This is a genomic window from Brenneria roseae subsp. roseae (genome assembly GCF_003115845.1).
GTDB classification, from domain to species: domain Bacteria; phylum Pseudomonadota; class Gammaproteobacteria; order Enterobacterales; family Enterobacteriaceae; genus Brenneria; species Brenneria roseae.
This window is the reverse complement of record NZ_KZ819023.1, coordinates 57,672-288,357: the sequence shown is the minus strand read 5'-3', so window position 1 is coordinate 288,357 and position 230,686 is coordinate 57,672. Positions and strand designations below refer to the sequence as shown.

Sequence of the window (230,686 nt, the reverse complement as noted above, 5' to 3'; positions counted from 1 at the left end):
GCGGTACCCAGAAGCTCAATACCGCCCAGGCGGGTTCAGCCATGAACGCCGGGATGGCGATACCGTAAAAACGTTTATTTTTCGATACGGTTTTCAGCGCCGTGAAAAACGGCAGTTTAACCGGCGGCAGTTCGTTGTCCTGACGGATAAAGTCCAGCTCATCACGGCTCAGATTAGGGTGATCCGCCGGGTCATGGTAAAACAGCCACCACAGTACGACCCACAGCATCGCCAACCCACCGGTAAACATGAAGGCGCCCTGCCAACCAAAACTGACATGGGCGATAACGATAATCGGCGGAGCCAGCATCGCCCCAATGGAGAAACCCACCCCGGCCCAGCCGGCCGCAACCGGACGTTCTTTCTTGGGAAACCATTCCCCCAGCGTTTTCGCGTTAGCCGGCGTGGCCGCTGCTTCGGAGGCCCCCATGAAGAAGCGCAATATCGCCAGATGCAGCCAGCTTCCGGCCCCGGCATGCAACATACACATCAGCGCCCAAACGATCGCACAGATAAGGAAACCGATCTTCAGACCGATGACATCAATCAACCAGCCACAAAGCGGCTGAAAAATGGTGTAGGCCAGTTGGAATGCGCCAACAATCCAGGAGTATTGTTCCGTGGTAATGCCCAGACTGGTTTTCAGTTCAGGAGCAAGTATGCCCAGCGAGTTACGGGTAATGTAGTTGACCGTCACCCCCAGTAAAAACAGCGCCAGCATCCACCAGCGCAGATTTTTTAATTTCCATTTTCCCTTTGTCATCGGTGATGACTGATTGATATCAAGACTCATAATGAACGCCTTTTAGGAGGTACAATTATATTGGTCTGACATGTTTGAAGGAGTTCGCTATTTTTCACTCTTCAAGACATGTGTATTTTTTCATCTATTTGTATTTACTAGACTTTAAATAAATTCATGAACTAGCATTGGTAAAAATTGGTTTACCAAAAAAGACTAGAACAATTAAAAACGCCGTGATACTCACTTTTTTGCAAAAATTTTCATGGTAAGTTCATAAGTAAACCAAATAACATCACCAGGCCTGTTTCAGTCACGTTTAGTGGTCATGAAAATTTTGTCATTTGTTAAGTTGAACGAGATCACAAAATGAAAAGAAACCTGAAAATACGGGAAATTGCGGCGCAGACGGGGTTTTCAATCAGTACGGTATCGCGCGTCTTGTCAGGCAAATCCAATACCAGCGAAGCGGCAAAAGCGCGTATTCTCACTTGCGCCCGGCAGTACGGCGTATTAAACCATCTGGCGACCGGCCGCTTGTTACTGAATAGCCTGACGATTTTCGCTCCGCAGCGCGCTTTTGACGTCCGGTCTGACATCTTTTACCACAAGGTGATACAGAGCATTATTGATGCGCTGGCCCCCCATGAAGTACGCGTGCGCTACTGCGGCTTGGACGAAAACGACAGCGATGTACCGCTGTTTCTGGAAAAGATGAGCGATCCCGAGACGGAAGCCGCGATGTTGATCGGCATTGACGATCCCTATATCCATGCGCTGGCCGCCGATATAGGCAAGCCTTGTATTCTGATTAATTGTCTCGACCGAAAAATGAAACTATCCGGTGTCGCACCCGCTCATCAGTTGATTGGCGAACTTTCGGTGAACTATCTGTTTGAGCAGGGACACCGTGATATTTTGACCCTGCTCTGCCTACGTCGCTATACCATGGAATTACGTCTGGCTGGGATTCGTGACGCCTACCAGAGCCACAATCTGCCGTTCTCCGATCAATACCATCTTCTGGCGCTGAGAAATTTCAGCACCGCCGAAGCCGAACAGAGAGTGACCGCGTTTCTGGCCGAGTGTCCGGCAGAACAAAAACCGACGGCCATTCTGGCGGGAGGGGATTTTATCGCGGTTGGCGCGGTCAATGCGCTCAATCAGGCTGGCTTACGCGTTCCACAGGATATCTCGGTCATGAGCATGGATGGCTTCAATCTGGCGACCATTCATGACATTCCCTTGACCTCGGTGCATGTGCCGCGTGAAGATCTGGGCGAAGAAGCCGTCCGGTTACTGCAATACCAGTTGATGCGCCCGGACGCGCCCACGGGCAACCTGCTGCTGAACGGCAAGCTGGTTATCCGCGACTCCGTCCGGCGTCTTCGTCCCAGTAAAACCCATGCGCCGGTACAAGATGACCACCTCTACGACTGAGGATTATCCTGTCTGGGTCAGCCACGTTTGTGCCGCGGCAAAGAAATTTTGCGCCAGCGGCGTCGCGCGTCCAGCCTGCGCCACGACCACGGCCGCGTGTCGTCGCATGGGCGGTAAGGTAATCGGCCTCATGTTCAGGGCCGGCGTCATCTCAGGAATCAAACTCCCACGCGGGACAACGCCGCAGCCCAGTCCGACAAAAACACTTTGCATCAATTGCAGAATCGAAGTGCTTTCCACCTTGACCCACAGCGAGATCCCCGTTTCCCGGCAATGACCATCCAGATAACGACGAAAATAGCGGCTCGGCTCCGCCAGACATAGCGGCAGATCGACCAGATCGTTCAATTCCAGCGGCGAGTCGCCGACCATCTGCGGGAAATACTGCGGGTGGAATAGCAGATCAACCCCTTGTTCCGTCAAAGGCGCAACCTGAAAGTGCAACTCCTGTAATGTCGACAGCTCAAAAAAACCGATACCGACATCCACAGCGTGTGCATTCAATGCTTCCAGCAGCCGATCGGCGCTGAACAGGGATATTTGGAAATCCAGCTGTGGATAGATTTCATTCACCGCCGCCAGCAGGCGGGACAGCGCAATACTGCTCTGGGGAACCGAGCCAATGCGCAATATGCCGCTCACGCCACGCTGCAACGAAGCGACTTCCCGTTTTAGTCCCTGATAGACGGAAACAATTTCTCGCGCCCAGGACAGCACCCGTTCGCCTTCGGCGGTAAATCCTTCAAAATTATTTCCCCGGTTGATCAGCGCCAGATCCAATTCACGCTCCAGGTTTTTTAATCGCATCGAGAGCGTCGGCTGGCTAACGAAACTGGCTTCGGCCGCCCGCCCGAAATGGCGTTCTTTCTCCAGATTACAGAGGTAAATAAGCTGTTTAATATCCATAGCCGCAGACCATAATGATGTGAATCATCAGTATATCACCGCCTCGCGCTTTGACAGTGCGTCACCAGCCGCCAACCGGTTGTATAGATAACTGCCCGGCTATACTATTGGAGTAATTTAAAGACTTCGGGGAAGAAACCTGATGATCGATAAGCACTCTTTTATCCCTTTCTATCTGCAAATTGAGCAGATTCTGAGCCGGCAGATTCGCGATCGCACGCTGAAACCCGGCGATCCGTTGCCGACAGAAGCCGAAATGTGCGAGCAATATCAGGTCTCTCGCATGACGGCGAGAAAAGCGGTGGATTATCTGGTCCGGCAAGGACTGGTAGAGCGTTTTCGCGGACGCGGCACCTTTGTTGCCCAACCGGATACGCGCATCAAGGTACAACTGCCACTCGATCAACATCTGACCTCCAGCGAGGTGGCCAGCGCGGTCCATCGCCCTATCGTTAACCAACTGCTGCATTTTTCCCGCCAGCCTGCCAGTCGCGACATCGCCAATCAGCTACAGCTGGCTGAAAACGCCCATATTTATTACATGGTGCGCCTGAGGTTGATTGACGGAATCCCCTTTGTTTATGAGCAATCCTGGATGAACAGCGAACTGTTCCCCGACCTCAGCGAGCACGACCTTAGCCAGTCAAAATACGCCTATCTCAAATCCAAAGGATACGATGCGGTGGGCAGTCATAAGCAAATCTTTGCCGAACTGCCTTCGTCAGAGGTGCGGGAAGCGCTGGGGCTGGCGCGCGATGAACCCGTTCTGCGCGCCAGCGTCATCGCATTCTTTGCCGGTCAGATCCCTTTTGAACTGTCGAACGTCCACTACAATCAACGCCATTACACTTTCACGCTGGATGCCCCGCTGCGCCCGCTGATGGGATGACGACAACGCATCCATTATTTCAGTTCCGGCCAATAGCCTTTATTCGCGTCGATCAGCGCATCCAGCACCTTACGGGCTTTCCTGGCATCGACCACCAGGCGATTGAGCGTCAGCGCCTGCAAGGCTTTGGTGTAAGAACCTTCAAACCAGGCTTCGACCGTCAGGCGCTCATAGGCAAACTGCTGCTCGATCATCCCTTTGTAGAATGTGGGGATCTGTCCCACGCCATAAGGCCGTGGCCCGTTTATCCCCAGGGTAGCCGCGACTTCCACCATCGCGGTATCGTCCAGATTGTTGACCAATCCGTTATTTTCCACGATCACCACGAAAATCCGGTGTTGGTTATAGGCAATAGACTCCGCCACTTCGACAATCATGTCGCCGTGCGCATCGTTGTGCACCACGCTGGCATCCTTTGTCGTACCCGCTTTCACGGCCTCGCGGCAGGTTTCAAATACCCGCTTTTCACGGCCCGCCATCACTTCATTGGCACGGGTGAAATTCGGGTCCAGCTTGCTGAGCTTATATTCCGGGTACAGGTAATATTGCAGATAGGTATTGGGCAGGTAGTCAGGAAAATCGTGCAGCATGTCGGCCACCAGCGCATAGGTATCCAGCCATGAGCGATCGCGCTGTTCCGCATCCGCGGGTTTGAATCCCTGACGGCTGATGATGCCCTTCAACTGCGGCAGCAAATCGACACCCTGACGATCGTATAGGTGGGTAAACCAGCCAAAGTGATTCAAGCCAAAATAGACCGGCTCGAACTCATCTACACTGCGTTCCAGCAGACGCGCGTAGGAACGCAGCAGATTGACCGGCTGATCGCAGATATTCAGAATTCGCCGATCATGGGGAAATTTTACCCGCAGCGCATCGGCCACGATCGCCGCTGGATTGGTATAATTCAGAATCCAGGCATCCGGAGAACGGGTACGCACATGCTGCACCAGTTCAATCATGTCGCCGATAGATCGCATGCCGTAGGCAAAACCGCCGGGGCCGCAGGTTTCCTGCCCGATCACGCCCAGCGACAGCGGAATTTTTTCATCCTTTTCCCGCATTTCATAGCCGCCGGTACGCATCTGGCAAAACACAAAATCCATCCCGGCAAAGGCTTCATCCACATCCGTGGTGTAGGAAAAATCCAGTTCCGGGTACGCTTCACTGAATAACAGGCGGGCGAAATCACCGATTACCGCCTGACGCTCCGCATTAACATCAAACATCACCAGCCGCTGCAAAGGAAACGTCGCTTTACGCTTGCACAGCGCTTTCAACAACCCCGGCGTCCAGGTTGAACCGCCCCCCACAATTACAATACTGTATTTCTTCGTCATCGCCGTTCTCCGTTTCATAAGGTTAAAAGTTACCCTGTCACGCCAAGCGCGGTTTTGACATCGTTGGCAATTTTTTCCACTTTCGGACCGTAAATCACCTGGATGTTATGTTCATTAACCCGGTTGATGCCGTTCGCCCCGGTGGTCATTAACGTTTTATCTTCCACCCGGGCCATGTCTTTCACCAGCACGCGCAGGCGGGTAAAGCAGCAATCCACGTCTTCGATGTTGTTCTCGCCTCCCAGACCAATAATGATGGCTTTGGTACGTTCATCCGTACTGACCGGCGCCGCCTCATTCACGGCGTCTTCCGGTTCCCGCCCCGGCGTTTCGACACTCATCCGCTCGATAATGAATCGGAAGATAAAGTAGTAGGCCGGGAAATAAATCAGCCCCAGCAACGCGGCATACCACCATTGCGTTTTCAGCCCGCCCAGCACGCCGAACACCACCAGATCGATCGCGCCGCCCTGAATATTGCCGATCATCAGATGCAGCATGGACATCAGCATGAAAGACAACCCGCTCAAGGCCGCATGAACCAGATAAAGAAGCGGTGAAACAAAAATGAAGCAGAATTCAAGCGGCTCGGTAATGCCGGTGGTGAATGAGGCCAGCGTTCCCGCCAGCATCAGTGCTTTAACCCGTTTTTTGTGTTCCGGGCGCGCGCAGTGATACATCGCCAATGCGGCGCCGGGCAGGCCAAACATCATGATGGGGATCTTGCCCTGAGCCAGGAATTTGGTGGCTTCGCGGATGATGTCGTCGCTTACCGCTCCGGGATGGGTTAATGACTCATTAAAGATATTCAATGCGCCAACGATGGTTTGTCCATCCACCGTGGCAACGCCTCCGATCGGCGTAAAGCGCACGGTTTCATTGAGGATATGGTGCAACCCGGTGGGAATCAGGATGCGTTCGGAAAACCCATATAAAAACGCACCGTACTGCCCGCTATGACCAATCAGTTCACCGATCCAGGCAATGCCTCTGCCAATGGTTGGCCAGATAAGCGCCAGCCCAAGCCCCACTAACGGCAGGCAAACGACGGTGATGATGGGCACAAACCGCCGTCCGCCAAAAAAGCTGATGGCCGTCGGCAATTCAATGGTATAGAAACGGTTGTGCAGCAAGGCGGTGATGACACCGGCGATCACCCCGCCCAGTACGCTCATGTTATAGGTAAAAATCCCCAGCGTTTGCGTAAACTCTGCCGCATACATCAGCGCAGCGGTATGATCCATCCCCGCAGCAGTCAATGCGTCAATGGTGGTGGTTTCCGGCGTCAGATTTTGTGCGGCCAGGGTGGCGCTGACCCCGACATGCATAGAAATAAAGCCAATGACGGCGGCAAACGCGGCGGTCGGTTTCTCCGCATTGGCTAAGCCAATCGCACTAGCGACAGCAAAAAACAGCGGCAGGTTGGCGAATAACGCGCCGGCTACCTGACGAATAAAGCCAATGACCAATTGCAGTATTTTCATCTCGGTAAAAGCGTCACCGGTGATGGCCGGATTCTGCATGGCCGCCGCCAGTCCGAGGAAAACCCCGGCGGCGGCGATGACCGAAATCGGCATCATCAGTGCTTTCCCGAAACCATGAATCTTATTGCCCAGATCTTTCATCGCTCGCTCTTCCTGTTTTTCCGTACTGGTTAAGTAATAGCCGGAAAACGAGATTATTTGTCTAGACAACTAGACAAAAATAACAGGAATCAGCACTCGGTCACATTTTAACCCGCAATAAACCGCCTCTATCCCGCCATAGCCCTATTTGATTAGACGCTGTGACAGGCACAACCTAGACTCACCGCATAAGAGCAAATATTTAAAATTTTGTTCACATTTAAAAAACATCAACACCTGCGGATTTATCGATGAAATTCAAACCATCCATCAAGCCATACCGCAATGCGGCTGGCGGTTGGGGCTCTCTGGAAGCCACCACTCGTTTTGTACTGGACAGCAAGCAAGCGCTGAAAAATATCCGAAACTTGTTGAGGGTCAATAAATCCAAAGGATTTGATTGTCCAGGCTGCGCCTGGGGCGATGACAACAGCAGCACGTTCAGCTTCTGTGAAAACGGCGCGAAAGCGGTGAGCTGGGAGGCCACGCGCAAAGCGGTGGATCTCGATTTCTTCGCCGCGCACAGCGTGACGACGCTACGTCAGCAAAGCGACTATTTCCTTGAATATCAGGGGCGTTTAACGCACCCCATGCGCTACGATCGCGCCAGCGATCGCTATGTGCCCATCAGCTGGGACGACGCCTTTTCACTGATCGCCAGGCATGTCAAAAACATGGCGCACCCTGACCAACTGGAACTCTACACTTCCGGTCGCGCCAGTAATGAAGCGTCTTATCTGTATCAGCTATTTGGCCGCATGTTGGGAACCAACAATTTTCCTGACTGCTCGAATATGTGCCATGAAGCCAGCGGAACCGGGCTGAAGCAGAGTATTGGCGTCGGGAAAGGCACCATTCGCCTGGACGACTTCGAGTACGCCGACGCAATTTTCGTCTTCGGCCAAAACCCCGGCACCAATCATCCCCGTATGCTGCACAGCCTGCGCCACGCGGCCGATCGCGGCGCGCATATTGTCTCGTTCAACACGCTGCGTGAACGTGGTCTGGAACGCTTTGCCAATCCGCAAAACCCGCTGGAACTCCTGACGCCGCTATCCGGCGCCATCAGCGAAACCTATCTGCAACCCAATCTGGGCGGCGATATGGCAGCCGTTCGCGGTATGGTGAAAGCCTTGCTGGAAACACATCGTCAGCGTCTGGCCGCAGGTGAAGCGGGTCTGTTCGATCAGGCTTTCCTGTCAGCGCACACGCGGCAGGTTGACGACTATCTGGCCGTGGTGGATGCCACCCGTTGGCAGAAAATCGAGCAACAATCAGGATTAAGCGAAGCCCAGTTGCGCTACGTCGCAGCGATTTATCAGCAATCTCCGCGCGTCATCTGTACCTGGGCGATGGGCGTCACTCAGCATAAACACTCGGTCGCCACCGTCCGGGAAATCGTCAACCTGCAACTGTTATTCGGCCAGTTGGGCAAACCCGGGGCCGGACTGTGTCCGGTTCGCGGACACAGCAATGTGCAAGGCAATCGCACCATGGGGATTGATGAAAAGCCTTCTGCCGCGTTTTTGGATCGTTTGGCAGCACATTTTAATTTCACGCCGCCTTACGCGCCGGGCCATAACACCGTCGAAGCGCTGGAAGCCATGCTCCGCGGCGAGGTAAAAGTATTGATTGCGCTGGGAGGTAACCTTGCCGCCGCCGCGCCGGACTCCGCTCGTACCGAAGAAGCCCTCGGCCGCTGCGATCTGACGGTTCATATCAGTACCAAGCTGAACCGCAGCCATCTGATTACCGGTCAGGTTGACGCATTGATTTTGCCAACGCTGGGACGCACCGACCTCGATATGCAGGCCAGCGGCCCACAGTTTATTAGCGTCGAAGATTCATTCAGCATGGTGCACGCCTCTCAGGGCGTCGGACAGCCGCTATCCCCTTTGCAGCGTTCTGAAACGGCGATTGTGGCGGGGATTGCCCATGCCATATTGGGAGATGAAAAACTGGACTGGCTGGCGTTGGCAGACGACTACGCGCTAATCCGCGATCATATCGCCGCGACGCTGCCCGGATTCGAGAACTTTAACGCCAACTGCGATTTGCCGGGCGGTTTTTATCTGGGCAATGCCGCCGCCGACCTGCGCTTTAACACCGCCAGCGGCAAGGCTCAGTTCAGTCACGCGCCGCTGCCAGACACGCTGTTTCCACAGTTGGATGGGCAGACAGTGCCTTTTACCCTGCAAACATTGCGTTCCCATGACCAGTACAACACCACGATTTATGGTCTGGATGACCGCTACCGCGGCGTATACGGCCAGCGTGACGTGTTGTTTATCCATCCGGATGACATCGCGGCGCTGGGGCTGGAAGACGGCGATCGGGTGGATATCGAAACCCTGTGGAACGATGGCATTACCCGAAAAGTGAGCGGTTTCAAACTGGTGGGCTACAATATTCCGCGAGGCAATCTGGCGGCCTATTATCCGGAAACCAACCCGCTGGTGCCATTATCCAGCTTTGGCGACGAAACCCATACCCCAACGTCAAAATCCGTACCGGTAAGTATTCGCCGTAGCGAGCAGGCGGAACCTTTGTTACGCATCGCGTGACGGGGAGCACATGGAACGCTTGCCGCCAGCACCCGATTCGCGTAAAACTGTCAGCCGCTAATCGAGCTACTTACAACCGTATTTCTGGACGCCATGTTTCAAGATAATCCGCTGCTTGCACAGCTAAAACAGCAACTTCATTCTCAGACGCCACGAGTCGAAGGTGTCGTCAAAGGCACCGACAAAGGCTTTGGCTTTCTTGAAGCTGATGCACAAAAGAGCTATTTCATCCCACCTCCGCACATGAAAAAGGTGATGCACGGCGACCGAATTATCGCCACGCTGCATACCGAAAAAGAGCGTGAGATTGCCGAGCCTGAATCCCTGATTGAACCTTTCCTGACCCGCTTCGTCGGGCGCGTTCAGAAAAAAGACGATCGCCTGTCCATCGTTCCCGACCATCCATTGCTGAAAGAGGCGATTCCCTGCCGTGCCGCACGGGATGTCGGCCATGCGTTTCAGGAAGGCGACTGGGCGGTGGCGGAAATGCGCCGACATCCGCTTAAGGGCGATCGCGGTTTTCACGCCGAGCTGACCCAATACATCACCACCGGAGACGATCCGCTGGTGCCGTGGTGGGTGACGTTGTCACGTCATAATCTGGAGCGCTCTGCGCCGGAGGCTGAAGCGACCGAGCGTAATGATGGCGACCTGGTGCGTGAAGATCTGACCGCATTGAGCTTTGTGACCATCGACAGCGCCAGCACCGAAGATATGGATGATGCCCTGTTCGCTCAGGACAATGGCGATGGTTCGCTGCAATTGACCATTGCGATCGCCGACCCGACGGCCTATGTCGCCACCGGCAGCGAACTGGATAACATCGCCCGCCAGCGGGCGTTTACCAACTACCTGCCCGGTTTCAATATTCCGATGCTGCCGCGTCCGCTGTCAGACGATATCTGCTCATTGCGTCCCAATGCGCGCCGCCCTGTTCTGGCCTGTCGCGTCACCATTGGCGCTGATGGCGCGCTGGGCGACGATATCCATTTCTTCGCCGCCTGGATCGAATCCAAAGCCAAGCTGGTTTATGACGACGTTTCCGACTGGCTGGAAGAAACCGGCGAATGGCAGCCGTCCAACGACACGATTGCCGAACAGATTCGTTTATTGCAGCGCATTTGTCTGGCGCGCAGCGAATGGCGTAATACCCATGCGCTGGTGTTTAAAGATCGCCCTGACTATCGCTTCATTCTGGGAGAAAAAGGCGAAGTGCTGGATATCGTGGTCGAGCAGCGCCGTATCGCGAACCGCATCGTGGAAGAAGCCATGATCGCGGCCAACGTCTGCGCGGCGCGGGTACTGCGCGACAAGCTGGGTTTTGGCATTTACAACATTCATAACGGATTTGATCCCGCCTCGGTTGAACAGGCCGTTACCGTACTGGATACCCACGGTATCAAGGCCGAGGCGCCGGCGTTACTGACGCTTGAGGGCTTCTGTACGCTTCGCCGTGAACTGGATGCCCAACCCACGCCGTTCCTGGACAGCCGAATCCGCCGTTTCCAGTCGTTTGCCGAAGTCAGCACGACGCCGGGTCCCCACTTTGGTCTGGGTCTGGAAGCCTATGCAACCTGGACCTCACCGATTCGTAAGTATGGCGATATGATTAACCATCGCCTGCTGAAAGCCGTGATCACGGGTCAGTCAGCAGAGAAGCCGCAGGATGAAGTGACCGTTCAACTGGCGGAACGGCGTCGTCTGAATCGTATGGCGGAACGGGATGTCGGCGACTGGCTGTATGCCCGTTTTCTGAAGGACAAAGCCGGAACGGCTACGCGTTTTTCGGCAGAGATTATGGATGTCACCCGCGGTGGTCTGCGCGTTCGGCTACTGGATAACGGCGCAGTGGCGTTTATCCCGTCCTCCTTTATTCACGCCGTGCGCGACGAACTGGTATGCAGCCAGGAAATGGGAACCGTCTCCGTCAAAGGGGAGGTGGTGTACCGTCAGGGCGATATTCTTGATGTGGTGATCGCCGAAGTTCGTCTGGAAACCCGCAGCATTCTGGCTAAACCGGCCGCATAAGTGCGGCCCCTTCGCCTGATATCGTTAGTTTACGCGATCGATTTCAGGAGCAATGCGGGACAGTTGCCTGTCCCGCATGTTTTACCTACCCTTTATAACTGAGTGTATACCCGCTCCCTGCCACGCCGTCATCAATGTGTGCAGGTTCTTCCCCTCCGACAGGAGCGTTTCCAATGAAAACCATCTCGATCGGTACATCTGCACTACACGCCAGCAATATTTCACTGGGTTGTATGCGTATGGCGAAGAAAAGTACAGCAGAAGCCGCCGCTATCATCAGTACCGCCGTGGATGTGGGTATCGATTTTTTTGATCATGCCGATATCTATGGCGCAGGTCTGTCAGAAGAGATTTTTGCCGCCGCGCTACAAAAGACCGCCGTTAAACGGGAGTCCATTTTTCTGCAATCGAAATGTGGCATTCGCAAAGGCTCTTTCGATTTTTCCAAAACCCACATCATCGCGTCGGTAGAGGGCAGCTTACAGCGTTTAAAAACCGATTATCTGGATACGCTGTTATTGCACCGCCCGGATACGCTGTTTGAACCCGATGAGGTGGCCGCCGCCTTCGATGAACTGGAGAAAAGCGGCAAGGTCCGCCATTTCGGCGTCAGCAATCAGCACCCATTGCAGATCGAACTGCTGAAGAAATCGGTCGCGCAGCCGCTGATTGCCAACCAGTTACAGTTCAGCATCATGCATACCGGCATGATTGATGCGGGGTTAAACGTCAACATGACCAACCCGGCTTCCGTTAATCACGACGGCGGAATTCTGGAGTATTGTCGGCTGAACGATATCACCATTCAGGCCTGGTCACCCTTTCAGTACGGCTTTTTTGACGGCGTTTTCCTGGATAATGACCAATTCCCCGAGCTTAATGCCACTCTCGATCGCCTCGCGAACCGCTATCAGGTGACCAATACGGCGATTGCCACAGCCTGGATTCTGCGTCACCCGGCTCAAATGCAGGTGATTATCGGCACGATGAATCCTGAACGGATCCGTGATATCGCACCGGCGTCAGACATTATCCTGCACCGTGAAGAGTGGTATGAGATCTATCGTGCGGCAGGCAATGCGCTGCCTTAATTTCTGACATCACGATGACTATCATGCCTGCACAGGCATAACCAGGGATAGCGGGAGCCATCGCAGATGACTCCCGCAGGACGTGTTTTTACCGGTTTTTTATTATTTTTCCGCCGATTGCTCCGTGGTAATCCGAACGTTTCCTTGAATTTATTTACAAAAATTTATCGTTGCTCACATTTCTCATTACTCTCCCTTCTCACTGGCCTTAAACACACTATTGTTAAATTGCATTAACACTCGCGCTATATCTCTTCCTGAATACGAAGGAGCCGTTGTTATGAATAACGTCAAGAGCATGGTGATCTGGCTATTAGTCGGCCTGGCGGGAGCCACTGCTTTCGCTATGCTGGCATTAAGCCGTGGTGAACACGTGAATGCCGTGTGGTTGGTGGTTGCTTCAGTGGCTTGTTATAGCATTGCCTACCGTTTTTATAGTTTGTTTATCGCCAAAAAAGTCTTTGAACTCGATGACCGCCGTTTGACGCCGGCGGAGCGGCATAACGATGGACTGGATTACGTCCCTACCAATAAATGGGTGCTGTTCGGCCACCATTTTGCGGCGATTGCGGGCGCCGGTCCGCTGGTGGGCCCGATCCTGGCGGCCCAGATGGGCTTTCTACCCGGTACTATCTGGATTCTGGTTGGTGTAATGCTGGCCGGCGCCGTGCAAGATTTCCTGGTGCTGTTCATCTCCACCCGTCGCGACGGGCGTTCGTTAGGAGAAATGGCCAAACAGGAACTGGGCGCTTTCGCGGGGGTGATCACCATGTTGGGCGCGCTGGGCGTGATGATTATCATCCTCTCCGCGCTGGCTCTTGTGGTAGTCAAGGCATTGGCGGATAGTCCCTGGGGATTGTTCACCATCGCCGCCACAATCCCCATCGCGTTGTTCATGGGCGTTTATATGCGTTTTATACGCCCCGGAAAAATTGCGGAAGTCTCCATCATCGGCTTTGTCCTGATGATGCTGGCGATTGTTTATGGCGGCAACATTGCCGCACATCCATACTGGGGACCCCTCTTTACTCTGGAAGGGACCACGCTGACCTTGATACTGGTGATCTATGGCTTTATCGCTTCGGTACTGCCAGTGTGGCTCTTGCTGGCGCCGCGTGACTACCTCTCGACCTTCCTGAAGATCGGGGTGATTGTCGGGCTGGCGGTAGGTATCGTCTTCGCCATGCCTGAAATGAAAATGCCTGCGGTTTCACGCTTTATTGATGGCTCGGGTCCGGTGTTTTCCGGCAGCCTGTTCCCCTTCCTGTTTATCACCATCGCCTGTGGCGCGATTTCCGGTTTCCATGCGCTGGTATCCAGCGGCACCACGCCAAAACTGGTCGAGCGTGAAAGTCATATCCGCTTTATTGGCTACGGCGCAATGCTGATGGAATCCTTTGTCGCCATCATGGCCCTTATCTGTGCTTCAGTTATCGAGCCGGGTATTTACTTCGCCATGAACTCCCCGGCCGCCTTAATCGGGACAACGGTGGAAAATGCCTCTCAGGTGATTAACAGCTGGGGGTTTGTGATTACGCCAGAAGCGCTCAGCGAGATAGCCCGCGACGTGGGTGAAGGCTCAATTCTGTCACGTGCCGGCGGGGCGCCAACCTTCGCGGTGGGGATGGCGCATATCATCACCGAGATCTTTAACAGCCGGGCAATGATGGCCTTCTGGTATCACTTTGCCATTCTGTTTGAAGCGCTGTTTATTCTGACCGCCGTCGATGCGGGCACGCGCGCCTGCCGTTTCATGGTTCAGGATCTGGTGGGCGTGGTGGTTCCCGGCATGGGTAAAAGCCATTCCTGGCTGGGTAATCTGGCCGGAACCACCGTCGCGGTTGCCGGCTGGGGATTCTTCGTCTATCAGGGCGTTATTGACCCGCTGGGCGGGATCAATACCCTCTGGCCGCTGTTCGGCATCGGTAACCAAATGCTGGCGTCTATGGCGCTGATCCTCGGCACGGTGGTCTTGTTCAAGATGAAGAAACAGCGCTACGCCTGGGTCACTATCGTACCGACGGTCTGGCTGTTCATCACCTCGATGACCGCCGGCTGGCAGAAAATTTTCCACGAGACACCCAGCATTGGCTTCCTGGCACAGGCGAAACGTTTCTCGGCCGGTATCGAGCAAGGCACCTTGATTGCGCCAGCCAAGAGCATTAAAGACATGGAAACCATCGTTTTCAGCAACCAGATTAACGCGGCGCTGTGTGGGTTCTTTATGCTGGTCGCCGTCACCATGCTGATTTCGGCGTTCTTTGTTATTCGCCGGGCAATGAATAGCAGTACGCCAACCGCGAACGAAACGCCCGTTGTTTTCCGGGAGGAACCTCACCGTGGTTAAGCGTTTCAACAGAAGTCATTCAATCCTATTCTGTTGATCGAACATAAAAAATCCCTCCGCTGGAGGGATTTTTTATCTGGTGATGACGCATAAATGACTACTGTCCGTAATAAGCGTTTTTACCGTGCTTACGCAGGTAGTGTTTATCCAGTAAAGTTTGTTGCATATCGCCCAGTTCGGGCGTCAATTGGCGCGAAAAAATCCCCATGTAGGCAATCTCTTCCAACACGACCGCATTATGCACCGCGTTATCCGCATCTTTTCCCCACGCAAACGGACCATGAGAATTGACCAAGACCGCAGGGACATCCACGGGGGAAAGCCCGCGGGTTTGGAAGGTTTCAACAATCACGTTGCCGGTTTCCCACTCATAGCGCCCGTTGATCTCTTCGTCCGTCATCAAACGCGTACAGGGAATGCCGCCATAGAAATAATCAGCATGTGTCGTTCCCCAGGCGGGAATATCTTTTCCGGCCTGCGCCCAAATCGTGGCATGCCGAGAATGGGTATGGACAATACCGCCAATATCGGCAAACGCCAGATACAGCACACGGTGAGTATCCGTATCCGATGACGGTTTTTTCGTCCCTTCCACTACTTTGCCGCTCTCCAGCTCCACCACCACCATATCGTCAACCGTCATCACCGCATATTCCACACCCGATGGCTTAATCACCATCAGGCCCTGCTGACGATCTACCGCGCTAACATTGCCCCAGGTAAATGTCACCAAATGATGCTGCGGTAATGCCAGATTGGCGTCCAACACCTGCTTTTTTAGCGCTTCCAACATGATCAACTCTCCCCCAGCGACATTGCCATTACGCCATTCTCGCGGTCCCCCTCATGCGCCGCTATGGGCTAAATCGCTAAAGATCCGGTGGTGTTCTGCTGCAACTCAAAATTTACAACCCGGCACGCATGGACAAAAAATCACCTATTTTACCAATTGTTGCTATCGTTAAATAAACGTGCGGGAATTAAGAGTTTTTACCTGTTGCGGTTTTTACCGATGATTATACTAGCCGGTAAGCAACGGAAGGCGCGGTATGATTATTTAATACCGTGAAAAATCTGTTATACGATATTTTCCTCACTTAATAGCGTGAGGCCGAGAGTTAAAAGGGGAAAAACATGAAATTAAACAAACGTTTTGCTACCGCCGCATTAGCCATTACATTGGCGGTTACTCTGGCGGGCTGTTCAAACATGTCTAAACGCGATCGCAATACTGCGATTGGCGCCGGCGCCGGCGCCGTAGGCGGGGCCGTCTTAACCGATGGCGGAACATTGGGTACGTTGGGCGGCGCTGCCATCGGCGGCCTGATTGGCCGTCAGGTAGACTAACGAATTTTCTGACAGCAGACTTACTTAACTCCTCCGAGCCTGCTGTCACTCATCAAGCCAAACAGCGCTTATCCGCCAGCCAGTTTGACTTTCATCCCTTTCGCTTCAAGTAGCTGTTTCAATAAATCGCGTTTATCGCCTTGAATCTCAATAACGCCCTCCTTGACTGCACCGCCACAGCCGCATTTTTTCTTTAATTCGGCGGCCAGCTTATCCAATGCGGCATCATCAAGATCGATACCGCTGATGACGCACACGCCTTTCCCTTTACGTCCGCTGGTCTGACGCTGGATACGAACAATGCCGTCACCTTGCGGGCGAACCACCTTCTCTTCTTCCGGTTTGATACGTCCGGTTTCTGTGGAATACACCAGACGACTGTTATCGCCGTTACTCATTATGCCTCCCCGGCGGGCAGCGAAGCCCGGATATCGCGAAGCGTTTGAGCCGGATCGGCGGACTGGGTAATCGGACGACCAATCACCATATAATCCACACCCGCAAGCTGGGCCTGAGCCGGCGTCATGATACGGCGTTGATCGCCGGCATCGCTGCCAGCAGGGCGGATTCCCGGCGTAACCAGTTTAAAGCCCTCGCCGCACGCCTGTCTCAGACGCTCCGCTTCATGTGCGGAACAGACCACGCCATCCAGGCCGCAGTGATACGTCAGCAGCGCCAGCCTTTCCGCCTGTTCCGCCGGGCTGGTCATGATGCCCAGGTCGCGCAGATCTTCTGCTTCCAGACTGGTCAGCACCGTAACGGCAATCAACAGCGGCGCATCATCACCGAATGGCAATAAAGCATCTTTCGCCGCCATCATCATGCGCGTACCGCCGCTGGCATGAACATTCACCATCCACACGCCCAGTTCGGCCGCCGCCGCAACCGCATGTGCGACCGTATTTGGAATATCGTGGAATTTCAAATCGAGGAAAACATCGAAACCGCGCTGTTGAAGCGACTGAACAAACTGCGGGCCAAACAGCGTAAACATCTCTTTGCCCACTTTTAAACGACAATCCTGAGGATCGATGCGGTCAACAAATGACAATGCCGCCTGCCGATCGGCATAATCCAGCGCCACAATAATCGGAGAAGCCAGGCTATTTTCTTGCAGATTTTTGTGTGTCACATGTCACCTCTTGATTTAGCAAAACCATTAATCGCGTCCCAAAATTCCCGCCGCATTCTACATGCCCCGCGGTTGAAATCCCAGCCGCCTGTTTATGCCCATCGACTTTAATGCTTAACGTTGTTGATTTCTGCGCTTCGCTTCCACACCGCCTATGCGCACAATGCGCTATTGCTGACTGAAATGCTGAACTTTCCTGCTTGGCTGATATCAACACCGCAGGCGGCTGGAACGGTGATCTGTTGTAGCAATTAGTATGTTGTAACTAATGAAATAAAACACCTTACGAATGACATACGCAATAGCGGAAGGATGATGGAACGGCGATATTTATTGGCCGTCCAATCCACGAATAGGTTTGACGCTTGCCCAGGCGCGGCAGGAAGGACAGTGCCAATATAATGACTGAGAGGTAAAACCACATTTCCGGCAGCTATAACGCGGCTTGGTGCGGATCTGCTCGCCAACCATATCGCGCAAGACCACCAGACTCTCTTTTGCCCTGCCGTCCTCGGCTTCGTGCAAATGGAAATCCATCAGTCGGTGAAATACGCGCATGGTGGGGTGGCGTTGCAACTGGCGGTTGATATAAACCTGCGCCACTTCCGCTCCCTGCTCTTGCTCAAGAATATCCGCCAGCATCAGTTCGGCAGTCGCGCCGGTATTCTCTTCGACGCAGCGTTTGAGAAAATCGGACCAGTTTTGAGATTCCCGCAGGTGCTGATAACACTCCTGTAGCATCGGCAAAGTTTCGCTGACCAGTTCTTTATCCTGATCGAGAACCTGCTGTAGCGAATCGATCGCACGTCCATATTCCTGCCGGGCCATATAAATACGCCCCATCATGATGGAAACTCGCGCGCACTGTGCGTCCGCCGCCGCCCCTTTTTTCAGTAGCGACAGCGCCTTGTCCAGATCGTCGCTGCCCATGGCAAGCAGCGCCAGTTCACAATAAAAATGCGCGATCTCCACCCGGAGTTCATCTTTACCCATTTTCACCAGTTTTTCGGCCGTTTCGATAGCATTGAGCCAGTCACTGGTGGATTGGTGAATCTGCAATAGCTGCTGCAAGGCGCTACGCCGGAAATCGTCTTCATCGACCAACTGATTGAAAATCTCTTCGGCACGGTCATACAATCCCGCCGCCACGTAATCACGCCCAAGCTGTTGCACTGCCAGCAGACGCTGCTCAAACGTGAGGGAAGCGCTTTCTGTCAACGCCTGATGAATGCGGATAGCACGGTCAACTTCACCGCGAGAACGGAACAGATTACCCAGAGTCAGGTGAGCTTCGAAGGTATTGCTGTCGTCTTTAAGCATATCCAGAAAAAGCTCGACAGCCTTGTCCTGCTGATTAGAGAGCAGAAAGTTCACCCCTGTCACATACTCACGCGACAGACGGTTAGATTCCTGATCTTTATCCTGCTGCGCACTTCTGCGGCCCATGTACCAGCCGTAAGCGGCGGCCACAGGCAGCAACAGAAACAGCAGTTCTAGCATAGAGAATGATTCCTTAGTGGGTGACGGGCTGTGCTGGCGTCACATTTTCCTCGTTCGAGGCAGAAAGCTGCTGCTCCAGACGCTTGATTTTACGTTGTGCACGCCCCAACGCAATGCGCTGACGCAGATAAAACAGACCGCAGATTATCCAGCCAAGAACAAAACCCAGCGCGAACAGCGTGGCAAGCAGCGTTGATACGCGGTAATCCCCTTGCGCCAGCAGATAATTAAACGTAACTACCTGATCGTTGTGCGCGCCCAGTGTGACAGAAATGATGAATATCGCCAGCACGAGTAAAAAAATCAGCAAATATTTCACGTTCTCTTTCCTGTGATATCCCATTAACCGGATGAATTATGCCAAATTTTGGCGATAAACCCCATTAAATTACCATTTCCCGCCCTGACAGGGAAAGTTAGTTGTTGGCGGTATCCTCGGCGGTCTGTTCCCTGATTTCCTCCCGCTGTAGCGACAGCGGGCCACACCAGCGCTGAGCCAGCCAGCAGGCGACCACCACCAGAAGCCAACTGATGAGGATCGCCACAATCAGATCGCGCGGCCAGTGCATGCCTAAAACCAGACGACTTCCCATCACCGCGCTGGCCCACACCATGAGTACCATCACGGTTTTGTAATGCCGACGGGCCCACAATAACCCAACGGCCAACAGCGCCCAGGTTGCAGAAAACATAGTATGGCCGGAAGGAAAAGCAAACCCGGTTTCAGACTGCCAGTGATGACGCAACCATTTGGGAATCTGTTGTTCATTTTTCAACTGGGATTTGACCAGTTCCGCGCGCGCTTTACGCGGTAAAGAGTAGAAATAGCGGTCGTCAATCTGGTGATTTTTTTCCAGCCAGATCACGAAAGGCCGCGACTCCTGCACCCATTCCTTAATGCCGGATTTTACCCCCTGCCCGATGAGCACCGTAATCAACATGATAACCAGTAGCCCAAGCGCAGGCTTCAGCCGAAAACGCAGGCACCATAAAAACCAGACGCTCAGCACCACGCTGGTCAGCGCGCCCCACGGCGACGTGACCGTTTCGGTAGTCCAAAACAGAATCTTTAACCACAAACCGCCATATCCCGGCTGCCACTGCCATCCGCTTACCCAAATCATGATCGGCATAATGAGCAGCAATGCCGCACCAACAGTGGTTCTTTTGGTGATGTCGTACATCATTTCTTCCTATAATTCAGTATGATGCCGAAAAATAATTTTTCCCGATACTATCAGAAAAACCGGCATGAACTGTCAGTATGGCGTAAAATAGCTATCAGTTCTGTCAATGTGCGAGTGATTGCCCCACAATTTCCTGCTGGTCAATCCCCCCATCCGGCAGTAGGATGCGCGTCAGCATTTTTGCTTTTTTGGAGAATAACATGCAGCTAAAACGGGTGGCAGATGCCAAATTACCCACCCCCTGGGGCGATTTCCTGATGGTAGGATTTGAAGAAATTGCCACAGGACACGATCATCTCGCATTGGTTTATGGTGATATTTCAGGGCCGACCCCGGTGCTGGCCCGGGTGCATTCCGAGTGCCTGACGGGCGATGCGCTGTTTAGTCTGCGTTGTGATTGCGGATTCCAGCTTGAGGCCGCATTGAGCCATATTGCAGAAGAAGGTCGTGGCGTATTGCTGTACCACCGTCAGGAAGGACGCAATATTGGTTTGCTGAATAAAATCCGGGCCTATGCCTTACAGGATCTGGGGGCTGACACGGTAGAAGCCAATCATCAGTTGGGGTTTGCCGCCGACGAGCGCGATTTCACCCTGTGCGCGGACATGTTCAAGCTGCTGGGCGTAGATGAAATCCGTTTGCTGACCAATAATCCGCAGAAAGTCAAAATTCTGGATGAAGCAGGCATTAATATCGTTGAACGCGTGCCGTTGCAGGTTGGCCGTAATCCGAAGAACGAGCGCTATCTGGCGACGAAAGCCGCCAAGATGGGTCATCTGCTGGATACGAAATAATACGTAAATCAGCGTGAATGCCAGGCGAATCCCGGCATTCATCCTGTCTTAATGTTTGATGATATAAATATCCTTGCTGTATATATCCGCTCTCTGGTCGGGCTTAAACCCGCCGATATAGGGTTTTACCAGCTGCGCGCGCACATAATAATAGACAGGGAGCAGCGGAGCCTGCTGCTGTAGAATTTTTTCCGCCTGATGATAGTCGCTATTACGCGCCGCTAACGTGTCCGCGTTGACCGCGTGATCCAGCAGGGCATCGTATTGCGCATCGGTGAATTTACCCTGGTTATTGCTGTTCCCGGTACGCAAGATATCAAAATAGGTGGAAGGCTCATTATAATCCGCCGCCCAGGACGATCTGACCACCTCAAAATCACCGATGCGCATCGTGTCCAGCATGGTTTTCCACTCCTGATTCTTCAGCGTTGCCTCAACGCCCAGCACCTGCTGCCACATGGAGCTGGCGGCAATTGCAATCCGTTGATGTGACTCCGACGTATTGTACAGCAGGTTGAACTTTAATGGCCGCTCCGCGGTAAACCCCGCCTCGGACAGCAGTTTTTTCGCCTCGGCGTTTCTTTGCTGCTGTGTCCAAGCCGCCCATTCAGGCTGCTCGCTGGTATATCCCGCCATACCGGGAGGCAGCGGGTTATAAGCAGGCACCTGCCCCATGCCCAGCACTTTTTCGGCAATCACGGTTTTGTCCAGCGCCAGATCCAGCGCCCGTCTGACGCGAGGATCGTCAAACGGCGGTTTTTGCGTATTGAATTTATAGTAGTAAGTCGACAACTGCGGGGTCACCTTAACCTGATCGGGGTATTCCGTCTTTAGCGATTTAAACAGGTGCGGCGGCAGCGTGAACGTCACGTCCACCTCTCCCGCTTTGTAACGATTAACCTCCGCCGTGTTTGACACAATGGGCAGATAGGTCACTTTGTTCAGCACCGTATGCGCGTTATCCCAATAATGTGCGTTCCGTTTTCCAACAATCCGCTCATTGACCACCCACTCGCCAAGGGTAAAAGGACCGCTGCTAACGAAATTGCCCGGTTGCGTCCACTTATCGCCATATTTTTCAATCGCCGCTTGCGGCAACGTCACGATCGCAAAATGCCCGGTCATCGACAGGAAATAGGACAAAGGGCGATCGAGCTCGATCTGCACCGTTTGCTGATCCAGCGCCTTGATACCCAACGTGCTGGACGGCTTCTTCCCTGCCACGATGTCGTCAGCGTTCCGCACATACATGCTGGTGATATAGGACTGATAGGGGGAAAGGGTTTTCGGATCGGCGAGACGCCGCCAACTGAAGACCACATCATCGGCGGTAAGCGGACTGCCATCGGACCACTTCAGGTCCGGACGCAAATGGAAGGTCCAGATCTGATGGCCCTGTTGTTCCCACTTATCGGCCAGCCCGCCGGAAACGGTCCCGTCATCACGCAACGAAACCAGTTTTTCAAAAAAGTCATGAATGAGATTCGCCTCGACATCACTTTCCGCTTTTTGCGGATCGAGCGACGCCGGTTCCGTACCGTTGGCGCGCACCAGCTCCTGCTTTTCCGCCAATACCACACCGGCAGGAACGGTTGCAGCAAGTCCGCTTGCTGCCGGCGCAACGGCGCCCATTGCCAGCGCGGCAAGCAGCAATGATTTTTCGACCTGTTTTCTTATGGCATCGGGCATATAACCTCCTGTTATCGTTGGGCGAATGGGGTTTATCGCCCGCTTATTCCACAGAATAACCAGAATCAATACCCGGAAACGATAATTTAATGCGGGAAACGGAGCAATCTGACGCAGGCGGAAACCTGCGTCAGCGAGGCTGGGTTATAGCATGTTACGAATCACATAGTGCAGAATGCCGTCGTTCTGGTAATAGGTAAGTTCGTTGCGCGTATCAATACGACACCGGGTTTTAATCACCGAACGATTCCCCGCACTATCCTTAATCGCCACATCGACCGTGGCGCCGGGCGTCAACTGATTTAATCCGGTAATGGATATCTGCTCATCTCCGGTCAGTTGCAGCGTTTTACGCGTTACGCCGTCCGCAAACTCCAGCGGCAGAATCCCCATTCCGATCAGGTTCGAACGGTGAATACGTTCAAAAGACTCGGCAATCACCACTCGCACCCCCAACAAACGAGGCCCTTTGGCGGCCCAGTCACGGCTGGAGCCTGAGCCGTACTCCTTGCCGGCGATAAGCGCCAACGGTACGTTTTCCTCCTGATAACGCATCGCCGCATCGTAAATGGTCATCTCGTTATGGGAAGGCACATGACGGGTATATCCCCCTTCTTTACCGGGCACCATTTCGTTACGGATACGGATATTGGCGAACGTCCCCCGCATCATCACTTCATGATTCCCGCGGCGCGAACCATACGAGTTGAATTCACTGGTCTCAACGCCACGCTCCAGCAGATAACGCCCGGCAGGGCTATCACGTTTGATATTCCCGGCCGGCGAGATATGGTCGGTCGTCACAGAGTCACCCAACATCGCCAAAATGCGCGCATCATGAATATCCTCTATCGGCTCCGGCTCTTTTCCCATCTCAAGGAAAAAAGGCGTCTGGCGGATGTAGGTCGAATCCTGCGGCCATTGATAGGTCGGGTTGTTGTCCACCTCGATATCTTTCCATTCCTGCGTGCCTTCGAATACGGCTGAATACTGCTTGTGGAACATATCCGCGCTGACATTCAATACCGCTTTCGCCACCTCTTGCGCGGAAGGCCAGATATCACGCATATAGACCGGATTCCCCAGCTGATCTTCACCCAGTGGCTCCGTGGTGAGATCGATATTCATATTCCCGGCCAGCGCGTAGGCGACCACCAGCGGCGGCGACGCCAGCCAGTTGGTTTTTACCAGCGGGTGAATACGTCCCTCGAAGTTACGGTTTCCTGATAGCACAGCGCCCACCGTTAAATCCCCTTTCTTGATCGCCGTTTCGATGGCGTCAGGTAACGGACCGGAATTACCGATACAGGTGGTGCAGCCATACCCCACCAGATTAAACCCCAGCGCATCAAGGTATGCCGTCAGCCCGGCTTTGTCATAATAATCCGTTACCACACGCGAACCGGGAGCCAGTGAGGTTTTCACCCACGGTTTTTTCTTCAGCCCGCGTTTAACGGCATTCTTCGCCAGCAAGCCAGCGGTCATCAACACGCTGGGATTGGAGGTATTCGTACAGGAGGTGATCGCCGCGATGACCACCGCTCCCTGATACAACCGGTGGGTTTCGCCATTCAGGGCAAATGTTTCATAGTCCAGACGATCTTTTACCGTATTAACGTCCAGCTCTCTGCTCGCTTTAAACGCTTTCGGCACATCCGCCAGCGCCACGCGATCCTGAGGTCGTTTCGGGCCGGCAAGACTGGTTTCCACATCGCCCAAATCCAATGCCAGTTGACTGGTAAAAACGGGTTCATCCCCCGGATTACGCCATAGTCCCTGCTGCTTACTGTAGGCTTCCACCAGCGCAATCTGTTCCTCGCTCCGATTGGTTAAGCGCATATATTCCAGCGTGATGGCGTCAACCGGAAAGAAGCCGCAGGTCGCGCCGTATTCCGGCGCCATATTGGCGATGGTGGCACGATCGGCCAGCGGTAAATAATCCAGACCGTCGCCATAGAATTCAACGAATTTGCCGACCACCCCGTGCTTACGCAGCATTTGCGTTATTGTCAGCACAAGGTCGGTCGCCGTGATGCCTTCGCGCATTTTACCCGTCAGTTTGACGCCAACCACGTCGGGCACCAGCATGGATATCGGCTGACCCAGCATAGCCGCTTCCGCTTCAATACCGCCGACGCCCCATCCCAACACGCCAAGGCCGTTAATCATGGTGGTGTGTGAGTCAGTCCCGACCAGCGTATCGGAATAGGCGATCGTTTTATCGTTCTGTGTTTCATACCAGACCGTCTTTGCCAGATATTCCAGGTTCACCTGATGACAGATCCCCGTGCCGGGCGGTACGACCCTGAAATGACTAAAGGCATCTTGTCCCCAGCGCAGAAACTGATAGCGCTCGTAATTACGTTCCATTTCCAGTTGCGTATTATCCGCCATCGATTGCTCATCGCCAAAGTGATCAACCGTCACCGAGTGGTCAATGACCAGATCCACGGGCGATAGCGGATTGACTTTTTTCACGTCGCCCCCCAGACGATGCACCGCGGCGCGCATTGCGGCTAAATCGACCACGGCGGGCACGCCGGTAAAATCCTGCATCAGCACACGCGCTGGACGATAGGCGATTTCCCGATCGATATGCCCGGTTTTCAACCAGGAAACCACGGCCTGCAAATCCTCCTGCCGGACGGTATCGTCATCCAGATGGCGTAACAGGTTTTCCAGTAGAACCTTTAACGATTTGGGTAGATTATCCAGTGAGCCGAGCCGCTGAGCGGCCAAAGGTAAGCTGTAATAATGGTAGGTTTGCTGCCGAACTGTCAGAGCAGCCAGACAAGTATCGCGAAAATGAGCTGACATGCTTCCTCCCAAGGTGACTTAGCGAATTGTTATTCTGTGTCAACCGGTCATTTAATACCCAGCTTGAACATACGGTCTTATTTAAAGATAACACAAACAAAATATAACGTTTTCGCAACAAGACGATATGAATGCAACGATAGCCATTTACTATTGAAAAATGCTATTGCGAGGTGGGTTATAAAAATGGAAAAAAACTTTCGTAACCGATAAATTAAGTAAAGATAATGTCTATTTTGACGATATACGTAACGCTATATCCAATCAATTTTAAGGTGCGGGACCCAGGGAGGAACGAGTAATAGCCGGCTACCAGCGACGAAAAAAATAGCGGGTGTAACGCTCAATGTTTCATGACTGATACATCAAAAGCTGTTTTGCAAGGCGCTTCACAACCTGATGTCGCTGTTTGTAGTAAAAATACGGAATCCGTTTATTTAACAAAAATTTCACATCAGTTGATGGAAAAATAATAATATCAAGGGGTTTTCATGAAACTGTTTTACAAACCCGAAAGCGGCTCTCTTTTTACGCATATTGTTCTGCTGGAATCCAAATTAGAGTTCAAACTTGAAAAAGTGGATCTCCGCACCAAAAAAACCGAGCGCGGCACTGATTATCTACAGATCAATCCCAAAGGCCTTGTCCCCGCGCTGCAGCTTGATGACGGCTCCGTACTGACCGAAGGCGTTGCCATCGCCCAATACGTGGCAGATTTGGTGCCGCACTGTAATCTGATTGCGCCGGTGGGCAGTATGGCGCGTTACCACACCATTGAATGGCTGAATTATATCGCCACCGAGTTACACAAAAGTTTTGCCCCTATCTTCCGGCGCGGTACGCCCGAAACCTACAAAGAACTGTTAATTGAATATCTGCAGGTAAAATTCCGCTATATCAATCTGGTATTGAGCGAACAGAATTACCTGGTCGCCAACCGCTTCAGTATTGCGGATGCCTATCTGTTTACCGTCATGCGCTGGGCACAGTCATTAAAACTGGATATGTTCCGTTACCCCGCGCTGGCAGCCTATCTCGATCATATGGCCGAACGTCCGTCTGTCGCCATGGCGCTTAAAATCGAACGGTTGAAAGGCTAAAAAATCTAAAACGCTGGCACGTTGTTGTTGCCTGTTCAGAATCCATTGCCTCCTCCCTGAGGCAATGGATGCCGTTATAAACGCACAGCCTGAAAATGGTGACGGGGATTAGCAATGCCATCCTGTGCCGCTACCAGTTGCAATTCATACTCACCCATTTCTTTTGTCATGAGCATCACTTCATAAACTGCGGCGGTGGTGTGTTCCAACGCTTTGTCCAGCGCGACGCCTTTCAGTAAATTCACCAGCAATAATCCGCTGGTCAGATCGCCCACTCCCACCGGCTGCCGTTCAAATTCCACCAGAGGGCGGCTGATATGCCAGGCATCACCGGGCGTGACCAGCAGCATTTCAAAGCTGTCCTCACGATAAGCGGCACGGCTGAGGTGTTTAACCAGCACGATTTTCGGCCCCTGTCTGCACAATGCCCGCGCCGTTTCCACCGCGTCTTCCACATTATGCACGGTATGGCCGCTGAGCAGTTCCAGCTCCGGCAGATTCGGGGCAATCATATCGGCAGCCTGCAACGATTGGCGGCAATGGAATTCCGACACGCCTGGCGCGACGATGCACCCTTTTTCGGGCGTTCCCATCACCGGATCACAGAAGTACAGCGCATCAGGATTGGCCGCCTTTACCCGACGCACAATGCCTAAAATATGCTCCCCCTGTTCCGCAGAACCAATGTAGCCACTCAGCACCGCATCACAATCCTTCAGTCGGTCAATATCTTCAATCCCTTGAACAATTTCCGTTAAATGGCTGGCGGGCATGACGCAACCCGTCCAGTGCCCATATTGCGTATGGTTGGAAAATTGCACCGTATTTAGCGGCCAAACGTTTGCTCCCATCCGACGCATAGGAAATTCGGCGGCACTATTCCCCGCGTGTCCAAAAACAACGTGTGATTGAATAGAAAGTATGTTTTTCATTAGAAACGACTTAAATCCTTGCCTGCGCAATTGCGCCTTGATAACGGACGAACAGAATAAAGGGAGCTAACGCTCCCTTTGGTTTTTCTTATGCTTTCCAGCAGATCAGACAATAGTGTTTCTTGCCTCGGCGCAGCAGCGTATAGCGGTCAAACAAACGATCGGACTCACTGAAAGTATATTCAGGATTGGCCTGTTTTTCGCCGTTAACGGTTACGGCATTGGACGAAATCATCGTTCGGGCCTGACCGCGTGACGGCACCAGATCTGCGCTGACCAGCGCCTGTTGTAAATCGGCATCGCGTTCCAGTTCAGTAATCGGCATGCCATCCTGCGCCAACTGCGCGAAGTCATCCTGCGTCATATCTTGTAGTGAACCGGAGAACAGGCTCTGCGTGATACGGCGCGCGGCGGCCAGTCCGGTTTCGCCATGAACCATGCGGGTCACTTCTTCGGCCAGCACGTACTGCGCGCGCGGCGCCTTACCGCTGTTCCTGTCTTCTTCTTCCAGCGCATTGATTTCTTCCAGACTCATGAACGTGAAGAATTTCAGGAAGCGATACACATCCGCATCAGCGGTATTAATCCAGAATTGGTAGAATTTGTAAGGGCTGGTTTTGCTGGCATCCAGCCAGATTGCGCCGCCTTCCGTTTTGCCGAACTTGGTGCCATCGGATTTGGTGATCAGCGGCACGGTCATGCCATAGACCTGCTGCTGGTTCATGCGGCGGGTCAAATCAATACCCGACGTAATATTGCCCCACTGGTCGGAACCACCAATTTGCAGTTCAACCTGATACTGCTTGTTCAGGCTGGTAAAGTCATACCCCTGAAGCAGATTGTAAGAAAATTCGGTAAACGAGATCCCCACATCGTCACGGTTCAGACGCTGTTTGACGGCTTCTTTATTAATCATCTGGTTAACAGAGAAATGTTTGCCGATATCGCGCAGAAAATCGAGCACGTTCATGTTGCCAAACCAATCATAGTTGTTGGCTGCAATCGCGCTATTTTCACCGCAGTCAAAATCCAGAAACGGAGAGACCTGATGGCGGATTTTCTCAACCCATTCACTGACGGTGTCCGCCGTATTCAGCTTACGTTCTGTCGCCTTAAAGCTCGGATCGCCGATCAATCCCGTCGCTCCGCCTACCAACGCAACAGGTTTGTGCCCTGCCAACTGGAAACGTTTCAGGCAAAGCAGCGGTACCAGATGCCCCAAATGCAAGCTGTCAGCGGTAGGATCGAAGCCGCAATACAGCGCAATTGGCCCTTGCGCCAGTCGCTCTGCTAACGCATCCTCATCCGTCACCTGGGCAATCAAGCCCCGCTCTTGCAATTGTTTAATCAGGTTACTACTCGCCATCGATAACTCCATTTTTATGCAAAAATATAGTGTGATATGCAAGGCATGACGACTTGCAGTTGCCTATTCATCAGGCTCTTCTAACGTTAATAGTGCGAAACTTCATAGGATAAAGCGCTCTCGACAGGAGCGCCAGAATTAAACGAGGATATTTCAAGATCAGGGCGCTAAACGATCAACTTGCCAGCGCTCACCCTGTCGTTGATAGAAAAATCGATCATGCAGACGATGTTCGCCACCCTGCCAGAATTCCATTGAGTCAATAGTGACACGGAAGCCGCCCCAGAAGCTTGGCAACGGGACTTCACCATTTTGGAATTTCTGCTTGAGTTCAAGGAATTTACTCTCCAACACACCTCGTGTCGAAATTCGGCTGGACTGTTTGGAAACCCAGGCGCCAATCTGGCTGTCCTTGGGACGACTGTGGAAATACCGTAGTACGTCCAGAGGCGGCAGTTTTTCGGCGCGCCCTAACACCATCACCTGCCGTTCCAGCATATGCCAGGGAAAAAGCAGACTGACTTGAGGGTTGTGCGCAAGATGAAGCGCTTTGCGGCTGCCAAGATTGGTGTAAAACACCATCCCTTTTTCATCGTAATGCTTTAATAACACAATACGCTGGTAGGGTTGACCATGTTCGTCAACGGTAGCAACCGACATCGCCGTTGGATCTGCCAGCCTTGCGTCGCAGGCCTGCCTCAGCCAGCGTTCGAACAAATCCATCGGGTTATCGGTCAGATCGCTGCGGCGCAGTCCGCCACGCGTATATTCACGGCGCAAGTCGGCGATATCAGCGTCCTGAACAAGAGGGGTTTTACCGGAAGGCGTACTTTCCTGTGTCATAATGTCCTGCTGTAGCAATATCGGATTCGAAAGCGGATAGTAAATATCATTTTGCGCCCACGTCCAAGAAATCTCAATCAGCAGCGCACGCCGCCGATGACACACTCAATGCGCGCAGCTACCGGATTTGATATCGATACGGAAAACGTTACAGCAGAAACACGATGACGATTGGCGGTTAGTTCAATGTACAGTCATCAACAATGACGCGTTCACCCCGTTGAATAAAGGCATGGTTGCCTTTGCTCCAGAATGTGTATGTTCCGTCGCTGTATCGTGCTCCCGAAGCGGATACCGCCAGTGGTAAAATATGGCGCTCGCCATCCAGCAGGAAACTCACCTGCGACGACGATTTTTCTCCGGTCTGCATCGTGACCGTCAACGGCATCGTGCCGCACTGATAGTGCAGCGTTTCCTCCGTCTGTTCCGGTGTGAAGTAGCTACATCCGCTTAACAGAACCAGCGCCATCCCCGTCAACACTCGTTTCACTCTTTATCTCCCATTGTTTTTGGCATGAACCCGTTTTTAGCATGAGCCCGTTTTTGGCGTCAGAAAAATGTCATACCACGCGGTAATATCCCATTTTCTGACGCCAGTTTAACAATAGGCGATCGACTGAAATCTCAGCAAAATCCGATTAATCCATCATGACCGGATAAATCGCGCCAAGCAGCGTTTCCTGACTGGCTCCGGTAACCGATGGCAAATTGCCGGGCAACCCGGATAACGTCCGCGAGGCGAGCCAGGCGAACGCCAGCGCTTCCATGTCATCGCCACTCACGCCGAATTCATCGGTGGTACTGACTTCAATACCCGGTAACAGGGCAGACAGCCGGGACATAATCAGAGGATTTCTGGCACCGCCGCCGCACACCAGCAGGCGTTCGCAACCGCCGGTTAACAGTACCTGATTTGCCACGCTCACGGCGGTCAGCTCAGTTAATGTGGCCTGAACATCCTGCGGGGATAGCGGGGGTAAACCGGCCAGTTTTCGTTCCAGCCAGCCCATATTAAAATATTCACGCCCCGTGCTCTTTGGCGCGCGCTGAGAAAAATAGGGATCGGATATCATGCGTTGCAACAGCAATAGATTAACCTGCCCTGATATGGCCCACTGCGCGTCCTTATCGTAAGGCTGGGCGCAATGGCGCCAGATCCAGGCGTCCAACAGCATATTACCCGGGCCGGTGTCATAGCCCCGAACGGCAAGCCCCGGCACCAGCAACGACATATTCGCGATACCGCCAATATTCAGAACGATCCGACGTTCCACAGGATGTTGCAGCAACGCATGATGGAACGCCGGCACCAGTGGCGCACCCTGCCCGCCATAGGCCAGATCGCGACGGCGAAAATCCCCCACGGTGGTGATCCCGGTCATCGCGGCGACACGGTTATTATCACCAATCTGCAACGTGCAAGGCGCTTCACCGTTCGGCTCATGCCAGACGGTCTGTCCGTGGCAACCAATGGCCGTAATATCCTGCGGATTCAGTCCGGTTTCTTTGAGCAAGGCCAGCACCGCCTCGGCAAAAAGTATTCCCAAACGGGTATCCAGCTGTCCCAGCGCGGAGAGCGTCACCCTCTGCCCCTGACACATGCCCAGAATGGCTTTTTTGATATCCTGTGGCATCGGGTGACAATAGCTGGCCTGTTGCGCAACCGTGTGTTCGTCAATAGCCGCCAACACGACGTCGACGCCGTCAAGGCTGGTACCTGACATGACACCAATGTATCTGCCTGATCTCATTTCATGACCTTTTCCCCATAGGGGCAAAGAAGAATGGCGATTGGAAATATAGCGGTAACAAAAATAGCATGGTAACAGGCTGAATTATTAAAATTTTTTGTGTTTTTGCCATCCCTGTTGCATTTTTGTTGAAAAACAACGGATTGATAATATTTGCTACAAAAAACCGATTTAACAAAATTTCGCTCTTTGTTTACATCTAATTGAAGTGCACTAGCATAGTCTGCAAAAAAGCGTAAAAAGAGTGGAATGGGATGTTGAGCCAGACCATAATTTATCGGTATAACATTCGTCGGCCAAGGCCGTGCCTTCCCGACATATTTGCCATTACAGGAGTCTTTATTATGATGAAGCGTTTACTTGTGGTTACTCTGGCTGGTATCACACTGGCTGGCTGCGCCAATACCAGTACGCTTTCAGGAGATGTCTACAGCGCCTCCGAAGCCAAACAGGTGCAGACGGTCACGTACGGTACTATTGTCTCAACGCGCCCGGTACAAATTCAGGCAGGTGAAGATTCCAACGTCATCGGTGCGCTTGGCGGCGCGGTTCTGGGTGGTTTTCTGGGGAATACCATCGGCGGGGGCTCCGGCCGTAGTCTGGCAACCGCAGCAGGCGCAGTGGCCGGCGGCGTAGCAGGTCAAAGCGCGACAGGCGCCATGAACCGGACTCAAGGTATCGAGTTGGAAATCCGTAAGGACGACGGCAGCACCATTATGGTCGTTCAAAAACAGGGTGACACGAAATTCAGCGCAGGCCAGCGCGTTGCCATGGCAAGCAACGGCCGCAGCATTACCGTCTCTCCCCGCTAATCCATAACGGTAATCGCCACTTTTGCCGTGGCGATTACCGTCAATAACCCAATTCCGGTAAAAACGATCAATAATAATCTCGATAATGTTTCCGGGATTGACTGCTAATACCTAAATTTCACTAAACCTGATTTTCATGCAGGGCCAATATATTTTGTTCCAGCCGTGCAATCAGCAAGGCTAATTCATCAACCTGTTCAGGCGTGATGCCGAATAATACTTCGTTACGGGTATGGCTAATTACGTCATTGACAGCCTGAATAATCGGTTCGGCGGCTTCGGTAAGCATAATACGTTTAGCGCGTCTATCATGTGAACACACGTGTCTGGTAATCAATCCCTTATCTTCCAGTTGATCTAATGTCCTGACTAATGACGGCTGTTCAATTCCTATCGCTTTAGCCAGTTGAATCTGTGATTGACCAGGCGGCAGGTGATATATGTTATGCAGCGTCACCCAATGCGTTTGGGTCAATTCCAGCGGTTTTAATCGATGATCGACCAGCGCACGCCAAACGCGCACCAGACGAGCTAAATCAGATCCTAATGGCAATTCCATCACATCTCCTTATAATTAGCGTGCTAAGTTATATCCCTGGATTGCAATCAATTCTGATTTATAAAAATGGAAAATAGCATTTATCGTTGTAGTAAAAGGAATACTACCAAACAAAAGCCTTTTAAAAATGATCTCGGACTTATTTTATTAAGTGAACGTTAGCTGGCAATTTAAAATAAAGACTGCTGCTGCGATTCTACTGGTAATACAACTTTCTCTGTACGTTGCAGACGTTTCATTCTCTGCCGGCAAAGACGCAACACTTCCTGTTTTTGCACATCACTCATTTGGCCCCAGCTAAAACGTTCGTTGCGACTACGAAAGCAACCGCGACAATATCCACGTTCATCAGACTGACAAACGCCACGACAAGGATTGGGGACGACAAAAAGTTCAAGTTGCTCTGGCACCGAACCTCCTTCTACAACTCTATTTATTGAAGCCTTGTTCTCTCCCGCTGGCAAGTCCCTGCTATCGGTAACCATAAAAATAATTAGGTAAGCATTGTTATTTCTGACGATTTTTCTTCACGGCGATAGGTCCTGAACGCCCTTTCCCATCGTTTGTTCACCCCTTTTTAACGCTTCGGCGACTCAATAACGGCATAAAATCCTGTGCATGGCCGGTTGAATATCTCACGTTTGGTCTGCGCCATGAAGTCCGAAATGGCCCGGCATCAACTGCCGATACCTTTCCTGCCAATGATTTGGACTCAGCATACCGGCAACGCTATACTTCCATTCTGTCGACTTTCCTATCCGCCCTGTTGCGGTTAACTACAATAGCCAATCGAGGAAATTATGCGCTTACTTCATACCATGCTGCGTGTTGGCGATTTACAACGCTCTATCGATTTTTACACCAAGGTTCTGGGTATGCGCCTGCTGCGCACCAGTGAAAATACCGAATACAAATATACGCTGGCTTTTGTCGGTTATACCGAAGAAAGCGAAGGGGCGGTCATTGAATTAACCTATAATTGGGGCGTTGATAGTTACGATCTGGGGAGTGCCTTTGGGCACGTTGCACTCGGCGTCGATGATGTCGCAGCAACATGCGAGCGCATTCGTCAGGCTGGCGGCAATGTCACCCGTGAAGCAGGTCCGGTAAAAGGCGGCACCACGATTATTGCCTTTGTTGAAGATCCGGATGGCTACAAAATCGAACTGATCGAAAATTCCCACTCCGGTCAGGGCATCGGTCGCTAATCCACGAAGATAACCGCAGGTGTCAGACTGACACCTGCCTTCCTTGCCGCACATTACCCCGCCGTCCCCCGGCGCTGCCGCGTCAAATAAGCAGGGTATACTGCATCTCTCGCCAAAATTTGCCATAATGCGCGCTGCATTTTGCTAAAGATAAGAGACTAATGGCTGATAAAAATGACCTGAACGCCCTGAGTGGTCGTTTCCGTGGGTTTTATCCGGTAGTGATTGATGTTGAAACCGCCGGATTTAATGCTAAAACCGATGCATTACTGGAAATCGCTGCGGTAACATTAAAAATGGACACGGATGGTTGGTTACAGCCGGATGAAACGTTGCATTTCCATGTAGAACCTTTTGAAGGCGCTATTCTGGAACCCGCCGCGCTGGCTTTTAATGGCATCGATCCCACCAACCCCTTACGCGGTGCGGTCAGCGAATATGAAGCCTTGCATGAAATTTTCAAAATGGTCCGTAAAGGGATAAAAGATCAAGGCTGTAACCGGGCGATTATCGTCGCACACAATGCAACATTCGATCACAGTTTTATGATGGCCGCGGCCGAGCGCTGTAGCCTGAAGCGCAACCCTTTCCACCCTTTCGCTACCTTTGATACCGCGGCACTGAGCGGATTGGTGCTGGGACAGACGGTCCTGGCGAAAGCCTGTCTTACCGCCGGTCTCGCGTTTGACTCAAGCCAGGCCCATTCTGCGCTCTATGATACCAATCAGACCGCACTGCTGTTTTGCGAGTTGGTGAACCGCTGGAAACGTCTGGGAGGATGGCCTGTGGCTCTGAATGAAGACTCGTCAGAAACCGAGTCTGAGGCCAGTTAAGCAAAAAACGCTGGCGCGTTTTTCAACGTCGCTGGCGATGCCCGAAGGGTGGCGGGCAAGGACGCCCGCCATAAAAAGTAACGGGTGCGTGGTGCACCCGTGGTAATTATGCCTGATCTTCCGGCTGGGACTTGTGTTTTTCAGCGGTTTCTTTAATCAGTTGCTGTAACTCGCCGCGCTGATACATTTCAATCACGATGTCGCAGCCGCCGACCAGTTCACCATCAACCCACAGTTGCGGAAAAGTCGGCCAGTTGGCGTAGTTGGGCAACTCAGCGCGAATATCCGGATTCTGCAAAATATCGACATAGGCAAAACGTTCGCCACAAGCTGACAACGCCTGTACTGCCTGAGCGGAGAAGCCGCAGCTCGGCAACTTAGGTGAACCTTTCATATACAGCAGAATCGGGTTTTCAGCGATCTGACGCTGAATTTTTTCAATTGTTGTCGTCGTCATTCTCTTGCTTCCTTAAACCTTATAGGATGGCTAACATCATATGCATTAACCACGAGCTTCTGTCAGATGTGCCATTACAGCGCTATCTACTCAATTATATTGTACCGAGGGCCATAGCCACAAAAAAACACCATTTTTTGTAGGGTTTTATTTTCGCCGCGCGACTCAGCAGATTTCAGGCTTCAGTCTGAATCGTCAAATACCAGATCCGCTCTGGTCAGAAATGAGACAACCGGCACGGCCGTCATTGATTGCGATGCTCACAGAGATACATCGCGCTGATGAAATCAGCAGCAGAAAACGATGATAAATCCACCGAAAAAACAATTGCTAACGTTTTTTCACTATTCTGTATGAATAAAGCAGTCATTCCCACTTTTTTATCCTGCCGTTTTCGGGAATACTGTGCGGATTGATTGAGCGATTTAAGGATCATATTCGGTCATTTTTATCATGCGCTTATTTATTACGCTTTTTATATTGTTCTTCAGTAATCTATTCCTGAACCTGGCTCAGGCTACTCCCAATACCCCCGATTCATCGCCGCGTAAAACCAGCATGAAAAGTGTTATTGAGGGCGATCACAAGAAAAGCAAGCCGACGAAGAGCAACAAAAAAACGCCAACGCCAATAAAAAGCAAAAAGCCGGATGCCGCCAATACCGGACACGCTAAACCCCAGACAACCACAAGCACGGCAAAGCATTTAGCGGAAAAACCCTCGTCAAAAACCCAACATGCCACGCCGACGCTGGTCAAAAAAGGGCGCAAAAAGTCAAACACCGACAGTAATGTGAAACTGGCGTCCACCCATGCCAAACTTAAATCAGGTCTAAAAGACAAAGCGGAAACGAGTAAAAAAGAACAGCCGGATAAAGGACTGGCCTTGAGCGCAACCCATAAAAAACGTTACCAGCATGCCAAATTAACCGCGATGAATAAGTTGATGAGTCAGGTAGGAAAACCGTATCACTGGGGAGGCACCTCTCCTTTTACCGGTTTTGACTGTAGTGGACTGGTCTATTACGCCTATAAAGACGTAGTTAAAATTCAGATTCCCCGCACCGCTAACGAAATGTACCACTTGCGGGATGCCGCCCCTATCAAGAAAAACGAGCTGGAAAGCGGCGATTTGGTTTTCTTCCGTATCAATAATCGCGGTGCTGCGGATCACGTTGGGGTTTATCTGGGGAATGGCAAATTCATTCAGTCGCCACGTTCAGGATCGGATATACGTATCAGTAAATTAAGTGAAGATTACTGGCAGGATCACTATGTCGGCGCACGCAGAGTTGTTACGCCACAAACGATTCGCTAGTTGTCACCCGTTCAGACACGGTTTAAGTACCGTACCGTATCTGAACGGATGGGTTGACTAAACAAACGGGAGGCCGGGCGCCAATCAGTTCAGTACCGCGACAAAACTGAATACGATAATCATCGCCAGCGCGCCAGCCGTTGTCAGTAATGACATCTTCAGGTCTGTATCCATAAGTCTCTCCTTTTGTATGGCATCCAAATTATGAGAATAAATGCGCGACCATCATTTGGGATTCAAAACCGAACGGTGGTTTAAAACTACAAATTGTATGGTTGCTTTGATTCTTCCATAATTTGAATGAAAAATCTCGTACCAATGCCGCACTAATAGTATAAATTACCGCTTCCACTTTCGTGGCAAATCGGACAAAATCCGCTGTTTATGATAGCGCTGCGTCCTGGTCGAAAAACGTCAACCTTGTCCCCTCAGGTATAACATTCGGCATTCTCCTTCTGACATCCTGTTTTTTCGCCAGGGAGAAGAACTTTACGCGCAGGCAAACGATTAACAATATACTTACGACTGTAACAGGTAAGTCCAGGAGTCATTTTTAGATGGCAACGATCAAAGATGTGGCAAAACGTGCCGGCGTTTCGACCACAACCGTATCGCACGTGATTAATAAAACACGTTTCGTCGCCGAAGAGACCAAGGCTGCCGTGAGGGCGGCGATTAAAGAGTTACATTATTCACCCAGTGCCGTCGCCCGCAGTCTAAAAGTCAACCACACCAAATCTATCGGGCTGTTGGCAACATCAAGTGAAGCGCCCTACTTTGCCGAGATTATCGAAGCCGTTGAAAACAGCTGCTACGCGAAAGGCTACACGCTGATCTTATGTAACTCGCACAACAACATCGACAAACAGCGAGCCTACCTTTCCATGCTGGCCCAAAAACGCGTGGACGGCTTACTGGTCATGTGTGCGGAGTATCCGCCAGACTTACTCGCCATGTTGAAAGACTATCGCAGCATTCCAATGGTGGTCATGGACTGGGGACAGGCGCACAGCGATTTTACCGATACCATTATCGATAACGCCTTTGAAGGCGGCTATATGGCAGGCCGGTATCTGATCGAACGCGGTCACCGGGATATTGGTGCTATTCCCGGCATTCAGGAACGTAACACCGGCAGTGGCCGCTATCTGGGCTTTTTGAAAGCCTTGAACGAAGCGGACATCAAAGTACGCGATGAGTGGATCGTACAGGGCGATTTCGAGCCGGAATCCGGCTATAAAGCCATGCACCAGATTCTGTCACAGAAACACCGACCCACCGCCGTTTTCTGCGGCGGCGATATCATGGCGATGGGCGCAATTTGTGCAGCCGATGAATTGGGACTGCGTGTTCCACAGGATATTTCGGTCATTGGCTACGATAACGTCCGCCATGCCCGCTTTTTCACGCCGGCGCTCACCACCATTCACCAGCCCAAAGAACGTCTGGGACAATCCGCGTTCGCGATGTTGCTGGACCGAATCACCAGCAAACGCGAAGATGCGCAGGTTATCGAGGTCTACCCGACGCTGATTGAACGCCGTTCCGTGGCGGATGGTCCTTTCCGCGATTATCGCCGCTATTCCTGATAACAAATGACTTTCTTATGCCACGCGGCTATTGCGTGCGCCCTGATACTGCTTCAGCCAATTTATACTTGTCCCCCGGCTGAAGCAGTCATAAACTAAATGCGGTTATTACATAAACTGAATTTTTTGTTTTTCTTCACTATCCTTAAATTTTGCGTACCAGCGGACGGCACGGATTGACCTTAAGGATGAGTGCCCCTACGTATTTTTTGCGTACCGGCTTGTGCTTTTCTTCTGCATTTTCCTCTGACCATTCAGAGACTAGACGATGGGAAAATTCCACCGATATCGACTATGGGTAAAAATTGTCTATGTTTTCCTTGCTGAGCACGATCGACAGCAAGGTAGGGAGAAGTTATGAGTTCATCGTATATAGAGGAACTGGATAGCCATAACCTGTCCTGGTTCCATATTGTGCATGAAATGCTGAGTATGGCCGATATCAAAATCAATGGTTCCCGTCCGTTTGATATCGCAGTGAAAAACCCGGATTTCTTTAAACGCGTATTGCGTGAAGGCTCATTAGGGCTGGGTGAAAGTTATATGGATGGCTGGTGGGAGTGTGAACGGCTGGATATGTTTTTCCACCGCGTTTTGCACGCCAGACTGGATGATAAGCTGCCGCGCCATCTGAAAGACATTTTGCGCATTGCCGCATCCCGCCTGATGAACCTGCAATCGAAAAGGCGGGCGTGGATTGTTGGCAAAGAACATTATGATTTGGGAAACGACCTGTTTTCACTGATGCTCGATCCCTACATGCAGTATTCCTGCGCTTACTGGAAAAAAGCCGAAACGCTGGAGCAGGCGCAGGAAGACAAACTGGAGATGATCTGTGAGAAGCTACAGCTCAGACCGGGAATGACGCTGCTGGATATCGGCTGCGGCTGGGGCGGGCTAGCGGAGTTTGCCGCACGCCGTTATGGCGTATCCGTATGCGGCGTAACGATTTCTCGCGAACAGCAGAAACTGGCGCAGCAGCGCTGCCAGGATCTGGACGTCACCATTCTGTTGCAGGATTATCGCGACCTTGCCGGTGAGTTCGATCGGGTTGTTTCCGTCGGTATGTTTGAGCATGTCGGTCCGCGTAACTACGACACCTATTTCCGCGTCATCAGCCAGAATCTTAAACCTGACGGTCTGTTTCTGTTACACACTATCGGCGCGAATCAAACCGACTCACAGCTCGATCCCTGGACGGATAAATATATTTTCCCCAATGGCTGTCTGCCTTCTGTGCGTCATATTGCCCAGGCCAGCGAACCTTACATGGTGATGGAAGACTGGCACAACTTCGGCGCGGATTATGACCGTACCCTAATGGCCTGGCATGGGCGTTTTCAGCAAGGCTGGCCTCAGCTTTCCGAACGCTATTCCGCCCGTTTCCGTCGTATGTTCGGTTACTATCTGAATGCCTGTGCCGGCGCCTTCCGTGCACGGAATATCCAACTCTGGCAGGTGCTTTTCAGTCCGAGTGGCATCGAAGGCGGGTTACGCGTTCCGCGCTAGTCAAAATCTGCTGAAAGCAAGCCGCCGGGAAACGATTCCCGAACGGCTTGTTCTGCGAAGCGACTGCTTATTCTTCACTAACGGGTTCGTTCTTCTGTTGGCTGGCTAATACGCGTTCTACGGTATCCACCACCGCCTGGGTTTGCGGATCAATTTCAATGTTCACGCGATGTCCCAGACGCTTTTGCCCCAGCGTGGTACGATTGAGCGTTTCCGGAATCAAATGCACGCAGAAACGGCTGCGGGTGACCTCACCAATCGTCAGGCTGATTCCATCGATACCGATAAAGCCTTTGTGCAGCACATATTTCATCAACGCTTCGTCGGCCAGGCGGAACCAAATCTGGTGGTTATTTTCCGATACCAGAATTTTCACCACTTCCGCTGTGCAGATAATATGGCCAGACATGACATGACCGCCGATTTCATCGCCCACTTTGGCTGCCCGTTCAACGTTGACGCGGTCACCTTCCTTTACTTCGCCAAGGTTGGTCAATCGCAATGTTTCTTTCATTAAATCGAAACTGGCACAATCCCCCTTTACCGCCGTCACCGTCAGGCAGCAACCGTTGTGCGCCACGGAGGCTCCCGGCACCAGCCCCGGCAGCAGTTCAGGAGGGAGTTTGATCACGTGCGTACGAAAATTTGATTTTTCATCAATGGACACCACCGGCGCGGTGCCTTGAACAATACCGGTAAACATACGGCTTGCCTCTTAAAAAATGATGTAAATAAAAGACCGAACAGTAGCGGGAAAGAAACACCAGCCCACCCGCAGTTTGAAATATGAAGCGTATCAATGCCTGTCGAGCAGTGTGCATGATATTCAGATGAAAACCAAACCTCATTCCCAATACTTAGTGGACATATTGAGGATCACTATACATTTGTGAATTTACCTCTTTCCACTCTGGTTTACTTTTGGCAAGTCGTTACAATAACGCCCTTGTCCTGTCAGCGACATGATTATGTTCATCCACGTTTAATTATCCCGCTATCTGTCAGTCGATTCGAGGAAGGTGTCCGTGCAGAAGTATCTGTCAGAGGCGCGCAATTTATTGGCGCTCGCAATTCCTGTCATTATTGCGCAAGTGTCTCAGACATCCATGGGTGTGGTTGATACCATTATGGCGGGTTCCTACAGCGCTACGGATATGGCTGCCGTTGCCGTCGGTACTTCCATCTGGCTGCCCGCCATTCTTTTCGGTCATGGATTATTACTGGCCCTGACGCCGGTTGTGGCGCAGTTGAATGGGTCTGGCCGCAGGGAGCGCATTGCGCATCAGGTTCAACAGTCTTTCTTTCTGGCGCTGCTCGTTTCATTGCTTATTATGGTGGTGCTGTATCAAGGCGAATATGCCATTAACCTGATGAATGACGGATCGCCGGAACTGGCGGAAAAAGCGATCGGTTACCTGCACGCGCTGTTGTGGGGAGTGCCTGGCTACCTGTTCTATCAGGTTCTGCGCAGCCAGTGCGAAGGATTATCAAAAACCAAACCGGGTATGGTCATTGGCTTTATCGGACTTTTAATCAACATTCCCATCAACTACATTTTTATCTACGGTAAATTCGGCATGCCTGAATTGGGCGGCGTCGGCTGCGGGGTGGCCACGGCGTCAGTCTATTGGATCATGATGTTGTTGATGATGGCTTATACCCGGCAAGCCGCCTGGTTACGCGATATCAAGCTGCAACAATCGCGATTCAGACCAGACTGGCGGGCGCTGCAACGGTTGTTCTCCCTCGGTTTGCCTATTGCGCTGGCGATGTTCTTTGAAGTCACGCTCTTTGCCGTGGTTGCACTGCTGGTGCTTCCGCTCGGGGTCGTGGATGTCGCCGGCCACCAGATCGCGCTGAACTTCAGCTCATTGATGTTCGTTCTCCCTTTATCTATTGGCGTCGCCACAACTATTCGCGTCGGCCATCGACTGGGGGAAGGCTCCACCGAACTCGCCCGTATCGCCGCACATACCGGGCTCATGACAGGCGTGGTCATGGCTTCCTGCACGGCAATATTCACCACGCTGTTACGGGAACCTATCGCCCTGCTCTACAATCAGGATCCTGACGTCGTCGCCATGGCGTCATACCTGATGTTGCTGGCTGCGATCTATCAAATCTCTGACGCCATACAGGTTATCGGCAGCGGCGTGTTACGCGGATATAAAGATACCCGGTCAATCTTTTATATTACCTTTACCGCCTATTGGGTGCTGGGGCTGCCGAGCGGCTATCTGCTGGCGTTAACTGACCATGTGGTTCCCCGCATGGGGCCCGCGGGTTTCTGGTGTGGATTTATTATTGGATTAACCGCCGCCGCGATCATGATGGTGACGCGCATTCGTTGGCTTCAACGCCAGCCGGCCGTGCAGATTCTGACACGGGCGGCTCGTTAGTGCTTTCTCGCGCTCTCACACCGCGCCAGAGGCGGGCCGGCGCTTCAGCAAACGTCCCTGACGTCCTGACACGCGCCCGTCTTCGTAACTCACCACGCCGTTGACCACCACCAGATCGATGCCCGGCGCTTGCCGGCAGGGGTCGCTGTAGGTGGCGACGTCCTGAATCTTCGTCATATCGACCAGCGTTACATCGGCGAACGCCCCTTCGCGCACCACGCCCCGATCCTGCAAACGAAAACGTGCGGCCGACAGCCCCGTCATCTTGCGCACCGCCTCGGGCAGATCGAACAGTTGCAGGTCGCGGCAGTAGTGGGCCAGCACGCGCGGGAAAGTGCCCCAGAGCCGCGGGTGAGGATTGGGATCGTTGGGTAAACCGTCGGATCCCACCATCGAGAGCGGATGCGCCAAAATCTTGCGCACGTCGTCTTCGCTCATCATGTGGTAGATCGCCCCGGCCGGACGCAGGCGCTCGGTGGCCTGCCATTGATCGACGCCCCACTGTTCGGCAATCTCTTTCAACGTCTGTCTGGCCATCTCCGGATGCGGCTCGGACCAGGTAATAAAGATTTCCATCTCTCCATCGACGCGCCAGGCGTCCAACGTCGTGGAACTGGCCGCATAGGGATAGCAATCGCAGTTGCACGGCTGCTCGCGGGCGGCTTTTTCCAGCGCGGCCAGCGCCAGCGGCGCACGTCCCCAGTTGCCCGCGCCGGCGCACTTGAGATGGGAGATCACCAGGTCCGCGCCGGCGCGACGAGCCGTACTGAACGACTCTTGCAGCGAATCCAGCAGGCCGTCGTGTTCGTTGCGCATGTGCGTGGTATACAGCGCGCCATGAGCGCCGACGATGTCCACCAGCCGCTGCATTTCCTTCGCGGGGGCCTGTTTGGCGTTGGTGTAGGCCAGCCCGGAGCTAAGGCCGATGGCGCCGGCGTTAAGCGCGCCTTCCAGCGTTTCGCACATCTGTTCCAGCTCCTGCGCCGTCGCCGGACGATCGAATTGCGTCATCACGTTGGCTCGCAGCGCCGTGTGGCCGATCAGCGCCGCCACGTTGACGCTCGGGCAGGCGCGTTCAACCGCGTCGGCATACTCCCCGAAGGTCGGATAAATAAAGGCATCCTGACCGCCCAGCAGGTTCATCGGATCCGGCGGCGCGCCCGTCAGGGTCACCGGCGAGGCGCTGATCCCGCAGTTGCCGACAATTACCGTGGTCACGCCCTGAGAAATCTTGGCCAGCATGTCCGGAGAACCAATAACGTTGGTGTCGTCGTGAGTATGTACGTCAATAAAGCCCGGCATCAGATAACGCCCGGCACCCGCAATCACCCGCCGCGCCGCGTGCCCGGAGAGATTGCCGATAGCGGCAATCCGTTCGCCGACGATCGCGACGTCGGCGGTATACGGCGCCGCGCCGCTGCCATCGACCACGGTGACGCCGCAAAACAGTAGGTCAAATGCCATCATCACATCCTCCGGCCCGCGGTGAAATCCCAGCCCTTGCCGGGAACCGCGTCCATCAATTGTTGAGTGTAAGGCTGTTGTGGATTAGCCAGCACATCGCCCGCCGGGCCATACTCAATGACCTGACCGTGCTGCATCACCAGCACGTCGTCGCAGACCTGCGCCGCCACCCGCAGATCGTGGGTAATGAACAAAATGGCGACCTGCATACGCTGTTGAATATCGTCCAGCAGTTGCAGCACCTGCGCCTGCACCGAGACGTCGAGCGCCGACACGGCTTCGTCGGCGACGATCACATCCGGCTCCATCGCCAACGCGCGGGCAATCGCAATGCGTTGCCGCTGCCCGCCGGAAAACTGATGCGGATAACGATCGATGGCGTCAGCCGGCAGCCCGACCAGTTCCAGCAGTTCCTGACCGCGGGCCCAGGCCTGAGCGAACGACACGCCGTAGTTCATGGGGCCTTCCACCAGACTCTTGCCGATAGTCATGCGCGGATTGAGCGACCGGTTGGGGTCCTGAAAGATCATCTGGATGCGTTTGCGATGGGGTTTTAGCCCGGCCGTCGTCAGCTCGGAAATATCCTTGCCGGTAATCCGAACCGCGCCGTCGGTCGGCGTCAGCAAACGCATCACACAGCGGGCCAACGTTGACTTGCCGGAACCGCTCTCACCGACGATACCCAGCGTTCGCCCGCGTTTGAGCATGAAGGTCACGTCATGTACCGCACGCGTGCCCTCGCGTCGTTTGCGGAATCCGAACCATGCGCCACCGGAGGCCGGATAGGTTTTGCCCAGCTCAACGACGTCGAGCACCACCTGCGCGCTGGCCGCCTCACGACGCGCCGTTCTGGGCGCGAGACTGGGAACCGCGGCCAGCAGCGCTTTGGTGTAATCCTCCCGCGGCTGAGACAGCACCTGCTGCACGGTGCCGGACTCAACAATGTGTCCCTGACGCATCACGCAAACGCGGTCGGCGATGTCCACCACCACGCCCATGTCGTGGGTGATGAACAGCACGGCAGTGCCGTGCTGTTGCTGGAGTTCGCGGATCAGTTTGAGGATTTGTTGCTGAGTCGTCACGTCGAGCGCCGTGGTCGGCTCATCGGCGATCAGCAGGCGAGGCTCAAGCACCAGCGCCATCGCGATCATGATGCGCTGGCGCTGACCGCCGCTGAGCTGATGCGGGTAGGCGTCATGAACGCGTTCGATATCCGGCAGATGCACCTGCGCCAACGCATTCATCACCCGCTCACGGCGCGCCGGGGCGCTCAGTTCGGTATGCGTTTGCAACACTTCGTCAATTTGCCGCCCTACCGTAAGCACCGGGTTGAGAGCCGTCATGGGCTCCTGGAAAATCATCGCCATACGGCTGCCGCGCAACGCCTTGAGCCGACCGTTGCTGACCTGTAGGACATCTTCTCCGTCCAGCAGGATGCGTCCGCTCACCGCAGCAAGCGCGTCTTTCGGCAGCAGACCGAGGGTCGTCAGCGACGTGACCGACTTGCCCGAGCCGCTCTCGCCCACCAGGCAGACCGTCTCCCCGGCATGGATCTCGAATGAGATATCCTGCAGGATCGGCACGCCTTGCGCGGTATTCACGCATAAGCGGTCCACGCACAGGATGTCGTTCTGGCGTTCGCTCATGCGGCCCCCCTTTTCTTCAGGCGCGGGTCAAGCGCATCGCTCACCGCGTCGCCCAACAGATTGATCGACAAAATACACAGCGACAGGGCCAGACCCGCCCACAGCACCAGCGAAGGCTTGAGCTGGAAGTACACGCGACCCTCGGCGATGATGTTGCCCCAGGTCGGAATTTCGGTGCCGATGCCGGCGCCGAGAAACGACAAAATCGCTTCGGTCAGAATCGCCGATGCGCAGATATAGGTGCTCTGCACAATCAGCGGCGCCAGCGTATTGGGCATCAGGTGCCGGGTGAGAACCCTGAAGCTGGAGGTGCCCATCAGCACCGCGGCCTCCACAAACGGCTCTTCGCGGGCCGACAGCACCCGAGAGCGCACCAGACGCACTACCTGCGGGATCTCCGGCACCATGATGGCGACCATGACGGTCCAGATGCCGGCGCTGCTCAGCGAAACGATGGCGATCGCCAGCAGGATGCCGGGGATCGCCATCAGACCGTCCATCACCCGCATCAGCAATGCATCGATACCCCGGAAATAGCCCGCCAGCAACCCCAGCGGCAGGCCGATAAGCACGCTCATCACCGTCACCCCCAGACCCACAATCAGCGAGATACGCGCGCCGTAGACGATGCGTGAAAACAGATCGCGTCCGTAAGCGTCGGTGCCGAGCCAGAATTCGGCGCTGGGCGGTTTCAGACGAAACGCCGGAGACAGCGCCACCGGATCGTGATTGGCGATCCAGGGCGCGAAAATCGCCATGGTCACGATCAGCACCAATACAATCAGCGAGACGACCGCCGTCAGCGGCACGCGCGCCAGTACGATTCGGCGCTTCCGGGGCGCTGGCAAGGTCAGAGAAACCGGTTTACTCATGCCCATGCCCTCAATAACGAATACGCGGATCGCTAATCGCATACGACAAATCGATCAGCAAATTAATGATGACATACACCCCGCTGGTCAGCAGGATCATCCCCTGAATCACCGGGTAGTCCCGGGCCAGCACGGCATCCACAATCAGGCGTCCCAACCCGGGAATGTTAAACACGCTTTCGGTCACCACGACCCCGGAAATCATCAGCGCGAAACCGGTGCCGATCACCGTCAGAATCGGGATCATCGCATTGCGCAGCGCGTGCCGGAACAGTACGTGAATCTCTGCCAGTCCTTTGGCGCGGGCGGTACGGATGTAATCTTCCCCCAGCACTTCGATCACACTGGCGCGGGTCATTCGGGCCACCAGCGCGATATACACCGACGACAGCGTCAATGCCGGCAGCACGATGCGCTGGGCGAACGGCCACACGCCGTTAGTGATGCTGCTAAATCCCTGTACCGGCAACCATCGCAGTTCGAGGGAAAACACGGTGATCAGCACATAGCCGATCACGAACACCGGCACGGAAAAACCCAGCACCGACAAAGACATCACCAGATTGTCAATCCAACTGCCGTGCTTCCAGGCCGCCAGCACGCCCAGCGGCACGGAAATCAGAATGGTGAAGGCTATCGCCACCAGCGCCAGACTCAGGGTCGGCTCCAGACGCTGACCAATCATGGTCAGCACCGGCGTGTTGGCCATCAGGGACGTGCTGAAGTCCCCTTGCAACAGCTGCGCGATCCACACGAAAAACTGCTGATACAGCGGCTGGTTCAGGCCCAGGCTTTCGCGAATCGCCTCCAGTTGCTGCGGAGTCGCCATGTCGCCGGCGATAATCGCCGCCGGGTCGCCCGGTGACAGCCGCAGTAACAGAAAGACAAACAGCGCCACCACCAGCATCACCGGGATCGCCGCCAGCACGCGGCGAATGAAGTAACCAAGCATTAGGAACCTCCGCAGACATTCATCACACAGTAATCAGTCGCTTTTCTCGACGTTCCAGAACACCGTGGACGGTCCGGTCATCAGGTGACTGATACGGCTGCTCCAGACCGCTACGTCGTAGAACTGGCCCAGCGGAATATAGCTGACCTGATCCATCGCGCGTTTCTGAATCTCCTCCGCAATCGCTTTCTGTTTGGCCGGGTCGGTTGCGGTAGCGAAATCCACCCGCAGTTCGTTCATTTTCGGATCGGTCGGCCAGCCAAACCAGGCGCCTTTCTGTCCCCCGCCGTCAAGCATCGGATTGACCACCGGGTTCCAGATGGTTTCCGCATTCCAGTAGGTGAAGAACAGATTCCAGCCGCCCTGCGACGGCGGGTTCTGATTGGCCCGACGCGACACCAGCGTCTGCCAGTCCATCGGTTGCAGATCGACCTTGAAGCCCGCCTTGCGCAGAGCCTGCGCCACCACTACCGGCTGCGGCGCCTGACTCGGTACGTCGGTCGGCTGCATGATCACCACCGGCGTGCCGTCATAGCCGGCCTTCTTCAACAGCGCTTTGGCCGCTTCCAGATCGCCGCCGTTGAGCAGCGACTCGCCGCCCGCTTCCGTTTCCAGAACCGTGCCGCAGCCGAACACCGAGGCGCACTGCTTGAAGTACTCCGGATTGCCCACCAATGCGTCGAGTACGTCTTTCTGGTTCATCGCCAGCAGTGCGGCGCGGCGGATGTCCGGATTATCGAATGGCGGATAAAGGAAGTTCATCCGCCCACCGGTCATCGCGCCCAATTTGCTCAGGATCCCGGATTTGAGGTCAGGATTGGCCTGCACCATCGGCAGCAAATCGATCGGCAACTGTTCGATGAAATCGATATCGCCGGAGGACAGCGCGTTGATCGCCGTCATACGGTCCGGCATGTTGATCCATTCCACGCGATCGACGTTGACCACTTTGCCGCCCGCAGTGCCGCTCGCCGGTTCCTGGCGCGGTACGTATTGCTGGAATTTCTCGTAGACCACGAGATTGCCGGGATCGAATTCGCCGGCGACAAACTTATACGGGCCGGAACCGGTGTAGTCGGTAATCATTTTGCCGTCAGGCGTGTTGGCAACCCGCTCCGGCATCATGAACGCCGCCACGGACGAAGGCTTGGCCAACAGTTGCAAAACGTAGCCAAAAGGTTTGGCCAGCGTCAGGGTGATGGTTTTGTCGTCGGTGGCGGTAATGCTGGCGGTGTACTTCATCATCAACTGCCCGCCGACGTCATACCGCGCCCAGCGATTGAGCGAGGCGACGCAGTCCGCGGCGGTGACAGGCTTGCCGTCATGCCAAAGCAGACCGTCACGCAGCGTAAAAGTGTAGGTCAGGCCGTCTGGCGAAACGGTCCAGTCGGCCATTTGCGGCTTGGGCACAAAATTCTCGTCCATGCCGATCAGGGTATCGTAAATCATGTAGCCGTGATTGCGGGTGATCTGCGCGGTGGTCGCGATCGGATCGAGCACGCGCAGGGATGAGGACATCACCGCATGCAGGGTTTTGTCCGCGGCCAAAGCGGGTGAGGCGTACAGGGCAGCGCTCAGGCTGAACGGCAACAGCAGACAGGCGATCAGGGAACGGGATGGATATTTTTTCATTCTCAACACTCCTTCAAAATAGCAACGTGTGGTGTCGGGACTTGCTGTGTGGTGCTACGCCATGAGATAACGCCGGGCGCCCGGGCCGTAACCTTCAGGCAACCACGGCCAGCTCATGCTCTCCCCCAGATCAGGGACGTTTAACGCCGGTCTGGCGGGTGATGATGCCGTAATGTTCGATACGCCGGTGACGCGCGAAGTCGAAGATGGTGCTCTTGCCGAAATGGCTCAGATCCATATCGCAGCGATGGACGATCAGCTCATCCTCCTGCCCTTTGGCTCTGGCGACCACAAAACCGTTGGGATCGACGATCACGCTGCCGCCCATCAGCGGAAAGCCATCTTCGACCCCGGCCTTCGCGACGCCGACCACCCAGGTGGCGTTCTGGTACGCGCCGGCCTGCATGCACAGTTCGGAATGGAACAGCCGCTGCGCTTCGCCTTCGCCGCGATTCTGCGCGTTCACCGACGGCGTGTTGTAGCCCAGCGTGATCAGTTCCACCCCCTGCAATCCCATGACGCGATAAGTCTCCGGCCAGCGGCGGTCATTGCAGATGCACATGCCCATCACGGTGCCCTCGGTTTCCCAGGTCGGAAAACCGAGGTCGCCCGGTTCGAAATAGCGTTTTTCCAGATGTTGAAAGTCCCGGTGGATATCGAACTCGACATGCCCCGGCAGATGTACCTTGCGGTACTTGCCGACGATGTTGCCTTGACGATCGGTCAGGATCGAGGTGTTGTAATGGTGTCCGTCGGGGGTCAGTTCGGCGTAACCGAACGTGATGGCGATACCGTGTCCGCGGGAAAAATCGAACAGCGGACGCGTCACGTCATTCGGCATTTCACGCTCGAACCAGCTATCGACTTCCCGCTGATCTTCCATATACCAGCGTGGAAAGAAGGTAGTCAGGGCCAGTTCGGGAAATACGACGAGTTCGCACGCCTGCTGCCGGGCCTGTTCCAGTAACGCCAGCATGCGCTGGACCACACTTTCTCTTGAGTCGCTTTTTTGGATCGCCCCCAGTTGGGCGCCGCCGATAACGATTTCGCGCATGCCATATCCTCCACAAGACCGACTCGGTGTCGGCAAACCTTTGCAGTGCGTAGGGTTCATTGTGGGAGGTTCGACCTTATATGTCGTATGCCAATATGTCGGTCTTGATTAACCTGATGTTAATCCAGATTGAACAGGTGAAAACCGCCGTCCTTCAGCGTGCTGCGCAGATGCTCGACGAACACCTGCGCAAATTGCGCCAGAGGTTCACGCCGCAGGTGCACAAGGCTGATGGTCAGGCGTTCTTCGTTGAGGATCGGCAGCACCGCCATACGCTCCGAACCCGACGCCCGGTAGGAAACTTCATCGACGACGGAAAAACCGGTGCCGTTTTTAACCAGTGCGCAGGCATGGTGGGGAGAATCGACATCAATGCTGGGCCGATATGGCAGGCCCACGCGCTCGAAAGCCTGATTCATGAAACTGTGAAACGGGGTATCCGAGGCATAGCCGATGAACGCGGTATCCGCCAGCGCCTCGGGCAGCTCGTTTGCCGAAATGCGGGTCAGCGGGTGATCCTCCGGACATACCACCAGCACCCGGATGTAGCTCAGAGGGATGGCGCGCAGATTGGGGTGATCGATAGGAAACAGCGAAATCCCAAAGTCGGCCTGCCGGTCGAGCAGACGATCGCGCAACAAGGAATGGCGCAGACATTCCAGGCTGACGAGGATGTCTTCGTTGCACCGTCGGAAAGCAGCGATGGCATCTGGCACCAGCTGATGCCCCAGACTGGGGCTACTGGCGATGCGCAGCACGCCATGACGCTGCTGAACCAGATTGTGCAATGTGGTGTTGACCCGCTGAATATCGCGATAGACCGATTCAACATCGGTGAAGAGACATCTCGCCTCCGGCGAAGGATACAATCGCCCCTTAACCCGTTCGAACAGTTGAAAGCCTATACGCGCCTCGGTGTGGGAGAGCATCCGGCTGACGGCCGGCTGAGACACATACAGAAGTTGCGCGGCACCGTTGATCGAACCGGTGATCATGACCGCCCGAAAAACTTCGATCTGACGCAGATTGAGCGACTGCATTCGACATACCTCGGTGAAATTGATGGCGTCCGCCTACCGCCGAACGCTTAACAATAGGTTATATGACCATAGCAATTAGTATGCCAATGACATAAACAAGCCGAATGTTGCGCTGACAGCAGGGAAATGACCCGGTAATAATATGATTTGCCCACTTCCTGAGGAGTCTACCGCCGTGGCCATTCCACAAACGATCCTGCCTGTCTTCCTGCTAATCATGCTGGGCTATGTTCTGGCCCGCCGTGGCGCGCTTGATCCCCACGCCAACAAGGCGCTGGGCGGCCTTGCCTTCAAACTGTTCATGCCGATGGTGCTGTTCACCGGGATGATCAACGCGCCGCTGCATGACGGTCTGAACATCAAGATCCTGGCCGCGTATTTCGTGCCGGCGTTGTTCATTTTCGCCGTGGTCAACCTGTTCGCCCATCGCCGTCTGGGATATCCCACCCCGTTCGGCCTGACCGCATCCTTCGCCAACAACGCCCTGATCGGCCTGGCGATGGTGGCGGGGCTGTTCGGCAACGACGGTCTGATACTGCTGTTCACCGTACTCGCCGTGCATAGTCTGCTGCTGTTCAGCGCTCAAAGCTTCTACGACAGCCTCGCTGGCAGCGAGCCGTTCAAACCCGGCATTCTGGTCGCCAGCCTCGCCAATCCGATGATCGTCGGTCTGCTGTTGGGAACGGCGGTCAATCTGTCGAATCTGACGCTGCCGGGCTGGAGCATGAAACTGGCGACCTGGCTGGCTCAGGCGGCGCTGCCCTGCGCGCTTATCGTGCTCGGCGCCAACCTCTCCGGCTATCGGCTGCGTCCCAGCGCGCTAGTGGTCGGCATCACGCTCGCCAAGCTGGCCGCCATGCCCTTGCTGGTGCTGCTGACCTGCATGCTGCTGAACATCAGCGGCATGCCGCGCAGTGTACTGGTGCTGATGGCCGCCAACCCCTCCGGCGTCAATGTGCTGGGCTTTGCGCGCTCGCTGGAAAACAGCCAGGTCGCCAGTTCGGCTATCTGCCTTTCTACGCTGCTGTCGATGGTCACTCTCCCGCTGTGGATGTGGATCATCAGCCTGCTTTGAGCCACGCCGTCATTCAATCCACTCTTGCCATGACGCTTACGCCTGCCCGGCGGTGGCGATGCGACCTGCCGCCGGTGAGGCTGTTGTTTGGTGAAGGGGATGAAGGGAAAATGCAGCGGACCGTTGCCGATCAGTCTTTATCGCGCTTCCGGGCGGTGATTTTGGTCTGTCGCCAGTTGAGCAGCGGTGTCACCGACATGCCATGCACCACCACGCTGGCGACGATCAGCGTAAAGGCCATATCAGCCATTCTTGTTACCTCGTCACCGGCCAGTCCGTGGGTATAGGCCCAGGCAATGTAGTTAATGCTGCCGATCCCCCGAATGCCCAGCCATCCCAGTATCAGCCGCTGCTCACGCGGCGCCTGCATACCGATAGTGGCAATCCATACCGACAGCGGCCGGATAATCAGAAACAGCAAAGCGCCCATCAGCAGACCGGCCGGATCCCAGTGTTGAGCCAGCGTGATGCCCAGCACGATAATGATCCCCGCGGCAAACAGTCTTTCCACCATATCGCCGAACGACAGGGCATCCCCCACCACTAACCCAACTGAACTGGTGGGATTGGTTTCGCCCGGTTCGTGACGGATATGGGGATTGACCATCACCTCGGCGGGAGGGCGGTTGTCGCTGTCGGAAAATTCATCGGCAGGCTGACGATTGACTACGCGCATTTCTGCCCGGCGCAGCCCGACGCCGGCGGCAAAAGCCGCAAGAAATCCTGACGCATCCAGCGCCTGTGCGGCGGCATAGCTCAGGGCAATCAGCGCCAGCGCCAGGAAATCGTTCGGCGCAACGTCCTGATGGGTATGGCGCAGATGCGTGGCGTACTGGCCGACAAAGCGGCCCATGGCGAAACCGATTCCCACCCCGGCGGTAATCGCCCACAGCACGTCCACCAACGCCCACTGGCCGAACGCCGCCAGCGATACGCCGCCCGGCGTGGTCAGCAGCAGGACCGCCAGCATCAGCAGCGGCAGAGCACTGCCGTCATTCATTCCCGCCTCGCTGGAAAGCGAGACGCGCAGGTTGTCATTATCGCTGGCATCGTTAACCGAGATTAAACTGGCCAAGACCGGGTCGGTAGGCGCCACAATCGCGCCAAACGCCAGTGAGAGCGGCCAGGAGAGTCCGGTAAAATAGTGCGCCGCCAGGGCCGCGCCCGCGACCGTCAGCAGCATGCCGGGAAACGCGAGCCGCAGACCGATACGCCAACCCTGGCTTTTTAGCGGCAGCCTCAGCTTAAGACCGGTAATAAACAGCGAAGCGGCCATGGCGATTTCAGTGATATTTTTTGTCAGCTCCGCATGAGCGGCAATATCCACCCGCAGCAGATTTAACACCCACGGCCCGCATAACACCCCCGCCGCCAGATAAATCGCAAACACCGTTATCGGACCACGCTTGATCCAACCCGACGCCAGCGACATCAGCAGTAATAAACCGCCGGTTACGGCAGTCCAGCCAAGAAAGCCCATTTTTGCTCCTCTTTTGATCTATCTACGGGTGTAAGTATGATCGCTAATAGAGAAGAAGGCTGGATATCTATTTGAAATCGCCAATTTTTCAGCAGGATTAAACGGCAATAATTGTAGAGATTCAGAGGTCCTTATCGGCGTATTATTTTTTAAGGGCCTGCATGAAATCACGAAAATGCGGGGAAAATTCGGCAAATAATGGATGATTGCGATGGGTCATCATAACCTCGCCAAACAGTTTCAATCCAACAGCAAACGCCGTTGCCGCGGCTTCGTCAAAATCGCTGCGTTGGCGCATTCGTTCCACAATAGCGAAGATATCATCATGATTCCCCACCTCGAATTGAAGTTGCTTGTCTTCAACGGGAGGAACACCATTTTTATCAGCAAGATGCTCAATGGTAATGCGGTATTGGTGTTGTTTCATATCAATTTCTCCATTGACCGGATGAATTGGTCCCCGGCTTTAAAGGGGGCACGGATTAGCACGGTGAACCCGCGCCATAAAAATCAACAATATCACACCGGTTATCGGCTGTCTCACGCCGGAAACGTCGCCTTCTGCACCGTACATTTTTCCATTCCCTGCAATCAGGGTAAACTAATCCATCGCTATGCCGCGTGGGCGTTCTATGTTGAACAATAGCCCCAGGCCAGCGCGTAAGATGAGATGAGAGTCAATATGCAATCACGACGAGAATTCCTGATAACCGGCCTTGGAATAGGCATTTCAGCGCTGCTCCGGCCTATCGCGACGAATGCCGGCACAACGAATATGGCGAAACTCAGAGCCGGTGCCGGTCGGGCTAATATCGTATTTTCCGACGACCTTTATCCCCTGGACGGATTTGTCGGCGAACACGATCCGCTTGCCGCCCGCGTTCTTTTACTGGATGACGGCAGTAAGCGGATGTGCGTCACTGTCATTGACCTGACGTCGATTCCGGAAGAAATCATTACCGCCATGAAGTCGCTTCTTACCGCCATCACCGGCGTTCCGGCTGAGAATGCCATCATTTGCGCCAGTCACACCTTCTCGACGCCACACGTCTTTTCGGCCGGAGAGGCGCCGCCTGGTACGGATACCGCACGCAACGATGCGATGCGCAGCGCTTTCGAGACCGCGCTGCGCATCGCGGCGACGCAAGCCATCGCCACCTTGCAGCCCGCGCGCCTGGGCTTCGGTTCCGGCACGAGCCGGGTGAATATCAACCGCGACGCGCCCACCTCGCACGGATGGTGGTTGGGAGCTAACGAAGCGGGTTTCACCGATCCCTTCCTCGGCGTGCTACGCGTCGATAGCCTCGACGGCAAGCCTCTGGCGATCCTGATGAACTTTTCGGTGCAATCCTCGATCACCGACGGTTCACAGCGCGAAACAGGCGGAAGGCTGATTTCCGCCGATCTGGCCGGGGCGGCGGCGCGTTATGTCGAAACGCACTATGGTTCAGACGCAGTCGCGTTATTCCTCGTCGGTGCGGCGGGCGATCAGGCGCCTTATCTTCAGGCAAATCGGCATGTCGTTAACGAAGACGGCAGCGTCGGTCAAATTGACCTCCACGAAGCGGGCCTCATACTGGTGGATCTGCTCGGTGAGCGCCTCGGTGCAGATGTCGTTCGCGTCGCCCGGCACATCGTGATGGAGCCCGCAACGGCGCTGGACATACGACGTGAGAGTGTGGAAGTAACCTCACAGGACTTTTCTCCAAGCAACAAGCCAGTCGGTCCCGTCAGCGCCTTCGACTACAAAATTGGTGAGAAGCAGACCGTTCCGGTCGTATTGATACGTATCGGCGACATGGCGCTGGTCGGTATGCAGCCTGAACTTGCCGCAAGCATTGGCGCGCAAATCCGGGCTGACTCGCCATACAGGCAAACATTGGTGGCAACGATGGTCGATGGCGCCGCCAAGTATATGCCCGATTCACAAAGCTACGACCGATTCACTTACGAAGCACGGAGCTCACCGTATGCAAAAGGTGCGGCTGAGGCTGCGGCCGCTGCAATAATCAGCAAACTGAAGCAAATGGACACATCGAAAACTAAAGAGGATTAAAAATGCCATCACGTCGAGACTTCCTGATCATGGGCGTATGCGCCGGCGCGCTGATTGCGATTAATGCGCCTGTTTTTGCACGAAACGGCGCCCGGTACGCAAAAGGGGCGACTGCCATTACGCAGGTATCCGGCGATGGAATCCGCTTGACCGGGATCGCCGTGGAGTACGATGCGCCAGTCAATAGCGCGGAACTGTCTGCCGCAAGCTTCAACGTTGAGGGACGCGTCATCACCGGCGTGTTTGCCAGCACCTCAGCCGATTTCGCCGGCCGGGCAGCGGAAGGCCGTTTCGTCATCATTACGCTGTCGCCCGAGGATAAAAATGCCCTGCTTGCTGAGAAAGTGCAGTCGCAGAATGGAGATCGCAAGCAATCCTCTGGCGGCATGGGCCCCGGAAAGGCGGGTGATATTCCGGTCTATGACACTATCTACAAAACTGCCGCCGCCAGGGTCGTTCAGTCTGGACCCGTCACGATGAGCGACGGTCATACCATTCCCGCAAGTACCGAGGGATTGGAAACGACCAAGGTCGAGAATCTGATCGTTGACGATTTTCAGCAGTTGGAATTCCACGACCCGAAGACAGGCAAGAAACTTCGCTACAACCTGTTCGTGCCGAAAGATTATGACGCAGGAAAATCCTATCCGCTGGTGCTGTTCATGCACGATGCCGGAGCAACCAGTGACGTGACGCCAACCACGCTATATCAAGGGCTGGGCGCGGTAGTCTGGGCAAGCCCTGAAGATCAGGCCAAACGGCCATGCTTCGTTCTGGCGCCCCAATATGCCGAAATCATCGCTGATGACGATTCGCAAACATCCGATATGCTGGACACCACCATCAATCTCATCAATACGCTGGCGGAGCAATACCGTATCGACCGTAACCGGCTCTACACCACCGGCCAGTCGGGCGGCTGTATGATGTCGATCGCAATGGACATCAAGTACCCGACGTTCTTCGCCGCGTCATTCCTGGTGGCAGGCCAATGGGAGCCCGCGCTGGTGAAACCGCTCGCCCGGCAGAAGCTCTGGATCCTGGTCTCACAGGATGACAATAAGGCTTATCCCGGACAGAACGCCATCACGGCCGCGCTGGAAAAAGACGGGGCGAAAATCAGCCGCGCCGTCTGGGATGGAACCTGGACGCCGGAGCAATTCCGCGCCGCTTTCGAGAAAATAGACGCCGAGGGCAGTCCGATCAATTACGTGACCTTCCGCAAAGGCACCGTCATCCCGGAAAATCAGTCAGCGGAAGGCGCCAGCGGGCACCGGAACACCTGGCGCATCGCGTACACGATTGAGCCGATCCGTGAATGGATCTTTCGGCAGAACAAAAACCCGTTCCAGAATGATGGCGCCGCCTAGCAGCATCGAAGGCGGATATGGCTGAATGGGCGGGACGCGGCGGAATACGACATGCATCGGCGGTATTCCGCGCCGCCGGAAAGGCTGGTTACGTCTAATAACGGGTCGGCGGTACGCCGAACATCTTCCGGAAGGCATAGGAGAAAGATGCGGTGCTGGAGTAGCCCAGGTCCAAAGCCACCTGGGTTACGCTGCAATTATTTTTCAGCATGATCACCGACTCCAACAGCCGCATCCGTTTTTTCCATTCGCTGAAGGCTACCCCCGTTTCTTTTTTGAAACGACGTGAAAAGGTGCGTACCGACATCCCGACGTTGGCCGCCCACTGATCAATACTGTGTCCTTCATCCGGGGTTTCCTGAATTTCCCGGCATACCCGCATCAATGCCGGAGAGCCAGGCCATGGCAGAGAAAAACCGGCATCCGGCAGTTTCTGGATCTGCGCGATCAGCACGTTGACCAGCATGCCGTCATCCCCGGCGCTGTCATACTGTTCCGGAACATGCTCTGTCGCATAATGAATGAATTCTCTGACGAAGCTGCTGATCTGCACCACCCGGCAACTATTGTGATTGATCGCCACGAAATCCTGTTCGATATACAGGCTTTCCAACAGCACGTCGCTGGTGGTCAGAACGCGGTGCGGCACGTTCGCCGGGATCCATATGCCGTAGAAAACCGGCACAATCAGCGTCCTTCCCTCGATTTCTACCCGCATCCCCCCTTCGCGCGCGTACAGAAATTCGACAAACGGGTGTTGATGCTGCTCGACGAGTACGCCTTTTCCCCACCGGCAGGTGCGGAAATAGACGGAACGAGGCAGCGTCAGCCGCTCAGGAGCCGCAACAAGCTGAATCATCGCGTCCTCATAAAGTGGGAAACGGGAAGGGTATGGTATGGCCGCTAATCGACATAAATTGTCCTTTCATGATAATACAGGCCGGTGCAATTACCTGATAATAAATCATCCCTATTTGAGATTTCAAAAAGAACAGGAAACTGGCGATGCATCCCGCTTATATCCAGGATCATTAATTTTCCTTACCCCCACAATCAGTACGCAATGACCTGAATCAGGCGGAAGGCAGCAACGCTGCTTTTATGCAAGGCAAAGAGATCTATTACTGTTAGCGGATAACAACGCGATTCACTGTTAAACCAGGAAGAGACTATGAGTAATATATGCGCGGTCAATAGCTGCGATGATAAGAACGAATGGCTTCGTATCGCAGACGATATGCTCACCCAATCCGGCATGACCATTAACGGTGCGGAACCCTGGGATATTCATGTTAACCACTCTTCGTTTTTCAAACGAGTATTACAACAAGGTTCCATCGGGCTGGGAGAAAGCTATATGGACGGCTGGTGGGATTGCGACAGGCTGGATATGTTCTTTCACCGAATACTGCGCGCCCATCTCGATGAAAAAATGCCGTCCCGCGTTAATGACATTCTGCGCATTGCCATCGCCCGGCTAACCAATCTCCAGTCAAGGAAACGCGCCTGGATCGTGGGGAAAGAACATTATGATCTGGGCAATGACCTGTTCTGTCACCTGCTTGATCCCTACATGCAATATTCCTGCGGGTACTGGAAGCGGGCCGATAACCTATGCGATGCCCAGCGGGATAAGCTGGACATGATTTGTAATAAGTTGCAACTCCAACCGGGCATGACGCTGCTGGACATCGGCTGCGGCTGGGGCGGGCTGGCGGCTTATGCGGCGCAGCACTATGGCGTCACCGTTCATGGCGTGACCATTTCCGCCGAGCAGCAGGCCTTTGCGGAAAAGCACTACGGTAATCTGGACATCCATATTCTGTTGCAGGACTACCGTGATTTACATCAGCAGTATGACCGCATCGTGTCCGTGGGCATGTTTGAACATGTCGGCCCGAAAAATTACGCCACTTATTTTGAGGTCGCCAACCGTTGCCTGAAACCGGACGGTATTTTTCTTCTTCATACCATCGGCGCCAATCAAACGGCTCATAACGTCGATCCGTGGATTAACAAATATATTTTTCCCAATGGATGTCTTCCCTCGGTAAAACAGATTGCCAGCGCGAGTGAAAAATACTTTGTCATGGAAGACTGGCATAACTTCGGTTCGGATTACGATAAAACGCTGATGGCCTGGCATCAGAATTTCCTCGCCGGGTGGCCTCAGTTGAAAGAGAATTATTCCGAACGCTTCAAAAGAATGTTTGTTTATTATCTTAACGCCTGTGCCGGCGCATTTCGGGCCAGAGACATTCAATTATGGCAAGTGGTCTTTACCCGCGGCCTCGAGCACGGATTACAGGTGCCACGTTAACCGATACAGATACCCCCCTTCTCTCTCCAGTAAACCATGCCGGGGCCATTCCCCGCGGTGATGGATGCGCCGTGGGAACACAATCGAGCATCCAGACGGTAGATTTGCGGCGCGCCCTGTACACAGGGCGCGCCGACGTTTATCTGGCAGCGCGGCTGGCGGAAGTTTTAAAGTGCCTGATGACGCTGCGGATAATAGGATACAACAGGGTGAACGCCGCCAGCCCCAGCAGGACCGCGGTAATGGGATGGGTATAGATGAAATCCATGCTGCCGTTGGATATCGACATCGCCCGGCGGAAGTTGCTTTCCGCCATCGGCCCCAGAATCAGCGCCAGTACGACCGGCGAGGGGGGAAATTCGAACTTGGCCATCACGTAGCCCACGACGCCGGCCACCAGCATGATGCCGATATCGAAGATGCTGTTGTTGATGGCGTAGGTGCCGATGATGGACAGCGCCATGATCAGCGGCGTGAGAATGGGTTTCGGGATTTGCAGCATTTTCACGATCAGCTTCAGCGATCCCAGCCCCATGATCAGCATGACGGCGTAACAGAACAGCATACCGGCGAAAATGGTGAACACCATATCGCCGTGTTCCTTGAACAGCATCGGCCCCGGCTGTAGTCCCTGTAGCGTCATGGCGCCCAGCATGATCGCGGTGACGGCGTCGCCGGGGATCCCCAGCGTCATCATCGGCAGCATGGCGCCGCCGGTACAGCCGTTTGCGCCGGCTTCGCAGGCGGCGACGGCGGTGATTTCGCCTTTGCCGAAGTTTTCCGGGGTTTTGCTGAAGCGCTTGGCCTCGTTATAGGCGACGAAAGCCCCGATCTCCGCGCCGACGCCGGGGATGGTGCCGATGAAAACGCCGATGCCCGACGAACGCAGAATGGTCGCCAGACAACGCTTGATCGTGGCCTTGGTGGGGATTACGCTGCCAATCGCGACGGCGCTTTTCTTGACCAGATCGGTTTCCGCCATACCTTTAAACGCTTCGGATGCGGCGAACAGGCCAATCATCACCGGAATAAAGGGAACGTTCATCAGCTCGGGAAATCCGCCGGTGAAACGGGGGAACCCGGTCATGGGATCGAGCCCGACGGTTGCGATGAGCAAGCCGATGAAACCGGCGATAATCCCTTTAATCATCGATTTGCCGGCAATGCTGGAAATGATGCTCAGGCCGAATATCGCCAGCGCGAAATTTTCCGCGGCGCTGAATTTCAGGGCGATGCGGGCAAGCATCGGCGCCAGGAAGACCAGCACCAAAACGCTGATGGTGCCGCCGATAGTGGAGGAGATGATGGCGATCCCCAACGCGCTGCCGCCTTCTCCCCGTTTGGTCAGCTCATAACCGTCAATCGCCGTGGCCGCCGCGGCGGGCGTGCCAGGGATCCTCAGCAGAATGGCGATGATGGAACCGCCGTACACGCCGCCGAAAAATACCCCGCTAATCATCAGCAGACCGGTCACCGGATCCATGCCAAAGGTAAACGGCAGCAGAATGGCTACCCCCATGGTGGCGGTAAGACCGGGCAGCGCCCCCACCATAATGCCCAGAAACACGCCGAACACGGATAACAACAGCGCCGTAGGGTGATTGAACAATGCGATGAAGCCATCTGCAAGCATGGATAGTTCTTGCATATTTTTACCTCTTTACGATGCTTTGCCGTTTATTCGAACAGCAGACCAACGGGGACGGCCACATTCAGACCAAGATAGAAAATCACGTAGGTCAATCCCGTGATGGCAATGGCGATGACGGGATTCCATATTTTGTGTTTGAACGCCATGAGCCACATCAGGAATATCAGATACGGGATCATGGAAACGATGTACCCGAAATAATACATACCGAAGAAACAGGCAAAGGATGCCAGTATGCCCAGAACGGTTTTCCCGTGTCGGATATCCACATCGTCGGGCGATGGCGGGGCGGAGATCGTAATGCCGGCGCGTTTATTGCGCCTGATAATGGACAGGTTATTAAAAATTAATATTAACGCGAGCAGTATCAGCACCACGGAATAAAATACCGGAAAGCGCGAGGGGCCGATATCGGTCGCCAGACGCGAAGCCGGAAACTTCTGTGCGGCAACGATAGCGGCCAACGACACCAGGATCAGAACCACACCGATGACGATTTCGATTTTATGCGCGTTATCCGGTACGGGGATATCCGGATCTTTCGGTTCATGAGCCATATTAATTTTCTCTGATGCTAAAAGGTTTCTGTGGCAGCCTGGGGCCCGGATATCGTATCGCGGACCCTATCCGGGAAAACCGGTGAAAAAGGCCTTATGCCAGGTTTGACGGCCGGCTGTCGTCTATCTGCGACCGAACTACTGCGCCAGACCGACTTTGGTCATTAACTCTTTGAAATAGCGGTTGTCGCGCTCGATCAACTGCTGGAACTCCTCCGCGTTGCGGTAATCGAAGTTCAGATTGATGCGGTTCAGGGATTCGGCGAATCTGGGATTCTCCGCCACTTTGCGCGCGGTTTCCGCCAGCACGTCCTGCACATCCTGCGGCGTTTTCTTCGGAACGAGAATGCCGCGCCAGGTGCCAATGGACAGATCGACGCCATTTTCCTTCAGCGTGGGCACATCTTTGAAAGCAGCCAGGCGTTCATCGGCCATGACGCCGAGGATTTTCACGGTTCCCGCCGCTACGTGCGTGGAGACCTCCGCGGCGCTGACGCTCACCGCCTCGATATGCCCGCCCAGAAGCGCAGTAATGGCTGGCGCGGCGCCATCGTAAGGGATGTTGTTGAACGTCGTACCGGTTTTATCGCCGAGCGCTTCCGCGGCCAGATGCCAGATGGCGCCCGAACCGGAGTTACCGATGCGGATTTTGCCCGGATTGGCTTTGGCGTATTCCATGAATTCCGCAAAGGTATTCCATGGCGCATCGATTTTCACCGTGATGGCGCCCGGATCGGCGTTCAGCAACGCGATGGCGGCAAAGTCGTCGGCATTGAAGTTGACCAGCCCCATATGCGGCAGCATGGTGATCTCCGCGGTGCCGAGGCCGATTTTATAGCCGTCCGGACGCGCCGCGACCAGTTCGGAGAAGCCTACTGCGCCGCCGCCGCCGGGCTTATTGACGATACCGATGGCTTTGGGCAGATATTCTTTCGCTACGTCGGCAAACGAACGGGCGACCAGATCGGTGCCGCCGCCGGCGCTGTAGGGAACAATCATTTCTATCTGCCGGACCGGGTAGTTGGCAGCCAGCGCAGGGACGGCGGACAGGAGCGACGAGGCGGCCAGTAATCCGGCCAGAGCGTGAGGCAGAATATTACGAGTTTTCATAAAGCACTCCAGTACAGAGATAAGGTTTTATAGTTAATTATGCGTGGGATGTTCGCCAGGCCCGCACAAAGGCGGCGGCGTTCTCCCCGACGCTCTCAGGCGACATGCCGGGCTTATAGAGCATGCCGCCAATGCCAAAACCACTGGCGCCGGCTGCCAGCCAGCCGGATAGGGATTCGGCCGTGATCCCGCCGACGGGCAGCAGCGGGATCTCCGCGGGTATGACGGCGCGCCATGCCTTCAGCGTCTGCGGAGAAACGGCTTCGGCAGGGAAAATCTTGACGCCGTGCGCGCCGTTGGACAACGCGCTGAAGGCCTCGCTTGGCGTGGCCGCGCCGGGCAGACTGATCAAACCCAGTTTTCTGGTTTCCTGAATGACGGCCGGATCGGTATGCGGCGAGATGATGATTTCACCTTGATTCTGCTTCACCGCACGCACATCGTTAGCCGACATGACCGTACCGGCGCCCACCCGGCAATCCTGCGGCAGAGCCTGCCGCAGGCGGGCGATACTGCGCAGCGGCTCGGGTGAGTTCAACGGTATTTCGATGATGCGGAACCCCGCCTGATACAGTTGACGTCCGATATCTTCGACCTCATCGGGAGTGATTCCCCGCAGGATGGCAATCAGTCCCGTTTGCCGTAATGTTGTTAAGAAATCCATGGTTAAATCCCCTGATGTTGGCAAAAAACGGCGTCAGTCGAGCAGACCGGCCAGATGGGCGATGTACCATAGCCCCCTCTCTGTCGCACCGTCAGAAATATGAACCGGATAAGGACATTCCAGATAGGTCAGCGCGCGAATATAGCGCTGACACAGCGCTTCGGAGCCGATGAACGTGATCGGAATCTCCTGCTCTGGCTCCGGCGTCAGCCTGGACAACACCGCCAATAATTCGCTGCCAAGCACCAGCCCGGAAAGATAGTCGGCCTGCTGCTGGGCGGTGATGTGTTTGCACAGCAGACGGCTGCGCACGGAAAACAGCGTGCCGAGCAAGCCGACGGATGATCTGTAACGCTGAGCGACCGCCACCCCCTGAGCAAACGCCTCCCAGTCCGGCTGCCCGGAGGGCTGTATCGTGGTGGCCAGAATGGTGTGATGCGCCAGCGCATCGTAAAGATCGCCGGTCATGAACGTCTGGATGTGCGCGATCCGGTTTTGCGCCACTTCAACCCATTTGGCGTGTGTCCCGGGCAGCGCGATCAGCGCTTTTCCCTGCCGCGCCATGGTCGAACGCAGCCGTTCATCATGCTGTAACGCGCCGGCTATCTGGGTTTCCTCGCCACGCATCACTTCAGGCAGGTCGCCGTCTTTCCATACGCCGGACACGATGGAAAAATACTGGCCGTGTCCGGTCTCAACGCGGGTTAACTGCCGGGCCAACTGCCGGATATCGCAGGGCGCCTCGATATAGGGCGCCTGACGCCAGCCCTGAGCGCTGCCAATCATGCCGCAGGCGATCACCGGGCACGCCGGCGTTTCCCGCAGCCAGTCGCCACACGCCTGGGTATAGACCTGAAGGAAAGCCTCTTCCCGACTGGTCGCCGATGGCGGAAGTTTCGTCACGCCATAGGGCAGCGTTCTTTTTTCCAGAACCGAGCCGTCTTTTCCCAGGCGACAGGCGCGTAGCATAGAGGTTCCCCAGTCCAGGGCAATTAGCGTTGTCATCATATTCATCTGGTTATTTTTTCCCTGCCGGCGCTCTGCGACGCAGATTAAACAATGCCCGGCTCCACCCCATTTCGTTGGAAATGGCGTCGGCATAGCCTTTAACGATGTCGATAAGTTCATTCATGCGGCTGTCGGGCATATAAGGCGTAATGCTCGCGACAGAAATAGCGGCAATAATCCGGTTGGAGGCGTCCCGCACCGGTGCGGCGACGCAGCGGATGGTGAATTCATTTTCCTCCAGATCAAATGAATACCCGCCCTGGGCATATTTGGTCATCGTCTGAATAAACGTCTCTGCGTCGCGCTGCGGCTGATTCGCCTGGAAAATGGCTTTCCATTCATCGGCATCCTCGTCGAGGATAAGCGCTTTGCCAATGCCGGTGGATGACAGCGGCATGCGCTGCCCGACGCGGGAACGCATCTCCAGCCCGCGCGTACCGGGGATCTTATCGATGTACAGCACGTCGTTGCCTTCCCTGATGGCGAGATGCACCGTATCCCGGGTCAGCTTCGCCAGATCCTCCAGGGTGTGCTTGGCCGCTATCCTCAACGGGTAGCCGTTAAGGGAACTGGTGCCGAGCTCGATTAATTTCGGGCCGAGATAATAGCCGTCCTTATCCACGAACCTTAATAAGTTCTTGCTGACCAGTGCGTTGACCAGGCGATGCGTTGTGCTGCGCGAGGTGCCCACATATTCGCCGATGGATTTTAAATCGCGATGACCGGCGGCTACGGCATCGATAACCGATAACCCTCTAAACAGAGTCTGCACACCGCTGGCTCCCGCAGCACTTTCCGATTTCATTGTGTTTCCCCTGTGAATAAACCTGAATTGCAGACATTTTTAGCACAGGTGGGGACGGCGCTTTTGTGACGCATTTCGCGAAACTCTATAATGTGGGAGATCGTCCCACATATAGGGATTTTCTGCATAAGTACAGCGGGGCCTGCCCCCGTGTTTCGGCTAGCCATCATATAATCACTCAATATAACTAATGCCAAACTGTCCTAAAGAACATGAGACCAATGCGATTAAAGTAATAAAACATGAGGAGTCACGGGAATCATGACGCTTGCAACCGACGGCCCTATGCAGCGCCTCATGCCAATAGACGAGGTCGCCACGATCGGGCTCGTCAAAACAAATATGCGCTGGGATAAACACCGCAGGTGGCTAAGGTATTGGTATGACGGTATTACTGGATATAAAGGGACTGAGCGTGCATTTCCACGAACAGAAGGCGGTGGATAATCTGGACCTGCAAATAACGGCGGGAGAAATGCTGGCGCTGGTTGGAGAATCGGGCTGCGGTAAGTCCACCACGGCATTGAGCATCATGCGATTGTTGCCCAAACAGGCAACAATCAGCGGCTCGATCCTGTTGGACGGAACATCGGTTCCGCATCAGAGTGAAAGACAGCTCGCCGCGATGCGAGGCAATGATATCTCGATGATTTTTCAGGAACCGATGACCTCGTTAAACCCGGTATTAACTATTGGTCAGCAGGTTGCCGAGGCGCTGCTCCTGCATAAACCGTTAAGCCGGACACAGGCGCGGGAACGCGCCATTGAACTGTTGGACCAGGTCAAACTTCCCAATCCCTCTCGCCGCTTCAACGATTACCCCCATAGCTTGTCCGGCGGTCAGCGTCAGCGGGTGATGATCGCCATCGCCATTGCCTGCCAGCCGCGTCTGCTGATCGCCGATGAACCGACAACCGCGCTGGATGTGACGATTCAAGCTCAAATCCTCGCGTTACTTGACGAATTACGCCGGGAATTAAATATGGCGGTACTGCTAATCACCCATGATTTGGGCATCGTCGCCCAATGGGCCGATCGGGTCGCCGTCATGCATAACGGACGCAAGCTGGAAGAAGGCGCCGTTGAGGCCGTGCTGAATAATCCTCAGCACACTTACACGCAAGGCCTGTTGCGCGCTTCCCTGCATATGGATCAGGGACAGCATTATCGTCAGTCCAGTCTGGCGGAAATTCGTTTTAGCGATAAAACCGGGTTTACGCTCTCACATCCCCCGCTGCGCGCCTCCCAGCGTGCGGCGGCTCAACCAGATGACTCACCCATACTGTCGGTTGAAAATCTCACGGTGACCTACGACAACGATCGGGACAGCGTGACGGCGGTTAACGATGTTTCACTGCACATTCAGGCCGGTGAAACGCTGGGGCTGGTGGGAGAATCCGGCTGTGGTAAATCGACGCTATCGCGCGCCATTATGCAACTGGAGCCCGTGCAAAACGGGAAGGTGCTGTTTAACGGGCAAAATTTGTCGTCGTTATCCCGCAAGGCATTGCTGCCCTGGCGAAAACAGATACAGATGATTTTTCAGGATCCGTACAGTTCGCTTAATCCGCGTCAGCGCGTTGATGAAATTTTGGGTTACGCACTCTCTATCCATGGCATCAAAGATAGACAGGAACGGGAGCGCCGCATCGTGCGTATTCTGGATGACGTCGGCTTACCCGGCACGGCACGAAGCCGGTATGCTCACGAATTTTCCGGCGGCCAGCGCCAGCGTATCGGCATTGCCCGGGCGCTGGTATTACGTCCGCAGTTAGTGATCTGCGACGAGCCGGTTTCCGCACTTGATGTCTCAATTCAGGCTCAGGTTCTTAATTTACTGGTGGATTTAAAGACAGAACTGGGCCTGACCTATCTGTTTATTTCTCACGATTTGGCGGTAGTACGTTATATCGCCGATCGCGTCCTGGTCATGAACGACGGGCGCATTGTGGAAGAAGGCGATCACCAGCGTATCTGGCATCAGCCTCAACATCCTTATACCCGTACGCTGCTGAATGCCGTGCCTGGCAATACGAACCATCGACAGCCCGAAACACGATTCGGTGCCGACAAAGATAAGGAAGACGAAGGAAACGCAGCGCGAGGCGTGTTTCCTTCAGAGTCCGTAGTTTCAAACAGCCTTCGGTAGTTTTCTTATCCACCGCCGACGGTTACGCGTTTCACCATCATGGCCGGCTATTGCTGAAGCGGCCATATAACTGATGAATAATAAGATCTGGGGAAAACACATTATGACAAATCATCCAACCGACCAGCAGCGTCCCTCTGACAGCACCGTGGATGCGGTTATCGAATACGAACTCAATCGTCGAAAATTTCTCGGCATCTCCGGCGCCATCCTGGTTTCAGGCGTTTTTGGCGGGATATGGCCAAATGACAGCGTCGCGGAGGTCGGCAGCCTGCCCAATACCATAACCGGCGCGGTGCGGGGCGGCACGTTGGAAGCGGTGGTGCACCCGGAACCGCCAACGCTGGCTTTCTTTATCAATACCTCCACGCCCGGCCGTACGGTTGTCAGCAAAATTTTCGACGGTTTATTCGACTATGCTCCCGATCTGTCCCCTCGCCCACAGCTGGCGGAAAAGGTGGCGCTTTCGGATGATGGCCTGAAGGTGACGATCTTTTTACGCAAAAATGTCTTATGGCACGATGGCCAGCCGTTTACCTCCGCAGATGTGAAGTTCTCAGCGGAAAATGTCTGGCTACAGTACTCTCCTTTCGCCCGCCGGGTATTCCAGTATCTGACCGCCACGGAAACGCCCGACGACCATACCGTGATTCTGACGCTGTCCAAACCAACGCCGGTGGTGCTCAACGCGCTCGATGTGGTCGCCACGCCGATTCTGCCCAAACACCTGTATGAAGGCACCGATATTCCCAATAATCCGTATAACAACAAACCTGTCGGCACCGGTCCTTTCGTTTTCAAAGAGTGGCAGCGCGGCAGCCATATTTCGCTGGAGCGGTTCGATAAATACTGGCAGCCCGACCGTCCCTTCCTGGACAAGCTGTTATTCAAAATCATTCCTGATGTTTCCGGCCGCGCCACCGCATTTGAAACAGGCGCAATCCAATACGGCGAGCGCAATCCCGTCACCTTCGCCGATGCGGACCGGTTGGCAAAACTGCCTAATCTGACGCTGGATACCGCGGGTTACAACGGTTTCGCCACTTCATTCTGGCTGTTGCCCAATCTGCGCGACCCGATTTTAGGTAATCTGAAGGTTCGTCAGGCCATTGCGCACGCCGTCAATAAAGATCTGCTGGTTAAAACCGTGTGGGGCGGTTACGCCAAACCGGCCACCGGCCCGGTCTCATCCCAGCTAAGCACCTTTTATACCGACGATACCCAGCAATACCCTTTCGATCCTAAAAAAGCGCAGACGCTGCTGGATGAAGCGGGCTATGCCAAAAAAGCGGATGGCTGGCGTTTTAAACTGAATCATGACTTTATTCCATTTGGCGACGACTACCGTCGCACCGGCGAATTCGTTCGTCAGGCGCTGCGCGCCATCGGCATCGACGTGACGCTGCGCGCGCTCGATCTGGCCACCTGGACGAAAAATGTCTTCAAGGATTATGACTATCAGTTGGCCAGTTCCTGGGGGGTAAACTGGACCGATCCACAGTTGGGCGTTGAACAGTTGTACTGGTCAAAGGCGGAAAGCAAAGGTACGCCCTGGACCAACGCCTCGGGATACGCCAGCCCTGAGGCCGACCAAATTATCGAAGCGGCGCAGGTCGAAGTGGATCCGCAAAAGCGTTTGGCGCTTTACCATGAATTGCAGCGAATTGTGCAGCGCGATCTCCCGCAGATTAATATTTTTGAATTCAAGTGGTTTGGTATCTGGACCAGGAATCTGCGCAATGTGACAGACACGTTCAACCACAGTCAGAATAATTTTGCTCATGTCTGGTTTGATAAAAAATGAGGATCGATCGCGGGAAAATGACGCCATGACGAAACGGGTTCTTTTCAGATTGCTTCAGTTGGCGGGCGTGATAGTCGGCGTTGCGACGCTTAACTTCTTCTTGCTGAAGGCGCTCCCGGGGGATCTGGTGGATGTCATCGCCAGTGAAAGCGGCAGCGCCACGCCAGAACTCATCCAGCATCTGCGCGAGCTGTATGGGCTGGATCGAAATCTGTTTGCGCAGCTCATCGCCTATCTGGGGGAACTGGCGCGGGGAAATCTGGGGTTTTCATTTCGCTTCGGCGAGCCGGTGCTGGATCTGATCCTCGACAGAATGCCAGCCACCATCCTGCTGGTTGGCGTCGCCCTGATCCTGTCGGTGACCGGCGGCGTCCTGCTGGGCGTCGCTTCGGCACGGCAGCCTCACGGTGCAGCCGACACCACCATTTCCATGCTCTCCACCATCGGCTATTCGGCCCCCATGTTTTGGGTTGCCCTGATGCTGATCATTCTGTTTGCCGTCAAGCTGTCATGGCTGCCGGCCAGCGGCTGGCAAGATATCAATGCCGGATATACGGGGTGGCGCCAACTGCGGGATATTGCGGCCCATCTGGTGCTGCCGGTGCTAACGCTGGCGATTTACTATATGGCGGTCTATGCCCGGCTGTCCCGCGCATCCATGATTGAAACGCTGTCCGAAGATTTTATCCGCACCGCGTGGGCCAAGGGCGCGCGTGAGAAGCAGGTAATTTTCGCCCACGCGTTGCGTCATGCGTTACTGCCGGTAATCACCATGCTGGGGTTACAGAGCAGCGCCCTGCTGGGAGGATCGATCGTGGTGGAAACCGTCTTCGCCTGGCCGGGACTGGGGCAACTGTCGTTTGATGCCATCCGCAGCCGGGATATTCCCGTACTGCTGGGCGTATTGCTGTTCAGCAGCGTGCTGGTGGTGTTATCGAATCTGGTGGTGGATATTGTGCATGCCTGGCTCGATCCTCGGGTACGTATCGTTAATCGCGGGCGTTGAACGCCAGCAATATAAACTGGAGGTAGAATGCGCTGGTTATTACAGCCATCGGCCATGATAGGTTTCACGATACTGCTGGCCGTGCTGGCAACGGCCGGTGTGGCGACATGGCTTTTCCCCGACGACCCCATGAATATGGTGGGCGTTCCCTACCTGTGGCCGGGACAAGATGCCCAGTTTCCGCTCGGCACCGACCTGATGGGCAGGGATATTCTGGCCGGTCTGTTTCACGGCGCCCGCGTATCGCTGCTGGTTGGCATCGCCTCAACGGTAATTGCCTTAGTCATCGGCATTGCCGTCGGCATCGCATCCGGTTTTTACCGCGGGCGGGTGGACAGCGTGCTGACCGGGATCACCATGCTGTTTCAAACCATTCCGGCATTTCTGCTGGCCATCATTCTGGTGGCTGTCTTGCAGCCGTCCATCACGACCATCATTTTCGCTCTCGGCATCACCTCCTGGACCAGCATCGCCAGACTGGTACGAGCTGAATTTCTGGCGTTGCGCGAACGGGAATTCGTCCGCGCCAGCATTTCTCTGGGAGCTAGCGATATGCATCTGATTTTTCGTGAAATACTCCCCAATGCCTGGACACCGGTAGTGGTTTCCACCGCCCTGCTGATTGCCAACGCGATCCTGTCCGAAGCCGGTTTATCTTTCCTCGGTCTGGGCGATCCCAACGTGGTGAGCTGGGGATCGATGATTGGCACCGGGCGGGATGCGCTGCGGACCGGATGGTATATGACCGCCCTCCCCGGCGTGGCCATTATGTTGACGGTCATGGCGCTTAATCTGTTGAGCGACGCGTTGCATACCGCGCTTAACCCGCGTTTGCGGCGCCGGGGAACGACGTTATCCGTCCTGTAAAACAACCGGGGTTCATCTCCAAAGGAGCAGTCAACTATATCTAATTCAATGAGCATTCACCCGACTACGCTGATGTTCTCCGGCGACTTGCTTATAAAAATGCAAAATTAAATACATTAATATCAATGCGTTAAAATATAATTTATTTTATCATCCATAAATCCTCACAGAAATATTGACAACTCTTTTTGTTTAGATATAAATAGATATATCTAAAACAGCATAAGGAAATCACTATGCGCAAACATCACCATCAAGACGGACAGGATCAGAAAGAGGAAATGAAAGACCGGGGTAGCCGGACGGAAGGCAGAGGAAAAGGCCGGACAGAACACCGGGAACAGGAAGCCGGACGAGGTCAGAGACAGAGCCGCGGCCACGGTCGGCGCGGACACGGTGAAGAAGGGCATCGCGCTATGCATCACCGCCGCCAGCGCCTCTTTGCCCACGGCGAGCTTCGTCTGGTGGCGCTGGATCTGCTGGCGCAAAATCCCGGCCACGGTTATGAGTTGATCAAAGCCATTGAATCCCTGACGGATGGTCATTACGCCCCCAGTCCCGGCGTACTGTACCCGACGCTCGATTTCTTGCAGGAACAGAACCTGATCGTCATTACGGACGAACTTAACGGCCGGAAAAGCTTCGAAATCACCGATGACGGTCAGCGCTATCTTGAACAACGCCGCGAGGAGTTGCAGCAGATCCTTGAACGCATCAAATCGCACACCGCCGGTATGGAACTGCGTAAACACCCGGAGATGAAGCGAGCGCTGGATAACATCAAATCGGTGCTGGATATCAAGGTAAACCGTGAAGGTATCAATGAAGAAACGCTGAAGAAGATCATCGGCATCGTCGATAACGCCGCCGCGGAAATTGCTCAGATTGACTGATTTTTCCCTGACCTGACGTCAGGCTATTACGCCTCCGCCGCCCAATGCCGACCGCTTGATCATCGGTTATTCGGTCAGGTGGATAGAGAAAAAGGGTTCATGTCATTTATGAAGACGGTCAACCCTTTTCTCAAAGCAAAACAGGGAACAACCAACGTGTAGCGGTATTGCGGGCAGCTATCTGGCATCCATAAGGTACTGAGCCTTGAGATCCGCCCCGCTCATCGGTTTACCAAAATACCAGCCTTGCCCAATCGCATCCGTACAATGCTCGCCGACATAGATGGCCTGTTCACGGGTCTCGATACCTTCAACCACCACCATGGCATTAAACATCGCCATCATGTCAAAGAGGTGATCAACCATCTGCGCATTCACAGAATCCGTGCCAATTGCCTCTGTAAACATCCGGTCTATCTTAATCACATCGAAAGGCATCACGGCAAGGTAGGACAAATTGGAATAACCGGTGCCGAAATCATCCAGCGCCACCCTGTACCCGGCATCATGCAAGGCGGTGAGCCTTTCGGACATCAGGGTATGATTTGCCGTCGAACGCTCCGTTATTTCCAGCATAATCTGTTCTCTGGCAATGCCGAATCGCTGTAGGAGTTCGGCAAGGTAGGGCTGAAAATCAGGATCCAATACATCGCTAATATCAAGGTTAATGCTGAGGTGAAAGGTTTTATTCCTGATCAGGAAATCCCGAAACTCTTCCAACGCCATACGGGTTACCTGACGGGTAATTTGCCCGATAATGCCCAGCTTTTCAGCTTCCGGTATGAACACATCCGGCGGAATCTCTTCTCCTTTCCGATTTATCCATCGGACCAGAACTTCGGCACCGACCATTTTGTCATCACGCAAACAAACAAGGGGTTGATATCTAACGTATAACTGTTTATCACGTACCGCGCTCTGAAGCTGTTTGCTGAACGATTTGTTCTGCTCGATAAGCAAAATCACCGTCAGAGATAAGGCCCCGCTCAATAATCCGCCCAATAGCGCAATGGCCACACCGATATAAAACGGCAGAGAAAAGAGCCCTGATGCATGAAGACGCACATAGGCGCAGATGTTATAAAGTTTACTGCACTGATATCCCAGCCGGTACTGTTGGTACCATGCACTGCTCTGTCGGGAATATTCCCCTTTTACGCCAAATGACTGGTAAATGTGACGATCGTCTGCCGTGGTAAGCAAAGCGCTATAGCCGGGAATAGAAAGGGATACGCTGTGAAAAGCATCGGGGGATGTGAAGACGATAATGTCGTTCTGGCTGGCGATATCCGTTGCGATTCTGGCGTCAAGCAATCCTTTCACCGCTCGCCAAAGCCGGGTTTTGTTTTTTCCCACGAGATCCGGGGCCGGTAGCGCTACAGCAGACGTCAGGCGCCCGCGTCCGGCAGAGCAAACCAGTTTGTCATCATGCAGGCGGCCAATATCCAGCAGGTAACTATATTTGTAGACCAGAAAGCTAAGTTGAAACAGATCTTCATCAGTACAGGGAGCAGATGAAAGTTGCCTGACCTCATTCATCGCCCGTTCGGACTGCATCGCTACGTTATTTGCACGCAGCATGAGCGAGTCAGAATAATCACGCAGTTTGCCTTGATCGATTTTTGCTATCACAAACTGGCAGAGCAGTAACATACACAGCGCGCCGAGCGCGATATTAAAAACCATGATAACTTTTGCTGTTCTGCTAATCGATTTCATTGCTGCTAGCTCCCTGCCTTAGTTAAAAAATCAGCTCCCTGACACCCATTAATCGGCATATTCACCGTTGAGTTTACCTTTTTATCGACAAGAAAAGATGATCACCATCGATATATGGTAACAACCATATAATCACACAATATAACTACTGTAAAACAGTCCTAAAAGATAAAATATCAGGTGTATTAAAGTTAAGGTGTGGATTCCACAAGGATTAGCGCAGCAAAACAGGTAAAAAAACCATTCAGCAATTTCATTTAAACTATCAGGACAATGATATTTTCTGGATATAAAAAGAGCGTGCGGCCGTTTCCGCCGGCAGGTAACCTATAACGGCGAATAATCACGATGCTATAGCCGTTTTCATTATTCTATTCTGAGAGTACGGGGCTGGTATATTGCAGTCCACCGTCAGGAAGTGGACCGCAAAAATGGGTTACTTACCGCTTTGCGCGGCTGGGGTTCCTTCCGCTTCGGTTATCGGAGCCGGGTCGCTTTGCGCTGGCGTTTCCTCCCGCTTGATACTCTCCTTAATCGCCTGCGTTTGCGCTTGCGCGTCTGCCGAAAGCGCGTGTGCGTCGCTAATGGCCGTGTCTTTTATATCCTTTGCCTGCTCCACAATCTGACCGCTTTTTTCCTCTGCCTGGCTTTTAATGCTCTCGGCCTGCGCTTTGGCTTCGTTAGTGATGGCATCTGCGCGCTGGGCCGTATCATTTTTAATCGCGTCAGCCTGCGATTGCAGTTGGTCGATTTGCTCTGAGGCTTCTTTTTTCAATTCATCGGCTTTTTGCCGGGCCGAATCGGTAATTTGATCAGCTTTGCTGTCGGCGGCTTCTTTGATTTGCTGCGCGTTATCTTTCGCTTTGTCCAGCTGTGCATCTACTTTAGATGAATCGTCACAGCCGGCGATGGCTAATCCGAGCAGCGAAGCCAGAAGGAGTTTATTCCATATTTTCATGAGCAATATTCCTGCTTGATATTCGTGTTAAAAACAGATAATGCAATAATCGTATTACACAAAAATAATAGTCCATATTTTAATACTGACAGTGTTTTTCGCCACTCAATGCCACTATCGGAAAAAACGTTGTTCTCTGGAAATGCCGGTTATAATTCCGGGTCGGATTCAACGCCCTTCAATTCACCCGCCGCCGAATAAGGTACGGGCGTGGCAAATATCTACTCATTGCCGGATTTCTACGTACTGGCTGAAGCAGATACACATTAAAGGCACACCTTTTCATTCTTAATAAGAATATTTTACATTTACGTTACCCTGAAAACGGTAATAAATCAGGGGGGTATTTCTTTTGCTTTTCTCCATAAATTTATTAGTTCGACGACGCTCTGGCGGCAGGATTACCGCTAACGGTAATGATTATTATTTGCAAGTCAGCCACAGGCTTCTATCATAGAGATCTGCACGACTGCGATGGTGAGATTGCCGATGACCGAGAAAATCCTGGAAACGCCCTGTTGTATCGTCGGCGGTGGCCCGGCCGGGCTGATGCTCGGCTACCTGCTGGCTCGCGCGGGCATCTCCGTCGTGGTGATAGAGAAACACGCCGATTTTTTACGTGATTTTCGTGGCGACACCATCCATCCCTCAACGCTGGAAATCATGGCGTATCTTGGGCTTCTGACGTCTTTTCTGCGTCTGCCGCACCAGCAGGTAGAAACGCTTGTCGGGGAATTTAATGGCAAGAAGATCACGATGGCGGACTTCCGACGCCTGCGGTGCCGCTGTCGGTTTATGGCGCTGATGCCGCAGTGGGACTTCCTCAATTTTCTTGCCGAACAGGGGCAAACGCTACCGGGATTCCAACTGTTGCGATCCACTCAGGCCATAGGGCTGCGCCAGGAAAATGGGCGAGTGAATGGCGTGGAAGCACGGGATGCCAGGGGCGACAGACTGCTGATTCGCACCGGTTTGGTGGTAGGTACCGATGGTCGGCAATCGGTCGTACGTCAGGCCGCGGGCTTGACCAGCCAAAGTTTTGGTATGCCCCGGGATGTATTGTGGATGAAACTGCCCAAAGCGGTCGGCGACGACAACTGGACCAGCGGCCACGGCGGCCCCAAAAACAACGTTATCATGTTGGACCGGGGCGATTACTGGCAATGCGGCTACAGCATCACTAAAGGTACCCTTCCCCATCTTAAACAACAGGGTTTACCCTCACTGCTGCAACAGATTTCAGCGGTGCTACCTATCAGTGCCGAACGGCTAGCGGCGGCAGTACCCGATTGGGAGCATGTCAAACTGCTGGATATTCGTATCGACCGGTTGGATCGCTGGGCCGCCGCAGGCGTGTTGTGCATCGGTGACGCGGCTCACGCCATGTCCCCCATCGGCGGAGTCGGCGTCAATCTGGCGATTCAGGATGCGGTAGCCGCCGCCAATATTCTGGCCACGCCTCTGGCGCATGGCCCCGTCAGCCTGAATATCCTGAATCGTGTACAGCGTCGACGTGAATTTCCTACCCGCGCCACCCAACGTCTGCAAATTATGATGACCGGCAAAGGAAAAGATACTTCACGCGCGGCCAAACGGCGTCCACCCGCATTAGTGATGTGGCTGATCCGCCAGCCCTGGCTACCGCGTTTAACGGGCCGCATTATTGGATTGGGATTCCGTCGCGAGCTCCCTCGCCTGCCGCGCCGATCCTAGTATACGGCCGCGTCACCGGGATATAAGCTGAAATCACCGTATTCGGACAAACATTCACCACTTAGCAAGAGAATCTTGATAAAGGGCTTGTCATAACCGCCGAGCGAGGCCATAATGATGCCCATTCCAGATGCTGGAATGAAAGAAGTGATTTAAAATCAAAATGTTAGTTCATAAATGATCTATTGCCGGAACTGACATGCCCTGTACGACCGTAGCTCAGTTGGTTAGAGCACCACCTTGACATGGTGGGGGTCGGTGGTTCGAGTCCACTCGGTCGTACCAATTCAAATTCCGCAGATACCTTTAACGTCTGTAGGTCATTGAAAATGAGGTGAAAGCCTCCTCCTCTCGCGTTCCAGTGAAATCCATCCGGTTCCACAACTTTCAAGTCCATTTTCAATACCGGTAAGTTCAAGTCACAGCGCATTTATCCAGCGATTATCGTCTATTCCGTATCTGTCATCAGCATGTAAACCGCGATCGCAGCCAATGAGTAAAAACGCTGACGGCGCGCGGCACCTGCGCGGCATAAGGACGCACGATCCATATTTTGTCGGCGAATGCCTCGACAATTTGCCAGTCCGGCAATACTTCCCGCAGCGTGCCTGCCGCGATAGCCGTGTGTGCGCTGAAATCCGGCAGCATGGCAATGCCCAGACCGCTCAATGCCGCATCCCGGATAGATTCACTGTTATTCGTGGCAAAGGGGCCTTTCACATCCACGGTTAGCGCCTCGCCGCCCGACGGGCGATGCACAAAACGCCAGCGAGGCAGTTCGGTGCCGCGCGGATAATACAGACAATCATACGCCGTCAGTTCCATCGGATGAGCGGGGACACCCCGCGCGTCAAGGTATTCAGGCGATGCAACCAGCAACGCCCGCGTCTCGCACAACGGCAACGCGACATGCGTTTCGGGCAAATGGTTGCTGTGACGGATAGCGAGATCGAATCCCTCGCTGGTTAGCGACACTATCCTGTCCGATACCTCAAGCTGAATGCGTACCTGTGGATACGCCCGCAAAAACACACTGATATTTGGAACCAGCTGTTGACGCGCAAAGGCCACGGGCGAGGTAATGCGAATCAGTCCGCGCACCGGGCCGCTGTCATCGCGTACGGCAAAAAAGCTCTGCTCAATCTGCGCGAACGGTTCCTGTAACTCTGCCACCAGCTTTTCTCCCGCGCGGGTCAAACGCACGCTGCGCGTGGTGCGCTGAACCAGAGCGACGCCGGCCAGCGTTTCCAACTCTTTGATCTTTTGGCTCATTGCCGCCTTACTCACTTCCAATCGTTCCGCGGCACGGGTAAAACTCCGCTGTTCGGCCAATACCGTCAGCCAATACAGGTGCATCCATAGTGCGTTTGTTTTGATGTTTTTCATGATGATTGTTCAAAATAGAAAATAATCTTTTCAACTATAGCGCTTTTTCTCTGCGCATCAACAAGCCAGAATGTTCCCCAGAGCAATACTTAATCCCACACATTGACGGAGACACATTATGCCATTACTGCAATTTGATGTTATTGAAGGCCGCTCCGCGTCCGAGATGAAAACCCTGCTGGATACTGCGCACCGTGTCGTGTTGCAAGCCTTCCAGGTTCCAGAACGCGACCGCTATCAGATTGTTCACGAAAACAAACCTCAGCATATGGTTTTTCAGGATACCGGCCTGGGTTTTACGCGCACGGACAAGCTGGTCATGGTGCGGGTTTACACCAGCCCGCGTAGTGACGAACAGAAGCAGTTTTTTATGAAAACGCTGGCGCATGAGTTCAATACGCATTGCGGAATCGACGGCAGCGATCTGATGATGACCTTTATCACCAACCATAAAGGCGACTGGAGCTTCGGCGACGGCGAGGCGCAATATTTGACAGGGGCATTGTAATACCACTACCGTTTATTACACGTCCCCCCTCCCCCCCCCACACAATAACGAGCAACTCCAGCCTTGACCGAATGGGAACGGATTCCTGTCACTCGCGGATGCGCTATACAAAGTCGAAGTATAGGGCATACACTCTGATAGGATATAACCCCATCATGCATAGGAGAATGAAGGATCTGTATATTGATTGTCGAAACGAGCGATAAATCTGAATGCGAATATTGCCCATGATGACAAGAGTAAATTCGGGTTCACCCTAAAGCCGGATTGAACGATTTGGATTGGAAACGCTTTGTAATCATTACTTATGTGAGGATGCTTGTGAGTCAGCTTTTTCCCCCAGTTAACAAAACGCTCCCTTTGCCTTTAGTCATGCAAGTCGTCAACACCTTGCGCACCGCCATCGCCAGCAAGCAACTGCCTGGCGGACAGCGGTTGCCGTCAGTACGCCGTGGCGCCAGCTTATTTTCCGTCAGTAACTCCACGATGGTGCAAGCCTATGAACAATTAGTTGCTGAAGGCTGGATAACGGCGCGTCCTGGCTCGGGTTTTTACGTCACCGAATCCGGAATAAGCGAAACCCGGGTGGTCACGACCAATGAAAACTATGCCATAAACCCCGTTAATGATTACTGGTTATTGTCCAGCATCTATGTTTCCTCACCTGAATATCGCCAACTGAGCTGCGGATGGTTACCGGACGATTGGTATCAACAGGACATCCTGGCGAAAGCGCTGAGAACCGTGTCGCGCCAGAATCTGAGCGATTCAGGCTATGGCGAATCCTGGGGATATCTCCCGCTACGCCAGCATCTGGCCGTCACGCTACCGGAAAATATTCAACCGGTCAGCCCGGAGAATATCCTGCTGACGCAAGGCGCCAGTAAGGCATTGGACATTGTTTCCATGGCCTTACTGAACCGTGGCGATAGCGTATTGGTGGATGAGCCCGCCTATTGTAACTTCCTCACGTCGCTCATGTTGCGCGGTATCCGTCCTATCGGCATTCCCTGGACGTCTCAGGGGCCGGATATGGATCATATGGCGGAAGTGCTGCGCCGGGAAAAACCACGGCTGTATATCACCAATCCCTGGTTTCAGAATCCGACCGGCGCCTGCCTGTCGCTTGGCATGGCCCACAAGATATTATCTTTAATGGAGCAATACGATATCCATGTGGTAGAGGACAATGTCTCAGGAGATCTGATGCCGCAAGACGCGGTATCGTTACTGTCAATGGGCGGCATGAAGCGCGTTACGCAAATTCGCAGTTTTTCCAAAACCCTCTCCCCGACCCTGCGGGTCGGATACGTGATTGGCAATACGGAGCTGATTGAAAGATTAATCGTGTTTAAAATGATGTCCGGGCTGACCAGTTCAGAACTGACCGAGCGCGTTATCCTGTCCGTATTACAAGATGGGCAATATCATAAATACCGTACCCGGTTACGAACGCGTTTAGCCCAGGCCCAAACCAGCGCCGGCCAGTTTTTTCAGACTATCGGCTGGCAACTTCATACCCAGGCCGTCAATGGTTTTTATCTGTATGCCTGCCCGACGAAAAATGCCACGGACGCTTTGAAGCTGGCGGAAATCGCACGACAACATAAATTGTTTTTAGCGCCGGGAACATTATTTCATCCTCATCGCTGCGCCAGTCCGTGGATTCGCTTTAACGTGGCTTTTTTACAACGTTACCAAAATGAATTTCTTCATTTTCTGGATGAAAATAAAATGAAAACATAAATTTCATTTTAAATAAAATTAGATAAAATATTTCAAAACCGTCTCCTTTTATGCATTTTCCCTTATTTTTACCCAGCGCATTCTGAGGAGACAATAAAATGTCTATGTCGTCACTAAAATATTCTACCGTGACCTATACAGTTAATTAATTAAAACATTAGCCTGACTAATCCATATATAATCAATTGTTTTTTATGGTTTTTATTACACCAACTGTATTATTTTCAAAACAATACAGTTTATTTTTATGCAATAAAACTGTATCTGGTCAGTATGTACACCGCTCCCTAAACTAATCAACGTGAGTCGCTTAATCTCCTGTTGCCTAATAATCATTAATACAGGCTTTTTATTTACAACAGGAGGTTGCATATCGCCTATCACTGATGGTGCGCTGGATTAGAGACAGATGAAATATCCGTGTCTGATGCATTCAGCCTAGTATCTTCATATCCCTACAAACTGATTTATTCGATGCTGGAGTAAATAATGTCACACTTAGCTCAACAGCAGGAAAACATAAAAAAGAGCAAACACATACGATATCACATCATTCTGATGCTGTTTATCGTGACCGCGATTAACTATGGCGATCGTGCGGTACTGGCTATCGCCGGTTCACCGATGGCCGATGAATTAAACATTGACTCAATCACCATGGGGTACATTTTTTCCGCCTTTGCCTGGGCCTATGTCATCGGTCAAATACCCGGCGGCTGGCTGTTGGATCGCTACGGCGCCAAACGTGTTTATTTCGCCAGTATCTTTTTCTGGTCGCTCTTTACCCTGCTGCAAGGATTTATTTTTCTGTTCCACGGCATCACGGTATTCGGCGGCGTATCGCTGGCCGTGGTCTTGCTTTTCACGCTGCGCTTTATTGTTGGTCTGGCGGAATGCCCGGCGTTCCCCGGCAACAGTAAAATCGTTTCCTCATGGTTTCCACAAAAAGAGCGCGCTACGGCGTCGGCTATCTTTAATTCCGCGCAATATTTCGCCACCGCGTTTTTCGCGCCGATTATGGGATGGCTGGTTCACATCACAGACTGGCACAGCCCGTTCATCTTCATGGGCGCGCTCGGCATCATCATCAGCCTGGTGTGGCTGCGGGTAATTTATCCGCCGGTGCATCACCCGCGCCTCAGCAAAGAAGAACTGGACTATATGCGTGAAGGCGGCGCGTTGGTCGATCTGGATTCGAAGCAGAAACCGGCGGTGGTCGATAAGGCAGTTGAACCGGCGCCGGACGTACCGAAAGTCACGATCGGCATGCTGTTGTCGCAGCGTTTGCTGGTCGGTGTTTATCTCGGGCAGTACTGTATCTCGACGTTGACCTGGTTCTTCATTTCCTGGTTCCCCATCTATCTGGTGAAAGAACGCGGCCTGACGATACTTAACGCCGGTTTCGCGGCCTCATTGCCTGCCATTTGCGGTTTTGTCGGCGGGATTTTAGGCGGCGTGATATCCGACGCCCTGTTAAAACGCGGCTACTCGCTGTCTCTCGCCCGCAAGACGCCGATTATTCTGGGCATGATCTGCTCCATGTCCATGGTGTTGTGTAACTACACCGATTCTATCGGACTGGTGATTTTCCTGATGTCCTTCTCGTTCTTCGGCAAAGGCGTCGGTGCGCTGGGTTGGGCGGTCGTCGCCGATACCTCGCCGAAAGAAGCTATCGGCCTGAGCGGCGGAGTGTTCAACACCATCGGCAATATCGCCGGTATCGTGACGCCGATCGTTATCGGCTACATCGTGGCGACAAGCGGTTCGTTCGGCGGCGCGTTGCTGTACGTTTCCGTCTTCGCCGCCCTGGCCATCTTCTGTTACCTGTTCCTGGTGGGAGAGATCAAGCGCGTAGATTTTTCGGCCAAGCAATAACCTAATGAGAACATGTTTTCTAATAATAACTGGAGGCAACCATGTGCGCACAAATCAAAAAAACGCCTGAAACACTGAGAAGTTATCGCTGGTATGGCGCGCCGGTATTCCGCTCACTGGGACATCGCGCCCGTATGGCCCAGCAAGGTTACGCCCGTGAAGATTATATGGGAAAACCGGTGATTGCGATTGTCAATACCTGGAGCGAGATCAACCCATGTCACACGCATTTCAAAGAACGTGCCGAGCAAGTCAAGCGCGGCATTCTTCAGGCCGGCGGCTTTCCGATTGAACTACCGGCCATGTCGCTGGGCGAGCCTTATGTCAGACCGGCGGCCATGCTCTATCGTAATCTGCTGGCTATCGAAACCGAGGAACTGCTGCGATCCCACCCGATTGACGGCGCGGTACTGATGGGCGGCTGTGATAAAACCACGCCCGGCCTGATCATGGGTGCCATCTCCATGAATATTCCGGCTATTTATGTGCCGGCCGGGCCGTCGCTGCGCGGCGACAATAAAGGGAAATTTCTCGGCTCGGGCACCGACCTGTTCGCCTCCTGGTACAAATATAAAGCCGGCGAGTATAGCGAAGAGCAATTGGAAGAGGTGGAAAACGGCATCTCCCGTTCGGCCGGAACCTGTATGACCATGGGCACCGCGCCCACCATGATGAGCATCGCCGACGCACTGGGCTTCTGTTTTACCGGCGCGTCATCCATTGTGGCGCCGGATTCGCGCCATGCCATCATGGCCGAACGCACCGGGCGCCGCATCGTCGAAATGGTCTGGGAAGATCTCAAACCCTCGGATTTCCTGTGCCCCGCCTCCTTCGATAACGCCATTACCACCGCGTTGGCGCTCGGCGGCTCCACCAATGCCGTGATCCATGTGATCGCCATGGCGCGCCGGGCCGGCATCCCCCTCACCGTGGATCGTTTCGATGAGCTGTCGCAGAAAGTGCCCCATCTGGCCAATATTCGCCCCGCCGGGAAATACCTGATGGAGGATTTCTATTACGCCGGCGGCCTGCGGGCCTTGCTCAACCGGCTGGGAACGCTGATTGACGGCTCGCCGATGACGGTGAACGGCAAAACGCTGGGAGAAAATTTCGCCGATGCGGAAGTGTACAACGACGATGTGATTCTGCCGCTGGAGAAACCGCTGGGCGAACTGGGCAGTCTGGTGATCCTGCGCGGCAATCTGGCGCCCAACAGCGCGGTATTGAAGATCCACGCGGCCGATCCGCGACTGCATGAGCACGTCGGCCGGGCGGTTGTCTTCAACAACGTGGAAGATCTGCAAAAACGCATTGACGACCCGGATCTTGACGTGGATGAGAACTCCGTACTGGTGCTGAAGAACGCCGGACCGTTGGGCGCTCCCGGCTTTCCGGAATGGGGACAGATCCCGATCCCGAAAAAACTGCTGGAACGGGGGATCCGCGACATGGTGCGCCTGTCCGATGCGCGCATGAGCGGCACCAGTTTTGGCTCCTGCGTGGTGCATATCGCGCCCGAATCTTTCGTCGGCGGGCCGCTGGCGCTGGTGCACGATGGCGACAACGTTGAGTTAAGCGTGTCGAAACGCCAGCTTAATTTACTGATCCCCGAAGAAGAAATGGAACAGCGCCGTCAGGCGTGGACGCCGCCGCAGCCTTATTACCCGCGCGGCTATGGCCGGCTATTCGCCGAACATGTCAGTCAGGCGGACGATGGCTGCGATTTTGATTTCCTGCAAACCGTGCCGGGTGAACAAGGCTTGATTCCTGAACCGCCGATTCAGTAATCGCCCAACCGGGGTTGACGCCTGAATACCGCCAGGCGTCAAGGCAAGAAAAGACGCGGTGGTGAAAGAAATCCGCCGTTTTAATCCGCGTTATTTATTTCTCCATGAACCGAAAGAGAGAGGAAATGCTGTAATGGAAAGAATCCAACATTTTATCAATGGGAAAGAGGTGGAAGGCGAGCAGGACGGACAACAGCCGGTATATAACCCTGCGCTCGGCGAAGTCGTGGCTCAGGTGGCGTTGGCGCGTCCGGCGACCGTTGATCTCGCCGTCGAAGCCGCCGCCGCCGCGTTTGACGGCTGGTCGTCTCAGTCCGCGCTGCGCCGTGCCAGAGTTCTGTTTCGTTTCAAAGAATTGCTGGAAAAACATAGTAAAGAGCTGGCGCAAATCATCACCCGTGAACACGGCAAAGTGCTGTCCGACGCGATGGGCGAAATCACTCGCGGTATCGAAGTGGTGGAGTTTGCCTGCGGCGCGCCCAGCCTGTTGCAAAGTTCATTCTCTGACAATATCGGCGGCAATATCGATAACTGGAACTTGCGTCAGGCGCTTGGCGTGTGCGTCGGCATCACGCCGTTCAATTTCCCGATCATGGTGCCGCTGTGGATGATCCCGATGGCGTTGGCGACCGGCAATACGTTCGTGCTGAAGCCGTCTGAACGCGATCCGTCCGTCAGCCTGATGCTGGCCCGCCTGCTTAAGGAAGCCGGATTGCCGGACGGCGTTTTCAATGTGGTGCAAGGCGGCAAAGACGCCGTGGATCGCCTGTTGACGCATCCTAAAGTGGAGGCCGTTTCCTTTGTCGGTTCAACGCCGATCGCCGAATACATTCACCGCCAGGCCAGCCAGCATGGCAAGCGCGTGCAGGCGCTAGGCGGCGCCAAGAACCATATTACCGTTATGCCTGACGCCGACCTTGATCAGGCGGCGGATGCGCTGATCGGCGCGGCATATGGCGCGGCGGGAGAACGCTGCATGTCCTGTTCGGTCGCCGTGGCGGTAGGTTCCGTCGGCGACGAACTGGTGGCGAAGCTGCTGCCGCGGATTGAGAAGCTGCGAGTGCGCAAGGGGACGGATAGCGAGGCCGATATGGGGCCGCTGGTTACCGCGGAACATCAGGCACGCGTGACCCAATACATTGATAAAGGGACGGAAGAAGGCGCCAGGCTGCTGGTGGACGGCCGTAATTTCCGCGTCCCGGGCGCGGAAAATGGCTATTTCGTCGGCGCGACGCTGTTTGATGACGTCACGCCGGAAATGACCATCTATCGCGAGGAGATCTTCGGACCGGTGCTGTCTATCGTCCGGGTAACGACATTTGCAGAGGCGGTTGAGCTGACCAATGCCCATGAGTTCGGCAACGGCGCCGTCTGCTTTACGCGTGACGGCGGTATCGCCCGCACCTTCGCCCGCACGATCAAAGCCGGCATGGTTGGCATTAATGTTCCCGTCCCCGTTCCCATGGCCTGGCACTCCTTCGGCGGATGGAAACGTTCGCTGTTTGGCGAACATCACGCCTACGGCGAAGAAGCGATCCGTTTCTACACTCGTTACAAGAGCATTATGCAGCGTTGGCCGGACAGCATTGCGCAAGGTCCGGAATTCGCCATGCCGACGGCGAAATAGCCACACCACAAGCGGCTTTGTTTTTTAAAGCCGCTAATTACTGAGGATGAAAAATGAAAACGCCGCTCTTACCTAACCGCTTCCGTCAGGATTTGCAGCAACAAAAAACGCTTATCGGCTGCTGGTGCGGACTGGGAAATCCCACCACCACTGAAATACTGGGACTGGCCGGATTCGACTGGCTGGTGCTGGACGGCGAGCATTCGCCAAACGACGTGCTGTCGTTTATTCCGCAGCTGATGGCGCTGAAAGGTAGCCACAGCGCGCCGGTGGTGCGCCCGCCCTGCAATGAACCGGTGATTATCAAACGGTTGCTGGATATCGGTTTTTACAATTTCCTGATCCCGTTTGTGGAAACGGAAGAAGAAGCCGTGCGCGCCGTGGCGTCGACGCGTTATCCACCCGCCGGTATTCGCGGCGTGTCAGTAGGACACCGCAGCAATGCGTTCGGCACAGAACCCAACTACTTCGCCACGATTAACGACAACATCACCGTTCTGGTACAAATCGAGAGTCCGGAAGGCGTGGACAACCTGGATGCCATCGCCGCCGTGGCCGGGGTTGACGGCATTTTCGTCGGACCGGGCGATCTCTCCGCCGCATTGGGTTATCTGGGGCAACCGAATCATCCCGAAGTGCAAAAAGTGATCCGACATATTCTGGAACGCGCGGCGGCGCACGGCAAACCGAGCGGTATTCTGGCGCCGGTGGAGGCAGACGCCCGCCGCTATCTGGAGTGGGGAGCCCGCTTTGTCGCCGTCGGCAGCGATGTGGGGGTGTTCCGCGGCGCAACGCAGGCGCTGAGCGACAAGTTTAAAAAGTAATTCACGCAATCACGGCCTTTCAGGCCGTCAGACTGATGACAAAGTCCTGGCCTGCCGGCCAGGACTTTGTCATCAGTCTGAATAACTCGTTATTGTTGTTTCGTATTCATGAACCGGGCATCCACGTCTGAATGCCCATGTATCTGCCATAACATCCGCGGATTGTTATCGGGCAAGGTTCTCTTCAACAATATTGACTCCCCAGGCCGGCAAAACAAGCGACTGGTTTTTCTTCACGGGATTACCGCTCAGTAATTCTTTTCCATCTTCCCACAGGTACGTCACGTCCGTCGCCCCGGCAGAGTAATTAAACAAAAAATGCACCGCCTTACCCTGCCGATTCGTGCTATGCCGGACAATCAGCGGAAAGGCTAACTGCTGATCTTTTCCCCACAGCCCCGCATTTTTCAGCGCTTCCGCAATAATTTTTTCTACCATGACGTCTGTCGGCATGAAGCCGATATAGGTGACATCCCCCTTGCCATATCGGTTACGGGTCACGGCAGCATATTTACCCCAGACCGGGTGATCGTAACGTGCCAGCACTTTTGCCGTTGTCGGCTTGATCAGTTCCATCCACCAGCGCGCCTGATTTTCCTCCGGACCGACCTGATAAGGATTGTCTTTCAGGCCAACCTTTTCAGGGATCGTAACCTGGCTGTACTCAATCCCCGCCGCCTGAGAAATAATGCCGGGCTGCGGCGTTGACCGAACTTTGACATGCTGATCGGAAAAACCACTTTTGAAGGTATAAACGATGTGCCCGCCCTGCCTGACATAATCATTCAGGCGTTGCAATTCCTCATCGGAGGCCGAATATAATGCCGGCACCACCAGCATAGAATAACGATTAAGGTCGGTCGTTGATGAGTCGACAAAATCCGTTCCCACGTTCATGCGGTACAACGCATTGTAAAATGGCCGCAGAACATCGTTATATTCGATCGTGGACATCCAACCGAATTTAAACCAGTTAAACGCGGTAAGGGCCTGATTACTGAAATACAACGCCACCTTGTGGTCTTTTTTCAGATCCACCAACTGCGGGCTCAGCCGGGCAAAATCTGCGCCGATAGTCCTGGCTTCCTGATAAGTTTCATTCGGCTGAAAATCCTGACTCAGCAATCCGCGCCAGTATGTCTCTAGTGAATTTGCCGTTGTACTCCAATGCCAGTAAGCCACCATATTCGCTCCGGAAGCGATATGACTGAAAGCCTGTAGGCGTAATTGTCCCGGATACGGCGTCCATTCGGGAAAACCCTGAGCCTGAGTTTCAATAACATAGTAATTGTTCCCCTGCTTCATTGAACGGGCCAAATCACCGCCAAACGCGATTTCCTCTCCCGTAAGTTTATCCTGCGTGGGGTGATAGATATCCACACCGGCCACATCCAGATTCTTCGCCGCACTGAACTGATCTACCCGCGGCTGAATACCATAGGAATAGCCTCGCCAGTCCAAATCGAAGTTCTGAGTAACAAATTGATCCGGCCGTGCATACGCTTTCACCAGCTTAATCTGCCAATCGAGATACTCCGTAACCAACTGACGCTGGAATAATGAAAACTCAGAACCCATGCTGGCATTTACCGTTCCATCAACCGACAGCAAATCATCCCATTGATTGATGCGGTGGCTCCAATAGTCCATGCCAAAAGCAAGATTGAATGCCTTTAAATCCGGAAATTTCTGTTGCAGATGTTTGACGAACATCGCCTGTACATGACTGCCGCAGGTATCGTAATGTTTGGTTTCATTATCAACCTGATAGCCAATAACCGCGGGATGATCTTTCACGTGCGCCATGAGTTCGCGGATCACATTATCGGCATGGCGACGAAAATCAGGATTGGTGATATCCATATTCTGCCGGGGGCCGAATTTATATTGCCCTTTAGGCGTTATCGCCAGAATGTCCGGGTATTTTTTTACCAGCCAACTGGGTACCGCATAGGTTGGCGTCCCTACAATCACCTTGATTTCAGCCTTATTCATCGCATTCAACACCCGATCAATATGGCTGAAATCAAACACGCCCTCTTCAACTTCCAGTGAGCTCCAGGTGGATTCCGCGATACGCACCACATTGATACCCGCCGCGTTCATCATCCTGACGTCCTCATCAAGACGATCATAGGGCAGGTATTCGTCGTAATAAGCCACCCCATAAAGTAACCGATCGCCGACAGATCTATTCTCCTCTCTGCTCAGCGAGGGCGGCATTGCCCGCATAGGCTGTTTCATTTTTTATCTCCATAGGCCAGCGCCAGCCTGGTGTAGAAATCCTCCGGCGTAAACCGGGCATCAACGGCGTGAGGCAACGCATTTGAAGCCACCTTCCCCCATTATTTGAGGGAAGGTATGCCCAATGCGAGGAGCCAATTAGGCTACCGCGCCATTATTACCACCACACTTCCGCCTGAACGCCCACGGTGAACTGATCGCTTTTACTATCCGCAAACTGGAATTGGCTGATTTCATTATCCAATGCCTTCAGATAGGTACCGTAGAAACGTATTTCAGGACGGGACGTCAGCATACTGGTGTCCACTTTAATGGTATGGAACAGCGTGGTTTTATAACCCGATTCATGATATTCCTCTCCACCGGCTTTATTCTTCTGATCAAACCATCCCAGCTCCACACCAGTCTGGTTGTTATTATCCCAGATATAAGCCGGGCGAATAACCGCGCGAACACTTTCAAAATCGGTATGTGCGCCGGTATCATAGCTGTATATATCACTCCCGCGGGAATATACCAGAGCATTAGCCATAATCACTTTAGGATGTAAATACATTTCCCCTTGTGAAATTAAACGATATGCCTTACCGTAACTGTGTTCGCCATAATAATCGTCATTATAACCATAGGACGGATTGGCATCGGAAATAAGCGCAAAACCGCTGGCGATAGAATTATCCGCCCCTTGCAGCGTGAATTCATTAAAGCCGCCGCCGGTAAAATTCTGCCGCAAAATAACGCCGGCGTGCCAGGCATCTTTCACACTGTAATAACTGCCGTCATTTTCATTATAGCGATTATCATCATTGCGGTTCGCCATCGCATATCTTCCGAAGACTTCCAGCGTAGCGTTGTCCCACAGAGGCAGCTCTTTATAGCGCAGGTCAATGGAATTGCTATTTACCTGCTGCGTATTGCCCGAGGTTTCATAATCCACCGCGTGGGCGTCCAGATCCTGACGGGTCAGCGACACATTCAGCTTGCCGGGGCCGACCTGCCAGTTTTCAATACCGACGCCCGCGCCGGCGTTGGTGCGGTGACTCTTCCAGTCCAGCATCTGAATTTCATAGACCGGCATATTGTGTTTGCCCACCCAGAAATCCGCCTCCGGCGCAAAAGGAAGGAATCCTTTGGTGGTCAAATAGATATCTGAAAATGTGAGTAAGTTTTCCGAATCCTTGTCAAACCAGCCCCCGCTGTACTGCAAACCGACATTACCATCCAGCATGACCACCGCTTTGGCTACCTTGCCGTCCTGGTCGTACACTTTCTGCGCCAGTTCCAGATCGAACCAGGCGCCGTTTTCGTTACCGAAACGCCCCACGGAACCGATAGCATAGGATTTCGGCGCGCCGCGCGAGCCGGTGGCCCATCCTGACCGGAAGTATCCGCTATAGCTGAAACCGATATCATCCTTGATGAATTTGCTAAGTTCATGCAGCGTCAGTGATTTCTGCTCTGTGGCGGCGGCCGTTTGCTGCGTGCCTGCCTGCTGGGGCGCTGCCACTTCAGTTACAATACGCTCCTGGCCGGTTGGTTTCTCAATATTGCCGGTGACCACCTCCTGTTTGTGTTCAACGATCGCTTTATATTCACGTAATTCTTTTTTCGTTGATTGTAATTCTTGTTTATTTTCCGCTAATTCCTTTTCCAGCAACGCCAGCCTTTCTTCTATCGTTAACGCCGCCGCCATCGCACTATTAGATAAAATAGCTGATGATATTAATAATACAATGAGTTTCAGAGAGTAGTGTTTTTTACGCATAATATTTTCCAGATAGGATACATGGTTAAAATAAAAACAAAGGAATACCCGATACTATTGTCAGTATCTGTTCGTGATTTTTAATAAAAATATGATGAGCGTTAGCTGCACTTATGTCATATCAGTATTTTTCTATTTCCTAAATTGGTTACGAATTTCGCCAGTGCGTTCTGCAACGACCATATTTTGATGCACAAAGCAACCACGGCGGCTCTTATCAGTCATTCCCGTCTATTCTAATTCTTGTCTATTCATATCAATATCCGATCAGCGGCAATAAAACCATAAACCGGCGGCCGGCACGGTAAGCGATCGGGCCTGCCGACGATTCAGGTACGTTAAACCTATTTCAGCGTTTCACCATTGCTGTTAATCACATCGCGATACCAGTAAAAACTTTTCTTTCTTTTCCGCTCAAGCGTGCCATTTCCCTGATCGTCACGATCGACATAAATAAAACCGTAACGCTTCGACATTTCCGCTTTCGATGCGCTGACCAGGTCGATCGGTCCCCAACTGGTATACCCCAGCACCTCGACGCCGTCTTTCAGCGCCTCGCCAACCTGGACCAGATGATCGTTAAGGTACTGAATGCGGTAGTCATCATTGATACTGCCGTCGCTTTCAACCCGGTCTTTGGCGCCTAACCCGTTCTCCACGATAAACAGCGGTTTCTGATAGCGATCGGACAGCACATTCAGCAGGATGCGCAGCCCTTCAGGATCGATCTGCCAGCCCCATTCCGAGCTTTCCAGATGAGGATTGGGCACCATATTCAGAATATTACCGCGTGTCTTTTGGTTTAATTCTTTATCCGCAGTGACACAACCGCTCATGTAATAACTGAAGGAAATGAAATCGACGGTTTCCTTCAGCGCCGCGCTATCGTCATCCGTTATCTGTAGCTCGATAGCGTTCTGTTTAAAGAAACGTTTCATATATGCAGGGTAGCTGCCACGCGCCTGAACATCGCCGAAAAACATCCATTCGCGATTCTGCTGCAAGGTTTCCAGCACATCAGCCGGCTTACAGGTCAGCGGGTAAAGCAGAGCGCCCAGCAGCATGTTGCCGATTTTTGCATCGGGAATAATTTCATGGCAGGCTTTTACCGCTTTCGCGCTGGCCACCAGTTGATGATGGATCGCCTGATAAATGGCCGCCTTATCGCTGTCTTCCGGCAGACCAACGCCGGTGAACGGCGCGTGCAGCGACATATTAATTTCGTTAAATGTCAGCCAGTATTTAACCTTATGCTGAAAACGCTGAAATACCGTGCGCGCATAGCGTTCAAAGAATGCAATCACTTGACGATTGCCCCAGCCGCCATAGTTTTTCACCAGACCATAAGGCATTTCGTAATGTGACAACGTCACTAATGGCTGGATATGATGTTTGGTCATTTCGTCAAACAGGCGATCGTAGAATGCCAACCCTGCTTCGTTTGGCGTCTCTTCATCGCCCTGTGGAAAAATGCGAGTCCAGGCGATCGAGATACGCAGGCACTTAAATCCCATTTCGGCAAATAGCGCGATATCTTCCGGATAGCGGTGATAGAAATCGATCGCCACGTCCTTTATGCCGCTATCGCCTTCGGTTCTCTCCACTATCTCGCCAAAAACGCCATTCGGCTGTAAGTCGGATGTGGATATCCCCTTACCTTCCGTTAAGTAAGCGCCTTCCACCTGATTTGCTGCAATCGCGCCTCCCCACAAAAAACCTTCAGGAAAACGATGGCTCATCTTTACTCTCCTTTCCAAGTTGGGTGCTGAATGTTCATCAATCAGCGAATTAACGTTAACAAAGGCGCCTGTTCCGATACGTGATTTTCCGCGACGGACAACACATCAATATAATCATCGCTGTTGGTAATAATGACCGGCGTGGTCGTGTCATAGCCGGCGGCTTCAATGGCCTGATAATCAAATTCCACCAGTAAATCGCCCTGCGCCACCACGTCTCCGGTTTTCACATGGGTGGTGAAGTACTGACCGTTCAGTTTTACGGTATCAATCCCAATGTGAATCAATATTTCGGCGCCTTGATCGGACTCCAGGCCAATCGCATGATTGGTTTTAAACAACGAGGCGACAACGCCATTGACCGGTGAAACCACTCGCCCGCTCTGCGGCTTGATAGCGACGCCTTTTCCCATCAGTCCGCTGGCAAACGTCTGGTCGCCAACCTGTTCTAACGGATGGATCTCGCCATCGATCGGGCTGTTGATAGATTGCTGACGAACCAGAATCGTGTTCTCCGGTACGATCTCGATCGGCGGAGCATCTTCCAGTACCGGCCCTTTTTTTATCCCAAACAGATAACTGGCCAGCGCGGCGAATACGAAGGCGATTACAGCACCAATGATGCCTGCCCATACGGTGCTATCCATTCCGGTCGATGGGATGATTTGGGTAAAGGCGAAGATGCTGGGTAACCCGAAAGAGTACTGCGTCGTACCGAAATAGCCGGCGATTGCGCCGCCGAGCGCCCCACCGACGCAGCCGAAGATAAACGGACGGCGCAGCGGCAGATTGACGCCGTAGATGGCCGGTTCGGTGATACCGAAGATCCCCGCGGGAAACGCCGAGCCGGCAATACCTCTCAGCTTGGCGTCCCGAGTGCGCAGAGACACGCCCAGCGCGGCGCCCGCCTGTGACAACACCGCCGGGGTCAATACCGCGATTAAGGTGTCATGTCCCAGTGCGCTGAAGTTGTTGATCATCAGCGGTACGAACCCCCAGTGCAGCCCGAACACCACAAATATCTGCCACAGCCCTCCCATAAAACCGCCGGCAAGAGTCTGGTTGGCGCCGTAGATCAACTGATAGCCGTGCGCCAACTGATAGCTCAGCCAGGTGGTCACCGGGCCGATGGCTAAAAACGTCAACGGCACGGTAATTAGCAGACACAGAGCCGGTGTAAAGAAGTTTCGGATATTGGCGTGCAGTATCGCGTTAAGCGGTTTTTCCAGCCGGCAGGAGACCCACGCGGCGAAAATAATCGGAATTACCGATGAAGCGTAGTTGATAAAGGTAATGGGAATGCCGAGGAAATGCGGCTGTTGATAATCCGCCGCCGACATGGCATTAAATTCAGCAATCATTGTCGGATGCACCAGCGCGCCGCCAATCGCCATAGTCACAAAAGGATTGCCGCCAAATTTTTTACCGGCGGTATAACCTAATATTATTGGGAAGAAATAAAACAATGCATCGCTGGTGGAAAATAACAACTTATAGGTGCCGCTACTTTCTACCATCCAGCCGCAGGCCAGACTCAACGCCAAAAATCCTTTCAGGATCCCGGATGCGGCCATAACGCCCATCAGTGGCGTGAATATACCGGCAATAATATCGATGAGACGCGAGAAAATATTCTCTTTCTCACCGTCTTCCGGCGTATTTACCGCCCCTTCGCCAATACCGGAAACCTCGAGCAGATCCTGATAAACTTCGCTGACATGATTACCCACGACAACCTGAAACTGGCCTCCACTTTCAACCACCATAATAACGCCGGGGTTATTTTTAAGAGTAACCGCATCCGCTTTCTTGTTATTTTTTAATTTAAAACGCAACCGTGTCGCACAATGTATTACGCTATTTACATTATCGCGCCCACCCACACCTTCAAGTATCTCACTGGCTAATGTCTTATATTTCATTGCCTATCCTTAACACTGATAACTACACATATAAATCAGGACGTTATGCTCATCCAATGCTATTTTTGAGATAAAAAAAAACCCAAATCATTTTTCTCACCGTCAATAACCGGGGAACAAAATGATTTAGGTTTTGCCTGAAAACAAGTATCACTTGCTGACAGTTACAATCCTGTTTTTTTAATTAACTTTATTAAATCCTATTACCTAACCCGAAAGCATTGCAAGTAGTTTATGAAAAACAAATAAGAATTATGTGATGCAAAGCAAATTTATTTTCACTACCGTTAATTCACTTTTTCAGGCAACTCTCTGTCCTGACACGTTCAATATGAATAGTCAAAAACATCAATTCTTCTTTGGTCAAGGCATAACAATATTGCTGACAGATATGCGTCTGTATTTTTTCTGCGCAATGGTAGGACAACGGGTATTTTTCCCTGACCACATCGTGTAGCGATTCATCATCGCTGAAAACGGTGCTTTTCCCAATGAGCCGTTGCGCAAAGAATTTCAAATGAGTGACAAACCGATGATAGCTTAGCGCCTGCTCATCATAATCCAGATTTAACTGATATTTAACAATATTCAGTATCTCCTGCATGATCTTGGTAATCTGAATCACTTCTGGCATTTCACTATCAAGCTGGGCATTGACTAAATGTAACGCAATAAAACCGGCTTCATCTTCCGGCAAGCGAACGAACAGACGCTGCTCAATAATATCCAGCGCTTCCATACCAACCGCAAACTCTTTCGGATAAAGCCGCTTAATCTCCCACTGCAACACGTTACGAATATCCACCCCTTGCTTGTGACGCTCTATCGCAAAATGACAGTGATCGGTCAAAGAGATGTAGATGCTGTTTTGCAGTTTTCCCGGCAGACGCGCTTTCGCCAGCAGGATGATTTTATCCGCCGTTGTTATCACTTCCAGCGGGATTTCAGATAGCAGCTCTTGCAGCCGTGACGTCAACTCACCGCTTTTCATCACAAATACACGTTCAATCAACGACTCATCCAGCCGATCGCCAGTATGCTTTTTGAACCCCAATCCCCGGCCCATGACAACCGACTCATTATTGTTTTCGTCAATCACGGTCACGACGTTATTGTTGAGTATCTTGGCAATCTTCATTATTCAAGCCCTGGAAACAAAAAAACCAGACACTCGTTTACAAGAAACGAATATCTGGTTTTGCCTGCTTGTGCAGTAACAACCCATAATGTTGGATAAACTATCACTTGCTGTTATCTTCTCAACAGCAATGACGTAGAAACGTGATGCAGATCGATAGAAAAAACATTCTATTTACATCTTCTTGTTATTTATTTCATGAATAACAGGAAAAATCGTATCCCGGACAGCATGTTGCCACGGGCATTTCCTGTTTGGGTAGCGTTTTCCTGTGCAGTTGCGCAACAAAGGTAGGTAAAAATAACAAATCGTTCGGTTTTTTGCGTGAACACGACAAAATATTCACTTTGTTGCATTTTACCACCTTGTTTCTCATGGCTTAATAACTATAATACGAAACGTCGTTTCAATTGAATGGTTTCAGCTAACCAACGTGCCGCTATCAATAACACTACTATTATCAATGGCATCGCCTACTTTTTTCCCGCTAATGATACGCGACGATCGGTTACGCTTTTATCATCTGTTCGCGGTAATCATCTATACTTATCCCTTTAAGAACCGGTTTCATCCAGATTGTTCCCAAACGCATTTTTTCCGTAGGTTGTTTTCTCTTGCACCGCCGGATCCCACGTTTTTTTATCCATCACAACTTGTAGAACCTAACGTATGAAAAAGACAAAGATTGTTTGTACCATCGGGCCAAAAACAGAATCTGAAGAGATGCTGAACACCATGCTGACTGCCGGTATGAATGTTATGCGCCTGAACTTCTCCCACGGGGATTACGCCGAACACGGTCAACGCATCAAAAATCTGCGTTCTGTTATAGCGAAAACCGGTAAACAGGCCGCAATCCTGTTGGATACCAAAGGCCCTGAAATCCGTACCATGAAGCTGGAAAACGGCGCGGATGTGTCTCTGACCGCCGGCCAGACATTCACGTTCACCACCGATCAAAACGTCGTTGGTAACAAAGACCGTGTTGCGGTGACCTATGCCGGTTTCACCGAAGACCTGAGCGTCGGTAACACCGTGCTGGTTGATGATGGTCTGATCGGTATGCAAGTTACCGCGATCGGCGGCAATGAAGTGGTTTGTAAAGTCCTGAACAACGGCGATCTGGGGGAAAACAAAGGCGTTAACCTGCCAGGCGTTTCCATTCAGTTGCCCGCTCTGGCTGAAAAAGACAAACGCGATCTGATTTTTGGTTGTGAACAAGGCGTCGATTTTGTTGCGGCCTCCTTCATCCGCAAACGTTCCGACGTTGAAGAGATTCGGGCGCATCTGAAAGCGCACGGCGGCGAGCACATTCAGATCATTTCCAAAATCGAAAACCAGGAAGGTCTGAACAATTTCGACGAAATTCTGGAAGCCTCTGACGGCATCATGGTCGCCCGTGGCGATCTGGGCGTCGAAATTCCGGTTGAAGAAGTCATTTTCGCGCAGAAAATGATGATCGAAAAATGCAATTTGGCGCGCAAAGTCGTTATCACCGCGACGCAAATGCTGGATTCCATGATCAAAAACCCGCGCCCGACCCGTGCCGAAGCGGGCGACGTGGCTAACGCCATCATTGATGGCACCGACGCGGTCATGCTGTCTGGTGAAAGCGCGAAAGGGAAATATCCGCTGGAATCGGTGACGATTATGGCAACCATCTGCCAGCGTACCGATACCGTGATGAAATCGCGTCTGGATACCATCAAATCTCCGGGCAAACTGCGTATTACCGAAGCGGTGTGCCGTGGTGCAGTAGAAACCGCGGAGAAACTGGATGCGCCGTTGATCGTTGTAGCAACCAGCGGCGGCAAATCCGCGAAATCCATCCGGAAGTATTTCCCGAACGCACGAATTCTGGCGCTGACCACCAATGAAGTCACGGCTCGTCAGCTGTTGCTGAGCAAAGGCGTCGACACGCTGCTGGTCAAAGAAATCGCCTCTACGGATGATTTCTATCGCCTCGGTAAAGCCGCCGCGTTAAACAGCGGCTATGCGCAAGAAGGGGATGTTGTCGTGATGGTTTCAGGCGCACTGGTTTCCAGCGGCACCACCAACACGGCATCCGTACACCGCCTCTAAACCGGCCGGCTTACACATTTATTAAAAAAGCGCCTTGAATGGCGCTTTTTTATATTCTGTTGTTATCAAACACGCATTGGCAACCAAATTAACGCCTCTGGTTAACACATAATTCTAATTGCCAAAACCTCAGACTTGTCCGATAAAAATAATGCTGTTTTCCTTACTTTTTTAGTGATTCTGTAAAACTCGCTGCTTCTTTGAGCGAACGATCAAAATTAAGCATGTTCTCATCAAAAATTTATTCTCATTAGAAAAAAGTTTGTGTAATACTTGTAACGCTACATGGAGATTAACTCAATCTAGAGGGTATTAATAATGAATCGTACTAAACTGGTACTGGGCGCGGTAATTCTGGGTTCTACTCTGCTGGCAGGTTGCTCCAGCAATGCTAAAATTGACCAACTGTCTTCTGACGTTCAGACTCTGAACGCTAAAGTTGATCAACTGAGCAACGACGTGAACGCAATCCGCTCTGACGTACAGGCTGCTAAAGACGACGCAGCTCGTGCTAACCAGCGTCTGGACAACCAAGTTCGTACTTACAAGAAGTAATCGAACTGGTTAAGTAGTGAAAATGGCGCACATTGTGCGCCATTTTTTTTGCCTTCTTTTCAGGGGAGCGCGGTATTCCGCGTTCCCCTTTTTCGTCAGCAGGACGCCGCCGTCACAGCCTGCCCTTCCCCGCGCAGATGGACTGAACGCCCCGCCAGCGCGTTTGACTCATATTATTGAGCCGATGCACTGATTGCGGTAATAGGGGCCGCCTGATGCGTTTCAGCGTCATCTGCGGCGAATTGCACCGGCGCTTCCTCGTAAGTATTGATGTCTTGTCCCACGTTCACCAGAATCGGCATCCCTGAGCGACGTACGATAGCATCGGCGACGGCCCTGGAATCGGTATCAGCCGCATCAATAAATTTCTTGTTTTTGGCATTAATGTTGATCGGCATGGTTTGCGGATCATCTTTATCGGTTTTAGACAACGGCTGGTGAACTTCCACATAACGTTTACCGTCGGGCTCAACCGAGGTCTTGATGGCGTCGTTAACGATCTGTACGCGGGTTCCGACAGGCACGTCATCGAACAACGCCTTGATATCCTCGGGCCGCAAGCGGATACACCCTGAGCTGACGCGCATGCCGATACCGAAATTGGCATTGGTGCCATGCAGCAGGTAAACGCCGCCATGCGCCGCCAGACGCAGGGCATGCAATCCCATCGGATTATCCGGCCCGGCCGGTACCACGGCGGGCAGCGTGATCCCCTGTTCTTCAAGATAGTGTTTACGAATATTGGCTGTCGGCGTCCAGGTCGGGTTCTCTCGCTTCTCACGGATGGTGGTGGTCATCAGTGGCGTGTTACGCCCCAGTTGGCCGATCCCGATAGGATAAACAATCACGGTGTTCTTACCTTTGGGATAATAGTACAGACGCAGCTCTGCGAGGTTGACGACAATCCCTTCGCGCGGCGTATCAGGCAGCAACATTTGGGTAGGGATCGTCAGCGTGGAACCCGCTTTCGGCAGATAGGGATCGGTGCCCGGGTTCGCCTCCAACATCCCCAACAGCCCAATCTTGAAGTCAGCGGCAATGGCTTCCAGCGGACGCCCATCGTCCGGAACGGTATAAGAGATATTCTCACCGATAAGACGGCTATCAGGCGGTGGTAATGGATACTCCGTCGCACTGGCAACGCTACTGCCCGCCAGATATGTCGCCAAGACCATACCAAGTAAAGTAAATGCGCGTTTCATACTAAATTCCTACATCAAGGCCCAAGTGGTCGGTTAATCAACGATGCCTGGTCCTATTTCCTGCAACCAGTATCCTGTTATAGTAGCATTATCGAAATAAAATTATATTTTATTTAAAAATCAACGCATTGATATGCAATTCTTTACAAAAAGCCATCGTAGAATAAAATCCATATTCTGATAAATCTATGGACTCATTCTGAAATATCAGCGCGTAACGCCTTGATGAAAAGCAAAAAGCGCCAGACTTGATACGCTGGCGCTTTCTTACGAAATGAACCGATTCGGATAAAGTTATTTATCCCTGTTATTCTTCCCGCTGCCGGTACATTTTTGCTCCCGGATATTGAATTTATTGAATGTGCAGCGCGGCGCGCGCGCGAATCGCCCGCAGCATCGCTTCCAGCCCCTGCGAACGAGATGGCGTTAAATGTTGATTCAGCGCCAGCTCCTCAAAGAAAGGGCGAACATCCAGCTTAACGATATCTTGTGCGGTCAACCCTTGATAAAGACTAAACACCACGGCAATCAATCCCTTCACGATGGCGGCATCACTGTCGCCGTGCAGGGTTATCCGCCCCTGCTCGTCACGTTGCATCACAATCCAGACCTGACTCTGACAGCCGGAAATCAGATTTTCGGCCCGACGCCAGGCTTCCGGCAACGGTTCAAGCCGCGCTCCCAGCTCAATAATATAAAGATACTTCTCTTCCCAGTTATGACAGCGCGAAAAATTACGGACTAATTTCTGCGGTTCCGGCAGACTTGCCATTTTTTCCTCCCCAGGCAACGTGGCGCGAGGCTCAGTTGCCCAGCAATCGATGGATACGTTGCAACCCGGCGACCAGCCGGTCGATTTCTTCGCGAGTAGTATAAACGGCAAGCGAGGCGCGGCACATACTGGAAACGGCATAGTGTTCCATCAATGGCATCGCGCAGTGGTGGCCGGTGCGGATCGCAATTCCATACTGATCGAGGAAACTGCCCACATCGTAGGCATGGTGTTGCCCCAGATTGAACGCGATGACCCCATGCCGTTCTGCCGGGCCGTACAGCGTTAAATCCGGTACCTGAGCCAACGCTTCCAACGCATAGTGCATCAGGGAAGATTCATAGTGCGCAATGGCATCACGCCCCAACGCGGTTACATAGCTCAGCGCCGCGCCCAGCCCCATGATCCCGGCAGTATTGGGAGAACCGGCCTCAAAGCGCCACGGCACATCCGCATAGGTGGTTCCGGTATGCAGGCTCACCTGACGGATCATCGCGCCTCCGCCTTCCCACGGCGGCATTGACGCCAACAGCGCCCGTTTGCCATACAACACGCCGATACCGGAAGGGCCGTAAATCTTGTGTCCCGAAAAAACAAAGAAGTCACAATCCAGATCCCGTACATCGATCGGCTGATGCATTATCGACTGGGCGCCATCCACCAGAACGACCGCGCCTGCGGCTTTCGCCTGAGCAATGATCTCTTTGACCGGATTTAATGTGCCGAGGACGTTGGAGATGTGCGTTACCGCCAACAATCGGGTCCGTTCATCAAGCAATCCGGGCAGACGGGACAGATCCAGCGTTCCATCCGCTGCCAACGGAATAACGCGAACTTCCACACCTCGCGCTTCAGCCAGCATTTGCCAGGGAACAATATTGGCGTGATGTTCCATCTCCGTAATGATGAGATTATCGCCCGCTTGCAGGAACGTATGTCCGTAGCTGTTGGCGACCAGATTGATGGCTTCCGTGGTTCCCCGCACAAAGACGATCTCTTCTGCCGAGGCCGCATTGATAAAGGTCGCGACCTGCTCACGCACCGCTTCCATCGCCGTGGTTGCCTGCGCGCTCAACGTATGAATACCGCGATGTACAGCGGCATACTCATGCTGATAGAAGGCCGTTTCCCGCGCAATGACCGCCTGCGGCTTTTGCGCGCTCGCGGCGCTGTCCAGATAGGCCAATTGCTGTCCGTTGACTTCTCTCGTCAATAGTGGAAAGTCAGCACGAACTTGTTCGATGGGATAATTCATAACGCCGCCTTTTCTGACTCAGCCAATGCGTTAGGCAAACGCAGTGCGATGCGTTTCAATATCACACTTCGCAGCGACTCATCTTCAATCGCTTCCGTCAATTCCGCGGCAAAGGCAAAAATAATCATCTGTTGCGCGTCCTGCTGCGTGATACCGCGTGAACGCAGATAGAACAGCTGTTCTTCGTCCATGCGCCCTATCGTCGCGCCGTGGCTGCATTTAACATCATCCGCATAGATTTCGAGCTGCGGTTTGGTATCGACTTCAGCCAGTCGCCCCAACAGCAGATTGTTGTTCGTCATCCGTCCATCGGTTTTCAAGGCATGAGGCGCCACTTTGATCATACCGTTGAACACCGCCTTAGCGCGGTCGTTAACGATGGTTTTATGCAACTGACGGCTTTCACCGAATCCCTGATTATGTTCCAGATAAGTCCGGGTATCGCACACCTCGCTGCCGATAGGCAGAATAAGGCTGTTGATGACCAAATTGGTTCCTTCGCCATTCAGTTGCGCGCTGGTGTTATTACGGGTCAGACCCGCGCCCAGCAGGAAACTATGGCTACGAACCTGCGCGTCCCGCGACAGTACCAGATCGTTATGCGAAAAGTGGTAGCTGGCAGCGGCTTCGAAAGCCAGTTTATAGTGGCTGACGCGGCTGTTTTCTCCCGCACTGACCGTCAGGCGGGCGCCAGTAAAGTGCGCGTACTGGTCCAGACTGACGTAATGCTCAATGATCTGCGCGCTGGCGCCGCGTTCAACCTGCAAGTGATGGCGATGATGGACGGTATTCAACGCCGCGCCCTGACTGCTGCTGATATGCAGCAAGTACAAGGGTTTTTCAGCCTGTTGATTAGCGGCCAGACGAATCAAGGTGCTTTGCGCGGCCAGACTTTCCGTCAGATGCAGGAACACTTCCGGCTGGACTGCCGGAGGAAATTCACCGTGCGCACGGGCAACCTTGATATCCACCTGATAAGGTCCCCACTGCGTGTCGCTGAGCGACTCATTGAATACGCCATCAATAAAGACCAGACGCCAGGCATCAATGGGCAACGCCAGCGCATCCAGCGTATCCTGCGCGACGGACGATACCTGCGGCGCAACGAATTCGTGCGCCAACAGTCCGTCCAGCGGGGTATATTTCCAATGCTCGTGCTTACGGTGCGGCAATCCCAGACGCAGCACTTCCTGCCAATGTTGGTACGCATCCGATGAACGCTGAGTATTCGCGCGGTCAAACAGGCTGTGCCACTGTTGCAGGGCTTTTGCCTGCTTTTGCTCGATGCCTGCTTTGGCGCTCGTTTTATTGTTGGTCGGTAAGCCAGCCATAGCCTTGCTCCTCCAACTGTTTCACCAGAGAGAAATCGCCAGATTTCACAATACGGCCCTGAGAAAGAACGTGTACATGGTCTGGTTTGATGTAATCAAGAATACGCTGGTAGTGCGTAACGATAATAAAAGAACGCTGTTCGTTACGCAGGGCATTCACCCCGTTGGCGACAATTTTCAACGCATCGATGTCCAGACCGGAGTCGGTTTCATCAAGAATGCACAAATCCGGCTCAAGCGCCGCCATTTGCAGAATATCATTCCGCTTTTTCTCGCCGCCGGAAAAGCCGACGTTGACGGAACGGGTCAGCAAATCTTCCGGCATTTTCAACAGCTTGATTTTATCTTCGATAAAATCGGCAAAATCAAAGCGATCCAGCGGTTCCTGTTCACGGTATTTGCGCACGGCATTCACGGCCGTTTGCAAGAAGAACTGATTACTGACGCCGGGGATCTCCACCGGATACTGAAATGCCATAAAGATGCCCTCACCCGCGCGGTCTTCAGGATCCAGTTCCAGTAAATCCTTGCCTTTGAAGCTGACGGCGCCGTCGGTGACTTCATATTCTTCACGTCCGGCCAGCGTAGCGGAGAGCGTACTTTTCCCTGAGCCATTCGGCCCCATGATCGCGTGGACTTCTCCCGGCTTAACCGTGAGATTCAGCCCCTTAATAATCTCTTTGCCTTCTACGCTGACTTTTAAATTTTCAATGCTTAACATGCTCTATCCTTCCAGGCGTCGGATATCTTGCGACGCTCATCATTTTTGTAACCGATGATTTTCTATCAATAAAAATCCCGGTAATCGCGAATCAACCTACGCTGTGCTCCAGACTAATCGCCAGTAACTTCTGCGCCTCTACCGCAAATTCCAGCGGTAGTTCAGAGAAGACATCTTTACAGAATCCGTTAACGATCATGGAGATCGCATCATCTTCACTGATGCCGCGTTGCAGGCAGTAGAACAGCTGATCGTCGCCAATCTTCGAGGTTGTCGCCTCATGTTCCAGTTGCGCCGTGTTATTGCGCGCTTCCACATACGGGAACGTGTGCGCGCCACAGTCGCTACCAATCAACATCGAGTCACACTGCGTAAAGTTACGCGCGTTGGTGGCGCTCGGCATGATCTTCACCAGACCGCGATAGGTGTTCTCACTGTGTCCGGCAGAAATCCCTTTGGAGATAATGGTTGAGCGGGTGTTTTTACCGATATGAATCATTTTGGTACCGGTATCGGCTTGTTGACGACCATTGGTCAGTGCAACAGAGAAGAATTCGCCGACCGAGTTGTCGCCGCGTAGCACGACGCTCGGGTATTTCCAGGTAATGGCCGAGCCGGTTTCCGATTGCGTCCAGGACATTTTAGAATATTCACCCGCGCACAGCGCGCGTTTAGTGACAAAGTTCAGAATGCCGCCTTCGGCGTCTTTGCCGGAGAACCAGTTCTGCACCGTAGAATATTTTACTTCCGCGTTTTTATTGATGATGACTTCAACTACCGCCGCATGCAGCTGATAGGTATCACGTACCGGCGCGGAACACCCCTCAATATAGCTGACGTAGCTATCATCATCCGCAATCAGGATCGTGCGTTCAAACTGGCCGGTTTTAGCCGCGTTAATGCGGAAATAGGTGGATAACTCCATCGGACAACGCACGCCTTTCGGTACATAGACAAACGTACCGTCAGACGCGACCGCCGCATTCAGCGCAGCAAAGAAGTTGTCATTCGAGGGCACGACCGTACCGAGATACTGGCGCACCAAATCAGGGTGCTCCTGAATGGCTTCGCTGAATGAACAGAAAATAATGCCCTGCTCCGCCAGCTCGTGCCGGTAGGTGGTGGCGACGGAGACGGAGTCAAAAATAGCGTCAACCGCCACCGATTTTCCTTCACGCACCGGGACGCCGAGCTGATTGAACGCATTCTCAACTTCACTGGTCAGGTAATTATTCACGTCCGCAATGCCGGATTGCTGGGTTGCGCCCGGCTGCGAGTCGCAATTGTCATCGCAATTGCCGCAGGACGGTGCGGAATAATAGCTATAGTCCTGATAGTCGAGCTTATCGTAATGCGCTTTCAGCCAATGCGGCTCTTCCATTTCCAACCACGCCCGGTAGGCATTCAGGCGGAATTCCAGCATCCATTCAGGTTCATTGCGTTTTGCTGAAATGGCCCGCACAACATCCTCATTGATGCCGCGCGCCAATTGATCGGTTGCCAGCTCGGTAAAAAAGCCTTCTTTATAGCGTCCATCACCCATCCAGATCTGGACATCATCAGGTACATCTACTGTGCTACGTGCCATAATTTGTCATCACTTAAATGCCGAAGCTCTCGCCGCATCCACAGGCATGCTGAGCGTTGGGATTATTAAACTTAAACACCTGATTCAGTCCCTCACGGACGAAATCGAGTTCGGTGCCATCAATAAAAGGCATCGCTTTTAGCGGCACATACAGCTTTGCGCCGTCGCGTTCGAACAGTAAGTCATCCGTTTCGGATTCACGAACCAGATCCAACACATAACCAAACCCAGCGCAGCCGGATTGTTTAACGCCAAGCCGTAAACCTTTCACCGCGGCATCCTGCTGTATCAAATGCTTGATGTGTCCCACGGCGCTATCTGTCAGTGTCAATCCTTTCCAGACGTTTTCATCCAGTGAAAAGGTCCCTACACTTTCCGTTTGCATAACGAATACCTCATGACGTGTCGTACCAGTTTCAGGCTGGTTTCCTCTAATGTTAGTGATAATGAAACTTGCTTCAACCTCTTGTTTCGCAGGGCTATTGGTAACATTTGTTTTTTGATGACGGCAACGAGGCTCTGCCATCATAGTTACAAGGCGAAAAAAACACCCCACACATAGGCTTAATACCATGATAAATAAGCATTAAATCTTCTTAACGCCCCTTCTTGCCGCGCAAGAAAATCATCAATTCATTATCATTAGTATAACATTCATAGCGAATGCCTATTTATAAAACAGGAAAAGTAAATGAAGATTTCATCTCACCGCTTGTACATTTTGAATGGAAAAGCACATTTTCCCCATTGATCCCGACTATTTTTATAAATATGATAATGATTATCATTTAATATTCAGGATTGATAACCATGCTTTCGATGAATGCCTGGCTACAGCATCAGATCGACGAATATAAATTTCAAATCCGGGATGCCACCGTCGATTTCTATATGGCTGAGGCGCGTCTGAATCGTCCAGAAAGCAATATTGATCATCTGCGGCGCTATCACAACGCCTGTATGGATATGGTCGATTTGTGTCTGCGGAATGGGGATGACGACAGCTATTTGCATGCATTGGTAAAATTGCATAACCGGCTGATTAAAGAGATAAATAACGAAAAGCGCTGCCACCTCTTCCGGGTACAGAGTTACTATTTCGCACGTAACACGCTCAAGTTGATTTGCCATCAGCTAAGCATGCAGGGTTCCTGGGATAAAGCAACGGCTTTCCAGACCGATTTCGTTAAGCGGGTGCCTTTCCTGCCCTGAAAGAGCGCCGGATTCGAGAATCCGGCGTTGCTGATGCTGTCGTAGTACGCACAAACGACGTCAGTCCGGCGTTATCGCTAAATAACCGCCGTAGTCAGACGCGAGGTACAGCACAGTCGGTTCTGGCTATCAAAAATATCTATCTGCCATACCTGATTGCGTCGTCCGATATGCAGCGCCCGGCACACGCCGCGCACTTCGCCATCGCGTACCGAACGCAGGTGATTGGCATTGATTTCCATCCCGACCACGGTCTGCGTCCCTTCGGTACAGAGATAACCGGCAACAGACCCCAGCGACTCAGCCAAAACGACAGACGCCCCGCCGTGCAATAACCCCAGTGGCTGCCGGGTACGGGGCTCGACGGGCATAACCGCTTCAAGATGATCGTCGGCAATCCGGGTATAGCGAATCCCCAGATAGTCTATCATGCATCCCTGGCTCTGCTCATTCAACTGCTCAAGGGTGACCTTTCGCTTCCACTGCATTAAATAATCTCCAGCAAGGCCTGTAATGGGTGGCGTAACCCGCTACCCTCCATCCGTTTGACCTGACTACGGCAGGAATATCCCGTCGTCAGACAGCGTTTCTGCGGCAATTTCTGCAATGCCTGCTGCCAGGATAGCGAATAAATTCCCTGAGAGTTCACCAGATTTTTGCTTTCATGACCATAGGTGCCCGCCATACCGCAGCAGCCTACGCTGACATTTTCCAGTTTCGCGCCAAAACGCGAGAAAATATCAGACCACTGTTGGGTACTGGCAGGCAACGCCGTCGTTTCCGTACAGTGACCAAACAGATACCAGGATTCCCCTGCCGCGGTCTGCGGCGCGCTGTCCGCCAACGCGGTGATCAACCATTCATGCACCAGTTTTACCTGGAAATCCCCGCGCCTATCACCCAGAATTTCACGATATTCATCGCGATAGCAGAGTACCAGCGCAGGATCGACGCCCACCATGGGTATACCAAGCTTTGCCGCCCGGTTAAGGAAATCTGACGTTTTAGCCGCGGTTTTCGCAAAGCGTTGCAGGAACCCTTTTATGTGCTGCGCTTTACCATTTGGCGAGAACGGCAGCAGCACTGGCTTCAATTTCAGTTTTTCCACCAGACGCACAAAATCGGCCACCACCTGCGCATCGTAGTAACTGGTGAACGGGTCCTGCACGATCAGCACATATTGCTGCCGTTCTGCATCAGACAAGGTCTCCAGTTGCTCCAGCGTGGTTCGTATCGCACCGTGGCCCGCAAATTGCTGACGCAGCGACGGTGAGGAAAGCAACGGCAAATCCACCATGCCAATCTGCCGACGGCTTAAGGTATTAACCCACGGCATTTTGAGAAAGAAATTGAATGTTTTGGGACTGCGCGCCATCAGGGGCGCATAACTTTCGACGCCGGCGACCAGATAATCGCGTACCGGGCGTAAATAGCGGGTGTGATACAGTTGCAGAAAACGGGAGCGGAAGCTGGGAACATCAATTTTAATCGGACACTGTGTCGAACAGGCTTTACAGGCCAGACAGCCTGACATGGCCTCTTTCACCTCGTGGGAGAAATCATAATCGCCCTGACGCGCCTGCAAGGTGTTCCGGGTTTTCTGAATTAATGTTCGCAGGCTGAGCCTCTGTTGAGGCAGCGTTTGCTCCAGCGCCAGCGGATCAACCCCCTGCTCGGCCAGCAATCGCAGCCATTCACGCACCAGCGTCGCCCGTCCTTTCGGCGAGTGAATACGGTTCCCCGTAATCTTCATGGAAGGACACATCGGGCTTCGGGCATCGAAATTGAAGCAGAGTCCGTTGCCGTTACACTCCATCGCGCCACGGAATGAGGTCCGCACCGCCAGCGGGATAGTCCGATCGTAAGTCCCGCGCTTGACCGCATCGACTTTCATCATCGGCGCATCAACATCCAGCGGAGCACAGATTTTTCCAGGATTGAGGCGATTATCAGGATCGAATGCAGACTTGATACGACGCAATTCAGCATACAATTCCGCGCCAAAAAATTCAGGGCTGTATTCAGCGCGGAATCCTTTACCGTGTTCCCCCCACAGCAAGCCGCCGTATTTGGCCGTCAGGGCGACAATTCGATCGGAAAGCTGCTTCATCAGCATTTCCTGCTGCGGATCGCACATATCCAGCGCCGGCCGGACATGCAGGACCCCGGCGTCTACATGGCCAAACATTCCGTAGGTCAGGTTATGACTATCCAGAAGCTGACGAAATTCTTCGATATAGTCGGCCAGATGCTGCGGCGGTACGCAGGTATCTTCGGCAAAGGGAATAGGCTTAGCCAGCCCTTTGCTGTTACCCAGCAACCCCACCGCCTTCTTGCGCATACCATAAATACGCTCAATACCCACTAAATCGTTACAGGTCTGATAGCCGATCACCCCGGCTTCCCGCGCGGCCAGCAATTCATCAAGGCGTTTACACAGCGTTTCCACCTGTCCGTTGATCAACGCTTCATCATCACCCGCAAATTCAACGATATTCAGCCCCAGCATCTCCTGATCCGGCACATCGGCGATCAGTTCACTGACGGAGTGCCAGACAATATCTTCACGCGCCAGATTCAACACTTTTGAATCGACGGTTTCGACCGACAGCGCTTTTGCCTCCACCATGAACGGCGCATTGCGCAACGCTGAGTTGAAGGAATCGTATTTGATATTGACCAGCCGCCGCACCTTCGGTATCGGTGTAATATCGAGTTTCGCTTCGGTAATAAATGCCAGCGTGCCTTCAGCCCCGGTCAGAATTCGCGTCAGGTCAAACGTTTTCAAATCATCACTGAAGACATGACGCAAATCGTACCCGGTCAGGAAGCGGTTCAGTTTAGGGAATTTATCGAGGATCAGCTGTCGCTGATCACGGCAGCGATGCAGCACCGTGTGGTAAATACGCCCGACGGGTGAGGCTTCCCCGGCCAGTTGCTCAGCCAGCGCCACCGGCATCGCCTGGGTATCCAGTATATCGCCGCCCAACAGCAGCGCACGCAGCCCCAGAACGTGATCGGAGGTTTTACCGTAAACCAGCGATCCCTGTCCCGATGCATCGGTATTAATCATGCCGCCCAGCGTGGCGCGGTTGCTGGTAGAAAGCTCCGGCGCGAAGAAATAGCCGAAGGGTTTGAGATATTGATTAAGCTGATCTTTGATCACGCCCGCTTCGACCCGGACCCACCCTTGTTCAGGGTTAATTTCCAGAATACGGTTCATGTAGCGCGACATATCCACCACTATGCCATGGTTCAACGCCTGACCATTCGTGCCAGTACCGCCACCGCGCGGGGTGAATGTCAGTCCGAGAAAACGCGTTTCGCCGGCCAAACGGGCCAGAATGGCCACATCAGCGGTAGAACGGGGGAAAACAACGGCATCAGGTAAGAGTTGATAGATACTGTTATCTGTCGCCATCGTCAGGCGATCGGCGTAATCTGTCGCCATATCGCCTGTAAATCCATTTTGTTTCAACGCTTCCAAAAAATTAAGCACCGACTGAACAAGTCCGGGTGACTGAGTGATCTGTGGGATCATTATTTTTTGACCCTGTCTGTACAAAAAGTGTTTGCCAATTATGTCATTAGTGTCTGCGGGGCGTCGACGTTCAATCTGCTAACCGAGCGTCACTCGGCAGACCTGTCGTGTTTTCTTACCCTTATCGCTCCCGGGATACGGGATGCGGCAACGGAACAAACGAGCAAAACGAGTGAAGGTCGCCAACGTGCCTGCAACTTGAAGGATGAAGGATATATCACATTTCAACGAAGTATGCGCAGCTTGATCGGTAAAAGCATACACCATGTTGGGTTTCCTCCGTTTCACCAACAAAATGTTCAACAGGCTGTCAAAAAGCCCGGAAATATCCCATGATAAATTGTCGTCGCTTTCATCGCCTTGCAAAAGCGGCGTCGGTTCCAGACATTACGTCTATTTATAGAGGTACTATTCATTGATAAGAAAATATCGACAACAGCATTTCGACGCGGCAAGGACATTATTTAGCCTGCTGTTTATCATCATTATGATCATTGCCTGCCTTTGGGTTGTACAGCCCTTTATTCTCGGGCTTGCCTGGGCTTGTATGGTGGTTATTGCAACCTGGCCGCTGTTAATTAAACTTCAGCATCTACTGTGGGGCCGACGTTCTCTGGCCGTTATCGCCATGACGTTACTGTTGATTCTGCTGTTCGTGTTGCCGATTGCCATACTGATCAGCAGCGCGATCGATAATAGTTCGGCATTAATAGCCTGGGGATCCAGTCAGGAAAATTTCTCACCGCCGAAACTGGAGTGGCTTACGTCCATTCCGCTGGTTGGCGACAAATTGTTCAGTAGCTGGCAAACCCTGTTGCAGAGCGGCGGCAGCGGCCTTTTTTCCAAAGTTCAGCCTTATGCCGGCAAAACCGCAACCTGGCTGGTGGCGCAGGCCGCGCACGTTGGCCGCTTTCTGATGCATTGCGCCCTGATGCTGGTATTCAGCGCGCTGCTTTACTACAAAGGAGAGTCCGTCGCCAAAGCGGTGCGCCACTTCGCTATCCGTCTCGGACAGGAACGAGGGGATACCGCGGTCATCCTGGCGGCGCAGTCCATCCGGGCCGTGGCGCTGGGCGTGGTGGTCACTGCTATTGTTCAGTCGCTGCTGGGCGGTTTCGGTCTGTTTATTTCCGGCATACCCTATACCACCTTGCTGACGGTATTGATGTTTCTGTTCTGTCTGGTGCAGTTGGGGCCGCTTCCCATATTGATCCCCGCGGTTATCTGGCTTTACTGGAGCGGGGATGCCACCTGGGGGACGGTACTGCTGGTTGTGAGTTGCGTAGTCGGTACCATTGATAACTTCATCCGTCCGATGTTAATTCGCTTAGGGGCCGACCTTCCGCTGCTGTTAATTCTGTGCGGCGTTATTGGCGGATTACTGGCCTTTGGCATGATTGGTTTGTTCATTGGTCCGGTCGTACTGGCTGTATCTTATCGACTCCTGTTTGCCTGGATGGATGAGATCCCCGCACCCGAAAATATCATTACCGCCGATCCTTCAATCGATCCTGACAAAAATTGATGATGATCGCGGGAATCCGCATCAACATGGGTGGTCAAACCACCCATGTCATGTCGAAGCTGATAAGTAAATAAATCTAATGTATTACACGCCAAATCAGGGATTATTCCTAATAAATTGATATTTTCTCCATTATCACTTCAATTTTACTCACTGTAGCCCACCGCGTATTGAGCAATCTTAAAAAATAATTAACCATTAGGATGATTCTTAATGACTAAATAGGGCATAATCCCTAGCATGAATATCGGAGCTAGTTTTTAACCTACTGTTTGTCAATGAGGTTTCCTCCTCGTCAGAGTTAGTAACGAATTGCTGTGTGTAGTCTTTGCCCATCCCCTGAGATGGGCTTTTTTTTATCCAGCGCACAGCCATCCATTTTCTTCTCCATGTCCGCAAAATGTACTTTTGATGACCGTTTCGTCGGACATTTTCCACCATAAATTGCGGTTAATCCTGTTTTTGTTAATCTGCTATTTGCATTTCAGCCGCTTTGCTTTATTGGTTATACCCTGAATAATTCGAGTTTCAGCGGCGTCGTTTTCCTGCACATTGAAATCTATTGGTTATCGCGCATGCTTCATTTCCGGGAGTTTTTTCATGACCAAGCTCGCCATTAAGGGATTAATTCTGGGCTGCCTGTTCAGCCTGCTTACCGCCTGTGATAATGCGACCCACACCCCGCCACGTCCTCTGCTGACCATTGAGGGTAAAACGATGGGCACCTTCTACAGTGTAAAAATCAGCGGAGAATCGACAGAAGATAAAGCGCAATTGCAGCAGGAAATTGATCGTCTGCTGGAGCAGGCCAATGATGAAATCTCTACCTACCGTGAGCATTCAACGCTGTCACGGTTCAATCAATATCGGGGCACCGACCCCCAGCCCATCAGCAACGGCATGGCGGATATTATTTTGGCTGCGCAACGGATCGGCAGAGCAACGGATGAAGCGATGAATATCACCGTTGGTCCGCTGGTAAATTTGTGGGGATTCGGTCCACAAAAGCAACCGGTGACCATCCCGTCTCAGCAGCAGATCGATCTGGCAAAGCAAAAAGTGGGATTGAACCACCTGAAGTTACTGAGTGACTCACGCGGGGAATGGATTCAAAAAGATCTGCCCGATTTATATGTTGATCTCTCCACGCTGGGTGAAGGCTACGGGGCGGATGTGCTGGCGCAATTAATGGCGCGCAAAGGTATTACCAACTACCTCGTTTCGGTGGGCGGCGCCATTTCCAGCCGCGGAGTGAATTCGGAAGGTAAACCGTGGCGAGTGGCCATCCAGAAGCCGACCGATCAGGAAAACGCCATGCAGGCAGCCGTAAACTTACAGGGCTACGCTATCAGTACTTCCGGCAGCTACCGTAATTACTTTGAGCAGGATGGCAAACGTTATTCCCATGTTATCGACCCTACTACGGGCCGACCCATTACGCATCAGTTGGTTTCCGTGACGGTTATCGCGCCGACGGCGCTGGAAGCTGACGGTTGGGATACCGGGTTGATGGTTCTGGGTACGGAGAAAGCGTTAAAACTGGCGGAACAACAAGGGCTGGCGGTTTATTTAATCACCAGAACAGATAAAGGCTTCAGCGCCGTCATGACGCCACAGTTCAAATCTTTTCTCATTACCCAGTAACAACGTTTTTATCAGTCTGGCGGGACGTTCAAAAGTGGTTTGTTCTGGTTTAACCCTCCCCCTGGCAAGGGGGAGGTTGGGAGAGAATGATTACTGATGTTCAGCCAGATTCAGCCAGGTTTGCACCACGGTATCCGGGTTCAGGGACAGGCTATCAATCCCCTGATCCATCAACCAAATGGCGAAATCCTCATGATCCGAAGGCCCCTGACCACAGATGCCAACGTATTTACCCTGTTTCTTGGCTGCGGTGATCGCCATTGACAGCAGTGCCTTAACCGCATCATTACGCTCATCAAACAGCGCAGAAACGACGCCAGAGTCCCGGTCCAGCCCCAACGCCAACTGGGTCATGTCGTTTGAGCCAATAGAGAAGCCATCGAAATATTGCAGGAATTCCTCCGCCAATAGCGCATTGGATGGGATCTCGCACATCATGATAATTTTCAGGCCATCCTCGCCGCGACGTAACCCCTGATGAGCCAGCTCTTCGATTACCGCTTCCGCCTGCGCGACAGTACGAACAAACGGGATCATGATCTCCACGTTTTTCAAACCCATATCATTGCGCACGCGTTTTACCGCCGCACATTCCAGCGCAAAACACGCTTTGAAGTCCGGGGACACATAGCGACCCGCGCCACGGAAGCCCAGCATCGGGTTTTCTTCTTCCGGTTCATAACGCTCGCCGCCCAACAGGTTGGCGTACTCGTTCGATTTAAAATCGGATAAACGCACGATCACCCGTTTTGGCGAGAACGCCGCGGCCAGCGTGGCAATACCTTCCGTCAAGCGGCCGACATAGAACTCAACCGGATCGTCAAAGCCATTCATCAGCGCCTTGATTTCACGCTGTAGCTCCGGCGTTTGCTGATCGAACTCCAACAGCGCACGCGGATGCACGCCAATCATGCGGTTGATGATGAACTCCAGTCGGGCCAGCCCGACGCCATCGTTCGGCAGACAGGCGAAATCAAACGCCCGATCGGGATTGCCGACGTTCATCATGATTTTCAGCGGTAAATCCGGCATTTCATCGATCTGCGAACTCTTCACGGTGAAATCCAGCAGATCATGATAAACGTAGCCGGTATCGCCCTCGGCACAGGAAACGGTCACTTTCTGTCCGTTATGCAGCCGTTCGGTCGCATCGCCGCACCCAACAACGGCGGGAATGCCCAGCTCGCGGGCAATAATGGCCGCATGACAGGTACGCCCGCCACGATTGGTGACAATGGCGGCCGCTTTTTTCATGATCGGCTCCCAGTCCGGGTCGGTCATGTCCGTGACCAGCACATCGCCCGCATTGATAAGATGCATCTCGCTGATGTTCTGAATCACTTTAACTTCACCGGCGCCGATACGATGGCCGATAGCACGTCCTTCTACCAGCACTTCACCACTGGCTGGCAGATGATAACGCTCCATCACCTGACCGTTGGAGCGGACGGTTTCCGGACGCGCCTGCACAATGTACAGCTTGCCCGTATGACCATCCTTTGCCCATTCGATATCCATCGGACGACCGTAGTGCTTCTCGATCAACAGCGCCTGACGCGCCAACGCCTGCACTTCGTCATCCGTCAGGCTGAAGCGCGTACGTTGCTGCTCGGGAACATCTTCGATACGCACCTGCTTGCCATGTTCCTGACTGGCAGCGTACACCATGCGAATTTTTTTCGACCCCATGTTGCGGCGAACAATCGCAGGCTTGTCATTGAGTAGCGTGGGTTTATGCACATAAAACTCATCAGGGTTAACGGCGCCCTGCACCACCATCTCACCCAAGCCATAGGCCGAGGTAATGAATACCACCTGATCGAAACCGGACTCCGTATCAATGGTGAACATGACGCCGGCCGCAGCCAGATCGGAACGCACCATGCGCTGAACGCCAGCCGACAGCGCCACGCCGCGATGGTCATATCCCTGATGCACACGGTAAGAAATGGCGCGATCGTTAAACAGAGAGGCAAACACATGCTTTACCGCGATCATCACTGCATCGATACCCTGAACGTTCAGGAAAGTTTCCTGTTGCCCGGCAAACGACGCATCCGGCATATCCTCCGCGGTTGCAGAAGAACGCACGGCAAACGACGCGTCTTTCTCACCGTCGGCCAGTTGCTGGTAGGCATCGCGAATCGCCTCTTCAAGCGCCGGCTGGAAAGGCGTATCAATAATCCACTGACGAATTTGCGTGCCGGCTTTCGCCAGTTGATTCACATCGTCAATATCCGTGCGATCCAGCAATTCGTAAATACGCTGATTGATACCGCTTTGATTAAGAAAATCATTAAACGCCTGTGCTGTTGTCGCAAAACCATTCGGGACGGCTACGCCCAGTTCTGAAAGGTTGGTGATCATCTCACCCAGGGAGGCATTTTTGCCACCCACCCGCTCAACGTCGTGCATACCAAGCTGGTTATACCAGAGGACATTACGCAAATCAGGGCCGTTATTGGACATCGAAAATAATCCTTTCTGCATACAGTTAGGGTATGAAAGAGTTCGGTTGAAAATGAGTTTCAACTTAATCAGGGTAGCATAGCGTTTTATAAAGCATGGACAGGTGAATCGATCAACCTACGAAAAAAAACTGATTTCAGCGCCAACTATTGCTTAACGATGCAAAAATCCAATATCGTAAAAGTTTGCTATCTTTTTCATTAAGATAATGAAATAGCGTTTTAATAAAAGTATTCTTAAAACACTATTTTTGACGAGGTTGATTGGTTTTTATTGCAGAAAACGCAATAAGGAGTTTAGGTGGAAAGAAGCGTGTTTTATATCTCCGACGGTACGGCGATCACGGCGGAAGTGCTTGGTCATGCGGTGCTATCGCAATTCCCGGTGGATACCGTTAGCTATACGTTGCCCTTTGTTGAAAGCGAAACACGCGCCAAAGCGGTGTGTGAACAGATCAATATGTCCTACCGGCAGAGCGGCTTACGACCGCTGGTTTTCTACTCCATTGTCACTCCCACCGTGCGTGACATTATTACCGGCAGCGAGGGATTTTGTCAGGATATTGTGCAGGCGCTGGTTACCCCCTTACAAAAAGAGCTAAACATTTCGCCAACGCACGTGGCAAACAGGACCCACGGACTGACCGCCAACAATCTGGGTAAATATGAAGCACGTATCGCCGCCATCGACTACACGTTGGCCCATGATGACGGTATTTCACTGCGCAATCTCGATCAGGCTCAGGTTATTCTGCTCGGCGTATCCCGCTGTGGCAAAACGCCGACAAGCCTTTATCTGGCGATGCAATTCGGTATTCGCGCCGCAAATTATCCGTTTATCGCCGATGATATGGATAACCTGCATTTACCCGACGCGTTGAAACCTTTCCAGCACAAACTTTTTGGCCTGACCATTGATGCCGAACGTCTGGCGGCGATCCGCGAAGAGCGTCGGGGAAACAGTCGCTATGCGTCTTTACGTCAATGTCGAATGGAACTTAGCGAAGTCGAAGCCCTGTATCGCAAACACCAGATTAAATACATCAATACGACCAATTATTCTGTTGAGGAAATCTCCGCCAAAATCATCGACACGCTGGGCATGAGTCGGAGAATGTACTAGTACACAATATATTTTTTTATCGTCACGCGGTTGAAATGCACGCCGTTTAGTTTATTGTAAGTCTCATCACTTCCCGGTATTCCGCCGTTGAGAAGAAACCAATTTAGTCGAGATCCCTATCCCGGTAGACTTTATGCTCATTGGGCAAAGACGACACACAGCAACGAAGGCATACATGATGAGATGCGTGGCGAACGGTCACCATAATGTTTCATACGCGCCACCGGTTATTTCTGCGTTCAAAAACGCCTGATGTGTTTTTGAACGCTGTTCGCAGCGTTCGCTTTGCATTTATAACGTTATGATTTGTATCGCGTTATCGTAGTTTATGAACATAATTAATGCGTTCACAGACATACGGCATCGTCTCGGGTGATAGGCTCTCGGCTTGAAATGCTTAGAGACACAATATGTATCAAACAGATGAACTGCGAAGCAGGCGCATCGATAGTTTGGTTACGCCACACGCGCTGATAACCAAGTTACCTCTTTTGCCCGCCATTGCCGAAACCGTGACGCTGTCGCGAAAAAGTATTGAAGACATTCTTACCGGTCAGGATCCCCGCTTACTGGTTATTATCGGCCCCTGCTCTATTCACGACATTCCCAGCGCCCTGGACTATGCCCACCGGCTGGCTGAAATGCGCGTCCGTTATCAGGATCGGCTGGAAATCGTAATGCGTACTTACTTTGAAAAACCGCGAACCGTCGTGGGTTGGAAAGGTATGATTGCAGACCCGGCGCTAAATGGCTCCTTTCAGGTGAATGAAGGACTGGAACGCGCCAGGCGTTTGCTGCTGGACGTCAACGCACTGCAACTGCCGACGGCCACCGAATTTCTGGATATGGTGACCGGCCAGTACATTTCCGATCTGATTAGCTGGGGAGCGATTGGCGCCCGAACAACGGAAAGCCAAATCCACCGTGAAATGGCTTCCGCGCTGTCCTGCCCGGTCGGCTTTAAAAATGGCACCGATGGCAATATGCGTATCGCGATTGACGCCATTCGGGCGGCGCGGGCGCAGCATATGTTCCTTTCGCCCGACAAACAGGGACAGATGACGGTTTACCAAACGCAAGGTAATCCGTTTGGTCACGTGATTATGCGCGGCGGCAAAAAGCCCAATTATCATGCTGACGACATTGCCGATGCCTGTGCGCACCTGCGTGAGTTTTCATTGCCTGAACACCTGGTCATCGATTTCAGTCATGGTAACTGCCAGAAACAGCATCGCCGCCAGTTGGAAGTTGCAGACAATGTTTGTCAGCAAATTCGCTCCGGTTCACGCTCCATTGCCGGCATCATGGCTGAAAGCTTTCTGATCGAAGGCAACCAGCCAATAAATACGCCGCAAGCGCTGACCTATGGGCAATCCATCACCGATCCTTGTCTGAGCTGGCAGGATACGGAAACCATGCTCGAACGGCTGGCCGAGGCCGTCGACACGCGCTTTCGCGCAGTCTGATCGAACGCTCGCCGCGCGACCGAACGCCCCATCCGCAGGCCCGACAGGACGCCATTGATGGGGCGTGTTCACAAGTTGAGCCTGAACCGATTTGTTCCTCGGGACGCAGGCGTAACTGTTCAGCGCATGACCCTCATGCTGAACGTCCTTTCGCAAAATATACGTACCGCCATCATGACGACGCGCCAGTCCTCCTCATCCGCCATCTTTCCGCATTATTCTCGTTGCAAGACGCCCGATCGCTGCACGCCGCACACGCGTATTAAGAAAATTTCACTTGATGTAACGTTTTTGTTACATGAAAATGATTCTCATTAATCCCTAGCAGTATCGAGATAAAGGATAAGGAAGCGAGATGCAGACTTCAATTTACCAGCAATACCTCCAGGCTAAAATTGCCCACCCACGTAAATATGCCCGCGATCTGGCAGATCTGCTCGGCATCAGTGAAGCAGAACTGACGCACGCGCGTGTCGGACACGATGCCCAACGCTTACAAGGTGATGCCAAAAGCTGGCTGAACGCACTGGAACAGGTTGGTAATACCAAGTCGATCACTCGTAATAATTATGCGGTACATGAGCATGTTGGTTACTACCAGAATCAATCGCTGGATGGTCACGCCGGCCTGATTCTGAATCCACGCGGACTGGATTTGCGTTTGTTCCTGCACCAATGGGCCTCCGCTTTCGCATTACGTGAAACGACGCCTCGCGGTGAACGTCAAAGCATTCAGTTCTTTGATCATCAGGGTGATGCCATCCTGAAGGTCTACACCACTGATACCACCGATATGCAAGCCTGGCAGCAGTTTGTCGATAAGTTCGCCCACGCAGAAAACCCGGCACTGCCGCTTCGTCCGCTGGCTGGCGAACCGGCAGCTGGCGCCTCCGCAGAGGCGAATCCGCAGTTTGAAGCGGACTGGCGGGCAATGACCGATGTGCATCAATTTTTTATTCTGTTGAAACGCTATAACCTCACTCGCCAGCAGGCTTTCCGCGCCGTCAGTGATGATTTGGCCTACCGGGTGGATAACGACGCGCTGTCACAAATTTTGTTTACCGCCCGTGAAGATCAGAACGAAATCATGGTATTTGTGGGTAATCGTGGCTGTGTGCAGATTTTTACCGGCAAGATCGAACGCGTTGAACGCATGGAACAACACGCCGAGTGGATTAATATCTTTAATCAGGATTTCACCCTGCATCTGATTGAAAATGCCATTGCCGAGAGTTGGGTCACCCGCAAGCCGACGGCTGACGGTATCGTCACCAGTCTGGAACTGTATGCCGCTGACGGCACGCAGATTGCCCAACTGTTTGGACAACGTACCGAAGGAACACCGGAACAACAGCAGTGGCGCGACCAGATTGGCGCGTTGAAACCACTCAAGGAGCTGGCCGCATGAAAAACTGGCTATTCCCGTTATTAATCGCGCTGCCGCTGAGTGCGTCAGCCGCTGAACGTCTTGTGTCCATCGGTGGTGATGTCACCGAGATTATTTATGCTCTGGGCGCGGAAAAAGATCTGGTTGCCCGCGATAGCACCAGCCTGCATCCCGATGCCGCCACGGCATTACCGGATGTCGGCTACATGCGCCAGCTCAATACCGAAGGCATCCTGGCCATGAATCCGTCACTGGTGATTGCCAGCGAGCTATCCCAGCCTTCACTGGTGTTACAGCAGGTTGCTGAAAGCGGCACGCAGGTTATTCATGTGCCGGCCGCGCCGGCACTGGAAACCGTACCGCAAAAAATCAGTGTCATTTCACAAGCGTTGCATAAAGAGGATGAGGGTAAAAAGCTGGCAGAATCGTACCAGCAAGAACTGGCGGCCATCGCCAAAACGCCCTTGCCGGTTAACGTTTTGTTTGTTCTCAGCCACGGCGGTATGACTGCCATGGCCGCCGGACAGAATACGCCGGCGGATACCATCATCCGTAGCGTCGGCCTGAAAAACGCCATGCAGGGCGTACAACGCTATCAGCCGCTCTCGCAGGAAGGCGTGATCGCCAGTGCGCCAGACCTGATACTGATCTCCAGCCAGGGACTAAAAAGTCTGGGCGGGGAAGCGCAGATCTGGAAATTACCCGGACTGGCCCTGACCCCTGCGGGTAAAAACAACCGTCTGCTGGTCGTCGATGACATGGCGCTGCTTGGCTTTACGCTGGAAACGCCAGCACTGATGGCGACGCTGCGTCAGACGGCAGAAAAAATCAAATGATACAACGGTTTCATCCTCGTTATTGGCTGGCTGCATTACTGCTATTGTTGTTGATACTGATGGTCGGCGCGTCAAATCTGGGCGCGCTGGCCCTGTCATTTAAAACACTGTGGCAGACGCCATTTGACGATCCGCTCTGGCATATCTGGCTGAATATCCGTATTCCCCGCGTGTTGCTGGCCGTGCTGGTCGGCTGTGCGCTGGCCTGTTCCGGGGCCATCATGCAGGGATTGTTTCGTAACCCACTGGCCGATCCCGGCCTGCTGGGGATCAGCAGCGGCGCAGCGCTATGCGTTGCGCTGACCATCGTGCTGCCGCTGGGGTTGCCCCCGCTGCTGGCGCTTTATAGCCCCATGCTGGCCGCTTTTGTCGGCAGTCTGGCGATTACCGCGATTATTTTCATCCTTAATCGTTCCGGACAGGGCGGCGTCACGCGTCTGTTGCTGGCAGGTATCGCCCTTAACGCGTTATGTATGGCATCCATCGGGGTTCTGACCTACATCAGTACCGATCAGCAGTTACGCCAGTTCTCTCTGTGGGGGATGGGCAGTCTGGGACAAGCGCAATGGCCGATGCTATTAGTCGCCGGCACGTTGGTCATTCCGGCCATTATCATAACGTTGTATCAGGCTCGTCTTTTGAATCTGTTACAGCTGGGGGATGAGGAAGCACATTATCTTGGCGTCAACGTGAAGCGCACCAAGCACACGCTGCTGCTGTTAAGCTCTCTGTTGGTCGGCGTCGCCGTTGCCGTCAGTGGTGTCATCAGCTTTATCGGATTGGTTATTCCACATCTGATTCGAATGCATTTGGGTGCCGATCACCGCTGGTTGATACCGGGTTCCGCACTGGGCGGAGCCTGCCTGCTGCTGGTCGCCGATACGCTGGCCCGGACGATACTGTCTCCGGCGGAATTGCCCGTCGGTTTGCTAAGCAGTCTGATTGGCGGCCCCTACTTCTTATGGCTGATTGTTCAGCACAAAGGACGCGGAAATGAGTAATCCCGCCACGCCCGAAACGTCGATGATTGCGCGTCACCTCAGTTTCCACACCGGTGAACGCTACCTGATAAAGGATGTTTCCCTTGAGGTCGGCTGTGGTGAAATTGTGGCGATTATCGGCCCCAACGGGGCAGGAAAATCGACGCTGCTACGGCTCTTAACCGGCTATTTAACCCCTCAGCAGGGTGAATGTCTGTTGGCAGGAAAATCCTTTGCGCAATGGCAACCCAATGCGCTGGCGAGAACCCGTGCAGTGATGCGTCAACACAGTGGAATGGCATTTGCCTTCAGCGTTCAGGATGTTGTCTTGATGGGACGTGCGCCTCATGGACGTGCTCAGCACAACGAAACGGTGGTCCGGCAGGTAATGGAACAAACCGGCTGTCTGACGCTGGCAACCCGGGATTACCGCCATCTGTCTGGCGGCGAACAGCAGCGCGTTCAGTTGGCCCGCGTGCTGGCGCAGCTCTGGCACCCGCAGCCGACGCCCGGTTGGCTGTTTTTGGACGAACCCACCTCAGCATTGGATTTATATCATCAGCAGCATCTGTTGCGGTTGCTGAAACAGCTGACCCGCCAGCAGCCGTTGGCCGTGTGCTGCGTCCTGCACGATCTTAACCTGGCTGCGCTGTATGCCGACAGAATTCTGCTGCTGCATGAAGGTGAACTGGTTGCGCAAGGGACACCAGAGCAAGTGCTGCGGGCCGACGTACTCACCCATTGGTATCAGGCCGATCTCAACGTCAGCCCACACCCTGAATACCCCATTCCGCAGGTTTACCTGCGTCAGTAGACGTCGGCACTCAACCTCAGCTGGAGCAGGATATTTCCAGATGTTTGCCCCACTCTGGCGGTAACGCCGCCAGATCGTCCATCTCGGGCATATCGTCATAAGGACGGCACAGCGCCTGATGCAAACGCGCCAGCACGCTGATATCCTCTTTTTCCGCTCGTTCAATGGCGTTCTGAACCAGATAGTTGCGCAAAATATATTTTGGATTGGCCGATTTCATGCTTTGTTGCCGCTCGGCATCACTCTGTTCTTCCTGCATCAGTCGTTTGCGATAGGCGCTAAACCACTGGTCAAACGCCTGACGATCGATAAACTCATCCCGCAACGGCGAAAGCGCCGCATGCTTCTCACTCTCCGCCAATAGCCGGAAGGTGCGGGTATAATCGCGCCGCTCTTGTTGCATCAACCGCAGTAACCCTACCAGAATGTCATTATCCTGAGCGTCGGCGGTAAACAGTCCCAATTTGGCGCGCATCAGCGAACCATACCGCTGCATCAACGCTGGTTCATAGCGCGCCAACGCATGCTCCAGCACCTCGGTACTCATCAATCCTGACAGCGCCTGAGCCAGACGATGGAGATTCCATAACCCAACAGCCGGCTGGTTATCGAAGGCATAACGGCCCTGATGGTCGGAATGATTACAGATATAATCGGGCTGATAGTCATCCAGAAAACCATATGGCCCGTAGTCTATCGTCAAACCGAGGATCGACATGTTGTCCGTATTCATTACACCATGAGCAAAACCAACCGCTTGCCACTGAGCCATCAGGCGGGCAGTCCGTTCGACGACGTCACCGAACCATAAGGCGTAGCGTTGCGCGTCATCCCGCCACTGCGGCCAATGCCGCGCGATGATGTAATCCGCCAACTGCCGGACCTTATCCGGTTCATGATGATAGTAAAAATGCTCAAAATGGCCGAAGCGCACATGGCTTTCCGCTACGCGCAATAACATCGCGCCCGGTTCTTCCCGCTCGCGCTGTACGAGCTGTTCACTGGAGACAACGGTTAGCGCGCGCGTCGTAGGAATACCCAGATGGTGCATCGCTTCAGACGCCAGAAACTCCCGGATGACCGAGCGTAAAACCGCCCGGCCATCGCCCATACGCGAATAAGGCGTCAGGCCGGCCCCTTTAAGATGCCAGTCCAGCGTGCGCCCATCCGCCAGTTGCTGTTCACCCAGCAGAATGCCGCGGCCATCACCTAACTGCCCGGCCCACATACCAAACTGGTGTCCGCTATAAACCTGAGCCAATGGCTCCATACCCGGCAGCAGCGTCTCGCCACTCCAGATGCCGCTCTTCTCAGCGGTAAAATACTCAGGAGAGAGCTCCAGTTCATTTGCCAGCCCCTCGCTATAATAAAGCAGACGGGCCCCTGCAAGCGGCGTAGGTTTAAGCGCAGTGTAAAACCCCGGCAACTGCTGAAAGTAATGATTAACGAACTGTGGTCTTTTCGGCATAGTTTCTCCCCTATAAAAGAAAGTGTAGATGGCCAGCAAGAGAATTAACACCGAGGGAAAACAGGGATATTCGTTTTGAAAAACGCGCCTGCATTTTTTTTATGGCGGACTATCCTGCCCGTCACCCTGTGGGCTGTCGCTTTGTGCCAATGAAGAGATTAACGGATAAAAGAAGCTTCAAGGGAGCTCGATTTTTTTTCTTAGTTCATCAAAATGAACGGCAGGCCATAACTCACCTTGTACTGCATCGATATTTAAGTTCTTAACTTTATGAAAGTACTCGGCGGTGCCGATACCTTTAACAATAACGTTGATATCTTGATAATAGTTTTTAATTATTCTCAATAAGGGATCCATGATGAGCGTATTTTGGGGACGCGATAATAAATGCTCCACAAAGTTTTGATCCAATTTGACACCGCACAGCAATCCATCATGCAAAGACTTCAGATTACTTTTCCCGGCGCCGAAGTTGTCCAGCCAAAGACCAAACGCCTGGCTTATTTTGGCCAACACCGCGTTTTCTTTCCCTTGTGATAGACCGGGGAAATACTCATTAATTTCCAACTGGATGAAGGTAAAACGCCGCAGAGAACGGCATAGCGTCTCGGATTGCATAAAGAGATCCACGACTGCATGGTCAACCCGCAACACTAAAAGAATATCATTATCAATGAACCAACTGGCTTTATCCTGAATAAATGAAATTTGTTCATTAATGAAATCATACCGTTGCATGCTATTTAACAGGGTAAACAGAATATCTGACGGCATACTCAGATTACCTGAAGAACTATTAAATCTACTTATCATTTCGACAGCAACCAGCCTGCCTTCCAGGCTATAAATAGGCCAGAAAACATAATCACTGACATAATCTACTTCTAACCGAACAAACATAAGGTATTGTTAAAGTAAAATAGTAGTGGTGTTGCTCCAGCTTATTGATAACTATCACGACTTGTGACCATCAGCTGAAAATAGAAACCGTAGATAGCGATAAATAACGTGTTTAAGCTCCGTCGTCACGCCAGTGATAAAAAAACCGGCCAGTAGTTCGATACTAAAACAAATCATTACTAAGTTATAGATTAAAAAAAGTACCTTATCCACTCTGACCTTTCCCCTATCCGTTTCTGAACCGCTTAACCAGACGGGAAAAGGGAGATTAGCGAATACTTGTTACTATCCACGCCGACAGTTGCTGCAATTCCTCACCTTGTTCAGGGAATTTTTTTATCAATTGCTGACATATCTCAGCCATATTTTCTGGCCGGTATAGCGTGCCGGGTAATTCAACAGCCAGCGTTTCAAGCGGCGTCGGATTCAAACTGTCGGTATAAATCTGAGCTCGATTAATAACTCCGCGTGCGACATCAAAATGTAATTCCACACCGCCCCAGGAAAAACGGTTATCTAATAAATGAGAGAAATCCGGCGCTTGCCCAAAATTCCATTCCCAACTGCTTTGCCGGGCAAACTGCTCACTGAAACCGGGTAAATCGGGAAATGCCGCAGGTGAAATGATTTCAGGCGCACAACGTTCGCCGTAATAGTCAAAAAAAGCCTGAATAATCGCCTGACACACGCCGTGGTGATCGATAGCGGGCAAGAGTTCAACCAGATTCGCCACCCGCGAACGTACCGATGTAATTCCCTTAGCCTGTAATTTTTTAATATCCGGGTTTAAGTAATCCGCCAGACGACTTAAATTTGCATTTAGCAGTAACGTTCCATGATGAAAGCCGCGATCTTTGGTTTCACGGTAGGCAGAACCGGATATTTTTCGACTCCCTTCTGTCGTTTCCACCACCAGATCGTTGCGACCGGAAGCACTGGCCTTGATGCCAAGATCTGACAACGCGTTGAGAATAATGCGGGTCGAAACGCTTTTATCATATTCGGGTTTGCCCGCCATAAAGGTGAAACAGGTGTTTCCCAAATCATGGAACACCGCGCCACCACCGCTGCTGCGCCGTGCCAGCTTAATGCCGTCTTCTTCCATCCGACGCGTATTACACTCTTTCCATGGATTCTGCGCACGGCCGATAACCACCGTTTCGGCGTTACGCCAGAGAAACAGTACGCGCTGTGTCGGCGGCATTTGACGAAAAATGCACTCTTCAACCGCCAGATTAAACCAGGGATCGAAGGAATCAGAGAGTAATAAGCGCAGAGAAGACATAAGCGGCTCCATGTCATGAAAGGAGGAAATCAGATACGGCGAGCCTGCCAGTACGCCCGTTTCCAGTAAACGTTATCCAGCGATGAACGAATAACGCCCTGGCTGGTGGATGCGTGAATAAACTGATCGTCTTTATCATAAATTCCCACGTGCAATCCGTTGCTGCCGCTGCCGGTTTTGAAAAAAACCAGATCGCCCGGCAACAGACTGTCGCGATCGACCCGCTCGCCGAGTTCAGTCTGCGCTTCGGTGGTACGCGGCAATTGCAGACCGAACCGATCGCGGAAGGTCAGGTAAACAAAACCCGAACAATCAATACCGTTTCGATCCAGACCACCATAACGATAAGGCGTTCTGTACCACTCATTGAGTTGATCGTTTAACTGTGCGATCACCATGATGGAATCACTCAGACGCGCGTTTGGCGGCGGGCCTTTATGACTGCTGCACCCGACCAATATCAGACTTGCCAGTATCAACAGATGTCTTAACCGTATCATGCTCGTTACCTGAGAAATCAGCGGATGTCTGTCACACCCGGCAAATGTTATCTGAATGATATTTCTGTCTAATCTAGACAGAACGGCGATAACAGGCAAGTAGAGCCGATATTTCCGATTGTGCGAATATGGCAAATCAAACACTGCGAGGAATAATCCAGTGGCGGCCATCAACCTGGTGACGTTGAAAATCCACGCCGAATACCGGTGACAGCAACGCCGGATCCATCACGTCATCCGCCTTTCCCTGTGCGATAAGCTGTCCGGCAGCGATCAGCCAGACGCGATCGGCATGGTGGAGACTATGATTCAAATCGTGCGCGCACAAAATAACGGTAATACCCGATCGACAAAGCTGATGCAGGAGTTCATCCAGCGCGACCTGCTGTGCAACGTCCAGACTATTGGCCGGTTCATCCAGCAACAGCAGCCGGGCATACGGATTCAGCGTCGGCCAAATCTGCAAGCATGCGGCGGCCAGCCGGACCCGCTGCCACTCGCCACCGGAGAGTCGGGTTAATGGGCGAGCCAACTTATCCGTCAGCAGCAGACGATCGGCGAGAAAATGCACGACGTCCTCAAGCCCTTGTTCATCGGCCATCGGCGGTTGGCATAAGCGTAAATACTGGAATACCGGCATGAAAGCCATCGGAGGTTGCTGCTGCGCCAGATAGGCGCGTTGCAGCGCCAGATGCTGAGCAGACAACTGAGAAAGCGGCGCGCCGGACAAATAGATCTCGCCTTCACCCGCGAGCAACCCGGCCAACCGGGCCAGCAGCGTGCTTTTACCGGCCCCATTCGGGCCGATAATATGCAGCAGTTCACCCGCGCCGCATTCGGCATCAACCGGAGACAGACGAGGCACCACACCAGCCTGCCTCAACCTTAATAGCGGCGTATCTTCCTGTCCCAATTACTTTGCCAACGCCTCTTCTATTGCTGCAATAACCGTTGCATCATCAGGCGTCAGATCGGGCGCAAAACGCTGAATAACCTGTCCCTGGCGATTAATCAGGAATTTTTCAAAATTCCATAAAATATCTTCCGGATGGACCGGCTTGCGACCTTTATTAACCAACCGGGCATAAAAACCGCTCAGCATAGACCCGGTTGCTTTAGGCTGCTCGCGGATCAATAGCTGATATAGCGGGTGCCGGTTGGCGCCGTTGACCTCAATTTTGCTGAACATCGGGAACTGTACGCCAAACGTTCCCCGGCAAAACGCCTGAATCTCTTCTTCACTGCCCGGTTCTTGTCCGGCAAATTCATTTGATGGAAACCCCAGCACGACGAACCCTTGGTCACGGTAGGTTTCATATATTTTTTCCAGCGCTTCATATTGCTTCGTCAAACCACACTGCGAGGCAACATTGACGATTAAAGCGACCTTTCCCTGATAGGCTTCAAGCGTTGTCGCTTCCCCTCCGATCGTTTTGAGCGGGATGGCGTAGATTTCATTACTCATCGTCTTGATCCTTTTATCCTGTGATTCATCAAGCCCGTCAGCCGTCAGGCTGTTCGGTACAGTGGACTAAATCCTGTTACGTAACAGCAACCAAATAAACCACGGCGCGCCCAGCGTAGCGGTAACCACCCCAATCGGCAACTCTGCGGACACCAAAGCAATACGCGCAACGGTATCCGCCAGCATCAGAATGGCGCCGCCCGCCAACGCACAGCCGGTTAACAGATAACGCTGATCGGTCAACCCGCACAGGCGCAACATATGCGGAATAATCAAACCGACAAAGCCGATAACGCCGGCCAGAGCGACACTCAGCCCCACCAACACCCCAATAATCAACACCAGAATATTACGCCAGCGATAGACAGAAACCCCTAACTGGCGCGCCTGCACCTCCCCCAACGCCAGCCAGTTGAGCACCGCCCCTTGCCGGCTCAGCCACACAAGGAAAGGCAACAGCGCCGCAATCAGCCAGCCATGCCGCCAGTCGATACCGCTGAAGCCGCCCATCATCCAGTACATAAGCTGGCGCAAATCAAGACTGGTGCTGAAATAGACCGCCCAGGTCATGACTGCGCTACAGATGATGCCCAGCGCCACGCCGATTAATAACAGACGAGCATTGGAAACATGCCGGCGGGCAAAGCGCAATAGAAGAAAGGTAATCAGCAGTGCTCCGGCAATCGCACTCAGGCTCAGTACCCAGACTGGCAGTTGCCCTTGTCCCAGCAGTACCGTGAGCACCAGCGCTACGCCTGCTCCATTGGCTACGCCCAACAGGCCGGGCTCTGCCAGCGGATTATCGAATATCGCCTGCATCACCGCTCCCGACATCGCCAGACTTGCACCAACCAGCATGACGGCCAGCGTTCTGGGTAAGCGTAATTGCCAGACAAAAATCTGTTGTGAATCATCCAGCCAGGACACCGGCCAAATCCAGCGGTCTCCGGCGCACAGGCTGATGATCAGAATAACAAGAGTCAGACACAACAGAATTGCCAGCCGCCAGCGATCCTGAATACGCTGCTGGCGTGTTAACTGGGTATACCCCGGATTTAATGGCTGCATCATCCACCAGCAATAAAAAAAAACGTGCCGGATACCAATATGGCGGTTACGGCGAAACGTATGAAACAGGTTGAAAAACATCTATCCGGAAACGGCAATTCCAGCGCATTTGCCTGCACGATCGGCGCGTTATCGATGTTTGATATGCGGCGAATGATTAGAGATCGGCTACGCTTAAAAATGAGAATAACGCTCATGCTCCAGATACCGCGAGGGTAACGATATGCTGACCATGTTCCGACGATTCATGGCGTGGGCTGCTCATCCACAAACGAGACCCACGACACCGGCAGGAAAGCATGCTTACTGTCGCGAGAGTGAGTTCTGTTTTTTTAACCACTCGGCGACGTTGCCATTCGATCAGGTCAACGAATGTCAGTGCGACGATTTACCGCGGGAAGAAAAACCGGGTAACCGCTGATCCCGCTAAAACTTGATGCTTTTACGCCGCGTCAGCCAGGCCCCGACGAACTCCGGCACGATAACGCTGGCCGGACCATAGATTTTTTCGTCAAACTGGCTTTCCACCTGACTCGGTTCAAGGTTCAGTTCGAGCGTATAGGCGCCGTGCGCATGGGCCTCATGCACAAAGCCCGCCGCAGGATAAACGTGTCCGGATGTCCCAATGGCAATAAAGTAGTCCGCCTGCGACAACGCCTGATAAATTTTGTCCATATGCAGCGGCATTTCGCCAAACCATACGACATGCGGGCGCAAAGGGGCAGGAAACTGACAGCAATGACAACGTTCGTCAGCAGAAAGATCGCCGGTCCAGTCAAATACCTGGCCGCTCTGACAACAGCGTACTTTCAGCAGTTCTCCATGCATGTGGATTACCCGCTGGCTGCCCGCACGTTCATGCAGGTTATCAATGTTCTGTGTGATCAGCTGGAAATTATCTCCCAGCATGGTCTCCAGATTAGCCAGGGCCAGATGCGCCGCATTAGGCACAATTTCCGGCTGCTGTAGCTGACGCCGGCGAGCGTTGTAAAATGCCTGAACCAGTTGAGGATCGCGCTGGAACCCTTCGGGGGTGGCGACGTCTTCAACGCGATGTTCCTCCCACAGCCCATCAGCCGCACGAAAGGTACGGATCCCAGATTCCGCAGAAATACCTGCTCCGGTCAACACAACAACGCGTGGTTTTTTCACTTCGCTCGCCGCCAGATAATCTCGATGAAAAATACGTGCACGCAGGCGCTGCTGACGCATACGTTTCCCTTTATGAAAACGTCCCAATCGTTGATGCGTATGCATATATGCTCCTGCTAGTTATCCATTAAGTGTAGCAAAGCCGCGCCGCGAACGCCGCCGGCATCACCATAACGCGCTTTTTCTATCCGTGGTAGTTTGGCAATCGGTAACAGCCGGGACGGTAGACGGGTGGGTAATATCTGATAAATTTCGTCGAAATTCGATAACCCGCCGCCAAGAATCAACAGATGAGGATCGAAGATGGTCAGCAGGTTACCCAGGCAGACCGCCAGCAAATCCATGAAACGATCGACAAACGCCAGCGCATTTGCCTCTCCGGCGCGATAGTGCCGAATGATAGTAACGGCCGGGAGCGCCTCCTGATAGAAATGTGAATAGAGCCATTCAAAGCCACGACCGGAAATATAGTTTTCAATACAACCGGATTGGCCACAGCCACACTTCACGCGCGGAATATCGGCGCCAATAATATCCAGTGCATCCACAGTCAGTCGAAAATGCCCGAACTCGCCGGTGATGCCGTTGCGCCCATCGACCGGACGGCCATTGACCACCAATCCGCCGCCAACCCCCGTACCCAGGATCATTCCCAGCACCACCGGGTAGGAACGAAACTCCGTATCCCAGGCTTCCGATAACACAAAACAGTTGGCATCGTTGTTAATGCGAATTTCACGCTGCAATATATCACTCAGATCAGCGCCCAGCGGACGCCCCATGGTTGCCGGCAAATTGGCCGTAAACAGCTTGCCGTTGCTGCCCGTTTGCATCCCCGGCACACCAATGCCGACATGACCGGCCATCCCCACCTGCGCATCGGCCTCGCTGACCAGCGCGACAAACGTATTCAGCAGGTCGTCATAATTGTCGCGCGGCGTAGGCACGCGCTTTTGCCACACCTTGTTGAGTTCGGCATCAAATACACCCAGTTCGATCTTTGTACCACCCATATCAAAACCGTAATACATGACTGCCCCTTAAATGGATGATAAATACCTACCCGTAATTCGGCATATGATGATAAGTCACTGCCCGCTCAATACCCTGGCCGGATCGATACGGCTGGCGCGACGTGCCGGATACCAGCTGGCAATCAGACTCAGCAAAAGCGCCGTTACCAGTACGCTGACCACATCCGCCGCATGCAATTCCGACGGCAGAAAATCAATAAAATAGATATCGCCAGATAAGAAACGGTGGCCGATCAGCGACTCAATGCCGCTGATAATGTTGGTGAGCTGCAATGTCGCGATCACGCCCACCACCACACCGCTCACGCTACCCACTAACCCGGCCAGCAGGCCGTACCAGACAAATATAGCGCGGATAAGGCCATCCGGTGCGCCCAGCGTACGCAACACCGCGATATCGCCACTTTTATCTTTCACCGCCATGACTAACGTCGAGACAATGTTAAAACAGGCCACGCCAATCACCAGCACCATCGCCAGATACATAATGGTCCTGATCATCTGGATATCACGGTACATATACCCATAGGTGCCAATCCAGCTGCGAATAGTGACATAGGCATTGGTGGCCTCGCCGGCATCACGCACCAGCTTGTTGGCTGAAAAAGCATCTTTGGCTTTGATGGCAATCCCCGTCACGCTGTCGCCCATGTCCAGATATTGTTGCGCATCGGCAAGGGGCACCAGCGCCAGACTGTGATCGAGCTGACCGCTCAATTGCAAAATACCGCTGACATACAGACGGATACGTTTAGGCTGCATCAGCTTCATACCCGGATCGCTATTGGGAATCATCACGGTGACCCAATCGCCTTCCTTCACATTCAATGCCGTTGCCACGCCCTGACCAATGATGACCTGCTGCTCCCCGGCATGAAAACGCTGCCAGGCGCCGTTCATCACAAACGACGACAGCGAACTAAGGCGACTCTCCTGTTGGGGATCAACCCCTTTAACCTGAATCGCCCGCAGGTTGGCGCCGTTTTCCAGCAGACCGGTAAAATCGATATAAGGCGCCGCCGCCGCAACGCCCGGCACGCTTTCTATCTTCGGCAGCAGCGCCTGCCAGCCGTCAAAGGGCTGATTGACCGGGGCGATCTCGCCATGAGGAACAACCGCCAGAATGCGGTTATTCAACTCGCGCTCAAAACCGTTCATTGCGCTCAGTCCAACAATCAGGACCGCGACGCCCAATGCGATACCGACGGTCGAAATCACTGAAATCAGCGAAACCAGGCCGCCGCGCCGACGACCACGACTGAAACGCAGACCAATCCGCAGGGAAAGCGGAGGAAATGTCATGGCCGGGCTCCCATCAGCGTCAGTGCCTGTTGCAACTGCCCATCCCGCATCTCTAGCTGACGGCTCAGGCGTCCCGCCAGTTGCAGGTCATGGGTCACCACCAGAAACGCCGTGCCCTGCCGAACGTTCAATTCGCCCAGCAGTTCAAAGATGGTATCGGCGGTACGTTGGTCAAGGTTCCCGGTGGGTTCATCCGCCAGCACCAGCGACGGGCTGTTAACCAACGCTCTCGCGATGGCAACACGCTGGCGTTCTCCGCCGGACAATTCGGAAGAACGATGATGGCTGCGCGCTTCAAGTCCCACCGCCGCCAGCATTTCCCGCGCTTTATCCTGCGCCTGCGCCGTTGGGACATGGCCAATCAGCAGCGGCATCGCCACGTTTTCCAACGCAGTAAAATCCGGCAACAGATGGTGGAATTGATAAATGAACCCCAGTTCGCGGTTACGCAGTTCGGATTTGGCGCCCGAGGATAACCGGCTCAGCGACTGCCCTTTGAAAATCACCTCGCCCGACGTTGGCGAGTCCAGTCCGCCCAACAGATGCAATAACGTGCTTTTACCGGAGCCGGAACTCCCGACAATAGCCATCATCTCCCCGCTATGCATCTCAAAAGAGACATTGCGCAGAACATCCGTTGACAATTTGCCTTCCTGATAGCGTTTGCACAGGTTATTGCACTGCAATAACAGTAAATCATTCATAACGTAGAGCCTCAGCAGGATGAACGGCGGCGGCGCGCCAGGACGGGTAAAGAGTGGATAACAGGGCGATCAGCATGGCGCTCAAGGCGATGCTTACCACCTGTAGCGGATCTATCGCGACAGGCAACGCAGCCCCATCAATCAATAATCCCAGCATTGGCATCAGCGTATTAAGCTGGCTGGCCAATAATACGCCCAGTAACGCCCCCAGCAGCGCCCCGACAATCCCGGCACTCCCCCCCTGCACCATAAACACCGTCATTATCTGGCGTTGGGTCAGCCCCTGCGTTTGCAAAATGGCGACCTCTCCCTGTTTTTCCATCACCAGCAGCCCTAGTGAGGTAATAATATTGAACGCGGCCACGGCAATAATCAGGCTCAGCAACAGCCCCATCATATTTTTTTCCATCCGCACCGCCTGAAAAAGCTCACCTTTGCGTTCGCGCCAGTCTTTCCAGACCGTCCCGGCAGGCAGCGTTTGCGTGCTCAGCACATCTACCTTTAACGGTTCATCCAGCCACAAACGCCAACCGGTGATATTTCCCGCCGGATAACGCATCAGGCGGGAAGCATCCTGTTGATTGACCAGCAACTGATATCCATCGACCTCGCTGTTGGAGGCGAACGTGCCCGCCACGGTGAAAATTCGCTGACTGGGGATGCGCCCCATCGGCGTCAACTGACTGGCGCTCGGCACCATCAGACGCAGTTGATCGCCGCGCTTGACCGCCAGTTGCGAAGCCAGTTGCTCCCCCAAAATAACCAGGTATTCCCCCGGTTGCAGGGTTTGCTGCGTCACATTGACCAGATAACGGGACAACGGATCAGATTCATCGGGATCCATGCCCAGCATGACGCCAACGGACACGCTGCGGGCGCTTTGCAGCACCACTTCACCGGTGGTTAACGGCGCAATTCGTTGGACACCCGACAGCGAACTCAACGCTGAAGGCGGTATCATCTGAGGATTGAGCGAACCCTGAGGGGTGGTGATCAACGCCTGCGGCATCAGCCCCAGAATGTTGTTCTCCAATTCGCGCTCAAACCCATTCATTACGGAAAGAACGGTTACCAACGCCATCACGCCAAGTGTGATGCCAATTGCCGATAACCAGGAGACAAACCGCCCGAAGCGATCTGATGCCCGCCCACGCATATAGCGTAAGCCAATAAATAATGCGACAGGTTGATACATGAAATCCGTCTGGATAAGGTTGCCAAAGCAAAGTGATCAAGGATAATAAAGGGTAGTACTGCTTTATGGAACCCTAACACCCTCACTCTCCGGCTTTTTCTTAGCGGATACCGGGGTCGAGACCTGATAATCAGATTATGCCTGAAAAATATCGTTATTCGTTGCCGCTCAAAGCGGGTGAGCAACGCCTGCTGGGTCAGCTAACCGGCGCGGCCTGTGCCGTAGAGTGTGCCGAGATTATTGACCGTCACAATGGACTGGTCATTCTTATCACTCCAGATATGCAAAATGCGCTGCGCTTACGCGATGAAATACAACAATTTACGGAGCAGAGCGTCACCACCTTACCCGACTGGGAAACGTTACCTTACGACAGTTTTTCGCCCCATCAGGAAATCATTTCAAACCGGCTTTCGACGCTATATCAGCTCCCCCATATGGCGCGAGGCGTCTTGATTCTGCCGGTCAATACGCTGATGCAGCGCGTGTGCCCGCATGAATTCCTGCATGGCTATGCATTGATGCTGAAAAAAGGTCAGCATTTATCGCGCGACAAATTGCGTACCCAGTTGGAGCAGGCGGGCTACCGCAGCGTCGATCAGGTCATGGAGCACGGCGAATTCGCCACCCGCGGCGCGCTGCTTGATCTCTTCCCCATGGGAAGCGAAGAACCCTACCGCATTGATTTTTTTGACGATGAAATCGACAGCCTGCGACTGTTTGATGTGGATACCCAGCGCACGTTGAATGAAGTGCCACAGATCAAACTGTTGCCCGCTCACGAATTTCCTACCGATAAAAACGCGATTGAGTGCTTTCGCAGCCAGTGGCGCGAACAGTTTGAAGTCCGTCGTGATGCCGAGCACATTTACCAGCAGGTCAGCAAAAGCGCCTGGCCCGCCGGTATTGAGTACTGGCAGCCGCTTTTTTTCAGTCAACCGTTACCCGCGTTGTTCAGCTATTTTCCGGAAAATGCCCTGCTCGTTAACACCGGTGATATCCAGCAGAGCGCAGAGCGTTTCTGGCAGGATATCGGGCAGCGCTTCGAGAGCCGCCGGGTTGACCCGATGCGTCCGCTGCTGCCGCCAGAGTCGCTGTGGCTGCGGGTCGATAGTCTGTTTTCCGAGTTAAAAAGCTGGCCGCGGGTCCATCTGCGAACCGATACCCTGCCGGAAAAAGCGGCTCATGTGAATCTTGGCTACCTGCCGTTGCCGGATCTTGCCATTCAGCCTCAGCAAAAAGCCCCGTTGGATACGTTACGCCGTTTTATCGAACAATTTTTCATTGAACAACCTGACGGACAGGTGATTTTTTCCGTTGAAAGTGAAGGTCGGCGAGAAACGCTTCAGGAACTGCTGGCGCGAATCAAACTGAATCCCACACCGATTGCAACGCTGGGTCAGGCACAACATCGCGACGCCAGTTTGATCATCGGCGCCAGCGAACACGGCTTTATCGACACGCTGCGCCAGCGCGCGCTGATCTGCGAAAGCGATCTGCTGGGCGAACGCGTCAGCCGCCGCCGGCTGGATAATCGGCGAACCATCAATACCGATACCCTGATCCGCAATCTGGCGGAACTTCGCCCGGGTCAGCCCGTCGTGCATCTCGAACATGGCGTGGGCCGCTATGCCGGATTGACGACGCTGGAGGCCGGCGGCATTAAAGCCGAATACCTGATTTTAACCTATGCCGGGGAAGATAAGCTGTATGTCCCGGTATCCTCATTACATCTCATCAGCCGTTATGCCGGCGGCGCTGACGAAAGCGCGCCATTGCATAAACTCGGCGGCGATGCCTGGTCGCGCGCGCGGCAGAGAGCAGCGGAAAAAGTGCGGGATGTCGCCGCGGAACTGCTGGATATTTATGCGCACCGCGCCGCCAAAAGCGGTTTTGCCTTCAAACATGACAAAGCGCAGTATCAGCTTTTTTGTGAGAGCTTCCCCTTTGAGACCACGCCCGATCAGGCTCAGGCCATCAATGCCGTACTGAGTGATATGTGCCAGCCGCTGGCCATGGATCGACTGGTATGCGGTGATGTCGGCTTTGGTAAAACCGAAGTGGCCATGCGCGCCGCTTTCCTGGCGGTGGAAAACCATAAGCAGGTGGCCGTTCTGGTACCCACCACGCTGCTGGCTCAACAGCATTACGATAACTTCCGCGACCGCTTTGCCAACTGGCCGGTGAAAATTGAAATGATCTCCCGTTTTCGCAGTGCGCGCGAGCAAACCCAGATTCTGGAAGAAACGCAGAATGGTAAAGTCGATATTCTGATCGGCACGCATAAGCTGTTGCAGAATGATGTCAACTGGCGCGATCTTGGCCTGCTGATTGTGGATGAAGAACACCGTTTCGGCGTGCGCCACAAAGAACGCATCAAAGCCATGCGGGCCAACGTGGATATCCTGACGCTGACCGCTACCCCGATCCCACGTACGCTGAATATGGCGATGAGCGGCATGCGCGATCTGTCGATTATCGCCACGCCGCCCGCACGCCGTCTGGCGGTAAAAACCTTTGTACGCGAATACGATCATCTGGTGGTGCGCGAAGCCATTCTGCGTGAGGTGCTGCGCGGCGGTCAGGTCTACTATCTCTACAACGACGTGGAGAATATCGAAAAAGCCGCTCAGCGGCTGGCTGAACTGGTGCCGGAAGCCCGCATCACCATTGGTCATGGACAGATGCGCGAACGCGATCTGGAGCGGGTAATGAATGACTTCCACCATCAGCGTTTCAACGTACTGGTCTGTACCACTATCATTGAGACCGGGATTGATATTCCCAGCGCCAATACCATCGTTATCGAGCGGGCCGATCACTTCGGACTTGCTCAACTGCATCAGCTGCGTGGCCGCGTCGGACGTTCGCACCATCAGGCCTATGCCTACCTGTTGACGCCAAACCCCAAAGCCATGAGCACCGATGCGCACAAACGCCTGGAAGCGATTGCCTCACTTGAGGATCTGGGGGCTGGTTTTGCGCTCGCGACACATGATCTGGAAATTCGCGGGGCAGGTGAACTGTTGGGTGAAGATCAGAGCGGGCAAATGACCAGCGTAGGATTCTCACTGTATATGGAGTTGCTGGAAAGCGCCGTTAACGCCCTGAAAGCCGGACGGGAGCCGTCATTGGAAGATTTGATCAGCAGCCAGACTGACGTTGAACTGCGCCTGCCGGCCCTGCTGCCTGAGGATTTCATTCCCGATGTCAATACGCGGCTGTCCTTTTACAAACGCATTGCCAGTGCGAAAGGCCCGGGTGAACTGGACGAACTCAAGGTTGAGCTTATCGATCGTTTCGGCACGCTGCCCGATGCCACACGCCATCTGTTGCAGGTCGCTGCACTACGCCAACAGGCACAGTCGCTGGGTATTAAACGCATTGAAGGCAACGAAAAAGGCGGCTTCATTGAATTCAGTGAGAAGAATCGCGTGGACCCGTCCCACCTGATTGGTCTGTTACAACGCGAACCGGGCACCTATCGGCTGGATGGCCCGACGCGGCTGAAGTTTATTAAAGACCTGAGCGCCCGGCCACAGCGTATTGAGTTTATCGGATCGCTGTTGACCAACATGGCGCAACATACGTTAGCGGCTTAAAACCGCAAAGCGGTGATTCGCCGGCTTGCCGTTCAAGGGAGGTTGAATCCTTTATCAGCCAGGATTCAACCTCTCTCCCTTTACAAGCCCCGCCATAACACAGTAAAGTCGCCAGCCTTTTTCACGGCATGAGGTAATCGGGATGTTTATCGGTTTTGACTACGGCACAGCAAATTGTTCCGTTGCGGTAATGAATGCGGGCACACCACAGCTCCTGCCGCTGGAAAACCAATCTCCCTATCTCTCTTCCCTACTCTGCGCTCCCGTACGTGAAGCCGTAAGCGAATGGCTATGGCGCCATCATCAGATCAATGCGGAGGGGGAAAATGCGCAACTGCTAAAGCGCGCTATCAGCTATAACCGCGAGGAAGATATTCGCGTCCAACCGGACAGCGTGAAGTTCGGGCAGGCAGCGCTGCGGCAGTATATGGAGGACCCGCAAGACACCTGGTTTGTCAAATCCCCCAAATCCTTCCTTGGCGCCGTTGGCCTGAAACCCCAGCAGATTGCCTTGTTTGAAGATCTGGTGTGCGCCATGATGCTGCACATTCGCCGTCAGGCAGAACATCACGTCGGTCAACCCATCAGGCAGGCCGTGATCGGTCGCCCAATCAATTTTCAGAGTATCGGTGGTGAAGAAGCCAATGTGCAGGCGCAGGGGATTCTTGATCGCGCCGCCCATCGAGCCGGGTTTGAAAAAGTGATTTTTCAGTTTGAACCCGTTGCCGCCGGACTGGATTTTGAATCCACGCTGAGTAAAGAAACACGGGTGCTGGTCGTGGATATCGGTGGTGGTAGGTAGAAGTCATTTTTTTGTAGATTTGATTTTTAGAAAGAAAGCGACACGTCTAGATTGTTTTATTTATTTAGAACTAAAACTTGGTGTACGAGCAACAACACTAATTAATAAAATGTTGGTTGATATATTAAAAAATGATGAAACCTTAAATTCTCATTATAAAAAATAACGTAAAGCATAGATCATTTTGGAGTATAGGATTCTATAGAGACTTTAGCCAAGTATGCACAAAAAGAACTAATGATGTTTTAGACGAGTATAGAGCTGAATCTTATTTTACTCATCACAACACTATATATGTCTGTGGATGCCGTGGGAAAAAACATACTGACAAGTGTCAAAAAATTGGTTTTATTATTATTGGCTTCGGTTCGGGTATGTGATTTTTAGTCTATATAAAAAACACTGCGGTGCCGAAACTACGCACGAGAATATCGCTCAGTAGGCCCCCAAGCCGGACCATTCGGGCTGGTGAGAGCATATAAATTACATAGCAATCTATTAATATCAAATGAATCCGTTTTAATTATTAATAGGTTACATTATAATCTTCTACAATGCAATTCATGGATGGAATGACGATGACCGAAGCAGACCTAGATAAACTGGCTGATGAAATAGTTCTTCTGCTTACAGCAGGTGAATTTCACAGAGGGATAGGATCAGGGATAGGTGAAGTTAGCAAAAACTTTGGCTATCTCGCCTATTCATACCTTGATACGGATACCAGATATGCACGTTCACGAGAAATGGAAAGAATGATTCGGGCAATACATAGGGGAATTCTTTCACGCGATAAGATCTATGAAACTGTAAAGAGGATCTTTGATAGCTTCAACAAACATACATCTGAATCGCAGAAACGGAATATTTACCACGGTGCTGCTGGCTCGATGACAGGAAGCGTTATTGTATCGCAGGTAGTATTGCAGTTGGCAACCCGTATTGGAAACATGGCAAGTATACCATCTGTTTTGTCATATTATATATTGTTAGGTGGAGGAATGGCCGAGAGATCAATATATCGTTCAAGGAGCCTGAACACCGAAAATCCAGAGGTATATTATGCACTAAGAAAAGATGATCTTGATTTCTTATTCTTTTTAATCGAACCAATGGTAGAGCCGATTATGAAATCACTAAAAGTGAAAAGAATATATGGCGATCATATGTTTAATGCATTGATTGATAAAGTAGGGGAAAAGATTAAATCTCATGCTTAAAACCATCAAGAAAATTTTATTATTTTTATCCTACCAGTTAGGATTTTTACTGCTGACGCTTTGTTTCTTCTGGATCTGCTATATTATATTTGTTGGATATGCCCCTTGGAGTGAGAAGGTTTATCACCTGGTTATTGCAATCATACTGATGTTTATCTTTGGGAAGTTTTGTGATTGGTATGATCGGCACAGATAGATGCAGGGTCTCCCCTGCATCTTGTCTAGTTCATGAATTTAGTCATTTCCCATAACGCATAACCAGACGTTCCGGCTTTATGATGCGTCCATGTAACGTCTTTATATCTGACAGAGATATGTTCCAGTATCAACCCAGCACCATCATCTATGATATTAGGCATGACGAGATTGATATCTGAGATAAGCCCATCATTGATCTGAATTGAGAAAAACTTCTCTTGCTTGGCATGTTGTGTGGTGCGGTAAAAATCGATTAGTACTTTAACCATTTCTTGATCGTTTAAAGCCATTGCCAGTAACGGTGTAGATTTATCGATAGGTTTTACCAGTGTGATAGGGTTATGGACGGCATGACCATCATTACTCATCATATGATTAAACGCCAGAATCATGATCTCATCCGTATGGCCTGCCTGATATCGATTTCCAATAGACTCAAGCGTTGAACATCCCTCAGAAATTAATCCCTGTGATTTACCTTCGATAGTCATGTATGCATAATTAGCCATATAAATTCCCTTTCCAATGAATTGTACCTTATAGATGATATCGTTAATAACATTCGAACACCATTATTAAAATTGAAATAATTAGCGTGATATGGATGCCAACTCCAATCTTATAATTAAATCCAAGCCTAGTTGCTCAATGAAAAAGTACTGGAATTGATGGTTCCAGTACTTTACCATTTATCCTTCCAGATCTGTACTTGTACGTAGCTTATATAGTTCAATGGCCTTATCGCGTGTCATTCGTAACTTAGCATCTGACATGATGGTTCCCCATATCGTGCCATCTTGTTGCCTATAGAACGCTTGCATAGTAAAAATCATAATATATGAAGAAAGATTCATATAACTAAATCCATCAAAATCAATAAAGGTTTATTATGTTCTGGATGAGTCAGAAAAAAGTCAAAAATACACCCGAGAAATTAGCAATGACTGGTAATGAAGTAGATCCATTCGTAATTGACTATGTTAATTCTCATAGAAACTATTTCTCGGCATTACTTGGTAATAGAATAACAAGGGAAAATACCATTTCTATAAACGATGTTACAGTACTTAGAGAAGCATATGATAAAGCACATCAAATAAGGAATATCGAAGTTGACCTGTACTGGAAAAGAGCCACCTACTGTTGGACATTAATAGCTGCGTTACTAACCATTTGTGGATTATTATTCTCAGCTTATTTTAAACCTGATGATTTAGATAAAAGAGACAGTACTATACTTATAGCAATTGGTGCGGTTTCATTTATCGGTGTAGTAATTACATCTCTTTGTCAGTTTATGTCTGTAAGTGGTGAGTACTGGAAGAAAAATTGGGAAACACATATCTCAATGCTTGAACCTATGTTTAGTGGTAGGCTTTACTCGACTCATTTAGTATCGAGTAGATATAGGTCATCTATTGCTAAGTTAAACTTTTTACTTTTCTCTGTAATCCAAATGAGCTGGCTAGCAATAATAATGTTGCTCATCACTATCAAATTTCACAGCACTCCAGAATTAAGTTTCTTATCTATTATTTTATTTGGGACTATATACTTCACATTGATAACATTACTAGTTATTGGCACTGTTTCCAAGAACAAATCGGTCCATGTTTTTATTACTAGTTACGATATTAGAATACATAGTAAATTTGAACTATTAGGGCAACTTTCATCAATTGCTGTTCGTCTTTTAGGAAAAACAGTATTAGCAATCATTCTTCTCATTGTATTATTTCTATGTACATGGATATTCTTCAGATTCGGCCTGGGTTTTGATGCCTCAACACCTATTGTTTTTTGGCAGAAATTATTCCAATAGCATATCAAAATCATATTCAGTACTGTAATAAGTAATGATGTACTTTTCACCATTATGGGATGTAATTATTGGATCGGGGTTGTTCCCTTCGGTCACTTGTGAGTAGATGATTAGGAGGCTTAAACAGCCGACGACCTGACAAGGGAGTTTACGACCGCGTAGTTACTCAAAGAGACTTTGGGGACCAGTTAATGATGGAGTACTACTACAATCAGAAAGCAGATAACGCAGTGAATGAGCTACTTCCAAGTAGCGAATGAACAAGGCATCTGGTCAGTAGCAACGAGCAATGCGAGGTGTTACTCATAGTTGCTTATGACGTGTAAGGCGGTCTATGTTTTCAACAATAAGAACGCCACTAGTGATACGCCCACTGAGAACATCATTATAGAACTTACGAGTGAGCTATTAGGCTTCCAGTTCATCTCCTTAAAGGCGGATTTACCTAAATCTGATTCAAGTACTTCAAAATCGTTGGAATCAAGTTGATAACCGAGGCGATGATCTACCGTGGCATACTGTAGAAAATCACTTACTGTTTGTACCTGTCTTTCAATACCAAAACCATTTGATTGTTGTAAAGTACTGATACGTGGATAACTTTATGATTTAATTATGATTTTCCAGCTGTTCATTGTAGCGTAAAGTATATCACAACTATTCCATACTGCTGATGGAACCCGAGTGGCGCCAGCAACATGACCGTCATCAAAGTCTGTTGGGTCACAGCGGTTGTCGCGTTGGCGGTAACGACCTTGATATCATGCTGGCGTTTAAACAATTGATGCCGTTGTTGGGGATGAACGGTGAAACCGAAAAGGGGATCGCTCTGCCAATCATGGCATGGTGGAACGCCGTTGCGATTAACGATATTCCGGCTCAGAAGGAATTCTATAGCCCGGCCTGTCGTACCTTAATCAATGAAATGATTCGAGATGCCCGCCAGCCTGAACAGGTCAAACGCCTGTTGACCGTCTGGCGGCAGCGGTTAAGCTACCGGCTGGTTCAACGGGCCGAAGAGAGCAAAATCACGCTCTCCGACCGGCCGCAAGCGATGGCCGACCTGCATTTTATTGATCCCGATCTTGCGGTCGCCATAACAGCCGACGAACTGAATAGCGCCATTACCCAGCCATTGATGCGTATTCAGCAGCAGATCACACTGGCACTGAAAGCCAGCCAAACGCAGCCGGATGTCATCTATCTGACGGGGGGAAGTGCGCGTTCCCCCATTCTGAAACAGGCGATTGCACAGCTGCTTCCTGCGATCCCCATCGCCAGCGGTAATGATTTTGGCTCCGTCACCGCCGGGCTGGCGCGTTGGGCCGCCATCATGTTCAGAAAATAGGTGAACACGGCGTTTCTCCGCCCCACACGCCGTAACCTTTTCTCTGTATGCTAAAAAACCGCGGGAAACCAGAATAGGTTTCCCGCGGTTTTATTACCGGGTGTCAGCACAAAGAGCGGATTCTGAAAGATTAACTCTGCTGGTTCAGAATCAACTGACCGTTTCTGTCTACCGGAATCTGTGTTCCGGGATCGCGATCCATGCGGATTTTACCCTGCTGGTCGCCAATTTTATAGGTAACGTCATAACCCAGGATTTTCTGCGATTTATCGTAGACCGTCTGGCAACGCTGCTGGGTTGTCGTATACGTATCATTTTCCTGCATACTGCCTTGAACTTTGTTACCGGCATAGCCGCCCGCCAAAGCCCCGGCGACTGTCGCCACATCTTTACCGCGACCGCCGCCAAACTGGTGACCCAGTACACCGCCCGCCACCGCGCCTAACACCGAACCGGCGATTTTATGTTCATCCTGAACCGGACGACGATTTGTGACAGCGACATTACGACACTCCTGACGAGGGGTTTTAACCGTTTCTTTTATTGGTGTTGCCGTAAGTACCTGCGCATACTGCGGTTTAGATGAAAACACATCCATACTCGCCACTGCCGCTACACCCAATGCAGCAACTACGCCGATACCTACCCCCGCTAACATTGACTTGTTCACAGGATACCTCCCGAATATATTTCCGCGCATTTCCCCCACCCTCGCCCCGCGTGTTAAAGATGCTTTATCTTCATTACGCTTCGCGTTATACGCGATGGATCCGATGATTTCTCCTGAATACCTTTCACTCAGGATTCGCGACGTGCGCGCTACGCCGCCTGTAAACAGTGAGGAGTCTGCACAATGTTTTCGGCACCCGCAATAAGACTAATTAACCAAAAATGTCACTTTCGTAACATAAAACTATCATTTGAGAATTGTCTTAACGAGAATCGGCCATAGGACGATATTTTATTCTGGAATAGTCAGGATGGGATTTCAGATCGCAACCGCCTGCGGTTCGCAGGCGGCGTGTCAACATTAGTGCAGTTTAAGACGAGGACGAATAACGCGGTTGATGCCGCCGACCAGCATCATCAAGCCGGTCTTCACATAGCCATGCAGTGCAATCTGGTGCATACGGTATAGGGAAATGTAAACAAAACGCGCAATGCGCCCTTCCACCATGACCGAACCACGCATCAGGTTACCCATCAGGCTACCCACCGTACTGAACTTGGACAGTGACACCAGTGAACCATGGTCTTTATACACATAAGGCTTCAGCGTCTGGCCGCTCAGCAGCGCCAGTATGTTGCCATGGCAGCGGGAGGCCATCTGGTGTGCCGCCTGCGCCCGTGGAGGAACAAAACCACCGCCTTCCTGCGGGCAGGACGCACAATCGCCAATGGCAAAAATGTCAGGATCGCGGGTCGTCTGCAACGTCGGCTCAACCACAAGCTGGTTGATACGGTTGGTTTCCAGACCGGCAATCTCCTTCATCGCGTCCGGCGCTTTAATCCCGGCGGCCCATACCATCAGATCGGCATCAATAAATTCGCCGTCTTTGGTATTCAAACCGCCTGGTTCAGCGCTGGTCACCATCGTTTTGGTAAGAACACGGACACCGATATTCGTCAGTTCCTGATGCGCTGCCGCTGAAATACGCGGTGGCAGCGCAGGCAAAATACGCTCACCGGCTTCAACCAGCGTAACATTCAGCGTTTCCTTATCCAGACCATCGAAACCGTAGCTGTGCAGCTGTTTCACCGCGTTATGCAGTTCGGCGGACAGTTCAACGCCGGTTGCCCCACCACCGACTATCGCGATATTTACCCGTTCTTTTCCATCCGTGTTGGCGGTGAATTTCAGGAACAGATTCAGCATTTCATTGTGAAAACGACGGGCCTGTTTAGGGTTATCCAGGAAGATACAGTGATCTTTTACGCCCGGCGTGCCAAAGTCGTTCGAGGTACTGCCTAACGCAATCACCAGAATGTCGTAAGGTATTTTGCGGGCGGCCACCAGCAGTTCACCCTGCTCATCACGAATTTCCGCCAGTTGGATGCGCTTCTGCTCGCGATCGATATCCGTCAACATACCGAGTTGAAACTGGAAGAAGTGGTTGCGGGCATGAGCCAGATAGCTCAGCGCATCCATGTCGTCATCCAGCGATCCGGTTGCCACTTCGTGCAACAACGGTTTCCACAGATGGCTGTGGTTACGATCAACCAGCGTTACTTCCGCTTTTTTCTTGCGGCCTAACTTATGGCCCAGACTGGTTGCCAGTTCAAGTCCGCCGGCTCCCCCGCCGACAATAACGATTTTTTTGGTTGGTGATGTCAAAATGACCCCCTAAATTGTGAACCAATGGTTAATAAAGGGTAAAATAATAATATCCTTATATTACATAGGGTTCGCGTAAGTTAAACTCGATATCTGCTGCAAGAATATCACGGCAGGTCATTTGGTCATACCAAAATTGATATATATCAATTTATTTTCAGGCCGTGGCTGACACCTGGCGGGGTTTTATCTTTATTTCAGCTGATTAGCGGATAATGAAAGGAATACGCGAACGCCGTCATCGTCATCCGATGAGGAAAAGATCACCGTAAGGAAAGTAAATAAATTGGCCGCCGTCCGCCTGCCCCCCCGCTAAGGAGAGAAAACCTGAACCGTTCTCCCCTTTGAAGAAGTATAGAGACAGCGTCTGCTTTCAGTGATTCAGCCCAGCGTTTTAAAGGACTTCATCCGTTGCAGGTGCGGAGAAATGCTCTTGAATTTGTGTGTCTGAACATCGTCCCAGATGATTTCATAGTAGTTACCCAGCGCCTGCGCACTACGCTGGCTATTGAGCATTTCATCCTGGCGAGACAGCACCACCAGACAACGATCGCGGTTTTTCTCGCGGAAATTCGCCACGCACTTGGTCGCGATATCCAGATACTCTTCCGGACGATCGATTTTGCCGCTCATGTTTTCCTGCGGAAACAGGTTTGGATTGAATATAACCTGCCGGATATCACACAGGAACCCGACCCGCTCAGCCCAAAAACCGCCAAGTCCCACCCCACAAATCAGTGGCCGCTCATCATTGGAATGCTGAATCGTTTTATCGACCTGCTTAAGCAAGTGCTGCATGTCATGACGCGGATGCAGCGTGCTGTAGCTGATCAGCCGGACATCGTCATCAATAAATTGCAGCTGCAACACTTTTTCATGGTTACCGGGGCTGGTCGAGTCAAAACCATGTAAATAGATAATCATCTCTATCCTCACCACTGTTGTACCAATACACCACGGCTACGGTGCAGAAGCGTCTATTCCCGAGTTTACGTTACCCTGCTGATTTATACGCTTGCCAACGCTCACTCAGCGCCGTCAGCGCCTGGTTGGTCTGCCGCCAGCGCGGCAAATCCAGCAACTGCCTGCGGGAAAACTCCCCTTGATGATATAAACTGGACAGTTGTTCCGCTTTGACCGGGGACAGATTATCCAACACGCTCGCCGCCCCCTTTCGGTTATTGCAAACCAGAATCATGTCGCACCCCGCATCCAGTGAAGCCTGCGCACGTTCCGGATAGCTTCCCATCACGGCGGCGCCTTCCATTGACAGGTCGTCGGAAAAGATGATGCCATTAAAATTCAGTTCCTGACGCAAGACCTGCTTTAACCAGAATGGCGAACCGCTGGCAGGATGCGGATCGACTTCAGTATAAATTACATGGGCAGGCATGATGGCGTCCAGTTGCTGTTGCTGGATCAGCTGGCTGAAAATAAACATGTCATGGGTGCGGATTGTCTCCAGCGGGCGGGGATCGCGCGGTGTTTCCTTATGGGAATCCGCACTGACGGCGCCGTGACCGGGAAAATGCTTGCCCGTCACTTTCATCCCTGCGCTATGCATTCCGCGAATAAAGCTTTGCGCCATCATCAGCGCTTTTTGCGGTTCGGCATGGAAAGCGCGCTCGCCAATCGCGGCGCTCTGGTGACCAATATCCAGCACCGGAGCAAAACTGATATCAATATCCATTGAAATCATCTCTGCCGCCATCAGCCAACCCGCTTCTTCCGCGAGCCTCTGCGCCTCTGTTTCCGTATTCAATGCGGCAAATGCCTGCGCGGCCGGCAAACGGGTAAACCCCTCGCGGAAACGTTGAACGCGTCCGCCTTCCTGATCGACCGACACTACCAGACGCGTGCGCGATGCGGCGCGAATCTGGCGAACCAACTCACGTAGTTGTTCCGCATCATGGAAATTGCGCGTAAATAAAATCACGCCGCCGACGAGCGGATGCGCCAATACTTCACGATCTTCCGCGTCCAGCTCATAGCTGGCAACATCTAACATTACCGGACCCACACAAACCTCATTCTTTACTGTTCGTTACGTCTGTCAGAAAAACGTCCCTTTCACCGATCTGAAAGCGATGTTTAATTTAACCCCAGTTGCCTGCGCAAGGTTGGAAGCGCCTGCAAAAATCTGTCCTGCCGCGTTTGCTGCCAACGGACTTCGAACCACATCAGCACCAGATAATCGACCCAGGGCAACCACGGCACAACGTGCCGATACAGCCGTTCAACAGTAAATCCGGGACGATGTCGCTGATACGTTTCTAAAAAATTGATCTGTGCCGGCGTATCCATCTGATTCGCCCGAAAAATGAAGGCCATTTCAAAAGCGATATCGCCATCTGACGCATATTCCCAATCGATAAGCATCATACCATTCGGGGTTAACAACATATTATCGGCATGAACATCCAGATGTAATGGCGCACAGGCTAACCACGCCGGCAGTGGCAACCGTTGAAAATGCTGATGCCACCGCAGCAGCGCCGGAGAACGTCGGCGCGGATCCATCTGCTGCCAGTGCCGGGAAAACAGCTTGCGCAGATCCAACGGATAACCGCTGCATGGCTGTTGATGAATGCGGGACAAACAGCCCGCCAGCGCGCCGCGGGTCAGTAAAGCGGTAAACTCATCCGCCGTCGCGATACGTCCTGGCACCCACTCAATAATCAACCAGTCGTGCCGCCATAACAGCGGACGCGGAGCCAACCCGGCTGCGGCCATCTGCCGTAGCAGATGAAACTCTCGTTGACGATCGGTGCCCGTCTGGCGCCCCAATACCGATTGCGGACGCGCCAGCCACTCACTATCAGGTCCGGTGATGCGCCAGCTTTCACTGCTGAGCCCGCTGATAGGTTCGAAATGAAAACCGGCGGTATCTACCGCCGGAAAAAACTGATGAACAAGCTCAGTAAGCTGCTGTTTAATGTTGAATGGATCCATTACCTGACCAGACAATTTCGCCGGTCTGCACCAGCATCAGTTGCATATCGATTTCGGGTGATTTCACATCGCCACTTATATCGCTGTACAACACATATTGCGCACTGACGTACCGAGCCAACCCAATCGCCTTACTACGCGATCCCAGGCTATCATCCACCGATAATCCTAATGTCTGCTTCGCCGCAGCCAGCTGTTCGCGCGGCACCAGCGTAAAGGTATTGCTGGATGACAACGCGTTATATAGCGCGTTATTGGCATTCGCCGTTTGCAACGCGCCATTGGTGTTATTCTTCACGCTATCCAGCAACAGGATACTGCCCTGCGCCACGCCGTCTGCTTTCAGCATTTGCGCAATCAGCGGATTGATACTGGCTTCCCAGTTCAACGTTTGAATTTTTGGCGGCGGCGGGACCGGTTCCCCCGGCGGTGGCGTCACCGGAACCGGCGGTTCTACCGGTTCGATCGTCACGGGCGGTTCAACAGGTTCAGGTGGACGACTTGGACACCCCGTCAATACCAGCACGGCCAACGCCACTCCTAGATACTTTTTCATATTTCCTCTCTCAACACACCACTACAAAAATAGATGAAGGCGAACCTGACGCACATCAGGATTGCCGCGCGTTGAAGAAATTTTTATTTCCGCCCGAGGTGGGAGCACAAGGGTTTGCGCATCGTCATACGGCAATATATCCAGCCCATTATCATCATACCAATAGAAACGGTAATGCACGGTGACAGGTTGCTCCGTGTGGTTACTGACGACAGAAGACGCGCGTCGTTTACCGTTTTCCGAATCAAGAGAAGGCGCGCCAGCCGTAATCCCGGCCGATAGCAGAGGAGCATCCAGTACCAATGTTTGTCGTTCATTGATCGTTAGTACCTTTGGCGAACTACACGCGATCAATACGCCGGTCATCAACAAGAGTGACAAACATCGCATCATCGGATTACGCATCGTAAACTCCATTAGTGAGCCAACAAAGGCCCCAGCGCACGGCCGCCCAGCAGGTGCATATGTACATGGTAGACTTCCTGCCCGCCATGGCGATTGCAGTTGATAATCAGGCGATAACCGTCGTCTGCAATACCTTCCTGACGGGCAATCTTTCCTGCGACGGTGATCATGCGTCCCAGCGCGGCTTCATGTTCTGCCGTGGTCTCATTGACCGTCGGGATCAGTTCGTTAGGAATAATCAGAATGTGGGTTGGTGCGCGTGGCGCAATATCACGAAAGGCGGTTACCAGTTCATCCTGGTAAACGATATCGGCAGGAATTTCCCGGCGGATAATTTTACTAAAAATGGTTTCTTCAGCCATGATTGATTTCCTTTTTAAACAAACTCAGATCAAAGTCATGTAGGCAGTATGAGTGACATATTCCATTTCTTTCAACCTTCTTCGTTTATTTGTGATTCAAACGGATAATCTGTCGCCCAATCACGCCGGTCAGGAGAACCTTACGTACCATTTTTAACGTATTGAACGGGACAATTACTCATCGGATTGTATATCGCCTGGTTTAGCCGAGTATTCGGCCAGCCACGTCTCAAAGGCCGAGGCGGGCAGCGGTTTTGAAAACAGATATCCCTGACCTGACTGATATCCATGCTCCTGCAAAATTTCCAGTTGCCCGCGCCTTTCAATCCCCTCCGCCACCAGCCGGAGGTCAAGACCTTCGCCAATGCCGACCACCGCCTTGCTCAGCGCCCGGCTGGCGGCATCGTGCTCAAGATCGTCCACAAAACTCTTGTCCAGTTTGAGTTCGCTGATCGGCAACCGACGCAGATAGCCCAGACTGGAATACCCCGTACCGAAATCGTCAATGGACAATTGGATGCCGCTGCGATGAATCGCGGTTATTGAGGTCAGGATATTAGGATGATTATCGAGCAGAATATTTTCCGTGATTTCGATGACCAGATCGGCTGCTTTCAGACCATATCTTTCCAGCGTACGAAAAAGCGCCGCGGGAAGATCCGGATTATGGAAACTTGCCGGGGAGAGATTGATCGAAATGACGGGCACGGAAATACCCGCATTGCGCCACTGGACAAGTTGCTGACAAGCGGTATCCAATACCCAGTCGCTAAGCTGGTGGATCAGGCCGCTCTCTTCGGCCAGCGGAATAAAACGCGCAGGCGGGATATATCCCAGCTCAGGATGATACCAGCGGGCAAGCACCTCTACGCCGCTCAGTTCGCCATCCCGCAGTCTCACCTGCGGCTGCCAGGCCAGACTCAGTGATTTATTAGCCAGCGCCAGACGCAGTTCATGCTCCATCGTCATGCGCTCGCGTGCAACAATATTCATTTCCTTGTTGTAGAAACTCAAACCGCCACGGCTGGTCCGTTTGGCCTGATACATCGCCAGATCGGCGTGTAATAACAGCGTGGTCATGTCGTTGCCGTCATGTGGATACAGACTGATACCGATGCTGGACTGTGGCGTCACGGTAATACCAGCCAGTTGGCAAGGCTGGCTAATCACGCCGCGTAGCCGTTCGAGGATGTCAACGACCTGCTCCTCGCCGCAGTGTGGCAGGACAATAACGAACTCATCACCGGACAGTCGGCCGACGATATCCGATGCCTGTGCGACCTGCCGCACTCGGTCGGCAATCGTGCGCAACAGTTCATCGCCGGTCGCATGGCCGTAGGCGTCGTTAATCGCCTTGAAGTGATCCAAATCGATAAACAGTACCGCCAAAGGAGCGCCTTCCCGCGCAACCTCTTCAATCATCCGATCGGCCTGGGCCAGCAGCAGATTTCGATTGGGCAGTCCCGTCAACGTATCGAAGAATGCCAGTTGGCGGATATCACGGCGGGCGTCCTCACGCTCTAACGCCAGCGCACATAAGTGGGTGCATATATCGGCGATTTCCCGGTGCAAAATGTCAGGTTCACGGCATTGGGGAAAATAAAAAGCGAAGGTTCCGATCACCCGGCCATCACCGCTGCGAATGGGGCTTGACCAACAGGCGCGTAAACCCAGTTCCAAAGCCCGATCGCGGCACGTCTCCCAGCGAGGATCTTGTGCAATGTCGGTGACCACGACCGACTCGTTCAGGAAAGCCGCGGTGCCACAGGATCCAACCAACGGGCCGATCGGCAAACCATCGAATGAATGCATATATTCGGCAGGCAGGCTGGGAGCGGCCAGAGCGCGCAGACACTGCTGTTCATCCACCCGAATAATTGAGGCGATAGTATCAGGGAGAATGGATTCAATAAGACGACACATCTGCTCCATCACCAGTTCCAACGGTTGCTCGCGAACCAGATCCTCCAGCACCTGCTGGTGCAGGGATTGATACATCTGCGCCTGTGTGATATCGGTAAGCACACCGACAATATGGGAAATATTCCCCTGGTCATCGTGAATGGGGGTTTCCATAATATTTCCCCACAGGCGTCGGCCATCGCGCCGATATAACAGCTGGTTGCCCCTGAATGGCTTACCCTGCCTGAATAATTCCCATACCGCCGCATTGTGAGCGCTGGTTGATTGCGGGCTCAGCAACTGCGGGGGATTTTTCCCCTGCGTGGTTGCCAGCGTGTAGCCCAGCATCCGGGTGAAACCGTCATTGAGATAGATGATGCGCCAGTCAGCATCCGTGATATAAATGGCTGATTCGCTCTCATTCAGCGCCTGAGACAGAAGGCGGCGCTCTTCCTCTTGCTGGCGAGCCACGGAGACATCCCTGGCAATAGCCAGATAGAAAACCCGTTCAGCCGTGCTAATCCGCGACAGGCCGATCTCGATAGTTTTAATCCCCGCGCCATCCATCAGATTGATCGAGATATCACGGTAGGTGCCTGCCATCTCCCCCAAAACACGAACAAAGTGTTCATCAAGTTGGCTACATGTTGGAGAAGGATGCATATCGGGAATCAGAAGACTGACTTTCCGGCCAAGCACATCCTCCCGGCGTTCTCCCCACAGCGCTTCCGCGGCGGTATTAAAAAAAACAATTTGTCCGTTTTCGTCAATAACCACTTTGGCATCGACAGACTGCTCAACAACCTGCCTGAACACATCGAATCTGGAACTATTAATGGCTGTATGCATGATGGACTTTCCTTGCAGGCCAACGACTGACGACAACGAGGAAACCACTCCTCCCCCAGGCTGGAAAACTCAATATAAATTTTTTTATATCAGCGTGTCACATATAGGCCCAGCAGGTGATTTATAAATTAATCCCGCACCACGATCTGGCTTTACCGCCTGTTTCTGGCGAAAAGGACGATTCATATAGTTTTATCGGCAATCGATCAGATTCTTGTAGCGACAAAGCAAAATCAGAGTTGCGATTTATTTCAAGCGCGGAAAAACAGACGATGGATGAAATTGAAATGAACTGGCCCGATTAAGGTACACAACGATGCCGGAAAGTTTTAATGAGATGAACGGCGATAATGAAGAGGTTGGTCAACTGTCTGAAAGGGAGCCTGTCGGCTCCCTCTTGAAACTCCCCGACAACTAATTAGTGATTACGGATGTAGTCGTCCATGTCGGTTTTCAGGTTATCGGATTTTGTACCGAAAATTGCCTGAACCCCGGAACCCGCAACCACCACACCCGCAGCACCCAACTGTTTCAAACCCGCCTGATTCACTTTTGATACATCCCCTACGCTAACGCGCAGACGAGTGATACAAGCATCCAGATTAGTGATGTTTTCTTTACCACCGAAGGCAGTAACCAGTGCCGCCGCCATCTCAGTGCTATCCTGAGCGACCTGTTCGGAAGACGACTCTTCGCGACCCGGTGTTTTCAGATTCAGCCTGGCAATCAGCACGCGGAAAATGGTGTAGTAAATCAATGCATAGCACAGACCAACGATCGGGAACAGCCACAGGTTGCTACCGTTTCCGCTCAGCACGACAAAGTCGATCAGACCATGAGAGAAGCTCGTACCGTCACGCATACCCAGCAGAATACAAATCGGGAATGCCAGACCAGCCAGAATCGCATGGATCACATACAGGATCGGCGCAACAAACAGGAAAGAGAACTCAATGGGTTCGGTAATCCCGGTAAGGAAAGACGTCAACGCCGCAGAGATCATGATACCGCCGACTTTGGCGCGGTTTTCCGGTTTGGCAGAGTGCCAAATCGCGATGGCCGCAGCTGGCAGACCATACATTTTAAACAGGAAACCACCAGACAGTTTACCCGCAGTCGGGTCGCCTGCCATATAGCGAGGAATATCGCCGTGGAACACCTGACCCGCCGCATTGGTAAATTCACCGATCTGCATCTGGAAAGGTACGTTCCAGATATGGTGCAGACCGAAAGGCACCAGAGAACGTTCAACAATACCGTACAAGCCGAATGCCAGTACCGGGTTTTGATATGCGCCCCACTGAGAGAATGCCTGGATAGCGCGCCCGACCGGTGGCCAGATGAAGGACAGCACGATGCCGAGCACGATGGCGACCAGACCGGAAATAATCGGCACAAAACGTTTACCTGCGAAGAAACCGAGGTATTCCGGCAGCTGAATGCGATAAAAGCGGTTAAACATATACGCGGCAATAGAACCGGCGATAATCCCGCCGAGTACGCCGGTATCCGCCAAATGCTGCGCTTCAATTTCCGCCGCCGACAGATGCAACACCAGGGGAGCAACCACCGCCATGGTTTTCACCATAATGCCGTAGGCTACGACCGCCGCAAGTGCTGAAACACCGTCATTATTGGTGAACCCCAGAGCGACACCGATAGCGAAAATCAACGGCATGTTGGCGAAAACAGATCCGCCAGCTTCCGCCATAACATGGGATACAACCTCAGGTAACCAGCTGAAGTTGGCCGCACCGACACCCAGCAGAATACCTGCGATAGGGAGTACGGATACGGGCAGCATCAGCGACTTACCTACTTTTTGCAGGTTTGCGAATGCGTTCTTAAACATAATTGAGTGTGCTCCTGAGTAATGATGCTGTTACTTCATATAGGCAAAGGTGGGGAGATGACCCTTTGCATTTCGGGGAGTCTTAGCCCCCTTTTAATTTTTACGCAGAGTAAAATAAATAGGCTCCTCAATGTTTGATAGCTATCACGTTTCCATGAGCCGACAAGTCGAGTTAGCGCATAAATTAAGCTCATTTGTGATATATCGCTAAAAAACAGACATTCCTGACGAGGAATCACCAGGTCAGGATCGCTATGAGTCACTATTAATTACACAGATAAAAAAAACTCGGCTATTCTCAACCACTACCGAATAGGGGTCAACCGCGCAGGATCGATATGGAACAGGCGGGAGAAATTATCCGTCGTGGCGGCGGCCAGATTTTCCAGCGTCGTCCCTTTCAGGACCGATAAATATTCGGCCACATCACGAACATAGGCAGGCTGGTTTTCCTGTCCCCGGAAAGGAACCGGCGCCAACCAGGGGGAATCTGTTTCAATCAGCATACGATCCAGCGGCACATAGCGCGCAACATCACGTAATTCTTCCGCATTACGGAACGTGATAATACCGGAAAAGGAAATATAAAATCCCATGTCCAACAGCGTTTTGGCTGTGGACAGATCTTCGGTAAAACAATGCAGCACGCCGCCGCATTTCTCTACCCGCTCTTCCTTCAGAATGGTAATGGTATCTTCCCTCGCCGCACGCGTATGTACGATGACCGGTTTATTCAAGTCATTGCCAATACGAATATGCTCGCGGAAAGATTCCTGCTGCTGCACTTTGGTTTCCTGCTGGTAATAATAATCCAGCCCTGTTTCCCCCATTGCCACTACCTGACTGGCAGCGGCCAGTTGGCGAAGTTCGGCATAATCATAGGGCTTATCCTGATTGAGCGGATGAACGCCACAGGAAAACGCCACATTATCTCGCTCACCGATCTGTTCCGTCATGGCTCGAAAGCCCGGTAACGTAGTCGCTACGGCCAGAATGAAGCCGACATCGCGGCGTTTTGCCTTATCCAGAACGTCAGACACGTCTTTATGTAACGTCTGATAATCCAGACCATCAAGATGACAGTGGGAATCAACTAACAACATGATATTTACTCAAAATTGATTAAGCAGAGAATGGATGAAAGTGCCGCTGAACCGTGGCGGACAGGCTCTGTTCGGCATCAAGCAACCGTTCCGTTAACAGCAGTTCGCGGTTAACGCCGGTCACCATCAATAATTTTTGCCGGCAAACCAGCCATTGGCGCAGCTCATACTGTAATTGGGCATTTGCAAATGCATGCGCTAAACGTTCAACCAGCAGCGCCTGATCCTGATTAACCCGATGTTCGTCCACGCCTTGCTGCCGCTTAATCGCATCCAACAGTAGCGACGTCAGCCAGTGAATACGCTCATCGACATCATCATGATTAAGCTGTGGGATTAATGAGAGCAGATCGTGCGAAGTCAGTGAAGCAAGTAATCCCTGACACAATGCGTTACGCTGTTTCCAGCGCTCCGGTTGCAACAGTATCTCCGCAGCCAGCGGCGCCCCCGCCTGTAGCCTCAGTGCCGTTCGTATCGCCTGTGTATCATGACGATGACGCGCGTTTAACCACAGTAAACTCTGCGTTTCGTCCGGAACATGCAGATACTGATACAAACAGCGGCTCCGCATCGTCGCCAGCAGACGTGAGGGTTCACGGCAGCCAAACAGAAAATAGGTACGCTGCGGTGGCTCTTCCAACGTCTTCAGTAAGGCATTGGCCGCCGCTTCCGTCAAAAGCTCAGCAGACGGCAACCAAATCACCTTGGCTCCGCCCTGCCGTGAATGCTGGTAAAGCTTATCCAGCACACTCCGCACTGCGTCAATCCCCAGACTCTGCTTCCCTTTTTCAGGGGTGAGCGTATACCAGTCCGGATGAGTACCCGCCACCATCAAATTACAGGCGTGGCACTTGCCGCAGCTTTTTATGCCGTCGGGATGCTGGCACATCAGCCAACGGCTTAACGCATAAACCAGCGAGTCATCCCCCATGCCGGGTAACGCATGCAATAAAATGGCATGATGACCTCTACCCGCCTGATATTGCGCAATCAACTGGCGGTATGGCGCGTTAAGCCAGGGATACCAATCCATTAGTCACGATCCTGAGAAAAAGCAACAGCCTGCGCATCCTGCTGATGTAATCCCTGCTGTTGCAGCCATTCCCGCAGCGTTGCCTGAATCTGCGCACTGACATGTTCCAGCGACTGGGATGCATCAATGGTGACAATGGTACGATCTGCCGCCGCCAACGCCTGATAACGAGCGCGGGTACGTTCAAAAAACGCCAAAGATTCCTGCTCAATACGATCCAGCTCGCCGCGCGCGCGCGCGCGCTGCAATCCGATGGCGGGAGGCAAATCAAGATAGAGGGTCAGGTCGGGACGAAAATCTCCCAGCACGGTATCACGCAGTGACAACAACAGCTGTTGATCGATACCCCGGCCTCCCCCCTGATAAGCCTGTGAGGAGAGATCGTGCCGATCGCCAATCACCCACTGACCATTGGCCAGCGCAGGTTTAATAACGTTATCGACCAATTGTACTCTGGCGGCATACAACATCAGCACTTCCGCTTTGTCCGTCACCTTTTCATTCGCCATGCCCTGTTTGATCAATTCCCGCAGCTTCTCAGCCAGCGGCGTACCGCCGGGCTCACGCGTAAAAATAACATCCTGAACGCCATATGCCCGCAGCGTCTCGACAACAACATTACGCGCCGTTGTTTTCCCCGCGCCTTCCAAACCTTCAATAACGATAAATTTACTGTTCATCCCGTTCCTTCAACACTGAGCGGTATACCCTTACAGCACGATTATGATCTGCAAGGTTAGTGGTAAAACTGTGCCCGCCTTTACCGTCAGCCACAAAATAGAGATATGACGTTTTAGCCGGGTGCGCTGCTGCATCCAACGACGCTTTACCCGGCATGGCAATTGGCGTTGGCGGCAAGCCAGAGATGATATAAGTATTGTAAGGCGTCGGCGTATCCAGCGCCTTACGGGTAATCACGCCAGTGTACTCTTCTCCCATGCCATAAATAACCGTTGGGTCGGTTTGTAAACGCATGCCGACACGCAGCCGGTTAACAAACACAGACGCTACCTGGGGACGCTCTTCGCTGACGGCCGTCTCTTTCTCAATAATAGATGCCATGGTAAGCAACTCATCCGGCGTCTTGTAAGGTAATCCGTCTGCTTTCCCTTTCCATACGTCATCGACTGTTTTCTGCATCCGCAGGTAAGCCCGTTGCAACAGAGACAGATCGGTTGTATTCGCGGTATACAGATACGTGTCTGGATAAAACCACCCTTCCGGGTTGGATTTATCTTTTATATCCAGCTCCGCCGCAATCTCCTGCACACTCTTATCCACCAGCACATGTTTAATATAGGGTGACTGACGCAATGTTTCGAGCCAATCTCTCAGGCGTGAACCCTCAACAAAGCGGATAGAAAATTGCGCTTCCTTCCCGCTGGATAATAATGCCAGCATCTCGCGGACGGTCATACCGGTGGTGAAACGATATGTTCCCGCTTTAAACTTGGCCAGTTCCGGTTCAGCACGCAGCAACCAGGGAAAGAACGTCCCTTCGGTAATAATCTTCTGATCCAGCAATAACGCTTCCAAACCTTCACGCCCTGTGCCAGGGGGCAGCGTAAAAATCGTTTCTTGCTCAATCGCGAGTGGCGAACTGGCGAACTGCTGTAGTTTCTGCCACAGAAGCAGACTCGCTAACAACAGTAAAGCGACAATCAGAACACCAATCTTCTTTCTCTTCATAAATCAACCATCGACTAACAGTTAGGGCTCAGAAACCGATACAAATCTCTGGAGCGATAACACCAGACGTGAGCCTGGTTTACGGGGATAACAGGCATCAATGCGTTACAGACTAAAACCTCGTCGGCCTGGGCGAGCGCGGTTAGCGGTTCAGCGACAATGTGGACGTCAAAATCAGTATCGTCCAATAGCGAAAGGATATGCCGCCGGGCAACGCCATCGACACCGGCGTAGGATAGATCCGGCGTATAAACCTGATTCCCCTTACGCCAGAATAGATTAGCCGCACAGCATTCCACCAGCGCGCCGGCGGTATCAAGCACCAAAGCCTCATCGGCAGGCGTCTGATCCAGATGCGCACGAATCAAAACCTGTTCCAGACGATTAAGGTGCTTGATGCCCGCCAGCAGTGGATTTTTAGCCAGCGCCACCGGACTCAGGTTCAAACGAATACCCTGTTCACGCCAGCGAACATAATGCGCGGGATAATCAGCCTGCATGACAATACGTGTCGCCTGCCCACAGCCCTGGCTGCTGTAGCCCCTGCCTCCCTGACCTCGCGTTAACATAACTTTTACCACGCCCTGCTGACGCCCCTGAGCCGCCAGTTTCATTTCTTCCGTCAGTTGCGTCCAGTCAATCGGCGGTAATATCAGACGTTCGGCCGCTTGCTGCAAACGAATGATATGGCGATCAAGCCAGATAATTTGACCATGCCCCACTCTGGCGGTGGTAAAACAGCCATCGCCGAACTGGGTAGCACGGTCCGAAACCGATAGCATGTCCTGCTGTTGACCATTTATCCAATACATGCCTCTTTTCCTTTCAGCCAAGAGTCGTCAGCTTGTCAGTAAACCAAACCGCCAGGCAAGCGGCCATAAAAAAACCCGGAAACCGGGTTTTTTTAATAAAGAGCAATGATCAAACCTTACGGAATATCAGTGAACCGTTTGTTCCGCCGAAACCAAAAGAGTTACACAACGTATATTCCATATTGCTGACCTGACGCGCTTCATGAGGCACAAAATCAAGATCGCAACCTTCATCCGGATTATCCAGATTGATCGTTGGCGGTACAGACTGATCGCGCAGTGCCAGAATACTGAAAATAGATTCAACTGCCCCTGCGGCACCCAATAAGTGACCGGTCATCGATTTTGTCGAACTGACTAATACGCGATTGGCATCCGCCCCAAACACAGACTTGACGGCCTGAGTTTCAGCTTTATCACCGGCAGACGTAGAAGTACCGTGCGCGTTGATATAGCCAATCTGAGTGGTGGATACCCCTGCGTCACGCAGTGCGTTTTCCATCGCCAGCGCGGCTCCGGCGCCATTTCCCGGCGGAGACGTCATATGGTAGGCATCGCTGCTCATACCAAAGCCGACCACCTCCGCATAGATTTTAGCGCCGCGTTTTTTGGCGTGCTCATATTCTTCCAGCACCACCATACCGGCACCGTCGCCCAGCACAAAACCATCACGGTCTTTATCCCATGGACGGCTTGCGGCCTGCGGGTTGTCGTTGCGGGTTGATAATGCGCGCGCGGCGCCAAACCCCCCCACGCCCAATGGCGTACTGGCTTTTTCCGCCCCACCCGCCAACATGACGTCAGCATCATTGTAAGCAATGATACGCGCGGCATGGCCGATATTATGAACACCAGACGTACAAGCCGTGGCGATCGAAATACTCGGACCGCGCAAGCCGTACATAATGGTAAGATGCCCGGCAACCATATTCACGATGGTTGAAGGCACGAAGAACGGACTGATTTTACGAGGGCCGCCGTTCACCAGGGAGCTATGGTTCTCTTCAATAAGACCCAGGCCACCAATGCCGGAACCAATCGCCGCACCGATACGCGGTGCATTTTCTGCCGTTACTTCAATACCGGAATCTTTTACGGCCTGAATACCCGCCGCGATCCCGTATTGGATAAAGGCATCCATTTTGCGTGCTTCTTTACGCGAAATGAATTCTTCACTATCAAAATCCTTTACTAAGCCAGCAAAACGCGTTGCGTAGGCACTAGTATCGAAATGGTCGATCAGGCTGATGCCACTCTGACCGGCAAGAAGAGCACTCCAGGTAGACTCAACTGTATTGCCGACAGGAGATAACATGCCCAGTCCGGTCACAACTACTCGACGCTTAGACACGCTTGTCCTCCAGGGAGGGAAAAATATGACACTGCGGGACAAAAAACTTAGGCGGTCGAATGACCGCCTAGATATGTTCGCTTACTGCTGGTTAGCCTGAATGAAATCGATGGCTGCCTGAACAGTCGTGATTTTTTCGGCTTCTTCATCTGGAATCTCAGTATCAAATTCTTCTTCCAGGGCCATTACCAGCTCAACAGTGTCAAGAGAATCAGCGCCGAGGTCGTCAACGAAAGAAGCATTGTTTACGACTTCTTCCTGCTTAACACCAAGCTGTTCAACGATGATTTTCTTAACGCGTTCTTCGATAGTGCTCATACTCTTAAATTTCCTATCAAAACTCGCTTTCGCGATGGTTTTCGTAGTGTATAAAATGTTGAAAAAGATGCAACAAAATCCCGGCTGGTCGAACCACGATTTTGTGCTATTTTGCGGTCATCACCGCAAATAACGCAAATAGTTTTCGTGCTTTTTAGATCATATACATGCCGCCATTGACATGTAATGTTTCGCCGGTAATGTAACCTGCCTCGTCAGAGGCTAAAAATGCAACAGCACTGGCGATTTCTTTAGCATCACCAAGCCGATTAGCTGGAACCTGGTTCAAAATGCCTGCTCGCTGTTCTTCTGTCAACGCCTGAGTCATATCTGTTTCAATAAAACCCGGCGCAACAACGTTGACCGTAATACCACGGGAAGCCACTTCACGTGCGAGGGATTTACTGAAACCAATCAGTCCAGCCTTCGCCGCCGCGTAGTTTGCCTGTCCGGCATTGCCCATCGTGCCGACAACAGACCCGATAGTAATGATACGGCCAAACCGTTTTTTCATCATAGCGCGCATTACAGCCTTGGACAGTCGGAACACGGATGTCAAATTCGTATCCAGAATATCCTGCCATTCGTCTTCTTTCATGCGCATTAACAGATTATCGCGGGTAATCCCGGCGTTATTGATCAAAATGTCAATTTCGCCGAATTCAGCACGAATATCCGCCAACGCTTTATCGACTGACGCCACATCAGCGACATTCAGTATATAACCTTTACCGTTTTCTCCCAGCCACGCGCTGATCGCTTCCGCGCCTTTTTCGCTGGTTGCGGTCCCAATGACTTTTGCGCCCCGGGCAACCAGTGTCTCAGCTATCGCACGGCCGATGCCTCGGCTTGCGCCGGTAACCAGTGCAATTTTTCCCTCAAAACTCATTGTTTTCTCCGTTCTTATTTCTCAAGCGCCGCTGACAGAGAGGCAGGATCGTTCACCGCGGCGGCTGTCAGGGTATCGACGATTCGTTTGGTTAAACCAGTCAGAACTTTTCCAGGCCCGACTTCCAGCAGTAACCCGACACCTTGAGATGACATCAGCTCGACACATTCGGTCCAGCGGACCGGGCAGTGGAGTTGACGCACCAGCGCACTGCGGATCGCTTCCGGCGACGTTTCAATACGCGCGTCAACATTATTGACGACGGGGATTGACGGTGTCTGGAAATCAATAGACTCAAGCGCGGCAGCCAGTTTTTGTGCCGCCGGCTCCATCAATGCACAGTGTGATGGTACGCTGACAGGCAACGGCAATGCACGTTTGGCGCCTGCCGCTTTACAAGCCGCACCCGCTCGTTCTACCGCTTCTTTGTTACCGGCAATAACAACCTGTCCGGGAGAATTGAAGTTTACGGGTGAAACAACCTGCCCCTGCGCGGACTCCTCACACGCTTTGGCGATAGCATCATTATCAAGACCAATGATCGCATACATTGCCCCCGTACCTTCAGGCACCGCTTCCTGCATGAGTTTACCACGCAATTCGACCAGGCGGACTGCCTGTTGGAAATCCAGCACACCGGCACAGACCAGAGCGGAATATTCGCCCAGGCTATGGCCTGACATCAACGCAGGCTGTTTACCGCCCTGCTGCTGCCAAACACGCCAGATCGCCACAGATGCCGTCAGCAACGCCGGCTGGGTCTGCCAGGTTTTATTCAACTCCTCAACAGGCCCTTGCTGGGTAAGCTGCCACAAATCATAACCTAAGGCGTCAGAAGCCTGAGCAAAAGTTTCAGTAACAATCGGATATTCTGCCGCCAGTTCAGCCAGCATACCAACCGTCTGAGATCCCTGTCCGGGGAAAACCATTGCAAATTGCGTCATATAAAATCCTGTTTAATCAAAAACGAACCAATGCAGAACCCCAGGTAAAGCCGCCGCCAAAGGCTTCAAGCAATACCAGATGTCCAGGCTTGATACGCCCGTCACGCACCGCTTCGTCCAAAGCAGATGGTACAGAGGCAGCAGAAGTGTTGCCATGACGATCCAGCGTCACAACCACTTTGTCCATTCCCATACCTAATTTTTTTGCAGTCGCGCTGATGATACGCAAATTTGCCTGATGAGGCACCAGCCAATCCAATTCACTTTTATCCAACTGAGAGGCTTGTAACGTTTCTTCAACAATATGCGCCAATTCAGTCACCGCGACCTTAAAGACTTCATTGCCCGACATTGTCAGGTAGGCAGGCGTCTCCGGATGAGCACGATCCTGATGCGGCAACGTCAGCAACTCACCGTAGCGACCGTCCGCATGCAAATGCGTAGACAAAATGCCCGGCTGTTCTGATGCTGCCAATACCACGGCGCCGGCACCATCGCCAAACAGAATGATCGTACCGCGATCTTCTGGATCCAGCGTGCGGGACAAGGTATCGGAACCGATAACCAGGGCATAATCCACCGCACCATTTTTTATATATTGATCGGCCACGCTTAACGCATAGGTAAACCCGGCGCAGGCGGCGGCCAGGTCAAATGCAATCGTATCTTTTATATCGAGCAACTGTTGAATCTGGCAGGCCGAGCTTGGGAACGCATAGCTTGATGACGTCGTCGCCACGATCAGTAAACCGACCTGCGATCTGTCAATGCCCGCCATTTCCAGCGCTTTTTGCGCGGCATGGCATCCCATGGTCGCGACGTTTTCATCTGACGCTGCAATGCGGCGTTCACGAATGCCGGTACGCGTAACGATCCATTCGTCAGACGTCTCCACCATCTTCTCTAAATCAGCGTTCGTCCTGATTTGTTCAGGCAAATAGCTGCCCGTTCCGATTATTTTTGTATACATGTACGCTCAGTCACTCTTGGGTAATACAGCTTCTAGACGGGCAGCAATTCGCTCTGGGAGTTGCCGCCGTACCGTCTGCATCGCCTGTTCAATGGCAACGGCAAACGCTCTCTGGTTCGCTGCGCCATGGCTTTTGATTACAGTTCCCCGCAATCCTAACAGACATGCGCCATTATATTGGTCAGGATTCAAATGACCGAAACGCTTTGACAACCGTTTTTGTAACAAACGTCCCAACCATTTCAACCACCAGGACTGTTTTTGCTTGTGTTCAGTACCGGAAGAGGAGGACTTCAGCAACGATAGAAACATCCTTACCACGCCTTCCATCGTCTTCAACGTAACATTACCGACAAAACCGTCGCAAACCATGACATCCGTCTTTCCTGTCAACAATTCATTGCCTTCAAGATAGCCTATATAGTTGATTGACGGTGTATTTTTTAATCGGCTTGCCGCCTCGCGGATATTACTAAGGCCTTTACTCTCTTCTTCGCCGATATTCAGCAACGCGACCCGGGGATTTTCCAGTTCAAGCACCTCTTCCGCCATCACTGAACCCATGACCGCAAACTGAACCAGCATCGTGCTGTCGCAGTCAACGTTGGCTCCCAGATCCAACACGACGGTTTTGCCATGCTGCTGATGAGGCAAAATGGAAACCAGCGCCGGACGTTCAATTCCCTCAAGAGGTTTGATCAGGAGCTTCGCCAATCCCATCAACGCGCCGGTATTGCCCGCACTGACACAAGCCTGCGCCCTTCCGTCTTTAATCAGCTCAAGTGCGATACGCATCGAAGTTCCGCGACTGGCGCGGATAGCCTGCGACGGTTTTGCATCACTGGCAATAACCGATTCGGCCGGAACAATTTCTAACCGGGATAATCGTTCAGAATCGACTTTGGCAAGTAATGGCGCAATCGCGGCGGGATCGCCAACTAATAACAGACTGAGACCTGGATTAGAAGCCAGTGCCTGCAATGCAGCAGGCACTGTTACGCAGGGACCGAAGTCCCCGCCCATCGCATCTAACGCCAGAGTTAGGCGTGTCAAGGTATTGCCTTGTCAATAATTCGCAAGAATTACTTGGCGATGACCTTGCGACCGCGGTAGTAACCGTCCGCAGTGATGTGGTGACGCAGATGAGTTTCGCCAGAAACTTTATCTACGGATACGGAAGAAGTGGTCAGCGCATCGTGAGCACGACGCATACCACGTTTGGAACGGCTAGGTTTGTTCTGTTGTACGGCCATGGACCTTACTCCTTAATTACTTACGCTTTAAACTGGCTAATACGGCAAACGGATTCGGCTTTGCCGCCTCTTCAGGCAACTCGCCAAACACCATGTCCGCTTCGGACACTTCACAGTGTTCAGAATCATGTACCGGGGCGATAGGCAACGTCAGGATGATTTCATCTTCAATCATTGCCAGCAGATCGACTTCGCCAAACTCATCAACGTCGACCGGCTCATACGCCTCCGGTAAAGCTTCGGCCTGTTCATCATTGATGACCGGGCTAAAACAAAACGTCGCATGAACCTGATGTTCAAATGGCTTTCCGCAGCGTTGGCACATTAATGTAACCGCAACATCCGCACTACCGTCAATCACCGCTAAGCGCTGACTATCAATATTGAAAGACAAAGAAGCCTGAACATCACTGTCCACACTCACCACTGATTCGGCAACTCGCGTCACCTGCTCAGGCGTATAAACACCAACATAATCTAAACGCTTTTGAGCAGTACGAACCGCATCAAGGGTTAAGGGTAATTTTACCTTTTGCATAGGGCGCGCATATTAACGTCGTAACGACATAGAGTCAAAGAAAAAGGCAGTGAAGCACGACCTTTCACCAATATTCGCTTCCGGAGCGGCGCACAGTTTAAAATGCCTTTCATCATTACGCTACGGTTTATAAAAAAATTATGTATCAGATCGTTCTTGCTTCCACATCGCCCTATCGAAAAATGCTGTTGGAAAAGCTCGGCATCCCTTTTATCTGCGCATCCCCAGAGGTTGATGAAACCCCGTTTCCCGATGAAGAGGCCGTCGCGCTGGTTGCCCGTCTTGCTGAAAACAAAGCCAGAGCCCTTGCGCAATACTATCCTCATCATCTGATCATTGGTTCCGATCAGGTGTGTGTATTGGGAAATCGTATTACAGGAAAACCGCATAGTAAAACCAACGCGGTACAACAGTTACGCGCAGCCAGCGGAAAATGCGTCTCTTTTTTTACCGGATTAGCACTTTTTAATAGCGCCCGGCAACGTATGCAGCACATTGTCGAACCCTTTGAGGTTCATTTCAGGACGCTGACCGATGACGAAATTAATGGTTATCTGGAACAAGAACAGCCCTGGAACTGCGCCGGTAGCTTTAAAAGCGAAGGGTTGGGCATCGCCCTGTTTGATCGATTGTCAGGCCGCGATCCCAATACGCTGATAGGATTACCGCTGATTGCGCTGACAGAGATGCTGAAAAAAGAAGGGATAAACCCGCTGACCCGAGGCTAACCCTTCAGCATACCTTGCACACCAGGGTATGCTGAAAAGATTGGGAGATTAGGCTTTTGCTTTGCGCAATACTTGCAGACAACGACGCAGCTGTTCATCCAGCGGCGCTTCAATTCTGAGCGTTTCCCCCGTATTGGGGTGCGCAAAGCGTAATGCCAGCGCATGCAGGAAAAGACGTTTTAGCCCCGTTCCCGCTAATTGCTGATCGAATTCCCGCTCACCATAGCGATCGTCAAATGCGATCGGATGGCCTGCATATTGCGCATGAACGCGGATCTGGTGGGTACGACCGGTTACCGGGCTGGCGCGAACCAATGTCGCCAGTTCATCAAAACGCTCTTCAACCTTAAACCGCGTTTCCGAGGGCTTGCCTTCGCTATTCACGCGCACGATGCGCTCGCCGCTCTGAAGACTGTTTTTCAGCAATGGCGCCTGCACCACTTTACAGTGTGACTGCCATTGTCCGCGAACCAGCGCCAGATAATCTTTTTGCATCCCTTTGAGACGCAGTTGCTCATGCAATGAGCGCAGTGCGGAACGTTTTTTTGCCACCAGCAGGACACCGGAGGTGTCGCGATCGAGGCGATGCACCAGTTCCAGAAAACGGGCTTCAGGGCGTAGCGCCCGAAGCCCTTCGATCACGCCGAAACTCAATCCGCTGCCGCCATGTACAGCCGTACCGGACGGCTTGTTCAACACCATCAGGTAATCATCCTCATAGATGATGCAATCAGCCAGCGCCGCGACTTTGCCAAGGCTGGCCGAAACGGGCGTTTCATCACGTTCAGCCTGTCTGACCGGAGGAATACGGATTTCATCCCCGGCCAGCAATTTGTATTCTGGCTTGATCCGCTTTTTATTTACTCTCACCTCACCTTTTCGCAAGATGCGATACACCATGCTTTTAGGCACACCCTTTAAATGGGTATGCAAAAAGTTATCAATGCGCTGTCCGGCCTCATCGGCGGAGATCGTTACAAAATGTACTGAAGGATTGTCTGTTTTCATGATGCGCGATTCTAAATAGAGCGGCCGGATAGCGCCACTCCTTTTTCTGTGCTTAACTGTGAGTCTGACTTATGAAGATATTGTTACACCCGCGGGTTTGGCTGATTTTCGTTTCAACCACTACCCGTTTGGCGAATCTACCCAATAGATTTCAAGATAATGGGTATGACGGCGCAACTATCTTGATACTGACAGGCAAAGTCACCTTGCTATAACAGTGTCAGCAATGGAATAATGCTTTTGCGTTTTCCGCGCTGATTTCCATTAAAACAAGGGAAATTGCGGAATTATTAAGTTTGCCTGATGACACACACACGCAGCAATGGCGTAAGACGTAATGTGTAATCAAGCAGTTAGCGGGCTGCGGATTGCAGCTTGGCCGGTAAATGGAATCAGATCTGGCGACATTATTCAGAAGCTGTTCCCTCAGTAAATGCGCTGTTTTCCATCAGGAAATACAGGCTACCGAAACATGCGCCTCTATGCAGGCGACAACCGGGAGGTTGACGTCCCTGCGATAAGCCACGAGGCCATCGGTTCATGCCGGTCATGCGGTTCTTTTTGTCCGCAGCTCTATCAATAATGCAAGTAAAAATAACGAGTAAGTTAAAGATGAAGAGAATGTTGATTAACGCGACTCAGCAAGAAGAGTTGCGTGTTGCCTTGGTTGATGGTCAACGGCTGTATGATCTGGATATTGAGAGCCCCGGTCATGAGCAGAAGAAAGCAAATATCTACAAAGGTAAAATCACTCGCATAGAACCCAGCCTTGAAGCCGCTTTTGTTGATTACGGCGCTGAAAGACATGGTTTTCTCCCCCTCAAAGAAATCGCTCGCGAATATTTCCCCAGCAATTATTCCTCTCATGGCCGCCCTAACATCAAAGATGTATTGCGTGAAGGTCAGGAAGTTATTGTCCAGGTAGATAAGGAAGAGCGTGGCAACAAAGGCGCAGCGCTGACAACGTTTATCAGTCTGGCCGGTAGCTATCTGGTATTAATGCCAAACAACCCTCGCGCCGGCGGTATTTCCCGCCGAATTGAAGGTGATGACCGTACAGAGCTGAAAGAAGCGCTGGGCTCATTGCAGTTACCGGACGGCATGGGGCTGATTGTTCGCACCGCCGGTGTGGGTAAATCCGCCGAAGCGCTGCAATGGGATCTGGCTTTTCGCCTGAAACATTGGGAAGCCATCCAAAAAGCGGCAGAAGGTCGCCCTGCGCCTTTCCTGATCCATCAGGAAAGTAATGTCATTGTACGCGCATTCCGCGACTATTTACGTCCTGATATCGGTGAAATCCTGATCGATAATCCCAAAATTCTCGATTTGGCCAAAGAGCACATTTCAGCGCTCGGCCGTCCCGATTTCAGCAGCAAAATTAAACTGTACAGCGGTGAAATCCCACTGTTCAGCCATTATCAAATCGAATCCCAGATTGAATCGGCTTTCCAGCGCGAAGTACGTCTGCCATCCGGCGGCTCCATCGTCATTGATACCACGGAAGCATTGACGGCAATCGATATCAACTCCGCCCGGGCCACTCGCGGTGGGGATATTGAAGAAACTGCTTTCAATACCAATCTGGAAGCCGCTGATGAAATTGCCCGCCAGCTGCGTTTACGCGATCTGGGCGGTCTGATCGTCATCGACTTTATCGACATGACGCCGGTTCGCCACCAGCGTGAAGTAGAGAATCGCTTACGTGATTCGGTACGACAGGATCGTGCCCGCATTCAGATTGGCCGGATTTCACGTTTCGGCCTGCTGGAAATGTCACGCCAGCGTCTGAGTCCGTCACTGGGTGAATCAAGCCATCACGTTTGCCCTCGCTGTAGCGGTACGGGTACCGTGCGTGATAATGAATCACTCTCTCTGTCCATTCTGCGTCTGATCGAAGAAGAAGCGCTGAAAGAGAACACCAAAGAAGTTCATGCGATTGTTCCCGTTCCTATCGCGTCCTATCTGTTGAACGAAAAACGCGACGCCGTTAATGCTATCGAGATGCGTCAAGGGGGCGTGCGGGCCGTTATCGTTCCTCACGATGGCATGCAAACCCCGCACTACTCTGTAGTGCGCGTCCGGAAAGGTGAAGAAAAACCGACGCTCAGCTATCTGTTGCCACAGCGACTGGAAACCGAAACGCAACAGTTGCAGGAAGAACAGACCGTTGAACGTAAACAGCCTGAACAACCGGCTCTGGCAACCTTTACCATGCCAGATATGCCTGCCGTCGCAGAGGAACGCGCTCCCGCTGCGGCAAACGCCGCGCCAACAGCAACATCCGCCGCGGTGGCACAGGCGCAGCCTGGACTCATCAGCCGTATGCTTGGCGCACTGAAAGGTATTTTTGCATCCGATACCGCGCCGCAAACAGCCAGTGCAGTTGAAGAGAAAAGTTCAGAATCCGCAACGGTGAGTGACGGCCAACGTCAGGAACGTCGTAATCCGCGTCGCCAGAGCAACAACCGCCGCGATCGGGGTTCCCGCGATAATAATCGTGAACCGCGCGAAGATCAGCGCCGTAACAAGCGCCAGACGCCGGAAACCGTTGCTGAGACGCGTGTTGCGGAAGAGACGGAAAAAGCCCCGACTGATGAGCAACCGCGTCGTGAACCGCGCGCAGAACGCCAGCGTCGCCGTCAAGATGACAAACGTCAATCGCAGCAGGAAGTAAAAGTTCAGAGTACGGTCGTTGAAGAAGTTGAAGACAGCAGCGGCGAACAGGAAAAACCGGCGCCGGTTATGCAGCGCCGCCAACGTCGTCAATTGACGCAAAAAGTCCGTGTTCAATCTGAAAGCGAACTGAAAGCCATTGCAGACGCCACGCCTGTCGCAAAAGATGAAGCGGTACCCGCGCCGGTAAAACCGGCGATTGAGCCCGTTAACGCGACAGACAGCGCCGAAGCTGACAATGAGCAATCGGCGGATGCCACCAATCGTGCGAATGCCGAGAATGGCGGTATGCCACGTCGCTCACGTCGGTCACCGCGTCATTTGCGCGTCAGTGGACAACGCCGTCGTCGTTATCGTGACGAGCGTTACCCATCACAGTCACCGATGCCGTTGGAATATGCGGCCGCATCGCCAGAGATGGCTTCTGGTAAAGTGTGGGTAAACTACCCTCTGGCACAATCTCAACAACTGGAACAAGCCGAGAAAGCGTTACCAGAAGACTTACCAGAAGACAATGTGGCTATTGCAACGACGCCTCTTTTGCCAGCCATTGTTGAAGATGTTGCGCCGATCGTTGAAAGCGTCGTGCAGGATGCGCCTGTCGCTCCGGTAGTTACCGAGGCGCCTTCCAACACGTCAGTCTCTGAAGAGACTGACAAGCCAGCGCCAGAGAGCACGCTCTCTGCTGAGCCGGCACCTGAACCTCAGGCGCAAGAAGAGACCACGGCGCAAACGCCAGCGGTACAAACGGTCATTCCTGCGGAAACAGCGGAAAACCCAGCCGTTGAAGAAACGGTTGAAGCAACCGCCGCCGCTGCAACGATCGTGGTAGAAGCTGTTGAAACTGAGGTTATTGAGACTGCGGTGGACGAACCTGTAATGAACGATCCCGTCAATACCACAGCAGACGCGCCCAACGAAACAGAGGCGATCGAAACCGCTGTAACAGCTACGGTAGTCGCGGCAAAAGAAGAACAGCCGGTACAAGCGCCACAGCCGGCTGCTGAAGACGCTCATGACACCGTTGCAGATGACGCCATCGATCAGGCGGTGGTGAAACAAACGGCTGAACCCGTTGTCGCTCCCGTACCTGTGGCGGCATCTGCTGCCGTTGAACTCGTGCGTTACAAGCATCTTGCAACAGCGCCGATGACGAAGGCACCCGCGCCGGACTATCGGCCGGAACCCGTTCGTCATAGCGATTGGGTTCGCCCTGAGTATCGGTTCACAGGGAAAGGTTCCGCAGGCGGTCATGCCGCGGTTAATCAGGCAACCGCCCCGGCAACCAAACCGACTGCTGTCAGCGAATAAAACATATTCGCTTGTCATTGAGTAAAAACACCCGCCGATTGGCGGGTGTTTTTTATGGCGGGCCGCTGCATGCGACGTTGAAAATTTCTATTATTAACCCAGATACTTAAGCAGCTTTACTTCCATACTTTCTGTTTTATCGCTCAGTTCAGCAACCAGACGTTTAAAGTGCGCAGTTTGCTCATGTTCATCCAGTACATCCTGGTTTTTCCAACGCTCAAAAAACACAAACGCCCCGGGTGTATTGATCTGTTCGTGGAGATCATACTGTAGGTTACCAGGCTCCTGACGACTAGGTGCTACAACCTTTTTCACCGCCGCGGCCACATCGTCAACAAACTCCGCTTTCGCTTGTAAACTGGCAACGATACGAATTTCCATGGTAGTCCTTACTCTATTGATTAAAAGATCCATCTATGAGAGGCCAATTGCGACTTAATTTCAAGCATTGATCAACAAACGGATGCATTAAAAAGACTTTACGCTTATCCTTATTCCCCGCCGTATCAGCCCAAAATCAACTGACAAATGATGTTTTTTACTGACCGCCGGAGCGCTATTCCATGACCGCACAGCCTACTATTCTGAAAATTCGCCGCCCTGATGATTGGCATATTCATTTGCGTGACGATCAGATACTGGAAACCGTTCTTCCCTATACCAGCCGCTTTTTCGGCCGCGCAATTATCATGCCAAACCTGACGCCGCCGGTTACCAGCGTAGCCGCGGCCATTGCTTATCGAAATCGTATCCTTTCGGCTATTCCGGAAGGCGATAGTTTTCAACCGCTGATGACCTGCTATTTGACGGACTCACTGGATGCCGCAGAAGTCGTCAACGGTTTTGAGCAAGGCGTATTCACCGCCGCCAAACTATACCCGGCCAATGCCACCACCAACTCCAGCCATGGCGTCACAAACATTGCCAATATTGCAACCATTCTGGAAAAGATGCAGGAAATCGGCATGCCGCTGCTGATCCATGGTGAAGTTACCGATCCGTCCGTTGATATTTTTGATCGTGAAGCCCGATTCATTGAATCGACGCTGGAGCCATTACGCAAACAGTTCCCGGAACTGAAAGTCGTCTTTGAGCACATTACGACCAAAGAAGCTGCACAATATGTTGTCTCCGGTAACCAATATCTCGCGGCAACCGTTACGCCTCAGCATCTGATGTTCAATCGTAACCATATGCTGGTTGGCGGTGTACGTCCGCATCTTTATTGTCTGCCTATTCTTAAAAGAAATATTCATCAGCAGGCGTTGCGGGAAGCCGTGGCTGGCGGTTGCGACCGCCTGTTCCTCGGGACCGACTCAGCACCGCATGCCAGACACAGAAAAGAATCCAGCTGTGGCTGCGCCGGCGTTTTTAACGCTCAGGCCGCTTTGAGCGCCTACGCCACCGTTTTCGAGGAAATGGGGGCATTGAGCAAACTCGAAGCCTTCTGTTCCCTGAACGGTCCGCGTTTCTACGGTTTACCGGTCAACGAAGACTGGATCGAACTCTACCGCGAACCTGTCACCTTCCCGGAAGAAATCCAAATGGGGAGTGAATCATTAATTCCTTTTATGGCCGGACAAAGCCTGAACTGGTCTGTTCGATAGTCAATATTCCCATCATCCCCAAGATGATGGGTTAAATTTTCCTGCACGGCTTGTGCTTTCCCGACAAGAACTGTATAAATAAACAGTTAAAAGTTGGAGGTAATCATGCGTGTAGAAATCACTCTGTCAAAGTCATCTCCCTTACCTGCGGGTGCTATAGAGGCGCTTCAGCATGAACTGGAGCATCGCATTCATAAGCATTATCCCGCGACCCCGATTCAGGTCCGCTATGCTGGCGCCAACAGCCTGTCGGTTATGGGAGCGAATAAAGATGATAAAGATCGTATCTCTGAAATTCTGCAAGAAACCTGGGAAAGCGCCGATGACTGGTTTACGCCGGAATGATTAGGAAAAAACTGAATGTGCGTGTCTGTGCATAGGGTTTCTACGGTTTCGCCCTATGCTTTACTCGCTAACACGGTGTTCCGTTTGTTGAAAACCTCGGCAGAATGATAAATTATACCCGATAATGTGCAGTAAATTGATATAGGCATTTCGCCATTGTGTTATGACGGGGGTACCTATTATGACAGTTGAAAAACCAGAAGAAGCAATGACATTTGGTGAACTGCTGGAATTAATCGCTGAACAGCAGCGAAAAATTGATGTTCTGGAGCTTGCTTTTTCATCTCTGGTGTTCTGTCTTGACGAAAAATCAAACCAATTGATGATCCACAATCTGAAGTTAGAATCGCAAAACGAAAACCGCGACCCGGTGATGAAAAAACATCTTGCCCGGTTTGCCGCCACCTTAGAGAAAAATGCCGGTTTAAATACCGAGTAGTTTTTTCATCATTTCTTTTCCTCTTGTGTTATCGTTTGGGGCTAAAACGTATTCGTCCCAAACGTTTTAATTTTTGTTCATAAAGTTTTTTGCAGAAAAATTGAAAATATTTTCCATAAATTAAATAAGCAACGATATACTAATATTGCTCTTCTAAATAAGAAGCCGCCTTAAACCTCGTTAGTCACTCATGTTAGTAACTAGTCAATAAGGGGTATTTATGGATAGAAAAGATGAAGTTATTCAGACGCATCCTCTTGTAGGTTGGGACATCAGCACCGTTGACAGTTATGATGCCATGATGATCCGTTTACACTATTTATCCACCGCGGATCAAACACCAGACAAAGCGCAAGTTGACCGTACGCTATGGTTGACAACAGATGTGGCAAGGCAATTGATATACATACTTGAAGCAGGCATTGCTAAAATTGAATCAACCGATTGTCAGTCCAGTGACTACCGTAAACATTAGTTGTTGATATTGTTTGTTAATATTTTTTCCAATACCAGATTTATCTCATTACATGCTTAATAACAACACCGCCTTCATGGCGGTGTTGTTATTTTGAGCAGGGTGTTTACGCCCTACTTTACACCGCTGAATTTCTCCTCCGCGACTGCATAACCAATAATCACTAACTGCATCATTATTCAGCTAATAAATAATTATAAATCGGGAAGTTTAATCATCGGGATGCTTTTACCCGTCTTTATCCGTTGAAATGATTCGTGATTAAAGGTTTATTTTCCTGTCATCTATGTTGATTACATTGAATAAAATATGATTTTAAATTCAAAAAAATTGTTCAACGTTACAGTATTGTAATGTTTTGAAATTTTGTTTTGCATCTGTTTTTTTTCATGTTTAATTTTTACAAAGTTGATCACGTTATCTATATAAGGAGCTATCACCATGCTTTGGCGCAATACCTCGTCCCGTTATGGGCATGTCAGCATCCTTCTGCACTGGATATCCGCGTTGACGATTTATGGCATGTTTGCGTTAGGACTCTGGATGGTAACACTGGGATACTACGACGTGTGGTATCACCGCGCTCCCGAAATTCATAAAAGCATCGGGATCCTGTTGTTTGCTGTGATCATTTTCCGCATTGTCTGGCGTTTTTTCTCCCCGCCGCCTGCACCGCTAAGCAGCTATTCTGCGCTTACCCGCATCAGCGCCACGCTGGCGCATATCACCCTGTACGTTGTGTTATTGGGAATTTTAGTCAGCGGCTATCTGATCTCTACCGCAGAAGGACAACCTATTTCAGTTTTTGGCTGGTTCTCTGTTCCGGCCACATTAAGCGGTTTGACGGATCAAGCCGATGTCGCAGGCACCGTGCATCTTTATCTCGCCTGGGTGGTGGTGGCTCTCTCAGCACTGCACGGTTTAGCCGCATTAAAACACCACTTTATAGATGGTGATACGACGTTGAAACGGATGTTGGGTCGCAACATCTCTTAACTTTCTGGATTTATGGAGAAAACACTATGCTGAAAAAAACACTACTGAGCCTGACGGCCCTTTCTTTGCTTGCTTCCGCCAGCTCTGCACTGGCGGCAGATTACAAGTTTGATAAAGAAGGCCAGCACGCGTTTATCGAATTCCGCATTAAACATCTGGGCTATAGCTGGCTTTACGGCAGCTTTAATGATTTCGATGGTTCTTTCACGTTTGATGAAAATAACCCTGCGTCCGACAAGGTCAATGTCACGATCAATACCAACAGCGTTGATACCAATCACGCTGAACGTGATAAGCACCTCCGCAGCGCGGATTTTCTGAACGTATCCCAACATCCGCAAGCGACATTTACGTCCACGGAAGTGAAAAAAGACGGCGATGAATTCGATATTACGGGTAATCTGACCCTGAACGGCGTCACAAAACCAGTAACGCTGGAAGCCAAGCTGATTGGCCAAGGTGATGACCCATGGGGTAACTACCGTGCCGGTTTTGAAGCTGAAGGCACCATCAAGCTGAAAGACTTCAACATTACCACCGATCTGGGGCCTGCATCTCAGGAAGTGGAATTGATTATCTCCGTTGAGGGTATTCGCCAAAAATAAAAGGCGAACACTGCCGCCGGGCGTACCGGACAAGCCCTTTCATAGCGAAATAATGCCGTTCACTTAAGCGTGGATTTACTTGCGGACCGCCACAGGTAACCCAAGCCTTAAACGAGCAGCATTATTTCATCGCGAAAGGGCTTTAATCCTGATTCTTATCGATCGATGGAGAAGGGATATGTAAAGTCGACCTCAATAATCCTTTCGATTTATTAAAGATTTTCATCCCGTTTTCACGACCGCTACGCTTTGCTCTCTGTTCTTCCAAAGGCAGTTTCATCTCTTCCTGGCAGTGGGCGCTACAACATCCTTGGTATTTTTCAGCACAAGACGGACACTGAATAAACAGCAAATGGCAACCTTCGTTACGACAGTTTGTGTGGCTATCACAGGGGGCGCCGCACTGATGACAATGGGCGATAACATCGTCGGAAATACGCTCGCCCATGCGCTCATCAAAAACGAAATTTTTACCAACAAACTTCAGCGGTAATCCTCTCGCTTTTGCCTGACGAGCATATTCAATGATGCCGCCTTCAACATGGTAAACATGTTGAAAGCCATGATGCAGCATGTAAGCACTCGCCTTTTCACAACGAATTCCCCCGGTGCAGTACATGACGATATTTTTGTCACGCTCATTATCCAGCATTTCTACCGCCATAGGGAGCTGTTCACGAAACGTATCGGAAGGAATCTCCAGCGCATTTTCAAAATGCCCGACTTCGTATTCATAGTGATTTCGCATATCAACGAATAACGTGTTCGGATCATCCGCCATCGCGTTGACCTGCTCAGCTTTCAGATACTGCCCCACATTTGCCGGATTAAATGTCGGATCGTCAATACCATCCGCCACAATACGATCGCGGACTTTCATGCGCAGCACCCAGAACGATTTACCGTCATCGTCCAATGCTACATTCAACCGGATTTGGTCAAGCGCAGGATGCATATTGAACAGTGTCGATTTAAACGCATCAAATTGATTATTGGGAACGCTGATTTGCGCATTGATGCCTTCCGATGCAATGTAAACGCGCCCAAACACTTTCAACTGCTCAAATTGAATATACAGACGATCGCGAAATGCCTGCGGCTCATCAATCGTAAAATATTTATAGAAGGAGACCGTGGTACGCGGCTCGGTTTCCGCAAGCATACGCGTCCTCAGTTCCTCATTGGAAACCCGGTTATGTAACACTGGCATGGTGTACTTTTCCTGTCTTCATTGAGATGAATTATTGCTTTTCGCCGCCTGAATTCGACCTGACGGACAAAACCGCCGGCATCATACCCGATCGTATAGCCGATGTCAGGGCGTGAAATTATAGGCGGAATATGGAATAGTGATCACATTATACGCCGAGCATTATGCTTTTAACCTGGAAAGCACGCCTCCAGATCTCATGAGAAAACCACAATCTAAGGTCGTCACTATGAGTCAGCTATTCTCTCCCGTCTCGCTTGGTAAGCTTACGCTACCTAATCGCATTATCATTGCGCCAATGTGCCAATATTCCGCAGATGAGGGTAAGGCAACCGCGTGGCACACAATGCATCTGGGAAACCTTTCGCATTCTGGTGCAGGGTTGTTAATCATTGAAGCAACGTCAGTCGTACCGGAAGGCCGCATCTCCCCCAGCGATCTGGGATTATGGGATGATGTCACCGAGCAGGCACTCGCACCGGTCATCCAGGCGGTAAAACGCTATTCAGATATGCCGCTGGGGATCCAGCTTGCGCATGCCGGACGTAAAGCATCAACAGATGTTCCCTGGGGGGGACGCGCGTTTTTACGTTCAGATCAAGGCGGATGGCAGACAGTGGCGCCCTCGGATATCCCTTACAATGACACTGACGCCGCCCCGCAGGCGATGTCGCTACCGCAGATTCGTGAGTTGACGGCGGCCTTTGTCAACGCGGCAAAACGTGCAGACCGTCTCGGTTTTGATCTGATAGAACTCCACGCCGCTCACGGCTATTTGCTGCATCAGTTCCTGTCTCCGCTGGCCAATCAGCGTACGGATGAATATGGCGGCTCATTACAGAACCGCCAGCGTCTGGTGTTAGAGATTTATCAAGCGGTACGCGACGTCTTCCCCGCCCATAAAGCGGTAGGCGTGCGAATTTCGGCAACCGATGGCGTTGAAGGCGGCTGGGATTTGGCGCAATCCATCCAACTCAGTAAAGCATTGCATGAATTAGGCTGTGATTTTATTCATGTCTCCAGCGGCGGGCTGTCTGCAAAACAGCAAATTCATCCGGGGCCAAACTATCAGGTTCCCTATGCCCAGCGCATTAAGCAGGAAGTCGGGATTACCACTATCGCGGTCGGACTCATCACCGAGCCCGAACAGGCTGAAGCCATTGTCGCAACGGGCGAAGCCGATGCCGTCGGGTTGGCTCGAGCCATCCTGTTCAACCCACGCTGGCCGTGGCATGCGGCAGCCAGACTGGGGGCCCAGGTGAGCGCGCCTCCGCAGTACTGGCGTAGTGAGCCACGCTACGTCAAAGGCATATTTAAGCGCTAATGCCCGTCTGGCGATCCTGACGGGTCGCCAGATCACCACCTAAGCAATGTCACCAAAGGTCAAAAACCCCCTTCAGGAGATGGAGTGATTAATCATTAGCCACTTTTTGTATAAAAATCAGGCTGAAACACGTTGCTGATTTGTTTTCTCAGGAAACTACCGCAATAATCTATCCTGCTGAGCAAAAACTTTATTCATTCTTTTCTTTTTAACGGTGTGTACTGATTAGCACCGAAATGTTGATACTAAGGCCATGACACAGATCCCTTCTTTTAATCGTTCACTTTTACACCCGCGTTACTGGGTAACCTGGCTAGGTATCGGTATTCTTTATCTCGTCGTTCTGTTGCCTTATCCCGTGCTGTACTGGATAGGTACCCGACTCGGTCACCTTTCCATACGTCTGTTACCGCGTCGTGTCGAGATTACGACCCGGAATATTGAACTCTGCTTCCCCGATATGCCGTTGGTCGAGCGAAACGAACTGGTCAGGAAAAATTTCGAGGCCGTTGGTATGGGCGTACTTGAAACCGGTATGGCATGGTTCTGGCCGGATTGGCGTATTGAACGCTGGTTCACCATCAAAGGTCTTGAGCATATAGAAACCTTACGGCAACAAAACCGCGGCATTCTGCTTATCGGCCTGCATTTTCTGACGCTGGAGCTTGGTGCGCGTATCTTCGGCATTAAAAACGCGGGCATCGGTGTTTATCGCCCCAACGATAATAAACTCATTGACTGGCTCCAGACCTGGGGAAGGCTGCGATCTAATAAATCCATGCTAGACCGTAAGGATCTGAAAGGTATGATTCGGGCGCTGAAACAAGGCGAAATTATCTGGTACGCACCGGATCATGATTATGGCCCGCGCAGCAGCGTATTCGTTCCGCTGTTTGCGGTAGATAAAGCGGCAACCACGGTAGGAAGCTATATGCTGGCTAAATCGGCACGTCCGGCTATCGTGCCTTTCGTTCCCCATCGTTTACCGAACGGGAAAGGATACGAACTGCTGATCCAGCCAGCGGAACTGGATATTCCCGTGGAAAACGAAACGACAACCGCAGCGTGGATGAACAAAATCATTGAGCAGAATATTCTGGTAGCCCCCGATCAGTACATGTGGCTGCACCGTCGTTTTAAAACACGTCCGGAAGGCGAACCTTCACTGTATTAACGTCCCGGTTTATCCCTCCATGATATTGTCGTGGAGGGTGTTTTCCCCCAGCAGCATCTCACTGAAAAATTGTACGATTCTTGCTAATCCGGCATGTTCGCCTTGCCGATTTTCGGTAAGCGCTCCATACTGAATTTATTACCTGCTATGCAATATTTTTGCCTTATCGCTCGCTTCTCATCTAAAAATAGCAATAACATATTCGGAAAATTATGACACCAGAAACGGAACCGATTGACTGGAAGCGCAACCTTTATGTCACCTGGCTGGGTTGCTTTTTCACCGGTGCCGCATTCAGCCTTGTCATGCCGTTTCTCCCCCTCTATATCGAACAGCTCGGCATCACGGGCCATAGCGCGCTGAACATGTGGTCCGGAATTGTTTTCAGTATTACGTTTCTCTTTTCCGCCATCGCCTCCCCCTTCTGGGGACGGCTGGCCGATCGCAAAGGCCGCAAACTGATGCTGCTGCGTTCAGCATTAGGTATGTGTATTGTCATGATCCTGATGGGATGGGCGCAAAACATCTGGCAATTCCTGTGCCTCCGGGCTGCGCTTGGCATTCTGGGGGGCTTTGTTCCCAATGCAAACGCCCTGATCGCCACACAGGTTCCGCGCAATAAAAGTGGCTGGGCGCTGGGAACACTATCAACAGGCGCCGTAAGCGGCGCACTAATCGGCCCGCTGATCGGCGGGTATCTGGCTGATATATATGGATTACGGCCTGTCTTTTTCATCACTGCCAGCGTGCTGTTTATCTGTTTCTTAATCACGTTGCTATTCGTGCAGGAACGTTTTACCTCAGTACGTAAAAAAGACATGCTCAGCGGTCGTCAGGTCATGATATCCCTGAAGAACCCCAGACTGATTTTAAGTCTATTTATGACGACATTAATTATTCAGGTTGCGACAGGGTCGGTTTCTCCCATTCTTACGCTGTTTGTTCGCGATCTGGCCGGTACGACGCAAAATCTGGCCTTTATCAGCGGCATGATCGCCGCTATTCCCGGCGTGTCAGCCCTGCTCAGCGCCCCCAGACTCGGCAAACTGGGCGATAAGATTGGTCCGGAGCGTGTTCTCATCGCCATGCTGATTCTGTCTGTTCTGCTGCTCATTCCCATGGCTTTTGTTCAGAATCCCTGGCAACTGGGTATACTGCGTTTTTTATTGGGGGCGGCGGACGGCGCGCTACTTCCGGCCGTACAAACGCTGTTGATTTATCATTCCTCCAATCAGGTCGCCGGACGAATTTTCAGCTATAACCAGTCATTTCGTGATATCGGAAACGTGACAGGACCAATCATCGGCGCATCCATTTCAGCCACTTACGGCTTCCGTGCGGTATTTATCGTAACGGCGCTGATCGTCCTGATCAACGTCATCTATTCCTGGCGAAGTTTGCAACGTCGACCATCAAAGCTTGAATTACCGGGTGATTAATTTTTTCATCACGGCCATCTCAACCGGAATCCATACCGCAAACAGGTATGCTTGCATTGTTAATAATTATACCAGATCAAAAATGTATGAGTTTCTATGAAAATTTCATACATTCCGGTTAAATCACACGCGTCAATCTGTTATAAGTTGGCACCACAATCACAACCTTTCCGTTTGGCTGGTGGTATTGCGCTGATGGTATAACACATGCGGCCTGACGATGGATAACAGGATACCCGAGTGAGTCAGCTTCTTGTCGATAATCCCCCACACACATTAAACCACGATGTGCAACGCTACTGGACACATCGCGCCGCCGATTACAGCCAACTCAACGCCGCCGAACTGGTTAGCGCCAAGCGTACGCTCTGGCTGAAAAAAATTCAGGAATATGCCCCCGCCAAACCGATCATGAAGGTGCTGGATATCGGCACCGGCCCCGGTTTTTTTGCTGTCATGCTGGCGCAGGCTGGGCATCGCGTCACCGCGGTGGACATGACGGAAGCCATGCTGGCACAGGCTCGTGGTAATGCGGCGCACTATGGCGTACAGGTGGATTTTGTTTCTGCCGATGTTCATACCTTGCCGTTTGACGACCATCAGTTTGATTTGATTGTCACCCGCAATGTGACATGGAACCTTACCTTCCCGCTACAGGCATACCAGGAGTGGTATCGGGTGCTGGCATCTGGCGGGCGACTGCTGAACTTTGATGCCAACTGGTATCTGCAACTGTTCGATGAAAAGAGCCGTCAGGGATATCTGGAAGATCGCGCCAACGCGCGCTATTTAGGGCTGGACGATCACTACGTGAATACGGATACCGTCGCGATGGAGGCGATTGCCCGGCAACTACCGCTCAGCCGTGAGCGTCGTCCGCAGTGGGATGCCCAGGCTCTGCTGGCGTGCGGCTATCACAAAATCATATTGGATACGCGTGTTGGTCAGGAACTATGGGATGAGGTGGAAAGCGTTAACTATGCGTCTACACCGATGTTCATGGTGTGTGCGGAAAAATAATCCTGAGCGAATATTTCCCGCTAATTACTGACGTACCCACCGGGCTCGGTTCAGGAATGACAAAAAGCAACAGCCGAAGCTGTTGCTTTTTACATGCACGCGAAGAAAAGTTAGCTCTTGATAAAAGGCGCGGGCGATTGCCGATAATAATCACACCATTCGGCATGTTCCTCTGGCTTCTGCCACACATGATAATGCAAGCGGGAAATCGTGACCGGATCGCTGAGTAACGCCAAACGCTGGTTATTACCGACCTCTTCGGGTTTACGACCAAGCGCATCGCGAACGCGCTGTTCGCGAACATCTTCAATCGCCTGACTGAAACGATGACGTGCTGTCGCCATCGCACTGGCAAGCGCATTGATGGAAGGGTCAAATACCGCCTGAATGAACCCATTCTCCAATTTACGTTGGCGATTCAACTGGCAATATTCATCCGTCGCCACAAGCTCACGCGGCGGTTCGTATTCTTCCGGGATCAATAACAATCCGGCACGCTTACAAGCAAGCCCCAACGAAGCACGGCTGGAGTAAACAGACACAAACGGCGACAGAATCAATGAGAACACGATCGGCGACAGCCACCACAGGAAGCGCAGATCCAGCCACGCCATACCGATGGCCCAGACCAGCCCCAGGGCCAACTGGGAACCGTGACGGACAAAGGCTTCACCCCACGGAGTAGCGTCATCATCACGCTGTGGTGAATTCCATTGAACAGACCATCCAAGGAATGCGCTCACCACAAACACGGTATGAAACAACATCCTTACCGGCGCCAGAAGCACCGAGAACAGCATTTCCACCAATAGCGAAATAAATAAGCGCAACACGCCGCCATAGGCTTTTGCGCCTTTCGCCCAAATCAAAATCACACTTAACAATTTTGGCAGAAACAGCAGTACCAGCGTTGTTGAGAATAATGCGATTGCAAGTTCGGGTCGCCACTGCGGCCAGACCGGGAATAACTGTCTGGGTTGCAGAAAATATTGCGGTTCCATCAGGGTATGCACCACCTGCAAAGCCGTCGACAACATCAGGAACATGAACCATAACGGCGCTGACAGATAAGACATGACGCCGGTAAGGAATACGGCACGGTGCACCGGGTGCATCCCTTTAACCAGGAACAACCGGAAGTTCATGAGGTTGCCATGACACCAGCGGCGGTCGCGTTTCAGCTCATCCAGCAGATTCGGGGGCAACTCTTCATAGCTACCCGGCAGATCATACGCAATCCAGACACCCCAACCAGCACGGCGCATCAGCGCCGCTTCAACGAAGTCATGGGAAAGGATGGCTCCGGCAAATGATCCTTCGCCTGGCAACGGAGCCAGCGCACAGTGTTCAATAAACGGTTTCACCCGAATAATGGCGTTATGTCCCCAATAATGGGATTCACCCAATTGCCAGAAATGCAGCCCGGCGGTGAAGAGCGGTCCATAAACACGGGTTGCGAACTGCTGACAGCGCGCGTAGAGGGTATCCATACCTGACGCTTTCGGTGAAGACTGGATAATCCCTGCATTTGGATTCGCCTCCATCAGCCTGACGAGTGATGTCAGACATTCGCCGCTCATGACGCTGTCGGCATCCAGGATCACCATGTAACTGTATTGGCTGCCCCAGCGGCGACAGAAATCATCAATATTGCCACTCTTACGCTTTACACGGCGGCGGCGGCGGCGATAAAAAATACGCCCTGCTCCCCCCACATCGCGGCAAAGCTCCATCCAGGCCTTTTGCTCCGCCACACAGGTATCCGGATCGTTACTGTCGCTCAGCACATAGATATCAAAGTGCTCAAGCATGCCTGTCGCTTCCACAGATTCATACGTGGCGCGCAGACCCGCAAACACACGCTCTACATCTTCATTACAGATAGGCATGATCAGTGCGGTACGATGATCCGGGTTAAGCGGTTCATCCCCGACCGTAGTCGACGAAATGCTGTATTTGTCGCGTCCGATCAGCAGTTGCAGGAAGCCCATTAACGCCGTCCAGAACCCGGCGGAAACCCAACAGAACAGCACGGCAAACAGGACCAGAATGCCGCTTTGCAAAACATAGGGCAGTATCTGCATTAACGATCGAATCAAGGGCTGATCGGCCATTTCGAACGGATCAATCAGCGCCCATCCCTGATAAGGCAGAATAGTCTTCATGTACCACGTTGCGATAGCCGTCTGGAACAGCGTCAGTATCAGCAGAATATAACGCCGAATCGTTCCGACCATACGCCAGCGGTTTTCCGCGATTCTCTCTTCAGGGCTGGTATGATGACGAGGAGGTACGGAGCGCCCCAGCAAACTTTCCCACCAGCGAACCAATGGGTTGGTACGCCAGATATCCGGAAACATGGACGTTCGGGTAATTGTCGGCATGGCCTTCAACGTGGTCCGCCCTTCTCTGTCTTTACCCAGTTGCTTACCTTCGTTTAACGCATCAGGCCAGGCCATTTCCAGACGGGTTTTCACCGAGCTCAACGTGGCATCCTCTTCAGACAGGCCATTGACCTGCTCGCCTTCAGACAATACCTGATGTAAGACGGCCTGTTCGGCTTTACCAGACTGCGATAGATCTTTACGCAAAGCCCCTGCATGCTCAGCAGACAGGGGCAATTTCTCAATATAATCGAGAGGAGAGGTTGACTTATTCATTAGCAGGTAGCTGATAACTCCAGGTTTCAGTCAATGTTGTTTCACCATTAACCAACGCAGCCCTCATTTCTGTTGGCTGTTTATTATCTTTCACTCGCAGACGCAGTGTCAGACGCCAACCTTGAGTCACCGGGTTATAACGGACGCTATTCTCAACAATTTCACCATTCTCGCCAATACTGACCTGCGATGCCACCGGCGTAGCTTCATCCATTTCTTTCAGCGTCGGGCCAACAAAATCAACCAGGAAAGCGATGGTGCCATCCGGTTGACGGATCAGATTGGACTGCTTCACATCCCCGGTAGAACGGCGAGTTTGCTGCACATAGGCAATATCCGGCGAATGCAACTGATCTTCATCACGGGTGAAGTGCAAACGGTATCTCAAATCCAGTGGTTTACCCGTTTCAGGTAAAACATCCGGCGTCCAGAAAGCAACGATATTATCGTTAGTTTCATCGGCAGTCGGAATTTCAACCAGCTCGACCTTGCCTTTACCCCACTCTCCTCTCGGCTCGATCCAACCACTTGGGCGCAGATCGTAGCGGTCATCCAGATCTTCATAGGCGGAGAAATCGCGGCCGCGCTGTAACAAACCAAATCCTTTCGGGTTTTCTATCGCGTAAGTGCTGACGGCAAGGTGTTTAGGATTATTCAGCGGCCGCCAAATCCATTCGCCATTACCGGCATGAATTGACAGGCCGTTGGAGTCATGCAGAGCGGGACGATAATTCAGCGTCGGAGATGGCTGATTCGGCCCAAAGAGATACATGCTGGTCAGCGGCGCAACGCCAAGCTTGCCAACTTTATCCCGCAGGTAAACTCTGGCCTGAACATCAATGACGCTGTCTTGTCCTGGATAAACGATGAAACGATATGCCCCCGTCGCGCGTGGCGAATCCAGTAACGCGTAAATGACCAGATGTTTGTCATTTTGCTTGGGTCGTTCAATCCAGAATTCACGGAAACGGGGAAACTCTTCGCCCGAAGGCAGTGCGGTATCGATGGCCAGTCCACGCGCTGACAGCCCGTAAATCTGCCCTTTACCGACGACGCGGAAATAGCTTGCGCCCAACATGCTGACAATCTCATCGTCCTTACCCACTTTATTAATCGGATAAAGCACTTTGAAACCGGCAAAACCGAGATTTTTTACCGTTTCGGGATCGTGGTTGACGGAACCAAAATTAAAGTAATCGGCCGAATATTTAATCTCATTGACCGTGGTTGCAGTCACTTCATTAATTTTAACCGGGGTATCGAAATACATCCCTTGATGATAGAACTGTAGTTTGAATGGCGTCTGTAATGTGTTCCAGTATGATTTTTCGTGATTGAACTGAATCTGCTGATAGTCAGCAAATTTCATATCACGGAATTGTGCTGGAAGATTGCTTTTCGGCGCCTCAAAACCTTTAGCCGCCAGCTTTTCCGCCTCTTTAGCCACATCGTCAATAGAAAATGCCCAAGCCGGTGCTGCACTTAACGACAACATAATCATCGCTGAAAGCCAGCGAAGACTGGCAACCCGCTGTTTAATTCCAAATTTATTAACCAGCACAACTCCCCCTGTTCGTGTGCTTCAATCAACTAAAATCCATATTAAAGGATAAGTTAGCTTTCCGACAACTTGATAAAGAGATGGTTCATCATAATAGGTCAGCGTTTAAACAACGTGAGTACCAAAAGCGGATAAACCAGGTTCGGAAAATGAAAAGCAGATAATGCCTGCCGACATTAGAATATCGCCAAACAGGCAGCCATCTCAAACGGCTATCCTTGTCAATCCCACGGTGACGAACCCTCGCCTCTGCCGTCTGAAAAATCTGGCTGTCCGCTGATCCCCAGACACCGGATAAGAAAAGTCTTAATCCGTGCTGAATCATCTCATGCCGTACAATATCGAATCTCTTTATCATCAAATATCAGCCTCGTCTGGCTTCAGGAATATTCCACCAGCCCGGTAGTCTCACCATACGGCAGATAAATCACCACATCACCGCTTAATTAAGCCTGGTTATATTCCAGTAATGACCGGCACGTAACAATCGCTCTCCCGCTTATCTCACAGACCAGAGAATCAAATAAACATTTATGTCATCAAATCAGGGGCAAATAAGGTACAGTACCGCCACTACGTCCGGTACAACTGAACGCCCTAATGATGTTTTTATCTGCGTTGCGCCGGCGACGATCCCCGGCCTGGCTGGGTATCTTCGCCATTTTGACCATATTCATTGCACCAGTGGTTTCACAAACGCTGGTAGCAGGCGATCATGGCGCAAACTCGCAGGATACCGGCGCGTCACTCAACGCGACTGAACATCACCACCACGCTGGACAACATCAGCCCAATCCTCTGCCCCGTCAGTCGCATGGCCCTCATCCCGTATCCATGATGGATCATGCGGCTTGTGGATACTGTGTACTCTTCTCTTATACACCCGCATTATCCGCAATCAACAGTCTGGCTATCGTCGCAGCAAATTATTTATCCGATCGTCGTTTACCCACCTTCATCTCTCTCATCATTCCTGTTGAACGGTTTGCATCCCCGTTTCCGCGCGCGCCGCCTTTCTGAATCCCGATCGCCAAGCCCACGGGGATATTAGAGAACAAACCCGGCGATATATCGCATCAGCGATACCGTCCGTTTGATTATTTTTCTGCTAACTGATTTCAGAAGGTTTTATGCCGCTTGCTAATTCTCAGGCGCCAGCCACTGCGCGTCCCAGAACGACCGCAACAGACACCGTTTCACCACGGGCCGCCATCATAGCGCTGTTAATCCGCATTCACTTTTATATCGGCCTTTTTGTTGGACCTTTCATTTTCATCGCCGCACTCACGGGGACGCTATACGCCCTTACCCCGCAAATTGAAAACCGGCTGTACGCCCACCAGCTTTTTAGTGAAAGTGAAGGAGCCCCACACTCGCTGGCGGAGCAAATCGTCGCGGCTCAGGCAGTGCCTGGACATCCTGCCGCTACGCCAAGCGCAATACGTCCGTCCCCCGCGCCCGGTGAAACGACCCGGATCATGTTCTCCTCCCCAGAACTGGGACCTTCAGAAAGTCGGGCGATCTTTGTTGATCCGGTTTCTTTGGAAATTCGCGGGGACGAAACCGTTTATGGCACCAGCGGCATACTGCCATTCCGTACCTGGCTTGATTACCTGCACCGCGGATTATTACTCGGTGATATCGGGCGAAATTACAGTGAGCTTGCTGCGTCCTGGCTGTGGCTGGCGGCGCTAGGCGGTTTGACGATCTGGTGGACAACCAGACATGCGACATCGCCCTCCAGACGGCGTAATGTCACCGGCGTTCAGACACCTGCGGCGAAAAAACGTCGCCTGCGTCATTGGCATACCACGATGGGACTCGGTCTTCTGATCGGTATATTCTTCTTCTCTGCGACCGGATTAACCTGGTCGCAGTGGGCAGGTAACAATATTGCTGTTGCGCGTAGCACACTGGGCTGGCAAACCCCGTCGGTCAAAACTCAACTTGCCGAAGACACGGCTCACCATGCCCACGCCCCTCTTGCTGATGCCCATGCGAAGCATCGGATGCCGATGAATGACACCGTGGTGGATACTCAACCGGCAATGTTTGATCAGGTTTTGGCTGTAGCCAGAGACGCAGGTATTAATGCCGACAAGATTGAAATAAAACCCGCCAGAAAACCCCGCCACGCCTGGACGGTTAGCGAAATTGATCGTTCATGGCCGACTCAGGTCGATGCCGTTTCAATTAACCCGGACACGCTGGCGGTTCTCGACCGCATCGATTTCACGACCTTTCCTCTGGCGGCCAAATTAACCCGCTGGGGAGTTGACGCGCATATGGGCGTGCTGTTTGGTCTGGCGAATCAACTGCTGTTGGCCGCTTTTGGTCTCGGTTTGTGTATCATGATTGTGTGGGGATATCGGATGTGGTGGATCCGCCGTCCCAGCCATCGTGATGGCAGCAACCCGGTAAAAACCCTGACGGAAGCGGTGCTGCAAATCCGTATTTTCCCCAGACTGCTAGCCATAGCCTTTACGATACTATTAGCCTTGTGCTTGCCGGTTATGGGTTTCAGTTTACTGATCTTTATATTCATTGATGTGATTCGCTGGTATCGTAGCAACGCCCGGCAAATCATCGCCAAAGTCTGATGCAAGGGCAGCGGGTAAATCAATATGGCGTAAAGACTGTTTGGAAAGGCCGCCATTGCATATGCAATGGCGGCCTCGTCAGATTAGAACGATGCCCAATCTGAAGCATTCCCCGACGATTTATCTCGTGTGACTGTCACGCTGTTCGCCGCCAGCAGAACCGGCGTAGCCGATGTTTCTGGTTTTTTAGCGGCCGGCGAGCCAGTATAACCGGTCCCGAGTTTGAAAAGACTGACCGTCTGCGTCAGGCTATGCGCCTGGTCCTGTAAGGACAGTGCCGCTGCCGCAGATTCTTCGACCAATGCCGCATTCTGTTGGGTGGTGGTATCAATCTGCCCGACCGCCAGATTGATTTGGTTAATCCCATCGCTTTGCTCGCGGCTTGCCTGGGCAATCTCACTAATAATACCGTTGACGCCCTGCACATTCGACACTAGCGAATTCATTGTGACACCCGTCTCTTCCACCAGTCCCATGCCAGCCTGAACCTTTTGAAATGAATCATCGATTAGCTCTTTGATCTCTTTCGCGGCGGTTGCACTGCGCTGCGCCAGTGCACGAACTTCACTGGCTACGACCGCAAACCCTCTGCCTTGTTCACCCGCGCGAGCCGCTTCCACGGCAGCATTCAGAGCCAGTATATTGGTCTGAAAAGCGATGCTATCAATCACGCCGATAATTTCCGACATACGCTGTGAAGAATCTTTGATGCCACGCATTTCTTGCGTCACCATGACCATCATGTCGCCGCTTTTCTGCACCGTCTCAGATGCGCTCGCCGCCAACTCGGTAGCCTGAACGGTGTTATCAGCCGTATTTTTGATGGTTGACGTCAATTGTTCCATTGATGACGCGGTTTCTTCCAGTGAGCTCGCCTGCTCCTCCGTTCTGGCAGAAAGGTCCTGATTACCTGCCGCAATCTGTGACGCCGCGCTTGAAATGGTTTCAGCGCCATCCCTGACCTGGCTGACAATCTGCCGCAGGCTGGTATTCATATGATGCAACGCGGCCAACAGCATACCGGTTTCATCTTTACGGTTAATCTGAATTTCTGACGTCAAATCGCCCTGAGCAACATTTTCCGCCACCACCAGCGCATCTTTTATTGGGTGAGTCACGCTCCGTGTAATCAGGGAGGCAATGATCAGGCCAGCTATCACACTGGCAATAATCATGATAATCAGCAAAATCAAGGCTTCACTGTAGCTGATAGCCACTTCTTCAGCGGAGGCGGCCATATTGTCATCCTGTACACCAATAAACTCTGTAACCTTATTGATGTATTTTTGCTGGGTGACACGGGTAACATTGAAGTATTCGTCTGACGCTTCGTCGGTGTTGCCGGCGACGATCAAGTCTGTGAGCCTATTTGCCGAATCAAGATAATCATGCCGTATCTCTGCAATACTCTGTAAAATCGCACGTGACTTTTCATCACTGACCGATTGCTGTAGATCATTCATCAATCCGGATATTTTGGGTGTGCTTTCTTTCGTTAACGCCAATTGCTTGTTAATCTCAGTTTCCGATTTGAGCAATAACAGTAATTGCTGGTTATTGAGATATCGATTCAACTCATCGATGAGTTGATTACCCTTCACCGTCAGTGGATAACTCTGAGAGACAATACCATCCATTTTGTAATGGAAATCAGCCAACTTGGAAATAGAAATCCCACCGACAATCAACAACATCAATAGTAAAAAAGAAAAACCAGCCCCTAATCGATATCCTATACGCCAGTTAGATAAACTCATTTCAATCTCCTTTATTCGTCCTTTCTATCTGCACCAAAGTCAACGCACGCCATTAGTTCGAAAAAACAAACGGAATGCAGTTATTGGTCAGTACCTATAGTTCCAATGTACTTCTTATATTAAAAACCCATGAATACAGGCTTTGGCATGTATTAAACTTGGTGATAAATAGAAACAAGCGCCAAGGCGCAATACCACTAAACAACATTACCAACGGTGAAAAATGAGGGAAGACAACCAAACGACCTAACCAACTGATAAAAATCATGAATTTCACTATAAAACTAAACAAACCGGTTGAAATAATTATATTCACACACAATATAATTACATTTCACCTTATGTTTACCCTCAATAAATTCACATATTTTAACATTTAATTTACTATTTTTACCTACTGGCATAGAAAACCTATCAGTCGAGCTTGATATAAATATTAAATAACCATGCTGGTAAGGAAATGGTAAATCTACTCAATCCTTTTTCACCGAAAGTAGTATCGGCACGTCATCAGTGATCTTTATATTTTATTTCTTTTAAAACCGTCAATTACATATCTATTTAATCGATCATTTTCCAGTAATTTACCCATTTACAAGATAAACAAACTTATTTTCTATTAATAATAGAATAACCAGGGAGGGAAAATATTTGAAATATTTTATAACATTTATTAATAGTTATTATTCATAATGGAATTCATCCCATTATGAATAATAACCAATTTATAAACGGATATATGGAAATAAAAAAACGATATTAAAAAACTTATTTTCTACAAAACATTTAACGCACGATAATTCTCTTTCCAGTGAGATTCACATTCTATTCTGGCATTAGGAATATAGTGAGATCTAAGGCAATAACAGGAATTATCAATTATCCAGGTAACAAATGTGGAGCCATCAGAAATAATATGTTTTTGAATATAGATAACAGCAAAATACCCGCCTTTACTGTCACTCTTGTAGATCTCATACCGATGGGAACCCACGCCATTATCTTGCATAAAAACCAACGTTTCTTTCAGCGTTCCCATTGACATAATTGCCTCCACTAATCATATGAGTAGCGTTTATCGGCAAAAAACAGGAAAACCTTACTGATCTCTATCGCAAAATATGATTTTTTTTATAATAAATAGCACGCTATGACGCCGCGTGAGTAGAGGGTCAGAACGTGCTTTAACAGGCGAATTACTTTTTCTTTGAAGTATGCTTTGACTTACCTTTCAGTAATTCTCTGATTTTTTTGATTTCTTTATGCGTCAGCGGTAATTCAGCCACTTCTTCGGTATCTTGATTATCAACAGGCGCCACCGAAGGTACCGATGAAGTATCGCTGTCATCAAAGCTTCTGAGTAGCCGAGCACTGACTTCAGCGCTGATAGACACATTATTTTCAAGGGCAGCAGCTTTAATCTTCTCTTTCAAATCCACTGGGATTTTCAACGACAGGCTAGATATCTCACTCATTTTATTACCTTTCTTGTGGGATAAAACACTAAGCTATGACAGTCCTTAAACAAAGTCCATACTGAAATTAAAATTTAATATTTCTGTCACATATGGTATGGGATGAGTTGCTCATTCTATTTAGCGCTATTCATCTTCAGAAAGCAATCCTGATAGTTTGTTTGCTTATTATCATCTACAGTAAAAATTAATTGCTTTTGCTCTTCTTCCATTTATCGATCATTACTTTTGTCACTTCATTTTTATAGCAAATGGGGCGATATCCTCCCTTCCGACGCCAGGCGCTACGCTTACCACACTGACGGCCGCTTACGTGCAGAGTTATAGGGGCAGGAGCCGTTTCCCGGGTAAGCGGAATTGGATGCCTGAATTATCTTTTCTTTGACTTGCCCGTCAGAAATATCAGGCAATCTAGCCATAATATTAAACGAAACCAACAGCATCATCATGGTAATGGTCATGACATAGCGATCATGCTCATGACAGCTATTCCTTTTCAGTCAGAAAGCCATTTAACGCCAGCGCAGACTCTGCCGGTTAGTTCATGATGCCGATCGTTTATTCACTGAACGACAACACAGAGCAGGAAGACGTATGAAAACCGCGTTACGCCTTGCGATAGCGCCAATGCGTAGCGTTATTCTTTGTGAAACCGTTGAGTTAAAAAATTGATCATGAAATATTAACGGCATAGAATGCAGGCGTTTTAAAAACAAAAGGAAAAAAACGTGTCACAACACTCCGTATGGGAGTTAATCAAGCTCATTTATTTCATCGGTTTTGCGATTTCGATGCTGGTTACTTTATTGCTGAGCAAAGATAAATCGTGGTTCATCCGATTACTTGCCTCGCTGCTGATTGGGCTAACGTGGCCGTTAAGCTTCCCTGTTGTATTGCTCTTCTCCATTTTCTAATGCTCTCTCTGACAAAAGAAGAGAAAGCGTGCCTGAACGCAACAACGTTATGACGTTCATCTTTTTTGTGTAAGATCCAACGATGAATAAAATTCTGATTAGCGCCTGCCTGTCCGGTTTCCCGGTGCGCTATAACGGCTCCGCCAGGCTCTCTGTTGAAGGTTACCTGACACAATGGCGGCAACAATCGCGGCTGGTCATGTTTTGCCCCGAACTGTCGGCAGGTTTCCCTACGCCGCGTCCTCCGGCTGAAATCATCCCCTCACCAACAGGAACATCCGTTATCACGCAGGGAGCGCGCGTCGTTGAAACGACAGGCGATGATGTTACCGAGCGTTATATATTAGGCGCCTGGTTAACGCTGGAGATGGCACAACGTCATGATTGTCGCTTTGCATTACTGACCGAAGGAAGCCCCTCCTGTGGTAACAATGTGATCTATAGCGGACGCTTTGATGGCTCTCAAATCTCAGGTCGTGGCGTAACCGCCGAACTGCTGCGAAATCACGGCATCGAGGTTTTTTCAGACAGGGAAATTGACCAACTGATCGCCCGGGTTACCGAAACTGACGGTCGCTAACCTCGTCAGAAAAACGGCCTATTTTCTCCTGGAAAACCACGCCGTTCGCTTGAATCGTTTAAAATATCCCCAATATTGAGAAGAATACCGCTTTCGATTCTCTGGAGGTAATCATGGCAAGTGGTTGGTCAAATGATGGTTCCGTACAGGATCAAATTGATGCGACCGTTGATGATGCGATCGCACGCGCCCGTAGTCAGTTGAAACATGGTGAAAGCGCCCTGCACTGCGAAGAATGCGGCACTCCGATCCCTGAAGCACGGCGTAATGCGTTACCGGGAGTTCGTTATTGTATTCAGTGTCAGGAACAATTTGATAAAAAGCAGACGCAGAACAGCGGCTATAACCGACGTGGTAGCAAAGACAGCCAACTAAGATAATTCGGCTGGATAAGCGTCGACTTGTGCAACGACTAACGCTAACCTGCACAAGCCGATAGCCTTCTAGCGAACGACCAATACCGATGTTTTCGCGTGCCGCACCACAGCGGCGGCATTTGAGCCGAGAAGATACGTTTTTACGTCAGGCCGGCGCGATCCCACCACAATCAGATCAGCATTTATTTCCTCTGCCAACTGCAAGATTTCGTCCCGTGGTGTACCGAAACTCACGCTGAATGACAAACGAGATGCCGGAAGATCAACGGTTTTGACCAGTGCTTTCAGCTTCTCGTTAGCCTTGACGACCGCTTCATTCTCAAACTCTTTTATCCCGAAAGAATAGGCGGATAAGAAAGCGGACGCATCCGGGAGTGCGTGGAGAAGATGGATGGTAGCGCCTGACATTTTGGCCAATCTTACCGCATGCTCAAGAGCATTTTTAGTTAACAGTTCTTCTTCAAGATCAACGGGCACTAAAATAGTTGTATACATGGCAGCACCTCTCTCTACGACCCTTCATATAAAAAGCGTAGTCTGTCTTGCATCAGGGAAATATGATCTTGTTCACCTTTGTGAACATACAGTATTTGAGTTCCATCCAGGTGCCCATTTACTTTAAAAATAATGAACGGCTTTGCCTCTATATTCGGGATCCCTCTGACTGAGACAATGTTCAACATGCCATACGGGTATCAATGAGCGCCCCACTCCGCCAGGATTTCCCGCGTTGTTTTTACATATATAGTATTGCCGGGAATAATAAGATTGCGCCACACCTCATTGTAATGAACGATCAACTGCTCCGCTTTCAGTTCTCCACGGTTAGCCGTCGTGTGTGCGTCAGAAACGACGGTCAGCGCATAACCACGACTGGCGGCGTTTTTAATCGTCGCATCCACACAATAATCCGTCGCACAGCCACAAATAATCAGATGGTTACAGCCGAATGTTTCGAGCTGTTCGGCTAATCCGGTACGATAAAAAGCGTCGCAGGCCGTTTTGGTAATGAATACACTCCCTTCAGGTCTATCTAATTCAGGCAGCTGCTGCCAGTCCTCGCTATCCGCCGACATTCCCTCCCCTTCATGTTGAATGAAAATGGTCCGCGGCGCCGCCGCCGATAACTGATTAATCTGAGAAACAATCTGCGCTCTTTGATACCGCGGCGTAGTAAATACGCCATTTTGCATGTCAATAATGACTAAAACCTGCATTTCTCATCCCCAGTCAAGCACATGATGCGGATACCTTACTTCACTACATTGAGTTCAAACATCTTTTTTATTCCATCAGGATTGCGTTTAGCCTGCTCCGAATGCAGGAACTCAATATCAAACCGCCTGCACCGCCGCCGCTTCCGATGTCTCGCCAAATTCACTCCCCTAAATTGGCATCAGATGGCATGATTCTTTTTACCGAATCCGCCCCTTCACTGAAAGCGTCTTTCCATTATATTGAGAAATACACGAGGGTTTCACTCTGCTCTGATGTTTTCATATTACTTCTTTCGTCCGTTGCTTTCTCATACACTGTTTTCTTTACCTGAAAAAATACATTCTATTTTTCAAACTGTTAAAAATTATTCAATACTTTGTCAAACAGTGTGATGCCGATTAACGATATTTATCATTCAACAAAATTATTTAAGTTTTCGTATTGATTTTTATGCGTTCAAAAATGTTAGCCACTGTTTATTCATTTATATTGGAACCACGCTGTTTCCTGATCACTCTGATTACAATTAACATGGCTTTATAATCAACAAAACAATAACGTTTCCTCAAAAAACAAGTATCTATTTATCAAGCTGATATTTTATTGCTATCACTAGCCAACCGATCTCGCTTGATCACTTTAGCAAAGTTTTATTTTAAAATATTTGGGGGTTATGCCTGATATAAGCTAAAGTTAATCAGTTATAGCAAGCTGGCTACATTTTGGCTTTACCCATTTTCAATGGTTCTCTCGCGTCAGATGCAAATGAGGGTAATACGCCTCATTACGGAGGATAATCAATGCATGAAGATACGCCCCAGATGAACACCGCTAAAGAGGTATCAGACTACTTAAATACAGAAAATCAAATGAATGACATCACAATCCTGGGCCATATTGTTGATGAAATAATCCAGTGTGGCGATGCAGTAACAAATAAAGCCATTATTTCAAAGCTACTGCACAGGATTGATATCGAAACAGATGCTTTCATTTTGGACAGATACCGCACCTTGCTGGAACTGATCGTCCATAAAACACAGGATGACTTTGTCATTTAACCTGCCCCTTGATGTTATTTAAATGAAAATAATAAATTTATCAAAGAGATATATTCTCATTATTCTGATATAGATAGCAGGCTATAAGAATAGGCGAATGTAGCTATACGGAATGCTGTAAATATCTTTTCTCCCCCTACATAAGGAATCGCCCGGTATAAAGTCGGGAGAGAAATAATTCTTGCATGATGATGTAAGGTATCAAGGAGATTCCATTTCTAGCGTCAATGTCCCCTTCTGATATTTCAACATAGTTGTAACATTCGCAGGCAGATCCGATCGTACATAAACGCATCACGTCGCTAAAAGAGGCCGATATCCCTGGTTATGAACGTTGAACTGCACATCGTGTTATCAAAATATCTTTGACGCAAGCATCAAAAATCGCCCTATCGATATTCTCGTATATCCGTAAAAATCGGCCTTGCAGGCTATAATATTTATATATGGCTGGGAGCATCCTGAGCATAGTAATGGCATACGCAGAGCAGTGCGGTTACATATAGGTTTCTATCCCATGGTTTCCGTGATAAAAAGTATCAAATAATTAGTTGAATTGTTTAACTTTTATGACAACAGGCAATCATGCTATCAAGTAAGGCGCTCAAATGAAAACCGTAAAAGCTATAGATATGCAAGAAGCTCAACAACTACTCAATTCCGGACGATACCAGAAAGTTGAACTGGATTTCGATATTAGCAGTGATGACTTTTTTCAGCTTGCAAGCACATGGTGCGCCCGTGGTGCAAAGATAAAATTTGAAAATGGTAACTTCGTCTTGAAAACCAAAAGCATTTGCCAACCATCTGAAAAATGATTTCTACATTTATCCCTGCTGCCGGCATTCATTGACTGCCGGCAGCGGGGACGATGGAGGCAGAGCGGGTCGGTTCTTTCTACGCCGCAGTGATGATCTCACCCGGTGTTTTCAGTTCCTTTTACCATCGCTGCGTTTCTGATAACCGGTAAATGCCGAGTGGAGCTGGATAGCAATACCGGCATCATCTTGGCATTACCGGATTTTTACTGTTGCTGACTCTGATTGTGTGTATCGGAAACTGGTCGAAGTGAAATTGCATATTCCAAAGTTTTACCGCTTTTTGTTATGGCAGTGGTATTCCCCCGTTTTGTGATTTGTATGGCACCCGTTGGCGTCTGTTCCACCAGAGTGAGCGAAAGCACTGCTTGCTGTCATAGCCAGAAAACCAGAAGTAACAATAGCGGCAATCAATTTTTTCATTCTGAAGTCCTTGGATTAACCCATCACGCCCTAACGCGCACACCCAAAATGACACACATCAGGCCCGGGATTATTTAATGCAGGTCATGTTTTTATTCTTTCAGGGGCTGGTTAATTAAAGTACGGATTCACCCTCTCCACTATCTGCTGAATCAGTTTGTTCCTCTTAGCCATCAGGCGATCAGTCCGTTCCCGTTTCTGCTCAGACGTTAAGATGCGGTACGATTAAAGCCACTGCTAATATTGAAACTCCCGACAAATCCACTAAATAGCTTCTCAGAATAGTAGATCACTTGAATGGAACTCAGTCCGAGTTAAGCGATCTGATCAATCGCCAAAAAGACAAAATCACCAACCGGACTGAGTTATGCCGATCATAGCATTTATCCCCGATGAAGAACGACGCCTGATGCGAAAAGAAGCCCAGCAAACCCGTGATAAAAATCATGCCAGACGACTCATTGCCATGCTGATGCTTCATCACAGGGAATGACCGTCACCGATGTTGCCAAAATGCTTTGTGCCGCTCGTTCATCCGTAGGAAGATGGATAAATTGGTTTACTTTACATAGCGTTGAAGGACTAAAAAGCCTCAGGCCCGGATGTGCTCCACAATGGCCGGTATATGTGGCAGTTACTGGAACAGGTAAATCAGTTTATGAATGCCGTCTCGCCAATTTGGAACAAATTCCTGGTGATATCTTCGTTTCACGAAGATATTTATATTTATTTAACAAAGCTATCTGTCTATGAGGACAGTTGAAATCTAGAATGAATGCAAGGTAATAATTATCGTGCAAATTATTTTTTCTGTTAGCTTTGATTATTTACTATTTATATGCTTTTAAAAATATAAGGTATATGTTATGTTCCTATAGCTAACAATAGGTAATTTATCAATAAGTGAAATTATTTTCACATGGAGAATCATTGAAATGGAATATATAGAATCATCTAATCGAGTGCTCTCCAGATACTATGATGCTTTTATCAAAAGAACAAGTGGTATCATTCAGGAAACAGCAGAAGATATTGGCACAGGTGCAGCGAGAATGTCAGTGTGGATATCACCATATTCAATCGCACATTTGAATCCTAACTACGCAAAAGCAATGGCTGAATACAGATCTTTGATAATTGATGAAGATAAAAGGATGCTATACTGTTTATCTTCCTTGGTCAGGAAACCCTCTACTATTTATGACATGGTGAAAGCAATTATAGATTATTTGTTCTCCAAAATGCCTGAAAAGGAACAAAAAGAATTATCAGAAAGATTTAAGGATATTGGATATAAATTCTCTAATGCCATAACAGATCAAGTGGTTAAACAAGCGACAAAAATTGCTTTAATCGAGGCGTTATCAAAACTCATTGCATCAAGAATATCTAACGATCCAGAAGTAAAACGTATAGCTAACAAATTAGCTCAAGGTATTATTACAGCATTTCAAATATATGGTTACGAAGAAAAGGCATCTCGTGCTGCATGAAAGTTAAGACACGATGATAAAATAATATATAACATGCTCTATTCTCAGGGTACTGAGATGCTATATTTCATTATAGCAAAAAAAATCAATCCCCTTATCGTGGTAACTAGATCGAACGACCATACTAATGCTGACGATTTTATCAACGTATTGGCTGATATTTTTTATGATTGGTAATCATTATGTTAAAAAACGTAAAGTCTGTTTTTTTTGATATTCTGGCCATTATTTTAACTGGTATCTTCTCAATTATTATCATTTACTTATGTGGATATATGCCAGAGAGTATTGTTTTGCCATTTGCTGGCATTGGATTCATATTGTCATTTTGGTTAAGCCACCACTTAGTGGACAAACTAAGGTAATTATAATTTTTTACATTTTTAGCCATTTACTGTCGGCAGGTTTTTATTCCCAGTATCTGCATTATGCTTCATCTTTTTATTTTGGTTTAGTGAATATTTATTAGATAAACTATAGCCACCAATAAAGTGATTATCTGTGGCTATATTTTTATTAATTAAATCACAAAATACTGTCATTCCAGATACTATAGCCTGATGTTCCTGCTACTTTATGCTCCCATGATATAGAATTATATTTTAATAAAACTTTTTCATATGGCATCATTTCATTGTTATTTATTGAGTGTGGGTAATTACAGGAGATGGTAATGCATCCAATTAGTTGATTGTGATATATAATACTCGTTTTTAAGGTTTTCTCATGGCCAGCGTTACTGTTCATTGTCCCCGTTGTCAGTCTGCTCAGGTTTATCGCCATGGTCAGAACCCTAAAGGTCGTGACAGATTCCGCTGCCGTGACTGCCACCGCGTGTTTCTACTCACTTATACCTACGAAGCCCGCAAGCCCGGCGTTAAAGAGCAGATCTCCGAAATGGCTTTCAACGGCGCGGGAGTTCGCGATACCGCAAGGACGCTCAACATTGGCATAAACACTGTCATTCGCACGTTAAAAAACTCGCGCCAAAGCGAATAACGTCCTCACCGGTCGCTCATGCTGACGTAACACTTATCTGCGAACTCGATGAGCAATGGGGTTTTGTCGGTAGTAAAGCACGCCAGCACTGGCTCTGGTACGCATACAACACTAAGACCGGTGGTGTACTGGCCTATACTTTTGGCCCCCGTACTGATGAAACTTGCCGTAAGTTATTGGCACTCCTTACGCCGTTTAACATCGGACTGGTAACCGGCGATGACTGGGGCAGTTATGCCAGAGAAGTGCCGAAGGATAAGCATCTAACCGGGAAAATATTCACTCAGCGTATTGAGCGTAACAACCTGACATTGAGGACACGTATTAAGCGTTTGGCACGTAAAACAATTTGCTTCTCACGCTCGATTGAATTGCATGAAAAAGCCATCGGCGCTTTCATTGAAAAATACATGTTCTACTAATTGGATGCATCACCCAAGAAAGAAGAAATCTACGCAGATGTCCCCTCATCATTTTCGACATTTTTTTGGACTCTTATTGCCAGTTCGATAATTTCTTTGAGGAGCGGGTGGCCGGAATCAAAGGTGTCAATGTCGGTCAGCCTGCGGGCGCCCTCTTCTTTTGACACGGGTGCTGACGGCGCATCAGGTGAAGAATCCGTGCGTTGAAGCAAATTGAGATCCCTTAACCGTGCCTCATAGCGGCTAATGTCATTGACGGTCATATGCCTGACATGCAGTCTTGCATCAACCAGAGGATTTTTCTTTTTGGTAGTCGGCGGGATTTTTTCGGTTGAACTCGCCAAAAGAAGGATGGCCTGCCAAAATCTTGGCTTCTTCTTCCAGATAACGTTCATGACTTGGGTGCTCACGGCCAAAATCATGCCGGAGTAGTGATGCACGACGACTGATTTCATAGCTCAAGTCGTACCGTGATCTCCTGCAAAACATCATAGTTGCTCAACCTAAACCATTGCTTTGCTGCTTTTATGACTTCGCTTGCTTTCACTCGCGTCCCTTCTTGTCGTTCGCTGAAATCTTTTAATGGATTTACTACCGATTTCAACACTTAGCAACAGCTAAAGATCAATTTTTGAAGATACGCAGATGAAGGGGGAAAATGAGCAATCAGGGGAAAAAAGATGAAAAAACAGGTGGGCTAGAAACAAAAAAAGCCCCTTTCTACGGGACTTTTATGCTGCACTTTATGCAGGACAAAACCAAAAACCACTTGTAAGTCATTGATTTTATTGAATGAGTGGCGGAGGAGTAGAGATTCGAACTCTAGAACGCTTTCGCGTCGCCGGTTTTCAAGACCGGTGCCTTCAACCACTCGGCCACTCCTCCGCAATGACGCGCACTATAAACAGAGTGCTGAGCCTTGTAAAGCATCATTACGTTCAATCGGCTGAAAAATAATCTACTGAGGTTTAAATGCCCGTAAAATCGCCATAATGCTCATAAATATAGCGATTTACAGCGTAAAGAAGGGTAAACCACCTTTAATAACATTCAGTAACTATTTACTCTTTGAGATTGGATAATGGCACCCTGAAAGAGAGAGTCGCTAATATGGATCGTATTATTGTTTCTTCTACACGTGAAAGCTCATTACTCAGCACACATAAGGTGTTGCGTAATACCTATTTTTTGCTGTCGCTGACGCTGGGATTCTCCGCCGTCACAGCAACCGCAAGTACGGTACTTAATCTGCCGGCGCCCGGCTTATTGTTAATGCTGGTTGGCTTTTATGGCTTGATGTTCCTGACCTATAAGTTGGCAAATAGTCCGGCAGGTATTCTGGCCACGTTTGCGCTGACTGGTTTTATGGGATATACGCTTGGCCCTATCTTAAGTTCACTGATCTCATCTGGCGCAGGTGACATCGTGATGCTGGCACTGGGCGGTACAGCATTGGTCTTCTTCTGCTGTTCAGCCTATGTCTTAACAACGCGCAAAGACATGTCTTTCCTGTCCGGAATGTTGATGGCAGGTTTTGTTGTGCTGATTGTCGCGGTCATTGCCAATCTGTTCCTGCAGATCCCTGCCCTGCACCTGGCAATCAGCGCCTTGTTCATCCTGTTCTCTGCGGGAGCGATCCTCTGGGAGACCAGCAATATCATTCACGGCGGCGAAACCAACTACATTCGCGCGACCGTTAGCCTGTATGTTGCGATCTACAACATTTTCGTCAGCCTATTGAGCATTCTGGGCATTATGCGTAACGATTAATTCATCTTAATCTTGCGAATTCAAAAAAGCTCCACAGCGGTTGGGGCTTTTTTTTGCCTATGGCAAAGGTTCTTAGCCTCAGCAAACTTTGCTAAACTTCGGCACAATCGTATTACATCCGGGGAAACATTTTGGAGTTTGAAGGTCGAATCATCAAAACCGACGCCCAGGGATACCTGATGGACAGCACTGACTGGAGTGAAGCTCTGGCATTGCTGCTGGCTGAACAGGAGAGTATCCAGCTCACTGACGCACATTGGGAAGTGATTCGCTTCGTTCGGACGTTCTATCTGGAATTCAACACCTCGCCAGCAATTCGTATGCTGGTAAAAGCGATGGCGCAAAAATACGGTGAAGAAAAAGGCAATAGTCGTTATCTGTACCGCCTGTTCCCCAAAGGTCCGGCGAAACAAGCAACAAAAATTGCGGGTTTGCCAAAACCAGTCAAATGTATCTAACCGCTAATAGCGAATTTTGAAACCGTTATAATCTGTTGTACCGCGTGGTTCGATCAATACTTTTTCCACACTGGCGCTGCGCGGCCCCCCTTTCTTCAGCCAGTCAACCAGTTGCTCGACCTCCCACTGGCTACCACAAACGACAACTTCCACACTCCCATCATCATTATTGCGAACATAGCCGCTAAGGCCGAGTTCAACAGCGCGGCGTTGCGTACTGTAACGAAAACCTACGCCCTGAACTGCGCCATAAACATAGGCTGCAATTGATATCGTTGCCATCGTCGCGTTCCTCTTTCGTTATCATTTCTCTCGACCCCGATAAGAGACATTTTATTCGCCAGTCTGTATTTTCTCCAGATTTACACCATACTGTAAGTATAGTGTTCAATCGGTCTGCGCTTTATAAAAAACCACAGTAGCACTATGCCGCCTACTTGAAAAAAAGCCTGAGGCCCCCATTTAGAGAGTGTCATTATTTTCTCAGGAGGCTATATGATTATCTGTAAATTTGGTATCGGACAACAGATTCGTCATAAACTTCTGGGGTATCCAGGCGTCGTTATTGATATTGATCCTGAATATTCGTTGGAGTCTCCGACGTGGGAGGAAATTGATGCTCACGATGCACTGCGTACCGCCCCCTGGTATCACGTGGTGATGGAGGACGATGAAGGGCAGCCCATTCATACGTATCTGGCAGAGGCTCAGTTGATGCAGGAAGAAACCAACCAGAATGAACACCCTTCGTTAGACGAATTGGCGGAAGTGATTCAGCGCAGAGCCCCGCAACTTCGCCACTGAGTTGCGAGCGGCAGATAGGCGATACCAAAGTAACCCACCATCGACGGCGTTTACCGGTTCAGATAACCAAACCGGTAGACGGCTTATCACTATTTTTCTAATCCTAAACGCGGAATTTCAATTTTAGGGCATCGGTCCATCACCACATCCAAACCCGCATCTCTCGCCAGGATAGCCGCCTGTTCATTAACGACACCAATCTGCAACCACAGCACCTTAGCGCCAATGGCAATCGCTTCCTGTGCAATATCATACGCCGCCTCCGGTTGCCGGAAGATATCGACCATATCAATACGCTGCGGAATGTCTGCCAGGCTGGCGTAAACCCGCTGTCCCAATAAAACCTGACCAGCCAACTTTGGACTTACCGGTATGACGTTATAACCCTGCTCAAGCAAGTACGCCATAACCCCATGGCTTGGGCGAGTTGTTTTCTCGCTGGCACCAACAAGCGCAATGGTTTTTACCGTTTTCAGTACAGCTTCTATCTCGCGGTCTTTCATCATGGTCTGCCTCTTGTTACATCGCGTTTTATAGTTATCGTACAATCGCCGGCAAAAGAAAATGTATCAATGTGGTGATTTTCCGTTCACTCATGTCAGATTTTTGACGCCCGTTCGTATTTTTCCTTTTTTATCTCTTTGCACTGAAACAGTGTTTCCGTAATCTGTTTGCACTACCTCGATAGCTTTAGCATACCGACTGAAGGACGTAACCATGGAGTTCACCACCCGCACCATTGCCGCACACAAACATATTGCTTTGGTTGCACACGATCACTGTAAACAGGCCCTGCTTGACTGGGTTGCCACCAACAAAGCACAGCTTGCCGAGCATAAGCTTTATGCCACCGGGACCACCGGCAACTTGATTCAGTTGAATACCGGCCTTCCCGTAAAAAGTATGTTGAGTGGCCCGATGGGCGGTGACCAGCAAGTGGGTGCGCTGATCTCCGAAGGGAAAATAGACATGATGATTTTCTTTTGGGATCCGCTTAATGCCGTCCCTCACGACCCTGACGTTAAGGCTCTGCTGAGATTGGCCACCGTCTGGAATATCCCGGTAGCCACCAATCGTTCAACGGCCGATTTCCTGATTAACTCAGAACTGTTTAGACAGTCGGTACAAATCACCATCCCCGATTATCAGCGTTACTTGCAGGATCGCCTGAAATAATACGATGATTTTATCGCAAAGGCCGACAAGCCCCGTCGGCCTTTCTGCTTATGGGGTTAACCCGGTTTACGCTGTATCGGTACGCCCAACCGATGAAGTTGCGAAATAAATACCGACGGATTTTTACTATCCTGTAGCAACCATACCCGATGTTTGGCTCTGGTCAACGCGACGTACAGTAAACGACGCTCTTCGGCATCCGGAAAATCCTCTGGCTCAGGCAGCAATACCGTTTCAAGAATCGATTCACGCGCAGGCGCGGGAAAACCATCTTTACCATCATGCAGGCCAACAATAATCACATACTCAGCCTGTTGGCCCTTACTGGCATGCACTGTCATAAAATCGATAGCCAAATTCGGCCATTTTGTCGCCGCTTTCTGCAATATGTCCGGCCGTAGATGGTGATAACGAGCCAATATCAATATACGCTCATCAGGTTTCGCAAAGCCGCTTAATTTATCCAGCAGCGGCTCCAGTTGTTCGAAAGGCAGAATGGTCACCGCCTTTTTATCCCCTTTAGTAAGGCTATTCAGTGGCTTTTTAAGCTGATAAGGATTCTGCTGAATAAACTGATTAGCCACTTCACCAATACGTTCATTGAAGCGATAAGTCGTATCCAGAGCGCACTGTTCACTGGCGCCAAAGTTTTGCTCAAACGCCGTTGTCAGCGATAGTTCGGCTCCGCTAAAACGATAGATCGCCTGCCAGTCATCGCCCACCGCAAATAAATTGGTTCTGCTGTTCTGTCGCCGTAATGCCGCAAGCAACCTGGCCCGCTGGGGGGAGATATCCTGAAACTCATCAACTAAAATATGTTTCCACGGGCTGATAAACCGACCTTTATCCAACAGATTGACAGCCTGATGAATCAAACCGGGAAAATCGACAGCATTTTCATCTTTCAGCGCTTTTTTCCAGGCTTTTAACAACGGCGCCATCAGCCGTATTCGCTGTTGAAATAATGCGCGAATCTCCTCTGGAGCCTGTTCAACCATTTCCGCCTGACTCCCCCCCTGCATCCGCATCAATCCCAGCCAGCGTTCCAGACGTCCGGCAAGACGTTCAGCCAACGCCCGATCGTTCCAGAAATCACCCTCCGGCAGTTGCCACCCCAGTTCTTCCGTTAACCATTGACGCCAGCCCTTCGACTGAGTTTTTTTCTCGGAGCACTGTTGCCGCCAGTTTTTTATCAGCAATTCACGCCGTTTTTTGCTGTTGCTTTCCAATTCGCTGATGATGGGCGCTTTACGGCTGGCCTGCTGAATAATAGACAACGCCAGCGCATGGAACGTTTTGGCCTGAATCTCTTCCGTATGCAAACGGGACTGAATGCGCTCATTCATTTCTTCTGCCGCTTTACGGCCGAACGCCAACAGCAGAATTTGATCGGGCGTTGCTTCTCCCCGGTACATCAACCAGGCGGCACGGGCCACCAGCACCGATGTTTTGCCACTCCCCGCGCCGGCAAGCACCAGCACGGCATCCTCACCATTGATGACCGCCGTGCACTGAGCATGATTCAACGGCGTGGTTTCTACAGACTGAAAAAACGCTTGCTGCTCCACCAGCGTGCGCGCCATCCACGCTTGATTACATCTTGTTCGCTCTTTACTTCCGCGATCGAGCCATTGCTGGCAGAGCCGGTAGTTATCGCGGCAATTATCAAATTCATCCAGACGAACAACAGGAAGCGGCAACGAAGCAAATGTGCTGCAAATATCTTCCTGCAATTGCGCGAGCGCCTTTCGGCTGAACCAGGCATCCTGCTGCTCCAACGCCTGGATTTCATCCACCTGCTGCTGCAAAACACCGGCGCTTACCTGGCTCATTTCCCCGCTCCAGTCTTGCCAGGACTTCAGTAAATAACGATAGAATGCCTGTGTTTCCTGCCATTCGGTTCCATGCAGTCGCACCACTTTATCTGCGGGCAGCTCAAACTCAAGCTCCCCCCATACCAATCCTCGCTTACAGTGGATGTTAAGCAATTGATTAAAAGGGATAATATATTCATGTTTATCGCCACCCACCTCGACGCCGGCATTAAGCAGCCGCACCCGGTTATAAGGATGCTGAGCCAAATGTTTACCTAAAGATGTTGATTTAAGTTCCATTATATTTGCGCCATAAAATTGTGAGATGTTGCTCGCCATCGTCGTAGTCTACCCGTTATCGGTATTTGCGCTCTAGCCTTAAAAACAGGTTAGGATATTCTGATACTTGATGTGATAATTCTTTTATCATCATAGGGTTTGGTTACCCTGGAAATACAGGAGAGATTATGCGCACAGTATTGAACATTCTGAATTTCGTACTGGGAGGTTTTTTCACCACATTATCCTGGCTGTTGGCTACCGGGGTGAGTATTCTGCTGATCTTTACGCTACCGCTGACCCGCTCATGTTGGGAAATTACCAAATTATCGTTGTTCCCCTATGGCAATGAGGCCATTCACGTTGATGAACTGCGCCCCGATGAAAAAAGTCATCTTTTGAATGCCGGCGGTTCCTTACTAAACATATTCTGGTTTATTTTCTTTGGCTGGTGGCTATGTCTGTCTCATATCGTTACGGGAATTGCACAATGTATCACCATCATTGGCATTCCCGTGGGTATCGCCAATTTTAAAATCGCCGCCATCGCGCTGTGGCCCGTTGGACGCCGCGTTGTACCTGTCGAGCTGGCGCAGGCGGCACGTGAAGAAAACGCGCGCCGTCACTATCGTTAACCGGGCCAGAGGATAGACCGTTGCTCACATTTACGCCTGGCATCCGCCGTTATGTCTATAACAGCAACTGGCTGTATTACATTCGCATTTTCATTGCCCTTACCGGTACGACTATCGTTCCCTGGTGGCTTGAGCAACCCACATCCACTATCCCATTAACGCTGGGCGTTGTGGCGGCGGCGTTAACGGATCTTGACGATCGCCTGACAGGGCGGCTACGTAATCTGTTTATTACGCTATCCTGCTTTTTTATTGCTTCCGCTTCCATCGAATTGCTCTTCCCCTACCCCTGGTTATTTACTCTGGGACTGGCGATATCAACATGCGGCTTTATTCTGCTCGGGGCGTTGGGGCAGCGTTATGCCACCATCGCTTTTGGTGCACTACTGATTGCGATCTATACCATGCTGGGGATTTCACTCTACAGCACCTGGTATCAGCAACCCATCATGCTTCTGATCGGCGCTTCCTGGTATAACCTGCTTACCCTGCTTGGGCATCTGATTTTCCCTATCCGGCCTTTGCAGGACAATCTGGCGCAGTGCTATCAGCAGCTGGCACGCTATCTGGATGCGAAAGCAAACTTGTTCGACCCGGATATTGAAGACGACGCGGATCGATTACTCATCGACGTTGCAATGGTTAACAGCCAACTGGTTGCCACGCTGAACCAGACCAAGTCTTCATTATTAACGCGACTGCGTGGAGACCGGGGTCAGAGAGGAACCCGACGGACGTTACATTATTACTTCGTTGCTCAGGATATCCATGAGCGCGCGAGTTCATCCCATGTGCACTATCCTCAACTGCGTGAAAAATTTCGCTACAGCGATGTCCTGTTTCGCTTCCAACGCTTGCTTTCAATGCAGGCCCGCGCCTGCCAGCAGTTGGCGCAATCCATTTTGTTACAGCAAAAGTATCAACATGATAACCATATCGAACGGGCTTTCGTGCATCTTGAATCCGCGATTAAGCGAGCCGCGGAAAGTCAACAGACCGATGCCTCGCAAATAAAAGCATTGCAGTACCTGCTGAACAATCTACGGGCGATTGATGCACAGCTCTCAACGATTGAATCGGAACAGACGATCGAACAGGAAAATAACCCTGAGAACACGTTGGCAGACGACAAAATTACCGGGTGGAGCGACATTCGGCTGAGAATCAGCCGACATCTGACGCCACAGTCAGCGTTGTTTCGTCATGCTATCCGTATGTCGGTCTTACTCTGTAGCGGCTATGCATTTATCCAGATAACCGGCATGCAGCATGGTTACTGGATTCTGCTGACCAGCCTGTTTGTTTGTCAACCTAACTATAATGCGACGCGGCGCAGGCTGGCGTTGAGAATCATCGGTACATTGACCGGTATTTTACTGGGCTTGCCCATTTTGTACTTTGTGCCCTCGCTTGAGGGACAACTGACGTTGATTGTCGTTAGCGGCGTACTGTTTTTTGCCTTCCGAAACGTACAATATGCCCACGCCACCATGTTTATTACCCTACTGGTGCTGCTGTGTTTTAATCTGCTGGGTGAAGGATTTGAGGTTGCAGCGCCTCGCGTCATCGATACGCTTCTGGGCTGCGCCATTGCCTGGGCGGCGGTCAGCTTTATCTGGCCGGACTGGCGTTTCCGCGGGCTGCCTGCGGTTATCAATAAAACGCTGGATGCCAATTGCCGTTATCTTAATGCCATTATGGTGCAGTACCATCAGGGAAAAGATAACAGCCTGACCTACCGTATCGCGCGTCGTGATGCCCATAACTGTGATGCAGAATTAGCTTCGGTTGTGTCCAACATGTCGTCAGAGCCTCACGCGATCAGAAACAAAATGGGCAGCGCCTTTCGCTTTATGTGTCTGAACCACACATTGCTGAGCTATATCTCTACGTTGGGCGCTCATCGGGGAAAAATCACATCCCCGGACATGCTGCAATTACTGGATGATGCCGTTTGCTACGTGGATGACGCATTACATCATCATGAGACAGAAAGCCTGCGTATAAATCAGGGGTTGAATGCCATTGTGAGCCGCATTCAATCCCTGTCCGCAGAACCTGACAGCAAAGAATTATTGGTTCTTCAACAGGTCGGGTTACTTATTGAACTATTACCTGAACTTACTCAATTAAAAAACGACATGATTAAGTTGTAAAATAGTCAGCATACAAATGCTATTTGTTCAGTGCTTGTTCTCTTTGAAAGAGGATTTGGCATTGCGCTCATACCATTCCAAGAGTTCATTGCGTATCCCGATCGGGAGTGCGGCCTGATGTGTGCCACATATTGCCCCTGCCAGTGCCAATAGCGTATTCACACTGAGATTGGCACTGACCGCACGCAGCCTTAGATAGCTTGTTTTGGCGCCGCACTGCTGTAGTTCATCAATATTCCTGATGCCTACCTTCCATAGCAGGCGTTCAAGATCGTGGTTCAAATTAGGTAAATCCTTTAAACGTCCGCTTCTGCTTTTCGCCGCTTTATCATACTGGGCGCCTGACAGCGATATTCTGGCAAACTGCAACAGTTGCAAATGATTTTCCCAGAGAGACTCGTCAACCAGATAGTAATTCAGCGGAATCGGTATTCCACGCTTGGTATAGATAAGAGGCGGCATATTGCGATCGTGAAAATAGGCTTCATCTTTTTTACTGGCCCGCAGGTAAAGTTCACCTCCCGACACTACCCCAAAGATTATTTTATTTGCTGCTATGCTGTAGCCACCAAACTGAGAACGGGAAGTTATGTCTCCCAAAGACGCAAAATAACGCTTAGATTGCAAAATCCTTTTTTCGCATAAATGTTTCATTACTGTAATCCTTAGTATTGAATAACTTGTCCCTGTTAAAGTGGAATATCAATAACAGGAACAAGTAATTAATCACAGGGTACATATGGCTTCAAACACAAAATGAGCTTGTTGAATGTTGCATGTGGAATATGCGAAGCGCTTTGAAAAAATCAGGTTGATTTTCACCCACGCAAAAGATACTGTATGTGCATACAGTAACACTATGGGGAGAACTCATTATGCGTACTCAGCCACTCAGCGTTTACAACGCACAGCAATCAACGTTTTCCAATAACTCACGTCCTACAGATTCATCTGCATCCTGTGGGGGAATTATCAGTGAAATCGTTTATAACGCCGACCAACCAATCGTCACGCATTTGTTACTGCCTCTTTTACGACAGTTAGGCGCGCAGTCTCGCTGGCTGCTGTGGCTATCTCCCCAGCAAAAACTTAGCCGTCCCTGGTTACAACAATCGGGATTACCGCTAGATAAAATAGTTCACTTGCATCATATTAGTCCGATGCTGACGGTAGATGCGATGGAAAAAGCATTGCTGACGGGAAATTACAGCGCGGTACTATGCTGGTTAGCTAACGATCTGACAGAAGAAGAAAGGATCAGATTGCGTCAGGCGGCACAGGCAGGAAACACTTACGGCTTCATCATGCGTCCAGAGATCCCTCATTGTGGGTCCTATAGACTCTTTCCGAGCCTAAAAATTCACTCCACATTGTATCATTAAGTAAATTAAGAATTTTCTCAGTCATTTTCAGGGGAAAAGACAGCATTTCCCCGCAGGGCCGTATTTCAAAGGCTCTCACACGGGATCTGGGGCAATAAAAGTCCATATTATCTGTCAAAATCATCTACTATTTGTTAGCAAGTATGAATGAATTGCCCGTTTTTTCATGATACGAATCACATCATACTTGTAACTTTCCCATCACGTTGTAGACTTTAGCTCGCTGGAGTTGCTCTTTTATAACGCCAGTTGACTGGCAGTAAGTCATAAATAAGGGCAAAGTCTCCGATTAAAGGATTTTAACCAAAGGTTTGTTAGCTTACCGAGTTAATAACCGATTTGGATGATAAATGAGGCGTACAAAATGAAAAAAACAGCTATCGCAATTGCAGTGGCACTGGCTGGCTTCGCTACCGTAGCTCAAGCCGCTCCGAAAGATGACACCTGGTATGTTGGTGGTAAACTGGGTGTATCTCAATTTCATGATACCGGTTTCTACGGAAACGGCTATGAAGGCATCAACAACAACCCGATCAAAAGCAAATTAGGCGCAGGCGCTTTCCTGGGTTACCAAGCAAATCCTTACCTGGGTTTTGAACTGGGCTATGATTGGCTGGGTCGTCTGAAATATGCTGGTTCCTCAACTTCACCCACTGATAGCGCGAGCTTCAAAGCTCAGGGCGTTCAACTGGCTGCTAAATTGAGCTATCCGATATACAACGATCTGGACGTCTATACCCGTCTGGGTGGTATCGTATGGCGTGCTGACAGTCACGCAGCGCAAGGCAGTTCCGATCGTAACAACGATGACACCGGCGTTTCTCCTTTGGCAGCTATCGGTGTTGAATACGCCTTTGATAAAAACTGGGCGGCTCGCGTAGATTACCAATGGATTAACAACATCGGTGATGCAGGTACTGTCGGTACTCGTCCTGACAACCTGCTGATGAGCGTCGGTCTTTCCTACCGTTTCGGTCAGGATGACTACGTAGCGCCAGCTCCGGCTCCGGCACCCGCTCCAGCTCCGGTTGTTGAAACCAAACGTTTCACGCTGAAGTCTGATGTTCTGTTCAACTTCAACAAATCAACGCTGAAAGCAGAAGGCCAGCAATCCCTGGATCAACTGTATTCTCAGCTGAGCTCTCTGGATCCGAAAGATGGTTCTGTTGTCGTTCTGGGCTTTACCGACCGTATCGGCTCCGAACAATACAACCAGGCGCTGTCTGAAAAACGTGCACAGAGCGTTGTTGATTATCTGATCGCCAAAGGTATCCCGGCAGACAAAATCTCTGCTCGCGGTGAAGGTAAATCCAACCCGGTTACCGGTTCTACCTGTGACAACGTGACACCACGTGCTGCGCTGATCGACTGCCTGGCACCGGATCGTCGCGTAGAGATCGAAGTCAGAGGCATCAAAGATGTTGTAACTCAGCCTCAGGCTTAAGTTATTGACGAAAAAAACCTCGCTTCGGCGAGGTTTTTTTATGGCTGGTTATCCTGCCCGTCCCCTGCCGAGCCGTCGCATGCGGCGTTGAAAACTGATGCGAATTACAGGTTATCTTTATTCAGCATAGCCTCAAGCCCTTGCTTTAACGATGACATCTGACTGGCATATTTTTCTTTATGTTCCGCGTCTTCTATCAGTTGAACTATCGTTTCCGATAGCGTGTTTCCACGCCGGTGCGCCAGTCCCGCCAACCGCTGCCAGACAAGATATTCCAGATCGATCGATTTCTTCCGCGTGTGCTGATGCTCGGCATTGAAATGGCGTTTGCGCCTCGCACGGATCGTTTGCTTCATGCGATTTTCCAATGCAGGATTCATACATTGTTCAATCCACGCCAACACCTTCACCGGCTGGTTTTCCATTTTCAGCAGCAGGCTTACTGCTTCCTCAGCCGCGCTTTGTTCAAGGAAACGGGTGATATTCTCGCCTTCACGGTGTTTTTTCACCAGATACTTCCATTTCCACCCGCACTCAAGATTTTCTAATTGTTGATATTTCATATTAAATTCTTCAGTGACCGTGTAACGTTTTACTTAGCATAACAGTTTTTTGACAAATTTGACCTTCTTCAGCACATTTTTAAGCCTGTTTTTTGTACAACTCAAGCATATTCAAGAAACTCATTTTTTATAGGACGACTCTCCTTCTGTGCAGCCCGCATTATTCTTGTATAATCACGCTTTTCCTTCAGACGACTACATTTGATACTTTGACCAGTAACCGACTTGCATGGCAGCATTTACTGCCTAACCATACGCCTTATCAAACATTATTCACGCAGGCAGCACAGCTTGAACCGGCTGAATTCTCTGCTATTCAACCCCGTCTGGCTGATAGTTTGATGCTCTTTTGCCATCCTCGCGCCCCTTCGCGTTTCATGTTGTTGAAAGCGCAGGAGAATAGCGAGTATATGGCTCTGATAGCCAAAGCAGTGAATGCCGTCAGGCCAGAAATCGACACATTGTACGGCAGTCGATATGTGGTAGAAGGCCGTCAGGTTCGTATTGAACCTGCGACACATGTCGATGACAACTTCGCCGCACGGCACGCTTGCTGTTATCAGGAATGGATTGAGCCAGAGCAGTTATTTGGGTGCGTTCGGTATTTTCAGGATGAGCTTACGCTCCACCCGGGATTGATTCATCAGGTTAATGGCGGCACGCTCATACTGTCCGCCAGAACATTACTGGCCCAACCGTTGATGTGGTTACGTCTGAAGCAAACAATCACGGAAGGATTATACCGCTGGCAATCACCGGATGAGCGAAAACCGCTGCCTGTCGATATCCCTCCGATGCCGTTGAATGTTCGTTTGATTATCCTGGGCGATCGAGAAAGCTTAGGGGATATTCACGACATGGAACCGGAATTAGGCAGCTTATCAGTCTATGGCGAGTTTGAAGCACAGTTACAGCTTATCGATACCGATGATATGGAACGTTGGTGTGCCTACATCAACGCACTGTGTCTGGAAAACCAGTTGCCGCTGCTGGCTGCCGATGCATGGCCTGAATTCGTCAACCTGTCGATACGCAACAGCGGCGACCAGGGCTGCCTGCCATTATGCCCGCTATGGCTGACTCATCAGCTAAAATATGTCGCACTCTACGCCCAGGATCGGCAAATCAGTGCTCAGACGCTGATTGACGCGATAGCCACCCGCCGCTGGCGCGAAGGCTATCTCTATGAACGTATGCAGGATGATATCGAACTTGGCCAGATACGGATCGAAACCGAAGGGTATGTTATCGGGCAGGTCAATGGCCTTTCGGTGCTAGAATATCCCGGTTATCCGATTACGTTTGGTGAGCCAACGCGTATTAGCTGTGTCGTTCATCCTGGCGACGGCGAATTTACCGACGTTGAGCGCAAAGCTGAGCTTGGCGGTAATCTACATGCCAAAGGCATGATGGTTATGCAGGCATTCCTAATCTCTGAGCTTGAACTTGATCAGCCGCTTCCTTTCTCGGCATCCATGGTTTTCGAGCAATCTTACGGTGAGGTCGATGGCGACAGCGCCTCATTGGCGGAACTTAGCGCCTTTGTCAGCGCGCTCTCCATGCACCCGATCAATCAACAGATTGCCGTAACCGGTTCGGTCGATCAGTTTGGTCATGTTCAGCCCATCGGCGGGATAAACGAGAAAATCGAAGGTTTCTTTGAAGTTTGCCAACGCCGTGGATTGACAGGCCAGCAAGGTGTGATACTGCCGGCGACGAACCTGCGCCATTTATGTTTGCAGGAAGATGTGGTCGCCGCCGTTCGCGACGGACAGTTCCACCTTTTCCCGGTCGAAACGGCGCCAGAGGCCATATCCTTACTGACGAATATCGCATACGACGATGAACATCAGCCAAGTTTACTGGCAGCCATTCGGGAGCGAATCAGCCAATTAACCCCGCAGGAACGGCGTCGTTTCCCTTGGTTTTTCCGTTAATCGAACTGGTTTAACCAGACGTAACAGACTTGCCCAGCGTACAGCTGTACGCTAACCTGCGTGCTTCACTAAAATAAGGCTTACAGAGAACATGGTAGATAAACGCGAATCCTATACAAAAGAAGACCTTCTTGCCTCCAGCCGCGGCGAACTGTTCGGCCCACAGGGACCACAGTTACCGGCTCCCAACATGCTGATGATGGATCGAGTCGTAAAAATGACTGAAGACGGCGGCCATCATGGTAAAGGGTATGTGGAAGCTGAGCTGGATATCACCCCTGATCTGTGGTTCTTTGGCTGCCATTTTATCGGCGACCCCGTCATGCCGGGTTGCCTGGGTCTGGATGCCATGTGGCAGTTGGTCGGCTTCTATTTAGGCTGGCTGGGCGGCGAAGGTAAAGGCCGCGCGCTGGGGGTAGGTGAAGTGAAGTTCACCGGGCAGGTATTGCCGACCGCGAAAAAAGTAACCTACCGTATTCACTTCAAACGCGTTATCAATCGCCGTTTAGTGATGGGTATTGCTGACGGAGAAGTTTTGGTAGACGATCAATTAATCTATACCGCGAATGAACTTAAAGTTGGGTTATTCAAAGATACAAGCGCCTTCTAATCGCGATAACGGGCGAAACCGCTGATGTTTCGCCCGTTGCCTCATGTATTCCGCCCTGAAGAATCTTCAAATATTAAATGCGCTTTGCCGGCGCTTCTCCCGCAACATAATAAGAGGCCTGACTACGGGGTAACGGCTGACGGCCGCGGATACGGTCGGCGATTTTTTCCGCTATCATGATCGTAGTTGCATTCAAATTGCCGGTGATGATTTGCGGCATAATAGACGCATCGACAACCCGCAACGCTTCCATTCCATGGACGCGCCCCTGCCCATCCACCACCGCCATCTCATCTTCACCCATTTTGCACGAACAGGATGGATGGAATGCGGTTTCGGCATGAGCACGAATGAACGCATCAAGCTCTTCATCCGTCCGAACATCCGCTCCCGGGCTGATTTCACGTCCACGGTATTTATCCAGTGCGGGTTGCGACATAATTTCACGTGTAATCCGAATCGCATCCCGGAACTCACGCCAGTCCTGTTCGGTCGACATGTAATTGAATAAAATACTCGGATGCTCATTTGCATCCCTTGATTTCACGCGAACGCGGCCACGACTCGGAGAACGCATCGATCCAACATGCGCCTGAAAACCATGTTCCCTCACTGCATTGCTGCCGTTGTAATTAATGGCGACCGGCAGAAAATGATACTGAATGTTCGGCCAGGAGAATTCTTCGCTACTGCGGATAAAACCACCGGCTTCGAACTGGTTGCTGGCGCCAATCCCCGTTCCCTTGAACAACCACTCAGCGCCTATCCGCGGTTGATTAAACCACTGAAGCGCAGGATAAAGCGACACCGGCTCTTTACAGGAATATTGCAGATACATCTCCAGATGATCCTGCAAATTTTCGCCAACGCCGGGTAAATCATGCACCACGGGGATATCGAGATGTTTAAGCCAGTCCGCTGGCCCAACCCCCGATCGTTGCAGAATCTGTGGCGATGCAATAGCCCCGGCGCACAACAGAATTTCACGGCGTGCTCTCGCAGTTTGAAGATCGCTACCCTTACCTTTAAAGTAATTCACCCCAACAGCACGTTTGCCGTCAAAGATAATGATATCGGTTAGCGCGTGTGTCACGATGGTCAAATTCTGACGCTCACGCGCCTGATCGAGATAGCCTCTGGCGGTACTGGCGCGACGCCCTTCAGGCGTTACAGTACGATCCATCGGGCCGAACCCTTCCTGCTGGTAACCATTGAGATCGTCAGTTTTAGGGTAACCCGCCTGCACACCCGCTTCCACCATCGCGTGAAACAGTTCGTTGTTACCCGCTTTTGGCGTGGTGACACAAACCGGCCCGTCGCCACCATGATAATCGTTGGGACCAATATCCCGGGTTTCCGCTTTACGGAAATAAGGCAGGCAATCCAGATAGCTCCAGTCCTCCAAACCGGGCATTGTCGCCCAGTTATCGAAATCCATTGCATTTCCCCGGATATAACACATACCGTTAATCAGCGACGACCCGCCCAATCCTTTCCCGCGACCGCACTCCATACGACGATTGTTCATATGAGGTTCCGGATCGGTTTCATAGGCCCAGTTATAGCGACGTCCCTGTAACGGGTAGGCCAGTGCTGCCGGCATCTGTGTGCGAAAATCCAACCGATAATCAGGTCCCCCCGCTTCAAGTAACAACACGGTGACATCGCGATCTTCGGTTAACCGGGTTGCCAGTACGTTACCCGCAGATCCCGCCCCGATAATGATGTAGTCATACTCCATAGGCTCTCCCCTGCGGCGTTTAAAATACCGAGTTGAACTCACCCAGCTCAACCTGTACTGATTTGATTTGCGTATAGTGTTCCAACGTAGTGACGCCGTTTTCACGTCCGACACCAGAATGCTTGTAGCCGCCCACGGGCATTTCAGCCGGCGACTCACCCCACGTATTAATCCAGCAGATACCGGCTTGCAGCCGATGGATGACTCGATGAGCGCGATTCAGATCGCGGGTAACCACCCCCGCCGCCAAACCATATTCGGATGCATTGGCCCGATGAATCACCTCGTCTTCGCTGTCATAGCTCAGAATACTCATGACCGGACCGAAGATTTCCTCCTGAACAATCAACATGTCGTCATGACAATCGGTAAAGACCGTCGGTGCGACATAGGCCCCAGGCGCATAAGGCGAATCGGTCAGGCGCCGTCCTCCCGCCAGCAGTTTCGCACCTTCACGCTTACCGGCTTCGATATAACGCAGAACGGACTCCATATGTGCGACGCTGACCAGCGGCCCAAAATTTACCGCCGCATCGGTCGGATCACCAACGCGAATACGCTGTACGCGCTCGAGGATTTTTTGTTCAAACCCGGCTTTTAAGGTGGCGGGAATAAATACCCGGGTGCCATTGGTACATACCTGGCCCGAGCTGAAAAAATTCGCCATCATGGCGATATCGGCCGCTTTATCCAGATCGGCGTCATCAAAAATAATCAGGGGCGATTTTCCCCCCAGCTCCATCGTCACGTCTTTTAATGTGGACCCTGCCGCATCAGCCATGACTTTTTTCCCGCTGGCGACACCGCCAGTAAAGGATACTTTGGCAATGCCCGGATGCGTTGTCAGCGCCTGACCGACGGATTTCCCCGGCCCCGTCAACACATTGAAAACCCCATCCGGCACCCCTGCCTGCGTGTATATTTCCGCCAGTTTTAACGCCGTCAGCGATGTGACCTCGCTGGGTTTGAATATCATGGCATTGCCCGCCGCAAGCGCGGGAGCCGATTTCCACAGTGCAATCTGGATGGGGTAATTCCATGCGCCAATGCCCGCAATCACACCTAACGGCTCGCGTCGGGTATAAATAAATGCACTTTCACGTAGTGGAATTTGCTGACCTTCCAGCATCGGGATCAAACCGGCGTAATACTCCAGCACATCCGCTCCGGTCACAATATCAACCTGACGAGTTTCTGACAGCGGTTTGCCCGTATCATGGGTTTCAATCAGCGCCAGTTCATCATTACGTTCCCGCAAAATATCAACGGCGCGCCTTAAAATGCGTGAACGTTCCATCGCCGTCATTGCCGCCCAGATTTTTTGTCCTGCGATGGCCGCAGCGACCGCGTTATCCACATCAGCTTGTGTTGCAGCCTGAATCCGGGCGATGATTTCGCCATTTGCCGGGTTAATCGCGTCGAAAGTATCGTTACCGGTGCTGTCGACATAAGCACCATTGATATAAAGCCTCTGTAAACCATAACGTGATGACATACATACTCCTGCCTGATTACTGCTAGCGTTCAGGTTCAAACGTCCGCCAGTTGCTGTTCAATAAATTGATAGGTAATGTGCAACGCTTCCTCACGATTGAACGCCTCTCCGCCAAGTGCGCTGCGTAACCAAAGACCATCAATCAATCCAGCCGTCCCCTTGGCCGCCATGCGCGCCTTATCACGCGCCATACAACGACCAAATTCGGCACACAAATTAGAATAGAGCCGACGACTGTTGACCTGTTGCAAACGATAAAGCATGGGGGAATGCATACTGCATGCCCAGAAAGCCAGCCAGGTTTTCATCGCCGCACTGTTGGTTTGGCTGTCATCAAAATTACCGGCGGCAATGGCCCGTAACCGTTCGCGAGGCGTGTTCTGCTCCAGCGCCTGCATTCTCAGCTTGACCGCCAGCCCCAGGTGGCGAATCAGATAGCGCATGGTCGCTTCAAGCAAGCCATTCTTGTCACGGAAGTAATGACTGATGATGCCGTTCGACACCCCTGCCCGACGAGCAATCTGCGCTATCGACGCATCATGCATTCCCACTTCATTGATCGTCGCCAGCGTTGCCTCAATAAGTTGCTGCCGTCTGATTGGTTGCATTCCAATTTTGGGCACGACATGACTCCTCTCTAAATATTGGATTTTTGTGTCATAAATCACAGTCAGAGACGGTTTTTAATGACGGGCGAGCTATCCTTGCCCGTTACTCGGCGGGCCGTCACTTTGTGACGTCAAAAATCGTTCCCGGCGATTTTCTGATGATCCAACTTCAACTATTAAACTTATTTTTAATTGAACGTTCAATCAAAAATGAATATATTTTATTGTCAAAACGTTAAATATTTGTATGCTTTATGGCTTAAAGTCTTTGAATTACAGAGGATAAATCCAATATAAAGTAGACATTTATGTTTTTATTCTGTCGTCATTTTCACTGCAAGCGTACTCAGCGGATGTCCTGCGCAGGCTTTCTTGATATGCGCTAAGCGCGCTTCGCATACGAAATTGACCAGAGTGTCCGAAAGCGCAACGCAGGGGATAACCATGCCAGCACCAGATATCACGACCAAGCCTGCACAGGACCGTCTTAATCCTGTCGTGTTTTATACTTCAGCAGCTCTGATTCTCACCTTTTCATTACTGACCATTTTGTTCAACGACATCGCCAATATATGGATTACCCGAACGCTGAACTGGGTTTCCACGACCTTCGGTTGGTACTATCTACTGGCTGCAACGCTCTATATCGTCTTTGTCATTTTTATTGCCTCATCCCGTTTTGGCTCTATCAAACTCGGGCCGGAACAATCCAAGCCCGAGTTCAGCCTGTTAAGTTGGGCTGCGATGTTGTTTGCTGCGGGGATCGGTATTGATCTGATGTTCTTTTCCGTCGCCGAACCCATTACCCAGTACATGATGCCGCCTGAAGGCGAGGGACAAACGCTGGAGGCGGCACGTCAGGCGATGGTATGGACGCTGTTTCACTACGGCCTGACAGGGTGGTCAATGTATGCCCTGATGGGTATCGCGTTGGGTTACTTCAGCTATCGCTATAGTTTGCCGCTGACGATCCGGTCTGCGCTCTATCCCATTTTCGGCAAGCGAATTAATGGCCCGATTGGCCACAGCGTGGATATTGCTGCCGTGCTCGGAACGATCTTCGGTATCGCCACCACACTCGGCATTGGCGTAGTACAGCTCAATTATGGTTTGAAGGTACTATTTCAGATCCCGGAAAATCTGACCGTTCAGGCTTCGTTGATCCTGCTTTCAGTCATTATGGCAACGATATCGGTTACCTCCGGGGTTAATCGCGGCATCCGGTTTTTATCGGAATTAAATGTGCTGCTTGCGCTGGGGTTAATACTCTTCCTGCTGTTCTGGGGGGATACCGAGTTCTTGCTAAATGCGCTGGTATTGAATGTGGGTGACTACATCAACCGCTTCACCGGTATGACGCTGAATAGCTTTGCGTTTGATCGCCCAACAGAATGGATGAATAGCTGGACGCTGTTCTTCTGGGCATGGTGGGTTGCCTGGGCCCCTTTTGTCGGACTGTTTCTGGCACGAATTTCACGTGGCCGAACCATCCGGCAGTTCGTCGTCGGCACACTGATCATCCCCTTTGTTTTTACCTTACTGTGGCTATCCATTTTTGGTAACAGCGCGCTATATCAGGTCATCCACGGCAATCTCGATTTTGCCAACGAGGTGATGCAATACCCTGAACGCGGTTTTTACAGCCTGCTGGCGCAGTATCCCGGCTTTAGCCTGAGTGCCTCCGTCGCAACCATCACTGGCTTATTGTTTTATGTCACGTCAGCAGATTCAGGTTCCCTGGTTCTGGGCAACTTTACATCCCGTCTGGGTGATATTAATAACGATGCCCCGAACTGGCTGCGTATTTTCTGGTCAGTAGCCATCGGCCTGCTGACGCTGGGCATGCTGATGACCAATGGCGTATCCGCTTTACAGAACACGACCGTGATTATGGGATTACCCTTTAGCTTCGTTATGTTCTTCATCATGGCTGGTTTGTATAAATCGCTACGGGTTGAAGATTATCGCAAAGCGAGTTCTCTGCAATCCTCCGCACCAATGCCCATATCGGGCAACGATCGTCTGAACTGGAAACAGAGAATTTCACGCGTGATGAATTTTCCCGGTACAACCTATACCCAGAAAATGCTGGATAACGTCTGTGCGCCAGCCATGCAGGATGTTGCTCGTGAATTAACGTTACGCGGCGCCAACGTACAGGTTAACGAACTTCCTCCCGTGGAAGACGAACGTCTGAATCATTTTGAGCTTCTGGTCAATTTGGGAGATGAGCAGAACTTTCTGTATCAAATCTGGCCTCAACGCTATAGCATCCCGGCGTTTACCTATCGGGCCCGTTCGGGAAAATCACATTACTATCGCCTTGAAACCTTCTTGCTGGAAGGAAGCCAGGGAAATGATTTGATGGACTACAGCAAAGAACAGGTCATCAATGATATTCTGGATCAGTACGAGCGCCACCTGAACTTCCTGCATTTAAATCGCGAATCACCCGGCAACACGCTGACTTTTCCGGATGCATAGCGCCTCTTATACCGGCGCTGTATTACAGCGCCATAAACTTAATATTATCAACCAATTAACTTAAAAACGCAGTTTCATTTCTGCTACTTTCCTACAGAGATTTCATCGTATTCTACGTGTCATGCCTCATTCTTTGACGTGGCGATTTGCGCTTTATTTTTGAAACGGTATACTGCATGCATTAAATTGAAATACAGTTTTAAAAAATGTATTTGTCCGTCACAAAAAAGGAACGAACATGAAAATTGCATTGATTAACGAGAACAGCCAAGCCGCTAAAAACGCGATTATCGCCGCAGCACTGAGCAAAGCCGTAGAGCCTATGGGCCACACCGTATACAACTACGGTCAATATGCTGTAGAAGATGCCGCACAGTTGACCTATATTCAGAACGGCATTCTGACCGCTATCCTGCTGAACTCTGGCGCGGCTGATTTTGTGGTAACCGGTTGTGGTACCGGACAGGGCGCAATGCTGGCTTGTAACTCTTTCCCTGGCGTACTTTGCGGTCTGGTTGTTGACCCGTCTGATGCTTACCTGTTCTCTCAGATCAACAACGGTAACGCGGTATCTCTGCCGTATGCCAAAGGTTTCGGCTGGGGCGCAGAACTGAATCTGGAAAACCTGTTCACCCAGTTGTTCAAAGAAGAAGGCGGCAAAGGCTACCCAAGCGATCGCGTTGCGCCGCAACAGCGTAACAAGAAGATTCTGGATGCAGTGAAAGCCGTCACCTATAACGATCTGATCACTATCCTGAAGGGATTGGATCAGGATCTGGTAAAAGGCGCTATCGCCGGCCCTAAATTCCAGGAATACTTCTTCGCTAACAGCAAAGACGAAGCACTGACCAGCTACATTAAAAGCCTGCTGGCTTAATGCTCTTACTTAACATATAAAAAATCACAGGCCGCAACGCCTGTGATTTTTTTATTGCTTTCTCCACGACGTTTTTATCATTTCAGTCCTCATGATTTTCTCTATTTCATGCTGATGAAACGCTCCGACGTTCAATGCTTAACCAGATGTTCCAAAACAGATAAATACTGCTTGACCGAAGTGGAGCGACTCCCTATAGTAGCGCCCCGTTGCCGCCTATATGGCAACAATCCGGTGAGGTGTCCGAGAGGCTGAAGGAGCACGCCTGGAAAGTGTGTATACGTGAAAACGTATCGAGGGTTCGAATCCCTCCCTCACCGCCATATAAAAGAAAATGCCCTTGACGTAAGTCAGGGGCATTTTCTTTTATGCGTGATGGGAAGGATGAGAAGCCTCGACAGGGTTCGACAAAACGACAGGAATGGCGTTTTGGACCGCCAACGGCGGCCCGAAGGGCGAGCGTCAGGACGACGCGAGTCAATCCTCTCACAGACACATACTTTCACGCCCTTGACGCAAGTCAGGGGCATTTTCTTTTATGCGTGATGGGAAGGATGAGAAGCCTCGACAGGGTTCGACAAAACGACAGGAATGGCGTTTTGGACCGCCAACGGCGGCCCGAAGGGCGAGCGTCAGGACGACGCGAGTCAATCCTCTCACAGACACATACTTTCACGCCCTTGACGCAAGTCAGGGGCATTTTCTTTTATGCGTGATGGGAAGGATAAAAAAAGCCCCACCAATAAATCGGTGAGGGCCAATTATTTTCTCGATTGCTTATTTATTATGATTTCCGTATCCAACTTAATTCCTAATCATAAGCATTAAGCGTCCTCTGACACAATTCAGAGCGAACACAGTCCTGTTTACCAAAAGAGACGATACCAATCAGCTCATCTTCGGTAAAACGCTCAAGCGCATCACGCAATCCGGATTTAACCCCCGAAGGCAAATCACATTGTGTAACATCACCATTCACGATTACCGTCACATTCTCACCCAAACGCGTCAGGAACATTTTCATCTGGTTCACCGTCACGTTTTGCGCTTCATCCAGAATAACCACCGCATTCTCAAAAGTCCGTCCACGCATATAAGCAAACGGCGCAATTTCAACTTTGGCTATTTCTGGTCGTAAACAATACTGCATAAACGACGCCCCCAATCTCCGCAGCAATATGTCATATACGGGTCGGAAATAAGGGGCGAATTTTTCGGCAATATCACCCGGTAAAAAACCGAGATCCTCATCAGCCTGTAATACCGGCCGCGTAACAATAATGCGTTCAACCTCTTTATGAATAAGTGCTTCCGCCGCCTTGGCCGCACTTAGAAACGTTTTGCCACATCCTGCTTCCCCTGTGGCAAAAATTAACTGTTTATTCTCTATTGCAGACAAGTAATACTCTTGGGCTTCTGTACGGGCTTCAATAACAGATGTGTCGCGATTCTCCCGCGCCATACCTATTGATTCAATCCCACTCATATGAACCAGAGAAGTGACCGATTCTTCCTCACGTTGACGATGACTACGCGATTCACGACGAATGACGCGTTTCGCTTCACGACGTGCTTTGATCACTGCTTTTTGTCTTCCCATAGTGGCACCTTACAGTTTGTTTCACTTACCGCACTGCCTGACAGCGCGTGACGTTTCACTCACAAACGAGGTTGGCTTCCTTATTAAGCCGATAAAGAACCATGTGGTTTGATAAAACTGGAAAAATTTAATAGCACACTCTCTCCCGCCAAAAGAAAACGGGCCGAGCGGCATAATCAATGAGAAACATTTAGACAGAAAAGAAAGGTTAAAAAAGGGAGAGAACGACAAGAAACACAGTGCAGGAAATAAGTGGGAAAGAAGCCCCTCGCATCGGCGAGTCAGAAGACCAGAATGTCGGTTTCGACTACTTAGTCCCAAAAAGGACATTACCATTCGCGTTCCTCACTGTGACAACAACTATTCCAATGAATAATGATTGACCGTATTAAGAACCACCGTTAATCATTAAACCAGAAATTAGGGCTAAATGATTGCAGTAGTATGACAGTGCAATAGTTTGCCCCTGCTTTGCAAGCTTTTTTTACACTGTCATAACATTTACGTATAGTCAGAACATGCCGATTTTACAATGTTCGCTTTCGAAAAGCGCATAAATACAGTCAGTAATGTTTCTGCCAGGCCAAATACTGATCGTACTTTCTCAATGCGCTTCGATAAACATTTTGTTCGAGATCGGGGAGGTAATCACAAATACGCTGCTGTACGTTATCTCTGACAAACGTTTCCATTGGGTAATTTTTCGCCACGAGCAACTCATCCAAACGACGCAGACGAATAACGTATTCACGCATCGTGCTATGCCTTATATCCGTCTGCTCAATCAGGTATTGGGAAAACGCTTGAATATCGAAATAGTTAGCATGGGTATTGCATAATATTTCGCCACAGAAACGACAGAGGGGAATTAGCTCCTGTTGCAAATCCGCCCATACTTCGTCATCAATTAACCGATCAATACTATCGATAGATTTTTTATTAATCAGCTGATGACGAAACGCCAATGAAACCCGATCAAGTTCTTTACTGCAATGAGAGCAATGTGTTTGTTTATGTTTGAAATCTTTCAGATAACGGCTAAGAAGCTGTTTCTTCCGCGTTGATTGAGGCATGAATCCATTCCATGACAATAGACTGAAATAACATTATTCCTACGCAGCTAAATTAAACGTCATTCATTAATTTTACGCGCAGACGCTTTATCGCCTGGCTATGCAACTGACTGACCCGAGACTCCCCTACTTCCAGAACAGCGCCGATCTCTTTTAAATTCAGCTCTTCCTGATAGTAAAGCGTCAGCACCAGCTTCTCGCGTTCAGGTAAATTCTCTATTGCCTCCATTACCCGATGGCGTAAATTACCTTCCATCAACTGATGCAATGGATTAGCATCTTCATTTCCTTCCAACAACGCTTCTGCGCTATCGCCATGTTCTTCACGCCATTCATCGTAAGAGAAAAGCTGGCTGTTATTGGTATCCAGCAAAATCTGACGATAATCCTCCAGCGAAATATCCAAGGCATGCGCGACTTCCTGCTCTGTTGGCGCTCGACCCAGCTGCTGTTCAGCCTGTTGCATCGCTTGTGCCACTTCCCGCGCATTACGCCGCACACTCCGGGGAGCCCAGTCGCGGCTGCGTAGTTCATCCAGCATTGAGCCCCGGATTCGTTGTACGGCATAAGTTGTAAATGCCGTACCCTGCAACGAATCATAACGCTCAACCGCGCTGAGCAAACCGATACCTCCAGCCTGGAGTAAATCATCCAGCTCAACGCTCGCGGGGAGACGGACCTGTAAACGTAGCGCCTCATGGCGCACTAACGGAACATAGCGCTTCCACAGGGAATTCTTATCCATTGTGCCTTCGGCGGTATACAGATCGCTCACAGTGACAAATACCTACGATAATAATGTTATCGACACTATTATGCTTTTGCGTAGAGTAGCCAATTGCATGAATAGGGACGTAAAAGAGGGGTTATTTAGGATACGAGAAACATGCCAGGTTGTAAAAGACAGCGCGGTCATCTTATCCTATCTGCCCCGCCGCTTCCTCATATGGTTTCCAGCCCGCCATCAACAACGCGAGATCCCGCCCGTGCCAGCCCCAACATATCATGCGTGCGAATATGCTTCTGTACCAATTCTAACAATGCGGCCCGCGATGGGTTTTGATCTTCTCGTCCAGGCACCGTCAAATTGATCGGCGGGAATGCCGTGATAGAAATCCGCTGCGCCAACGGATGGAGGTTGAAATGTTCCAGTCAGTCCAACGTATCTGGTGCTCAATGACGCATTTCCCGCCGTAGCGCCTGAATGTCAGCGGCAGATGCACAGAAGGAAAATCCCGTGTGTTGCGTATTGATATCACTGAGAAATTTTTGACGATTGCATAACGCCACTTCACTATGGTAACTGCAACAATTTTCTCACTGGAGTGGTTATTTATAAATCCAACGTTAATCTACACCAAAGATATCACGAGTATAAATCTTATCTGCAACATCTAATAGGTCTGACGACATTCTATTAACTAAAATGACATCCGATAATGATTTAAATGAGTTTAGATCATTAATAACCCGAGATCGAAAAAATTCTTTATCATGCAGTTTGGGTTCGTAAACAACAACCTCAATACCTTTAGCCTTTATCCGTTTCATTATGCCTTGTATAGCTGATGCTCTGAAATTATCAGATTCAGCTTTCATCACCAGTCTATAAACTCCGACGACTTTCGGATTCATCTTTATTACTGACTCTGCAATAAAATCTTTACGCGTACTGTTTGCAGCAACAATAGCCTGAATAATATTGTTAGGGACGCTGGCGTAGTTCGCTAAAAGTTGTTTCGTATCTTTAGGAAGACAATAGCCACCATAACCAAATGAAGGATTATTATAGTGATTTCCAATCCTTGGATCCAGCCCGACTCCTTCAATGATCTGCCTGCTTTGCAGGCCTAAAGACTGGGCATAAGTATCCAGTTCATTAAAATAAGCGATCCGCATTGCCAGATATGTGTTTGAAAATAATTTAATCGCTTCTGCTTCTGTTGGCTCGGTGAATAAGACTGGGACATCTTTTTTAATCGCCCCCTGTAGTAATAAATGAGCAAATTGCTCAGCACGCTCGGAACGTTCGCCGACAATAATACGGGAAGGATAAAGATTATCGTAAAGAGCTTTTCCTTCTCGTAAAAACTCTGGCGAAAAAATAATATTATCCGTATTGAATTTACTTCTAATTTTCTGCGTATAACCAACCGGTATAGTTGATTTAATCACAATAACCGCATCGGGATTGAAAGACAGTACCTGCTGTATTACTGATTCAACGGAGTCCGTATTGAAATTATTTGTTTCAGGATCATAATCAGTTGGCGTGGCGATAATAATAAAATCCGCGTTTTGGTATGCGGTAACCGCATCCAGTGTCGCCTTGAAATTCAACGACTTATGCAGAAGAAAATCTTCAATTTCTTTATCGACAATGGGAGATTTACCCTCATTTAGCATTGCCACTTTTTCGGCGACAACATCGACAGCAACGACTTCATTATGCTGTGCCAGAAGTATCGCATTTGACAACCCAACATATCCTGTTCCTGCAATGGCTATTTTCATGACAGTCCCATCTTACATACATAAAGAGAATTAATGCCGTATGCTGGATAAAAGGCACCGTAATCAGGTGCCTTTATATTATTTTACTGGGGAATATATTTATATTCTTCCAGCATTTTATTAAGCAATGCAATATCTATATGATTTTTTAGCTTAAAAACTCCTGCACTATCTACTTTCTCTTCTATGTCCAAAAACATCAGCACAGCATGGTAATTAGGTCTGTTCCAGAAGTCATGGATAAAGATCAGCGTATCTGCAATATTCTTTTGCTTTTCTAACGTGTGCTTTATTGCATTAAGCGTACAGGCGATGCGAAAACGACCATCAACAAGAATAAAATCAAAAGCGCTATCATACTGCAAAATCGCTTCGCTATAATCCGGATATTTTTCCCGATACGTATTATTGACCGGATATCCCCACGCCTGTGTCGGACCAATGTCTACATATTCAACTTTACAGAGTGGGCCGCCCTCTTTTTTCAGCGTTTCTACCCATTGCTTATCGCTTTCAACACCAAATATTTCCACATCATTTTTAGCTGCAAGTTTGGTCGAACCGCCACTACCGAATTCAAAGTAAGATTTAGCCTGTTTCAGATAGCGTTCAAACAGTTGTATTTCCTTTTCTGACATCCTTGGTCTATCAGGAATGAGGGGGATCCCCCTCATCTCCGGCGCAGCCGGAGATGCACGATCGGCTTTGCTGGAACGGTAGTCGTTGAAATAACGTTTGGCCCTCTCTTCAGAATCTATTTTCAATACTGAATAGACAAAATCATGCGCCCGATAAACCGTGTGCATAATAAACGCCAATTTTTCACGCAGTTCTACTGTCATTGTATGCAACCGGGCATCATTCGGCACATAGACAGCGGCGGCGGCTAGCATTCTGGAAGATGGCAGCGTATTCCGTTCATCGATATGAGTTGGTGATGCATACTCGATTTTTGTCAACGTATGGAAAGCAAAACCATACTGCGCCAGCAATGCGGTAATATCACTGAATAACTGCTGATTCTGATGCGTTGCCGCAAAACTGATATGCACCTCAACGGCAAGGCAATTCGAAAGTATCCGCTCGCCATTGGCGATCACTTTACCAATATCGTAACGATTATCCAGAATAAGCCAATCAAGTTGCTCCAGCCCGTCGATGTGATCGAGTTTCACCGTTTGCGCCATTACTTCAGCAATCACCCGTTGTTGCTGCGTTACCAGCGGTTTCAGGTTGCTGCTGTATTCTTCGGCAAGACACATATAGACAGGCGTTGGCTGTCCATCCCCCAAACCATGGAATTTAACATGCTGTATGTCATTTTTTCGCAACGGGAAATGGCTATTTTGAACTCTTCCAACGAGATCCGTAATAACAAAATGAAACGCTTCGGTCGCCACCAACGGCGTAAACGAGGGGCTTACAGCAATACTACCACCATCATCAAGCGCAATAATTTTCCCCGCGAGTTTAAAATCGAACGGCGCATCCGCGTCATTTTTGTCAGTATTTTCTTCCATTGGATGCTGCAACGTCACCGGTTGTTTATCATCATGGAAATAAGGCAGAAAATCGTTGCTTAACGTCAATGCTTCGGGTTTCTTGCCTTCGCAGTAGCGCTGCCAAATAGCCCGCATGGCATCGGAAAAGTGTCTGGCGAACCGCTTGCCGTCACAAACGGGGGAAGCCAGCAGAATATCGCGCAAATGCTGGCGAATTACGCTCAGGCTGGCCAAATCCCGCGTCAGCCCCACGGTAATGTCAATGTACTGTTCCCAGTTATTGGCCACCAGCTCCGGCATGCCCGCGTTCACCAAATGGGTGGCGGAATGACGGCCGGCAAACGTCGGGCCGGGTAACGTCACCACCGGCACCCCCATCGCCATCGCCTCACAGGTGGTTAACCCGCCGGAATAGGGCCAGGAGTCCAGCGCGATATCAATTTCATTGTAGCGGGAAAGAGAGATCTGGTGCGGCGAATAAGATTCGGTTTCTATCCGTTCGCGTTCAATGCCGTGTTTTTGCAGCGTGGCATAAATTCTCTCGCACATTTTCTGGCTGCTGTACTGACGGCTTTTCAGGAACAAACGTGAGTCCGGCACCGCATGCAGAATTTTTGCCCACTGCTCCAGCAAAACATCATTGATTTTAGAGGCATTGTTAAAACAGCCGAAAGTAATGTATCCGCGCTGTGCGGCCGGCAACGCGGTTACTTCCGGCAGATAGGCTGGCGGATCGTAACAAATATAGTCATCCGGCAGGCGAATCAACTTTTCGGTATAGAGCCCGTCCACCCCCGGCGGCGTTTCCACGCCGTCGCTCAGCAGATAGTCCATCACCGCCAGACCGGTACTGCTGATCAATCCGCCTACCCATTTTATCTGAATCGGGGCCGGTGCTCTTAACATAGTCAGCACACGAGTGCCTCCACCGTAACCCGATAAATCAAACAGGATATCGATCTCATCCTGACGGATTTGTTGCGCCAACGCCTCATCGGTCAGGCTTTTCGTCACTTTCCATTGTGTACAGAATTCTTTTATTCTTTGGGTAATATCGTCTTCATTATTTGTTTCACCATATTCACTATAGGCATAGAATTCTATCTGTGACGAAGGAATATGCGAAAGCCCCAGCGTAATCATATTACCAACCGGATGACGGCGAAATCCCGCGGAAATCATACCGATGCGAATGCGCTTATTGGCAACCTTGCTATTGGCCTCAGCCCGAACAACATTGCCAGCAGGAAAAAGTTTCGGTTGCCAGGCTTTACATAACGCTAAAATTTGTTCAGCGGTTTTATCTGGCCAATAGTGCCAAGTGGAAATCCGATTAAAGAAAGGAGAAGAGTATCCCTTGCCAATCTGCGCTCCTTTTTTCAGGTAAAAATCCGCCTCTTTAAATAAACCAACGTCCAGCTTCAACGCACCCAAATTACTCCAATGTATGGCATTATCCGGTTCAGCCCGAACCAGTTCTTCCCACACAGCTTCAGCCTGATCATACTTATACACCCTTTTTAGCACCACAGCCTGAAGACCAAGTACTATGAGATTATGTGGATCCATCTTCAGTGCTTCGGACAAAATCTTTTCCGCTGCTTTTGACCGCCCGGTGGCCTCGAACAGACTTGCTCTGGCATAAAAAGCATCTATATGCCTGGGATGGTACTCTTCCACCTTATTAATATATTTCTCCGCTTCAGTAAATTTACCAAGCTGCAACAACGCCCGTACAGCGATCATCAATACCGATAGATTCTTCTCATCGTTGCGCAGCAAACCAACCGCTATCTCAAATGTTTTTTCTGGTTGAGTCTGAAGCAGATCTAACGCCTGCCGCACTTCTGGACTCACGTGCTGCCTATGTGATTTCCTGCTTACGCCTTTCGGGACCGTGGGTAAATTTTTCATATTTGGCGTTTCACTATAATTAACAATGATGAGGGATATCTACTGATGCGATTTACAACTTATTACTTCACAAATTAAAACGGAAAGCAGTATAACTCGCTGGAAATAAAAATAGCGGGTAAAATACCCGCCATTTTTTCGCCTATTTATTATGATTGGCGCTAACTTATTGCAGCAGAGACAGCACGGTCTGGGGAACCTGGTTAGCCTGTGCCAGCACAGAAGTACCGGCCTGTTGCAGGATTTGCGCCTTGCTCATGTTGGAGACTTCCGTCGCGTAGTCGGCGTCCTGAATACGGGACTGGGCTTCGCTCAGGTTAGTGGTGGTGCTGGCCAGGTTATTGATGGTGGAATCAAAACGGTTCTGTACTGCACCCAAGTTGGAACGCAACGTATCAACCTTTGCCAAAGCTTCATCCAGTTTCGCCAGCGGATCGCTGGTTGCTGCACCGGTGAATTCTGCCGTAGTCCCAACTGTGATACTAGTTGTAGTCCCGCTAGATACATCCGCAACATAGTTCGTACCGTTATAGTTTGCATAGGCTACAGTGGCACCGGTGCTATCCGTACCCAGTTGTACCAATACATCCTCCTTCAAGCCACTCAGACCGTTATCCGTAATGCTCAGGTCGTTGGTTACCAGCGATACAGCACCAGCAGTACTAACGTCAGCGGCGTAAACTTTATCGCCGTATTTAACCGCATACTGCGTCGTTGAAGTGCCAGCCGCAGTCTGCACGTTGTGCAGAGAGATATCGTCAGCGGTAAGGGCGTCGTCCCCAGACAGACCCAGCGCCGTGTTCAGAGAACTAACTGCGTCAGACAAATTAACACTGATCGGAGCCGTAGCAGTACTACCTGTATTCAGGGCAGTCACCGCATCGCTCAACTTCGGCGCCGCGCCCGATACAGAGAAGCC

The 230,686-nt window shown here is 51.2% G+C and carries 198 protein-coding genes, 3 tRNA genes, 1 other RNA gene and 4 pseudogenes (2 of these 206 only partly in view); 87 read left to right on the top strand and 119 right to left on the bottom strand.

The window, feature by feature from the left end; translation table 11 throughout:
- Positions 1-793: the 5' portion of an MFS transporter gene (locus tag DDT52_RS03600; protein ID WP_136155136.1), read on the bottom strand. It extends 515 nt beyond the left edge of the window; the window shows 793 of its 1,308 coding nt (coding positions 1-793); the start codon lies at positions 791-793; its stop codon lies off the left edge, out of view.
- A gap of 318 nt (positions 794-1,111) precedes the next feature.
- Here DDT52_RS03600 and DDT52_RS03595 point away from each other — a divergent pair, with 318 nt between their 5' ends.
- Complete coding sequence (locus tag DDT52_RS03595; RefSeq protein ID WP_136155135.1) at positions 1,112-2,182, top strand: LacI family DNA-binding transcriptional regulator; 1,071 nt, start codon at positions 1,112-1,114, stop codon at positions 2,180-2,182.
- Positions 2,183-2,185: 3 nt separating this feature from the next.
- Here the strand turns inward: DDT52_RS03595 and DDT52_RS03590 are convergent, their stop codons facing one another.
- Positions 2,186-3,088, bottom strand: coding sequence for a LysR family transcriptional regulator (locus DDT52_RS03590; protein WP_136155134.1), 903 nt, complete (start codon positions 3,086-3,088; stop codon positions 2,186-2,188).
- 142 nt (positions 3,089-3,230) lie between these two features.
- Here DDT52_RS03590 and DDT52_RS03585 point away from each other — a divergent pair, with 142 nt between their 5' ends.
- Entirely contained in the window at positions 3,231-3,977 is a 747-nt protein-coding gene (locus DDT52_RS03585; RefSeq protein WP_210732665.1) for a GntR family transcriptional regulator, read from the top strand.
- A gap of 14 nt (positions 3,978-3,991) precedes the next feature.
- Here DDT52_RS03585 and DDT52_RS03580 read toward each other — a convergent pair whose 3' ends face one another.
- A complete protein-coding gene (locus DDT52_RS03580) occupies positions 3,992-5,317 on the bottom strand; it encodes a 6-phospho-alpha-glucosidase (RefSeq protein WP_136155132.1) in 1,326 nt (441 codons plus the stop codon).
- A 29-nt stretch (positions 5,318-5,346) separates the two neighbouring features.
- A complete protein-coding gene (locus tag DDT52_RS03575; protein ID WP_136155131.1) occupies positions 5,347-6,942 on the bottom strand; it encodes a PTS transporter subunit EIIC in 1,596 nt (531 codons plus the stop codon).
- A gap of 251 nt (positions 6,943-7,193) precedes the next feature.
- On the opposite strand from DDT52_RS03575, the gene DDT52_RS03570 reads away from it, so the two are divergent.
- From DDT52_RS03570 to DDT52_RS03555, 4 genes are all read left to right on the top strand, one after another.
- Positions 7,194-9,506, top strand: a complete 2,313-nt coding sequence (locus tag DDT52_RS03570) for an FdhF/YdeP family oxidoreductase (RefSeq protein ID WP_136155130.1) — start codon at positions 7,194-7,196, stop codon at positions 9,504-9,506.
- Positions 9,507-9,599: 93 nt separating this feature from the next.
- Positions 9,600-11,534 (top strand): exoribonuclease II, encoded by a 1,935-nt coding sequence (locus tag DDT52_RS03565; protein WP_136155129.1) that lies wholly within the window; start codon positions 9,600-9,602, stop codon positions 11,532-11,534.
- Positions 11,535-11,707: 173 nt separating this feature from the next.
- Complete coding sequence (locus tag DDT52_RS03560; RefSeq protein ID WP_136155128.1) at positions 11,708-12,625, top strand: aldo/keto reductase; 918 nt, start codon at positions 11,708-11,710, stop codon at positions 12,623-12,625.
- Between the two features lie 280 nt (positions 12,626-12,905).
- Positions 12,906-14,972 carry a carbon starvation CstA family protein gene (locus DDT52_RS03555; RefSeq protein WP_136155127.1) on the top strand — a complete coding sequence of 689 codons (2,067 nt, stop codon included), beginning with the start codon at positions 12,906-12,908 and terminating at the stop codon, positions 14,970-14,972.
- A gap of 97 nt (positions 14,973-15,069) precedes the next feature.
- Here DDT52_RS03555 and araD (DDT52_RS03550) read toward each other — a convergent pair whose 3' ends face one another.
- On the bottom strand, positions 15,070-15,765 hold the full coding sequence (gene araD / locus DDT52_RS03550) for an L-ribulose-5-phosphate 4-epimerase (protein ID WP_109053070.1): 696 nt from the start codon (positions 15,763-15,765) through the stop codon (positions 15,070-15,072).
- A 341-nt stretch (positions 15,766-16,106) separates the two neighbouring features.
- Here araD (DDT52_RS03550) and osmB point away from each other — a divergent pair, with 341 nt between their 5' ends.
- Positions 16,107-16,319, top strand: a complete 213-nt coding sequence (gene osmB / locus DDT52_RS03545) for an osmotically-inducible lipoprotein OsmB (RefSeq protein WP_136155126.1) — start codon at positions 16,107-16,109, stop codon at positions 16,317-16,319.
- 68 nt (positions 16,320-16,387) lie between these two features.
- On the opposite strand, the gene yciH is transcribed toward osmB, so the two are convergent.
- The 5 genes from yciH to pgpB form a co-directional block, all read right to left on the bottom strand.
- Positions 16,388-16,717 carry a stress response translation initiation inhibitor YciH gene (yciH, locus tag DDT52_RS03540; RefSeq protein WP_136155125.1) on the bottom strand — a complete coding sequence of 110 codons (330 nt, stop codon included), beginning with the start codon at positions 16,715-16,717 and terminating at the stop codon, positions 16,388-16,390.
- Entirely contained in the window at positions 16,717-17,451 is a 735-nt protein-coding gene (gene pyrF, locus DDT52_RS03535) for an orotidine-5'-phosphate decarboxylase (RefSeq protein WP_136155124.1), read from the bottom strand. Before pyrF ends, yciH begins: the two co-directional genes overlap by 1 nt.
- 330 nt (positions 17,452-17,781) lie before the next feature.
- A complete protein-coding gene (lapB, locus tag DDT52_RS03530; RefSeq protein WP_136155123.1) occupies positions 17,782-18,951 on the bottom strand; it encodes a lipopolysaccharide assembly protein LapB in 1,170 nt (389 codons plus the stop codon).
- 13 nt (positions 18,952-18,964) lie between these two features.
- Positions 18,965-19,270: a LapA family protein gene (locus DDT52_RS03525; RefSeq protein WP_136155122.1), complete on the bottom strand. Its 306-nt coding sequence runs from the start codon at positions 19,268-19,270 to the stop codon at positions 18,965-18,967.
- A gap of 97 nt (positions 19,271-19,367) precedes the next feature.
- Positions 19,368-20,135, bottom strand: coding sequence for a phosphatidylglycerophosphatase B (gene pgpB / locus DDT52_RS03520; protein WP_136155272.1), 768 nt, complete (start codon positions 20,133-20,135; stop codon positions 19,368-19,370).
- A gap of 203 nt (positions 20,136-20,338) precedes the next feature.
- On the opposite strand from pgpB, the gene ribA reads away from it, so the two are divergent.
- Complete coding sequence (gene ribA, locus DDT52_RS03515; protein WP_109053429.1) at positions 20,339-20,932, top strand: GTP cyclohydrolase II; 594 nt, start codon at positions 20,339-20,341, stop codon at positions 20,930-20,932.
- 48 nt (positions 20,933-20,980) lie between these two features.
- On the opposite strand, the gene DDT52_RS03510 is transcribed toward ribA, so the two are convergent.
- Entirely contained in the window at positions 20,981-22,621 is a 1,641-nt protein-coding gene (locus DDT52_RS03510) for an ABC transporter substrate-binding protein (protein ID WP_136155121.1), read from the bottom strand.
- Between the two features lie 144 nt (positions 22,622-22,765).
- A complete protein-coding gene (acnA, locus tag DDT52_RS03505) occupies positions 22,766-25,438 on the bottom strand; it encodes an aconitate hydratase AcnA (protein ID WP_136155120.1) in 2,673 nt (890 codons plus the stop codon).
- A 491-nt stretch (positions 25,439-25,929) separates the two neighbouring features.
- On the opposite strand from acnA, the gene gstA reads away from it, so the two are divergent.
- Complete coding sequence (gene gstA / locus DDT52_RS03500; protein ID WP_109053079.1) at positions 25,930-26,538, top strand: glutathione transferase GstA; 609 nt, start codon at positions 25,930-25,932, stop codon at positions 26,536-26,538.
- Positions 26,539-26,612: 74 nt separating this feature from the next.
- Here the strand turns inward: gstA and pdxY are convergent, their stop codons facing one another.
- The 5 genes from pdxY to anmK form a co-directional block, all read right to left on the bottom strand.
- Complete coding sequence (gene pdxY, locus DDT52_RS03495; protein ID WP_136155119.1) at positions 26,613-27,470, bottom strand: pyridoxal kinase PdxY; 858 nt, start codon at positions 27,468-27,470, stop codon at positions 26,613-26,615.
- An 88-nt stretch (positions 27,471-27,558) separates the two neighbouring features.
- Complete coding sequence (gene tyrS, locus DDT52_RS03490; RefSeq protein WP_136155118.1) at positions 27,559-28,836, bottom strand: tyrosine--tRNA ligase; 1,278 nt, start codon at positions 28,834-28,836, stop codon at positions 27,559-27,561.
- Between the two features lie 159 nt (positions 28,837-28,995).
- On the bottom strand, positions 28,996-29,679 hold the full coding sequence (gene pdxH / locus DDT52_RS03485; protein ID WP_136155117.1) for a pyridoxamine 5'-phosphate oxidase: 684 nt from the start codon (positions 29,677-29,679) through the stop codon (positions 28,996-28,998).
- Positions 29,680-29,857: 178 nt separating this feature from the next.
- Positions 29,858-30,169 (bottom strand): MliC family protein, encoded by a 312-nt coding sequence (locus tag DDT52_RS03480; protein WP_136155116.1) that lies wholly within the window; start codon positions 30,167-30,169, stop codon positions 29,858-29,860.
- A 148-nt stretch (positions 30,170-30,317) separates the two neighbouring features.
- Positions 30,318-31,430, bottom strand: coding sequence for an anhydro-N-acetylmuramic acid kinase (anmK, locus tag DDT52_RS03475; protein WP_136155115.1), 1,113 nt, complete (start codon positions 31,428-31,430; stop codon positions 30,318-30,320).
- A 344-nt stretch (positions 31,431-31,774) separates the two neighbouring features.
- On the opposite strand from anmK, the gene DDT52_RS03470 reads away from it, so the two are divergent.
- Complete coding sequence (locus tag DDT52_RS03470) at positions 31,775-32,242, top strand: outer membrane lipoprotein (RefSeq protein ID WP_109053085.1); 468 nt, start codon at positions 31,775-31,777, stop codon at positions 32,240-32,242.
- Positions 32,243-32,363: 121 nt separating this feature from the next.
- On the opposite strand, the gene slyA is transcribed toward DDT52_RS03470, so the two are convergent.
- Together slyA and DDT52_RS03460 are read right to left on the bottom strand one after the other, a co-directional pair.
- Positions 32,364-32,801, bottom strand: a complete 438-nt coding sequence (slyA, locus tag DDT52_RS03465; RefSeq protein ID WP_136155114.1) for a transcriptional regulator SlyA — start codon at positions 32,799-32,801, stop codon at positions 32,364-32,366.
- Between the two features lie 170 nt (positions 32,802-32,971).
- Positions 32,972-33,211, bottom strand: coding sequence for a DUF1289 domain-containing protein (locus DDT52_RS03460; protein ID WP_136155113.1), 240 nt, complete (start codon positions 33,209-33,211; stop codon positions 32,972-32,974).
- A 390-nt stretch (positions 33,212-33,601) separates the two neighbouring features.
- Here DDT52_RS03460 and gloA point away from each other — a divergent pair, with 390 nt between their 5' ends.
- Both gloA and rnt read left to right on the top strand, forming a co-directional pair.
- On the top strand, positions 33,602-34,009 hold the full coding sequence (gloA, locus tag DDT52_RS03455) for a lactoylglutathione lyase (protein WP_109053088.1): 408 nt from the start codon (positions 33,602-33,604) through the stop codon (positions 34,007-34,009).
- A gap of 161 nt (positions 34,010-34,170) precedes the next feature.
- Positions 34,171-34,842 (top strand): ribonuclease T, encoded by a 672-nt coding sequence (gene rnt / locus DDT52_RS03450; protein ID WP_136155112.1) that lies wholly within the window; start codon positions 34,171-34,173, stop codon positions 34,840-34,842.
- Between the two features lie 106 nt (positions 34,843-34,948).
- On the opposite strand, the gene DDT52_RS03445 is transcribed toward rnt, so the two are convergent.
- Positions 34,949-35,299, bottom strand: a complete 351-nt coding sequence (locus DDT52_RS03445) for a Grx4 family monothiol glutaredoxin (RefSeq protein WP_109053090.1) — start codon at positions 35,297-35,299, stop codon at positions 34,949-34,951.
- 453 nt (positions 35,300-35,752) lie between these two features.
- Between DDT52_RS03445 and DDT52_RS03440 the strand changes: the two genes are divergently transcribed.
- Positions 35,753-36,616: a C40 family peptidase gene (locus DDT52_RS03440; protein WP_136155111.1), complete on the top strand. Its 864-nt coding sequence runs from the start codon at positions 35,753-35,755 to the stop codon at positions 36,614-36,616.
- Positions 36,617-36,700: 84 nt separating this feature from the next.
- Here DDT52_RS03440 and cydH read toward each other — a convergent pair whose 3' ends face one another.
- A complete protein-coding gene (cydH, locus tag DDT52_RS03435) occupies positions 36,701-36,790 on the bottom strand; it encodes a cytochrome bd-I oxidase subunit CydH (protein ID WP_109053092.1) in 90 nt (29 codons plus the stop codon).
- Positions 36,791-37,173: 383 nt separating this feature from the next.
- On the opposite strand from cydH, the gene purR reads away from it, so the two are divergent.
- Positions 37,174-38,205, top strand: a complete 1,032-nt coding sequence (gene purR, locus DDT52_RS03430) for an HTH-type transcriptional repressor PurR (protein ID WP_109053093.1) — start codon at positions 37,174-37,176, stop codon at positions 38,203-38,205.
- 357 nt (positions 38,206-38,562) lie between these two features.
- Positions 38,563-39,714, top strand: a complete 1,152-nt coding sequence (gene cfa, locus DDT52_RS03425) for a cyclopropane fatty acyl phospholipid synthase (protein WP_136155110.1) — start codon at positions 38,563-38,565, stop codon at positions 39,712-39,714.
- A gap of 67 nt (positions 39,715-39,781) precedes the next feature.
- On the opposite strand, the gene DDT52_RS03420 is transcribed toward cfa (DDT52_RS03425), so the two are convergent.
- Positions 39,782-40,417: a riboflavin synthase subunit alpha gene (locus DDT52_RS03420; protein ID WP_109053095.1), complete on the bottom strand. Its 636-nt coding sequence runs from the start codon at positions 40,415-40,417 to the stop codon at positions 39,782-39,784.
- Positions 40,418-40,739: 322 nt separating this feature from the next.
- On the opposite strand from DDT52_RS03420, the gene DDT52_RS03415 reads away from it, so the two are divergent.
- On the top strand, positions 40,740-42,113 hold the full coding sequence (locus tag DDT52_RS03415; protein WP_136155109.1) for an MATE family efflux transporter: 1,374 nt from the start codon (positions 40,740-40,742) through the stop codon (positions 42,111-42,113).
- Between the two features lie 15 nt (positions 42,114-42,128).
- Here DDT52_RS03415 and DDT52_RS03410 read toward each other — a convergent pair whose 3' ends face one another.
- The 7 genes from DDT52_RS03410 to DDT52_RS03380 all read right to left on the bottom strand — a co-directional run bounded on the left by DDT52_RS03410 (position 42,129) and on the right by DDT52_RS03380 (position 50,773).
- On the bottom strand, positions 42,129-43,577 hold the full coding sequence (locus DDT52_RS03410; protein WP_136155271.1) for an N-acyl-D-amino-acid deacylase family protein: 1,449 nt from the start codon (positions 43,575-43,577) through the stop codon (positions 42,129-42,131).
- Between the two features lie 2 nt (positions 43,578-43,579).
- Positions 43,580-45,223 (bottom strand): ABC transporter ATP-binding protein, encoded by a 1,644-nt coding sequence (locus tag DDT52_RS03405; RefSeq protein WP_136155108.1) that lies wholly within the window; start codon positions 45,221-45,223, stop codon positions 43,580-43,582.
- Complete coding sequence (locus DDT52_RS03400) at positions 45,220-46,095, bottom strand: ABC transporter permease (RefSeq protein WP_136155107.1); 876 nt, start codon at positions 46,093-46,095, stop codon at positions 45,220-45,222. Before DDT52_RS03400 ends, DDT52_RS03405 begins: the two co-directional genes overlap by 4 nt.
- Before the next feature lie 10 nt (positions 46,096-46,105).
- Complete coding sequence (locus tag DDT52_RS03395) at positions 46,106-47,047, bottom strand: ABC transporter permease (protein WP_136155106.1); 942 nt, start codon at positions 47,045-47,047, stop codon at positions 46,106-46,108.
- 33 nt (positions 47,048-47,080) lie between these two features.
- Positions 47,081-48,679, bottom strand: a complete 1,599-nt coding sequence (locus DDT52_RS03390) for an ABC transporter substrate-binding protein (protein WP_136155105.1) — start codon at positions 48,677-48,679, stop codon at positions 47,081-47,083.
- A gap of 130 nt (positions 48,680-48,809) precedes the next feature.
- Complete coding sequence (locus DDT52_RS03385) at positions 48,810-49,733, bottom strand: N-carbamoyl-D-amino-acid hydrolase (RefSeq protein ID WP_136155104.1); 924 nt, start codon at positions 49,731-49,733, stop codon at positions 48,810-48,812.
- Positions 49,734-49,852: 119 nt separating this feature from the next.
- On the bottom strand, positions 49,853-50,773 hold the full coding sequence (locus DDT52_RS03380) for a LysR family transcriptional regulator (protein ID WP_109053103.1): 921 nt from the start codon (positions 50,771-50,773) through the stop codon (positions 49,853-49,855).
- Positions 50,774-50,948: 175 nt separating this feature from the next.
- Here DDT52_RS03380 and DDT52_RS03375 point away from each other — a divergent pair, with 175 nt between their 5' ends.
- The gene (locus tag DDT52_RS03375) at positions 50,949-51,848 is read left to right on the top strand and encodes an AEC family transporter (RefSeq protein ID WP_136155103.1); all 900 of its coding nucleotides are present in this window, start codon (positions 50,949-50,951) and stop codon (positions 51,846-51,848) included.
- 130 nt (positions 51,849-51,978) lie between these two features.
- On the opposite strand, the gene DDT52_RS03370 is transcribed toward DDT52_RS03375, so the two are convergent.
- Together DDT52_RS03370 and DDT52_RS03365 are read right to left on the bottom strand one after the other, a co-directional pair.
- Positions 51,979-53,328 (bottom strand): cation:proton antiporter, encoded by a 1,350-nt coding sequence (locus DDT52_RS03370; RefSeq protein ID WP_136155102.1) that lies wholly within the window; start codon positions 53,326-53,328, stop codon positions 51,979-51,981.
- 142 nt (positions 53,329-53,470) lie between these two features.
- Positions 53,471-53,755 (bottom strand): DUF3861 domain-containing protein, encoded by a 285-nt coding sequence (locus tag DDT52_RS03365; RefSeq protein ID WP_109053106.1) that lies wholly within the window; start codon positions 53,753-53,755, stop codon positions 53,471-53,473.
- A gap of 255 nt (positions 53,756-54,010) precedes the next feature.
- On the opposite strand from DDT52_RS03365, the gene DDT52_RS03360 reads away from it, so the two are divergent.
- Both DDT52_RS03360 and DDT52_RS03355 read left to right on the top strand, forming a co-directional pair.
- The gene (locus DDT52_RS03360) at positions 54,011-55,384 is read left to right on the top strand and encodes a hypothetical protein (RefSeq protein ID WP_247595467.1); all 1,374 of its coding nucleotides are present in this window, start codon (positions 54,011-54,013) and stop codon (positions 55,382-55,384) included.
- A gap of 2 nt (positions 55,385-55,386) precedes the next feature.
- Positions 55,387-56,754 carry a carboxylesterase family protein gene (locus DDT52_RS03355; RefSeq protein ID WP_136155100.1) on the top strand — a complete coding sequence of 456 codons (1,368 nt, stop codon included), beginning with the start codon at positions 55,387-55,389 and terminating at the stop codon, positions 56,752-56,754.
- 94 nt (positions 56,755-56,848) lie between these two features.
- Here the strand turns inward: DDT52_RS03355 and DDT52_RS03350 are convergent, their stop codons facing one another.
- Positions 56,849-57,613 (bottom strand): helix-turn-helix domain-containing protein, encoded by a 765-nt coding sequence (locus DDT52_RS03350; RefSeq protein ID WP_136155099.1) that lies wholly within the window; start codon positions 57,611-57,613, stop codon positions 56,849-56,851.
- A gap of 312 nt (positions 57,614-57,925) precedes the next feature.
- Here DDT52_RS03350 and cfa (DDT52_RS03345) point away from each other — a divergent pair, with 312 nt between their 5' ends.
- On the top strand, positions 57,926-59,074 hold the full coding sequence (gene cfa / locus DDT52_RS03345; protein ID WP_136155098.1) for a cyclopropane fatty acyl phospholipid synthase: 1,149 nt from the start codon (positions 57,926-57,928) through the stop codon (positions 59,072-59,074).
- Between the two features lie 139 nt (positions 59,075-59,213).
- On the opposite strand, the gene DDT52_RS03340 is transcribed toward cfa (DDT52_RS03345), so the two are convergent.
- The 6 genes from DDT52_RS03340 to DDT52_RS03315 all read right to left on the bottom strand — a co-directional run bounded on the left by DDT52_RS03340 (position 59,214) and on the right by DDT52_RS03315 (position 64,869).
- Complete coding sequence (locus DDT52_RS03340) at positions 59,214-60,722, bottom strand: tripartite tricarboxylate transporter permease (RefSeq protein WP_109053111.1); 1,509 nt, start codon at positions 60,720-60,722, stop codon at positions 59,214-59,216.
- A gap of 29 nt (positions 60,723-60,751) precedes the next feature.
- Positions 60,752-61,282, bottom strand: a complete 531-nt coding sequence (locus tag DDT52_RS03335; protein ID WP_136155097.1) for a tripartite tricarboxylate transporter TctB family protein — start codon at positions 61,280-61,282, stop codon at positions 60,752-60,754.
- Between the two features lie 138 nt (positions 61,283-61,420).
- Positions 61,421-62,392, bottom strand: coding sequence for a tripartite tricarboxylate transporter substrate binding protein (locus tag DDT52_RS03330; RefSeq protein ID WP_136155096.1), 972 nt, complete (start codon positions 62,390-62,392; stop codon positions 61,421-61,423).
- A gap of 37 nt (positions 62,393-62,429) precedes the next feature.
- Positions 62,430-63,056 carry a 2-dehydro-3-deoxy-6-phosphogalactonate aldolase gene (locus tag DDT52_RS03325; protein WP_136155095.1) on the bottom strand — a complete coding sequence of 209 codons (627 nt, stop codon included), beginning with the start codon at positions 63,054-63,056 and terminating at the stop codon, positions 62,430-62,432.
- 33 nt (positions 63,057-63,089) lie between these two features.
- Positions 63,090-64,070: a 2-dehydro-3-deoxygalactonokinase gene (locus DDT52_RS03320; protein ID WP_210732664.1), complete on the bottom strand. Its 981-nt coding sequence runs from the start codon at positions 64,068-64,070 to the stop codon at positions 63,090-63,092.
- A gap of 4 nt (positions 64,071-64,074) precedes the next feature.
- On the bottom strand, positions 64,075-64,869 hold the full coding sequence (locus DDT52_RS03315) for an IclR family transcriptional regulator (RefSeq protein ID WP_136155094.1): 795 nt from the start codon (positions 64,867-64,869) through the stop codon (positions 64,075-64,077).
- 382 nt (positions 64,870-65,251) lie between these two features.
- Here DDT52_RS03315 and DDT52_RS03310 point away from each other — a divergent pair, with 382 nt between their 5' ends.
- The 5 genes from DDT52_RS03310 to DDT52_RS03290 all read left to right on the top strand — a co-directional run bounded on the left by DDT52_RS03310 (position 65,252) and on the right by DDT52_RS03290 (position 71,588).
- Positions 65,252-67,018 (top strand): ABC transporter ATP-binding protein, encoded by a 1,767-nt coding sequence (locus tag DDT52_RS03310; RefSeq protein WP_136155093.1) that lies wholly within the window; start codon positions 65,252-65,254, stop codon positions 67,016-67,018.
- A 103-nt stretch (positions 67,019-67,121) separates the two neighbouring features.
- The gene (locus DDT52_RS03305; protein ID WP_136155092.1) at positions 67,122-68,822 is read left to right on the top strand and encodes an ABC transporter substrate-binding protein; all 1,701 of its coding nucleotides are present in this window, start codon (positions 67,122-67,124) and stop codon (positions 68,820-68,822) included.
- Between the two features lie 25 nt (positions 68,823-68,847).
- Entirely contained in the window at positions 68,848-69,828 is a 981-nt protein-coding gene (locus tag DDT52_RS03300; RefSeq protein WP_136155091.1) for an ABC transporter permease, read from the top strand.
- A 27-nt stretch (positions 69,829-69,855) separates the two neighbouring features.
- Positions 69,856-70,695 (top strand): ABC transporter permease, encoded by an 840-nt coding sequence (locus DDT52_RS03295; protein ID WP_136155090.1) that lies wholly within the window; start codon positions 69,856-69,858, stop codon positions 70,693-70,695.
- Positions 70,696-70,931: 236 nt separating this feature from the next.
- Positions 70,932-71,588, top strand: a complete 657-nt coding sequence (locus DDT52_RS03290) for a PadR family transcriptional regulator (protein WP_136155089.1) — start codon at positions 70,932-70,934, stop codon at positions 71,586-71,588.
- 177 nt (positions 71,589-71,765) lie between these two features.
- Here the strand turns inward: DDT52_RS03290 and DDT52_RS03285 are convergent, their stop codons facing one another.
- Together DDT52_RS03285 and DDT52_RS03280 are read right to left on the bottom strand one after the other, a co-directional pair.
- The gene (locus DDT52_RS03285; RefSeq protein WP_136155088.1) at positions 71,766-73,307 is read right to left on the bottom strand and encodes an EAL domain-containing protein; all 1,542 of its coding nucleotides are present in this window, start codon (positions 73,305-73,307) and stop codon (positions 71,766-71,768) included.
- 436 nt (positions 73,308-73,743) lie between these two features.
- Positions 73,744-74,265: an E3 ubiquitin--protein ligase gene (locus tag DDT52_RS03280; RefSeq protein WP_136155087.1), complete on the bottom strand. Its 522-nt coding sequence runs from the start codon at positions 74,263-74,265 to the stop codon at positions 73,744-73,746.
- A 489-nt stretch (positions 74,266-74,754) separates the two neighbouring features.
- Here DDT52_RS03280 and DDT52_RS03275 point away from each other — a divergent pair, with 489 nt between their 5' ends.
- Positions 74,755-75,978: an FAD-dependent oxidoreductase gene (locus DDT52_RS03275; protein WP_136155086.1), complete on the top strand. Its 1,224-nt coding sequence runs from the start codon at positions 74,755-74,757 to the stop codon at positions 75,976-75,978.
- A gap of 208 nt (positions 75,979-76,186) precedes the next feature.
- A tRNA-Val gene (locus DDT52_RS03270) sits at positions 76,187-76,263 on the top strand.
- Between the two features lie 180 nt (positions 76,264-76,443).
- On the opposite strand, the gene DDT52_RS03265 is transcribed toward DDT52_RS03270, so the two are convergent.
- Positions 76,444-77,364 (bottom strand): LysR family transcriptional regulator, encoded by a 921-nt coding sequence (locus tag DDT52_RS03265; protein WP_136155085.1) that lies wholly within the window; start codon positions 77,362-77,364, stop codon positions 76,444-76,446.
- A gap of 118 nt (positions 77,365-77,482) precedes the next feature.
- Here DDT52_RS03265 and DDT52_RS03260 point away from each other — a divergent pair, with 118 nt between their 5' ends.
- The 6 genes from DDT52_RS03260 (at position 77,483) to garL (ending at position 85,731) form a co-directional block, all read left to right on the top strand.
- Positions 77,483-77,872, top strand: coding sequence for a tautomerase family protein (locus DDT52_RS03260; protein WP_136155084.1), 390 nt, complete (start codon positions 77,483-77,485; stop codon positions 77,870-77,872).
- A 321-nt stretch (positions 77,873-78,193) separates the two neighbouring features.
- A complete protein-coding gene (locus DDT52_RS03255; protein ID WP_168709724.1) occupies positions 78,194-79,618 on the top strand; it encodes an aminotransferase-like domain-containing protein in 1,425 nt (474 codons plus the stop codon).
- 489 nt (positions 79,619-80,107) lie between these two features.
- Positions 80,108-81,493, top strand: a complete 1,386-nt coding sequence (locus DDT52_RS03250; RefSeq protein ID WP_136155082.1) for an MFS transporter — start codon at positions 80,108-80,110, stop codon at positions 81,491-81,493.
- A 41-nt stretch (positions 81,494-81,534) separates the two neighbouring features.
- Positions 81,535-83,280: an L-arabinonate dehydratase gene (araD, locus tag DDT52_RS03245; protein WP_136155081.1), complete on the top strand. Its 1,746-nt coding sequence runs from the start codon at positions 81,535-81,537 to the stop codon at positions 83,278-83,280.
- A 133-nt stretch (positions 83,281-83,413) separates the two neighbouring features.
- Positions 83,414-84,907: a CoA-acylating methylmalonate-semialdehyde dehydrogenase gene (locus tag DDT52_RS03240; RefSeq protein ID WP_136155080.1), complete on the top strand. Its 1,494-nt coding sequence runs from the start codon at positions 83,414-83,416 to the stop codon at positions 84,905-84,907.
- A gap of 53 nt (positions 84,908-84,960) precedes the next feature.
- Positions 84,961-85,731 carry a 2-dehydro-3-deoxyglucarate aldolase gene (gene garL / locus DDT52_RS03235; RefSeq protein WP_136155079.1) on the top strand — a complete coding sequence of 257 codons (771 nt, stop codon included), beginning with the start codon at positions 84,961-84,963 and terminating at the stop codon, positions 85,729-85,731.
- A 165-nt stretch (positions 85,732-85,896) separates the two neighbouring features.
- Here garL and DDT52_RS03230 read toward each other — a convergent pair whose 3' ends face one another.
- From DDT52_RS03230 to licT, 5 genes are all read right to left on the bottom strand, one after another.
- Complete coding sequence (locus tag DDT52_RS03230) at positions 85,897-87,954, bottom strand: beta-galactosidase (RefSeq protein ID WP_136155269.1); 2,058 nt, start codon at positions 87,952-87,954, stop codon at positions 85,897-85,899.
- A 178-nt stretch (positions 87,955-88,132) separates the two neighbouring features.
- Positions 88,133-89,740: a carbohydrate porin gene (locus DDT52_RS03225; RefSeq protein ID WP_136155078.1), complete on the bottom strand. Its 1,608-nt coding sequence runs from the start codon at positions 89,738-89,740 to the stop codon at positions 88,133-88,135.
- A gap of 344 nt (positions 89,741-90,084) precedes the next feature.
- Positions 90,085-91,479 carry a glycoside hydrolase family 1 protein gene (locus tag DDT52_RS03220; protein WP_136155077.1) on the bottom strand — a complete coding sequence of 465 codons (1,395 nt, stop codon included), beginning with the start codon at positions 91,477-91,479 and terminating at the stop codon, positions 90,085-90,087.
- A gap of 41 nt (positions 91,480-91,520) precedes the next feature.
- Positions 91,521-93,401, bottom strand: coding sequence for a PTS beta-glucoside transporter subunit IIABC (bglF, locus tag DDT52_RS03215; RefSeq protein ID WP_136155076.1), 1,881 nt, complete (start codon positions 93,399-93,401; stop codon positions 91,521-91,523).
- A 292-nt stretch (positions 93,402-93,693) separates the two neighbouring features.
- Positions 93,694-94,539, bottom strand: coding sequence for a BglG family transcription antiterminator LicT (licT, locus tag DDT52_RS03210; protein ID WP_136155075.1), 846 nt, complete (start codon positions 94,537-94,539; stop codon positions 93,694-93,696).
- 669 nt (positions 94,540-95,208) lie between these two features.
- On the opposite strand from licT, the gene pykF reads away from it, so the two are divergent.
- On the top strand, positions 95,209-96,621 hold the full coding sequence (gene pykF, locus DDT52_RS03205; protein WP_136155074.1) for a pyruvate kinase PykF: 1,413 nt from the start codon (positions 95,209-95,211) through the stop codon (positions 96,619-96,621).
- A gap of 318 nt (positions 96,622-96,939) precedes the next feature.
- Positions 96,940-97,176, top strand: a complete 237-nt coding sequence (locus DDT52_RS03200) for a major outer membrane lipoprotein (protein ID WP_005970385.1) — start codon at positions 96,940-96,942, stop codon at positions 97,174-97,176.
- 173 nt (positions 97,177-97,349) lie between these two features.
- On the opposite strand, the gene DDT52_RS03195 is transcribed toward DDT52_RS03200, so the two are convergent.
- The 7 genes from DDT52_RS03195 to sufA all read right to left on the bottom strand — a co-directional run bounded on the left by DDT52_RS03195 (position 97,350) and on the right by sufA (position 104,430).
- Positions 97,350-98,378, bottom strand: a complete 1,029-nt coding sequence (locus DDT52_RS03195; protein ID WP_136155073.1) for a L,D-transpeptidase family protein — start codon at positions 98,376-98,378, stop codon at positions 97,350-97,352.
- A gap of 352 nt (positions 98,379-98,730) precedes the next feature.
- On the bottom strand, positions 98,731-99,150 hold the full coding sequence (gene sufE / locus DDT52_RS03190; protein WP_136155072.1) for a cysteine desulfuration protein SufE: 420 nt from the start codon (positions 99,148-99,150) through the stop codon (positions 98,731-98,733).
- A 31-nt stretch (positions 99,151-99,181) separates the two neighbouring features.
- Positions 99,182-100,405 (bottom strand): cysteine desulfurase SufS, encoded by a 1,224-nt coding sequence (gene sufS / locus DDT52_RS03185; protein ID WP_136155071.1) that lies wholly within the window; start codon positions 100,403-100,405, stop codon positions 99,182-99,184.
- A complete protein-coding gene (gene sufD / locus DDT52_RS03180; RefSeq protein WP_136155070.1) occupies positions 100,402-101,736 on the bottom strand; it encodes a Fe-S cluster assembly protein SufD in 1,335 nt (444 codons plus the stop codon). Before sufD ends, sufS begins: the two co-directional genes overlap by 4 nt.
- Complete coding sequence (gene sufC, locus DDT52_RS03175; protein ID WP_109053144.1) at positions 101,711-102,457, bottom strand: Fe-S cluster assembly ATPase SufC; 747 nt, start codon at positions 102,455-102,457, stop codon at positions 101,711-101,713. Before sufC ends, sufD begins: the two co-directional genes overlap by 26 nt.
- Before the next feature lie 91 nt (positions 102,458-102,548).
- Positions 102,549-104,045 carry a Fe-S cluster assembly protein SufB gene (sufB, locus tag DDT52_RS03170; protein ID WP_136155069.1) on the bottom strand — a complete coding sequence of 499 codons (1,497 nt, stop codon included), beginning with the start codon at positions 104,043-104,045 and terminating at the stop codon, positions 102,549-102,551.
- Between the two features lie 13 nt (positions 104,046-104,058).
- Positions 104,059-104,430: a Fe-S cluster assembly scaffold SufA gene (sufA, locus tag DDT52_RS03165; protein WP_136155068.1), complete on the bottom strand. Its 372-nt coding sequence runs from the start codon at positions 104,428-104,430 to the stop codon at positions 104,059-104,061.
- A gap of 425 nt (positions 104,431-104,855) precedes the next feature.
- Between sufA and DDT52_RS03160 the strand changes: the two genes are divergently transcribed.
- Positions 104,856-105,257: a hypothetical protein gene (locus DDT52_RS03160; protein WP_109053147.1), complete on the top strand. Its 402-nt coding sequence runs from the start codon at positions 104,856-104,858 to the stop codon at positions 105,255-105,257.
- A gap of 77 nt (positions 105,258-105,334) precedes the next feature.
- On the opposite strand, the gene DDT52_RS03155 is transcribed toward DDT52_RS03160, so the two are convergent.
- Positions 105,335-105,745, bottom strand: a complete 411-nt coding sequence (locus tag DDT52_RS03155) for a hotdog fold thioesterase (protein WP_136155067.1) — start codon at positions 105,743-105,745, stop codon at positions 105,335-105,337.
- Positions 105,745-108,798 carry a D-2-hydroxyglutarate dehydrogenase YdiJ gene (gene ydiJ, locus DDT52_RS03150; protein WP_136155066.1) on the bottom strand — a complete coding sequence of 1,018 codons (3,054 nt, stop codon included), beginning with the start codon at positions 108,796-108,798 and terminating at the stop codon, positions 105,745-105,747. The genes DDT52_RS03155 and ydiJ overlap by 1 nt, the downstream gene beginning before the upstream one ends.
- A 418-nt stretch (positions 108,799-109,216) precedes the next feature.
- Here ydiJ and ydiK point away from each other — a divergent pair, with 418 nt between their 5' ends.
- From ydiK to apbE, 3 genes are all read left to right on the top strand, one after another.
- The gene (ydiK, locus tag DDT52_RS03145; RefSeq protein WP_425591533.1) at positions 109,217-110,323 is read left to right on the top strand and encodes an AI-2E family transporter YdiK; all 1,107 of its coding nucleotides are present in this window, start codon (positions 109,217-109,219) and stop codon (positions 110,321-110,323) included.
- Positions 110,324-110,570: 247 nt separating this feature from the next.
- Positions 110,571-110,683: antisense sRNA RprA (rprA, locus tag DDT52_RS03140), an RNA gene on the top strand.
- A gap of 240 nt (positions 110,684-110,923) precedes the next feature.
- Positions 110,924-111,967, top strand: coding sequence for an FAD:protein FMN transferase ApbE (gene apbE, locus DDT52_RS03135; RefSeq protein WP_136155064.1), 1,044 nt, complete (start codon positions 110,924-110,926; stop codon positions 111,965-111,967).
- A gap of 90 nt (positions 111,968-112,057) precedes the next feature.
- Here the strand turns inward: apbE and ppsA are convergent, their stop codons facing one another.
- The gene (ppsA, locus tag DDT52_RS03130) at positions 112,058-114,436 is read right to left on the bottom strand and encodes a phosphoenolpyruvate synthase (RefSeq protein ID WP_136155063.1); all 2,379 of its coding nucleotides are present in this window, start codon (positions 114,434-114,436) and stop codon (positions 112,058-112,060) included.
- A 300-nt stretch (positions 114,437-114,736) separates the two neighbouring features.
- Between ppsA and ppsR the strand changes: the two genes are divergently transcribed.
- From ppsR to DDT52_RS03095, 6 genes are all read left to right on the top strand, one after another.
- Positions 114,737-115,558 carry a posphoenolpyruvate synthetase regulatory kinase/phosphorylase PpsR gene (ppsR, locus tag DDT52_RS03125; RefSeq protein ID WP_136155062.1) on the top strand — a complete coding sequence of 274 codons (822 nt, stop codon included), beginning with the start codon at positions 114,737-114,739 and terminating at the stop codon, positions 115,556-115,558.
- 410 nt (positions 115,559-115,968) lie between these two features.
- On the top strand, positions 115,969-117,024 hold the full coding sequence (locus tag DDT52_RS03120) for a 3-deoxy-7-phosphoheptulonate synthase (RefSeq protein ID WP_136155061.1): 1,056 nt from the start codon (positions 115,969-115,971) through the stop codon (positions 117,022-117,024).
- Between the two features lie 355 nt (positions 117,025-117,379).
- Entirely contained in the window at positions 117,380-118,432 is a 1,053-nt protein-coding gene (locus DDT52_RS03110) for a hemin-degrading factor (protein WP_136155060.1), read from the top strand.
- On the top strand, positions 118,429-119,247 hold the full coding sequence (locus DDT52_RS03105) for a heme/hemin ABC transporter substrate-binding protein (protein WP_136155059.1): 819 nt from the start codon (positions 118,429-118,431) through the stop codon (positions 119,245-119,247). The genes DDT52_RS03110 and DDT52_RS03105 overlap by 4 nt, the downstream gene beginning before the upstream one ends.
- Positions 119,244-120,248: a FecCD family ABC transporter permease gene (locus DDT52_RS03100; RefSeq protein ID WP_136155058.1), complete on the top strand. Its 1,005-nt coding sequence runs from the start codon at positions 119,244-119,246 to the stop codon at positions 120,246-120,248. The genes DDT52_RS03105 and DDT52_RS03100 overlap by 4 nt, the downstream gene beginning before the upstream one ends.
- Positions 120,241-121,041, top strand: coding sequence for a heme ABC transporter ATP-binding protein (locus tag DDT52_RS03095; protein WP_136155057.1), 801 nt, complete (start codon positions 120,241-120,243; stop codon positions 121,039-121,041). The genes DDT52_RS03100 and DDT52_RS03095 overlap by 8 nt, the downstream gene beginning before the upstream one ends.
- A gap of 16 nt (positions 121,042-121,057) precedes the next feature.
- Here the strand turns inward: DDT52_RS03095 and DDT52_RS03090 are convergent, their stop codons facing one another.
- The 7 genes from DDT52_RS03090 to btuC all read right to left on the bottom strand — a co-directional run bounded on the left by DDT52_RS03090 (position 121,058) and on the right by btuC (position 127,727).
- Positions 121,058-122,509, bottom strand: a complete 1,452-nt coding sequence (locus tag DDT52_RS03090) for a protein adenylyltransferase SelO (RefSeq protein ID WP_136155056.1) — start codon at positions 122,507-122,509, stop codon at positions 121,058-121,060.
- Positions 122,510-122,686: 177 nt separating this feature from the next.
- Positions 122,687-123,409 carry an EAL domain-containing protein gene (locus tag DDT52_RS03085; RefSeq protein WP_136155055.1) on the bottom strand — a complete coding sequence of 241 codons (723 nt, stop codon included), beginning with the start codon at positions 123,407-123,409 and terminating at the stop codon, positions 122,687-122,689.
- 268 nt (positions 123,410-123,677) lie between these two features.
- On the bottom strand, positions 123,678-124,694 hold the full coding sequence (gene lplA / locus DDT52_RS03080; protein ID WP_136155054.1) for a lipoate--protein ligase: 1,017 nt from the start codon (positions 124,692-124,694) through the stop codon (positions 123,678-123,680).
- A 29-nt stretch (positions 124,695-124,723) separates the two neighbouring features.
- Positions 124,724-125,194 carry a C40 family peptidase gene (locus tag DDT52_RS03075; protein WP_109053163.1) on the bottom strand — a complete coding sequence of 157 codons (471 nt, stop codon included), beginning with the start codon at positions 125,192-125,194 and terminating at the stop codon, positions 124,724-124,726.
- A gap of 136 nt (positions 125,195-125,330) precedes the next feature.
- Positions 125,331-126,107, bottom strand: a complete 777-nt coding sequence (btuD, locus tag DDT52_RS03070) for a vitamin B12 ABC transporter ATP-binding protein BtuD (protein ID WP_136155053.1) — start codon at positions 126,105-126,107, stop codon at positions 125,331-125,333.
- Positions 126,108-126,659 carry a glutathione peroxidase gene (locus tag DDT52_RS03065; RefSeq protein WP_136155052.1) on the bottom strand — a complete coding sequence of 184 codons (552 nt, stop codon included), beginning with the start codon at positions 126,657-126,659 and terminating at the stop codon, positions 126,108-126,110. It abuts the gene before it with no gap.
- A 66-nt stretch (positions 126,660-126,725) separates the two neighbouring features.
- A complete protein-coding gene (gene btuC, locus DDT52_RS03060; RefSeq protein ID WP_136155268.1) occupies positions 126,726-127,727 on the bottom strand; it encodes a vitamin B12 ABC transporter permease BtuC in 1,002 nt (333 codons plus the stop codon).
- A 223-nt stretch (positions 127,728-127,950) separates the two neighbouring features.
- On the opposite strand from btuC, the gene DDT52_RS03055 reads away from it, so the two are divergent.
- Entirely contained in the window at positions 127,951-128,148 is a 198-nt protein-coding gene (locus DDT52_RS03055; RefSeq protein ID WP_136155051.1) for a hypothetical protein, read from the top strand.
- Between the two features lie 5 nt (positions 128,149-128,153).
- Here the strand turns inward: DDT52_RS03055 and cobB are convergent, their stop codons facing one another.
- From cobB to lolC, 5 genes are read right to left on the bottom strand one after another with little or no spacing between them, the layout of a single operon-like run.
- A complete protein-coding gene (gene cobB, locus DDT52_RS03050) occupies positions 128,154-128,984 on the bottom strand; it encodes a Sir2 family NAD+-dependent deacetylase (RefSeq protein ID WP_136155050.1) in 831 nt (276 codons plus the stop codon).
- A gap of 11 nt (positions 128,985-128,995) precedes the next feature.
- On the bottom strand, positions 128,996-129,910 hold the full coding sequence (gene nagK / locus DDT52_RS03045) for an N-acetylglucosamine kinase (protein WP_136155049.1): 915 nt from the start codon (positions 129,908-129,910) through the stop codon (positions 128,996-128,998).
- Between the two features lie 57 nt (positions 129,911-129,967).
- Positions 129,968-131,215 (bottom strand): lipoprotein-releasing ABC transporter permease subunit LolE, encoded by a 1,248-nt coding sequence (gene lolE / locus DDT52_RS03040; RefSeq protein ID WP_136155048.1) that lies wholly within the window; start codon positions 131,213-131,215, stop codon positions 129,968-129,970.
- Complete coding sequence (gene lolD, locus DDT52_RS03035) at positions 131,212-131,919, bottom strand: lipoprotein-releasing ABC transporter ATP-binding protein LolD (protein WP_136155047.1); 708 nt, start codon at positions 131,917-131,919, stop codon at positions 131,212-131,214. Before lolD ends, lolE begins: the two co-directional genes overlap by 4 nt.
- Positions 131,912-133,114 carry a lipoprotein-releasing ABC transporter permease subunit LolC gene (gene lolC, locus DDT52_RS03030; RefSeq protein ID WP_136155046.1) on the bottom strand — a complete coding sequence of 401 codons (1,203 nt, stop codon included), beginning with the start codon at positions 133,112-133,114 and terminating at the stop codon, positions 131,912-131,914. Before lolC ends, lolD begins: the two co-directional genes overlap by 8 nt.
- A 137-nt stretch (positions 133,115-133,251) precedes the next feature.
- Here lolC and mfd point away from each other — a divergent pair, with 137 nt between their 5' ends.
- The 3 genes and pseudogenes from mfd (at position 133,252) to DDT52_RS03015 (ending at position 138,738) form a co-directional block, all read left to right on the top strand.
- Positions 133,252-136,716: a transcription-repair coupling factor gene (gene mfd, locus DDT52_RS03025; protein WP_136155045.1), complete on the top strand. Its 3,465-nt coding sequence runs from the start codon at positions 133,252-133,254 to the stop codon at positions 136,714-136,716.
- A gap of 142 nt (positions 136,717-136,858) precedes the next feature.
- Positions 136,859-137,512, top strand: a pseudogene (yegD, locus tag DDT52_RS03020) (molecular chaperone); the annotation flags it as partial.
- Positions 137,513-138,096: 584 nt separating this feature from the next.
- Complete coding sequence (locus tag DDT52_RS03015) at positions 138,097-138,738, top strand: hypothetical protein (RefSeq protein ID WP_136155044.1); 642 nt, start codon at positions 138,097-138,099, stop codon at positions 138,736-138,738.
- A 221-nt stretch (positions 138,739-138,959) separates the two neighbouring features.
- Here the strand turns inward: DDT52_RS03015 and DDT52_RS03005 are convergent, their stop codons facing one another.
- Positions 138,960-139,445, bottom strand: coding sequence for an Hcp family type VI secretion system effector (locus DDT52_RS03005; RefSeq protein ID WP_136155042.1), 486 nt, complete (start codon positions 139,443-139,445; stop codon positions 138,960-138,962).
- A 389-nt stretch (positions 139,446-139,834) separates the two neighbouring features.
- Here DDT52_RS03005 and DDT52_RS03000 point away from each other — a divergent pair, with 389 nt between their 5' ends.
- Positions 139,835-140,758 (top strand): RipA family octameric membrane protein, encoded by a 924-nt coding sequence (locus DDT52_RS03000; RefSeq protein ID WP_168709723.1) that lies wholly within the window; start codon positions 139,835-139,837, stop codon positions 140,756-140,758.
- A 661-nt stretch (positions 140,759-141,419) separates the two neighbouring features.
- Positions 141,420-142,106, top strand: a pseudogene (gene yegD, locus DDT52_RS02995) (molecular chaperone); the annotation flags it as partial.
- Between the two features lie 130 nt (positions 142,107-142,236).
- On the opposite strand, the gene DDT52_RS02990 reads toward yegD (DDT52_RS02995), so the two are convergent.
- The 9 genes from DDT52_RS02990 to DDT52_RS02950 form a co-directional block, all read right to left on the bottom strand.
- A complete protein-coding gene (locus tag DDT52_RS02990) occupies positions 142,237-142,776 on the bottom strand; it encodes a glycine zipper 2TM domain-containing protein (protein ID WP_136155039.1) in 540 nt (179 codons plus the stop codon).
- A gap of 360 nt (positions 142,777-143,136) precedes the next feature.
- Entirely contained in the window at positions 143,137-144,441 is a 1,305-nt protein-coding gene (locus DDT52_RS02985; RefSeq protein ID WP_136155038.1) for an NAD(P)/FAD-dependent oxidoreductase, read from the bottom strand.
- 381 nt (positions 144,442-144,822) lie between these two features.
- Positions 144,823-145,365, bottom strand: a complete 543-nt coding sequence (gene ycfP / locus DDT52_RS02980) for an alpha/beta hydrolase YcfP (protein ID WP_136155037.1) — start codon at positions 145,363-145,365, stop codon at positions 144,823-144,825.
- A gap of 70 nt (positions 145,366-145,435) precedes the next feature.
- Positions 145,436-146,461 (bottom strand): beta-N-acetylhexosaminidase, encoded by a 1,026-nt coding sequence (gene nagZ / locus DDT52_RS02975; RefSeq protein ID WP_136155036.1) that lies wholly within the window; start codon positions 146,459-146,461, stop codon positions 145,436-145,438.
- A 71-nt stretch (positions 146,462-146,532) separates the two neighbouring features.
- Entirely contained in the window at positions 146,533-147,393 is an 861-nt protein-coding gene (gene thiK, locus DDT52_RS02970; RefSeq protein WP_136155035.1) for a thiamine kinase, read from the bottom strand.
- The gene (gene lpoB, locus DDT52_RS02965) at positions 147,374-147,949 is read right to left on the bottom strand and encodes a penicillin-binding protein activator LpoB (protein WP_136155034.1); all 576 of its coding nucleotides are present in this window, start codon (positions 147,947-147,949) and stop codon (positions 147,374-147,376) included. The genes thiK and lpoB overlap by 20 nt, the downstream gene beginning before the upstream one ends.
- A gap of 21 nt (positions 147,950-147,970) precedes the next feature.
- Positions 147,971-148,354 carry a YcfL family putative periplasmic lipoprotein gene (locus DDT52_RS02960; RefSeq protein ID WP_136155033.1) on the bottom strand — a complete coding sequence of 128 codons (384 nt, stop codon included), beginning with the start codon at positions 148,352-148,354 and terminating at the stop codon, positions 147,971-147,973.
- Between the two features lie 11 nt (positions 148,355-148,365).
- On the bottom strand, positions 148,366-148,716 hold the full coding sequence (gene hinT / locus DDT52_RS02955; RefSeq protein ID WP_109053182.1) for a purine nucleoside phosphoramidase: 351 nt from the start codon (positions 148,714-148,716) through the stop codon (positions 148,366-148,368).
- Between the two features lie 174 nt (positions 148,717-148,890).
- Complete coding sequence (locus tag DDT52_RS02950) at positions 148,891-151,467, bottom strand: EAL domain-containing protein (RefSeq protein ID WP_136155032.1); 2,577 nt, start codon at positions 151,465-151,467, stop codon at positions 148,891-148,893.
- 116 nt (positions 151,468-151,583) lie between these two features.
- On the opposite strand from DDT52_RS02950, the gene DDT52_RS02945 reads away from it, so the two are divergent.
- Positions 151,584-151,772 carry a hypothetical protein gene (locus DDT52_RS02945; RefSeq protein WP_136155031.1) on the top strand — a complete coding sequence of 63 codons (189 nt, stop codon included), beginning with the start codon at positions 151,584-151,586 and terminating at the stop codon, positions 151,770-151,772.
- A 113-nt stretch (positions 151,773-151,885) separates the two neighbouring features.
- Here DDT52_RS02945 and ptsG read toward each other — a convergent pair whose 3' ends face one another.
- From ptsG to yceD, 14 genes are all read right to left on the bottom strand, one after another.
- Positions 151,886-153,319, bottom strand: a complete 1,434-nt coding sequence (ptsG, locus tag DDT52_RS02940; protein WP_136155030.1) for a PTS glucose transporter subunit IIBC — start codon at positions 153,317-153,319, stop codon at positions 151,886-151,888.
- 305 nt (positions 153,320-153,624) lie between these two features.
- A complete protein-coding gene (locus DDT52_RS02935; RefSeq protein WP_136155029.1) occupies positions 153,625-154,422 on the bottom strand; it encodes a metal-dependent hydrolase in 798 nt (265 codons plus the stop codon).
- A gap of 19 nt (positions 154,423-154,441) precedes the next feature.
- Positions 154,442-155,455: a DNA polymerase III subunit delta' gene (gene holB / locus DDT52_RS02930; RefSeq protein ID WP_136155028.1), complete on the bottom strand. Its 1,014-nt coding sequence runs from the start codon at positions 155,453-155,455 to the stop codon at positions 154,442-154,444.
- Positions 155,455-156,135 carry a dTMP kinase gene (tmk, locus tag DDT52_RS02925; RefSeq protein ID WP_136155027.1) on the bottom strand — a complete coding sequence of 227 codons (681 nt, stop codon included), beginning with the start codon at positions 156,133-156,135 and terminating at the stop codon, positions 155,455-155,457. The genes holB and tmk overlap by 1 nt, the downstream gene beginning before the upstream one ends.
- Positions 156,125-157,144 carry an endolytic transglycosylase MltG gene (mltG, locus tag DDT52_RS02920; RefSeq protein ID WP_136155026.1) on the bottom strand — a complete coding sequence of 340 codons (1,020 nt, stop codon included), beginning with the start codon at positions 157,142-157,144 and terminating at the stop codon, positions 156,125-156,127. The genes tmk and mltG overlap by 11 nt, the downstream gene beginning before the upstream one ends.
- A 14-nt stretch (positions 157,145-157,158) precedes the next feature.
- Complete coding sequence (gene pabC, locus DDT52_RS02915) at positions 157,159-157,956, bottom strand: aminodeoxychorismate lyase (protein ID WP_136155025.1); 798 nt, start codon at positions 157,954-157,956, stop codon at positions 157,159-157,161.
- A gap of 109 nt (positions 157,957-158,065) precedes the next feature.
- Positions 158,066-159,307 carry a beta-ketoacyl-ACP synthase II gene (gene fabF / locus DDT52_RS02910; RefSeq protein ID WP_136155024.1) on the bottom strand — a complete coding sequence of 414 codons (1,242 nt, stop codon included), beginning with the start codon at positions 159,305-159,307 and terminating at the stop codon, positions 158,066-158,068.
- 81 nt (positions 159,308-159,388) lie between these two features.
- Positions 159,389-159,625: an acyl carrier protein gene (gene acpP, locus DDT52_RS02905; RefSeq protein ID WP_005970506.1), complete on the bottom strand. Its 237-nt coding sequence runs from the start codon at positions 159,623-159,625 to the stop codon at positions 159,389-159,391.
- A 154-nt stretch (positions 159,626-159,779) separates the two neighbouring features.
- Positions 159,780-160,514 carry a 3-oxoacyl-ACP reductase FabG gene (gene fabG / locus DDT52_RS02900; protein WP_136155023.1) on the bottom strand — a complete coding sequence of 245 codons (735 nt, stop codon included), beginning with the start codon at positions 160,512-160,514 and terminating at the stop codon, positions 159,780-159,782.
- Positions 160,515-160,528: 14 nt separating this feature from the next.
- Positions 160,529-161,458, bottom strand: coding sequence for an ACP S-malonyltransferase (gene fabD, locus DDT52_RS02895; RefSeq protein WP_136155022.1), 930 nt, complete (start codon positions 161,456-161,458; stop codon positions 160,529-160,531).
- Positions 161,459-161,474: 16 nt separating this feature from the next.
- The gene (locus tag DDT52_RS02890; RefSeq protein WP_136155021.1) at positions 161,475-162,428 is read right to left on the bottom strand and encodes a beta-ketoacyl-ACP synthase III; all 954 of its coding nucleotides are present in this window, start codon (positions 162,426-162,428) and stop codon (positions 161,475-161,477) included.
- Positions 162,429-162,434: 6 nt separating this feature from the next.
- On the bottom strand, positions 162,435-163,481 hold the full coding sequence (gene plsX, locus DDT52_RS02885) for a phosphate acyltransferase PlsX (RefSeq protein ID WP_136155020.1): 1,047 nt from the start codon (positions 163,479-163,481) through the stop codon (positions 162,435-162,437).
- A gap of 29 nt (positions 163,482-163,510) precedes the next feature.
- Complete coding sequence (gene rpmF, locus DDT52_RS02880; protein ID WP_009112338.1) at positions 163,511-163,681, bottom strand: 50S ribosomal protein L32; 171 nt, start codon at positions 163,679-163,681, stop codon at positions 163,511-163,513.
- Between the two features lie 16 nt (positions 163,682-163,697).
- Complete coding sequence (gene yceD / locus DDT52_RS02875) at positions 163,698-164,219, bottom strand: 23S rRNA accumulation protein YceD (protein WP_136155019.1); 522 nt, start codon at positions 164,217-164,219, stop codon at positions 163,698-163,700.
- Positions 164,220-164,359: 140 nt separating this feature from the next.
- On the opposite strand from yceD, the gene DDT52_RS02870 reads away from it, so the two are divergent.
- A complete protein-coding gene (locus DDT52_RS02870) occupies positions 164,360-164,947 on the top strand; it encodes a Maf family protein (RefSeq protein WP_136155018.1) in 588 nt (195 codons plus the stop codon).
- Positions 164,948-164,995: 48 nt separating this feature from the next.
- Here the strand turns inward: DDT52_RS02870 and rluC are convergent, their stop codons facing one another.
- On the bottom strand, positions 164,996-165,955 hold the full coding sequence (gene rluC, locus DDT52_RS02865; protein WP_136155017.1) for a 23S rRNA pseudouridine(955/2504/2580) synthase RluC: 960 nt from the start codon (positions 165,953-165,955) through the stop codon (positions 164,996-164,998).
- Between the two features lie 612 nt (positions 165,956-166,567).
- Here rluC and rne point away from each other — a divergent pair.
- Complete coding sequence (gene rne, locus DDT52_RS02855; protein ID WP_136155016.1) at positions 166,568-169,939, top strand: ribonuclease E; 3,372 nt, start codon at positions 166,568-166,570, stop codon at positions 169,937-169,939.
- 93 nt (positions 169,940-170,032) lie between these two features.
- Here the strand turns inward: rne and DDT52_RS02850 are convergent, their stop codons facing one another.
- Positions 170,033-170,320: a putative quinol monooxygenase gene (locus DDT52_RS02850; protein ID WP_136155015.1), complete on the bottom strand. Its 288-nt coding sequence runs from the start codon at positions 170,318-170,320 to the stop codon at positions 170,033-170,035.
- Between the two features lie 182 nt (positions 170,321-170,502).
- Between DDT52_RS02850 and pyrC the strand changes: the two genes are divergently transcribed.
- The 6 genes from pyrC (at position 170,503) to DDT52_RS02820 (ending at position 174,406) form a co-directional block, all read left to right on the top strand.
- Complete coding sequence (gene pyrC / locus DDT52_RS02845; RefSeq protein ID WP_136155014.1) at positions 170,503-171,546, top strand: dihydroorotase; 1,044 nt, start codon at positions 170,503-170,505, stop codon at positions 171,544-171,546.
- Between the two features lie 105 nt (positions 171,547-171,651).
- A complete protein-coding gene (gene dinI, locus DDT52_RS02840; protein ID WP_109053202.1) occupies positions 171,652-171,891 on the top strand; it encodes a DNA damage-inducible protein I in 240 nt (79 codons plus the stop codon).
- Between the two features lie 181 nt (positions 171,892-172,072).
- On the top strand, positions 172,073-172,330 hold the full coding sequence (locus tag DDT52_RS02835; RefSeq protein ID WP_109053203.1) for a hypothetical protein: 258 nt from the start codon (positions 172,073-172,075) through the stop codon (positions 172,328-172,330).
- A 220-nt stretch (positions 172,331-172,550) separates the two neighbouring features.
- Positions 172,551-172,805 carry a biofilm formation regulator BssS gene (gene bssS, locus DDT52_RS02830; protein ID WP_109053204.1) on the top strand — a complete coding sequence of 85 codons (255 nt, stop codon included), beginning with the start codon at positions 172,551-172,553 and terminating at the stop codon, positions 172,803-172,805.
- Positions 172,806-173,246: 441 nt separating this feature from the next.
- Positions 173,247-173,801, top strand: coding sequence for a cytochrome b (locus tag DDT52_RS02825; protein WP_109053205.1), 555 nt, complete (start codon positions 173,247-173,249; stop codon positions 173,799-173,801).
- Between the two features lie 29 nt (positions 173,802-173,830).
- Positions 173,831-174,406, top strand: coding sequence for a YceI family protein (locus DDT52_RS02820; protein WP_109053433.1), 576 nt, complete (start codon positions 173,831-173,833; stop codon positions 174,404-174,406).
- 142 nt (positions 174,407-174,548) lie between these two features.
- Here DDT52_RS02820 and trhO read toward each other — a convergent pair whose 3' ends face one another.
- Positions 174,549-175,616 carry an oxygen-dependent tRNA uridine(34) hydroxylase TrhO gene (gene trhO / locus DDT52_RS02815; protein WP_136155013.1) on the bottom strand — a complete coding sequence of 356 codons (1,068 nt, stop codon included), beginning with the start codon at positions 175,614-175,616 and terminating at the stop codon, positions 174,549-174,551.
- A gap of 229 nt (positions 175,617-175,845) precedes the next feature.
- Here trhO and DDT52_RS02810 point away from each other — a divergent pair, with 229 nt between their 5' ends.
- The 4 genes from DDT52_RS02810 to DDT52_RS02795 all read left to right on the top strand — a co-directional run bounded on the left by DDT52_RS02810 (position 175,846) and on the right by DDT52_RS02795 (position 180,573).
- On the top strand, positions 175,846-176,940 hold the full coding sequence (locus DDT52_RS02810) for an NADH:flavin oxidoreductase/NADH oxidase (protein WP_136155012.1): 1,095 nt from the start codon (positions 175,846-175,848) through the stop codon (positions 176,938-176,940).
- 253 nt (positions 176,941-177,193) lie between these two features.
- Entirely contained in the window at positions 177,194-178,114 is a 921-nt protein-coding gene (locus DDT52_RS02805) for a Kdo(2)-lipid IV(A) acyltransferase (RefSeq protein WP_136155011.1), read from the top strand.
- Positions 178,115-178,326: 212 nt separating this feature from the next.
- The gene (gene mdtG / locus DDT52_RS02800; RefSeq protein WP_136155010.1) at positions 178,327-179,553 is read left to right on the top strand and encodes a multidrug efflux MFS transporter MdtG; all 1,227 of its coding nucleotides are present in this window, start codon (positions 178,327-178,329) and stop codon (positions 179,551-179,553) included.
- A 240-nt stretch (positions 179,554-179,793) separates the two neighbouring features.
- Complete coding sequence (locus DDT52_RS02795; protein WP_136155009.1) at positions 179,794-180,573, top strand: class I SAM-dependent methyltransferase; 780 nt, start codon at positions 179,794-179,796, stop codon at positions 180,571-180,573.
- A 110-nt stretch (positions 180,574-180,683) separates the two neighbouring features.
- Here DDT52_RS02795 and mdoH read toward each other — a convergent pair whose 3' ends face one another.
- Together mdoH and DDT52_RS02785 are read right to left on the bottom strand one after the other, a co-directional pair.
- Positions 180,684-183,233 carry a glucans biosynthesis glucosyltransferase MdoH gene (gene mdoH / locus DDT52_RS02790; protein WP_136155008.1) on the bottom strand — a complete coding sequence of 850 codons (2,550 nt, stop codon included), beginning with the start codon at positions 183,231-183,233 and terminating at the stop codon, positions 180,684-180,686.
- A complete protein-coding gene (locus DDT52_RS02785) occupies positions 183,226-184,734 on the bottom strand; it encodes a glucan biosynthesis protein G (RefSeq protein ID WP_136155266.1) in 1,509 nt (502 codons plus the stop codon). The genes mdoH and DDT52_RS02785 overlap by 8 nt, the downstream gene beginning before the upstream one ends.
- A 660-nt stretch (positions 184,735-185,394) precedes the next feature.
- On the opposite strand from DDT52_RS02785, the gene DDT52_RS02780 reads away from it, so the two are divergent.
- Together DDT52_RS02780 and DDT52_RS02775 are read left to right on the top strand one after the other, a co-directional pair.
- Entirely contained in the window at positions 185,395-185,814 is a 420-nt protein-coding gene (locus DDT52_RS02780) for a DUF2946 domain-containing protein (RefSeq protein ID WP_247595465.1), read from the top strand.
- Between the two features lie 110 nt (positions 185,815-185,924).
- A complete protein-coding gene (locus tag DDT52_RS02775) occupies positions 185,925-187,394 on the top strand; it encodes a PepSY-associated TM helix domain-containing protein (RefSeq protein ID WP_136155007.1) in 1,470 nt (489 codons plus the stop codon).
- Positions 187,395-187,477: 83 nt separating this feature from the next.
- On the opposite strand, the gene DDT52_RS02770 is transcribed toward DDT52_RS02775, so the two are convergent.
- Both DDT52_RS02770 and DDT52_RS02765 read right to left on the bottom strand, forming a co-directional pair.
- Entirely contained in the window at positions 187,478-189,151 is a 1,674-nt protein-coding gene (locus DDT52_RS02770) for a methyl-accepting chemotaxis protein (RefSeq protein ID WP_136155006.1), read from the bottom strand.
- 1,196 nt (positions 189,152-190,347) lie between these two features.
- Complete coding sequence (locus DDT52_RS02765) at positions 190,348-190,626, bottom strand: hypothetical protein (RefSeq protein ID WP_136155005.1); 279 nt, start codon at positions 190,624-190,626, stop codon at positions 190,348-190,350.
- Positions 190,627-191,354: 728 nt separating this feature from the next.
- Here DDT52_RS02765 and DDT52_RS02755 point away from each other — a divergent pair.
- The 3 genes from DDT52_RS02755 (at position 191,355) to DDT52_RS02745 (ending at position 192,500) form a co-directional block, all read left to right on the top strand.
- The gene (locus tag DDT52_RS02755; RefSeq protein ID WP_109053216.1) at positions 191,355-191,540 is read left to right on the top strand and encodes a GhoT/OrtT family toxin; all 186 of its coding nucleotides are present in this window, start codon (positions 191,355-191,357) and stop codon (positions 191,538-191,540) included.
- An 82-nt stretch (positions 191,541-191,622) separates the two neighbouring features.
- Positions 191,623-192,120, top strand: a complete 498-nt coding sequence (locus DDT52_RS02750) for a 2-thiouracil desulfurase family protein (protein ID WP_136155004.1) — start codon at positions 191,623-191,625, stop codon at positions 192,118-192,120.
- Positions 192,121-192,233: 113 nt separating this feature from the next.
- Positions 192,234-192,500: a DksA/TraR family C4-type zinc finger protein gene (locus DDT52_RS02745; protein ID WP_136155003.1), complete on the top strand. Its 267-nt coding sequence runs from the start codon at positions 192,234-192,236 to the stop codon at positions 192,498-192,500.
- Positions 192,501-192,563: 63 nt separating this feature from the next.
- On the opposite strand, the gene DDT52_RS02740 is transcribed toward DDT52_RS02745, so the two are convergent.
- Both DDT52_RS02740 and DDT52_RS02735 read right to left on the bottom strand, forming a co-directional pair.
- Entirely contained in the window at positions 192,564-192,992 is a 429-nt protein-coding gene (locus DDT52_RS02740; RefSeq protein WP_109053219.1) for a universal stress protein, read from the bottom strand.
- 200 nt (positions 192,993-193,192) lie between these two features.
- Positions 193,193-193,714: an isochorismatase family protein gene (locus DDT52_RS02735; protein ID WP_136155002.1), complete on the bottom strand. Its 522-nt coding sequence runs from the start codon at positions 193,712-193,714 to the stop codon at positions 193,193-193,195.
- A gap of 801 nt (positions 193,715-194,515) precedes the next feature.
- On the opposite strand from DDT52_RS02735, the gene DDT52_RS02730 reads away from it, so the two are divergent.
- Both DDT52_RS02730 and DDT52_RS02725 read left to right on the top strand, forming a co-directional pair.
- Positions 194,516-194,776 carry a biofilm development regulator YmgB/AriR family protein gene (locus tag DDT52_RS02730; protein WP_136155001.1) on the top strand — a complete coding sequence of 87 codons (261 nt, stop codon included), beginning with the start codon at positions 194,516-194,518 and terminating at the stop codon, positions 194,774-194,776.
- Between the two features lie 608 nt (positions 194,777-195,384).
- The gene (locus DDT52_RS02725) at positions 195,385-195,594 is read left to right on the top strand and encodes a hypothetical protein (protein ID WP_136155000.1); all 210 of its coding nucleotides are present in this window, start codon (positions 195,385-195,387) and stop codon (positions 195,592-195,594) included.
- A 273-nt stretch (positions 195,595-195,867) separates the two neighbouring features.
- Here the strand turns inward: DDT52_RS02725 and DDT52_RS02720 are convergent, their stop codons facing one another.
- A complete protein-coding gene (locus DDT52_RS02720; protein ID WP_136154999.1) occupies positions 195,868-196,017 on the bottom strand; it encodes a YHYH domain-containing protein in 150 nt (49 codons plus the stop codon).
- 367 nt (positions 196,018-196,384) lie between these two features.
- Here DDT52_RS02720 and DDT52_RS02715 point away from each other — a divergent pair.
- Positions 196,385-196,638: pseudogene (locus DDT52_RS02715) on the top strand (helix-turn-helix domain-containing protein); the annotation flags it as partial.
- A 314-nt stretch (positions 196,639-196,952) separates the two neighbouring features.
- Entirely contained in the window at positions 196,953-197,510 is a 558-nt protein-coding gene (locus DDT52_RS02710; RefSeq protein ID WP_136154998.1) for a hypothetical protein, read from the top strand.
- 525 nt (positions 197,511-198,035) lie between these two features.
- Here DDT52_RS02710 and DDT52_RS21110 read toward each other — a convergent pair.
- A pseudogene (locus DDT52_RS21110) lies at positions 198,036-198,173 on the bottom strand (type VI secretion system tube protein Hcp); the annotation flags it as partial.
- Between the two features lie 63 nt (positions 198,174-198,236).
- Between DDT52_RS21110 and DDT52_RS02700 the strand changes: the two are divergent.
- Positions 198,237-198,931, top strand: a protein-coding gene (locus DDT52_RS02700; RefSeq protein ID WP_136154997.1) for an IS1 family transposase whose coding sequence is annotated in 2 segments (ribosomal slippage) — positions 198,237-198,483 and positions 198,483-198,931 — 696 coding nt in all. Because the reading frame shifts where the segments join, the coding sequence is not laid out codon by codon here.
- A 29-nt stretch (positions 198,932-198,960) separates the two neighbouring features.
- Here DDT52_RS02700 and DDT52_RS02695 read toward each other — a convergent pair.
- Positions 198,961-199,386 (bottom strand): hypothetical protein, encoded by a 426-nt coding sequence (locus DDT52_RS02695; protein ID WP_210732663.1) that lies wholly within the window; start codon positions 199,384-199,386, stop codon positions 198,961-198,963.
- A gap of 342 nt (positions 199,387-199,728) precedes the next feature.
- Positions 199,729-199,816: transfer RNA gene (locus tag DDT52_RS02690), tRNA-Ser, on the bottom strand.
- Positions 199,817-200,041: 225 nt separating this feature from the next.
- Here DDT52_RS02690 and yccA point away from each other — a divergent pair.
- Both yccA and tusE read left to right on the top strand, forming a co-directional pair.
- Positions 200,042-200,701: an FtsH protease modulator YccA gene (gene yccA / locus DDT52_RS02685; RefSeq protein WP_136154996.1), complete on the top strand. Its 660-nt coding sequence runs from the start codon at positions 200,042-200,044 to the stop codon at positions 200,699-200,701.
- Positions 200,702-200,829: 128 nt separating this feature from the next.
- Positions 200,830-201,159: a sulfurtransferase TusE gene (tusE, locus tag DDT52_RS02680; protein ID WP_168709727.1), complete on the top strand. Its 330-nt coding sequence runs from the start codon at positions 200,830-200,832 to the stop codon at positions 201,157-201,159.
- A 3-nt stretch (positions 201,160-201,162) separates the two neighbouring features.
- On the opposite strand, the gene yccX is transcribed toward tusE, so the two are convergent.
- Positions 201,163-201,441 carry an acylphosphatase gene (gene yccX / locus DDT52_RS02675; RefSeq protein WP_109053236.1) on the bottom strand — a complete coding sequence of 93 codons (279 nt, stop codon included), beginning with the start codon at positions 201,439-201,441 and terminating at the stop codon, positions 201,163-201,165.
- A 213-nt stretch (positions 201,442-201,654) separates the two neighbouring features.
- Between yccX and hspQ the strand changes: the two genes are divergently transcribed.
- Positions 201,655-201,963, top strand: coding sequence for a heat shock protein HspQ (hspQ, locus tag DDT52_RS02670; protein ID WP_136154994.1), 309 nt, complete (start codon positions 201,655-201,657; stop codon positions 201,961-201,963).
- Between the two features lie 89 nt (positions 201,964-202,052).
- Here hspQ and DDT52_RS02665 read toward each other — a convergent pair whose 3' ends face one another.
- Positions 202,053-202,466 carry a CoA-binding protein gene (locus DDT52_RS02665; protein WP_136155264.1) on the bottom strand — a complete coding sequence of 138 codons (414 nt, stop codon included), beginning with the start codon at positions 202,464-202,466 and terminating at the stop codon, positions 202,053-202,055.
- A 214-nt stretch (positions 202,467-202,680) separates the two neighbouring features.
- On the opposite strand from DDT52_RS02665, the gene DDT52_RS02660 reads away from it, so the two are divergent.
- A complete protein-coding gene (locus DDT52_RS02660) occupies positions 202,681-203,139 on the top strand; it encodes a methylglyoxal synthase (RefSeq protein ID WP_136154993.1) in 459 nt (152 codons plus the stop codon).
- 56 nt (positions 203,140-203,195) lie between these two features.
- On the opposite strand, the gene helD is transcribed toward DDT52_RS02660, so the two are convergent.
- Positions 203,196-205,253: a DNA helicase IV gene (helD, locus tag DDT52_RS02655; RefSeq protein WP_136154992.1), complete on the bottom strand. Its 2,058-nt coding sequence runs from the start codon at positions 205,251-205,253 to the stop codon at positions 203,196-203,198.
- Between the two features lie 167 nt (positions 205,254-205,420).
- Here helD and DDT52_RS02650 point away from each other — a divergent pair, with 167 nt between their 5' ends.
- Positions 205,421-205,867 (top strand): YccF domain-containing protein, encoded by a 447-nt coding sequence (locus tag DDT52_RS02650; protein ID WP_136154991.1) that lies wholly within the window; start codon positions 205,421-205,423, stop codon positions 205,865-205,867.
- Between the two features lie 20 nt (positions 205,868-205,887).
- Positions 205,888-208,023: a YccS family putative transporter gene (gene yccS / locus DDT52_RS02645; protein ID WP_136154990.1), complete on the top strand. Its 2,136-nt coding sequence runs from the start codon at positions 205,888-205,890 to the stop codon at positions 208,021-208,023.
- A gap of 27 nt (positions 208,024-208,050) precedes the next feature.
- Here the strand turns inward: yccS and DDT52_RS02640 are convergent, their stop codons facing one another.
- The gene (locus DDT52_RS02640) at positions 208,051-208,677 is read right to left on the bottom strand and encodes a TfoX/Sxy family DNA transformation protein (RefSeq protein ID WP_136154989.1); all 627 of its coding nucleotides are present in this window, start codon (positions 208,675-208,677) and stop codon (positions 208,051-208,053) included.
- Between the two features lie 221 nt (positions 208,678-208,898).
- Between DDT52_RS02640 and sulA the strand changes: the two genes are divergently transcribed.
- Together sulA and ompA are read left to right on the top strand one after the other, a co-directional pair.
- Positions 208,899-209,405, top strand: a complete 507-nt coding sequence (sulA, locus tag DDT52_RS02635; RefSeq protein ID WP_136154988.1) for an SOS-induced cell division inhibitor SulA — start codon at positions 208,899-208,901, stop codon at positions 209,403-209,405.
- Positions 209,406-209,769: 364 nt separating this feature from the next.
- Positions 209,770-210,849 (top strand): porin OmpA, encoded by a 1,080-nt coding sequence (gene ompA / locus DDT52_RS02630; RefSeq protein WP_136154987.1) that lies wholly within the window; start codon positions 209,770-209,772, stop codon positions 210,847-210,849.
- 104 nt (positions 210,850-210,953) lie between these two features.
- Here the strand turns inward: ompA and matP are convergent, their stop codons facing one another.
- Positions 210,954-211,412 carry a macrodomain Ter protein MatP gene (gene matP, locus DDT52_RS02625; protein WP_109053245.1) on the bottom strand — a complete coding sequence of 153 codons (459 nt, stop codon included), beginning with the start codon at positions 211,410-211,412 and terminating at the stop codon, positions 210,954-210,956.
- Positions 211,413-211,621: 209 nt separating this feature from the next.
- Between matP and DDT52_RS02620 the strand changes: the two genes are divergently transcribed.
- Both DDT52_RS02620 and fabA read left to right on the top strand, forming a co-directional pair.
- Entirely contained in the window at positions 211,622-213,349 is a 1,728-nt protein-coding gene (locus DDT52_RS02620; protein ID WP_136154986.1) for an AAA family ATPase, read from the top strand.
- Positions 213,350-213,440: 91 nt separating this feature from the next.
- Entirely contained in the window at positions 213,441-213,959 is a 519-nt protein-coding gene (fabA, locus tag DDT52_RS02615; RefSeq protein WP_109053247.1) for a bifunctional 3-hydroxydecanoyl-ACP dehydratase/trans-2-decenoyl-ACP isomerase, read from the top strand.
- Positions 213,960-214,032: 73 nt separating this feature from the next.
- Here the strand turns inward: fabA and betA are convergent, their stop codons facing one another.
- Genes betA through betI form a run of 3 tightly spaced genes read right to left on the bottom strand, consistent with a single transcriptional unit; the run spans position 214,033 to position 217,818 of the window.
- On the bottom strand, positions 214,033-215,700 hold the full coding sequence (gene betA / locus DDT52_RS02610) for a choline dehydrogenase (RefSeq protein ID WP_136154985.1): 1,668 nt from the start codon (positions 215,698-215,700) through the stop codon (positions 214,033-214,035).
- 19 nt (positions 215,701-215,719) lie between these two features.
- Positions 215,720-217,195, bottom strand: coding sequence for a betaine-aldehyde dehydrogenase (gene betB / locus DDT52_RS02605; protein WP_136154984.1), 1,476 nt, complete (start codon positions 217,193-217,195; stop codon positions 215,720-215,722).
- A gap of 35 nt (positions 217,196-217,230) precedes the next feature.
- Complete coding sequence (gene betI / locus DDT52_RS02600; protein ID WP_136154983.1) at positions 217,231-217,818, bottom strand: transcriptional regulator BetI; 588 nt, start codon at positions 217,816-217,818, stop codon at positions 217,231-217,233.
- Positions 217,819-218,247: 429 nt separating this feature from the next.
- Between betI and DDT52_RS02595 the strand changes: the two genes are divergently transcribed.
- The 3 genes from DDT52_RS02595 to DDT52_RS02585 all read left to right on the top strand — a co-directional run bounded on the left by DDT52_RS02595 (position 218,248) and on the right by DDT52_RS02585 (position 221,487).
- Positions 218,248-220,287: a choline transporter gene (locus tag DDT52_RS02595; RefSeq protein WP_136154982.1), complete on the top strand. Its 2,040-nt coding sequence runs from the start codon at positions 218,248-218,250 to the stop codon at positions 220,285-220,287.
- 238 nt (positions 220,288-220,525) lie between these two features.
- Positions 220,526-221,164: an RpiB/LacA/LacB family sugar-phosphate isomerase gene (locus tag DDT52_RS02590; protein ID WP_109053253.1), complete on the top strand. Its 639-nt coding sequence runs from the start codon at positions 220,526-220,528 to the stop codon at positions 221,162-221,164.
- A 233-nt stretch (positions 221,165-221,397) separates the two neighbouring features.
- Positions 221,398-221,487: transfer RNA gene (locus DDT52_RS02585), tRNA-Ser, on the top strand.
- A gap of 488 nt (positions 221,488-221,975) precedes the next feature.
- On the opposite strand, the gene phoH is transcribed toward DDT52_RS02585, so the two are convergent.
- The 6 genes from phoH to DDT52_RS02555 all read right to left on the bottom strand — a co-directional run.
- The gene (gene phoH, locus DDT52_RS02580) at positions 221,976-222,764 is read right to left on the bottom strand and encodes a phosphate starvation-inducible protein PhoH (RefSeq protein WP_136154981.1); all 789 of its coding nucleotides are present in this window, start codon (positions 222,762-222,764) and stop codon (positions 221,976-221,978) included.
- 563 nt (positions 222,765-223,327) lie between these two features.
- Complete coding sequence (fliZ, locus tag DDT52_RS02575; RefSeq protein WP_136154980.1) at positions 223,328-223,837, bottom strand: flagella biosynthesis regulatory protein FliZ; 510 nt, start codon at positions 223,835-223,837, stop codon at positions 223,328-223,330.
- 52 nt (positions 223,838-223,889) lie between these two features.
- The gene (locus DDT52_RS02570; protein ID WP_109053256.1) at positions 223,890-224,612 is read right to left on the bottom strand and encodes an RNA polymerase sigma factor FliA; all 723 of its coding nucleotides are present in this window, start codon (positions 224,610-224,612) and stop codon (positions 223,890-223,892) included.
- A gap of 572 nt (positions 224,613-225,184) precedes the next feature.
- Positions 225,185-226,351: a nucleotide sugar dehydrogenase gene (locus DDT52_RS02565; protein WP_136154979.1), complete on the bottom strand. Its 1,167-nt coding sequence runs from the start codon at positions 226,349-226,351 to the stop codon at positions 225,185-225,187.
- A gap of 83 nt (positions 226,352-226,434) precedes the next feature.
- Entirely contained in the window at positions 226,435-229,710 is a 3,276-nt protein-coding gene (locus DDT52_RS02560) for an O-linked N-acetylglucosamine transferase, SPINDLY family protein (RefSeq protein WP_168709721.1), read from the bottom strand.
- Positions 229,711-229,933: 223 nt separating this feature from the next.
- On the bottom strand, positions 229,934-230,686 hold the 3' portion of the coding sequence (locus DDT52_RS02555; protein WP_136154977.1) for a FliC/FljB family flagellin. 516 nt of this gene lie beyond the right edge of the window; 753 of the gene's 1,269 nt are visible here — the last part of the coding sequence; its start codon lies beyond the right edge, outside the window; its stop codon occupies positions 229,934-229,936.

Excerpts from the sequence above, each read along its gene's own strand:
- cobB (WP_136155050.1), bottom strand. The coding sequence starts at position 128,984 with ATGCATACGCATCAACGATTGGGACGTTTTCATAAAGGGAAACGTATG.
- DDT52_RS03575 (WP_136155131.1), bottom strand. The coding sequence starts at position 6,942 with ATGAAAGATCTGGGCAATAAGATTCATGGTTTCGGGAAAGCACTGATG.
- DDT52_RS02935 (WP_136155029.1), bottom strand. The coding sequence starts at position 154,422 with ATGTTGTTAGTTGATTCCCACTGTCATCTTGATGGTCTGGATTATCAG.
- DDT52_RS03315 (WP_136155094.1), bottom strand. The coding sequence starts at position 64,869 with ATGAAATCGGAAAGTGCTGCGGGAGCCAGCGGTGTGCAGACTCTGTTT.
- garL (WP_136155079.1), top strand. The coding sequence starts at position 84,961 with ATGAAAACGCCGCTCTTACCTAACCGCTTCCGTCAGGATTTGCAGCAA.
- DDT52_RS03295 (WP_136155090.1), top strand. The coding sequence starts at position 69,856 with ATGCGCTGGTTATTACAGCCATCGGCCATGATAGGTTTCACGATACTG.
- betA (WP_136154985.1), bottom strand. The coding sequence starts at position 215,700 with ATGGAGTATGACTACATCATTATCGGGGCGGGATCTGCGGGTAACGTA.
- matP (WP_109053245.1), bottom strand. The coding sequence starts at position 211,412 with ATGAAATATCAACAATTAGAAAATCTTGAGTGCGGGTGGAAATGGAAG.
- DDT52_RS03075 (WP_109053163.1), bottom strand. The coding sequence starts at position 125,194 with ATGATACGGTTAAGACATCTGTTGATACTGGCAAGTCTGATATTGGTC.
- DDT52_RS03320 (WP_210732664.1), bottom strand. The coding sequence starts at position 64,070 with ATGAATATGATGACAACGCTAATTGCCCTGGACTGGGGAACCTCTATG.
- DDT52_RS03160 (WP_109053147.1), top strand. The coding sequence starts at position 104,856 with ATGCTTTCGATGAATGCCTGGCTACAGCATCAGATCGACGAATATAAA.
- DDT52_RS03265 (WP_136155085.1), bottom strand. The coding sequence starts at position 77,364 with ATGAAAAACATCAAAACAAACGCACTATGGATGCACCTGTATTGGCTG.
- lplA (WP_136155054.1), bottom strand. The coding sequence starts at position 124,694 with ATGTCTTCTCTGCGCTTATTACTCTCTGATTCCTTCGATCCCTGGTTT.
- DDT52_RS03470 (WP_109053085.1), top strand. The coding sequence starts at position 31,775 with ATGATGAAGCGTTTACTTGTGGTTACTCTGGCTGGTATCACACTGGCT.
- sulA (WP_136154988.1), top strand. The coding sequence starts at position 208,899 with ATGCGTACTCAGCCACTCAGCGTTTACAACGCACAGCAATCAACGTTT.
- mdoH (WP_136155008.1), bottom strand. The coding sequence starts at position 183,233 with ATGAATAAGTCAACCTCTCCTCTCGATTATATTGAGAAATTGCCCCTG.
- trhO (WP_136155013.1), bottom strand. The coding sequence starts at position 175,616 with ATGCCAGTGTTACATAACCGGGTTTCCAATGAGGAACTGAGGACGCGT.
- gloA (WP_109053088.1), top strand. The coding sequence starts at position 33,602 with ATGCGCTTACTTCATACCATGCTGCGTGTTGGCGATTTACAACGCTCT.
- DDT52_RS02750 (WP_136155004.1), top strand. The coding sequence starts at position 191,623 with ATGAATAAAATTCTGATTAGCGCCTGCCTGTCCGGTTTCCCGGTGCGC.
- DDT52_RS02740 (WP_109053219.1), bottom strand. The coding sequence starts at position 192,992 with ATGTATACAACTATTTTAGTGCCCGTTGATCTTGAAGAAGAACTGTTA.
- sufA (WP_136155068.1), bottom strand. The coding sequence starts at position 104,430 with ATGCAAACGGAAAGTGTAGGGACCTTTTCACTGGATGAAAACGTCTGG.
- DDT52_RS03275 (WP_136155086.1), top strand. The coding sequence starts at position 74,755 with ATGACCGAGAAAATCCTGGAAACGCCCTGTTGTATCGTCGGCGGTGGC.
- DDT52_RS03395 (WP_136155106.1), bottom strand. The coding sequence starts at position 47,047 with ATGCTTGGTTACTTCATTCGCCGCGTGCTGGCGGCGATCCCGGTGATG.
- helD (WP_136154992.1), bottom strand. The coding sequence starts at position 205,253 with ATGGAACTTAAATCAACATCTTTAGGTAAACATTTGGCTCAGCATCCT.
- DDT52_RS02805 (WP_136155011.1), top strand. The coding sequence starts at position 177,194 with ATGACACAGATCCCTTCTTTTAATCGTTCACTTTTACACCCGCGTTAC.
- DDT52_RS03385 (WP_136155104.1), bottom strand. The coding sequence starts at position 49,733 with ATGCGCGAAATCGTTATCGGCGGCGCCCAACTGGGGGCGATCCAAAAA.
- cydH (WP_109053092.1), bottom strand. The coding sequence starts at position 36,790 with ATGGATACAGACCTGAAGATGTCATTACTGACAACGGCTGGCGCGCTG.
- DDT52_RS03085 (WP_136155055.1), bottom strand. The coding sequence starts at position 123,409 with ATGTTTGTTCGGTTAGAAGTAGATTATGTCAGTGATTATGTTTTCTGG.
- DDT52_RS03595 (WP_136155135.1), top strand. The coding sequence starts at position 1,112 with ATGAAAAGAAACCTGAAAATACGGGAAATTGCGGCGCAGACGGGGTTT.
- pgpB (WP_136155272.1), bottom strand. The coding sequence starts at position 20,135 with ATGTACGACATCACCAAAAGAACCACTGTTGGTGCGGCATTGCTGCTC.
- DDT52_RS02765 (WP_136155005.1), bottom strand. The coding sequence starts at position 190,626 with ATGAGTGAGATATCTAGCCTGTCGTTGAAAATCCCAGTGGATTTGAAA.
- ompA (WP_136154987.1), top strand. The coding sequence starts at position 209,770 with ATGAAAAAAACAGCTATCGCAATTGCAGTGGCACTGGCTGGCTTCGCT.
- DDT52_RS03350 (WP_136155099.1), bottom strand. The coding sequence starts at position 57,613 with ATGATTCAGCTTGTTGCGGCTCCTGAGCGGCTGACGCTGCCTCGTTCC.
- pabC (WP_136155025.1), bottom strand. The coding sequence starts at position 157,956 with ATGTATTGGATAAATGGTCAACAGCAGGACATGCTATCGGTTTCGGAC.
- mdtG (WP_136155010.1), top strand. The coding sequence starts at position 178,327 with ATGACACCAGAAACGGAACCGATTGACTGGAAGCGCAACCTTTATGTC.
- cfa (WP_136155110.1), top strand. The coding sequence starts at position 38,563 with ATGAGTTCATCGTATATAGAGGAACTGGATAGCCATAACCTGTCCTGG.
- DDT52_RS03095 (WP_136155057.1), top strand. The coding sequence starts at position 120,241 with ATGAGTAATCCCGCCACGCCCGAAACGTCGATGATTGCGCGTCACCTC.
- sufE (WP_136155072.1), bottom strand. The coding sequence starts at position 99,150 with ATGGCAAGTCTGCCGGAACCGCAGAAATTAGTCCGTAATTTTTCGCGC.
- DDT52_RS02825 (WP_109053205.1), top strand. The coding sequence starts at position 173,247 with ATGCTTTGGCGCAATACCTCGTCCCGTTATGGGCATGTCAGCATCCTT.
- DDT52_RS03090 (WP_136155056.1), bottom strand. The coding sequence starts at position 122,509 with ATGCCGAAAAGACCACAGTTCGTTAATCATTACTTTCAGCAGTTGCCG.
- DDT52_RS03260 (WP_136155084.1), top strand. The coding sequence starts at position 77,483 with ATGCCATTACTGCAATTTGATGTTATTGAAGGCCGCTCCGCGTCCGAG.
- btuC (WP_136155268.1), bottom strand. The coding sequence starts at position 127,727 with ATGCAGCCATTAAATCCGGGGTATACCCAGTTAACACGCCAGCAGCGT.
- DDT52_RS03360 (WP_247595467.1), top strand. The coding sequence starts at position 54,011 with ATGCAATCACGACGAGAATTCCTGATAACCGGCCTTGGAATAGGCATT.
- fabA (WP_109053247.1), top strand. The coding sequence starts at position 213,441 with ATGGTAGATAAACGCGAATCCTATACAAAAGAAGACCTTCTTGCCTCC.
- nagK (WP_136155049.1), bottom strand. The coding sequence starts at position 129,910 with ATGTATTACGGTTTTGATATGGGTGGTACAAAGATCGAACTGGGTGTA.
- dinI (WP_109053202.1), top strand. The coding sequence starts at position 171,652 with ATGCGTGTAGAAATCACTCTGTCAAAGTCATCTCCCTTACCTGCGGGT.
- DDT52_RS02850 (WP_136155015.1), bottom strand. The coding sequence starts at position 170,320 with ATGGAAATTCGTATCGTTGCCAGTTTACAAGCGAAAGCGGAGTTTGTT.
- lolD (WP_136155047.1), bottom strand. The coding sequence starts at position 131,919 with ATGAATGATTTACTGTTATTGCAGTGCAATAACCTGTGCAAACGCTAT.
- tmk (WP_136155027.1), bottom strand. The coding sequence starts at position 156,135 with ATGAACAGTAAATTTATCGTTATTGAAGGTTTGGAAGGCGCGGGGAAA.
- DDT52_RS03560 (WP_136155128.1), top strand. The coding sequence starts at position 11,708 with ATGAAAACCATCTCGATCGGTACATCTGCACTACACGCCAGCAATATT.
- rne (WP_136155016.1), top strand. The coding sequence starts at position 166,568 with ATGAAGAGAATGTTGATTAACGCGACTCAGCAAGAAGAGTTGCGTGTT.
- DDT52_RS02590 (WP_109053253.1), top strand. The coding sequence starts at position 220,526 with ATGAAAATTGCATTGATTAACGAGAACAGCCAAGCCGCTAAAAACGCG.
- anmK (WP_136155115.1), bottom strand. The coding sequence starts at position 31,430 with ATGAGATCAGGCAGATACATTGGTGTCATGTCAGGTACCAGCCTTGAC.
- DDT52_RS02720 (WP_136154999.1), bottom strand. The coding sequence starts at position 196,017 with ATGAAAAAATTGATTGCCGCTATTGTTACTTCTGGTTTTCTGGCTATG.
- DDT52_RS03340 (WP_109053111.1), bottom strand. The coding sequence starts at position 60,722 with ATGCAAGAACTATCCATGCTTGCAGATGGCTTCATCGCATTGTTCAAT.
- cfa (WP_136155098.1), top strand. The coding sequence starts at position 57,926 with ATGAGTAATATATGCGCGGTCAATAGCTGCGATGATAAGAACGAATGG.
- ycfP (WP_136155037.1), bottom strand. The coding sequence starts at position 145,365 with ATGATTATCTATTTACATGGTTTTGACTCGACCAGCCCCGGTAACCAT.
- DDT52_RS03220 (WP_136155077.1), bottom strand. The coding sequence starts at position 91,479 with ATGAGCCATCGTTTTCCTGAAGGTTTTTTGTGGGGAGGCGCGATTGCA.
- DDT52_RS02870 (WP_136155018.1), top strand. The coding sequence starts at position 164,360 with ATGTATCAGATCGTTCTTGCTTCCACATCGCCCTATCGAAAAATGCTG.
- DDT52_RS03100 (WP_136155058.1), top strand. The coding sequence starts at position 119,244 with ATGATACAACGGTTTCATCCTCGTTATTGGCTGGCTGCATTACTGCTA.
- DDT52_RS02650 (WP_136154991.1), top strand. The coding sequence starts at position 205,421 with ATGCGCACAGTATTGAACATTCTGAATTTCGTACTGGGAGGTTTTTTC.
- DDT52_RS03380 (WP_109053103.1), bottom strand. The coding sequence starts at position 50,773 with ATGCAGTCGCTCAATCTGCGTCAGATCGAAGTTTTTCGGGCGGTCATG.
- DDT52_RS03590 (WP_136155134.1), bottom strand. The coding sequence starts at position 3,088 with ATGGATATTAAACAGCTTATTTACCTCTGTAATCTGGAGAAAGAACGC.
- DDT52_RS03325 (WP_136155095.1), bottom strand. The coding sequence starts at position 63,056 with ATGGATTTCTTAACAACATTACGGCAAACGGGACTGATTGCCATCCTG.
- ptsG (WP_136155030.1), bottom strand. The coding sequence starts at position 153,319 with ATGTTTAAGAACGCATTCGCAAACCTGCAAAAAGTAGGTAAGTCGCTG.
- sufD (WP_136155070.1), bottom strand. The coding sequence starts at position 101,736 with ATGGCTGGCTTACCGACCAACAATAAAACGAGCGCCAAAGCAGGCATC.
- DDT52_RS02745 (WP_136155003.1), top strand. The coding sequence starts at position 192,234 with ATGGCAAGTGGTTGGTCAAATGATGGTTCCGTACAGGATCAAATTGAT.
- DDT52_RS02785 (WP_136155266.1), bottom strand. The coding sequence starts at position 184,734 with ATGATTATGTTGTCGTTAAGTGCAGCACCGGCTTGGGCATTTTCTATT.
- DDT52_RS02890 (WP_136155021.1), bottom strand. The coding sequence starts at position 162,428 with ATGTATACAAAAATAATCGGAACGGGCAGCTATTTGCCTGAACAAATC.
- yceD (WP_136155019.1), bottom strand. The coding sequence starts at position 164,219 with ATGCAAAAGGTAAAATTACCCTTAACCCTTGATGCGGTTCGTACTGCT.
- yciH (WP_136155125.1), bottom strand. The coding sequence starts at position 16,717 with ATGAGTAACGGCGATAACAGTCGTCTGGTGTATTCCACAGAAACCGGA.
- DDT52_RS02730 (WP_136155001.1), top strand. The coding sequence starts at position 194,516 with ATGCATGAAGATACGCCCCAGATGAACACCGCTAAAGAGGTATCAGAC.
- DDT52_RS03370 (WP_136155102.1), bottom strand. The coding sequence starts at position 53,328 with ATGGGCTTTCTTGGCTGGACTGCCGTAACCGGCGGTTTATTACTGCTG.
- DDT52_RS02640 (WP_136154989.1), bottom strand. The coding sequence starts at position 208,677 with ATGAAACATTTATGCGAAAAAAGGATTTTGCAATCTAAGCGTTATTTT.
- DDT52_RS03330 (WP_136155096.1), bottom strand. The coding sequence starts at position 62,392 with ATGAAAACTCGTAATATTCTGCCTCACGCTCTGGCCGGATTACTGGCC.
- DDT52_RS02960 (WP_136155033.1), bottom strand. The coding sequence starts at position 148,354 with ATGCGTAATCCGATGATGCGATGTTTGTCACTCTTGTTGATGACCGGC.
- thiK (WP_136155035.1), bottom strand. The coding sequence starts at position 147,393 with ATGGATCCATTCAACATTAAACAGCAGCTTACTGAGCTTGTTCATCAG.
- DDT52_RS03365 (WP_109053106.1), bottom strand. The coding sequence starts at position 53,755 with ATGAAACAACACCAATACCGCATTACCATTGAGCATCTTGCTGATAAA.
- DDT52_RS03335 (WP_136155097.1), bottom strand. The coding sequence starts at position 61,282 with ATGGCTCATGAACCGAAAGATCCGGATATCCCCGTACCGGATAACGCG.
- mfd (WP_136155045.1), top strand. The coding sequence starts at position 133,252 with ATGCCTGAAAAATATCGTTATTCGTTGCCGCTCAAAGCGGGTGAGCAA.
- DDT52_RS03120 (WP_136155061.1), top strand. The coding sequence starts at position 115,969 with ATGTATCAAACAGATGAACTGCGAAGCAGGCGCATCGATAGTTTGGTT.
- DDT52_RS03555 (WP_136155127.1), top strand. The coding sequence starts at position 12,906 with ATGAATAACGTCAAGAGCATGGTGATCTGGCTATTAGTCGGCCTGGCG.
- DDT52_RS02665 (WP_136155264.1), bottom strand. The coding sequence starts at position 202,466 with ATGAAAGACCGCGAGATAGAAGCTGTACTGAAAACGGTAAAAACCATT.
- DDT52_RS02770 (WP_136155006.1), bottom strand. The coding sequence starts at position 189,151 with ATGAGTTTATCTAACTGGCGTATAGGATATCGATTAGGGGCTGGTTTT.
- DDT52_RS02780 (WP_247595465.1), top strand. The coding sequence starts at position 185,395 with ATGATGTTTTTATCTGCGTTGCGCCGGCGACGATCCCCGGCCTGGCTG.
- ppsA (WP_136155063.1), bottom strand. The coding sequence starts at position 114,436 with ATGTCCAATAACGGCCCTGATTTGCGTAATGTCCTCTGGTATAACCAG.
- pykF (WP_136155074.1), top strand. The coding sequence starts at position 95,209 with ATGAAAAAGACAAAGATTGTTTGTACCATCGGGCCAAAAACAGAATCT.
- lolC (WP_136155046.1), bottom strand. The coding sequence starts at position 133,114 with ATGTATCAACCTGTCGCATTATTTATTGGCTTACGCTATATGCGTGGG.
- DDT52_RS03405 (WP_136155108.1), bottom strand. The coding sequence starts at position 45,223 with ATGAGCGAACGCCAGAACGACATCCTGTGCGTGGACCGCTTATGCGTG.
- DDT52_RS02595 (WP_136154982.1), top strand. The coding sequence starts at position 218,248 with ATGCCAGCACCAGATATCACGACCAAGCCTGCACAGGACCGTCTTAAT.
- DDT52_RS03580 (WP_136155132.1), bottom strand. The coding sequence starts at position 5,317 with ATGACGAAGAAATACAGTATTGTAATTGTGGGGGGCGGTTCAACCTGG.
- fabG (WP_136155023.1), bottom strand. The coding sequence starts at position 160,514 with ATGAGTTTTGAGGGAAAAATTGCACTGGTTACCGGCGCAAGCCGAGGC.
- DDT52_RS02695 (WP_210732663.1), bottom strand. The coding sequence starts at position 199,386 with ATGAAATCAGTCGTCGTGCATCACTACTCCGGCATGATTTTGGCCGTG.
- DDT52_RS03285 (WP_136155088.1), bottom strand. The coding sequence starts at position 73,307 with ATGAAATCGATTAGCAGAACAGCAAAAGTTATCATGGTTTTTAATATC.
- purR (WP_109053093.1), top strand. The coding sequence starts at position 37,174 with ATGGCAACGATCAAAGATGTGGCAAAACGTGCCGGCGTTTCGACCACA.
- DDT52_RS03200 (WP_005970385.1), top strand. The coding sequence starts at position 96,940 with ATGAATCGTACTAAACTGGTACTGGGCGCGGTAATTCTGGGTTCTACT.
- DDT52_RS02565 (WP_136154979.1), bottom strand. The coding sequence starts at position 226,351 with ATGAAAATAGCCATTGCAGGAACAGGATATGTTGGGTTGTCAAATGCG.
- tyrS (WP_136155118.1), bottom strand. The coding sequence starts at position 28,836 with ATGGCGAGTAGTAACCTGATTAAACAATTGCAAGAGCGGGGCTTGATT.
- DDT52_RS03290 (WP_136155089.1), top strand. The coding sequence starts at position 70,932 with ATGCGCAAACATCACCATCAAGACGGACAGGATCAGAAAGAGGAAATG.
- DDT52_RS02735 (WP_136155002.1), bottom strand. The coding sequence starts at position 193,714 with ATGCAGGTTTTAGTCATTATTGACATGCAAAATGGCGTATTTACTACG.
- bglF (WP_136155076.1), bottom strand. The coding sequence starts at position 93,401 with ATGAAATATAAGACATTAGCCAGTGAGATACTTGAAGGTGTGGGTGGG.
- betB (WP_136154984.1), bottom strand. The coding sequence starts at position 217,195 with ATGTCATCACGTTATGGTTTACAGAGGCTTTATATCAATGGTGCTTAT.
- pyrC (WP_136155014.1), top strand. The coding sequence starts at position 170,503 with ATGACCGCACAGCCTACTATTCTGAAAATTCGCCGCCCTGATGATTGG.
- sufC (WP_109053144.1), bottom strand. The coding sequence starts at position 102,457 with ATGTTAAGCATTGAAAATTTAAAAGTCAGCGTAGAAGGCAAAGAGATT.
- fabD (WP_136155022.1), bottom strand. The coding sequence starts at position 161,458 with ATGACGCAATTTGCAATGGTTTTCCCCGGACAGGGATCTCAGACGGTT.
- DDT52_RS03225 (WP_136155078.1), bottom strand. The coding sequence starts at position 89,740 with ATGCGTAAAAAACACTACTCTCTGAAACTCATTGTATTATTAATATCA.
- gstA (WP_109053079.1), top strand. The coding sequence starts at position 25,930 with ATGAAACTGTTTTACAAACCCGAAAGCGGCTCTCTTTTTACGCATATT.
- DDT52_RS02775 (WP_136155007.1), top strand. The coding sequence starts at position 185,925 with ATGCCGCTTGCTAATTCTCAGGCGCCAGCCACTGCGCGTCCCAGAACG.
- araD (WP_136155081.1), top strand. The coding sequence starts at position 81,535 with ATGTGCGCACAAATCAAAAAAACGCCTGAAACACTGAGAAGTTATCGC.
- DDT52_RS03000 (WP_168709723.1), top strand. The coding sequence starts at position 139,835 with ATGAGTCAGAAAAAAGTCAAAAATACACCCGAGAAATTAGCAATGACT.
- DDT52_RS03300 (WP_136155091.1), top strand. The coding sequence starts at position 68,848 with ATGACGAAACGGGTTCTTTTCAGATTGCTTCAGTTGGCGGGCGTGATA.
- DDT52_RS03305 (WP_136155092.1), top strand. The coding sequence starts at position 67,122 with ATGACAAATCATCCAACCGACCAGCAGCGTCCCTCTGACAGCACCGTG.
- phoH (WP_136154981.1), bottom strand. The coding sequence starts at position 222,764 with ATGGGAAGACAAAAAGCAGTGATCAAAGCACGTCGTGAAGCGAAACGC.
- DDT52_RS03015 (WP_136155044.1), top strand. The coding sequence starts at position 138,097 with ATGACCGAAGCAGACCTAGATAAACTGGCTGATGAAATAGTTCTTCTG.
- DDT52_RS03155 (WP_136155067.1), bottom strand. The coding sequence starts at position 105,745 with ATGCAGTGGAAGCGAAAGGTCACCCTTGAGCAGTTGAATGAGCAGAGC.
- DDT52_RS03110 (WP_136155060.1), top strand. The coding sequence starts at position 117,380 with ATGCAGACTTCAATTTACCAGCAATACCTCCAGGCTAAAATTGCCCAC.
- acnA (WP_136155120.1), bottom strand. The coding sequence starts at position 25,438 with ATGTCAGCTCATTTTCGCGATACTTGTCTGGCTGCTCTGACAGTTCGG.
- DDT52_RS03055 (WP_136155051.1), top strand. The coding sequence starts at position 127,951 with ATGCTGACCATGTTCCGACGATTCATGGCGTGGGCTGCTCATCCACAA.
- pdxY (WP_136155119.1), bottom strand. The coding sequence starts at position 27,470 with ATGAAAAACATACTTTCTATTCAATCACACGTTGTTTTTGGACACGCG.
- DDT52_RS03400 (WP_136155107.1), bottom strand. The coding sequence starts at position 46,095 with ATGAGTAAACCGGTTTCTCTGACCTTGCCAGCGCCCCGGAAGCGCCGA.
- DDT52_RS02835 (WP_109053203.1), top strand. The coding sequence starts at position 172,073 with ATGACAGTTGAAAAACCAGAAGAAGCAATGACATTTGGTGAACTGCTG.
- DDT52_RS02810 (WP_136155012.1), top strand. The coding sequence starts at position 175,846 with ATGAGTCAGCTATTCTCTCCCGTCTCGCTTGGTAAGCTTACGCTACCT.
- holB (WP_136155028.1), bottom strand. The coding sequence starts at position 155,455 with ATGGATTGGTATCCCTGGCTTAACGCGCCATACCGCCAGTTGATTGCG.
- slyA (WP_136155114.1), bottom strand. The coding sequence starts at position 32,801 with ATGGAATTGCCATTAGGATCTGATTTAGCTCGTCTGGTGCGCGTTTGG.
- DDT52_RS03195 (WP_136155073.1), bottom strand. The coding sequence starts at position 98,378 with ATGAAACGCGCATTTACTTTACTTGGTATGGTCTTGGCGACATATCTG.
- lapB (WP_136155123.1), bottom strand. The coding sequence starts at position 18,951 with ATGCTAGAACTGCTGTTTCTGTTGCTGCCTGTGGCCGCCGCTTACGGC.
- mltG (WP_136155026.1), bottom strand. The coding sequence starts at position 157,144 with ATGAAGAGAAAGAAGATTGGTGTTCTGATTGTCGCTTTACTGTTGTTA.
- DDT52_RS03390 (WP_136155105.1), bottom strand. The coding sequence starts at position 48,679 with ATGAAAAAATATCCATCCCGTTCCCTGATCGCCTGTCTGCTGTTGCCG.
- DDT52_RS03355 (WP_136155100.1), top strand. The coding sequence starts at position 55,387 with ATGCCATCACGTCGAGACTTCCTGATCATGGGCGTATGCGCCGGCGCG.
- ydiJ (WP_136155066.1), bottom strand. The coding sequence starts at position 108,798 with ATGATCCCACAGATCACTCAGTCACCCGGACTTGTTCAGTCGGTGCTT.
- DDT52_RS03005 (WP_136155042.1), bottom strand. The coding sequence starts at position 139,445 with ATGGCTAATTATGCATACATGACTATCGAAGGTAAATCACAGGGATTA.
- DDT52_RS03510 (WP_136155121.1), bottom strand. The coding sequence starts at position 22,621 with ATGCCCGATGCCATAAGAAAACAGGTCGAAAAATCATTGCTGCTTGCC.
- DDT52_RS03230 (WP_136155269.1), bottom strand. The coding sequence starts at position 87,954 with ATGCCGCCCTCGCTGAGCAGAGAGGAGAATAGATCTGTCGGCGATCGG.
- licT (WP_136155075.1), bottom strand. The coding sequence starts at position 94,539 with ATGAAGATTGCCAAGATACTCAACAATAACGTCGTGACCGTGATTGAC.
- araD (WP_109053070.1), bottom strand. The coding sequence starts at position 15,765 with ATGTTGGAAGCGCTAAAAAAGCAGGTGTTGGACGCCAATCTGGCATTA.
- DDT52_RS03250 (WP_136155082.1), top strand. The coding sequence starts at position 80,108 with ATGTCACACTTAGCTCAACAGCAGGAAAACATAAAAAAGAGCAAACAC.
- DDT52_RS03410 (WP_136155271.1), bottom strand. The coding sequence starts at position 43,577 with ATGGCATTTGACCTACTGTTTTGCGGCGTCACCGTGGTCGATGGCAGC.
- osmB (WP_136155126.1), top strand. The coding sequence starts at position 16,107 with ATGAAATTAAACAAACGTTTTGCTACCGCCGCATTAGCCATTACATTG.
- bssS (WP_109053204.1), top strand. The coding sequence starts at position 172,551 with ATGGATAGAAAAGATGAAGTTATTCAGACGCATCCTCTTGTAGGTTGG.
- sufB (WP_136155069.1), bottom strand. The coding sequence starts at position 104,045 with ATGGCACGTAGCACAGTAGATGTACCTGATGATGTCCAGATCTGGATG.
- DDT52_RS03420 (WP_109053095.1), bottom strand. The coding sequence starts at position 40,417 with ATGTTTACCGGTATTGTTCAAGGCACCGCGCCGGTGGTGTCCATTGAT.
- DDT52_RS03440 (WP_136155111.1), top strand. The coding sequence starts at position 35,753 with ATGCGCTTATTTATTACGCTTTTTATATTGTTCTTCAGTAATCTATTC.
- DDT52_RS03240 (WP_136155080.1), top strand. The coding sequence starts at position 83,414 with ATGGAAAGAATCCAACATTTTATCAATGGGAAAGAGGTGGAAGGCGAG.
- rnt (WP_136155112.1), top strand. The coding sequence starts at position 34,171 with ATGGCTGATAAAAATGACCTGAACGCCCTGAGTGGTCGTTTCCGTGGG.
- apbE (WP_136155064.1), top strand. The coding sequence starts at position 110,924 with ATGACCAAGCTCGCCATTAAGGGATTAATTCTGGGCTGCCTGTTCAGC.
- DDT52_RS03310 (WP_136155093.1), top strand. The coding sequence starts at position 65,252 with ATGACGGTATTACTGGATATAAAGGGACTGAGCGTGCATTTCCACGAA.
- DDT52_RS03065 (WP_136155052.1), bottom strand. The coding sequence starts at position 126,659 with ATGAGTAATGAAATCTACGCCATCCCGCTCAAAACGATCGGAGGGGAA.
- yccX (WP_109053236.1), bottom strand. The coding sequence starts at position 201,441 with ATGGCAACGATATCAATTGCAGCCTATGTTTATGGCGCAGTTCAGGGC.
- DDT52_RS02950 (WP_136155032.1), bottom strand. The coding sequence starts at position 151,467 with ATGCATACAGCCATTAATAGTTCCAGATTCGATGTGTTCAGGCAGGTT.
- lolE (WP_136155048.1), bottom strand. The coding sequence starts at position 131,215 with ATGACATTTCCTCCGCTTTCCCTGCGGATTGGTCTGCGTTTCAGTCGT.
- DDT52_RS02725 (WP_136155000.1), top strand. The coding sequence starts at position 195,385 with ATGAAAACCGTAAAAGCTATAGATATGCAAGAAGCTCAACAACTACTC.
- yccA (WP_136154996.1), top strand. The coding sequence starts at position 200,042 with ATGGATCGTATTATTGTTTCTTCTACACGTGAAAGCTCATTACTCAGC.
- DDT52_RS03570 (WP_136155130.1), top strand. The coding sequence starts at position 7,194 with ATGAAATTCAAACCATCCATCAAGCCATACCGCAATGCGGCTGGCGGT.
- rpmF (WP_009112338.1), bottom strand. The coding sequence starts at position 163,681 with ATGGCCGTACAACAGAACAAACCTAGCCGTTCCAAACGTGGTATGCGT.
- hspQ (WP_136154994.1), top strand. The coding sequence starts at position 201,655 with ATGATTATCTGTAAATTTGGTATCGGACAACAGATTCGTCATAAACTT.
- DDT52_RS03105 (WP_136155059.1), top strand. The coding sequence starts at position 118,429 with ATGAAAAACTGGCTATTCCCGTTATTAATCGCGCTGCCGCTGAGTGCG.
- sufS (WP_136155071.1), bottom strand. The coding sequence starts at position 100,405 with ATGAATTATCCCATCGAACAAGTTCGTGCTGACTTTCCACTATTGACG.
- DDT52_RS02660 (WP_136154993.1), top strand. The coding sequence starts at position 202,681 with ATGGAGTTCACCACCCGCACCATTGCCGCACACAAACATATTGCTTTG.
- DDT52_RS03445 (WP_109053090.1), bottom strand. The coding sequence starts at position 35,299 with ATGACGACGACAACAATTGAAAAAATTCAGCGTCAGATCGCTGAAAAC.
- pdxH (WP_136155117.1), bottom strand. The coding sequence starts at position 29,679 with ATGACACAGGAAAGTACGCCTTCCGGTAAAACCCCTCTTGTTCAGGAC.
- lpoB (WP_136155034.1), bottom strand. The coding sequence starts at position 147,949 with ATGAAAAAGTATCTAGGAGTGGCGTTGGCCGTGCTGGTATTGACGGGG.
- fliZ (WP_136154980.1), bottom strand. The coding sequence starts at position 223,837 with ATGCCTCAATCAACGCGGAAGAAACAGCTTCTTAGCCGTTATCTGAAA.
- DDT52_RS02710 (WP_136154998.1), top strand. The coding sequence starts at position 196,953 with ATGGAATATATAGAATCATCTAATCGAGTGCTCTCCAGATACTATGAT.
- DDT52_RS03565 (WP_136155129.1), top strand. The coding sequence starts at position 9,600 with ATGTTTCAAGATAATCCGCTGCTTGCACAGCTAAAACAGCAACTTCAT.
- acpP (WP_005970506.1), bottom strand. The coding sequence starts at position 159,625 with ATGAGCACTATCGAAGAACGCGTTAAGAAAATCATCGTTGAACAGCTT.
- rluC (WP_136155017.1), bottom strand. The coding sequence starts at position 165,955 with ATGAAAACAGACAATCCTTCAGTACATTTTGTAACGATCTCCGCCGAT.
- ribA (WP_109053429.1), top strand. The coding sequence starts at position 20,339 with ATGCAGCTAAAACGGGTGGCAGATGCCAAATTACCCACCCCCTGGGGC.
- hinT (WP_109053182.1), bottom strand. The coding sequence starts at position 148,716 with ATGGCTGAAGAAACCATTTTTAGTAAAATTATCCGCCGGGAAATTCCT.
- DDT52_RS03585 (WP_210732665.1), top strand. The coding sequence starts at position 3,231 with ATGATCGATAAGCACTCTTTTATCCCTTTCTATCTGCAAATTGAGCAG.
- DDT52_RS03280 (WP_136155087.1), bottom strand. The coding sequence starts at position 74,265 with ATGAAAATATGGAATAAACTCCTTCTGGCTTCGCTGCTCGGATTAGCC.